This is a genomic window from Streptomyces sp. NBC_01571 (assembly GCF_026339875.1).
GTDB lineage: Bacteria > Actinomycetota > Actinomycetes > Streptomycetales > Streptomycetaceae > Streptomyces.
The window spans coordinates 6565676-6793108 of the sequence record NZ_JAPEPZ010000001.1; the positions used below are offsets into that span (position 1 = coordinate 6565676).

Consider the following 227433-nt stretch of genomic DNA (forward strand, 5'->3'; position numbering starts at 1 on the left):
ACATGCTGCTGTGGCCCGCCGGCGCCCTCGCGATCACCGTGCTCGCGTTCATCATGCTCGGCGACGCGGTGCGCGACGCCCTCGACCCGAAGCTGAGGTGACCGCCGTGCTGCTCGAAGTGCGCGACCTGCACGTGGAGTTCAGAACCAGGGACGGGGTCGCCAAGGCCGTCAACGGAGTCACCTACGGCGTGGACGAGGGCGAGACGCTCGCCGTGCTCGGCGAGTCCGGCTCGGGCAAGTCCGTGACCGCGCAGGCCGTGATGGGCATCCTCGACATGCCGCCCGGCAGGATCACCGGCGGCGAGATCCTCTTCCAGGGCAAGGACCTGCTGAAGTTCAAGGAGGACGAGCGGCGCAAGGTGCGCGGCGCCGAGATGGCGATGATCTTCCAGGACGCGCTGTCCTCCCTGAACCCGGTGCTCAGCGTCGGCGACCAGCTCGGCGAGATGTTCACCGTGCACCGCGGGATGTCCCGCAAGGACGCCCGGGCCAAGGCGGTCGAGCTGATGGACCGGGTACGGATCCCGGCCGCCGCCCAGCGGGTGCGCGACTATCCGCACCAGTTCTCCGGAGGCATGCGCCAGCGCATCATGATCGCCATGGCGCTGGCCCTCGAACCCGCGCTGATCATCGCCGACGAACCCACCACCGCCCTCGACGTCACGGTTCAGGCCCAGGTCATGGACCTCCTCGCCGAGCTGCAGCGCGAGCTCAACATGGGGCTCATCCTCATCACCCACGACCTCGGCGTGGTCGCCGACGTCGCGGACCGGATCGCCGTGATGTACGCGGGCCGGATCGTCGAGTCGGCGCCGGTCCACGACATCTACAAGGCCCCGGCCCACCCCTATACGAAGGGCCTGCTGGAGTCGATCCCCCGGCTCGACCAGAAGGGCCACGAGCTCTACGCCATCAAGGGCCTGCCGCCGAACCTGATGCACATCCCGCCCGGCTGCGCCTTCAACCCCCGCTGCCCGATGGCCCAGGACATCTGCCGGACCGAGGTGCCGCCGCTCGCCGAGGTGGACGAGGGGGGCGGCGAGCGCACCAGCGCCTGCTTCTTCTGGCGGGAGACGCTCGACGCCGGGACCACCGGGGGAGGCCCCCGTGCCTGAGGCACTGCTGGAGGTCAGCGGACTGGTCAAGCACTACCCGCTCACGCGGGGAATCCTCTTCAAGAAGCAGATCGGCGCGGTCAGGGCCGTCGACGGGGTCGACTTCCACCTCGGCCGTGGCGAGACCCTCGGCATCGTCGGGGAGTCCGGCTGCGGCAAGTCCACGGTCGCGAAGATGCTGGTCAACCTGGAGCGGCCGACCGCCGGGGTGATCAAGTACAAGGGCGAGGACATCACCCGGCTGTCCGGCCGCGCCCTCAAGGCCGTCCGCCGCAACATCCAGATGGTCTTCCAGGACCCGTACACCTCGCTCAACCCCCGGATGACCGTCGGCGACATCATCGGGGAGCCGTACGAGATCCACCCCGAGGTCGCGCCGAAGGGCGACCGCCGGAAGCGTGTCCAGGACCTGCTGGACGTGGTCGGGCTCAACCCCGAGTACATCAACCGCTATCCGCACCAGTTCTCCGGCGGCCAGCGCCAGCGCATCGGCATCGCGCGGGGGCTGGCGCTGCGCCCGGAGATCATCGTCGCGGACGAGCCGGTCTCCGCGCTCGACGTCTCCGTGCAGGCTCAGGTGATCAACCTGATGGCGAGGCTCCAGGACGAGTTCGACCTCAGCTACGTGTTCATCGCGCACGACCTCTCCATCGTGCGGCACATCTCCGACCGGGTCGGCGTCATGTACCTCGGGCGGATCGTGGAGACGGGCAGGGACGCCGAGATCTACGACCATCCGACGCATCCCTACACCCAGGCCCTGCTCTCCGCCGTGCCCGTGCCCGACCCCGAGGCCCGCGAGCACCGTGAGCGGATCATCCTCAGCGGAGATGTGCCCTCCCCGGCGAACATCCCGTCCGGCTGCCGCTTCCGCACCCGCTGCTGGAAGGCGCAGGAGCGGTGCGCGCTGGAGGTGCCGCTGCTCGCCGTGCCCGCGGAGTTCCGCCACACCGAGGGGCCGGCCGCGCACGCCTCGGCCTGCCATTTCGCCGAGGAGAAGCAGGTCGTACCGCCCGAGGGAGCACTGGACGACACACCGCCCAGGGCGCCGGACGGCCCGTCGGACGAGCGTACATAGGCCGAAAAATGCGCATCAATTTCGTTAACACGCAGGCAACTTGGCTGTCGCGACACCGATATACGGACGCGTCAGTCTGAGCAGCGTACGGCCGTGCGGGTGCCGTAGACCGGCCGGAGCGCGCCATGTCGCTCCGGCCGGTCGCACGAACGGACCCGGCCGCCGGTCCTCAGCGCATCCCGAGCGAGCGCTTCAGGAAGTCCACCTGGAGCAGCAGCAGGTTCTCCGCGACCTGCTCCTGCGGGGTCATGTGCGTCACGCCCGAGAGCGGCAGGACTTCGTGCGGGCGGCCCGCGGCCAGCAGTGCCGAGGACAGCCGCAGCGCGTGGGCCACCACCACGTTGTCGTCGGCCAGTCCGTGCACGATCATCAGCGGTCGGTGGGGCTCGGCGGGCTCGGACAGCCCTCCTTCGGTGATCAGCGAGCTCTTCGCGTACGCCCGTGCCGCCGTCGCCGGGTCGCCGAGGTACCGCTCCGTGTAGTGGGTGTCGTACAGCCGCCAGTCCGTGACCGGGGCGCCCGCGATGCCCGCGTGGAAGACGTCCGGGCGGCGCAGTACGGCGAGCCCCGCGAGCCAGCCGCCGAACGACCAGCCGCGGATCGCCACCCGGGACAGGTCCAGCGGATACCTCTCGGCCAGTCCGTGCAGCGCGTCGATCTGGTCCTCGAGCGTGAGGGTGAAGTCGTCCCGGACCGCCTTCTCCCAGGCCGGGGAGCGGCCGGGGGTGCCGCGGCCGTCCGCGACGACCACCGCGAAGCCCTGGTCCGCGAACCACTGCGAGGTGAGGTGCGCGTTGTGCGCGGCCAGGACGCGGGAACCGTGCGGACCGCCGTAGGGATCCATCAGAACGGGCAGGGGGCTCTCGCCGTCGTAGTCCGTAGGCATAAGCAGGGCGCATGGGATTTTGCGTGCGCCCCCCTCGGTGAGCGTCACGCGCGGGGACAGACCGGGGTGTTCGGCGTACGAGGTGACGATCGCCGCCCGCTTGCCCTCCCGGAGCACCTGCACCTGGGTCCCCGGTTCGCCCGGCACCGCGGAGACGAGCACGGTCACCCGCCCGGAACGCACCGCCGAGTGCACCCCGGGCTCCTGGGAGAGGCGCTCGACCCCCAGCTCGTTGACCCGGTAGACGTGCACCTCCCCGGTCTCCGGGGAGGTCGCGGCCTCTCCCGCCGACGCCGCGACCAGCACATCGTCGTCCGAGACGTCGAGCACCGCCCGCACGTGCAACTGCGGTCCGGTCAGGAGGCGTTCGCCGAACGCGAGGACCCGCGCGCCGCCCTCGTCGGCGATCCGCACGAGCTGTCCGCCGGGGCTCCAGCAGGGCACTCCATGGAAAAGATCGAGCCATTGTCGATCTTCATCCGCGTGCACCATCCGCGTCCTCCCGGAGTCCGGGTCGACGGCCAGGAACAGTTGGCTGCGCTGGTCCCGGGCCTGCACCAGGATCAGCGGCGCACCCGCCGCTGACCAGTGGACATGCGCCAAGTACGGGTACTGCGCCCGGTTCCAGGCGACCTCCGTGCGCGTCCCGTCGAGGGCGATCACGAAGAGCCGTACGTCGGCGTTGTCCGTACCCGCCGACGGGTAGGCGACCTGCTGCGGAGCGTGTTCCGGCTGGGTTGGGTCGGAGATCCACCAGCGGCGTACGGGCGCGTCGTCGACGCGTGCGACGAGCAGCCGGTCCGACTCCGGCGACCACCAGAAGCCGCGGGAACGGTTCATCTCCTCCGCGGCGATGAACTCGGCCAATCCGTACGTCACCGACGCCGGGTCCGTCCCGGGGTCCCGCTGCGCGAGCGCCCGGTCGTCCTCGCCCTCCGCGCCGACGACCCGCAGCGCGCCCTTGGAGACATACGCGACGAGCCGTCCGTCGGGCGAGGGGCGTGGGTCGATCACCGGTCCGGGGACGCGGAGTTCACGTGCCGTACCGGCCCGCAGCTCCGCCGTGAAAAGCCGCCCTGACAAGGCGAAAGAGGCCAACTCCACGGCGTTGTCGGTGGCATAGCCGACCACTCCGGCGCCGCCCTCACGGCTGCGTTCGCGGCGCGCCCGCTCCGCGGCGGAGAGGCGCTCGCCGGCGCCTCCGAGCAGGGCTCCGGGATCGGCCGCGACGCGTTCCTGACCGCCCGCGACATCGAGGACCCACAGCTGGTTCGCCCGGTCCGTACCGGACGGGGACCTCAGGAACACGACCCGGGAACCGTCCGGGGAGACGGTGAACGCGCGGGGCGCGCCCAGGGTGAACCGCTGCGTCCGGGCGTACCGGCGGGGGAAGGAAAGAGGCTCGGTCGTCATGCCCCGACCATATTGGCCATGCGCCCCCTTGTGCGGCCGTGCGCCGATCAATGCGCGCGTACGGATAGTTATGATCACTAGCGGTGCGTGGGTAAGAACCTGCTGCCCGCTGTACGGAACGACCGACCCCCATGACCAACCCCCCATGTCCCTGGGATCTTTGGAGGTGATCCGCCGTGGCACTCTCGATTTCGGCGGTGGTGCTGCTGGCGATCATCGTCTTCATCCTGGTGAAGAAGTCGGGACTGAAGGCCGGGCACGCGGTCGTGTGCGTCCTGTTCGGCTTCTATCTCGCTTCCTCGACGGTCGCTCCCACCATCAGCGACCTCACGACGAACGTCGCGGACATGATCGGCAGCTTCAAGTTCTGACCCGCGGGGGAACGGGGGCTCCGTGGGACGAGCGACCGGAGCCCGTTCCGCCGCGCCGGTCAGCCCTCGGACGCGTACGTCACGAAGCCGGCCCACGCCTCCGGCGCCAGCGCGAGGCGGGGGCCGTCCACGTGCTTGGAGTCGCGGACGTGGACGGTGCCGGGGGTGGTGGCGATCTCGACGCAGGACTCGCCATCGGTGCCACCGCTGTAGCTGCTCTTGAACCACGCCGGTTCGGCGGCCTCGCGGATCATTTGTCTCCCAGCAGTTGCTCGATGAGGACCAGCGACTCCCGTGGTGGGAGAGCCTGCGCCCGGATGGTGCCATATCGCAGCTCAAGGATGCGCAGCTGTTTCGGGTCGGTGATCGGCCGCCCGTTGAAGGCACCGTCGGAACGTCCTGTCGCCGTCCCGTCCGGGAACTTCAGCAACTCGATCCTGCCGTCCAGGCCCGGATGGGGGTCGGTGTTCGTCGGCATGACCTGAAGTGTGACGCTGTTCAATCGCCCCAGTTCAAGCAGACGTTCGAGCTGCTGTCGCCAGACCATTGTGCCCCCAACCTGACGGTGCAGTGGAGCCTCTTCCAGCACGAAGTGGATCGGCGGGGACGGGTCTCGTTCGAAGACCGACCGCCGGGCCAGGCGAGCGGCGACCATGCGGTCCACGTTGTCCGGCGAGTACGGCGGCTGGGCTGCCTCGATCAAGGCGCGTGCATGCTCCGGAGTTTGCAACAACCCAGGGACGATGTTGCATTCGTACACCCCGATCTCGACCGCCTGCCCTTCCATCTTCGCCAGATCCCGCACCTTCTTCGGGTACCGGACCTTCGCCACGTCCTCCTTCATCGCCGAGAGCAGCCCACCCGCCGCCAGTACCTCGTCCGCCCTGTCCAGGAACTCGGGCTGGGGGATCCGCTTGCCGCCCTCGATCTTGTAGACCATGTCCTCGCCGTAGCCGACCGCCCTGCCGAACTCGGCCGCGCGCATCCCCACCGCCTCCCGCCGAAGCTTCAGCTGCCGCCCCACGGTCGCGACGACGGCCACCCCCCAGTCGTCGTCCGGGTCCACCTCCCAGCCCGGCTCGTCCGCCTCGCTCCTGAGCCGCCCCACGTCACCGTCCACACGCATCGCACACCCCTCCGCCGTACCGCCGAGCCTCAACGCCCCTACCCGTGAGCCCCGCCCGGACCGGCCGGACACGACCGGACAACGTCCGGACAGTCACCGTACGCACTGGTGCTGTCACTGTTCACGGTACGTGTGGGCGGCCACGCTGAGTCACGTGAACCAAGAAACCGCCGGCCCCGCCCAATCCACCACCCCCGTACGCAGTTTCAGCGTGCTCCTGTCGCCCACACCGCGCGGCGCCCGACTCGCGCGGCTGCTGGCCGTCGAGCAACTCCGGTCCTGGACACTCCCCTTGGACCCGGCGGCGCACATCGTCGCCGAACTGGCGGCCAACGCGGTGACGCACGGACGAGTTCCGGGACGGGACTTCCGGCTCACGCTCCACGTCGTCGGCGAGACCCTCCGCATCGAGGTCAGCGACACGCGCGGTGACCGTCTCCCGCGGGTGGGGCGCGCGGACCCGGACCCGGACGCGGTGTCGGGGCGGGGTCTCGTCCTCGTCGACGCCCTCGCCGACCGCTGGGGTACCGCACCGGGGCCGCCGCCGCGCAAGACGGTGTGGGCGGAGGTCGGCCTCCCACCGGAACCCGTCCGCCCGGGCTCCGGTGCCGGGAGCGGTCTTCCCCAAGGAACACGAGGGTGAAAGAACCCGACCGAGCCCCACCCCTCCCGCCCGCCGGGCGCTCTCACCCGCGAGGGTGAACATCACCGACTCGGCTGGATTCGGGGCCCGTTGCCTGCCCTACGCTCAGCGCGACACAACCGCAAACATGCGACGGCCCCCGCCGGGACGGCAATCCCAGTGCGAGGGCCTGACCACCCAGGAAGATAAGAGCTTCCCGATGGATACGCAGAACCCTAGCGTGCGCCCGCACGCCCAGCCCGGGCTTGCCGGTAACACGCACCCGAACCGGCGCCCCGCGCACTCCGGTGGTCTCACGCACGACAACACCCGCCACACCACCCGCTTCACGGTGATCGGCAACCACCTCGCCCAGCACCCCGAGCTCTCGCTGCTCGCGATCGGGCTGGCCGTGCACCTCCAGTCGCTGCCGAAGGGGGCCCGGGTCGACATCAAGACCCTCACCGCGCGCTTCCCCGAGGGCGCGACCCGTATCGCCGCCGCCCTGCGCGAGCTGGAGGCCCACCGTTATCTGCGGCGCGTTCGCGAACGCGTCCCCGGCGGCCGCATCGTCACCCGCACGGTCTCCTGCAACCAGCCCGGACGCGGCCGGGAGGAGGAGCCCGTGCGGTCCGCCCCGGCTCGCCCGGCGGTGGCCCGCAAGCGCGAGGAGCGCGCACCCCGCAAGCCGCTCCCCGCCGTACCACGTCCCGTCTGCCCGGCGCCCGCCCTCCTGCGGACGGCCACCGACCTTCTCGCGGACCTCCGCCGCCACGATCCCCGCCTGCTGCTCTCCGCCTGCGACACGGCTCACCTCGCCCCCGGTGTCGCCGCCTGGCTGGAGCGCGACGTCAGCCCCGGCGCCGTACGCCATGCGCTGACCAGTGATCTGCCACCCGAAGGGCTCCGACGCCCGGCTGCCCTGCTCGCGCACCGGCTCGCCGCCCAGCTGCCGCCTCCGCCGCCGTTCCGCGCCCCCACGCGGCCGCCGGGCGTCCGGCACCCGCTCCAGACCTGCGACGGCTGCGAACGGGCCTTCCGGGCGCCCGACCCCGGCCGCTGCCGCGACTGCCGGTCCGCCCTCCGGGCGGCCGTCTGATGCGAAGCCGCCGCCTCCGTGTCCGCTTTTGAGCGTCCCGCCCCACTTGCTCGCCGACCGCGCGAGAAGTCCGGTCACCGGCCGGCGCTCGTGTGCTCGGCGTCTTCGACCGACCCGGAGTGACCAGAGGCCGGGCAGCGCCCGGGGGGACGGGCGCCTCGTAGGGTGGGTGCCATGACGGAACTGCCCGACCGGCGTCTGCTCCTGGTGCACGCGCACCCGGACGACGAGTCGATCAACAACGGCGCGACCATGGCCAGGTACACGGCCGAGGGCGCCCTCGTGACGCTGGTGACCTGCACCCTCGGCGAGGAGGGCGAGGTCATTCCGCCCGGACTCGCGCACCTCGCACCCGACCGGGAGGGCGGGCTCGGCCCGCACCGCGTCGGTGAGCTGGCCGCCGCCATGAAGGAGCTCGGGGTCACCGACCACCGCTTCCTCGGGGGCCCCGGCCGCTTCCGCGACTCCGGGATGATGGGCGTCGAGCAGAACCACCGCGCGGGCGCCTTCTGGTCCGCCGACGTGGACGAGGCCGCCACCCACCTCGTCGAGGTGATCCGTGAGGTGCGCCCCCACGTGCTCGTCACCTATGACCCCGACGGAGGCTACGGGCACCCCGACCACATCCAGGCGCACCGCGTCGCCCTGCGCGCCACCGAACTGGCCGCGGACCCCGCCGTCCGCCCCGACCTCGGCGCACCCTGGGAGATCGCCAAGGTCTACTGGAACCGTGTACCCCGCTCGGTCGCCGAGGACGGCTTCGCGCGGCTGCGTGAGGCCCTCCCGGGGCTGCCCTTCGACGCGTCCGCCGCCCTGGACGACGTACCGGGTGTCGTCGACGACGCGGTGATCACCACCGAGATCGACGGGACCGCGTACGCCGCCGCGAAGGCCGCCGCCCTGCGGGCGCACGCCACCCAGATCGAGGTCGCCGAGCCCTGGTTCGCGCTCTCGAACGCGCTTGCCCAGCCACTTTTCACCACCGAGTACTACCAGTTGGTGCGCGGGGAGCGCGCCGGAGCGGACCGGGAGACCGATCTGTTCGCCGGCACCGGTGACCGGACGGAGACGGAGACACGATGAGTACGAGCGGACAGCGTGGGAGCGCGCTCGCCCAGCCACTGCGGACCCCCTCGCCCGGGCGGGCGGCCGCCTACACGGGGCTGTTCGTGCTCGGCGCCGTGGTCGGGACGGCCGGAACACTGGTCCAGTCCGGCTGGTTCCCGGGCGGCCTGCTGCTCGCCCTGGTGGGCGCGGCCGGGCTCTTCCTGGGCGGCTCGAGGGCCACCGGCTCCCGGGCCGGCGCCGTCGCGCCCGCCGCGGGCTGGATGGTCGCGGTCGTGCTGCTCACCGCCACCCGTCCGGAAGGGGACTTCCTCTTCGGCGCGGGCCTCGGCTCGTACCTCTTCCTGCTCGGCGGGATGGCTGTCGCTGTGATCTGCGCCACCCTCGGGCTGGGGCGGCAACCGGACCGCTCCGGCGTCCGACTTGGGAAGTGACGTACCACTTCGCCGTATCGGACCGGTGCGGGTCCTGTGGCAGTTTCCTTCGCGGGCGAGGTTTGCGGGCCGGAGACGGCCAGTATGGTGGTGCGCGCCGCCGAGCTGCCCGAGATGAGGTCGAGTAAACGGGCGGCGGAGCCAACCGGGAGAACCTGCCTTGAGTCGTGAAACTGACAGTTCGTCCTCCGGGCCCAACGGGCGCGGTGGAGCCGCGTACCCGTCGGGGACGCCCCCGTACGGGACCCCCATGGCTTCCGAGATCGGTGCCGACGCGGGCCGTTCGGCCGGCGGCACCCCGCCGGAGGAGCGCAAGACCGAGACCACACTGACGACACGGATCCGGATCAACATCCCCGGATCGCGGCCCATCCCGCCGGTCGTCGTCCGCACACCGGTCGGGGACGCCGACGCGCCCGCCGAGCCCGCGGCCCCCACGGGACCGCCCGCGGAGACGCAGCGCGCCATAAGTCCGCCGGCGGCCGCGGCCCCCGCGACCGACGGTGCGGCCGAGGCCGGGGAGAAGTCCAGCGACTGGTTCGCACCGCGCAAGTCCGGTGCGCCCAAGGGCGGCCCGGGCGGCGGGTCCACCAACGGCGCCGGCCTGCCCGGCGGTTCGGGTCCTGCCGCCCCCGCGGCGCCACAGGGCGCGGGTGCGCCGGGCGGCCCGGGAGCCGGCGGCGCACGTCCGGGTGCTCCGGGCGGCAACGGCACTCCGGGTGCTCCCGGTGGCGCGAACGGTGCCGGTCCGCTGGGCATCACCGGCGGGGTCCGTCCCGGCGGGGCGAACATTCCCCGTCCCGGCGGGGGCGGCGCCACCGGCGCCGGACCGGTGGCCCCCGGTCACGGCGGCGGTACCGGTTCCTTCGACGTCTCCGCGGCGCTGGGCAACACGGCGTCCTTCCCGGCCATCGGCAGCGACGGGCCGGGTGGTCCGGGCGGCAACGGCGGTCCGGCCGGCAACGGCGGTCCGGCCGGCAACGGCGGCGTGGGCGGCTCCGGCGGTCCGGGCGGCGAACCGCGCCGCGACGACCTCCCGTACTTCGCGGAGAACTTCTCCGACAACGGCATGGGCGGCCCGGCGAGTCCGACCGGCGGTCCGGTCACCGGAGACGGCCCGAGGGTGCCCCCGGCCGGCCCGGGCGTGGCTCCGGGCAGCCTGGCGGCGGGTGGACCGGGTGGACCGGGTGGACCGGGTGGACCGGGTGGACCGGGTGGACCGGGCGGTGCGCGTGGTCACGGCGGACCGGGTGGAGCCGGCGGGCCCGGTGGCTTCGGTGGTCCGAGCACGGGAACCGGCTACTCCGGGGGCGGTCTCAGCGACGACACCGCGATCCTCACCCCGCAGAAGCCCGCGCCCGACCCGGGCGGCCACGGCTACGGCGGCCCCGGGAACAACGTCTCCGGTCACACCCTGACGAGCGGCATCCCCGTCGTACCGCCCGCCCCGAACTCCCCGTTCGGACCGGGCACGCACACCGACGGCCCGCTGCCGCACACCCCGCCGAAGGCGCCCGAGCCGGCCCCGAAGCCGGCCGCGTCGTCCAAGCCGGCCAAGAAGAAGGGCCGCAACAAGCCGGCCCTGCTGGGCGTCCTCGTGGTGGTCCTCGCCGGTGGCGCCTACGGCGCCGGGCTCCTGATGAACCACTCGGACGTGCCCAAGGGCACCACCGTGCTCGGCGTCGACATCGGCGGCGGCACCCGGGACGAGGCGGTCAAGAAGCTCGACGACGCCTTCGGAGCCAATACGAACAAGCCGCTCAAACTGGCGGTGAACGGCACCACGGTCACACTCAAGCCGGACCAGGCAGGGCTCCAGCTGGACAGCCAGGCCACCGTCCGCGCCGCCGCGGGCAGCGACTACAACCCCGTCTCCGTGATCGGCTCGCTGTTCGGCCAGAAGCGCGTCGTCGAGCCGAGCATGCCCGTCGACAAGGAGAAGCTGCAGGCCGCCCTGGAGCACGTCGGGGGCGGCGCCGGCTCGGCGAACGACGGCACGATCAGGTTCGAGTCCGGCAAGGCCGTCGCCGTCTACGGCAAGACGGGCAAGGGCGTCGACGTGGCGGCCTCCGCCCAGGCCGTCGAGGACGCGTACCGCACGCAGGTCGAGACCGGCGCGGCCACCCCGGTGAAGGTCGCCACCACGACCCGTCAGCCGACCGTCTCGGACGCCGAGGTCGACCGGATGATGGCGAAGTTCGCCCAGCCCGCGATGTCGGCTCCCGTGACCGTGCGGACGGACGTGGCGCACTCGATCCCGCTGAGCCCGCAGAAGTCGCTGTGGAAGTTCCTCCGGGTGACGGCCACCGACGGCAAGCTCGTCGACAAGCCCGACCTGAACGCCCTGAAGGCGCTCTACGGCCAGACGTTCGACGGTGTGCTCATCACCCGGGGCAACGGCGAGAAGACGCCCGTCACGCCCGAGGACGTCTACGGCGCCCTGCGCCAGGCGCTGATGAGCAAGACCGACCGGGTCGCGGTCATCGCCACGAACCCGAGCTAGGCCCGTTCTCACCGTACGAGGGGGGCGTCCACCGGGCGCCCCCCTCGCCGTGTCCGCCACTGTGTCCGCCGCCGCGTCCGTCACCCGCTCCGTATGACATCTGTCATCCGGCACTCGGGACCGCCGACACTGCCCGGCGCCCGGCCCCCGCGGCCACCATGGGTGCCATGACAACGACAGCGGCACCGCCGACCACCCCGGTGGTCGGATTCGACCAGGTGACCAAGACGTACGGCAGCGTGCGTGCCGTGGACGGGCTCACGCTCGACCTGCACCCGGGCGAGACCGTCGCCCTGCTGGGGCCGAACGGAGCGGGCAAGTCGACCACCCTGGACCTGCTCCTCGGCCTCAAGCACGCCGACAGCGGCGCCGTCCGGGTGTTCGGCACCAGCCCCCGTGAGGCCATCGTCGGCGGCCGGGTGGGCGCCATGCTGCAGAGCGGCGGCCTGATGGACGAGGTGACGGTCGTCGAACTGGTCAAGCTCGCCTGCCAGTTGCACCCGAAGCCGTACAGGGTCACCGAGGTGCTGGCCCGCGCGGGCATCTCGCAGATCGCCGACCGCAAGGTCAACAAGCTCTCCGGCGGCCAGGAACAGCGCGTCCGCTTCGCGCTCGCGACCGCCGGGGCCAACGATCTGATCGTGCTCGACGAACCCACCACGGGCATGGACGTCTCCGCCCGCCAGGCATTCTGGGCCACCATGCGCGAACAGGCCGAACAGGGCCGGACCGTGCTGTTCGCCACGCACTACCTGGAAGAGGCCGACGCCATCGCCGACCGGGTGCTCGTGCTCCACCGGGGCCGGCTGCTGGCCGACGGCACCGCCGCCGAGATCAAGGCGAAGGCCGGCGCCCGTCGGATCGCCTTCGACCTGGAAGACCCCATCGACGAGACCTCGCTGCGGGCACTGCCCTTCCTGACGACGATCGACGTGTCCGGGCACACCGTCCGCATCCAGTCCTCCGACGCCGACGCGACCGTGCACGCGCTGTACGGGCTCGGCCTCTACCCCCGCAATCTCGAAGTCGCCGGGCTCGGCCTGGAGCAGGCCTTCGTCGCCATCACCGCCGCCGAGGAGGCGAAGTCGCAGTGAGCAGCCTCATCCGCCTCGAAATCACCCGGGCCCTGCGCAACAAGAAGTTCCTGTTCTTCTCGGTGGTCTACCCCTCGGCCCTGTTCCTGCTGATCGCGGGCAGCGCCGACGACACCACCAAGGTCGACGGCACCGGGCTCACCCTGCCGACCTTCTTCATGGTCTCCATGGCCTCCTTCGGCGCGCTGACGGCCGTCCTGATGGGCAACAGCGAGCGGATCGCCAAGGAGCGCGAGAGCGGCTGGGTACGGCAGCTCAGGCTGACCACGCTGCCCGGCCGCGGCTACGTCCTGGCGAAGACCGCCAGCGCCGCCGTCATCAGCCTGCCGTCGATCGTGGTCGTCTTCGTGGTCGCCGCCGCCGTGAAGCACGTACGGCTGGACTCCTGGCAGTGGCTCGCCCTCACCGGCGCGATCTGGGCCGGCAGCCTCGTCTTCGCCGCGCTCGGCGTGGCCGTCGGCTATCTGGCGAGCGGTGACGCGGTCCGCCCGATCACGATGATCCTGTACTTCGGACTGTCGGTGCTCGGCGGTCTGTGGATGCCCTCGACCACGTTCCCCGACTGGCTGCAGAAGATCGCGTCCTGGCTGCCGACCCACGCGTACGCTGCCCTCGGGCGGTCGATCGAGCTGGGCGACGCCCCGCACGCGAAGGACCTCGCCATCCTCGCCGTGTCCTTCCTCCTCTTCGCGGGCGGCGCGGCCTGGCTGTACCGGAAGGACACGCTGAAAGCGTGAGCAGCGTCGGCATCGGGCAACCCCCGCAGAACCACAGACAGCGGTTGGTCAAGGCCGTCTGGACGGGCATCTGGCTCGTCTATCTGAGCGCGCCCGTCAGCGACCTGGTGCACGGCGGCCACAGCACCGGTGTCGTCGTGCTCGGCTGGATCGGCCTGGTGGTCTTCGTCGCCTGGTACGCGATGCTGGTCTTCCGTACCGGCCGCGGCGAGGCCACCCCCCTGGTGCTGGGCTCGCTGGCGGTACTGGCGGCCCAGTCCGGCCTCCTCGCCCTCAGCCTGGGGCGGGAGTGGCTCGTCCTGTTCGTGTACGTCTCGATCGCGTCCGGCGCCGTGCTCCCGCTGCGGATGTCCCGATGGGCCATCCCGGCCGTGTCCGCCCTGCTGACGGCGATCGCGCTGGCGGTCCCGGACGGCAAGGCGTATCTGGCGGGACTGCTCATCCCGGCCTTCCTCGGCGGGTTCGCGATGACCGGCGTACGCGAACTGGTCCGCACGACGATCGCGTTGCGCGAGGCCCGTGCGACGGTCGCCCAACTGGCCGCGAACGAGGAGCGCCTGAGGCTGGCCAGGGACCTGCACGACCTGCTCGGCCACTCGCTGTCGCTCATCACGCTCAAGAGCGAGCTGGCCGGACGGATGCTCCCCGGCCAGCCCGAGAAGGCGGCCCAGCAGGTCGCCGACATCGAACAGGTCAGCCGGCAGGCCCTGGTCGACGTGCGCGAAGCGGTCACCGGCTACCGCAGGCCCCGGCTGTCCGGCGAACTCGCCGGTGCCCAGGTCGCGTTGACCGCGGCCGGCGTCACCGCGGACCTGCCGACCGAACCGGACCGCGCCGACCTCGCCGGCATCGCCGAGGAGAGCGAGTCCGCGCTGGCCTGGGCGCTGCGCGAGGCGATCACCAACGTCGTACGGCACAGCGGGGCCCGGCGCTGCGCGGTGGAGCTCGTCCGCCGTCAGACGCTGGACGGGCCGGTGCTCGAACTGGTCGTGGAGGACGACGGCTCGGGCGGTTCCGGCGACGGCCCCGGAAACGGGCTCACGGGCCTGTCCGAGCGCCTGGAGAAGGCCGGCGGGACGCTGGAGGCGGGCCGGGTGCGCCGGGGCTTCCGGCTGGTCGCCAGGGTGCCGGCCGAGGCCCCTGCCGACGCCGGGGGGCACCCCGTAGGATCCGGTGCATGAGCCGCACGATCAAGGTCCTGCTCGCCGAGGACCAGTCGATGGTCCGCGAGGCGCTGGCGGCCCTGTTGGGTCTCGAACCGGACATCGAGGTGGTCGCCCAGGTGGCGCGCGGCGACGAGGTGCTGGCCGCGGCACGCGCGTACGACGTCGACGTGGCGCTCCTCGACATCGAGATGCCGGGAAAGACGGGCATCGAGGCCGCGGCCGAGGTCCACAGGGAACTCCCCGGCATCAAGCTGCTCATCCTCACCACCTTCGGACGCCCCGGCTATCTCCGCAGCGCCATGGAGTCCGGCGCCGACGCCTTCCTGGTCAAGGACGCCCCGGCGGCCCAACTCGCCGCCGCGGTACGCAAGGTGCTCGCCGGGGAGCGCGTCATCGACCCCAGCCTGGCGGCCGCGGCCCTCGCCGAGGGCGCCAACCCGCTGACCGACCGCGAGCGCGAGGTGCTGCGCGCGGCGGCCGACGGTTCCACGAACGCGGAGCTGGCCAAGGCACTTCACCTCTCCCAGGGCACGGTCCGCAACTACCTCTCCACGGCGATCCAGAAACTCGCCGTCCGCAACCGCGCGGAGGCGGTGCGGATCGCCCGGGAGAAGGGCTGGCTGTAGGCCGTGTCCGCCTCTCCCACCGGGGTCGGCGGGCGGCGCACGCCGATCCGACGCGAAGGGCCGGGGCACCGCCCGGCGCCCCGGCGTCCTCAGTTCAGCATCGCCCGCGCCGCCCGGGCCTGTCCGCGCACCCGGTCCGCGGTCGGCGGATCCACCGAGGTCACGACGTCCGCGTACGCGTCCAGTTCCGCCGCGCCCGCGAGGAAGTCACCGCGCTGCACCAGGAGTTGGGCTCGCTCGTAGCGCAGCCGGGCGGGATGGGAAGGCATCAGCAGACACAACTCGACGGCCCACAGGGCCACGTCCGACCGCTCCGGCCGCACCGCCGCCCACGCCCGGACGTTGTTCAGGACCCGCACGACCACGTCGAGCGGGTCGGCGGGACCCAGCATCGACGGCCGCAGGGGCGCACCGGTGGCCCCCTGCACGAGCAGCTCGGCGTCCGGGCCGCTCAGCACCCGGCCGCCGTCGAAGGGATCGGCGAGCACCTGCTGCTCGGGCGGTCCGAAGCCCACCACGAAGTGCCCGGGCAGGGCGACCCCGTACACCGGTGCCCCGGCCCTCCTGGCCACTTCCACCCACACCACGGACAGCAGGATGGGCAGGCCCCGGCGCCGCCGCAGCACCTGGTGCAGCAGTGACGACTCGAGCCGCTGGTAGTCGCCGGGCGAGCCCCGGAACCCGCAGCGCTCACCGAGCAGTTCGGCCAGCGCCGTCGCCCAGGACCGTGGTTCGCCGGGCCGGAACGGCACCTGTCCGGCCAACTCGTCCAGCTCGATCTGCGCCGCGTCGATCCCCGCCTCGTCCAGCTCCCCGTCCGCGGCGGCCCCCACCAGCAGACACAGCAGCGCCAGGTCGGGCCGCTCCGACCGCGCCTCCTCGGCGAACAGCCGCCGCACCTCGGCGGCACGCTCCGGCTCCGGCGGACGAGGGGAACCCATGGCGGCCTCGCCCCCCGTCACGCCGACGCGGAGCGGTCGCCGCCGGCCACGGGCGGGGCGCCACGCGAAGGGTCGCCGACGGTCACGGAGGGTGCGTTGTGCGAGGGGTCGCCGACGGTCACGGAGGGTGCGTTGTGCGAGGGGTTGCCGACGGTCACGGGGGATGCGTTGGACGAGGGGGCGGCCTCGGGATGCCGCGGGGCGCTGTACGAGTCGGCGCCGCCGGAGCCCTGTGCGGTGGTGTGCGCGGCGTCGTTTCCGGGCCGGGGTGGGGTGGCGGGTGTGCTGTCGGGTCCGGCACCCCGTGTGGTGTTGTGCGCGTCGGCGGAGCCCCCTGCGGCGGTGTGCGTGTCGGCGGTGCCGGGCGTGGGTGGGATGGCGGGCGCGTGGCGGCCGCCGGAGCCCTGTGCGGTGGTGTGCGCGGCGTCGGCTGCGGCCCCGGTGGGCCGGCCGGGCTCGTCCGGCGTCCGTGGTGCGCGGTAGTGGTGGTACGCGTGATGCGGGGCGAAGCCCAGACCGGCGTACATCGCCCGCGCCCCCGTGTTGTCCGACTCCACCTGGAGCCAGGCCGCCGAGGCGCCCTCGTCCAGGGCCCGGCCGGCCAGCGCGGCTACGACGGCGGTGGCCAGGCCCCGCCGACGCTGCGCCGGATCGACCTCGACGGCCGCGAAACCGGCCCACCGCCCGTCCACGACGCACCGCCCGATCGCGGCCGGCGCCTCACCGGTCGCGCCCGGAACCGTCGCGAACCACACCGAGGGGCCGCCGCCCAGCACCTTCAGGGCGACGTCGCTCAGCCCCTTGCGCTGATAGCGGCCCAGCCACGCGGCGTCCGCGGTGCGGGACAGGACGACGTCGGCAGCCGCACGGTCGGCGAGAGGGGCCAGCGGGCCGATCCACAGCTCGGCCGTCACCTCACGCGTCCAGCCGCGCGCCTCCAGCTCCGCGCACAGCACCTCCTGCGTGCCCTCCGCGCCGGTGGCGGTCTGCACATAGGCGGGCAGCCCACGGGCCGCGTACCAGCCGCGTACGCGGGTCAGCGCCTCGTCCAGCGGGACGCCTGGCTCGTCGAGCGGCAGCACGGAGTTGGCGCGCCGGGTGAAGCCGGAGGCCGCCCGCAGCTCCCAGCCGCCGAGCCGTTCGCTCTCCACCGGCCGCCAGGCGCGCGCGGCGACCCGCGCGAGCTCCTCGTACGAGGCCGCCGGCCCGCGCCGACGCGCCGGGGCGGCCGGTACGACCTTGCCCGCCACCAGCGCGGACTCCGGAATCCGCACGCTTTCCCCGCCGCGTCGTGTGATCAGCAGCACGCCGCCGTCCCATGATGTGAGAACGCCTACCGTGTCGGTGAACTTCTCACCCGCACCACCATCTTCGATCAACTGCCGAACAGAGACGCGTTTGCCCACGTCAGCAGCGGTGATATGGACCTTGAGCCGTCCGGCCGCAGAGATTTCCACAGGTCAGTTCACCCCTCCTGTTCGGATCATGCCCCGGAACGGAGATACTAGGTGCGGGCATCGACGACGCCGCGCTCCCGCGCGCCAGGCGGCGGAGCCTACGGAGGCCCGCCAGCGCCCTATCGAGGAGGAACGACAGCGTGACCTACGTCATCGCGCAGCCTTGTGTCGACGTCAAGGACAAGGCGTGCATCGAGGAGTGCCCGGTCGACTGCATCTACGAGGGCTCCCGGTCCTTGTACATCCACCCGGACGAATGCGTCGACTGCGGAGCCTGTGAGCCGGTGTGCCCGGTCGAGGCGATCTTCTACGAAGACGACACTCCGGAAGAGTGGAAGGACTACTACAAGGCGAACGTCGAGTTCTTCGACGAGCTCGGCTCGCCCGGCGGCGCCAGCAAGCTCGGTCTGATCGAGCGCGACCACCCCTTCATCGCAGCGCTGCCGCCGCAGAACCAGTAAGCGGCCCGCACACGCGCCGCCTCGGTCCCGTACGGCCTCACCGCCGTACGGGACCGAGGCGTTTGCCGTGGCAGTCCGTGACCGTCACACGTACGGGTGGTCGTCCGTACGAGAAAGTGAGCCCGATCCCGTGTCCGCAGTCTCCGACCGGCTTCCCACCTTTCCCTGGGACAAGCTGGAGCCCTACAAGGCGACCGCCGCAGCTCACCCGGGCGGCATCGTCGACCTCTCCGTCGGCACCCCGGTCGACCCGGTGCCCGAGCTGATCCAGAAAGCTCTGGTCGCGGCCGCGGACTCGCCGGGCTATCCCACGGTGTGGGGCACCCCCGAACTGCGGGACGCGCTCACGGGCTGGGTGGAGCGACGGCTCGGGGCCCGCGGGGTCACCCACCACCACGTGCTGCCGATCGTCGGTTCCAAGGAACTGGTCGCCTGGCTCCCGACCCAGCTGGGCCTCGGCCCCGGCGACAAGGTGGCGTACCCGCGCCTGGCGTACCCGACGTACGAGGTCGGCGCGCGCCTGGCCCGCGCGGACCACGTCGTCTACGAGGACCCCACCGAGCTGGACCCCACGGACCTCAAGCTCCTGTGGCTGAACTCGCCGTCGAACCCGACCGGCAGGGTGCTCTCCGCGGCGGAACTCACCCGGATCGTCGCCTGGGCCCGCGAGCACGGCGTCCTCGTCTTCTCCGACGAGTGCTACCTCGAACTGGGCTGGGAGGCCGACCCGGTCTCGGTCCTGCACCCGGACGTGTGCGGCGGCTCGTACGAGGGGATCGTCGCGGTCCACTCACTCTCGAAGCGCTCGAACCTGGCCGGCTACCGCGCCGCGTTCCTCGCCGGTGACCCCGCCGTCCTCGGTGAGCTCCTGGAGATCCGCAAGCACGGCGGCATGATGACGTCGGCGCCGACCCAGGCCGCCGTGGTCGCCGCCCTGTCGGACGACACCCATGTGCGCGAACAGCGTGAGCGTTACGCCGCCCGCCGCGTGGCCCTGCGCGAGGCCCTGGTGCGCCACGGCTTCCGCATCGAGCACAGCGAGGCGAGCCTGTACCTGTGGGCGACCCGTGACGAGTCCTGCTGGGACACCGTGGCCCATCTGGCGCGGCTCGGCATCCTCGTCGCCCCGGGCGACTTCTACGGCCCGGCGGGCGACAGGTTCGTCCGCGTGGCGCTGACGGCGACGGACGAGCGGGTCGCCGCGGCGGTGGACCGCCTCTAGGGCGTGCCGGGCGTCGCGAGGCAGGCGGGACTTTCGCAACACGCTTCAGCGCGTGCCGGGCGTCGCCGGGCGGGCGTGACCTTGCGGACATGCCGTAGTGCCGCGGCAGGCGCGCCGGGCGCGGACACGGATACGGCGGAGGGACCCGGGAAACCTCCCGGGTCCCTCCGCCGTACCGCGGCCGTACGGACCGTGGCGTCAGCCGAGCGGCAGGCCCTTCAGGGGCAGCTGTCCCGTCGGCAGGCCGCCCTTGGTCACGGCGCCGGTCGGCAGGCCGCCGCCCGTCGCCGTCTTCGTGGTGTCACCGAGCAGACTCCCGGCCTGCCCGGCCGTGTCCCCGGCCACCTTCTGCGCGGCCGGCGTGGCCGTCCTGGCGACCTTGCCGCCGGTCCTGCCCGCGGACGGCACGGCCTTCTTGACCGCGTTGCCACCGGCCGTGCCCGCCAGCCCGGTGACGCTCTGCGTCGCACCGTCGACCGTGTTGCCGACGTGCGCCCCGTCCAGGGCGGTGAGCCCGCCGAGGTCGGGAGTGGCCGGCAGTGCGGTCGCCGCGCCGGCGGAGCCGGCCGCACCGACCACGGGCGCCGCTCCCGCCGCGATGAGCAGCGCGGCACGGGCGATCCGACGGGTCAGGGGGAGGGACATGATGCTCCTTAGACGGGAGAGAACGGTGAAGTGCCCGATCGCGCCCGGGAGTTGAAGGACGGTCTCCGACCGGCCGGCTGCCGGTCGAGCCGTGATCGTTCCGGGCTCGGACGCAGTGACTACCGCTCGAAACCCGCGAAGGTTGCGGTGGCCCGACGTAAAGAATTGGCAATGCGTCGCATAATCGGCTGTGGATAAAAGCGGGCAAAAGGCAACCGGACGGATAGTCTGCTGAATCCTTACGGCCCTTTGTCCGCAAGGGATCCGACGGATTCGGGCATGCTCACGCGAAAACCGCTCATCCCGGTGCCTGGCGCTGCCGCGCGTCCCTCCGAGGAGTGAGGCCCCGTACTACTGAGCGGTGACGATACGGACCTCGGTGGCGGCTTCCTTCGCCGCCGGGGCGCCCTGGGCGCCGGACCTGAGCCACTCGCCCTCCCTGCGCCCGGCCGTCCACTCCCGTCCCGCGTAGGACACCCGCTCGATGTGCAGCGCAGAGGAGTTGGCCACGGCCCAGTGCGCCAGCTCCCAGCCGCGCACACCGGCCCCCGCGGCGGCGTCCTTGCGCACGGGCACGGTGACGGTCCGCGCGGACACGGTCGAAGAAGGGGAACCCGATGCCGGTGCCGACGCCGATCCGGACCCCGCCGAGGGTGATGACGACGACGCGTCGTCCGGCGCGGAGGAGGCGTCCTGGCCGGAGACGTCGGCACCCGCCTCCTGGAGCACCTCGTGCCCGAAGTCGCGTACGAGAGCGGCACGCACCGAGTCCGGGCCGCCGGCCGGCGTCGTCCCGGGACGCCCCTCGCAGGTCAGGGTGGCCGCCGCACGCCCGGTCAGGGCCGCGGCCAGCAGTGTGGCGTCCGGCTCGTGCTTCGCGTACGCCTGCGGATAGCCGCTGCGCTGCACCCGCTGCGCGGCGACGGTGAGCGGCAGCCGTGTGTAGCCTGGCACCTTGGCCAGGTGCTCGTAGAACACGCCGGCCGCGTACGCCGGGTCCATGATCTGCTTCGTCGTGCCCCAGCCCTGCGAGGGCCGTTGCTGGAACAGGCCGAGCGAGTCCCGGTCGCCGTGCTGGATGTTGCGCAGATTTGATTCCTGGAGCGCGGTCGCCAGGGCGATGGCCACCGCGCGCTCGGGCAGGCGGCGGGAGGTGCCGACCGCCGAGATCGTCGCCGCGTTCACCGCCTGCTCGGGTGTGAACTCGTACGACGCGTCGTCGTCCTTGCCCGAGACGACCCGGCAGCGCGGCGCACCGGCCCCTCCCGTGAGGTACTGCACGGCGAGATAGCCCGCGAGCGCGAACAGGACCGCGACGGCCGCTCCGAAACGAAGGAGGCGGCCGCGCCGGGCGGGAGTGGGGGACGGCTCTGACACGACGTACAAGGTACTGGAGGACTCTGTTGACGGCGTGTGAGGTTGTGGACAACCGTGGTGCGAACCGCGACGCCCGGTGCCGACGGGACGGGGCGCTAGGGTCGGGGACATGGCCGACACCCCACTTGACCTCACGCTGGACGCCGCCGAGCTCACCGCCCGGCTCGTCGACTTCCCCTCCGAGAGCGGCAGCGAGAAGCCCCTCGCGGACGCCATCGAGGACGCCCTGCGCGCCCTGCCGCAGCTCACGGTCGACCGGTACGGCAACAACGTCGTGGCGCGGACGAACCTGGGGCGGTCCGAGCGTGTGATCCTCGCCGGTCACATCGACACCGTGCCCATCGCGGGCAACGTGCCCTCCCGGCTCGACGAGGACGGCGTCCTGTGGGGCTGCGGCACCTGCGACATGAAGTCGGGTGTGGCGGTGCAGCTGAGGATCGCGGCCACGGTCCCCGCCCCCAACCGCGACCTCACCTTCGTCTTCTACGACAACGAAGAGGTCGCCGCCCACCTGAACGGCCTGAAGCATGTGGCGGAGGCCCACCCCGACTGGCTGGAGGGCGACTTCGCGATCCTCTTGGAGCCGACGGACGGGGAGGTCGAGGGCGGCTGCCAGGGCACGCTCAGGATGTTCCTGAAGACCACGGGGGAGCGGGCGCACTCCGCGCGTGCCTGGATGGGTTCCAACGCGATCCACGCGGCGGCCCCGATCCTGGCGAAGCTCGCCGCGTACGAGCCGCGCACGCCGGTCGTGGACGGCCTCCGCTTCCACGAGGGCCTCAACGCCGTCCGTATCGAGGGCGGCGTGGCCACCAACGTCATCCCCGACGCCTGCACCGTCGTCGTCAACTTCCGCTACGCGCCGGACCGCACGGAGGCGGAGGCGGAGGCCTTCGTCCGCGACTACTTCGCGGACTGCGGCGTCGACGAGTTCGTCGTCGACGACCACACCGGCGGGGCCCGCCCCGGCCTGACCCACCCCGCGGCCGCGGCCTTCATGGCGGCCGTCGGCGGCGAGGCCCGCCCCAAGTTCGGCTGGACGGACGTCGCCCGCTTCAGCGCGCTCGGGGTGCCCGCGGTGAACTACGGACCCGGGGCCCCGCTGCTCGCGCACAAGGAGGACGAGCGGGTACGGGCCTCGGCCGTCCCGGAGGCCGAGGAGCGGCTGCGCGCCTGGCTGGCCTCCTGACGGGCGGGCGCACCGCCGCGGTGCGCGGCGGACATGCGCATGTCCCCCCTCCGTAACCCCCTGAGATCTACGCTGGGGCTGAACAATTGCAAGCGGAGGGAGCGCACATGGCTACTGGCAACCCCGAGGGCAAGAAGCGGCCACCGGAGGAGCAGCGGCTGGGTCCGGTGCTGCGCAGGCGGGGCCAGGTCCAGTCGAGCACCACGGACCAGCGACTGCTGGACGCCGGCGGGCCCTCGGACTGGGTGCACACCGACCCCTGGCGGGTCCTGCGCATCCAGTCGGAATTCATCGAAGGCTTCGGCACGCTCGCCGAACTCCCCGCCGCGATCAGTGTGTTCGGCTCCGCCCGGACGGCGGTGGACTCTCCCGAGTACGAGGCGGGCGTCGCGCTCGGGCGGGGGCTGGTCGAAGCCGGGTTCGCCGTCATCACGGGGGGCGGGCCCGGGGCGATGGAGGCCGCCAACAAGGGCGCGTGCGAGGCCAAGGGCATCTCCGTCGGCCTCGGCATCGAACTTCCCTTCGAGCAGGGATTGAACCAGTATGTCGATATCGGGCTGAACTTCCGATATTTCTTCGTCCGAAAAATGATGTTTGTTAAATATGCCCAGGGGTTCGTGGTGCTGCCCGGCGGGCTCGGCACCCTCGACGAACTCTTCGAGGCGCTCACCCTCGTCCAGACCCAGAAAGTGACCCGCTTCCCGATCGTCCTCTTCGGGACGGCGTACTGGGGCGGTCTCGTCGACTGGCTGAAGAACACCCTCATCGCGCAGGGCAAGGCCTCCGAGAAGGATCTCCTGCTGTTCCACCTCACGGACGAGGTGGAGGAGGCGGTGGCCCTGGTGTCGAAGGAGGCGGGCCGCTGACCCCGGGGTTCTCCGCCCCGGCCGCCCCTACCCGTCCTCGGGGGGGCTGCCGCCCCCGGACCCCGTTTCGGCCTGAGCGGGGTCCGGGGCGGAGCCACGGGCAGGGCGGCTAGGCCAGGCCGCGGCGGGCGACCGCCGGCGGCCGGTGGCCCGCGATCGACGCCACCATGTCGAGCACCTGCCGTGTCTCCGCGACCTCGTGCACGCGATACACCTGCGCCCCCAGCCACGCCGAGACGGCGGTCGTCGCCAGCGTCCCCACCACCCGCTCCTTGACCGGCCTGTCGAGCGTCTCGCCGACGAAGTCCTTGTTGGAGAGCGAGACGAGCACCGGCCAGCCCGTCCCGACCATCTCGCCCAGCCTCCGCGTCGCCTCCAGACTGTGCCGCGTGTTCTTCCCGAAGTCGTGCCCCGGATCGATCAGCACGGACTCCCGCGCGACCCCCAGCGACACGGCCCGCTCGGCCAGCCCGACGGTCACCGCCAGAATGTCGGCCATGACGTCGTCGTACGCGATCCGATGCGGACGCGTCCGCGGCTCCGCACCCCCGGCGTGCGTGCACACCAGCCCCACCCCGTACCGCGCCGCGACCTCCGCGAGCCGCGGATCCACCCCGCCCCACGCGTCGTTGAGCAGATCCGCCCCCGCCTCGCAGACCGCCTCCCCGACCTCGTGCCGCCAGGTGTCGACGCTGATGATCACGTCGGGGAAGCGGCGTCGGACCTCGGCGACGAAGCCGACCGTACGACGGGCCTCCTCCTCGGCGCTGACCTCCTCGCCGGGACCGGCCTTGACCCCGCCGATGTCGATGATCGCGGCCCCCTCGGCGATCGCCTGTTCCACCCGGGCGAGCGCCGGCTGGTCGCGGAAGGTGGCTCCCTGGTCGTAGAAGGAGTCCGGGGTCCGGTTCACGATGGCCATGATCACCGGCTCGTGCGGGTCGAATTCGTGCTTCCCCAGCCTGAGCATCCCCTGTGACCTCTCCCTGTGAATCCCGCTGCTTAGCCGCCTGCGACCTTAACTGTCAGACTCGCATGGCACGATCGGAGTCCGACGGTTCCGCCGTCAGTAAGCTTCAGTACTTTCGCGCCGACGCGACCGCGTCGGCACCAGAGCGTGGGGACCTCAGCGATGTTCATGTTCTTGTTCCTGGTCGTCGCGCTCGCCGTCGTGGTCGCCGCGGTGACACTGGCCGTGGTGGGCGGCGGCGAGAGCGCGCCCCTGCCCGAGGCGGTGCCCGACCGGCTGGACGACCCGCTGCCGTCCGCCCGGCCGGTGAACCGCGCGGACGTGGAGTCCCTGCGGTTCCCGCTCGCCGCCCGCGGCTACCGCATGGCGGACGTGGACGACGCCCTCGGCCGCCTCGGCGCCGAGCTCGCGGAGCGCGACGCCCGGATCGCCGACCTCGAGTCCGCGCTCGCCGGAGCCCGCGCGGACACCGCCCGGCCCACCTCCCTGCACAAGCACGTCGAGGGCGAGGAGCGTTGAGCGACGCCGTCGCCGGTCCCGACGGCGCCCTGCGCTGCCCCTGGGCGCTGTCCACCGAGGACTACGTGTGGTACCACGACGAGGAGTGGGGCCGCCCGGTCCACGGCGACGACGCGCTGTACGAGCGGCTCTGCCTGGAGGCCTTCCAGTCGGGCCTGTCCTGGATCACCATCCTGCGCCGCAGGCCGGGCTTCCGGGCCGCCTTCGCGGGCTTCGAGATCGCCTCGGTGGCCGCCTTCACGGAGGCCGACAAGGAGCGTCTCCTCGGCGACACCGGGATCATCCGCAACCGCGCGAAGATCGAGGCGACCGTCGCCAACGCGCGCGTGCTGAGCGACTGGGCGCCCGGCGAGCTCGACGAGCTGATCTGGTCCTTCGCGCCCGACCCGGACACCCGCCCGGCCCCGGAGAAGCTGTCCGACGTCCAGGCCGTCACCGCCGAGTCGACCGCCCTCTCCAAGACCCTCAAGAAGCGCGGCATCCGTTTCGTGGGCCCGACGACGGCGCACGCCCTGATGCAGGCGTGCGGCCTGGTCAACGACCACCTGGTGGACTGCGTCGCACGCAAGGACACCCACTGAGGGCTTCGAGGCACACCCGCTGAGGGCTCCGGGGGAGCGGCGCGGCCGGCCCGCCGCCGCCCCCACGGCCCGTCACCGCCCCAAGTACTTGGCCTTCTCCTTGTTGACGAACGCCTGCACCGCGATCAGATGGTCCTCGGACGACCCCGCTCGCGCCTGCAGCTCGTCCTCCTTCTCCAGCGTCTCGTCCAGAGAGTGGGTCAGGCCGTACGCCACGGCCTCCTTCAGCGCGGCGTACGCGACCGTCGGCCCCGCGGCCAGCGCCCGCGCCACCTTCTCCGCCTCCGCGCGCAGTTCGGCGGCGGGCACCAGCCGGTTCGCGATACCCAGCTCGTACGCCTCCTGCGCGGTGATGCTGCGCGGGAAGAGCAGCAGGTCGGCGGCGCGGCCCGAGCCCACGACCCGCGGCAGCGTCCAGGAGATCCCGGAGTCGGCGGTCAGCGCGACCCCGGCGAACGACGTGTTGAAGGCGGCCGTGTCGGCGACGATCCGGTAGTCCGCGGCGAGCGCGAAACCGAGACCCGCCCCGGCCGCGACACCGTTGACCGCGGCCACCACGGGTTTCGCGGCGCCGGTCAGGGCGCGCACGATCGGGTTGTAGTGCTCGCGCACGGTGCTCATCGTGTGCCTGGACCCCGACTCCTTGTCGGCGGCCAGCAGCCCGATGTGCTCCTTGAGGTCCTGCCCGACACAGAACGCCCGGTCGCCGGCCGCGGTGAGCAGGATCGCCCGCACCTCCGGGTCCGCCGCGGCCCGCTGCGCCGCGTCCCGCAGGGCGACCTTCGTACCGGTGTCCATCGCGTTCATCGCCCCGGGGCGGTTCAGCGTGATCGTCGCGAGTCCGTCGCTCACCTCGTAGAGCACGGTGTCGGCCATGATGGGTCCCCTCGGTGTCGCGGCTCCGTCGTACCCGTCGGTACGCCCTGCGTCCGAGGACAGCATGCAGGACGACGAAGCGGAGATCACGGTCCGAGGAGCGGACGGGACATGTGACCTGCGTCAAAGAATTCCGAGCCCTGAAAGTCCATGCGGCGGCGCAGTATCGCAGCCACATCGCCGAATTGAGTGGTTTTGCTCAAGCGCGTTGCGCAAGCGATGCCGACTGATGTTGGTCATCGGGTCCTGAGATGCGGGATAATGGCCTGGAAGCAATGTGTTCGATGCCGGTGACGTGTGTCCTATGAGAGGACGTGCGTGCCCTCCAAGGGGCCGTCGGCGACGATGAGCTGGTTTCAGGAAGGGGAACGAGCATGGCGGCCATGAAGCCGCGGACGGGCGATGGCCCGCTCGAGGTGACAAAGGAGGGGCGGGGCATCGTCATGCGCGTTCCGCTCGAAGGCGGCGGTCGGCTCGTCGTCGAGCTGACCCCTGACGAGGCCGACGCGCTCGGCGACGCCCTCAAGAAGGTCGTCGGCTGACGCGGAAGCGACCATACCTTTTCACCTGCCCCGGCATCGTAAACGGTGCCGGGGCAGTGGTGTGTCAAGGCACCCCGACGACACGCCTATTTGGCATCAGTGCAGGTCAGGGTGGGTCCGGGGAGAGGTGGGGCGGGAGGGGCGGGGGGCCCGGTGGTCGGGATCAGCGCTTGACGGCGCACAGCAGGCCGTCGCCCACCGGGAGCAGTGAGGGCACCAGGTCCTGGCTCTCGCGCACCGCGCGCAGCAGTTCGCGCAGCCGGCCGACCTCCGCCGGCTGCGGGCCCGAGTCCATGGTGCGGCCGTCCGCGAACACGCCCTCGAAGGCGACGAGCCCGCCCGGCCGCAACAGGCGCAACGATTCAGCGAGGTAGTCCAGGCACTCCAGGCGGTCGCCGTCGCAGAAGACGAGGTCGTAGCCGGCGTCCGCGAGCCGGGGGAGCACGTCCAGCGCGCGGCCGGGGATGAAGCGCGCGCGGTTGCTCGCGAAGCCCGCCGCACGGAAGGCCTGGCGGGCGAACTGCTGGCGGTCCGGCTCCGGGTCCACCGTGGTCAGTACCCCGTCCGGCCGCATGCCGTGCAGCAGATGAATTCCGGAGACGCCGGTCCCGGTCCCGATCTCCGCCACCGCTTTCGCGTCCACCGTGGCGGCGAGCAGGCGCAGCGCGGCGCCCGTGCCGGGCGACACCGAGCGCAGGCCTGCCTCGCGGGCCCGGTCGCGGGCCCAGCGCAGCGCCTCGTCCTCGGCGACAAAGGCGTCGGCGAACGCCCAGCTCGTCTGCCGGTTGCCGGTAATGACCCTCTCCTGTCCCCGTGGTTGCCTGGGCGTGACTGTATCCGTTGGTGCCGGGAACCTGCTGATGGGACCGGGCGTTTAGAGGGATGGGGAAACGGAGCGGGGGGAAGCGCATGGATCAGGTCACGGAGCGGGAGGCGGAGCGAGGTGCCGAGCACGTGCTGACACAGCCATATGGGCGCGTATCAATTTCGCGTAAAACCGCTTATCCGGAGCTAACGGGCGAGGTGGCTATGGTAGGGGCTCCACTGGACACCACCAGAGCCGACAGGGGAGGTGCGGCTGCGCCTGTGGATCGGGGACGGGTGCTGCGGCGCCTGCTGCGATCAGCGGGTGAGCCGAAATCCGTGACCGACATCGCTGACACGTTCCATCCTGCTGCCCCCGCGCAGACCGCGACGTTCACCACCGACGCGGAGTCGCAGGCGTGGACTCCGCCCACCTGGGAGGAGATCGTCAGCACGCACAGCGGCCGGGTCTACCGGCTCGCCTACCGCCTGACGGGAAACCAGCACGACGCCGAGGACCTCACCCAGGAGGTCTTCGTCCGTGTCTTCCGCTCGCTGTCGACCTATACGCCCGGCACCTTCGAGGGCTGGCTGCACCGCATCACCACCAATCTCTTCCTGGACATGGTCCGGCGCAAGCAGCGCATCCGCTTCGACGCCCTCGGCGACGACGCGGCCGAGCGTCTGCCCAGCCGTGAGCCCTCCCCGCAGCAGGTCTTCAACGACGCGCACTTCGACGCGGACGTCCAGCAGGCGCTGGACACCCTCGCGCCCGAGTTCCGCGCCGCCGTCGTCCTCTGCGACATCGAGGGACTGTCGTACGAGGAGATCGCCGCGACCCTGGGCGTCAAGCTCGGTACGGTCCGCAGCCGGATCCACCGTGGCCGCTCGCAGCTGCGCAAGGCCCTCTCGCACCGGTCTCCCGAGGCCCGTGCCGAGCGCCGCGGCTTCGCGATCACGGGAGTTCCCGCGCTGGGAGGAGGGGGCGCGACCGCGTGAGTGGATCACGACCTGACTCTGCGGAGCGGCTTGTTGCCGACCAGCATCTTGGGGACCGACTGTCCGCCCTCGTGGACGGAGAGCTCGGTCATGAGTCGCGCGAGCGTGTCCTGGCCCACCTCGCCACCTGTGCGAAGTGCAAGGCCGAGGCGGACGCCCAGCGCCGGCTGAAGAACGTCTTCGCGGAAGTCGCCCCTCCGCCCCCCTCCGAGAGCTTCCTGGCCCGTCTCCAGGGACTGCCTGGGGGAGGTGACTTCGACGGCGGTGATGGCTCACCGCTCGGCGGGGGAGCATTCGGCGGAAGAATCCCCTCCGGGTCCGGGGTGACCGGAGTCTTCGGCGTGCGCGGCGAGCCCTTCGGCTACGTGCCCGCCGGGCCGCACGCCGACGTGCTGCCCCCCTCCGCCGGACGTGGCTTCCGTATCCATGACGTCAGTCGGCACGAGGCCGAGAGATCCTCCTCGCGCGGTCTGCGCTTCGCCTTCGCGGCGGCCGGAGCGGTGTCGCTGGCCGCGGTCGCGCTCGGCGGGGTGTCGACCGGGGTGCCCAGTGACACCGCGGACGCGCGCGGCGGCTCCGGCGGAAGCAACGTGACACCGATGCGCACGCCGGGCGCGGGGGCCGCGACGGCTCCCGAGACACAGCGCCGCCGCTCCACAGGACCGCTGCTCGCCCAGGGCCAGCGCGGGTTCGGTGGCGCCCCGGTGCAGCCCACCGAGGTGTCCGCGCCGCTGCTGCCCGGAGTGCCCGCTCCGGCGCCCCAGGGCCAGGACATGATGCACACGCTGACGACCCCCGTGGTGGCCGGCGCCGCCGCGATGTCCCCGCTGATACGTCCGCTCACCGAGGTGCAGCCGGCGGTGTCGGCCTCCTGGTCGATGGCGCCCGACGCCGCGACTCCGGGTCTGCTCGCCGCCCCCCTTCCGGCATCGTCCCCCTCTCCCTCCCCGTTCCTCTCCTCCCGTACCGCCCGCTGACCCACTCTCTGCGCCGCGGCCCCGGAACCTGGTTGAATCCGGGGTGGGGCGCGTCCGCCGGAGGGATTCCCGGACGTGGATGTCGGCAATCTGCGGTGACCGTCGGCGAGCTGTGCCGCGGGCCGGGTGTGGGGAGAACATGAACGAGGGGAAGCCCCCGAAGGCGAAGTGGTGGAGCCGGCCCAGGCCGGTACCTCCGGTGGTCGGCGAGGTGGGCTCCGCGGGCGCCCGCCTGCCCGTCAGCGACGCCGACCCTGACGGCGACTTCGAGCGCGACGGCGACTTCGGGCCTGACGGCGACTACGAGCTGGAACCTCCCGCCTCCGTGCCCGCGCCCACGGCCGACGCACCGGATGCCGGGACGTTCGCCGGAGTGTCCGCCAGCGCACCCGCGGCCCCGGATCCCACGGACCGGCCCAGGCCCCTGCACGACCCCGACCCCTACAGCACCCCGCCGTACGGCGAGCCCGGCCCCTGGGCACCCGCCCCGCCGGTCCAGCGCCCGGCGATCACATCGGCACACGGCACTCCGGCCCCGGCGTCCGCGCCGGCGCACGGACCGGCGGCTCCCACGGGCGCATCCGCGCAGGGAACGCCCGCCTCCGCGACCACGCCCGCGCACGCCACGCCCACGCCCGGCGTACCCGCGCGGCCGGTCACCCCCGCGCAGGGAACCCCCGCTCCCCCGTACGGCACACCCACCCCCGAGTACGAGACGCCGGCCGCCGGGGCCGGTTCCGCGTACGAGATACCGGCCCCGGCGGACGGCACCGCATACGAAACGTCGCACCCCGCATCCGGGATACCGGCCCCGGCGGACGGCACCGCATACGAAACGTCGCACCCCGCGTATGAGGCGCTGACCCCGGCGGGCCGTTCCGCGTACGGCACCCCCGATCTCCTGGGCGGCGGCTCGCGTGACGCGTCCGCCCCGGTGGCCGTCTCCGGGGACGGGACGGGTGTCCCGGCGGGAACCCCGGTCCCGGGGGCCTCCCTGCCCCCAGGGGCGCCTCCAGCCCCGTACACGAGTGATTCCCGTCCCGCTCCGAGCCCCTGGCGGAACTACGACCCCTGGGCCGCTCCCGGACCCCTCCAGCAGAACGGCGCGGCGGTCGGGACCGGAAGGCGGCCGCGCGGACGGGCCAGGAGGGCGCTGGCCCTCGGGGCCGTGCTGATCGCCGTCGTCTCCGGGGGCGTCGGCGGTGCCGTGGGCGCCTATCTGGAGCACAACGGCGGGACGGGGGACATCGAGCTGCCCCAGGCCGCGAAGGAGGCCCCGGGAAGGCCCGCGGACAGCGTCGCGGGGATAGCCGCCCGCGCCCTGCCCGGCGTCGTCACGCTGCATGTGCGCGGCACCGGCCAGGAGGGCACCGGCACCGGCTTCGTACTCGACACCCGGGGCCACATCCTCACCAACAACCACGTGGTCCAGCCGGCCGGCACACGTGGCGAGATCACCGTGACGTTCAGCGGCGGCGAGAGCGCCAAGGCCACCGTCGTCGGGCACGACAGCGGATACGACCTCGCCGTGGTCGAGGTGTCCGGGGTCGGCGGACTGCGGCCCCTGTCGCTGGGCAACTCCGACAGCGTCCAGGTGGGCGACCCCGTCGTCGCCATCGGCGCACCCTTCGACCTCGCCAACACCGTCACCTCCGGGATCATCAGCGCCAAGGAGCGGCCCATCACGGCGGGCGGCGAGAAGGGCGACGGGAGCGACGTCTCGTACGTGGACGCCCTGCAGACGGACGCGCCCATCAACCCCGGCAATTCCGGCGGACCCCTGCTCGACTCCCGGGCGCGTGTCATCGGCATCACCAGCGCCATCCGCTCCGCCGACAGCGCCACCGACCCGGAGGCCGGCCAGGCCGGTTCCATCGGGCTCGGTTTCGCCATCCCCGTCAACCAGGCCAGACGCGTCGCCGAGGAGCTGATCAACACGGGTCGGGCGACCCACCCCGTGATCGGCGTGACGCTCGACATGGACTACACCGGCGACGGCGCCCGGGTCGGGACGAAGACGAGCGGCGGCTCACCGGTCACCCCGGGCGGCCCCGGCGCCCGGGCGGGGATCAGGGCGGGCGACGTCATCACCGAGGTCGACGGGCTGCCCGTGCACTCGGGGGAGGAGCTGATCGTGCGGACCCGCGCCCACCGCCCCGGCGACCGGCTGCTGCTGACCTTGCGGCGGGACGGCGCCCGCGAGCGGATCACCCTGGTCCTCGGCTCGGCCGACGGCGACTGACCGCCGCCCACCTGGACGGGCGGTGAGGGACGGCGCCCGGCATGTTCGCCGGGGAGGGGCGCGCACCCCGGCCGTGCGGCAAACATCCGGGAAAACTCGACGTGTACACGGACCCGGACGCCACGGCACAGTTCCGGACGGACGGGATCGCCGGGTACCGTGGACCCGGCCCGGACCACGGAAGAACCGCCGGGGGCCGAGGACCGAAGGACATCGCAAGGAGCTTCAGGTGTTCAATGACATAGGACCGCTCGAGCTGGTGGCGCTCGTTGTCCTCGCCGTGCTCGTCTTCGGTCCGGACAAGCTCCCGAAGATGATCCAGGACGTCACGCGCACCATCCGCAAGATCCGTGAGTTCTCGGAGACCGCCAAGGCGGACATCCGTGAGGAACTCGGCCCGGAGTTCAAGGACTTCGAGTTCGAGGACCTCAACCCCAAGACGTTCCTGCGCAAGCAGCTGGACAACGACGAGCTGGGGCTCAAGGAGATCCGCAACGGCTTCGACCTGAAGAAGGAGATGGCCGAGGTCACGGACGCGGTGCACAACCGCGAATCCGAGTCGGCGAGCTCCGGATCGGGGTCCGGCTCGGCCGGGTCGACCGTGGACATGACCAAGAAGCCCGAGAAGTCCGGCGCGGACGAGCGTCCGCCCTTCGACGCCGACGCCACCTGAGCCGTACCCCGAGCGGGGCGGGTCAGGGGCGCGGGGCCGTGTGACACGGCCGGAAATCGACGGCGGGCGCGACCCACGCGACGGGTGCTTTCCCTGCTGCTCGGAGCGGTGTGGCTATGCTGCCCAGTTGTTGTGCGGACTGCTGAGGACGCCCGAGGGGGGCGGGCCGCCTGGTCCGACGAGAGCAAGGAGGCGTCCGGGCAGATGGAGACGACAAGTCGGGTAGGCGCGCAGGCACCGGCCACGGAGGGCGGACAACAGGCCCCCTTCGCCCGGCGCACGGTCGACGGCTACCTGCTGGCGCCCTTCCCGTGGTACGGCCTCGACGAGGCCTTCACGGGACCGCGCTGGCTGATGCAGGTGGGGATGTCGGCGGACGGCGCCGTCGAGCACGGTTCGATCGGGCACGGTGAGGAGCCCTCGGTGCGCAGCGAGTCGACCGAGGACAAGGAGCGCTTCGCGGTCGTGGTGACCGTCGCGGCGAGCCCCTCGCGCCGCAGCGCGGACGGTACGGGGCTGTTGGAGGCCACCTCGGTGTCCTCGGCGGCCTGGCTGGCAGGTGTGGGCCTGCTGTCCTTCACCTGGCCCGGCCAGATGGACCACACCCTGCGGGACGACTGGCTGGACCAGCAGACCGAGACGGCGTGGGTCCTCGCGGACGATCTCGACGGGGCGGACTGGTCCTCGCTGTCCCTCCCCGTGGACGGCGTGCCCACGCCGTTCCACTACCGGGAGTCCGAGTTCGGCTGGGTGCTCGCGGGGTCGACCCAGGAGGGCGTGCACGTGGGTGCGTACGGGCGGGGCATGAGCGCGTACGGGCTGGGCTTCGCCGTGATCAAGGACATCTCGGCCTACGCGTGAGTGCTCCGCGGGGTGACCGGTCGGGGGGCTGCGGGACGGTTCTTCGGCCGGGGGTCCGTCGTGGCCGGTCGCGCGGTTCCCCGCGCCCCTGAGGGGCGGGGACTCCGCGCAGACGCTCCGCGCTGAGGGGGCGCAGAGCCTCCGCGCCCATCACGGCGCGCAGATCCCTCGCGCTCCTGACGGCGCGCAGGTCTCCGCGTTCCTGAGGGTGCGCTGTTTCTCGCGCGGGCGTCGTGGCTGCTCGCGCGGTTCCCCGCGCCCCTGAGGGGCGGGGGTTCTCGCGTTTCTGGAGGCTGACAGTTCTCCGTGCTCCTGGCGGGGCGCGCAAATCCGTCGCGCTCCTGACGGCGCGCAGGTCTCCGCGTTCCTGAGGGTGCGCTGTTTCCCGCGCGGGCGTCGTGGCCGGTCGCGCGGGAAACAGCGCCCCTGAGGGGCGGGGGTTCTCGCGTTTCTGGAGGCTGACAGTCTCCACGCCCCTGACGGCGCGCGTCAGCGTCCGGTGGTCTAGAACTTGTTCCTCGGGGTGATGCCGAGGGACATGCCCGACAGGCCGCGCTGTCGGCCGCCCAGCTTGCCGGCGATGCCGCGCAGGGCCGAGCCGGCCGGGGACGAGGGATCCGTCAGGACGACCGGCCTGCCGTCGTCGCCGCCCTCGCGCAGGCGGACGTCGATGGGGATGGAGCCGAGCACCGGGACGCTCGCGCCGGTGGTGCGGGTCAGGCCGTCCGCGACCGTCTGGCCGCCGCCGGTGCCGAAGACGTCGACCATCTCGCCGCAGTGCGGGCACGGCAGGCCCGACATGTTCTCGACGACGCCCACGATCTTCTGGTGGGTCTGGACGGCGATGGAGCCCGCGCGCTCGGCGACCTCGGCCGCCGCCTGCTGCGGGGTGGTGACGACGAGGATCTCGGCGTTCGGCACCAGCTGGGCGACGGAGATCGCGATGTCGCCGGTGCCCGGCGGGAGGTCGAGGAGGAGGACGTCCAGGTCGCCCCAGTACACGTCGGCCAGGAACTGCTGGAGGGCGCGGTGGAGCATCGGGCCGCGCCACACGACCGGGGCGTTGCCCGGGGTGAACATGCCGATGGAGATGACCTTCACGCCGTGCGCCGACGGCGGCATGATCATGTTTTCGACCTGGGTCGGACGGCCGTCGACGCCGAGCATGCGGGGCACGGAGTGGCCGTAGATGTCCGCGTCGACCACGCCGACCTTGAGACCGTCGGCCGCCATCGCCGCCGCCAGGTTCACCGTCACCGAGGACTTGCCGACGCCGCCCTTGCCGGAGGCGACCGCGTACACGCGGGTGAGTGAGCCCGGCTTGGCGAAGGGGACCTCGCGCTCGGCCTGGCCGCCGCGCAGCGCGCCCGCCAGCTCGCGGCGCTGCTCGTCGCTCATGACGTCCAGGGTCACGTCGACGCGGGTGACGCCCTCGACCGCCGAGACCGCCTTTGTCACGTTCTCGGTGATGGTCTCGCGCATCGGGCAGCCGGAGACGGTCAGATACACGGTGACCGCGACCGCGCCATCCGCACCGATGTCCACCGATTTGACCATCCCCAGTTCGGTGATGGGTCGCTGGATCTCGGGGTCGTTCACCGTCGCCAGTGCTTCGCGCACCGCGTCTTCCGTAGCCATAGGGACGATGGTACGGCGCCCGGGCCGGGGCCCGGGCGTCCCGTCAGCGGTCGCCTGTGTCACGTCCGGGCGACCGTTCCGCCGGGAATACGACGTGGCTGTCGGAATGGTCCTCCTCCAGCGCCCTGACCAGGTCCTCGAGTTCGGAGCGGATCCAGTCGCGGGTGGCCACCTCGCCGAGGCCGATGCGCAGGGCGGCGATCTCGCGCGTGAGGTATTCGGTGTCCGCGATCGACCGCTCGTTCTGCTTGCGGTCCTGTTCGAGGTTGACCCGGTCGCGGTCGTCCTGTCGGTTCTGCGCGAGCAGGATCAGGGGGGCGGCGTACGACGCCTGCAGCGACAGCATCAGGGTCAGGAAGATGAACGGGTAGTTGTCGAACCGCAGGTCACGGGGCGCGCTGACGTTCCACACCACCCACAGGATGATGACGACCGTCATCCAGACGATGAAGCGCCCGGTGCCGAGGAAGCGGGCGATCCGCTCCGACAGCCGTCCGAAGGCCTCCGGGTCCCACTCGGGCAGCAGTCTGCGGCGTGGCGGCATCGGCTGGTCGAGACGGCTGCGCGGCCGGGTGGTCGCGGTGGCGCCCGTGACGGCCCGTTCACGGGTCTCGCGGTCAGGCGTCATGGCTCCCCCCTGCGGTCTCGTCCTCGTGCAGGTGGAACTCCGTCTCGCGCCAGTCCTCGGGCAGCAGGTGGTCCAGTACGTCGTCCACGGTCACCGCGCCGAGCAGTGAACCGCTCTCGTCGACCACCGGCGCGGCGACCATGTCGTAGGTGGCGAAGAAGCCCGCGACGACCGGCAGCGCCGCGTCCGGCGCCAAGGGCTGCAGATCGTCGTCGAGGAGCGAGCTGACCAGCGTGTACGGCGGGTCGCGCAGCAGCCGCTGGAAGTGCGCGGTGCCCAGGTACTTGCCGGTCGGCGTCTCGTCCGGGGGACGGCACACGTACACCTGGGCGGCGAGCGCGGGGGACAGGTCGGAGTTGCGGACCCGGGCGAGCGCCTCGGCGACCGTGGAGTCGGGCCGCAGCACGATGGGCTCGGTCGTCATCAGACCGCCCGCGGTGCGCTCCTCGTACGCCATCAGCCGCCTTACGTCGGCCGCGTCGTCGGGCCGCATCAGCGTCAGCAGCCGTTCCACGTCCTCCTCCGGCAGTTCGGCGAGCAGGTCGGCCGCGTCGTCGGGGTCCATCGCCTCCAGGACGTCCGCCGCGCGCTCCTCCTTGAGCTTGCCGAGGATCTCGATCTGGTCGTCCTCGGGGAGTTCCTCCAGGACGTCGGCGAGACGGTCGTCGTCGAGTGCGGCGGCCACCTCGCCGCGCCGCTTCGGGGAGAGGTGGTGCAGCACGTTGGCGAGGTCGGCGGCGCGCAACTGCTCGAAGGTGGCGAGCAGGCTCTCGGCGCCCTGTCCGTGTTCCTCCAGCGAGAACCCGGTGACCGCGGACCAGTCGACGGTCAGGGTCTCTCCCCGGGTGCGCCGGAAGGTCCCGCTGCGGGCCCGGCGCACGAAGACCCGGCCGATCTCCCACTCCCGCCGGGCCGGCAACTGCTGGATCGACACGTCCAGGACGGTCACCTCCTCGTCCGTGTCGACGAGCCGGACCCGCCGGTCGAGCAGTTCGCCGAACACGAGCCGCTCGGTGGGCCGCTGTTCGAAGCGCCGCACGTTCACGACGCCGGTGGTGATGACCTGGCCGGACTCGATGCCGATCACGCGGGTCATGGGCAGGAAGATGCGCCGCCGGGTGGACAGCTCGACGACCAGCCCCAGCAGCCGGGGCGGGCGCCGCCCCACGCGCAGCATGGCGACCAGGTCCCGCACCCGTCCGACCTGGTCGCCGTTCGGGTCGAAGACGGCGACACCGGCGAGGTGCGAGACGAAGATCCGGGGGGCGCCTGCGGCCATGCCCGCGCCTCCTTCTTTCCGTGCTGTCCCGGTAGGTGTTTCCCGTGCTGTCCCGGTACGTGCGCCGGGTGGTGTCGCCGTACGCGTGCTTGGTCCCGCTCTGTCCGCTCGGGTGGGCTTCAGGCTAGCCCGTCCCGGTCGGATACGCCCTGGTGAGCGGTCCGGACGGTCTGGCTCCGCCGGGCCGGGGCGGCACCGGTACGCTGCCGTACGCCGTGGTGGGCACCCCGTGTGGAACCCCCGCAGGGCGCCCCGGCACGGACACCCGCATGGACCCCCGTACGAAAGGCAGCCCACCTGTGACTGCGATTCTCCAGGGCCGTACCCGCAGGGCCGCACTGGTGGGCGCGATGTGTGCCCTGGTCGTGACGGGGACGGGACTGACGGGGTGCGGTAGCGAGGATCCGGACGCGGGTACGAACGGGGTGGGCAAGCTGCCCGCCGCCACGATCCAGTCGAAGTCCCGCACCGCGGCCACGTCCGCGGAGGCGGTCAGGCTCGCCGGAACCGTGGTGTCGAACGGACGCACGTACAAGCTCGACATGCGTCTGAAGGCGGACGGCGGCACCGGGTCGGTCACCTCGCAGGGCGCGAGCTTCGGGCTGCTGCGGGTGGGCGAACGCCTCTTCCTCAAGGCCGGCGCGGAGTTCTGGAGCCATCAGGGCGACAAGAGCGGCGCCAGCTCGGCGGACACGGCCGCCGCCGACAAGCTCGGCGGCAAGTACGTGAAGGTGCCGACCGGTGACCCGGCTTACAAGCGTTTCATCAGCTTCACGGACAAGGACGTCCTCCTGGAGGGCCTGCTGACCCTGCACGGCAAGCTCGCGACGGACGGCCACCACGAGCAGTCCGGCCTGCGCACCATCCGCATCACCGGTGACAAGGGAGCGGGCGGCACTCTCGACGTCTCACTGAAGGGGACTCCCTACCCCGTTCTCCTGGTCCGCGCGGGCGGCGCCGGCACCCTCCGCCTCACCGACTGGGGCAAGGGGTTCGCCCTCGCCGAACCGGCCAAGGACGAGACCGTCGACTACGGCAGGCAGCTGCCGACCTCGTGACGCGGCGCCGTGACCCGTCGGCCACCCGCGCCTCCGGGAGCCGCCGTGCCCCCATGGGCCACCTCGCGCCCCGCGAAGCGGCCGGGACCTACGACCGCTTGCGCTTCTTGAAGAGGAGACGGGGGACGGCCGCCGGGACGGGCTGCCGGGTCGTCGCCGGGGTCGGCAGGGGCGCGGCGGCCAGCGAGCCGTCCGGCAGCGGGAGCGTGCCGGCCAGGGGCTCCAGACGCAGCACCCGGCACTCGCGCGCCCAGCGGGCCGGCATCTCCTCACCGTCGGGCGCGTTCAGACGCTTGCCCTTGAGCTCCGCGACCGTCTCCCGCCACGCGTCGGACCCGGACGCGAGCTCGACCACCCTCGCCGTCCAGGCCACCACGCGCCCGCCCTTGTCCTTGCTGCGTACGGTGACCACCGCCGTGCCCCCGTCGGACAGCCCCGGCAACGGCTGCTCGCCGGGACCGTCGCCGACCACACAGACCGCGCCGTCGTGCCACACGTGCCACAGGGCCTGGGCGGGCTCCTCGGGGCCCGGAGCGGCGGTTGACGGCGTGCCGTCGCCACGCACCCAGACCAGCCCGGACTTCTTGGTGGCCTCCTCGATGAGGGCCTGATCGAGCAGCTGTTCCGTCATGGACTCACCCTAGCCAGCGGGAGGCGCCGGTGTCAGAGCCATCCGTTGCGCTTCAGGATCCGGTGGATGGAGAGGCAGATGCCGACGGTGACGCCGAGCGTCAGCGGATAGCCGAACTTCCAGCGCAGCTCCGGCATGTAGTCGAAGTTCATGCCGTACACGCCGCACACCATCGTCGGTACGGCGATGATCGCGGCCCATGAGGTGATCTTGCGCATGTCCTCGTTCTGCGTGACGGACGCCTGCGCGAGGTTGGCCTGGAGGATCGAGTTGAGCAGCTCGTCGAAGCCGAGGACCTGCTCCTGCACCCGGGCGAGATGGTCGGCGACGTCGCGGAAGTACTTCTGGATGTCCGGGTCGACCAGCCGCATCGGCCGCTCGCTCAGCAGCTGCATCGGACGCAGCAGCGGCGAGACCGCCCGCTTGAACTCCAGTACCTCACGCTTGAGTTGGTAGATGCGGCCGGCGTCCGTGCCCCGCGGAGTGCCTTTCCGCCCGAGCGAGAACACCTCGGTCTCGACCTCGTCGATGTCGTCCTGCACGGCGTCCGCGACCGCGATGTACCCGTCGACGACGTGGTCGGCGATCGCGTGCAGCACGGCCGAGGGGCCCTTGGCGAGCAGGTCCGGCTCGTCCTGCAGCCGGTGCCGCAGCGCCCGCAGCGAGCCCTGCCCGCCGTGCCGGACGGTGATGAAGAAGTCCCGGCCGGTGAAGCACATGACCTCGCCGGTCTCCACGACCTCGCTGGTGGCGGTGAGTTCGTCGTGCTCGACGTAGTGGATCGTCTTGAAGACCGTGAACAGGGAGTCGTCGTAGCGCTCCAGCTTGGGCCGCTGGTGTGCCTGGACGGCGTCCTCCACGGCCAGCGGGTGCAGCCCGAACTCGCTCGCGATGCCCGAGAACTCGGCCTCGGTGGGCTCGTGCAGGCCGATCCACACGAAGCCGCCGTCGCGGTGCACCAGGCGCATCGCCTCGTGCGGGGTGAGGGGCTCGCGGGTCTGGACGCGGGCGCCGTCGCGGTAGACCGCGCAGTCGACCACGGCGGAGTTGGTGCCGGGGGCGCGGGTGGTGTCGTACGAGCCGCCGTCCTTGCGCAGGGAGGGGCGGGGGCGGACCGCGGCGCGGAGGTCACGGATCATCGACATGGCAGGCTCCTTCACAACTGGAGGCCGCCGGCGACGGTTGGAACTGCCCGGAATGGGGACGTCCTGACTGCGGATGTTTGGCACGTCCACAAAGCGGGGAGCACCGCACCGTCGCGGTGGCAGCTTCGCTACTGATTCAGATCAGACAGATCAGGCGGGAACGAAGCGCTCTTCCGTGGTGCAACGGACAACGCTGACACGTATGCACACGTTTGCAGGAGGCGGCAGCCGGCGAGGTAAGGAAACCAGCTACAAAATTCAGCGACCGGAAGAGCGGGTGGTACTGCACGGTCGACTTCGGTCCATTGCAGCCCCACCTCCTCCGGCCGGTCCCCCGTGAGGGACGATCCATCCCCCGCGGGGGAGCTGTCTCCCCGTGGGGGAGATCAGTCAGTCTCAGTGCGTCGGAGCTCGAGAGCGACGCTTCTGCGTGCTGCCCCGACCAGCGGCCAAGACTATCAGCGCACCGAAGCGTCAAGCCGCCGCTTTGCCCGTTGCTGACGAGTTCTATGCTCGGTTCATGGCTGATGTTCTTCCTCTGGTCGAGGCTCGGCTGCGTTCCGCGCTGGGCGAACCCGACGCGCGGGCCGCGGTCACCTTCCTCGGTACCGACCGCATCGAAGTGCTGCGCTTCACGGAGGGCGACGTCGTCCGCTACGTGACGCTCGGCATGTCGGCCCAGCCGATGGCGGACCCCACGGTGGTGCTCGCCGATCCGGTGAAGGGTCCGCGCGCCGAGCTGATCCTCTCGGTGCGCGCGGGTGGCGCCGAGACCGACAAGGTGCTGCGCGCGCTCGCCGTGCTCGGCGCGTCCCCGCAGGTCGAGGGGCTGGTGGTGACTCCCGGTGCCTCGCTCGACGTGGGCGGACCGCTCTGGCCCGGCGCGCCCTTCACCTCCGTGCTGGTCGCGGAGTCCGGTGGCCTCGTCGAGGACCTGGAGCTGGACGCGCCCGCCGATCCCGTACGGTTCCTGCCGCTGCTCCCGATGACGCCGAACGAGGCCGCGTGGAAGCGGGTGCACGGCGCCGGAGCCCTCCAGGAGCGCTGGCTGAACGGCGGAACGGACCTGCGCGATCCGCTGCGCCGGTCCGTTCCGCTGGACTGAGACCAGGTCAGTTCCCGGCCGGAAAAAGTCAGTTGGCAAAAACCGTGACGGCGTCCTCGGAGGCGTGCCGCGGCTGAAGTTCGGCCGCCTCGTGCGTGAGCGCGTTCCGCCGTACGTAGACCACCGCGGCGCCGATCAGCGCCGTGACCGCCGCGACCAGGAACGGGACGCGGACGGAGCTCCACTCCTCGATCTTCGGCGCGAAGTACGGCGCCGCGGCCGCCGCGAACCAGCGCACGAAGTTGTAACCGGCGCTCGCCACCGGGCGCGGCGCGTCCGACACGCCCAGCGCCAGTTCGGTGTACACCGTGTTGTTCACCCCGATGAAGGCGCCCGAGAGGATCGTGCAGACGACAGCGGTGGTGTGGTCGCCGTAGCCCAGCACGAGCACGTCGGCGGCGAGCAGCGCCAGGGAACCGCCGAGCACCTTCAGCGATCCGAACCGTGCCTGCATGCGCGGCGCCACGACGACGGAGAACGCCGCGAGCAGGACGCCCCAGCAGAAGAAGACCGCCCCGGACTTGTAGGGAGTCATGTTCAGGACGAACGGCGTGAAGGCCAGCACGGTGAAGAACGTGTAGTTGTAGAAGAACGCGGAGACGGCCGCCGAGGCGAGACCGCCGTGGCCGAGCGCCTTGAGCGGGTCGAGCAGAGCGGTCCTGCGGGCCGGCTTCGGCTGCTCCTTCAGGAAGGCCGTGACGCACAGGAAGCCGACCGCCATCAGGAACGCGGTGCCGAAGAACGGGTAACGCCAGCTGGCGTTGCCGAGCAGGGCGCCGAGCAGCGGTCCGCAGGCCATGCCGAGGCCGAGCGTGGACTCGTACAGCAGGATCGCCGCGGCACTGCCGCCCGCCGCCGCGCCGACGATGACGGCGAGGGCGGTCGAGACGAACAGGGCGTTGCCCAGCCCCCAGCCGGCCCGGAACCCGACGAGTTCGCCGACCGACCCGGAGGTGCCCGCGAGCCCGGCGAAGACCACCACGAGCGCGAGGCCGAGCAGCAGGGTCTTCTTGCCGCCGATGCGGCTGGAGACGAAGCCGGTCAGCAGCATCGCGACGGCGGTGATCAGGAAGTACGAGGTGAAGAGCAGCGAGACCTGGCTCGGGGTGGCGTCCAGGCCCTTGGCGATGGACGGCAGGATCGGGTCGACGAGCCCGATGCCCATGAAGGCGACGACGGAGGCCCCGGCGGTCGCCCAGACGGCCTTCGGCTGACGCAGGAGGCTGCCCGCACCCGCGTCGAACGTGTTCCCTTCGGCGGGGCCTCCCGTGCTGCTGCTCATGTCCGCTCCTCTGACTGCCCTGGTGAGGTCGTTGCCGTATGCACATAATAAGTTAGGTGAGCTAATTAGTGCAAGTTACATCTAGTTTCGCGCGGTGACGGCGCGCTCCGGACGGGTGATCGTCCTTGACGCGGCGAAAGACGGGGAGGACCGTGGGGCTCTATGAGGGGCGAACCCAGTTGCCCGAAGTGTGGTGGCCGGGTCAGGGCTCCCGGCCTTTTTGCCGACTCCTGGCAGTGCGATGCGCACGGGACCGTGCATCCACTGCAGCCCGTGATCCCGCCCAGCGTCGAGGCCCTCGGTGTCGTGGTGCACCGTGCCCGGGTACCGGTGTGGATGCCGTGGCCGCTGCCGGTCGGATGGCTCTTCACCGGCGCCGGTTTCGCGGGCGACGACCGCAGCGGCGGGCGCGCGACCATGGTGGCCTGCTCGGGGCCTGGGCCGCTCGGCGGCATCGGGGAGCTGATCCTGGTCGCCGAGGAGCTCGGCGTCGGCCTCGGCGCACGCTACGCCGGCATCGACGCCCCCGACCCCGGGCCCTACATGACCGTCGAGAAACCGCCGCAGGCCAAGGTCCTCGCGGCCGGCCGGCCCACCCCGCTGTGGCATGTGGCCGGTGCCCCCGACGACCGCGCCGTCTTCGCGGGCGAGGCGCTCGGGCTGTGGCTGTGGGCGGTCGTGTGGCCCGAGCAGTCGGGCCTGCTGATGTACGACGAGCTGGTGCTGACCGACCTGCGCGACGCGGGGGCGGAAGTGGACCTGCTGCCCTGCGGGGCGCTGTCGCCGCGCATCCTGGAGCCGTAGCGCTCCGCCGGTTCGGAAGGCGGGGGCCGCGCCCGGTCGCGGGTGGACGAGGGCACGGGGGCCCCGAGCTGCCGCGGGTCCGCTCGTGGAGATGCTTCGTAGGGGGTGCTCCACGGTTGCGGGTGTGACAGGGGTGCCCGGGAATCCCGTTATCCTTGGGTGTCCCCTTCCGTGCCGTCACCGCCTGGAGTCGCGTAGTGCGCATCGACCTGCACGCCCACTCCACCGCTTCCGACGGCACGGACACCCCGGCCGAACTGGTCCGCAACGCGGCCGCCGCCGGTCTGGACGTCGTCGCGCTGACCGACCACGACACCACCCGCGGACACGCGGCGGCCGTCGCGGCCCTCCCCGAGGGACTCACCCTCGTCGCCGGTGCCGAACTCTCCTGCCGTCTCGACGGCATCAGCATGCACCTGCTCGCCTACCTCTTCGACCCCGCGGAGCCCGAACTGCTCGCCGAGCGCGAGCTGATCCGGGACGACCGGGTGCCGCGGGCCCGGAGCATGGTCGCCAAGCTTCAGGACCTGGGCGTGCCGGTCACCTGGGAACAGGTCGCGCGCATCGCGGGCGACGGCTCCGTGGGCCGGCCGCACATCGCCTCCGCCCTGGTCGAGCTGGGGGTCGTGGACAGCGTCTCCGACGCCTTCGGCGGCGACTGGCTCGCCGACGGCGGCCGGGTCTACGTACCCCGCCACGAGACGGACCCCTTCGACGCGATCCGGCTGGTCAAGGCCGCGGGCGGCGTGACCGTCTTCGCGCACCCGGCCGCCGCCAAGCGGGGCCGCACCGTGCCGGAGGCGGCGATCGCGGAGCTGGCCACCGCGGGACTCGACGGCATCGAGGTGGACCACATGGACCACGAGCCGGCGACCAGGGCGCGGCTGCGGGGTCTCGCGGCCGAGCTGGGGCTGCTCGTCACGGGGTCCAGCGACTACCACGGCAGCCGCAAGACCTGCGTCCTCGGGGAGTACACGACCGACCCCGAGGTGTACGGGGAGATCACCCGGCGGGCCACCGGGGCGTTCCCGGTGCCCGGAACCGGCGGAGCCTGATCGCCCGCCCCTCGGATCCGGGTCCCCTTCGCACGCACCCGGCGCTGTCCGCCGTGTGCCCCGTTCCGCCCGGCGGAACTCCCTTCCCCAGCGGTGACTGCTGAACTCGCCGTGCCGCTTTCCCCACCTTCGCAAGGCCTCACTGAACCATGTTCGACGTCGCCGTCTTCGGCTCCCTCTTCCTCACCCTCTTCGTGATCATGGATCCCCCCGGGATCACCCCGATCTTCCTCGCGCTCACCGCGGGACGCCCCGCCAAGGTGCAGAAGCGCATGGCGTTCCAGGCCGTCTGCGTGGCGGGCGGGGTGATCGCGGTCTTCGGCCTGCTCGGTCACCAGATCCTGAACTACCTGCACGTCTCCGTGCCCGCGCTGATGATCGCGGGCGGACTGCTGCTCCTGCTGATCGCCCTCGACCTGCTGACCGGCAAGACCGACGAGCCGAAGCAGACCAAGGACGTCAACGTCGCCCTCGTACCGCTCGGCATGCCGCTGCTCGCGGGCCCCGGCGCGATCGTGTCGGTGATCCTGGCCGTGCAGAAGGCCGACAGCGTCGCCACGCAGGTGTCCGTGTGGACGGCGATCCTCGCCATCCACGTCGTGCTGTGGGTGGTCATGCGCTACTCGCTGCTGATCATCCGCGTGATCAAGGACGGGGGCGTGGTGCTGGTGACCCGGCTCGCGGGCATGATGCTCTCGGCGATCGCCGTCCAGCAGATCATCAACGGCGTCACCCAGGTCGTCCGGGGCGGCTGAGCGCCCTCCGGGGCGGACCGGCGGCCTCGGGCACGGTCGGGCGGCCGCCTCCGCCGCCGCGACGGTCCTCTCGTATACGCAAAGCCCCGTACGGCGTCGACGCCGTACGGGGCTTTGAAGTCTGAGACGTCCGGGACGTCCGAGAGTGTCCGCGGGTTATGAAGCGGACGAGTCGGCCGGGCGGATCCACAGTCGCTGCCCTATGGCGGCGGCCTGCTGAACGATCCGGTTGACGGAGGCGGCGTCAACGACGGTGCTGTCCACGGGCGTGCCGTTGACATCGTCGAGTCGCATGATTTCGAAGCGCATGGGCTTCTCCCTTCGTCTGGTCATCCTCCTGAGGAGAACTACTTGGTGTGTGGCGCGCGAGCTGAGACAGTCCCCCGCTTCCGTTCGTATTCAACGGTGTGCGTGTTACAAACATTCCCTACGCTAAGGAAATTTTTCGAGAACCTAATTACCAACCGGTAAGAAGTGTGAAGGAGACTGAACGGGACCAGTTGTGTTCGAAGCGTGACCGCCGGAAGAATGGGGGGTGATGAACGACGACCTCGCGGCGCTCGGCGCCCGCATCGACCGCACGAACGAGCTGCTTCAGCGCATGCTCGCCGAGGTGGCGAAGACGCCCTCGACCCACGCGATCTTCGTCGACGCCGGATACCTGTACGCCGCCGGGGGGCGACTCGTCGCAGGGACCGAGGACCGCCGCTCCTTCGACCTCGACGCCGAGGGCCTGATCGAGGCGCTCATCGACAAGGCCCGCACCATCTTCGCGGACAGCAGGCTGCTGCGGGTGTACTGGTACGACGGCGCGCGCCGCCGCATCCACACCGCCGAACAGCAGTCGATCGCCGAACTCCCGGACGTCAAGGTGCGGTTGGGCAACCTGAACGCCAACAACCAGCAGAAGGGCGTCGACTCCCTGATCCGGTCCGACCTGGAGTCCCTGGCCCGGCACCGCGCCATCAGCGATGCCGCCCTGCTCGGGGGCGACGAGGACCTGGTGTCGGCGGTCGAGGCCGCGCAGGGGTACGGGGCGCGGGTCCACCTCTGGGGCATCGAGGCGCCCGAGGGCCGCAACCAGGCCGAGCCGCTGCTCTGGGAGGTCGACAGCCAGCGCACCTTCGACCTCGACTTCTTCAAGCCCTATGTGTCCCGACGGACCGCCACCACGTACGACGCGAGCGCGGCGAGCAGGCCCACGCGTGAGGACGTGCGGTTCGTGGGCGCCCAGATCGCCGCGAAATGGCTGGCCGCGCGGGGGCGCGAGGCGCTGGTGGACCTGCTGCCGGGCCATCCGTATCTGCCCGGTTCGGTCGACCAGGACCTGCTGGTCGAGGCGGAGGGGCTTCTCCAGTACTCCCTGCGGGGCCAGGCGGACCTGCGCCGGGCGCTCCGGGACGGGTTCTGGGAGCATCTGCAGGCGCAGTACTGACCGGTCCCCGGTCTCCGGTGCCCGGCGGTCCGCCACGGGCCACGGGTTACGCGGTGGCGGCGGTGTGGTCCCAGAAGTCGGCGAGGGCGCGGGCGGTCGGCAGGGGCTGGTCCGTGTTGGGGGAGTGCTCGGCGCCCCGTACGACCGTGCGCCGGGCGTCGAGACGTACGGCCATGTCGTCCAGCAGCTCCACCGGCCAGGTGTCGTCGCGCGACCCGGACAGGACGTGCTTCGGCAGCCGCACGGCGGCCAGCTCGGCGACGCGGTCGGGCTCGGTGCAGAGCTGACGGCCCGTCACGATCAGCTGGGCGGGGCTGGTGGCCAGCCAGCGCCGCCGCAGGTCGTCGCGGTCGTCCAGACCCGCGTCGAGCTCTCCGGTCTCGGTCTCCTCCGGCGGCTCCATCGCCTGGATCGCGTCCCACACCTGGCCCATGTCCATCACGGCGAGCGCGTCCCGGAGCAGCTTGACGCGCTGCTGCTGGGAGACGGAGATCTGGGCGGGGCCCGAGGACATCAGGGTGAGAGAGGCGAAGGGCGCCGGGTCGAGCAGGACGGCGGCCCGGGAGACCTGTCCGCCGAGGGAGTGCCCGACGAGGTGCACGGGCGTCGCGAGGGCCGCTGCCTGTGCGAGTACGTCACGCGCCAACTCGTCCTGCGCGTACGCCGTTTCGTCGTGCTCGGGCCCGTCGCTCTCGAACTGTCCACGCCCGTCGACGGCCACGGTCCGGTACCCGCGCGCGGCCAACGGTTCGTGCAGCGCGATGAAGTCCTCCTTGCTCCCGGTGAAGCCCGGCAGGAGCAAGGCGGTTCCCCGTACGGCGGTACCGGCCTCGATCACGGCGAACTCGCCGCGCGCGGTGCCCAGCCGGTACGCGCGCGCTCCGGCCGGCGGGATGAAGGAGGGGGGACGACTCATGGCTCCGAGGCTATCGGGCGGGGCCTCGCGCTCCACGGTCCGGGGCGTCTGTCCGGGTCGTCGGTTCGGGTCGCTTATCCGTTTCGTCCGTCCGGGGCGTCGGCCACTGTCGGCCGGATGGGGCGTCGGGGTGCGTACGGTGCCGGCGGGTGATGGGCCGGAACGCCGATGGCCCGGCCCCCCGAAAGTGGGGGACCGGGCCATCGGGCTGTCGATCAGCTCTCCGCGGTCTCCGCGACAGCGGCGGCCTTACGGGTGCGGCGGCGCGGCTTGGCCTCGTCCGTCTCCGGGGTCACCACGGCCTCCGCCGACTTGCGGGTGCGGCGGCGCGGCTTGGCCTCCGGCTCCTCGACGGCGGCCGTCTGGGCGGGGATGGTCGCCTCGACGGTCTCCGCGGCGGCCTTGCGGGTCCGGCGGCGGGGCGTCACGGGCGCCTCTGCGGTGTCCGCGGTCGCCTCGGTGGCCACCTCGGGCGTGGCCTTGGTGGTCGCCTTGGCGCGCGTACGGCGCGGCTTCGGCTCCGTGGCCTCGACGGCCTCGGCGACCTGGGCGGCTGCCTCGGTCGTGGCCACCGCGGCCTTGCGGGTGCGGCGCGGCTTGGCGGCCGGTGCCTCGGCGACGCCCTCCGCCGTGTCGACCGCGGTCTCGGCGGCCTTGCGGGTCCGGCGGCGCGGCTGGGCCTCCGGCTCCTCGACGGCGGCCGTCAGGGGCGCGCTGTCCGCCTCGACGGTCTCCGCGGCGGCCTTGCGGGTGCGGCGTCGGGGCTTGGCCTCCGCCGCCTCCGCGGTGTCAACGGCGCTGTCCGCGGCGGGAGTTGTCGCGGTCGTGGCCTTGGCGCGGGTGCGGCGCGGCTTGGTCTCGGTGACCTCCGGCGTGCCCTCGACCGTGTCGAGGACGGCTTCCGCGGTCTCGGCGGCCTTGCGGGTGCGGCGGCGCGACTTGCCGGCCGGAGCCTCCGCGACGGCCTCGGCGGGCGCCGTGGCGACGGTCTCGGCGACCGCGACGGGCTCGGCGACGACCGTGACGGTCTCGGCCGGGGCCTGTGCCGTCCTGCGGGTGCGGCGGCGCGGCTTGGCGGCCGCGGCGTCCGCGCCCTCGGCCGTCGCGACCGCGGTCTCCGCGGCCTCGGGTACGGCCGACGGTTCGACCGCCTCGGTGGCCGTGGCGACCGCCACCGGCTCCGACGACGCACCGGCGCGGGTACGGCGACGGCGGCGCGGCGTACGGGGCTCGTTGGCCTCCGGAGCGGCGGGCTCGGCCGGAGCGTGCGGCGACGTCGTCGACGTGGCGGGCGTCGCGGAGGTCTCGTCCAGCGATGTGCCGTTGCGCGTACGACGGCGACGGCGCGGGGTGCGGTCCGGACGCTCCCGCTCCCGCTCGCGCTCGACGGCAGGCGCCGAGGAGCGGCCACCACGGCCGCGCGGGCCGCGGCCACCGGTCTCGCCGAGGTCCTCGACGGCCTCGGCCGAGAGCCCGGCGCGGGTGCGCTCGGAACGGGGCAGGACACCCTTGGTGCCGGCCGGGATGCTGAGTTCCTCGAAGAGGTGCGGGGACGTGGAGTACGTCTCCGGCGGGTTGTTGAAGCCGAGGTCCAGCGCCTTGTTGATGAGCTGCCAGCGCGGGATGTCGTCCCAGTCGACGAGGGTGATCGCGATGCCCTTGGCACCCGCGCGGCCGGTCCGGCCGATGCGGTGCAGGTACGTCTTCTCGTCCTCGGGGGACTGGTAGTTGATGACGTGGGTGACACCTTCGACGTCGATGCCGCGGGCGGCGACGTCGGTGCAGACGAGGACGTCGACCTTGCCGTTGCGGAACGCGCGCAGCGCCTGCTCGCGGGCGCCCTGGCCGAGGTCGCCGTGGACCGCGCCGGAGGCGAAGCCGCGCTGCTGGAGCTGGTCGGCGAGGTCGGCCGCCGTCCGCTTGGTGCGGCAGAAGACCATCGCGAGTCCGCGGCCGTCGGCCTGCAGTATGCGCGCGACCAGTTCGGGCTTGTCCATGTTGTGCGCGCGGTAGATGAACTGCGCGGTGTTCGCGACGGTCGCGCCCGCGTCGTCCGGCGCGGTGGCGCGGATGTGGGTGGGCTGCGACATGTAGCGGCGCGCGAGGCCGATGACCGCACCCGGCATGGTCGCCGAGAACAGCATGGTCTGGCGGCGGGCCGGCAGCATGTTCATGATCTTCTCGACGTCGGGCAGGAAGCCCAGGTCGAGCATCTCGTCGGCCTCGTCGAGGACGAGAGCCCTGATGTGCTTGAGGTTGAGCTTCTTCTGGCCGGCGAGGTCCAGCAGACGGCCCGGGGTGCCGACGATGACGTCGACGCCCTTCTTGAGGGCCTCCACCTGGGGCTCGTACGCCCGGCCGCCGTAGATGGCGAGCACGCGGACGTTGCGGACCTTGCCCGCGGTCAGCAGGTCGTTCGTCACCTGGGTGCACAGCTCGCGCGTCGGGACGACGACGAGGGCCTGCGGCGCGTCGGTCAGCTGCTCGGGCTTGGCGCGGCCCGCCTCGACGTCGGCGGGAACGGTGACGCGCTCCAGGAGGGGGAGGCCGAAGCCCAGCGTCTTGCCGGTGCCGGTCTTGGCCTGGCCGATGACGTCGCTGCCCGAGAGGGCGACGGGGAGTGTCATCTCCTGGATGGGGAAGGGGTTCATGATGCCGACGGCCTCAAGGGCTTCGGCCGTCTCGGGAAGGATTCCGAGCTCTCGGAAAGTCGTAGTCAGGGTGCTGCCTCTTCTGTGTACGCGGTGCGAGGCGAGCGCGGGGGTCGTGACGGGGACCGTGCCGGGGGCGTCGGCCGCTTGTCGGGCGGGCCGAGTGGCATGGGACCACTGCCGACGCTCGAGCGCTCGTACCGCTGAGGGTCCCTCCGGATGTCGTACGCATCGTGCCGTACGGACGAGAGGGCTGTCGGGTCGGAGCCGATCGGGCCACCGACCGGGCATCCTCATTCGTGCGGCCCGTCGAATACTCGCCGGGCGCATTACCACCATACCCCGGAATCGCGCATATGCGATGGCCGATTTGGTCACGTAGTCGTCGTCACACTGGATGAGCAGGGACTTCCCTGTCGCGGTGGGCGGGCTATTGTGCGCTTCATGACGACGCCTGACAACGCCGCTGACACGTCCGCCGAGGCACCCGGCGACACCACCCCCGCGGCCACCCGGGCCGCCGCGCGGAACTGGGACACGGCCTCCGCCGACCCCCAGTACCGCGCCGCGGTCGTGGACCTGCTCGGAGCGCTCGCGTACGGCGAGCTGGCGGCGTTCGAGCGGCTCGCCGAGGACGCCAAGCTGGCGCCGACGCTGAGCGACAAGGCGGAGCTGGCCAAGATGGCGTCGGCCGAGTTCCACCACTTCGAGCGGCTGCGGGACCGGCTCTCCGGGATCGGGGAGGAGCCGACCGGCGCGATGGAGCCGTTCGTCGCCGCGTACGACGGCTTCCACAAGCAGACCGCGCCCTCGGACTGGCTGGAGGGGCTCGTCAAGGCCTATGTCGGCGACTCGATCGCCAGTGACTTCTACCGGGAGGTCGCCGCGCGGCTGGACGAGGACACGCGCGGTCTCGTCCTCGGCGTCCTGGACGACACCGGGCACGCGAGTTTCGCCGTGGAGAAGGTCCGCGGCGCGATCGACGCGGACCCTAGGGTGGGCGGCCGGCTCGCGCTGTGGGCGCGGCGGCTGATGGGCGAGGCGCTGTCCCAGTCGCAGCGGGTCGTCGCGGACCGCGACGCGCTGTCGACGATGCTCGTGGGCGGCGTGGCGGACGGCTTCGACCTCGCTGAGGTCGGCCGGATGTTCTCGCGGATCACCGAGGCCCACACGAAGCGGATGGCGGCGCTGGGCCTGGCGGCCTAGTTCTTGTCCGGCCCGGTCCGAACCCCGTCCTTACGGGATCCGCCGTCGCCCGGTGCGGTCATGCCGTCGCCGAGCGGCGGCGAAATCTTTCCGCCGGGCGCAGCAGCAGCGAGAGCAGCGCGGCGGAGACGATCGCGGCGCCGAAGAGGATCACCGGGTAGTACCCGGAGCCCAGCGCCGTGTGGGTGAGGAAGGCTCCGAACAGTCCTCCCGCGACGCCGGTCGACAGGACCAGGCTGCGGGCGGGCAGGCGGTGCGGCAAGCGGCGCGAGGCGGCCCATGCCAGGGCCAGACCGAGCGCCGCGGCGCCGAGCGCTTCCAAGAACATGGTGGGGGTCCCTCCCGCACGGCCCGTGCAAATCGGTCGTAGCCGGTGTACCCGTGACGTGCGGAACGCAATCCTCCCCTGGGGCGGAACTGTGCTCCGTCTGTGGTGCGGGGACGAAGCCGCTCGGGGTGCGGGGACGGATTCCGGTTGTCGCGCCGGTACGGGTTCCGGGCAGGTGCGCGGAGGGGCCCGGTGACACCGTCACCGGGCCCCTCCGCGTGGCTGACTACAGCGCGCTGAATCCCACCTTGCGCTGCGTGGGCTCGCCGAGCTCCACGTAGGCGAGGCGGTCGGCCGGAACCAGGACCTTGCGCCCGTGGTCGTCCACGAGGCTCAGCAGCTGCGACTTGCCGGCCAGCGCCTCGGACACCGCGCGCTCGACCTCTTCCGGGGTCTGACCGCTCTCCAGAACGATCTCGCGGGGCGCGTGCTGCACGCCGATCTTGACCTCCACGGCTTTGTCCCTCCGACGGTCAGTCATGTGCGCGTTCATCCGCGCCGTACGCAGCACACATTAGCCCGGTGAGGGGACGTACACGCTCCGCCCGAGAACGCCAGGAGCGAACAGCGGGTGGGAACAAAGTGGCGGTCAGTGGTGGTCGGTGGTGTGCAGCGGGAAGCCCGCGATGCCCCGCCACGCCAGCGAGGTCAGCAGCTGGACCGCCTGGTCGCGCGGCACGCTGCGGTCGCTGTGCAGCCAGGAGCGGGCCACCACCTGGGCCAGACCGCCCAGACCGGAGGCGAGGAGCATCGATTCGGCGCGCGAGAGACCGGTGTCCTCCGCGATGACGTCGCAGATGGCCTCGGCGCACTCGTGAGTGACCTTGTCCACGCGCTCGCGGACCGCCGGCTCGTTCGTCAGGTCGGACTCGAACACCAGTCGGAATGCGCCGCCGTCGTCCTCGACGTACGCGAAGTACGCGTCCATGGTGGCGCGGACGCGCAGCGAGTTGTCCGTGGTGGACGCCAGCGCGGCCCTCACCGCCTGCAGCAGGGACTCGCAATGCTGGTCAAGCAGGGCGAGATACAGGTCCAGCTTGCCCGGGAAGTGCTGGTAGAGAACCGGCTTGCTGACGCCCGCGCGCTCGGCGATGTCGTCCATGGCGGCCGAGTGGTATCCCTGAGCAACGAACACTTCCTGGGCGGCGCCGAGGAGCTGGTTGCGTCGGGCACGGCGCGGCAGGCGAGTGCCCCGCGGGCGCGCCGCCTCTGTCTGCTCGATGGCTGTCACGCCGCCTCCCAAAATTGTCCACTTGCGGTGTGCGCCGCGCCGCCATCGTACTTTTCGGTAACCCCGGTGTGCGCGGTGCGAGCGCAGAATTTCACGGACCGGACGCCGGCGATAGCGGCACAGAGGCCGTCCAACGGGGGCAGGGCGGGCGCCGTGACACCCGGATCACCCCCGGTCACCCGCCGGTGCGTGCGGCCTAGCGGTAGTCGTCCTCGTTGAGCTCGACGACTCTGGCCTGTTCGGCGAGGTCCGCCTCGTCGGCGTTGAGGGGGTCGCCCACGGTCTGGCCGCCGTCGTCCTGCGGTGTCAGTTCCGCGTGCTGTTCGGCGGCGTCGGCCTCGGGGGCCTCCGGGTCGAGCTCCGGGCTCTCGTCAACTACTGCGGTGAAGGTCTCGGGGTCCGTGGGGTCGACTGTCATGGTTCCTCTTCCCGAGCGGTGCGAGTGCGCTCCTGTGCGTCTGCGAGTGCCCTCGTCTGAAGCCTAGGAGACACCCGATCCAGACGCTATGCGATTCGCCCACCATCTGTGACGGCGAACACATGAACCACTGCGTGATCGTCTCGTAACATTGCCGCATGTCTTCGACCGAGCTGCCCTCCGTGCTGGCCGCCACCGTCACGCCGAGGGTCGGGACCGTCCGCGTCGCGGAGGGGGAGCGGCTGAGATCGGTCGGTCTGCCCGGGATCACGCTGACCGTGCGTTCCCGGCCACCCGCACGCGAGGGGCTGCCGCCCGCGCTGTACGTGCACGGACTGGGCGGTTCCTCGCAGAACTGGTCGGCCCTGATGCTGCAGCTCGACGGGCTCGTCGACGGCGAGGCCCTCGATCTGCCGGGCTTCGGCGACTCGCCGCCACCGGACGACGGGGACTACAGCGTCACCGGGCACGCGCGCGCCGTCATCCGCTACCTGGACGCCGCGCGCGGCCCCGTGCACCTGTTCGGCAACTCACTGGGCGGCGCCGTCGCCACCCGGGTCGCGGCCGTGCGGCCCGACCTCGTCCGCACGCTCACGCTCGTCTCGCCCGCGCTCCCGGAGATCCGCGTGCAGCGCACCGCGTGGCCGACCGCGCTGCTCGCGGTGCCCGGGGTGGCGGGACTGTTCACCCGGCTCACCAAGGACTGGAACGCCGAACAGCGCGTCCGTGGGGTCACGGCGCTCTGCTACGGGGATCCCGGCAGGGTGACGCCCGACGGGTTCCGCGAGGCGGTCGAGGAGATGGAGCGGCGGCTCGCGCTGCCCTATTTCTGGGACGCCATGACGCGCTCGGCGCGCGGCATCGTGAACGCGTACACGCTGGGCGGCCAGCACGGACTGTGGCGGCAGGCCGAGCGGGTGCTCGCGCCGACGCTGCTCGTCTACGGCGGCCGTGACCAGCTCGTCGGCTACCGTATGGCGCGACGCGCCGCGCGTGCGTTCCGTGACGGCCGGCTGCTGTCCCTGCCGGAGGCGGGTCATGTCGCGATGATGGAGTACCCGGAGACGGTGGCCATGGCCTTCCGTGAACTCCTCGCGGAATCCACCGAGTCGACCTCGTCGGCCGTCACCGGTGCGGGGAGCTGAGGCAGGGCGTGGGACGACACAGTCGCCGGGGGCGGCCGGAGAAGAGCGACACGGGGGGCAAGCCGGGGGCATCGGCACCCGGTGCGGCGCCGGGTACGGCCCAGAGGCCGGGAGGCGCGCCGCAGGAGGCCCCGCGCGGCGCACTGGGCCCCCGGCCGCCCCGCCCTCAGACGGGCGGGACGCCTCCCGCGGGAGCGCCCCGCGGGACGGACGGGACCCCGGCGCACGGAGTGCCGCGCTTCCAGGACCGCTTCCAGGACGGGACCCCGGCCCACGGCATACCCCGGCAGTCCGACGGGACGCCGGCCCACGGGGTGCCGCGGGTCGCCGACGGGACTCCGGCCCGTGGTGTGCCGCGTTTTCCTGATGGGACTCCGGCACACGGGGTGCCGCGTTTTCCCGACGGGACGCCCGCGCACGGCATCCCGCGGACGGCCGACGGAACACCCGCGCGCGGTGTGCCCCGGATGGCCGAGGGCGCTCCGGCCCGAGGGTCGGCCCAGACGCGTGGCGGGCACCCCGAGCAGCGTGAGACCGGCGGTGGCTGGGGCGATTTCGGGGGCGGTCCGCCGAGCGGAGTCGTGTACGGCGGCCCCCGGGCGACACCCCAGGCCGCGCCCGGCGGCCACTCAGGCCCCGCGGCGCCGGGCGGGCCCCGCGTCCCCGGCCAACGCCAGGAGGCCGGAACAGGGCAGGGAACCGGTTCCGGTTCCGGTTTCGGGTCCGGGTCCGGGCGTGGACCCCGGCAGGCCTACGTCGACGCCTTCGACGAGGACGGCACCGGAGACGTCGACCTCTTCGAACCCCGCCGTACCACCGCACTCCGCAGCGCTCCCCATGGCCCCGTCACCGACTGGGATCCGCAGATCGTCGAGGAGGCGCCGCCGCAGCCCGACGAGGAGGGCAGGTCCAGGGGCGGCAAGGGCCGGACGTTCACCGGCATCGCCGCGGCCGCCGTCACCACCGTGCTCGCCGTCGTGGTGGCCGGACAGGTGGCCACCGGGCGCGACGGCGGCGGCGCGCACACGCAGTCCGCCGCCGGTGCGGGCCGGGGCGCCCTCGGCCCCGCCTCACGCGGCGACGGCCGGGCCACCGCGTCCGGCACACCGGGCGTGCAGCCCGTGAAGACGCTGACGTACGACGAGAAGATGGGCGAGAAGTACCCGCTCGGTCCCAAGCTCAAGGCGTCGGGCAGGTTCGACGCCGTCACCGGGTTCGACAAGGCGCCCGGCAAGGGCCGGAAGTACACCTATCGAGTGGATGTGGAACAGGGCCTCGGACTTGACGGCGCGCTCTTCGCGCAGGCCGTGCAGAAAACCCTGAACGACCGGAGGAGCTGGGCCCACAAGGGCGCCCGCACCTTCGAGCGGATCTCCTCCGGCAGGCCCGACTTCGTGATCACGCTGGCCAGCCCGGGCACCACCGCCGAGTGGTGCGCCAAGTCCGGCCTGGACACGACCGAGGACAACGTGTCCTGCGACTCGGCCTCCACCGAACGCGTCATGATCAACGCGTACCGCTGGGCCCAGGGCTCCACGACGTACGGCGACGCGATCCACCCCTACCGGCAGATGCTCATCAACCACGAGGTCGGCCACCGGCTCGGATACGGCCATGTCAGCTGCGAGAAGGACGGCGCGCTCGCGCCGGTGATGCAGCAGCAGACCAAGTTCCTCGACCATGACGGGATTCACTGCCTGCCCAATCCCTGGCCGTATCCTGGCAGTTGACCCTGAGTCGACAGGAGTCACGTCCGTCACGGGCCGGACCACGTTGACATGCTCCGAAAGTTCGTTCATATTTCTGCGCATGTGGTCCAGTCCTGCCGTCCGTCGCGCCGCCATCGAGCTGGCGCTGATCGGCGTGACCGCGCTCTGCGTGGCCGACATCCACTGTCGCTGACGTCCGCCCCCGGCGTGCTCGTCGCGATTCCGTTTCCTCCGTGACCGCAATGGTCCGTGACCTTTCGGCGACCTGACGCCGGGGCAGACGTCTGTTCACTTTCGTCTCACTCCTCGTCAATCTGTCTCATCATCCGAGAGGTCGTCTTCCGATGCGTCAACCGTCCGTGAACAGAGCCCGTGTGGCCACCGTTTCGCTTGCCCTGGTCGTGGCAGCGGGCGCCGCCGCCTGCGGGCCCGAGGACAACGATGCCAAGGGCGCCGGGGGCGACTCCGAGCTGCGGAAGGGGGGCACGCTCACCGTCCTCAACGCCAACCCGCAGGAGGACTTCGACCCAGCGCGCCTGTACACCTCCGGCGGCGGCAACGTCCCCTCCCTCGTCTTCCGTACGCTCACCACCCGCAACCGCGAGAACGGGGCCGACGGTGCCAAGGTCGTCCCCGACCTCGCCACCGACACCGGCCGTCCGAACAAGGACGCGACCGTGTGGACGTACACCCTGAAGAAGGGCCTCACGTACGAGGACGGCACGCCGATCACCTCCGCCGACATCAAGTACGGCATCGAGCGTTCCTTCGCGGCCGAACTCTCCGGCGGCGCGCCCTACCTGAGGGACTGGCTGATCGGCGGCGCCGACTACCAGGGCCCCTACAAGGACAAGAAGGGCCTCGACTCGATCGAGACCCCGGACGACCTCACCATCGTCTTCCACCTCGACAAGCCCGAGGGCGAGTTCCCCTACCTCGCCACCCAGACGCAGTTCACGCCCGTCCCGAAGGCCAAGGACAACGGCACCAAGTACGAGGAGCACCCGATCTCCTCGGGTCCGTACAAGGTCGTCAAGAACGAGAACGACGGCGAGCGGCTGATCCTGGAACGCAACACGCACTGGTCCGCGTCGACCGACGCCGAGCGCAAGGCCTACCCCGACAAGATCGACGTACGGTCCGGTCTGGACTCGTCCGTGATCAACCAGCGGCTGTCCTCCTCCCAGGGCGCGGACGCCGCCGCCGTCACCACCGACACCAACCTCGGCCCGGCCGAGCTCGCCAAGGTCACCGGTGACAAGGAACTCGCCTCGCGCGTCGGCACCGGGCACTTCGGCTACACCAACTACATCGCCTTCAACCCGAAGGTGAAGCCGTTCGACGACCCGAAGGTGCGGCAGGCGATCTCGTACGCCATCGACCGCACATCGGTGATCAACGCGGCCGGCGGCTCCTCCCTCGCCGAGGCGGCGACCACCTACCTGCCGAACCAGAAGTCCTTCGGCTACACGCCCTACGACCACTTCCCGGCGGGCGCGTCCGGCAACCCGGCCAAGGCCAAGGAACTCCTGAAGGAGGCAGGCCACCAGAACGGCCTCACCGTCACCCTCACGCACTCCAACGACAAGGACTTCGAGACCAGCCCGGAGATCGCCACCGCCATCCAGGACGCCCTGAAGAAGGCCGGAATCACCGTCAAACTCCAGGGCCTGGAGTCCAACGACTACAAGGACAAGATCCACGGCGCCAAGACCGAGCCCGGCTTCTTCCTCGCCCACTGGGGTGCCGACTGGCCCTCCGGCGGTCCCTTCCTCGCCCCGATCTTCGACGGCCGCCAGATCGTCAAGGACGGCGCCAACTTCAACACCGGCTTCCTCGACGACAAGGCCGTCAACGCCGAGATCGACGCCATCAACAAGCTGACCGACCTCGACCAGGCCGCACAGCGCTGGGGCGCACTCGACAAGAAGATCGGCGAGCAGGCCCTGACCGTGCCGCTGTTCCACCCGGTGTACAAGCGCCTCTACGGCAAGGACGTCAAGAACATCGTGATCAGCGACTGGACCGGCGTGCTGGACATCTCCCAGGTCGCGGTGAAGTAGCGCCGTGAGCGAGGCAATCGTCGCCTCCCAGGCCCCCGGGACGGACATGTCCGTCCCGGGGGCCTCCGGGGCCCGTCAGTTCTGGCGGCGGCTGCGCACGCAGCGCGCCGCCCTCGTCGCGGCGGCCGTCGTCGCGCTGCTCGTCCTGGTCGCACTCGCCGCACCGCTGCTCACCGCGGTCGAGGGCCAGGACCCGACCACCTACCACCCCTCGCTCGTCGACTCCGCGCGCGGCGGCGTACCCCTCGGGTCGCTCGGCGGTGTCAGCGGCGACCACTGGCTCGGCGTCGAACCGCAGACGGGCCGCGATCTCTTCGCCCGCCTCGTCTACGGCGCCCGGGTCTCCCTCGGTGTCGCGTTCGCGGCCACCCTCGTGCAGGTCCTCATCGGCGTCGTCGTCGGTGTCGCGGCCGGCCTCGGCAACCGATGGGTCGACCAACTGCTGAGCCGCGTCACCGACATCATCATCGCGATGCCCCTCATGATCATGTCCCTCGCACTGCTCGCGATCGTGCCCAGCAGCTTCCCGCGCCCCGTCCTGGTCGCCCTCATCATCGGCCTGGTGGCCTGGGGGTCGACCGCGAAGATCGTGCGCGCCCACACGCTGACCCTCAAGGAGCTCGACCACGTGGCGGCGGCCCGGCTCAGCGGCTGGGGCCCCTGGCGCGTCGCCCGCCGCGAACTCCTGCCCGCGCTGGCCGCGCCCGTCATCACGTACGCCGCCCTCCTAGTCCCCCTGAACATCACCGTCGAGGCGGCGCTCAGCTTCCTCGGCGTCGGCGTGAAGCCGCCGACCCCCTCGTGGGGCCAGATGCTGACCGCGGCCGACGTCTGGTACCAGGCGGCACCGCAGTACCTGCTGTTCCCGGCGGGCTCGCTGTTCCTCACCGTGCTCTCGCTGACCGTCCTCGGCGACGGGGTGCGCACGGCCCTCGACCCGCGCGCGGCCTCGCGGCTGCGCATCGGCACGGGACGCAAGCGGGAGGCCAGGGCATGAGCGGCCTGCCCGGGGCCGGCGGATTCACCGGATTCGCCGTACGGCGTCTGGTCGGCGCCGTCGTCACCCTGCTCGCGATCTCCGTGATCATCTACCTCGTCTTCTACGTCGCACCCGGCGACGTCGCCCAGATCACCTGCGGCCCGCGCTGCTCGCCCGCCCAGGTGCACCAGGTCTCCGAGCAGTTGAAGCTCGGCGATCCCCTGTACCTGCGCTACTGGCACTTCCTGCAGGGCATCGTCGTCGGACACGACTACTCGACGGGCACCTCCGTACAGCACTGCGGCGCGCCCTGCCTCGGCCTCTCGTACCAGAGCGACCAGCAGGTCACCCACCTGATCTGGACGAAGCTGCCCGTCACCCTCTCGCTCGTGCTCGGTGCGATGGTGCTGTGGCTGGTCCTCGGCGTCGGCACCGGCGTGCTCTCCGCGTGGCGGCGCGGCCGGATCACCGAGCGCGTGCTGACCGGCATCACGCTCGCCGGCACCGCCACACCCGTCTTCGTCATCGGCCTGGTGCTGATGATCGTCGTCTGCGGACAACTGCAGTGGCTGCCCTTCCCGCAGTACGTGCCCTTCACCGAGGACCCCGAGCAGTGGGCGTGGAACCTGCTGCTCCCCTGGCTGGCGTTCGCGCTGATCGAGGCCGCCAAGTACGCCCGGCTGACCCGGGCCTCGATGCTGGAGACCCTCGCCGAGGACCATGTCCGCACCTTCCGCGCCTACGGCGTGGGGGAGCGCTCGATCATCGGCAGGCACGCCCTGCGCGGTGCGATCGCGCCGGTCATCGCGCTGAATGCCAATGACGTCGGCTCGGCGATCGGCGGCGCCGTGCTCACCGAGACGATGTTCGGACTGCCCGGCCTCGGACGTGAACTCGTGCACGCGGTGCAGGTCGTCGACCTGCCGGTGGTCGTCGGGATGGTCCTGGTCACCGGCTTCTTCGTGGTCTTGGCCAACGCCGTCGCGGACGTCCTGTACGCGGTGGCCGACCGACGGGTGGTGCTGTCGTGAGTCTCGTGAGAACAGACGAATCCTTGGCCGGCGGCCCTGAAGACACCGACGGCACTCTCGTGGACGTCCGCGACCTCGTCGTCGGGTTCGGGTACCTGCGTGCCGTCGACGGGCTCTCCTTCACCCTCAGGAAGGGCGCCGCGCTCGGACTGGTCGGCGAGTCCGGCTCCGGGAAGTCCACCGTGGCCTCCGCGCTGCTGGCGCTGCACCGGGGCACCGGCGCGCGCGTCGGCGGCGCGGTGCGGGTGGCGGGAGTCGACGTACAGGCCGCCTCCGACGACGAACTGCGGCGGCTGCGGGGCGGGAAGGCCGCGATGGTCTTCCAGGATCCGCTGTCGTCACTCGACCCGTACTACGCGGTCGGCGACCAGATCGCCGAGGTGTACCGGGTCCATGTGAAGGCGTCCCGGCGCGCCGCACGCGCGCGTGCCGTCGAGGTGCTCGACCGCGTCGGCATCGCGGACGCCGCCCGCCGCGCCCGCTCGCGCCCGCACGAGTTCAGCGGCGGCATGCGGCAGCGCGCGCTGATCGCGATGGCGCTGGCCTGCGCGCCCGACCTGCTGATCGCCGACGAGCCGACCACGGCCCTCGACGTGACCGTCCAGGCCCAGATCCTCGACCTGCTGCACACCCTGCGGGAGGAGACCGGGATGGGGCTGCTGCTGGTCACGCACGATGTGGGCGTGGCCGCCGAGAGTGTCGACGACGTGCTGGTCATGCGGCACGGGAAGGCGGTCGAACACGGGCCGGTCGCGGCGGTCCTCGGGGCGCCGCGGGAGGCGTACACACGCGAACTGCTGGGCGCGGTCCCACGCGTGGACGCGCCACGGGTCCGGCCCGGGACCGGGTCGGCTCCTGCCGGGGCGGGCGGGGGCGGCGGGGCGGATGGGCGCGAGGCGTCGGTCGGTGTCGGGTCGGACGCTGGTGTGTCGGACGGTGGCGTGTCGGTCGGCGGCGCGTCGGACGGCGGTGTGTTGTTCGGCGGCGCGTCGGACGGCGGTGTGTTGTTCGGCGGCGCGTCGGACGACGGTGTGTTGGACGGCGGTGTGTCGGACGGTGTCGTGTCGGTCGGCGTTGCGTCGGACGACGGCGTGTCGGTCGGCGATCCGTCCGGTGGTGCGTCCGGTGACGGGGCGGTCGGTGAGATCGTTCTCGAAGCGGTCGGTCTGCGGCGCGAATTCGGACGCGGCAAGCGCCGGTTCACCGCGGTGGACGGCGTGTCGCTCGCGGTCCGGCGCGGGGAGACGCTCGGCGTCGTCGGCGAGAGCGGCAGCGGCAAGACCACGCTGGGGCGGATGCTGGTCGGGCTGCTGGAGCCGACCGCCGGGTCGGTCCGGTACGAGGGCCGGGCACAGTCCGGCGTCCGTCCCACCGTCCAGATGGTCTTCCAGGACCCCGTCTCCTCCCTCAACCCCCGGCGCAGTGTGGGCGAGTCGATCGCAGACCCGCTCCGGGCCCGCGGCGAACGGGACGAGACCCGCATCAAGGGGCGCGTACGGGAGCTGCTGGAGCGCGTAGGGCTCGAAGCGGCGCACTACGACCGCTACCCGCACGAGTTCAGCGGCGGACAGCGCCAGCGCGTCGGCATCGCGCGGGCGCTCGCCGCCGACCCGCACGTCATCGTCTGTGACGAACCGGTCTCCGCGCTCGACGTCACGACACAGGCCCAGGTGGTCGCCCTGCTCGCCGAACTGCAGCGCGAACTCGGTCTCGCGCTCGTCTTCGTGGCGCACGACCTGGCGGTCGTGCGCCAGGTCAGCGACCGGGTCGCGGTGATGCGGCACGGCCGGATCGTCGAACACGGCCCCGCCGACGAGGTGTACGAATCCCCGCAGGACCCGTACACGAAGCAGCTGCTGGCCGCCGTACCCGCACTCGATCCGGAGGTCGCGGCCGAGCGGCGCAGGGCCCGCGGACGGCTGGCCACAGTGTGACGAGGCGTCACCGCGTGATGCCCTAGCGCGACAGAACGCGACCTGCGCGGGAAAGTTACGCCCGTTCACCCCTTTTGGTGGCGCGATGGACAACCGTCCGTCGCGCCACCGCCATGTCCGCATACGTTCTTCCCGCTGCGAGCCGCCGGGTCAACGGCGGCTCCCCATATGGGAGATCGGGGGTGCACTCGTGCGCATCGGACTGCTTACGGAGGGTGGCTATCCGTATGTGAGCGGTGACGCCAAGCTCTGGTGCGACCGGCTCGTGCGCGGGCTCGGGCAGCACGAGTTCGACATCTACGCGCTCAGTCGCAGCCGACGGCAGGAGGACGAGGGCTGGGTCCAACTGCCGCCGCAGGTCGGCCGCGTACGAACGGCTCCGCTGTGGACGGCCGAGGACGACGGGGCGGTGCACGGGCGCAGAGTCCACGGACGCCGGGCGCGACGGCGGTACGCCGAGTGCTTCGGGGAGCTGGCGGCGGCCGTGTGCGCGGGCCCGGGAAGCCTGGACAGCCCCGAGAATTCCGGCGCTTCCGGTGGAGCGGGGGTGGCCGGTGGCGCGGGGGAGGCCGGTGGCCCCGGTGCCTCGGGAGGACCGGGCGTCACGGGTGGACCGGGCTTCGTGGGCGCTCCGGGGGTTCTCGCCGGCTCGGGGGATTCCTTCGGCCTTGAGGCGGACCGTTTCGCCACTGCGCTGTACGGCCTCGCGGAACTCGCTCGGGACGAGGGTGGCCTGGCCGGAGCGCTGCGCTCCGAGGGCGCCGTGCGCGCATGGGAACGCGCCTGCCGCGCGCCGGGCGCACTGCGCGCCGCGCGCACCGCTCGCGTGCCCGACCTGCTCTCCGTCGCCGCCCACGTCGAGCGGTCGCTGCGCCCCCTCTCACTGGACTGGTACACGGACGACGGGCTCGGCGCGGTCGACCTCTGCCACGCGGCCGCCGGGGGCTCGGCGGCCCTGCCCGGCCTGCTCGCCCGGCACTTCGCCTCGGTCCCGCTGCTCGTCACGGAGTACGGGGTGCCGTTGCGCGCGCACTATCTGGCCTCCGCCGCCACCGAGGAGGCGCCCGCCGTACGGGCGTTGCTCGCCTCCTTCCACGGCAGGCTGGCCACCGAGGTCTACCGCCGGGCCGCGCTCATCACGCCCGGCAACACCCACGCCCGCCGCTGGCAGGAGCGCTGTGGCGCCGACCGCGCCAAACTGCGCACCGTCTACCCCGGCATGGAGGCGTCCCGTTTCGCGGAGGTGGGGGAGAACGCCGAGGGCGCCGGCTGCGCGGACCCGGACACGCTGGTCTGGGTCGGCCGCGTCGAACCGTCGAAGGACCTGGTGTCCCTGCTGCACTCCTTCGCCGAGATCCGCAAGGAGGAACCGAAGACCCGGCTGCGGATCTTCGGGGCGCCCGCCGACGGGCCGGACGGCGCGCTCTACCTCGCTCACTGCAAGGCGCTGGCCGCCCACCTCTTCCCCGACGAGGCCGAGGGCGCGCACGCGGTCGGCGACAACCCGGTGTCCTTCGAGGAGATCGGCGGTCCGGAAGCCCCGGGGCTCGCGGAGGCGTACGCGTCCGGTGCCCTGGTCGTCCTGTCCAGCGTCGTCGAGGGCTTCCCGATCAGCCTCGTCGAGGCCATGTTCTGCGGCCGCGCCACGGTGTCCACCGACGTCGGCGCCGTCGTCGAGGTCATCGGCGGTACGGGACTGGTGGTGCCGCCACGCAATCCGCGGGCGCTCGCCGAGGCGTGCGTGGCGCTGCTGCGCGACCCCGAGCGGCGCGCCCGCCTCGGCGCCGCGGCACGCGCGCGTGCCCTCGAACTGTTCACCATCGAGCAGAACGTCGAGGCATTTCACGGCATTTACCTGGAGATCGTCTCGCACTCCCCGATCCGGCGGGTCGTCGTGGACGCCACGGGCGAACCACTGCCCTTCGGCGTACCCGCCGAGGCCCACGTTCCCGGCCGCTGGACCGAGGCCCGCGTCGTCGCCGCAGGACGGCCGCGCTGGGCGGCGGGGGCCCCGGTACGCGCGACGGTTCCGCTGACCGCCGGGGAGGGCGCGTGATGAGCGATCCGGGCCGCACCGAAGGACTACTCGGCGAACTGGACCGGCCCCCGACACCGGAGAGTTCCGGGGCCTGGGACAAGCAGTCGGTGGAGTGGCTCGTGGAGGGCGAGGAGTCCGTGGGGGACGAGGAGCCCGTGGCGGACGAGGAGGTGGACTCGCGGCCGTGGAAGGCCGTTCCGAACGGCGGGAGTCCGACGGGGACCCCAGCCGCGACCGCACCCGGGGATGTGCCGTTGCGCGCATCCGTACCGGCAGCTGGACCGGCATCCGTACCGGTAGCCGAATCGGTGGCCGTACCGGCAGTCCCACCGGCACCCGCGGACGGCTCCGCGCTCACAGCCGCGCTCTCACCCGTGCCCACATCCGCGCTTACATCCGTACCCACAGCCGGTCGCGCATGCGGTCCCGCATCGGGTCCTGTGGCTCGCGACACCGGGGTCGGGGCTGAGGCAGGGGCAGTGGCGGGGGCTCGGGGCGTGCGCACGAGCGCGGTGCCCGACGCCTCGAACGACGCGGGCGGGCTCCCCGGACAGTCCCGCAGACCCCTCGGCCGCCGGAACGCCGTGGACCCGGTGAAGGCCCTGATGCACCGGCACCGCGAGCTCTGCGAACGAGCCGTCGACCCGCTGGAGATCGCGGCGGGCCTGGAGGCACACGGACTGACCGACCGGACGGCCACCCGCTTCCGCCACCGTGACGTGTTCTCCCTCGCCGAGGAGATGTACGCACGCCGGGCGCGCGACGTGGAACCGGCCCCGCAACCCGCCCCCGCGGAACGCTCCCGCGCACGCGCCGGCTGGGCCGTGCTCGCCGTACTGCCCGGCGTCCTCTGCACGGCGACCCTGACCGGACTGCGGTTCACCGAAGGACGGGCCCATCTCGCCGTCGCCGCGGCCGGCATCCTCGCCGTGGCCCTCGGCCTGCGCGCCGCCCTGCGCCACGGCCCCCTCAGCACCGCCCACCGCTCGACGAACGGGACCCGGGCGTGGACCTGTTGGCTGATCGCGTACGCCCTGTTCGGCGACGGACTGCTGAGCGGCGCCCTCTCCGGCGGACCCGACGACCCCTGGCCGGCCGCCACGGCGCCCGTACTCGCCCTCACACTGTCCTGCGCCCCCGCGGCCTGGTGCGCCCACCTCTTCATGGCGCGCGCCCGCCGCGGACTGGCCGCCAGCCGGGGCCTGGAGGAGTTCGCGGTCTCGGTGAGACCCGTGCTCCTTAGTGTGTTCGCCCTGTTCCTGGGCGCCCTCGGTGCTCTGCTCGCGCTGTGCGGGGCGGCCCTGGACGAGCCCCCCGCCTACGCCGGAGCGATCGCCCTCGGCGCGCTGCTGCTCCTCGCACGCCTGCTCGCGACGCGCGGCTTCACCCACGCCCCCGCCGTCGTGCTCGGCGCCGCCGGCGCGGCCGAGGCGACCGCGACGGCCACGGTCTTCGCCGGCCGCCTGCCCGGCTGTTCGTTCCTGGGCACGCCCGCCGAGACCGTCGCCTACGCCTGGGGACCCGGCGCCGTCCCGGCCCTGGTGTGCGGCGCGGGCGCACTCGTCCTCCTGATCCACGCGACCCGCACCCTGACCCGGGCCTCGGCCCACGCCGCACCCGACGAGACGCCATGAGCAGCGCCCCCGCCCCCGACCCGGGCCGCGCCCACGGCGGCGCACAGCACGCCGCGCCGCCCGCCCCGCGTCACGAACCGCGCACCGCGACCCGGCCCGCGGTCCCCGCCACCCTCGTGAGCCGCCGCAAGCGACGCCCGAGGGTCCAGCCCCTCTGCAGGGCCCACCTCTCCCGCGGGGCCGACACCGCGGGCCTCCCTTCCGACCCACGGCACCACCCTGAAGGAGAACGCCAGATGATCACCTCCCGAACCGGAGAATCCGCCCCGGGAGCCGCCCGATGAGGGTCCTGCTGATCGGAGCCAACGGATACCTCGGCCGTTTCGTCGCCGACAGACTGCTCGCCGACCCGGCCGTGCAACTCACCGCGCTCGGCCGGGGCGACGACGCCGACGTACGGTTCGACCTCGCCTCGGGCAGCCCCGGCGCCCTCACCCGTTTTCTGGACGCGGTGCACCCCGGGGTCGTCATCAACTGCGCCGGTGCCACCCGTGGCGGCGCCCGCGAACTGACCCGGCACAACACCGTCGCCGTCGCCACCGTCTGCGAGGCCCTGCGGCGCAGCGGGTGCGGGGCGCGGCTCGTGCAGATCGGCTGCGGCGCCGAGTACGGGCCCAGCCAGCCCGGCTCGTCCACCGCCGAGGACGCCGTTCCGCGCCCCGGCGGCCCGTACGGCGTCAGCAAGCTCGCGGCCACCGAACTGGTCCTCGGCTCCGGACTCGACGCCGTCGTCCTGCGCGTCTTCTCGCCCGCCGGGCCCGGTACGCCCGCCGGGTCCCCGCTCGGCCGCCTCGCGGAGGCCATGCGGCGCGCCATGCAGTCCGGCGACGGCGAACTCAAACTCGGCGGACTCGGCGTCCAGCGCGACTTCATCGACGTCCGCGACGTCGCCCGTGCCGTCCACGCCGCCTCCCTCTCCGCCGCACAGGGCGTCATCAACATCGGCTCGGGCCGCGCCGTCCGCCTGCGCGACGCCGCCGCCGTCCTCGCCCGCGTGGCCGGCTACGGCGGCACGCTGCACGAACTCGACGGCCCGCCCGGACCCATGAGGGCACCCATCGGGCACCCGCGCCCCGAACCGGACCACGGGGGCCCGGTCGCCTACCCCTACCCGGACGGCTGCGGCAGCTGGCAGCAGGCCGATGTGCGCACCGCGCGCGACCGCCTCGGCTGGCGGCCCCGGATCAACCTCGAGGAGTCCCTCGCCGACATCTGGATGGAGGCGGCATGCCGCATCTGACCAGCGCCACGCCGGGCACCGCGAGCACCGACCTGAGGACCGGCTTCGGCATCCCCGGCTATGCGCACCCCCTCGTCGCACCGGCGGAATGGGGCTCACTCACCCGCCCCGGCACCCCCCTGCACTGGGTCGTCCTGAACGTGGCCGAAGGCCCGGGCGTCCGCCCCGACCCGCACTGCCTGGAGGCCGTCGGCCGACTCCGCCACGCCGGTGTGCGCGTGCTCGGACGCCTGGACGTCACGTACGGCGCACGAGCCGTCGGTGAGGTGATCTCCGAGGCGCACCGGTATCTCGACTGGTACCGGGTCGGCGGGTTCCTCCTGCACCGCTGCCCCACCGAGCGCGCCGCGCTTCCCGAGGTCCGCCGGACGGTCAGCGCACTCCGTGCGCTTCTCGACGACCCCCACATCGTGCTCGGTCACGGCACCCACCCCTACCCCGGCTATGCCGAGAACGCCGACCAACTGGTGACGTTCTCCGGCCCCTGGAGCGACTACCGCTGGTCGCAGGTCGCCGAGTGGACCGCCGACTACGCGCCCGAACGCTTCTGCCACTTCGTGCACGGTGTGCCGCGCGGTCATCTGGACGAGGCGCTGCGTATCGCCCGCTGGCAGGGCGCCTCGACCATCTACCTCACCGACCGCACGGAACGGGGCGGTCGCGCCGACCCCTGGGAGACGATGCCCGGCTACTGGGACGAGATCGTCTCGCGGATCGGAACGGGTGTCTCGGAATGAAGAAGGGCGTGGCAGTGTTACGGGGAGAACAACTGTAGTGATTGACCGACCAACGGAGTCCCCGTGTCGCTGCCACCCCTGGTCGAGCCGGCTGCCGAGCTCACCGTAGACGAGGTCCGCAGGTACTCCCGCCACCTGATCATCCCCGACGTGGGCATGGACGGGCAGAAGCGGCTGAAGAACGCCAAGGTGCTGTGTGTGGGCGCCGGCGGCCTCGGGTCCCCGGCGCTGATGTACCTGGCCGCGGCGGGCGTGGGCACGCTCGGCATCGTGGAGTTCGACGAGGTCGACGAGTCGAACCTGCAGCGCCAGATCATCCACAGCCAGGCGGACATCGGCCGATCCAAGGCCGAGTCGGCGCGCGACTCCGTGCTGGGCATCAACCCGTACGTGAAGGTAGTCCTCCACGAAGAGCGGCTCGAGGCCGAGAACGTGATGGACATCTTCAGCCAGTACGACCTGATCGTCGACGGCACGGACAACTTCGCGACCCGCTACCTGGTCAACGACGCGTGCGTGCTCCTCAACAAGCCGTACGTGTGGGGCTCGATCTACCGCTTCGACGGCCAGGCGTCCGTCTTCTGGTCCGAGCACGGTCCCTGCTACCGCTGCCTCTACCCGGAGCCCCCGCCCCCCGGCATGGTTCCCTCCTGCGCCGAGGGCGGTGTCCTGGGCGTGCTGTGCGCGTCCATCGGCTCCATCCAGGTCAACGAGGCGATCAAGCTGCTCGCGGGCATCGGGGAGCCCCTGGTCGGCCGCCTGATGATCTACGACGCCCTGGAGATGCAGTACCGCCAGGTCAAGGTCCGCAAGGACCCGAACTGCGCGGTCTGCGGTGAGAACCCCACCGTCACCGAACTCATCGACTACGAGGCCTTCTGCGGCGTCGTGTCCGAGGAGGCCCAGGAGGCCGCGGCCGGCTCCACGATCACTCCCAAGCAGCTCAAGGAGTGGATCGACGACGGCGAGAACATCGAGATCATCGACGTCCGCGAGATCAACGAGTACGAGATCGTCTCGATCCCCGGCGCCAAGCTGATCCCGAAGAACGAGTTCCTCATGGGCACCGCCCTGGAGACCCTTCCGCAGGACAAGAAGATCGTCCTGCACTGCAAGACGGGTGTCCGCAGCGCGGAGGTCCTCGCCGTCCTGAAGTCCGCGGGCTTCTCGGACGCGGTGCACGTCGGCGGCGGCGTGATCGGCTGGGTCAACCAGATCGAACCGGACAAGCCGGTCTACTGAAACACCCCCTTGGCGGGCTGCGGAGTTGCTCCGTGGCCCGCCTTTTGCTGTGTTTCAGCGGTCGTTGCCGGTCGTCGTTTGTCGTCGTTGGCCACCCTCGGACGGCCCACAGACGGCCCGGCATCGGGACGCCGAATTGCCTCTAGCGCCAGCGGCCGGAACCGCTGGCGAACCGTAGTCGTGCGTCTTCCAATCGCTCTCTGAAGCAACCAAGTTGCAATCACAGAGAGTGCCTGTCAGTGACTCAACGGAGGTATATCGTCGTTCATATGAGTGAGACTGACGCGCAGGCAGCCGCACAGTGGATGCTGGCGCAGATCACGGATAGCCGTAGTCACGAGCTGTTCCAGATGGACGCAGCGGATCACGTAGCGAAGCACTTTGACCCGGGCCTTACATACGTGAACGACAACGGAAACCTAGCGATCAGCAAGGAAGTCCTGTCAGCTTTCCGCAAGATGAGTGAGGGGACGGTCATCTGGGAGCGGGGGGCAAGGTACTGGCGCCTGCGCAACGACCGCGACCCGGAAGGTAAGCGACAGGCTGATTGAAGCGCCGGGCGGACATGAGAGTCCGGTGAGTGCCCGAGCGCGCTTGTCGCTTGTCTTGTCGCTTGTCTTGTCGCTTGTCGGCTCGCAGGTCAGAGCATGGTTCGTGGTCTTCCGGGCTCCGTCCGCGCCCTGTCGCGACAAGCGACAAGACAAGTGACAAGGAGCGGGGGCGACGCAACGCTCGCGTGTGATGGAGGGCAAGAAGGGGCGGCCTACGGCCGCGGGCCTCTTGGCAGCTCGCTGCGCTCGCGCGGCCACCACCATCGCGACCGAGGCCGTAGGCGCCCCCAGGGGCCCCGATCCCCCCGTGCGGGGGCTTCGCCTCACCCAAGGCTCGAACGGCTGCCCACGACCCCACACAGGCGCGGCAAGGCGCCAGCTTCCAGACGCCTCCACGCGCGCGTGCGCGTAGGGCCCCCTACCCGGAAACCGTGGAAACCAGGAAACCCGCAGGCCAGGGGCGGTTGCGCGGGGTCAACTGACTCTGCCGACTCAACCGGCAGCATCAACCACCACGAATCGGGCAGCGTCCAACCCTGCACTGGGCTGGCGGGGACATAAGCAAGAGGAGCACGTCCCGGCGCAGGGTGCTCCTCTTGGAATGCCTCCCAGGGGCCTTCCAAGGGGCAGACGGCAGCCAAGGGCGAGTGTCGATTGCTCTGCCGCCCGCGTGGCTAACCGAGGCTCTTCAGAGGGAGAGCCACGTCGGCCACCGCCCCCCTCCTGAAGAGCCGCCCCTCTCTTACTAGAGAGTTGAGGGGAGATAGCGTCCGCAGCGTCCGCCGGGCACATCTCACCCCCTCTGACCTGCGCGGTTCCTGCGGACGCTAAACAAAATGTCTAGCGTCCGCCAGCGTCCGCAGCGTCCGGACACGCTCCGCTACTAAAAGCCTCTTTCCGCTGGTCAAGGCGGCTCTTCAAGGTTGGCGGATTGCGGACGCTGACCCGAGCGGGGAGAGCCGAAGACACCACCCGGGGCGGGCGAGGTGGCGTCTTCAACACCTACCTACGGCAGAGGGCGCAACGGCGCCTGCCGTCGCACGGCGGCCGTCGCGCGCGAGCGCAGCGAGCTGCCAAGAGTCGCGCGGCCATATGCCGCTCCGCTCTTCGCCTTGAGGACTCTTGAAGGTGTCCCCCGCGGGGGAAGACCTCAACTGACTACGCTGGTGTGCACCAGCCAACGAATGGGGAGCGTGCTGCGGGGATGGCAGAAACCAAGACGGCTCGGGTAGAGCGCACGATCCGTGAGTGGGTCGGAGGGGGGAAGCTCTCGCCAGGCGACAAGATGCCGTCCGAGCGCACACTGACGGAGGAACTCGACATCGGCCGCACCGCCCTGCGGCAGGTGCTCGCGCGGCTCGTAGCGGAAGGCGTGCTGGAGGTGCACGGCCGGAGTTCGTACCGAGTGCCGGCGCCCTCCCCCACTCAGCGACGCGTGGGCGTCACCTCGGGAGAGCTAAAGCCGTGGCAGATCTACGGCGAGCGGCCTCTGTATGACAACCGCTGGGTCCGCCTCGCCCTGGTCGACGTCGAGCCGCCGGGCGTGAAGCGCTTTGAGCACCACGTGGTGCGGCTACAGCACGTCGCAGTCACGGCCGTGCTGGACGACCAAGACCGCGTGCTCATGCTGTGGCGATACCGATTTGTGCCGGATCAATGGGGCTGGGAGCTCCCCGGCGGCATCGTGGACGCGGGCGAGGACGCCCGTACATGCGCCGCGCGGGAAGTCGAGGAAGAGACGGGCTGGCGCCCTGCCAACCTTGACCACGTCGTCACATATCAACCCATGGTCGGCATGGTGGACTCGCCGCACGAGATCTTCGTAGCGCACGGTGCAGAGCATGTAGGCGAGCCAACGGATGCGGAGGAAGCGGGCCGCGTGGAGTGGGTACCGCTCACCGACATCCCCGACCTGATGGAGCGTGGTCAGCTCATGGGGTCCGGCACTCTCATTGCCCTGCTGCATGTGCTCGCGAACAGGAAGAACGCGTCTACAACCTCTGCGTGAGCTGATCGATCCTGCGGCGATGCCGCGCCGATCCGGTGCGGCTCGCCAACAGGCGCGCGGTCCGCAGGTGCTCTTGCGCCTGGTCGTACTCACCACGCGCGAGGTGAGCCTGAGCAAGGTCACAGCGGAGTCCGGATTCTGCACGGACGAACGTGGAATCGAGCGAGTCAAGCGCCTGGTAGAGGCTGCCCACCGCGTCGCCATCCCCGAGCATCGCAAGGGCGTTGCCGCGCCAGCGGGCCAAGTGTGAGCCATTCAGGAAGATGCTCAACATGTCCGGATCTCTGGCTTCGTCGCCGGGCGGCAGCACCGACGCGGCCATGTCCAGCGCCCTGCGGCAGTCGTCGGCCAGTTCGGGTCCAGCCTTGGCGCACAGCTCGGCTTCGGCTGCGTATAGCCACGCCTGAAGACGCGGAGACATGTGGCCGTCTGCCACCCTACGAGCGTCTCGTACGAGCGCCACGGCCAGTTCCGACCGTCCCGCCTCGCTGAGCACATACGCCTGTTCAGCCATGGCGTGCGCGAGGTACATGGGCTCTCCGGCTTCCTGCGCTGCACGCTTGCCCAACTCATAATTTCGCCAGGCGCGTTCGACAGCTCCCGCATCCAAGGCCTGCCAGGCCGCGAGCGTCGCGGCGGCAGCCAGCGCCTGAGCAACCGGCCGGCGGGTGTCAGGGAGGACCGCAAACGTGAGCGCATCTTCGAGGCGGGCCAGATGGCCCGTCATCTGGTCGACGAGAGCGGCGGCCCCCATCTGCCTGTCCATCGTGCGGAACAGCTCGGTCTGATCAGTGAAGGTCTTCACCATGCTCAGGCCAACGCTCCGAGCCGAATCGATTCGGCTGATCAGTTCGTCGTAGCCACCCGCCAGCGGCGGCCCGGCCACCTGCGCCTCCCCAAGCAACTCCCCATCGGTCAGGCCGAGGAGAGGCCGGAGGATCGCGGCAAACCTCGCTGAGATCTTGCGCCTGCCGTTCTCCCATTCGGAGACGTAGACGCGGAGGCTGGCGGTCGTCGGGACGTCAAGCGCGTGCTGACGGGCGTATCGCTCGATCTCCCGCACGAGACGTTCCTGAGACCAGCCGCGAGCATTTCGAGCGCCCCTCAGCCGTTCACTCACGCATATCACCCCTAGTCGCAAAGCTGTTCGGGCCTCACAACAGGATGCACTAAATCCCGCAGGTCGGAAGGGGTTAACAACACTCTTAACACCCCAGCCATTAGGGCCTGTTGGCTACCGGCACCCCCCTTCACGGGCGTTCCCTCGGAGCATGCAGCAACCGCGAACCCAACGGAATCTGCGCGCACCCTCTTGCATCTGGTGCGCACCAGATGGAAACTACTGGTGCGCACCAGATTGGAACGCAAAAGCGGGCCATGACGCACATACGTCGCCATGGCCCGACACAGCAAGGAGCGGCCACCTACCGCCAAGCAGTCAGCCGCTCCCTGACCCTCGAAGGGGCATATCCATCATGCCTGGAACCAAGACGGAAAGTGCAGTTGGCCAGTCGACGTCTCGGGGCAACGGTCCCGGCGGGCGGAAGCTGGCGCCGGGCGAGATCATCGCTCTCACGCCGAAGCAGTCGGAGCGGTTGGCTGAGCTGTACGCCGAGTGGGGCGGGAGCCGTCTGGACCGGTACGCGGCCCGCAAGCTCATGAACCACGGCATGAGCCGCGCTCAAGCCTGGGAACTGGCCGAGGACATCACGCAGAACGTGTGGGTGGGCATCGCCAGGGAGACCACCAAGCCGCTCATGGCGGCCGACGAACTGAGCGAGGACGAACGCCGGATCTTCCTGTTCGGCAGGGTCAAGACCGAGGTTCACCAGTACTTCCGCCTCGGGTCGACATCGGAGTACCCCGTCGACTTCACGGACCCGGTGACCTGCAACCTCGTGTGCCCGGTGCTGCCCGGTGGCTGCGCGCGCACGGCGTTGCCCGCCTATCTGGATGCCATGGTGTCCAAGCTGCCGGAGCGTGAGCGCGAAGCCCTGTTGCTGCGCTTGGAGGGCATGCCCATGCGGCGGCTGGCCGAACGCGTCGGTGTCAGCTACCCGACCGCCAATCGGCTCGTGGAAACGGCCCTGCTGCTGATCCAGATCGACAACCCCGAGTTGTCGGCGGCCCCCGTGTCGCTGGAGTCGCTCCCCCAGTGGGAGCGCGAGGAACTGGCGCACATGAGCACGGCGCAGCGTGCCGCCCTGCTGCGGATGGATGAGAGCTCCCGCCGGGCCCTGCTGCTGCACGTGGGCCAGGGACTCAATATCACCGAGGTGGCGCGGCGGTTGAACGTGCCGCGCTATCAGGTGCTTCCGGTGCTGGGAGCCTGCGCGACCGCACTGCGCTCGCTGACCGCCGACGACATGGAGCAGGCGGCATGAGCGACGACGTCAACTTCGACGACCGGATGTTCATGGAGAGCCAGGCCGTCTACCAGCGAATCCTGGACGGCCAGGTCACCGACGTCGTGGCCGAACTGATGGACGCTCAGCTCCGGGCCTCGGAGGAATCGGAATGAGCCGCGTCCACCCCATCAACTCCGCCAAACGACGCGTGCGGAAGGAACAGCTTGCACGCCGCCACGGGCAGCGCTGCGCCTACTGCCGCCGCCCGTTCGCCGACCTGAGCGAAGCCACCCTCGACCACATCGCACCTCAGTCGCTGTGGCGGTCATGGTCGGTCACCTCGCTCATGTTGGCCTGCATCGACTGCAACCAGGCCAAGGCCGACCGGCTCCCGTTCTCGATCGCCCTGCTCTTGCTGGCGTGGGCCGACCCGACCGCGCCGATCGCCGCACCGGTCGACTGGCCCGTGCTGGCCCGACTCGCACACGCCAACCAGTCGGCCTTCGCGGCGGTGTGGTCGCCCGACCCGATCGCCCTACGGTCTACGGCTGACCTGCGTGACGAGCCGCGTCACACCCGACGTCACGGCACCCCGCAGGGAGCCCGGTCGGTCTGTCGTGAGGGCTTCCGTCGACCCTCGATCCGACCCGACTACCTCCGCGCGCCCCGACCGGTTCGGACGTGCGCGGGCCCGACTGGAGAGGCGGTGTTCGCGTGACGTCCGTGAACGGTGCGCTGAACGGATCGACCCGGCCCGTGAACAGCGGGAACGGCGCCGTGAACGCTGAATCGACCCGGGCCGTGAACGCGCCGAACGGTTCCGTGAACGGCGCGGCCCGTCGCGTGAACACCCGTGAACACCTGCCGTCCGGCCCGATCGGATCGACCGGCCACCGTACCGAGCGCGGCGACGAGGGAGGAAAGAAGCCGCCCGCCGCCGCCCGGATCGTGGCTATGGCGCGCGAGCAGTACCGGTTCGTCACCTCCCCGGACGGCCGCCCCTACGCGGTCGCCATCGACGGCCCCAACACCGCGCTGCCGCTGCGGAACAAGGGTGGACTGCGTCAGCGCCTGGCCAAGCAGTTCGCCTACGACTACCCCGGCGAGGTGGCCTCACAGTCCGCGCTCGCGGACGCCATGACGGTGCTGGAAGGCATCGCGGAAGACACCGACCCCGTTCCGGTGCACCTGCGGGTGGGACGCGACCCGGCCGGCGGAATCGTCGTCGACCTCGGCAGCACCGACGGCCGCGCGGTCGTCGTCACCGCAACCGGCTGGAACATCGTCGACCGGGCCCCGGTGCTCTTCCGGCGCTCCGGAGCCATGGCCCCGATGCCCCCGCCCGTGCTGGACGGCGACGGCCTGGCCAAGCTGCACGCCCTGCTGAACATGGATCAGCCCACCTTTCACCAGCTTGTCGCGTGGCTGGTCGCGGCCTGGATTCCCGACATCCCGCACCCGGCGCTGGTGTGCAAGGGCGAGCAGGGCACGGGCAAGTCCAAGGCCGCGCAGATGTTCATCAACCTCGTCGACCCCTCACCTGCCTCCAAGCGCAGCCAGCCACGCGATGAGAAGGCGTGGTCGCGGCAGGCGTTCGCCTCATGGGCTCTGTGCCTGGACAACGTCAGCACGATCCCGCCGTGGCTCTCGGACACCCTGTGCAAAGCCGTGACGGGTGACGGGGTCGTCGACCGGGCTTTGTACACCGATGACGACGTGGTGGTGCTCACCTTCAAGCGGGTGCTCGCGCTGACCACGATCGACGCGGGAGCTCTCGCGGGCGACCTCGCCGAACGCGTCCTGTTGCTGGACTTGCAGCTCATCGACTCCGGTCGGCGCCGCTCTGAAGAGGAGTTGGACGCCACCTTCGCGGCCGTACGGCCTGCCGTGCTCGGGGCCCTGTTCGATGTGCTGGCCTGCGTCCTCGCGGTCCTGCCGTCGGTGCGGCTGGAGACCATGCCGCGCATGGCGGACTTCGCTCGTGTCCTCGCCGCGGTCGACGAGACCCAGGGCTGGAACACCCTTGGCGACTACCTTGCGACCTCGGAGAACGTCGCCACGGACGCGTTGGAGGGTGACCCGTTCGCCATGGCCATCGCTCGGCTGGTCGACCAGGCCGGTAGCTGGCAGGGCACTGCCGGACAGCTCTTGGAGGCACTGCCCGCGCCGTTGGTCCGGCCGCCGAACTGGCCCAAGGACCCCACCCGCGCGAGCGGACGCGTCAAGCGCCTCGCCCCGCTGCTCCGCTCGATCGGGATCACCGTTGATGATACGCAGCGTAGTCGGGACCGGACCCGGCACAAGCTCCTGACGCTCGCACGCGCGGCCCCCGAGGACGAGACAGCGTCCGCACCCGAACAGGGCCCTCTGTGGCCGGAGGTGGCCCCGCCGGGGCGCCTTGAACCTCCATCTGACCAGTACTGACGTAGCCGGAATGCCAGCCGGGCCGGGCCGCACACCAGCGGCCCGGACACGTCGAAGCTGCGGACGCTACAGCCGTCCAGTCCCCGCAGCGTCCGCACTAGCGTCCGCACTTCTCACCCGCTCTGGCCTGCACAGATTCGACCGTGCGGACGCTAAGGAGCTGCGGACGCTGCGATACACCAACTCTCTAGGACCGCGACCGGCATCACTCCCACGCACCGCACGACGGACACGAGGAGTCACCACAGCCATGGCCACCACCGAAGAGCCGACCGACCCGCGCGCCCTCCTGCGCGGCGGCCTGCCGGACCGCTACCTCACCCCCGAAGACCTGGTCACGATGTTCAGCCTCCCGAGCGTCGAAACCGTCTACCAGTGGCGCCGCAAGCGCATCGGCCCCACCGGGTTCCGCGTCGGCCGCTACCTCCGCTTCAACCCCGCCGCCGTACGGGCCTGGGAAGCGGAACTGACCGCCCTCGACGACGCGGCCTGACCGGTCCGGCCCGGCGGGGAGCCACCACCCGCCGGGCCGGGGAGGCGGGGAGAACTCCCCAACCACCTCCCCGGCCCGCATCCCCCGCACTGATCAGCGCAGACACCGCTTCGGGGAGGCGGGGAGGCGTCACCTCAACCCCTCGAACGGCACCCCTGGAAGGCGTCCGCACTCCCTGTCTCTACCTCCCCGCCCGGCCCCGACAGACACCGCGAACGACAGGGAGGCACGGCCCGCCGGCTGAGGGAGGCAGGGAGAACTCCCTCACCGCCTCCCTGACCCTCCTCCCTCCATCTGATCAGCGCAGATGACCTCTCAGGGAGGCAGGGAGGCACACCCCCAGCACCCCCGAGAACCCCCTCCGGAAGCCATCCGACAGCCCCCGTCCCAGCCTCCCTGAGAGCCCGCGCACAGGTGCTACCGGTAGCAACCCCACCCGCTACCGGTAGCAACCCCGCTAGCACCCCAAACCCCCGATGATCAGGCCCGTAGCGAGTAGCGGGCCCGGCCCAGCACACCCCAAAACCGGGCCGACGGCGCCCTTAGGGCCCCGCCCGGCCTGCTACCGAGAAGGGATCAGCCCCTATGGCTGGCCACATCCAAGACCGCTGGTACAAGACCGAAACCAACGCTGACGGCAGGACCGCCCGCGTCAAGAGTGACCGCCACGGCACCGGCATGCGGTACCGCGCCCGGTACGTCGGCCCCGACGGCTCGGAGAAGTCCAAGAGCTTCCCCGACGGACAGAAGCGCGTTGCTGAGAAGTGGCTGTCTGCGATCGAGGCCGACATGACGCGCGGCCAGTACATCGACCCCGCCGCCGGACGCCTCACCGTCCGCCAGCACGCCGACCGCTGGCTCAACTCCCTGACCGGGGACCCTGGCACATTCGTTGGGACTGAGCGCCGGATTCGCTTGCACGTCCTGCCGTACCTGGGTAGCCGCCCGTTGGGATCGCTCCGGCCAGTCCACATTCGCGAGTGGCTGCGGGAGTTGGAGGACGGCGGGGTAGCACCCGCCTACCAGCGGGTCATTTTCGCGAACTTGAGCACCATGCTCACGGCCGCTGTCGATGACCTGGTGATCCCGAGTAACCCGTGCCGCTCGAACTCAGTGAAGATCCCCAAGTTGGACCCCCGACGGGTCGTCCCGTGGGAGCGGGAGCGGGTGTTCGCCGTTCGGGCCGCTCTCGTCGAGGAGTATCGCGCCACGGTGGATCTAGCGAGCGGCTGCGGGATGCGGCAGGGCGAAGTACTGGGACTGGCCGTCGAGGACATCGACTTCACAGAAGACGTGGTGCACGTCATCCGGCAGGTGAAGCTGATCCGGAACCGGCCGGTCTTTGCTGTCCCCAAGAACGGCAAGCCCCGCGCCGTTCCGCTCCCGGCGTCTGTCGCTCGCCGCCTGAGGGAGCACCTCGCACAGCACCCGCCGGCGAGCGTGACGCTGCCATGGCGCGCGGTTGACGGCAGGCCCGTCACGGCGACGCTGCTCTTCCACCGGCGCGAGGTCGAACCGGTGAACCGCAACGACTTCAACCGGTGGGCGTGGCGCCCGGCCCTAGCGTCCGCAGGCGTGCCCTACGGACGCGAGAACGGGATGCACGCGCTGAGGCACTTCTACGCTTCCGTGCTGTTGGATGCAGGCGAGAGCATTAAGGCGCTGTCGGAGTACTTGGGGCACCACGACCCCGGATTCACGCTCCGCACGTACACCCACCTCATGCCGAGCAGTAGGGCCCGGACGCGGTCGGCGGTTGACCGGGTGTTCGATGACTCACCGGAGGGCGATGACGGCCCCACGACGGCCCAAGTGGCCTGACAGGGCGGTAAAGCGGCAGGTCATAGCGCATGTGTCCTGACTTGCCGGTCTACTGAGCAACGGGCGAGCCGGTCCGCCGAGCACCGGCTCGTCCCGTACTTCCGACGGCGGGGGTCTCGCACACGACAGGTGTGGGGGACCCCCGCCGTCGTCATGAACAGACCTTGCCGTCCTTCGGTACCGTCCCGTTCAGCAGATAGCCGTTCACCGTGGAGTCGACACACTCGCTGCCACTCCCGTACGCGCCATGGCCCTCGCCCTTCCAGGTGAGCTCCACCCCGACGCCCTTGCCCAGTTCGTCGGCCATCCTGCGGGCGCCCTCGTACGGCGTCGCCGGGTCCCCGGTGTTGCCCACGACCAGGACGGGCGCGGCTCCCGGGGCGCTGACCTCCGGGGTGTCGTACTGACCGGCGACCGGCCAGTCGTGACACCAGCCCGCCGTGTCCCAGCCCATGAAATCGCCGAAGACGGGCGAGATCTTCTCGAACTCGGGCAGCAGCTTCCTCGTCTCCTCGGGAGTCGGCCGCTGCTTGTCGTCCAAGCACGATATGACCCGTTGTGAATGGGTCGTCGTGCCGTAGTGCCCTGCGGAGTCGCGGTCGTTGTACCCGTCGGCGAGCTCCAGCAGTTCCGTCCCGTCGCCGTCCTCGGCCGCCTCGAGCGCCCTGGTCAGGCGCGGCCAGCCCGCCTTGCTGTACAGCGGCAGCACGATGCCGGTGAGGGCCAGGGTCTGGGTGAGCTCGCGCCCGCCGGTGGTCCGCAGCGGCTTCGCGTCGATCCGGTCCAGAAGGTCCACGATCTTCCGGGAGCCCTGCGCGGGGTCCTGGCCGGTGGACTTGAGGTAGTCGTCCAGGGCGCGCTGGAACCCCAGGGTCTGGTTCTTGGCGTGGCCCACCGTGTCGGCGCTCGGGTCGACGACGGCGTCCAGCACCAGCCGTCCCACGTTCTCGGGGAACAAGTGGGCGTACACACCACCGAGTTCCGTGCCGTAGGAGATGCCGAAGTAGTGCATGCGGCTGTCGCCGAGGACCTGGCGCATCAGGTCCATGTCGCGGGCGGTGTCGGTCGTCGAGACGTGCGACATCAGCTTTCCGGCGGCCTTCTCGCAGCCCCTGCCGAAGTCCGTGGCGTCCTTGAAGTAGGCGCTCTCCTCCGCGGCGTCGTCCGGAGTCGCGTCCACCGACTCGGCGGCCTGGATCGCCTTGTCACCGCGGCAGCGCACACCCTCGCTCGCGGCGACACCGCGCGGGTCCCAGCTCACCAGGTCGTAGCGCTCGTGGAGCGGGCCGACGAGGCTCTCGTAGCCGGGCATCGTGGAGACGCCCGAACCGCCGGGGCCGCCGAAGTTGAACAGGAGCGAGCCGAGGCGCTTGCCCTGGCCACCGGTCGCCTTCGAACGGATCAGCGCGAGGCCGATCGTCTCGCCGCCCGGCTTCGCGTAGTCGAGCGGCACCTTGAGTGTCGCGCACTGCCATCCGCCGCGCTGGGCGGCGGAGCCCGAAGTGCCCTTGCAGCGGCCCCAGTCGGGCTTCTGCGCGGTGAGCGAGGCCGGCAGGGCCGAAGCGCCGCCGGACGAAGGCGTGGTGGCCGACGGAGGGTCGCTGTTCTTCCCCTCGTCCTTGCCGTTCCCGGACGAGCCGCCGCAGCCGGCCACCAGCAGAGCGGCCGCCACCACGGCAGTCCACCGCGCGAAACGCGTCATGAGTCTCCCCCCTCACCCGTGGTCCGCCGGATGCCGCGGATCACCTGCACGCCATATTAGGCCTCGGCGGCGAGCAGCCCCGTGCCCCTGTGGATAACCGTTTGACCTGGGCTTTCTAGGTGCAGACGGTTCCGGCAGGGGGTACGGCTCCGTCCAGCAGATAGCCGTCCACCGCGTTGTGCACGCACTTGTTCCCGCTGTCGTACGCGCCGTGTCCCTGGCCCTTGTAGGTCAGCTCGACGCCGACGCCCTTGCCCAGCGCCTCCGCCATCTTCTTCGCGCCCTCGTACGGTGTGGCCGGGTCACCGGTGTTGCCGACCACGAGGATCGGCGCCGCGCCGGCGGCGCCGACGTCCGGGTGGTCGGCGGCCCCCGGGACGGCCCAGTCGGTGCAACTGAGCATGCCCCAGGCCAGATAGGCGCCGAACAGGGGCGACGCGGCCCGGAACTCCGGAAGTTTCGCCTCGACGTCGGCGGCGGTGTAACGCGGCTTCTCGTCCGCGCAGTTGATGGACACGTTCGCCGCGGTGAGATTGCTGTACTGGCCGTCCTCGCTGCGCCCGTTCATCGAGTCCGACAGCACCATCAGCTCCTTGCCGTCACCGTTGTACGCCTGGTCCAGTCCCTCCGTCAGGTACTCCCAGAAGTCCTTGGAGTACAGGGCCTGAGCGATGCCGTTGGTCGCTGCGGTCTGGGTCAGCTCACGCGGGAAGATGCCGGGGATCGGCTTGCTCTCCAGGTCGGTGAGGAGCTTGGCGATGCGGTCCTTGACGTCGTGCGGGGTGTCGCCGATCGGGCAGGGATCCGCCTTCGAGGTGCAGTCCTCGGCGAAGTTGTCGAGCGCGAGCTGGAAGCCCCTGGCCTGTCCGAGCGCGCTCTGTTCCGGGTCCTGCGTCGGGTCGACCACCCCGTCGAACACGGCGCGGCCCACCTTCTTGGGGAACAAGTGGGCGTACACACCGCCGAGTTCGGTGCCGTAGGAGATGCCGAAGTAGTGCAGCTTGTCGTCCCCGAGGACCTGCCGCATGAGGTCCATGTCGCGGGCCGCGTCGGTGGTGCGCACGTGCGGGATGGTCCGGCCCGAGTTCTTCTCGCAGGCCGCGTTGAACGCCTTGGTGTTGTCCAGGAGCGCCTTCCGCTGGGTGTCGTCGTCGGGGATGGCGTCCTGCTGGAAGTACGAGTCGAGCTGGCTGTCGTCCTCGCACTCCACCCCGTCGCTGCGGCCGACCCCGCGCGGATCGAAGCTCACCAGGTCGTAGCGGGTGCGCAGCTTCGCGTAGTCCCCGCCGAAGGCGGGCAGCGTGGTGACGCCCGAGCCGCCGGGGCCGCCGAAGTTGAAGACGAGGGAGCCGATGCGTTTGTCCGGGTCGCCGCTCGCCCGCGCCCGGATCAGCGCGATGCCGATCGTGTCGCCCTTGGGGGCGGACCAGTCGAGGGGAGCCTTCATGGTGGCGCACTGCCACTGCGCACCGCCCGGCAGAGGAGAGGGGGCGTCGCCGCCGCCCTCGGACTCGGAAGGGGCCGGGCAGTCCTGCCAGTTCAGCTGCTGGGCCGTCAGATCCCCGTCCTTGGGTCCTTCGCTGCAGCCCGTCAGCACACAGGACAGCAGGACGGCGGTCACGGTGAGGGCAGCGGCGCGCGACTGGGACGGGTTCGGCATGTCTCCCATCCTGCGGTCGCGCCGGGCGGTGCGCTCGGGACGCGGGCCGTGCGGGTGAGGGCACGGCGGCCCGTGCCCGCCGATGCGGGTCGGGGCGGGCCGTGCCCGTGCGGCCGGTGGGCGCCGTGCCCATGCTCCCCGGGGTGCGGTGTGCCGTGCCGGCTCCCTACAGGGTGCCCTTGCGCGTGAGGTGGTTGAAGAACAGCCACCCGGGCAGCACCGGCAGCCACAGCGTCAGCAGCCGGTACAGCAGCACCGCGGGTGCGGCGACCTCCTTGGGGAGGCCGACGGCGATCAGACCGACCGTGAGCGTCGCCTCGACCGCGCCGACACCGCCGGGGGTCGGCGCCGCGGAGCCGAGTGCGTTGCCGGCGAGGAAGACGACGGCCACGCTGGCGAGGCTGAGGGTGGTGGTCTCCTCATGACCGAAGGCACGGATCGACGCGTCCAGGCACATCACGAAGCAGGCGGTCAGCAGCAGCATGCCGCCGATGCCGGTGATCAGCTTCTGCGGACGCTGCAGCACGTCCAGCATCCGCGGTACGACCCCGGCGAACAGCGACCTGACGCGGGTGACGATGAACTTCCGCAGGAACGGCACCGACGTCACGACAAGGACCAGCACCGCGACCGTCAGCAGCCCGGCGATGACCGTGCGCGAGGGTGACAGGGACGGCGTCTTCTCCGTGCCGGTCAGATAGCCGAAGGACAGCAGCATCAGGATGTGACAGCCGAGCCCGAACAGCTGCGAAGCGCCGACGCTCGCCACCGCGAGCCCCGGCCGCACCCCGGCACGCTGCAGGAAGCGCGTGTTGAGCGCCACACCGCCGACCGCCGCGGGCGCCACGATCTTCACGAACGAGCCGGCGACCTGCGCGGCCACGGTCCGCAGGAACCCCACCCGTTCGGGCACGAAGCCGAGCAGGCTCATCGCCGCCGCGAAGTAGCTCAGCGCCGAGAACAGCACGGCGGCCGCGACCCAGCCCCACTCGGCGCTCTCGAAGAGGGTCGCGAACTCGATGTGGGTGAGCTGTGTCAGAAGGAAGTAGCCGCCGATGGCACCGGCGATGAAACTGATCAGCGTGCGCGGCTTGATCCGCTCCAGGCGGGCCGGCTCGACCGGTGCCTGCGGTCTGATCCGCAGCACCTGGTGGCGGATCTGGGTGAGCAGGTCCTCCTCGCGCGCCTCGTCCAGCGCTTCGTCCAGCGCCCGCTTCTCGGCCCGCTGCTCCGCCCGTACGGCCTTCTTGCCGGGCTTCTCCGCCACGGTCTCGGCGTGCTGGGCCTGCTCCGCGCGCGCGAGCTTGCCCTGCCGTGAGGCCTCCAGGACCGCCTCGCGCTCGCGCTGGGCACGCTCCCGGGCCAGTTTGCGCAGCGTCGCGCGCGTGGAGCGGGACAGCGCGATGGGCTGCAGCAGTGGCAGACAGTCGGCGACGGCGTCCGGACCCAGCACACCGACCGCGGACGCCACCGTGCGCTCGGCGCCGACACGCAGCCCCAGGGTGGTCAGCAGCTGTGCGATGTCCATGCGCAGCAGCAGATCACCGGCAGCGATCTCACCGCCGCGCAGATCGGTGAGGATCACCGTGCCGGAACGATCCACCAGAATCGCGTCACCCGCGAGCCTGCGGTGTGCGATGCGCCGTGACTGCAGCGCCTGCACCTGATGCCAGGTGTCGCGCAGCAGGCCGTCGGTGATGAGCTCCCCGGGCAGCGAGTCCAGGGTGCGTCCGCCGGTGTGCTCGTAGACGAGCATCACGGCGTCCGGCCCGAGCTCCGAGGTCGCGATCAGCTTCGGCGCGTTGGCGCCGGCCGCGATGGCCGCGTACGCGAGGAGCGCCTCCTGCTCCAGGGCCTGCCGCAGCGACTGGAGGCTGCGCCGGGTGGCGAGCCCGCGCAGGGTCAGGTTGCGCCAGACCCGGTAGAAGAAGCCCTGCGCCTGCTGCTCCCGGTCGACCACCGTGACGTCCAGCGGCGGTCCGTCCTCCAGGGTGACGAAGTAACGCCGGCCGCGGTCGCCGTTGTCGGACGTGTCCGGGGTCTCCTCGCGGGCCGCGCTGACGGGGTGGAAACCGACGTGCCGGAGCCCCGCCATCAGCGTCCGCCCGGTCGGCCGGACGTTCGGCGACCCGACCGCGTACAGCGTCCCGTAGGCGATGGTCCAGCCGATCAGCACCGTCAGGATGATCGAGAACGGTGTCGTGTAGCCGGTGACCAGCATGGAGAAGGCGTCCAGGAGCAGCACCACCCACAGCACCGCGCGCCACCGGGGTCTGCGGGACATGCCGACGGCCGTCATGTACGCGATGACCGGCGCCAGGTAGCCGTGCACCGGGTCGGTGAGGGCGTGGATGTCACCCGGCGAGGGCTGGGTGAGGGCCTCCTGGATGGAGCCCGGCGCTGCCTTCGCGACCCACAGGTCGGTGGCGAGGGTCACTCCGTGTGCGAGGACCGCGGCGAGCACGCCGTCCGCGATGCGCAGCCCGTCCCGCTTGATCAGGCGCTCGATCGCGAAGGCGACCGGCACCAGCAGGATCGCGATGCTCGACGCGAGCCCCGCGATCTTGATCAGCAGATCGGGCGCCTGGCCGGTGCCCTTGTTGATGTCCTGCTCGAGCCCGGACGTCGTCCCGTGCGCGAACGCCGCGATGGCGAGCAGCACGACGATCGCGAGGAAGCCGACCAGCAGCCGCATCAGGTCCGACGGACGGTGCACGCGCGCGGGCAGCAGCGGTTCGTCGCCCTCGACCTCGTCGTTGTGGGCCTCGTCACCGCAGTCTTCGTCGCCCGTCGCCCGGCGATTCCGCGCGCCGCGCGCCTCATGGGAGGGCTTTTCGTCCGCCTTCGAGGGGGAATCGGTCTTCGGGTCGGGCTCGCCGGCCGTCTTGCCGGAGCTCTCGGCGGTGGCTCCGGAGGCCTCCGGGCGCGACGAAGCGGCGGAGGTGCTCTCCGCGCCCTCGGGGTGCACGCCCTGCTGCCTCATGGTCTCTTCTTGATCTCGTATCACCAGTCACCGCCCGCACGATGGTGGCATGCCCCACCGACACACGGGGGCATCAGGGTGCAAATGCGGGGGCGCACAGTCTGCCCGAAGCGCGCCGTCGGGGCGAGGGATACCCACAGTCGCCGTCCCGTCACACTGTCGGTGGGGTGGGGCAGGATGGGGCGGATGAGCGAGGAGAGTCTTCCGGCGGACGAGCTGCCGGAGTACGCGGAGCGGGTCCTCGAGGTCGCCGACCTCATTCCCCCCGGGCGCGTCATGACGTACGGGGATGTCGCCGAGTGGCTGGAGGAGGGCGGCCCGCGCCAGGTCGGACGCGTGATGGCCCTCTACGGAGGAGCGGTCCCGTGGTGGCGGGTCGTCCGCGCGGACGGAGTCCTTCTGCCGGGCCACGAACTCGAGGCACTGGACCGCTACCGCGCGGAGGGCACGCCGCTGAAGGAGGCGAGCAGGGCTTCCGAAGGGCATCTGCCGCGCGTCGACATGAGACGAGCACGATGGGACGGCGACGAACGCGCGCAGGATCACACCTGACAGCTTCCGGCATCGGACGGGCGGGCGGGGCGTCTGTGGCCCGTACGGGGGAAACGAGGCACGTCCGTGACATGCCGTACGTTCGACGAGCGGGGAACGCACCGGGTGTGAGGGAAGAACGGGAAGCCGTCCTTCCGTGATGTCCACCGGCGTACCGTCGACGGCGCGCGTCCCCCTCACCCCGCGGCCACCACCCTCGGCCCGCGGCGCTCCGCCCACCAGCACAACCTCCAGGACCGGCGAACCACGTGAGCTCCTCTTCCTCCACCAGGCGCCTGCCGCACCCCCAGGTGCGGCAGGGGACCCGCGGCGCGTACCGACTGGTGCGCACCGCGCCGGTCCGGGTGGGCCCCCCTCGTCTGGACGCAGGACAGCGCACAGTGGTTGACCACGGATCGGGCCCGCTCCTCGTGCTGGCAGGCCCCGGCACCGGCAAGACGACCACCCTCGTCGAGTCCGTGGCGGCCCGGATCGCACACGGCGGCGACCCGGAACGGATCCTGGTCCTCACGTTCAGCCGCAAGGCTGCCGTGGAACTGCGCGACCGCATGGCGCTGCGCATCGGGGCCGCCCGCGCCCCCCGGGCCACCACCTTCCACTCGTTCTGCTACGCCCTGGTCCGCGCCCACCAGGACAGCGACCTGTTCGTGGAACCGCTGCGGCTGCTGTCCGGACCCGAACAGGACGTCGCGGTGCGCGAGCTGCTCGCGGGCCAGCCCGACCTGGAGCGGCTCGGCCTCGCCCACGTGCGCTGGCCCGACGAACTGCGCGCCTGCCTGACCACACGCGGCTTCGCCGACGAGGTCCGAGCCGTCCTGGCGCGCAGCCGCGAACTGGGGCTCGGCCCCGACGCCCTGACCGCCTTCGCCCGCCGGATCGGCCGCCCCGACTGGGGCGCCGCCGCGGCCTTCCTCGCCGAGTACCTCGACGTTCTCGACCTGCAAGGAGTGCTCGACTACGCGGAACTCGTCCACCGCGCGGTACTGCTCACGGGGCGCCCGGGCGTCGCCGGACGTCTCGCCGCGCAGTACGACGCCGTCTACGTGGACGAGTACCAGGACACCGATCCCGCCCAGGTGCGGCTCCTGCGCGCCCTGGCCGGCGGCGGCCGCACCCTGGTCGCCTTCGGCGACCCCGACCAGTCGATCTACGCCTTCAGGGGCGCCGACGTGAACGGCATCCTGGACTTTCCCGACGCCTTCCCGCGCGCGGACGGCCACCCCGCGCCGGTCGAGGTGCTGCGCACCTCCCGCCGCTCCGGCGCCACCCTGCTCGACGCCACCCGCCTGCTCACCCAGCGCATGCCGCTGACCCGGCTGCCCGCGCCGAAGGTACGCGCCCACCGCGAACTGACGCCGGTACGGGACGGCGGCACGGTCGAGGTCTACACGTACCCGACGGCGGGCACGGAACTGGACAACATCGCCGACATCCTGCGCCGCGCCCACCTGGAGGACGGCGTCCCCTGGGGCGAGATGGCCGTCCTGGTGCGCGCCGGCTCCCGCACGATCCCGGTGATCCGCCGCTCGCTCACCGCGGCCGGCGTACCGCTCGACATCGACGGCGACGACCTGCCCCTGCGGCACGAACCCGCGGTGACGCCGTTGCTGACGGCCCTGCGGGCGGTCGCCCGCGCCGAGTCCGGGACAGGGACGGGGACGGGCGCGGCACCCACGCCAGGTGCCGACAGCGACGCTTCCGCCAACGCCCCTGACGACGCCTCTGACGCCGCACCTGGAGCCGCTCCCGAAAACGATCCCGGAGCTGCCCTTGAAGCTGTTCCGGCAGCCGTGTCTGAAGCCGTTCCGGCAGCCGTGCCTGCTGCCCCGGACGCACAGCCCGAGGACGCCGGCCTCCAGGAGACGGTGTCCTGGCTCGACACCGAGACCGCCCTCACCCTGCTCGCCTCCCCCCTCGCCGGCATGGACGCCGCCGACCTGCGGCGCCTGGGCCGCGCGCTGCGCGAGGAGGAGCGCACCGCCGGCAACCACGTACCACCGCCCTCCGACGAGTTGCTCGCCCTCGCGCTGGCCGAACCGGAGCGGCTCGTCGCCCACGACCCGGCCTACGCCCGCGGAGCCCAGCGCCTCGGTGCCCTGCTGCGCAAGGCACGGGAGCGCCTGGCGGGCGGCGGGACGGCCGAGGAGGCGCTGTGGGACCTCTGGGAAGGCACACCCTGGCCGCAGCGCCTGGAGCGCGCCGCCCGGCGCGGCGGCGCGGCCGGACGCAACGCCGACCGCGACCTCGACGCCGTGTGCGCGCTGTTCGCGACCGCCGCCCGCGCCGAGGAACGCACCGGCGGACGCGGCGCCCTCAACTTCCTGGAGGAGATCGACGCCCAGGACATCGCCGCCGACACCCTCACCCGCCGGGCCGTACGCCCCGACGCCGTGCGCCTGATGACCGCGCACCGCTCCAAAGGCCTGGAATGGCGCCTCGTCGTCGTGGCGGGCGTCCAGGAGGGTCTGTGGCCCGACCTGCGCCGCCGCGGCTCCCTGCTGGAGGCGGACCGTATCGGTCGCGACGGCCTCGCCGAACCCCTCACCCCCGGAGCACTCCTCTCCGAAGAACGCCGCCTGTTCTACGTGGCCGCCACCCGCGCGCGCGAACGCCTCGTCGTCACCGCGGTGAAGGCACCCGCCGACGACGGGGACCAGCCCTCCCGCTTCCTCACCGAACTCGGCGTCGAACCGAAGGACGTCACCGGCCGGCCCCGCCGCCCGCTGTCCGTCGCCGCCCTCGTCGCCGAACTGCGCGCCACCACCGTCGACCCCCGCGTCTCGGAACCCCTCCGGCAGGCCGCGGCCCACCGCCTGGCCAGACTCGCCGCCCTCGCCGACGACGACGGCCGCCCCTTGGTGCCCTCCGCCCACCCCTACCGCTGGTGGGGCATGTACGACCCCACCGAGAGCAAGGTCCCGCTGCGCGACCGCGACCAGCCCGTCGTGCTCTCCGGGAGCGCCCTCGACCAGCTCGCCAACACCTGCGCCCTCCAATGGTTCCTGGGACGAGAAGTGAAGGCCGACGCGCCCGCGACCGCGGCCCAGGGCTTCGGCAACGTGGTGCACGTCCTCGCCGACGAAGTCGCCTCCGGACGCACCCCCGCCGACCTCGACGTCCTCATGGAACGCCTGGACTCCGTGTGGAACGCGCTCGCCTTCGACGCGCCCTGGAAGTCGACGCAGGAGAAGGAGCACGCGCGCGTGGCGCTCGAACGCTTCCTGAAGTGGCACGTCGACACCAACCAGGTCCGCCCCGGCCGGACGCCCGTGGCCAGCGAGCACGACTTCGACGTGACCCTCGAAGCGGGCTCCTACGAAGTACGCATCCGCGGCTCCATGGACCGCGTCGAGACGGACACCGAGGGCCGCGCCTACGTGGTCGACTTCAAGACCGGCAAACACGCGCCCACCGCCGCCGAAGTGGCCCACCACCCACAGCTCGCCGTCTACCAGCTCGCCGTCCGCGAGGGCGCCGTCGACGACGCCTTCGACGGCGTACGCCCCGAGCCGGGCGGCGCCGAACTCGTCCAGCTCCGCCAGGGCGCCGCCCAGAAGAACGGCGGCGAGACCCTCCCCAAGGTGCAGGCCCAGGAACCACTCACGGGGGAGTGGGTCGGCGACCTGCTGGCCACCGCCGCGGGCAAGGTCCTCGACGAACGGTTCTCACCGACCACCGGCCAGCACTGCACGCACTGCGCGTTCCGCACATCGTGCAGCGCCCGCGCGGAGGGACGTCACGTCGTCGAGTGACCGGCCGGTGGCCGACCGGCGGCACGCGCACCGTCGAGGGCCGGTTGCTCCCGGCGCGCGCGGTGTCATCGGACGCGACCCGAGTGACGTACGACACCACACGTGCTGACCAGCGGTTCCCACGCCCCGACAGCCGATGTGGCCGCCCGCTGTCAGTGGGCGCGGCTAGCCTCTCTGACGTGCCAGCCCGTATCACCGATCCCGAGCAGCTCAAGGAGCTCCTCGGCATCCCCTTCACCCCGGAGCAGACGGCCTGCATCACCGCACCGCCCGCCCCGCAGGTGATCGTGGCCGGAGCCGGCTCCGGGAAGACCACGGTGATGGCCGCACGCGTGGTCTGGCTGGTCGGCACCGGACAGGTCGCCCCCGAACAGGTCCTCGGTCTGACGTTCACCAACAAGGCCGCGGGCGAACTCGCCGAACGCGTCCGCAAGGCCCTGATCAAGGCCGGGGTCACCGACCCGGACGTGATCGACCCCGACAACCCGCCCGGCGAACCGGTCATCTCCACCTACCACGCCTTCGCGGGCCGCCTGCTGACCGACCACGGACTGCGCATCGGCCTCGAACCGACGTCCCGCCTGCTCGCCGACGCCACCCGCTACCAGCTCGCCGCCCGCGTCCTGCGCGAGTCACCCGGACCGTACCCGGCGCTCACCCGCTCCTTCCCCGACCTCGTCGGCGACCTCCTCACCCTCGACTCCGAACTCGCCGAACACCTCGTACGCCCCGAGGACCTGCGCGCCCACGACGCCGGACTGCTGCACACCCTGGAGAGCGCCAGACTCACCAACGCCGACCTCCGCAAGGTCCCCGAGGCAGCCGCGGCCCGCCGCGAACTCGCCGAACTGGTCGTCCGCTACCGAGCGGCCAAACGCGAACGCGACCTCCTCGACTTCGGCGACCAGATCGCCCTCTCGGCCACCCTGGCCCGCACCCGCCCCGAGGTCGGTGACATCCTCCGCGACGAGTTCCGCGTGGTCCTGCTGGACGAGTACCAGGACACCTCGGTGGCGCAGCGCGTGCTGCTCGCCGGACTGTTCGGCGGCGGCACGGGGCACCCCGTGACCGCCGTCGGCGACCCGTGCCAGGCCATCTACGGCTGGCGCGGCGCCTCCGTCGCCAACCTCGACGACTTCCCCGAACACTTCGCGCACGCCGACGGCCGCCCCGCCGCCCGCCAGTCACTCAGCGAGAACCGCCGCAGCGGCGGCCGCCTCCTCGACCTCGCCAACGGCCTCGCCGAACCCCTGCGCGCGATGCACGCGGGCGTGGAGGCCCTCCGGCCCGCCCCCGGAGCCGAGCACGACGGCGTCGTCCACTGCGCGCTGCTGCCCACCCACGCCGAGGAGATCGACTGGCTCGCCGACTCCCTCGCCCACCTCGTACGCACCGGAAAGGCCCCCGGCGAGATCGCCGTGCTGTGCCGCACGGCGAGCGACTTCGCCGAGATCCAGGGCGCGCTCGTCGCCCGCGACATCCCCGTCGAGGTTGTCGGCCTCTCCGGGCTGCTGCACCTCCCCGAGGTCGCCGACCTGGTCGCCGTCTGCGAGGTCCTCCAGGACCCCGGCGCCAACGCCTCCCTGGTGCGCCTGCTCACCGGACCGCGCTGGCGGATCGGCCCGCGCGACCTGGCCCTCCTGGGACGGCGCGCCCGCCTTCTCGTGTCCCACGCGCGCGTGGGCGCCGACGACGACGCCGACCGCCGGCTCGCCGCGGCCGTCGAAGGGGTCGACCCGGCCGAGGTGATATCGCTCGCCGACGCCCTGGACACGTTCCTGGAGATGCCCATCGAGGCCGAGAGGGACGACGACGGACTGCCCTTCTCACCCGACGCCCGGGTGCGCTTCGCACGGCTCGCCGCCGAACTGCGCGACCTGCGCCGCTCGCTCGCCGACCCCCTGATGGACGTCCTGCACCGGGTGCTCGCCGTCACCGGACTGGAGGTCGAGCTCTCCGCGTCCCCGCACGCCCTCGCCGCCCGCCGCCGCGAGACCCTCTCGAACTTCCTCGACGTCGCCGCGTCCTTCGCCGCGGGCGACGGCGAGGCGACCCTGCTCGCGTTCCTCGGCTTCCTGCGCACCGCCGCGCAGTACGAGAAGGGCCTCGACAACGCGCTGCCCGGCGGTGAGAACACCGTCAAGGTGCTCACCGCCCACAAGTCCAAGGGCCTGGAGTGGGACGTCGTCGCCGTCCCGGGCCTCGTCACCGGAACCTTCCCCAGTACCCAGGGACGCGAGAAATGGACGGCCCAGGGCAAGGTCCTGCCGCACGAACTGCGCGGAGACGCCGACACCCTGCCCGACGTCGAGACCTGGGACACCAAGGGCATCAAGGCCTTCCACGAGGCCATGAAGTGCCACCAGCGCACCGAGGAGCTCCGCCTCGGCTACGTGACCTTCACCCGCCCCCGCTCGCTCCTGCTCGGCTCCGGCCACTGGTGGGGCCCGTCCCAGAAGCGCCCGCGCGGCCCCTCCGACTTCCTGCACGCCCTGTACGACCACTGCGCCGCCGGACACGGGGAGATCGAGGCCTGGGCCGACGAACCGGCGGAGGACGAGGAGAACCCGGCCCTGCACGAGGCGGCGGCGGACCACGCGTGGCCGCTCCCGCTCGACGACACGGCACTCGCCCGCCGCCGCGCGGCCGCCGAGACCGTACTCGCCCACCTGGAGCGGGTGGCGTCCCACGAGGAGCCCCACCCCGCCGTCCACGGCCCGTCCTCCCACGACGACCCGGAGTGGCCGCCCCCGCCCGACGACGAGACGTCCTACGGGGACGAGCCGCACCCCGGAGGAGACGACGACCTCCCTGAAGACGACGACCTCTCCGAAGGCGACGACGCCCTCCTCGTGGGCGACGACTCGGACTGGGACTCCTGGACCACCCACCGCCCGACGCTCCCGCACCAGGCGCCCGCCCCCGAGGACCGACCCGTCCCCGATGCCCGCCCGGCCCCGGTGCCGGCGCCCCCGCGGGGCCAGGACGCCCGCCCCCACCCGGAGGACGACCCCGTACGCCTCACACCCGAGGAACTCCGCACCCTCGACTCCTGGGACCGCGACCTCGACGCGCTCACCGGAGAACTCCTGCGCGCCCGCGCGAGCGTCACCGACGTCCCCCTGCCCGCCTCGCTCACGGCCTCACAGGTACTGCACCTGGCCGCCGACCCCGACGGCTTCGCACAGGAACTCGCGCGCCCCATGCCGCGCCCCCCACGCCCCGCGGCCCGCCGAGGCACCCGCTTCCACGCCTGGGTGGAGTCCCGCTTCGAAGAACTGCGGCTGCCCATGCTCGAACCGGAGGACCTGCCCGGCAGTGACGCCGAGATCGCCGACGAACGCGACCTGGAGGACCTCAAGGACGCCTTCGAACGCACTCCCTACGCACACCGCACGCCCCACCGCGTCGAGACCCCCTTCCAGCTCGCCATCGCCGGACGCGTCGTCCGGGGCCGCATCGACGCCGTCTACAAGGAGGACGACGGCGACGGCACGACGTACGAGATCGTCGACTGGAAGACCAGCCGCACCCGCACCGCCGACCCCCTCCAGCTCGCCGTCTACCGCCTCGCCTGGGCCGAGCAGCAGGGCGTGCCCCCGGAGTCCGTCAAGGCCACGTTCGTTTACGTTCGCAGCGGCGAGATCGTCCGCCCCCGCGACCTCCCCGACCGCGCCGCCCTGGAACGGCTCCTCACGCAGGACACCCGGGACCCGCGGCAAGAAGCGGCCGGAGAACCACCGGACGAACACGCCCCCACGGGCGGCTAGGCTCGTGAGCATGAGCAAGCCCGTTGACAACGCCGTCAGCACCGTCCGCGCGTACATCCAGAACCACCGCACGGCCTTCCTCGACGACCTCGCCGAATGGCTGCGCATCCCCTCCGTGTCGGCCCAGCCCGACCACGCGGCGGACGTGAGGCGCAGCGCCGACTGGCTCGCCGCCAAACTCCAGGAGACCGGCTTCCCCACCACGGAGGTCTGGACGACCGAGGGCGCCCCCGCCGTCTTCGCCGAATGGCCGTCCGAAGACCCCCAGGCCCCCACGGTCCTCGTCTACGGGCACCACGACGTACAGCCCGCCGCCCGCGAGGACGGCTGGGACACCGACCCCTTCGAACCGGTGATCCGCGGAAACCGCCTCCACGCGCGCGGAGCCGCCGACGACAAGGGCCAAGTGTTCTTCCACACACTCGGCGTCCGCGCCCACCTCGCCGCCACCGGACGCACCGCCCCCGCCGTCCACCTCAAACTCCTCATCGAGGGCGAGGAGGAATCCGGCTCCCCGCACTTCCGTGACCTCGTGGAAACCCACGCCGACCGGCTGGCCGCCGACGCGGTGATCGTCTCCGACACCGGCATGTGGTCCGAGGACACCCCCACCGTGTGCACCGGCATGCGCGGGCTCGCCGAATGCGAGATCGAGCTGCACGGGCCCGCTCAGGACATCCACTCCGGCTCCTTCGGCGGCGCCGTGCCCAACCCCGCCACCGCAGCCGCCCGCCTCGTCGCCGCCCTCCACGACGACCACGCGCGCGTGGCCGTCCCGGGCTTCTACGAAGGCATCACCGAACTCACCGACCGCGAGCGCGAACTCTTCGCCGAACTGCCCTTCGACGAAGCACGCTGGCTGAGCACCGCCAAGTCGACGGCCACCCACGGAGAGGCCGGCCACACCACCCTGGAACGCATCTGGGCCCGCCCCACCGCCGAGGTCAACGGCATCGGCGGCGGCTACCAGGGCCCCGGCAGCAAGACGATCATCCCGTCCTCCGCCACGGTGAAACTCTCCTTCCGGCTGGTCGCGGGCCAGGACCCCGACCACATCGAGAAGGCCGTACGCACCTGGGCCGCCGAACAGCTCCCCGAAGGCATCCGGCACGAGATCACCTTCGGCGCCGCCACCCGCCCCTGCCTCACCCCGCTGGACCACCCCGCCCTGCAGTCCGTCGTACGGGCCATGGGCCGCGCCTTCGAGCAGCCCATCCGCTTCACCCGCGAAGGCGGCTCGGGGCCCGCGGCCGACCTCCAGGAAGTCCTCGACGCCCCCGTGCTCTTCCTGGGCATCTCCGTCCCCTCCGACGGCTGGCACGCACCCAACGAGAAGGTCGAACTCGACCTCCTCATGAAGGGCGTCGAAACCAGCGCCCACCTGTGGGACGACCTGGCCGAGAACTGGCGCGAGGCACACTGAAGAAGCCCTTTCACATCCGGAAGAAGCCCCATTCACACCCAGAAGAGCGCCCCGCACACCCGTCCCGCCGTACGTCCTGCTGAACCGCCCGCCGAAATAACCGTTCCACCGGGGGAGTTGGAAGCACCCGTGACCACCTGGACCGACCGCACCGCCGACCGTCCCATCTCGCTCACCGCCCCGAGCGGCATCGACCGGGCCGCCCACCACCGGCTCGACGAGGCCTGGCTCGCGGCGGCCTGGAGCCACCCCACGACCCGCGCCTTCGTGGTCTCCGGCGGGCAGGTCCTCATCGACGAAACCGCGGACGGCACCACCGAACTCGTCATGACCCCCTCCTTCGAGGCCCCGCTCACCGAAGCGCACCGCTACTTCCTCGGCACGGACGACGACGGTGTGAGCTACTTCGCACTGCAGAAGGACGCGCTGCCCGGCCGCATCGACCAGTCCGCACGCCCCGCGGGCCTGCGCGAGGCGGGACTCCTGCTCTCCCCCCGCGACGCCGGCCTCATGGTGCACGCCGTCGCCCTGGAGAACTGGCAGCGACTGCACCGCTTCTGCTCACGCTGCGGCGAACGCACCGTGATCGCGGCAGCCGGCCACATCCGCCGCTGCCCCGCCTGCGGCGCCGAGCACTACCCGCGCACCGACCCCGCCGTGATCATGGCGGTCACCGACGACGAGGACCGCATCCTGCTCGGCCGCCAGGTGCACTGGCCCGAAGGCCGCTTCTCGACACTCGCCGGCTTCGTCGAACCCGGCGAATCCATCGAGCAGTCCGTGCGCCGCGAGGTCTTCGAAGAGGCGGGCATCACCGTCGGCGAGGTCGAGTACGTCGCCAGCCAGCCCTGGCCGTTCCCCTCCAGCCTCATGCTCGGCTTCATGGCCCACGCCACCTCCCGCGAGATCAACGTCGACGGCGAGGAGATCCACGAAGCCCGCTGGTTCTCCCGCGAGGACCTGCGCACCGCCTTCGAGTCCGGCGAGGTGATGCCCCCCTACGGCATCTCCATCGCGGCCCGCCTGATCGAACTCTGGTACGGAAAGCCCCTGCCCCGCAGAGAGGTGTAGCCACCCACCACTCCCACGGGAGAGGCCAGGCGGACCACCCGGCAGCCACCGGAGCCGGTGTGGCGCAAAACACACAAGAGGGGCGGTTCTCGAGCTACTTCAAGAACCGCCCCGCCGCGATGCCCGGAGCGACCGACCGGGGCACGCGGTGTCCTGACCATGAGGCTCTCGGCGGCCGGGAGCCACAGAGCGGAGGCAGTGGCGTGCAGGTGTACATCAGCGCGGACATGGAGGGCGTCACCGGACTGGTCGGTGCCCAGGACGTGCAGGCCGGCGGCCAGGACTACCAGCACGGCCGGGCCATGATGACCGAGGACGTGAACGCGGCCGTGCGCGGAGCACTCACGGCCGGCGCCACCCGGATTCTGGTGAACGACGCACACAGCTCCATGCGGAACCTGCTCGCGGACCAGATACACCCCGAGGCGGAGTTGGTCAGAGGCAAACCCAAACGGATGGGGATGCTCGAAGGCCTGGACAGTGACTTCGCCGCGGTGCTGTGCGTCGGCTACCACTCACGCGCCGGTGCCCTGGGCGTGCTCAGCCACAGCTACATGGGCCACGAGATCGAGGACATGTGGCTGGACGACCAGCCCATGGGAGAGATCGGATTCGCGCACGCCACAGCCGCCGCACTGGGCGTACCCGTGGTGATGCTCTCCGGCGACGACGCCGCCTGCGACGAGATGACAGCCTGGGACACCCAGGTCGTCACGGCTCCGGTCAAATACGCCAGGGACCGCTTCAGCGCCAGGCTGAGGCCCGCGACCGAGGCGCGCAAGGCGATCGAGGAAGCCGCCGCCGAGGGAGTGCGTCGTGCCGACCCCCGCCCACGGCCGGCCCGCACGGAAGCCGCGGCCACCCTGGCGGTGCGGTGGCAGTCGGCCACCGTCGCCGGCCAGCTCGAAGGGATCCCCGGAGTCGGCCTGCGAGACTCCCGCACCGTCGAGGTGGCCGGGCCGGTTCCCCAGCTCTACCGTCTCTTCGGAGTCTTCATGCGCGTCGCGTCGGCACTCACCGACCAGCAGCCGTACTGCTGAACGGCAGAACGCCGACCCGTACTGCTGAACAGGGCGGAAGAACGCCGACCCGTACTGCTGAACAGCAGAACGCCGACGAGACCCGCGCCCGTGATCACCCGGGTCGGGTCTCGTAGCCTGCTCCCGGGTCAGACGCCGAGCGCGCGCTTCACCTGGGCGAGGCTCGGGTTGGTCATCACGACCTCGACCCCACCGTTGGAGGGAACCACCTGAACCGTCGGAACGGTCTGGTTCCCGCCGTTCGCCTTCTCCACGAACGCCGCGGACGCCGGGTCGTGCTCGATGTTGATCTCCTTGTACGTGATGCCCTCGCGGTCCAGCTGGCCCTTCAGCCGCGTGCAGTATCCGCACCACGTGGTGCTGTACATCGTCACAGTGCCCGGCATGTCTCTCGCGCTCCTTTACTGCTGGGGGTGCGTCATCGCAGAAGGGGAACGTACGCCGGACACGTACCATTCCCGCACCCGGGTACCCCCGCCCCGTACACCGGCACCCCCCGACGCCTGCCGCATTAGTACGACCACAAGACCCTCCCTGTGGACAACCGACTCACCCGCCCCCGGCGACCTGGCAGCATGGCGGGGTGACAGCAGCAACGCACTCCACCCTCTTCCCGCAGGTTCCGGACACGGCCGACGCGGTGCTCGACGGGCTCGACCCCGAGCAGCGCGCAGTCGCCACCGCCCTGCACGGTCCGGTGTGCGTGCTGGCAGGCGCCGGCACAGGCAAGACACGAGCGATCACCCACCGCATCGCCTACGGAGTACGCGCCGGAATCCTCCAGCCCTCCAGCGTCCTCGCCGTCACCTTCACCAACCGCGCCGCGGGAGAGATGCGCGGCCGCCTCCGCCAGCTCGGCGCCGGCGGCGTCCAGGCCCGCACCTTCCACTCCGCGGCCCTGCGCCAACTCCAGTACTTCTGGCCGAAAGCGGTCGGCGGCAGCCTCCCCCGACTCATCGACCGCAAGATCCAGCTCGTCGCCGACGCCGCCGCCGCCTGCCGCATCCGCCTCGACCGCGGCGAGCTCCGCGACGTCACCGCCGAGATCGAATGGTCCAAGGTCACCCAGACCGTCCCCTCCGACTACGCGGCCGCCGCCGCCAAGACCGGCCGCGAATCCCCCCGCGACCCCGCAGAGATCGCCCAGCTGTACGCCACCTACGAAGACGTCAAACGCGACCGATCACTCATCGACTTCGAGGACGTCCTGCTGCTCACCGTCGGCATCCTCCAGGACCGCCAAGACATCGCCGACCAGGTCCGCTCCCAGTACCAGCACTTCGTCGTCGACGAGTACCAGGACGTCAGCCCCCTCCAGCAACGCCTCCTCGAACTGTGGCTCGGCGAACGCGACAGCCTCTGCGTCGTCGGCGACGCCAGCCAGACGATCTATTCGTTCACCGGTGCAACTCCCGACCATCTTCTCGACTTCCGCACCCGCCACCCCGCGGCCACCGTCGTCAAGCTCGTCCGCGACTACCGCTCGTCACCGCAGGTCGTCCACCTCGCCAACGGCCTGCTCTCACAGGCCCGCGGCCGCGCCGCCGACCACCGCCTGGAACTGATCTCCCAGCGCGCCCCCGGCCCCGAGCCCGTCTACGCCGAATACACCGACGAACCCGCCGAGGCGGAAGGCGCCGCCCGCCGCATCCGCGACCTCATCGCCTCCGGCATCCCCGCAGGCGAGATCGCCGTCCTCTTCCGTACGAACTCCCAGTCCGAGATCCACGAGCAGGCACTCGCCGACGCCGGAGTGCCCTACCAGCTGCGCGGCGCCGAGCGGTTCTTCGACCGCCCCGAAGTGCGCAAAGCCGGAGCGGCCCTCCGCGCGGCCGCCCGGTTCGGAGCCAACGACTCCCTTCTCGACGACGTCGTCGACCTGCCCTCCCAGGTCCGCGCCGTACTGTCCGGCGAAGGCTGGACCAGCCAACCCCCCGCCGGCTCCGGCGCGGTCCGAGAGCGCTGGGAATCACTGGCCGCACTCGTCCACCTCGCCCAGGACTTCGCCGCCGCCAAGCAGGACGCCACCCTCGGCGACCTGGTCGCCGAACTCGACGAGCGCGCCGGCGCACAGCACGCCCCGACCGTCCAGGGCGTCACCCTCGCCTCCCTGCACTCCGCCAAAGGACTGGAGTGGGATGTCGTCTTCCTCGTCGGCGTCGCCGAGGGCATGATGCCGATCACCTACGCAAAGACCGACGAGCAGATCGAAGAGGAACGCCGCCTCCTCTACGTCGGCGTCACCCGCGCCAGAGAACACCTCTTCGTCTCCTGGGCCCTGTCCCGCTCACCCGGCGGCAGAGCCAACCGCAGGCCCAGCCGCTTCCTCGACGGACTGCGCCCCGGCTCCGTCACCACCGCGGGCCGCACAAACGGAGGCGGTCCGGGAGGCGTCGAGCGAGGCATCGGAAGCAGCGGAGGCACCGTCGTACGACGGACGAGCCGAACTCCGGCCCGCTGCCGCGTCTGCGGCCGCACGCTGACCGACGCAGGCGAGATGAAACTGATGCGCTGCGAGGACTGCCCCTCAGACATGGACGAGGGCCTCTACGAACGGCTGCGCGAGTGGCGGGCGGTACAGGCGCAGCGCAGCGGGCAGCCCGCGTTCTGCGTCTTCACCGACAAGACACTCATGGCCATCGCCGAGACCGTTCCCGACGACGACGGAGAGCTCGCACGGATCCCCGGAGTCGGAGTACGCAAGCTCAACCGCTTCGGAGCCGACGTCCTGGCCATCTGCGCAGGCCAAGAGGCTGGCGAGGACAGGCGCGACGACTGATTCAAACTCGTCGAGAAAATAGTTTGCGCATGCCCCGGCAATCCCCATAGGTTCTTAGCACGGAAGCGGCGGGCTTCTCCGAAGCCCTGGTTCCGTGCTGTACTTAATAGCCGTCGGACTGGCTCACCCCCAGTCCCCCCAAGACGCCGAGAGGAGGCGATTCCAGTGATCAGCATCAACGCCAGCTCCAACACCACCGCCAAAATGACCGATCCCTCGGTCGTCTCCACGTGCCTGCTCGGCGTCTCGAACCTGGGCACCGGTCTGTCCGGCATCTCCGCCGTCCGGCCGGCGTCCTCCCTGTCCCTCGCGGGTCTTCCCATCCGTGAGCGCAATGAGCGACCGATCCAGGCACTGGAAGCGGCAGTAGTGGCAGAGGCGCGTGCCTATGCCTTTGCGGCAACCGGTGCCGGATCCCTGAAGCAGACGAAGCAGCACCACACGATGTGGGCCTTCCGTGGGCCTGAACCCTGGAGTGATCCAGCCTGATCCTCGATCAGGCCGGTGCCTTCAGGGCCGCGGAACCCCACCCGGGATCCGCGGCCCTTCTGTTTGTCCCCGACCGGGGACGGCGGAGCGAAGGGGCCTCGGGACAAGAAAAGAACCCGGTACCAGCCGCCAACCGGCCAACCGGCCGGCACGACCAGACGAGGAAGACCAACCGTGCAACTCGAAGCGCACGCCCCGTCCGTACCGCCTTCCGAAACGATCCCCCCGCCCGGCCTCACGGAGGACTCCACCTTGATCCCGCTCACTGCGCTCACCGCGCTCGACGACGCCATCGAGAACCTCGGCGTACCCGTCCCCTGCCGTTCCTACGACCCGGAGGTCTTCTTCGCCGAGTCGCCGGCCGACGTCGAGTACGCCAAGTCCCTCTGCCGCACCTGCCCGCTGATCGAGGCCTGCCTCGCCGGCGCCAAGGAGCGGCGTGAGCCCTGGGGTGTCTGGGGCGGCGAGCTGTTCGTCCAGGGTGTTGTCGTGGCCCGCAAGCGGCCCCGTGGCCGTCCGCGCAAGAACCCGGTCACGGCATGAACACCGCAGGAACGATCGATCGCCCCCAGACGCACGACCCCAAGAAACAGGCCCCGATGAAGCCGTCCGCGAGTGAGCCCACCGGCTCCGTCATTCCAGAATTCACCACCACCGACGCGAACGACTCGCGTGAGAACAGGACCCGAGAGATGCAACTCATTCCAGAAGCCCTGGCTCGTGCGCATATGCACGAGCGACTGCGAGAGGCTGAGCGGGAGCGCCAGGCCGTGCGCCTGGCCACTGCCCGCCGGATGCAGCGCCGGGCCGAGCGCGCGTCCATGCGTGCGCGGCGTGCGCTGGCCATGGCGGTCATGCAGTAAGCAGCCGAACGCAGTCGCAGACATCCACAGACACACCGCGGGGGCCGGTCCGGACGGACCGGCCCCCGCGGTGCGTTGTGCCGCGCGAACGCCCGCCCACGGCGCTATCGTCGGCGGGTGACGAGTCTTCCCGGGGACAGTGACAGCAGCGACAACACCGAGCGGCCCGACACGGCCCAGGCCCAGCGCATCGCGTGCGCCCGCTGCGGCACCCCGGCGGAGGGCCCCCAGCCGACCTGGACCTGCTCCATGGAGAACGGCAGCCGCCACTACCTCTGCGACAACTGCGCCCGGACACATCTGCGGGCGATCGAGGGACGGCTGGATTCGGCTTGGTGGTAGAGCGGGGCTTGCACCGGGTCTTCTTCTGGGGGGGCTCCCCTCCCCCCCGGCCCCCTCCCCCCACCCCCGCCCCAGCCGCCCGAAGGCAGCCCGAACTCACGCCCCAGCCGCTGAGTCCTCCTCGTCCGGCAGCTCTTCGGTCGGGACGAACCCCGGCAGCCACTCCTCCAGTTCGTCGCGGAGCCGGACCGTCGCGCCCAGCTGGCACAGGACGCCGATGGTGCTCAACGTCACACGGTGGATCAACAGATACGACGGTGGCAGGTTGAGGAGCCTGCCCAACTGGTGGGCGGGGGAGCGGGGATCGGCCACCCGGGCGGCCTGGCTGCGCATCCAGCCGCGGGTGAAGGTGAACTCGTCCACCTGGGCCGGTTCGATGATCGGCAGCAGGTAGTCGAGGACGGCGTCGGGTTCGAGCTCTATCGACTCCTTGACGAAGCCCTCCTCGCGCAGCAGGTCGTAGACGGCTTCCGCGTCGCCGTCGAGGGTCATGCGGAGGGAGTCGCCGATCGGTGAGGGCAGACCGCCGGGGAGACGGTCGACCGTGCCGAAGTCCAGGACGCCGAGGCGCCAGCCGCTCTTCTCGTCCGGCAGGAGCCGGAAGTTGCCCGGGTGGGGGTCGGCGTGCAGCAGTCCGGTGCGCGCGGGGCCGGAGAAGAGGAAGCGGGCCAGCAGTTGCCCCGCGCGGTCCCGCTGCTCCTGCGTACCGTCGGAGATCACCTCTGACAGCGGTGTTCCGTCGATCCATTCGGTGACCAGGACCTGGTCGCACTGGTGGACCACCGCCGGTACCAGGACGTCGGGGTCGCCCGAGAACTCCGCGGCGTGGACTTCCTGGGCTTGTGCCTCCAGCGCGTAGTCGAGCTCCTCGGAGACCCGGTCGCGGAGTTCCGTGATGAGGGGCTTGATGTCCATGCCGGGGATGAGCGGGCCCAGCAGCCGGGCGAATCGGCTGAGCTGGGTGAGATCGGAGAGCAGGGCCTCGCCCGCTCCCGGGTACTGCACCTTGACGGCGACCTCGCGGCCGTCGTGCCACACCGCCCGGTGCACCTGGCCGATCGAGGCGGCCGCGGACGGCTTGTCCTCGAATTCGAGGAACAACTCGGACCAGTCCTCGCCGAGTCGCTCCCGGAGGACGGAGTGCACCGTGCGGGTCGGCATCGGCGGTGCCGCTTCCTGGAGCTTGGTGAGTGCCGCGCGGTACGGGCCCGCGACCTCCTCGGGCAGCGCCGATTCGAAGACGGACAGTGCCTGTCCGAACTTCATCGCGCCGCCTTTCAGCTCACCGAGCACCTTGAAGAGCTGCTCGGCCGTGCGCTGCTGAAGCTCGCGGCCCACGATCTCCGCCGACTTCCCGCCTATCCGCTTGCCCAGGCCCCAGGTCGCTCGCCCGGCGTAGCCGAGCGGTAGCGCGGCGAGTTTGGCGGTTCGGGTGACCGCCTTCCGGGGAAGATCAGACATGCGCCCTCCAAGTCCCAGACAGCCGTGCCGCATGCGGCTGTAGCCCCGCCATTGTCTCGTGCGGCTTCTCGGCTTCGGCGGCGCGTTCCCCCTTCTTACTTTTCTCCGCGGCGCCGCACGGGCAATCGGGGTGGGGCCACACCGGTTTCGCGTGCCAGTGGAACCCCGGAGCGGAAGTCTCCCAGCGGGCTCCGGCGCTGGAGGGCGGCCGGCCGTCGAGAAAGGCGAGCGCGTGCGCGGCGGCGAGGCCGGCGACGCCGGTCGCCACGGTGAGGTCGCACGCCGGTACGTGACGTGAGGAACCGGAGCGCCACTGGGCGATCAGGCGTGGCCAGGTCGGATCCCGGTCGGCGCGGCTCCGGTCCAGGCAGCCCGCGCAGCCGGTGTCGCCGGGCAGGACCAGCGGGCCGACGACTCCTGTTCCTTCCACGACTCCCGCGTAGAGATGGGGTGTGCCGGAGGTGATCAGGGGTTGGGCGGCCGTGGGATCGGGGGCGTGGACGGACAGGCCGTCCCGGGGCGTGATGATCACCAGGGAGAGTCCGAGCTCCTCGCCCTCGGTGGCGGGCCGGGGCGGGCGGTCCGGCGCGGCCCGGCGCACCGCTCGTCGGGCGGCTTCCTCGCGGCGCTCGCCGACGGACTCCGCCGTCAGTCCGCCGGGTGCCACGTCCCACGGTTCCACCCGGCCCACGTCGCGGACCTCGATCCGGCCCACGCCCGCGCCGGCCAGGAGGACCGCGAGGGTGACCCCGACCCGGCCCGCGCCGTGCACCCGTACCCGCAGGGAGCGGCGGGCGGCCAGGTGTCCGAGGGCGTCGCCCGGTGCGGGGGTGACGAGGGAGAGGGCCGCGAGGTCGGGGCGCAGCCGGTCGAGGACCGCCTTCTTCGCGCGGAGGGTGTCCGCGGCCGGGCCGCCGCCCGTCGCGTCGTCGAGCAGTCCGGAGTCGGCCAGCCGTTCCACGAGTGCGTCGACGTGGCCGTCGGGCAGGCCCATGCCGCGTCCTTCCTCGCGCAGGAGGGGGAGTCCGCGGGTTCCGTCGAGCAGGTCGAGGAAGCTGCCGGTCGCCGTGTCCACCGGGCCCAGCACCATCGCGTGCGCGGGTGCCATGCCGAACTGCACGGTGTTGAGGTCCCGCCAGCCGCGCCGCAGCGCGGGTTTCACCATCGGATGCATGACCGACCCCCGTATTCATGGAGCATCCCCGTGTGCCGGCGGGGCCGTGCCGGGTCCGCCGTTCGGATGCCAGGATGCCCGGGGGTGGGTGGAGCGTGCGGAAAGTTGTCCACAGGCTGTGGTGTTCGTCGGATAAATCGAGCGCGCAGGTGCGGATCGACACCGAACCGTCCTGGGGACGGGACTTCTCCCGCGTGCAGCGGGTAACGTCGGGGCGTGCCCGCCGACCCACTGCACCGCGCCGGAAAACCACAGCGCAGCACGACGAGCCTGCCGCCAGGCGGCTCGGGGGCGAGCGCGATCGAGGTTCGCAGGAGTGCGCGACGGCGCAGGACGGTCTCCGCGTACCGCGAGGGCGATCGCACTGTCGTGCTCATCCCCGCTCGGATGTCCGAGGCGGAGGAACAGCGCTGGGTGACCGTCATGCTCGACAAACTGGCCGCCCAGGAGAGCAAACGGGTGCTCGGTGACGCCGAGCTGACCGAGCGTGCCGCGCGTCTGTCGGACCAGTACTTCGACGGGCGGGCCCGGCCCACCTCGGTCCGCTGGGTGACCAATCAGAACACGCGGTGGGGTTCCTGCACCCCGGCGGAGGGCAGTATCCGTCTTTCGCACCGGTTGCAGGGCATGCCCGAGTACGTCGTCGACTACGTCCTCGTCCACGAACTCGCGCACCTTCTGGTGCCGGGGCACGGTCCGCGCTTCTGGCGGCTGCTGGAGGCGTATCCGCGGACGGAGCGGGCGCGCGGCTACCTCGAGGGGGTGGTCGCGGCCGCCCGGCTGCCCCATCCGCCCGTCGGCCGCGAGGAATAGCGGGCGGGCGGCCGCGGTCCGTCCCGGGCGGGGGGTGATTGTGTACCGGGTCTGTACCGGCTGCGTTCACTTCCGGGGTTTCCCGTTAGCCTGACGCGACGCAATCGCATTCGGGATGGGGGACGGTCGTTACGCATGGCCAGGGAATTCCAACGCGGCCACAAGGCCAGAATCAGTGACCTCACCGCGGGCACCGATCTGTACGTGGGTGTGCAGATCACCGGCCCCGGACTGACCTTCGACATCAGTTGCTTCGGTCTGGACGCCGACGAACGGCTGTCGGACGACCGGTACTTCGTCTTCTTCAACCAGCCGAAGACCCCCGAGGAATCCGTCCAGCTCCTGGGCGCCCAGTCGGGTGACACGGAGTCCTTCCGCGTCACCCTCGACCGGATCCCGGCGCAGATCCAGAAGCTGTCGTTCACTGCGACGATCGACGGCGCCGGACAGATGTCCCAGATCGCACCGGGGTACCTCCGTGTCGTCGCGGGTGGCGAGGAGGTGGCCCGGTACTCGTTCAGCGGAGCGGAGTTCTCCACCGAGCGTGCGGTGATGCTGGGCGACTTCTACCTGAAGGACGTCTGGCGGTTCGCTGCCGTGGGACAGGGTTTCGACGGCGGCCTCGATGCGCTGCTGGAGAACTTCGGCGGTGAGGTCGCCGACGAGGAGCCCGCCGCGCAGCAGCCGCAGGGCGGTGCCGCGCCCTCGTTCTCGCCTCCCACCCAGGTGAACGCGGCGCCCGCGTTCGGAGCGCCGGCCGCTCCGGCTCCGGCCCCCGCGGCGCAGCCCGCTCCGCAGGGGTTCACGCCGCCGCCCGCCCCGTCCGCGCCCTCGGTGCACGCCGCGCCGACCATCGTCGCGCCGTTGCACAGCCCGCCGGGCGGCACCGTGCCGCCGCCGGGGCCCGCCCCGTACGCGCAGCCGCCGGGCCCGCCCGGGCCGCCCGGTCCGCCGCCGGGCTACGGTCAGCAGCCTCCCGGGCAGAGCGCCCCCATGCCGCCCGGCTACGGCCAGCAGGCCCCGTCCGCGCCTCCCGGTTACGGCCAGCAGGCCCCGCCGGCACCTCCCGGTTACGGGCAGCAGCCGTCGTACGGCCAGGTACCGGGGCAGTACCCCGGACAGCCCGGCGCGCCCTCCCCGTACGGTGTTCCCCAAGGCGCTCCGCAGGGCGGGGCCGGTGTGCTCGCCGCGCTGGGGGCGTTCAAGGAGACGCCCACCGGGCAGCGGTGGACGCAGCAGAACAAGAAGCTCATCCGGGTCGACCTCGGTATCGGGGACCAGCCCGTGCTGGCCCGCCAGGGCAGCATGGTGCTCTACCAGGGCAAGGTCGACTTCAGTTACAAGGGCGCCGGCTTCGCCGGACGGATCGTGGGCAACGCGACCGGGCAGGAGATGCAGCTGATGCGCTGCTCGGGCCGCGGTCAGGTGTTCCTCGCCGAGAACGCCACCCATGTGCACCCCATCGAACTCCAGGGCGACGCGATCTGCGTGTCCGCCGAGAACGTCCTCGCCTTCGACGAGACGCTCCAGTACGAGGTGCGCAGGATCGAGGGCCACGGCATCCCCGGGGGCGCGCTGTTCACCATGCAGTTCCAGGGGACCGGCACGGTCGTGGTGAAGACGCACGGCGCGCCCGTCGTGCTGCCCGTGACACCGACGACGTTCGCCGACTGCAACGCCGTCGTGGCGTGGTCGGCGGCCTCCCAGGTGATCGTCTCCAGCCAGGTGCGGATGCGGCGCAACGCCTACCCGGGCGACACCGGAGAGAGCGTGAACCTCCAGTTCCGCGGCGCGCCAGGCAATTTCATCGTCGTCCAGCCGTACGAGGTCTGAGGGAGCCCGTCATGAACCAGCCACTCACGGGCTACGCCCCGGCACCCGTCACCGCCCGCATGGAGAACCACGGCAATCACATGCTGAAGGTCGCCATGCAGACCGGAAGCGACCTCTTCGCGCGCGTGGGCTCGATGGTCGCCTACGAGGGCTTCGTCCAGTACGAGCCGAACCCGCCCGCGGTACGGCAGATCGCGCGGGACTGGATGACCGGTGAGGGAGCACCCCTCATGAGGTGCCACGGTGACGGTCTGCTCTACCTCGCGGACTACGGGGCGAACGTCGTCGTCATCAACCTCAACGGGGACGCGATCTCCGTGAACGCCACCAACCTGCTCGCCTTCGACGCGCACCTCACCTGGGGCGTCGAGCGCGTCAAGGGGCTCGCCAAGTTCGCCGGACAGGGCCTGTGGAACACCAAGATCTCCGGCCAGGGCTGGGTCGCGCTGACCTCCCGGGGCAAGCCGATCGTGGTCGACTGCGGTGGCGGCGAGGACGAGACGTACGTCGATCCGGACGCGCTGGTCGCCTGGTCCCCGAACCTCAAAGTGAAGGGCAAGCGCAGCTTCAAGGCACAGTCGCTGATCGGCCGCGGCAGCGGCGAGGCGTACCAGATGGCGTTCTCCGGGCAGGGCATCGTCGTCGTCCAGCCCAGCGAGGACAGCACCGACCGCCTCCGGATCCGGGGCTGAGGGGGAGCAGGACATCATGCAGAGCCCGCTTTTCGGCTACAACGAGCAGCAGACCCAGGAGCGCTACAGCCTGCAGAACTCGCAGATGCTGCGGGTCGTCATGGAGGGCCACGACGACGTCCTGGCCCGCAAGGGCACGATGGTCGCCTACCAAGGGCTCGTCGAGTTCGACGCCGAGTACCAGAACAACAGCCAGCACCGCGCGCGTGCGTACACCGGTGAGGGCCTGGACCTTATGCGCTGCCACGGGCAGGGGACGGTCTACCTCGCGAACCTCGCCCAGCACGTGCACGTGGTCGACGTGGACCAGGACGGTCTCACCGTCGACAGCAGCTATGTGCTGGCCATGGACTCATCGCTGCACCACGAGGTCATCGCCGTGGACAGCCAGTACGGCATCTCGGGATCCGGCAAGTACCAGCTCAACATCACCGGACGCGGCAAGGTCGCCCTGATGACCTCGGGCGCGCCGCTGATGATGCAGGTCACGCCCGACAAGTACGTCAACTGCGACGCCGACGCGATCGTCGCGTGGTCGACCGGCCTGCGGGTGCAGATGCAGGCGCAGACGCACTCCTCCGGGGTGTGGCGGCGGCGCGGCAACACCGGTGAGGGCTGGGAGCTCAGCTTCATGGGCCAGGGGTACGCGCTCGTCCAGCCCAGCGAGATGCTGCCGCCGCAGAACGCGGTGATCGGCCAGGGACTGCGCGCCCAGTACGGCATGGGACAGCAGGGTGTCCGGGCGCAGAACCAGGGCAACGTCTGGAGCTGAGCGACGGGCAGGGCCACGCGCGACGGTAAGGGGCGACCGCCAATGGCGGTCGCCCCTTACGCGCGTGTCGGGCGGAGGGCCCCGGTCTCAGGCGGAGAGCCTCGCGCGGGTCGCCTCCAGCAGGCGTACGACCGACGCGTCCGCCACCTCCGCGACCTCGTCGTAGCGGAACCAGCGCAGGTCGAGGGACTCGTCGCTGATCGCCGCCACGGATCCGGCCGGGGCGAGCGCCGCGTACTGGACGTCCAGGTGCCAGTTGCACGGCGCCGGGATGGGGTGCCGGTCCAGGGTCACGGGGCCGCCCGGCAGCAGCGTCAGGCCCTCGATGCCCGATTCCTCGGCCGCCTCGCGCCGCGCGGCCGACGCCAGCGTCGGGTCACCCGGCTCGCAGTGACCGCCCATCTGCAGCCACATCCGCAGCTTGCGGTGCAGCGTCAGCAGCACACGGCCGCCCTCGGGGTCCACGACCAGCGCACTCGCCGTGACATGGCCCGCCGAGCACGACTTCCACATGCCGTCGGGGTGCGCGGACAGGTGGTCCAGATAGCCCTGCCGCAGCTCTTCCTGGCCCTCGTACCCCTTCAGTACGAGGACCGCGTCGTCGTGGAGGGTCACTCGGCGCCGTCGCCCTTGCCGTCGCCCTGGTCGCCGTCCGGGTCGCCCCTGTCGGTCTTGCTGTCGTCCTTTTCGGGGTCCTTCGTCAGGTTCGGCCGATCGGTGGAACCGCTCGCCGCCTCGCCGAGCATCTTGTCGAGCTCGGAGAAGTCCAGCTGCTCGCGGTGCACGAAGCCGTCCGGGTCGTCCAGGTCGGACGCGGTCGGCAGCATGTCCGGGTGGGCCCACAGACCGTCGCGGCCGTCGACTCCGCGCGCGTCGGTGAGCGAGGCCCACAGGCGCGACGCGTCCCGCAGCCGGCGCGGGCGCAGCTCCAGGCCGATGAGCGTGGCGAAGGTCTGCTCCGCGGGTCCGCCCGTAGCCCGGCGGCGGCGCAGCGTCTCGCGCAGCGCGTCCGCAGACGTCAGGCGCGGCTTCGCGGCCGCGTGCACGACCGCGTCCACCCAGCCCTCGACGAGTGCGAGCGCCGTCTCCAGACGGGCCAGCGCGGCTTTCTGCTCGGGCGTGTCCTCCGGCTGGAACATGCCCTGCTGGAGCGCGTCCTGCAGCTGCTCCGGGTTCTGCGGGTCGAGCTGGCCGACCACGTCCTCCAGCTTGGCCGTGTCGACCTTGATCCCGCGCGCGTAGCCCTCGACGGCGCCGAAGAGATGCGAGCGCAGCCACGGCACGTGCGCGAAGAGCCGCTGGTGGGCGGCCTCCCGCAGAGCGAGGTAGAGCCGCACCTCGTCCTGGGGGATGCCGAGGTCCTTGCCGAACGACGCGATGTTCAGCGGCAGCAGCGCGGCCTTGCCGGCCGGGCCGAGCGGCAGGCCGATGTCGGTGGAACCGACGACCTCGCCCGCGAGCACGCCGACGGCCTGCCCGATCTGCGTGCCGAACATGGCGCCGCCCATGGAGCGCATCATGCCGATGAGCGGGCCCGCCATGGCCTGCATCTCCTCCGGCAGGACGTCCCCCATGGCCGCGCCGACCCGCTCGGCGACCGGGTCCACGAGCTCCTTCCACACCGGCAGGGTCGCCTCGACCCACTCCGCGCGGCTCCAGGCCACGGCGGAGCCGGCGCCGGACGGCAGGGAGGTCGCGTCGTCCAGCCACAGATCGGCCAGACGGACGGCCTCCTGGACCGCGGTGCGCTCGGAGGGGCCGACGCTCGCGTCCTTGGTGCCGTCGGAGGTGCCCTGGGAGACCGTCTGGCGGGCGATCTGCTTGGCCATGTCCCAGTTCACCGGGCCGCCCTCGTACGAGAGCATCTGGCCCAGCTGCTGGAACGCGGCCCCCAGGTCGTTGGGGTTCATGGAGCCGAACATCGCTGCGAGCGGATTGTCGGCGCCGAGACCGCCGGCTCCGGGCAGCCCGAAACCGAACGGTCCCTGACCACCACCGCTCTCCTGGTCCTTCTTCTTGCCCTCGTCGCCGTTCTCCGGCTCCTCCGGCGGAAGGCCGAATCCGAATGGGGTGTCACTCACGGGGTTCCTCGGCTGGTTAGGGCCGCCGGTTCGTTCCGACGGCGGCTGCCCGACAACACCACCCAGCGTAGACACCACAACCCGATCGGGCCTCGGTGCTTCGCCGACTCTTGGCCTGCGGCAGGATGGATGCCACCTGGTACGGACGCGTCACGCGCGCCCGTTACTGAAGACAACCGCTGGAGACGCCCGGTGAGTTCCCCAGATCCACAGGTTCGCGCAGCGCGAAACCACTCAACCAGCCCGCTCCCGCGCGGGCCCGTCGTCGCGGTCACCGGAGCCGCGTCCGGCGTGGGCGCGATGCTCACCGAGCGGCTCGCCGCCAGTGAGGAGATCAAGCAGGTCATCGCCATAGACGAGCGCCGTGGCGAGTGCGCGGGCGCCCAGTGGTACATCCTCGACGTGCGGGACCCGGCGATCGCGGAGAAGCTGCGCGGCGCGGACGTCGTGGTGCATCTCGCACTCGACCTCGACCTGGAGACGGACGCGGCCGCCCGTACGGCCTACAACGTCCGGGGGACGCAGACCGTGCTCACGGCCGCCGCCGCGGCCGGCGTGCACCGGGTCGTGCTGTGCACCTCCGCGATGGTCTACGGGGCGCTGCCGGACAACGAGCTGCCGCTCTCCGAGGACGCCGAGCTGCGGGCGACCGCCGAGGCCACCGGGGTCGGCGACCTTCTGGAGATCGAGCGGCTGGCGCGGCGGGCGCCCCGCGCGCACCCCGGGCTCAATGTCACCGTCGTGCGCCCCGCGGTGCTCGTCGGTGGTGGCACCGACACCGCGCTGACCAGGTATTTCGAGTCGCCTCGGCTCCTGGTGGTGGCCGGCTCCCGGCCCGCCTGGCAGTTCTGCCACGTCGAGGACCTCTGCAGTGCCCTGGAGCACGCCGTGCTGGAGAAGGTCGACGGGGAGCTGGCCGTCGGGTGCGACGGGTGGCTGGAGCAGGAAGAGGTCGAGGAACTGAGCGGGATCCGGCGGATGGAGCTGCCGTCCGCCGTCGCCCTGGGGGCGGCGGCGCGGCTCCACCGGATCGGGCTCACCCCGTCACCGGCCGGGGACCTGGCCTACACGATGTACCCCTGGGTGGTGAGCGGGAGCCGGCTGCACGACGCCGGGTGGCGGCCGCGGTGGACCAACGAGGAGGTTCTCGCGGAGCTGCTGGAGGAGGTCGCCGGACGGCACACGGTGGCCGGGCGGCGGCTGGGCCGCAAGGACGCGACGGCCGCGGGAGCCGCGGGAGCGACGGTGGCGCTGCTCGGTACGGCGGCCATCGTGCGCCGCGCGCGGAAGGCCCGGCGCAGGATCTGAACCCTGGGGAAGGCCCCACCCTGTAGGACGCTCCAAAGGGCCCCGCGCCGGAGCCGGGGGAAACGCGTATTCCTCGGCGTCCTGGGGGTGCGGCACGATGGGGACATGGCACCTTCCTTTGAACACCCCGGAGAGCGGGCCGCGCAGGATCCCATTCGGCTGGTGGCGGTCCGGGACGAACCGCTGTCCCTGGACGAGGTCTTCCGGGCCGTCGGTGACGACGCCGCCGGAGGGACCGCGCTGTTCGTGGGGACCGTGCGCGACCACGACGGCGGTGCCGACGTCGACGGACTGGGCTATTCGAGCCACCCCGGTGCCGAGGCGGAGATCCGCAGGATCGCCGAGAAGGTGGTCGCCGAGTACCCGGTACGGGCGCTGGCCGCCGTGCACCGCGTCGGAGACCTGACCGTCGGGGATCTCGCGGTCGTCGTCGCCGTGTCGTGCCCGCACCGCGGCGAGGCCTTCGAGGCCTGCCGCAGACTGATCGACGACCTCAAGCACGAGGTGCCCATCTGGAAGCACCAGAAGTTCTCCGACGGCACGGAGGAGTGGGTCGGCGCCTGCTGAGGAACACGACCCGGAGCAGGGACGAAGCCCCGGCGGAGCCGCGACGCGCCCACGAAGGGAGCACACCGGTCCTCCGACGGTGCTCGGGTTGCGTAACCGACCCCCTGGCGTGAGCGTTAACACTGCGAATGGTTAATCTGCTGATCAGTCAGTTGCGGTCGCTCATTGGGGTTGGGAGGTCGGCATGGCGTCGCTCGCCTGGTTGCTGATTCCGCTTTTGGCCGCGATCGGTGCCGGACTGTGGGGAAGTTGGGCCAGCCGGAATCGCAAGACGGCCGGAGACGGCGTCGAGCTCGAGGGCTACGCCCGCTTCCGTGCGGCCATGGAGCGGTCCGACGCCGTCACGGCACGGTCCGACACCCTGGAGAAGTCCCCCTCCGACGCGGTCTGAGGGCACGGCGCCCCGTACGCGGCCCAGCGCCCCGTACGGGCGGCCCCGACGGTGCACTGACAGCACCGTCCCGTACTGTCGACACATGCCACGCCGCACCGCGACGATGCTCGCCTCCACGCTGATCCTGATCGCGCTCCTGTGCGCGGGAGTGTTCATCACCGTGCCGTACTCGGAGATGTCACCGGGACCGACGGTGAACACGCTGGGTGATCACGACGGCGAGCCGGTGCTGCAGATCTCCGGGCGCAAGACGTACGCGACCACCGGGCACCTGAACATGACCACCGTCCGGGTGACCAGCGCCGATTACCGGATGAACCTCGTAGAGGCCGTCTACGGCTGGCTGGCGCACGACAACAAGGTCGTCCCGCACGACACGCTCTACCCCGACGGCAAGACCGAGCAGCAGTCGACCCAGGAGAACGCCGAGGAGTTCAGCCAGTCCCAGGAGAGCGCCAAGGTCGCTGCCCTGAAGGAGCTGAACATCCCGGTGAAGTCCTGGGTGATCGTCTCCACGGTCGTCAAGGGCTCGCCGGCCGAGGGACGCCTGCACGCCGGGGACGTGATCAAGAAGGTCGACGGCACGGCGGTCAAGGCGCCCGACGACGTCGCGAAGCTGGTCACCCGCCACAAACCCGGCGAGAAGGTCGTCTTCACGGTCGTGCCCTTCAAGGAGCAGGCCGCCGCGGAGAAGGCGGACAGGACGGCGACCGAGACCCAGGACGTCACGATCACCACGGCGAAGTCCGCCGACAAGGGTGCCTCCCGCGCCATCGTCGGCATCTCGGCCGGAACGGACCACACCTTCCCGTTCGACATCGGCATCAAGCTCGCCGACGTCGGCGGACCGAGCGCCGGCCTGATGTTCGCGCTCGGCATCGTGGACAAGCTGACCCCGGACAACCTCACCGGCGGCAAGTTCGTGGCCGGCACCGGCACCATCGACGACGGCGGCAACGTCGGCCCGATCGGCGGCATCGAGATGAAGACGGTCGGCGCGCGCGAGAAGGGCGCCCAGTACTTCCTGACGCCCAAGGACAACTGTGCGGCCGCCGCCAAGGACACCCCCGAGGGGCTCACGCTCGTCAAGGTCAACACCATCGACGACGCGATGAGCGCCCTCAAGGACATCAGGTCCGGCAAGACGGCCGACCTGCCGAAGTGCACGGCCAAGTAGTCCGGGCCGGCCGCACCGTCAGGTAGCGCCGGGGCTACTCCGCGAACGTCGCCGACAGCGCCTCCGCGAGCCCCGGCACCAGGCCCGCCCCCGTCAGCACCTCCGTCGGCGCGTCCTTCTCGCGCAGCCGCAGCGCCGAGTCGCGCGACCCGTCGCGCAGGACGCCGACCGTCATGCGCACCTCCTGACGGTCCGGGTGCTCGGCGACCCACTTCGCGAGCTTCTTCTCGCTCAGCCCCTCCGGAACGGAGGCCTCCGCGGACGGCGGCAGCATCAGCCGCTCCACGGTCAGCGCGCAGCCGACCACGGCGTCGGGCCAGGCGATGGTGCCGAGGAACTCGTCCAGCGGCTTGCCGGCAGGGATCTCGTCCTGCTCGACGGGGGTGAGAGCGGTGCTCTCGGGCTCGTCCTGCAGACCGAGCTGGGCCGCGAGGCCGGGTTCCTGGGTGCGCAGTCGTGCGGTGTCTACGAGGGCGAAGAGGCGAGCGGGCTGGTCCCAGCCGAGGCCGGAGGCGTACTCGTCGATCTCGAGTACGGCCCGGGTGAGCGGGCTCGCTGCCATGGGAGTGTTGGACATGGTCACAATCCTGCCTCGTTAGTACCCGGAAGCGGGAACCGAGTAAAGCGTGAGTAAGTTGCATAGGTGAGGCTCCACGATCACGGAGCCTGATGGATGGTCCGCGTTCACGGGGGCCTGACGGATCAACAGCGACTTCGAGGTGCGCACCTTGGCTTTCCAGATGCCGGACCGCGGCGGAGGCCCGACGGGGCCACGGATGAGAGTGGGCCGCCCCTCCCGGCGTGTCCGGACCCTGCTCATGACACTGGGCGTGCTGGTCGTCCTGGCCATGGCCTTCGTCATGTTCGCGGGGTTCTGGACGGACTGGCTCTGGTACCGGTCGGTCCACTACTCGTCCGTCTTCACGACGACCCTGTGGACCAAGATCGGACTCTTCTTCGTCTTCGGCCTGCTCATGGCGGCCGCGGTGGGGGTGAACATCTGGCTGGCGCACCGGCTGCGGCCACCACTGAGCGCCATGTCGATGGAGCAGCAGAGCCTCGACCGCTACCGGATGGGCATCGCGCCGTACAAGCGGTGGCTGCTGTTCGGCATCACCGCCCTGGTGGGGCTGATCGCAGGCGCGTCCGCGTCCGGCCAGTGGCGCACCTGGCTGATGTGGGTGAACGGAGTCCCCTTCGACCAGAAGGACCCCCAGTTCCACCTCGACGTCTCCTTCTACGCATTCGACCTGCCCTGGTACCGGTTCCTCCTCGGCTTCGGCTTCGCCGCCGCCGTGCTGTCGCTGATCGCCGCCGCGCTCACGCACTACCTCTACGGAGGGCTGCGGATCACCAGCCCGGGAGCGCGCGCCACGGCGGCGGCCACCGGCCACCTCTCGGTGCTCCTCGGTGTCTTCGTCGCGCTGAAGGCGGTCGCCTACTGGCTCGACCGGTACGGACTCGCCGTGAAGTCCAGCGACTTCAAGGCGACCGGCAACTGGACCGGCCTCAGGTACGTCGACGCCCACGCGTACCTGCCCGCCAAGACGATCCTCTTCTGCATCGCCGTCATCTGCGCACTGCTGTTCTTCGCCACCCTGTGGCGGCGCACCTGGCAGCTGCCCGTGATCGGCTTCGGCCTGATGGTGCTCTCCGCGATCCTCATCGGCGGCCTGTACCCGGCGATCGTCCAGAAGTTCCAGGTCCAGCCGAACGAGCAGGCCAAGGAAGCGCCGTACGTCGAGAAGAACCTGAAGGCGACGCGCGAGGCCTACGGCATCGACGGCACCAAGGTCTCGGAGTACGCGGGGACGAGCGACACCAAGGACAAGGCCAAGCTGCGCGATGACGCCGACACCACGGCGAGCATCCGGATCATGGACCCGAACATCGTCTCCCCGACGTTCCAGCAGTTGCAGCAGATGAGGAACTACTACGCGTTCCCGACCAACCTGGACGTCGACCGCTACACCAAGGACGGCAAGGACCAGGACACGGTCATCGGCCTGCGTGAGCTGAACCTCAACGGCATCCCGAAGAACAACTGGATCAACGACCACTTCCGCTACACGCACGGCTACGGCGTGGTCGCCGCCAAGGGCACCACGGCGACCGCCGGCGGAAGGCCGGTCTTCACCGAGTCCGACCTGCCGTCCAAGGGCGACCTCGGAACGTACGAGCAGCGCGTCTACTACGGCGAGAAGACCTCCCAGTACTCCATCGTCGGCGGTCCCCAGAAGGAGATCGACTACTCCGACGACAGCGGGGAGAAGACGACCAGCTACAAGGGCGGCAGCGGCGTCAGCCTCTCCAGCCCGGTCAACCGGGCCGCGTACGCGGTGGCGTTCGGTGAGCCGCAGATCCTCTACTCGGGGGCGATCGGCGAGGGTTCCCGGATCCTCTACAACCGCACCCCCAAGGACCGTGTCGAGGCGGTGGCGCCCTGGCTGACCATCGACGGCGACGCCTACCCGGCCGTGGTCGACGGCAGGATCCAGTGGATCGTCGACGCGTACACCACGACCAACGGCTATCCGTACGCCTCCCGCACCACGCTCGGTGACACGACGGCCGACTCGCTCACGGCGACCAACAACCAGCGCGCGGTGGTGGCCCAGCAGAACCAGGTCAACTACATCCGCAACTCGGTGAAGGCGACCGTCGACGCGTACACCGGTGACGTCAAGCTCTACCAGTGGGACACCAAGGACCCGGTCCTCAAGACCTGGATGAAGGCGTTCCCGCACACGGTGATGTCGAAGAAGGACATCTCGCCGTCGCTGATGGACCATCTCCGGTACCCGCAGGACCTGTTCAAGGTCCAGCGCGAACTGCTCACCCGCTACCACGTGAAGGACGCACAGACGTTCCTCAGCGGCAGCGAGGTGTGGCAGGTCCCCGACGACCCGAGCAACAAGTCGGGCAACGCGGTGCCGCCGTACTACCTGAGCATGAAGATGCCCGACCAGCAGGCGCAGACGTTCTCGCTGACGACCACGTTCACGCCGAACGGCCGGGACAACCTGAGCGCCTTCATGTCGGTCAACGCCGAAGCGGGCACCAGCGACTACGGCAAGATCAGAATCCTGAAACTGCCGACGAGCGAACCCGTCGACGGACCCAAACAGGTCCAGAGCCAGTTCAACTCCGAACAGACCATCGCCGAGTCCATCAGACTCCTCAGCGGCGGCGCCTCGGAGGTCGAGTACGGCAACCTGCTGACGATCCCGCTCGACGGAGGACTGCTCTACGTGGAGCCGGTCTACGTACGGGGCGGTGGACTCAAGTACCCGCTGCTGCGCAAGGTGCTGGTGACCTACGGAGGCAACACCGCCTTCGAGGACACGCTCGACCAGGCCCTCAACAAGGTGTTCGGGACGGATGTCACGACCACCCCACCGGACGACACGGGCACCACGAAGCCACCGACATCGAACAACCCCACGGTCCAGCAGGCGCTCGACGACGCCCAGAAGGCCTTCGCCCAGGGCCAGGAAGCCCTCAAGAAGGGGGACTGGACGGCGTACGGCCAGGCGCAGAAGGACCTTCAGGACGCTCTGAAGCGGGCTGAGGACGCCCAGGCCGCGGCTGGCAAGCCCGGTGGCACAGGCGGCAGCAAGAGCGGCGACAAGGGCAGCGACAAGAACGGCGGCCCGAGCGGCAGCCCGAGCGGTGCTCCCAGCAGCGACGGGAGCTCCGGGAGCAGCTGAACGGAGTCCCCTCCGCGCCGTGGTACGGTTGCAACACAACGGCGCGGGGTGGAGCAGCTCGGTAGCTCGCTGGGCTCATAACCCAGAGGTCGCAGGTTCAAATCCTGTCCCCGCTACTGAAAGGCGAAGGCCCGGATCCTCAAGGATCCGGGCCTTCGTCATGTGCGGTTCCACGCGCCGCCCCCATGGGAGTCGCCGCGCCCGCACGGGGTGCGCGGGCGGGACGTGTACCGCCGGTACGCGGGGTGCGCACCGGCGTCGGTCGGCGACACGCGCGAAGGCTGCGCCATCCGTGGGGAGTTGGGGATTTTGTGTTTCACTTGTCTCTCTGTGGGCATGTCGACAAAACGCTGAAGTGACCTCACTGACTGCGGTATACCGGGTGTGGCCAGGTTGCAGGTGGTGCGACGATGGACGTTATGGGGGACAAGGCAACTCTGTTGGAGACAGGGCGTTTTGTGCAGCCTTCGGACCGGGACGAAACGGGTGAGGCCGCCGAGGAGGCACGTCAGCGGCTCGCCGCCGAATCCGGCGACGTCGAGGCGATGAGCGTCCTCGGAGCGATGCTGCTGCGCCGCGGCGATCTCGACGCGGCCGAGCCCCAGCTGCGTGCCGCCACCGCCGCGGGTGACCGCGCCGCCGCCAACAACCTGGGTGTCCTCCTGCACCAGCGCGGATACACCGACGATGCCGCGGGATGGTGGCGGATCGCCGCCGTCGCCGGTTCCGCCGCCGCCGCGCACGCCCTCGGCCGCTACCACCGCGAGCGGGGCGACGAACCCGCCGCCGAGTACTGGCTGCGCCAGTCCGCCGAGCAGGGCCACGCCCTCGGGGCGTACGCGCTCGCCGACCTGCTGGAGCACCGCGGCGACGTCGGCGCCGAGCAGTGGATGCGGGCGGCCGCCGAGCGCGGGCACCGCGAGGCCGCGTACCGGCTGGCGCGCACGCTCGACCGGAAGGCCGTGGACGCGGGCGAAAGGGGCTCCGACAACGGTGTCAGCGGCGTGCTGGGCGTCATCGGGGCCGCGGGCGAGGAGGCCGAGCAGTGGTACCGGCAGGCCGCCGCGCGGGGGCACCGGCGGGCCGCGCTGCACCTCGGGGCCATCCTGGAGAAGCGCGGCGAGCTCAAGGAGGCCGGACGCTGGTACCTGACGTCCGCCAAGGACGGCGAGGCGCGGGCCGCCTGTGCGCTCGGATTCCTGCTGCGGGACGCCGGTGACACCGACAGCGCCGCCGTGTGGTGGCTGCGGGCCGCACAGGAGGGCGACGGCAACGCCGCGAACGCGCTCGGCGCGCTGCACGCCGAGCGGGGCGAGACCCAGACCGCCGAGCGGTGGTACCGGGCCGCGATGGACGCGGGCGACACCAACGGCGCCTACAACCTCGCGCTGCTCTGCGCCGAGCAAGGACGGACCGCGCAGGCCGAGCAGTGGTACCGGCAGGCCGCGTACGCCGGGCACCGGGAGGCGGCGAACGCCCTGGCCGTCCTGCTGCTCCAGGTCGGCGACGCGGCCGGCGCCGAACCGTGGTTCTCCAAGGCGGCGGAGGCGGGGAGCGTCGACGCCGCGTTCAATCTCGGGATCCTGCACGCCGGGCGGGGCACCGCAGCCGACGACGCCGCGGCGCTGCGGTGGTACGAGCGTGCCGCCGCCGACGGGCACACGGAGGCGGCGCTCCAGGTCGGCATCGCACGGCTGCGGGACGGGGACGAGGGTGCCGCGGAGCGGCATCTGCGCCGCGCGGCCGGGGGTGGCAGCGCGGAGGCCGCGTACCGGCTGGCCTCGGTGCTCGACGCGCGGCGGCCACCCGCGCCGGCGCACGAGCTGGGGGAGCCCGCGCACGAGAAGAGCGAATGCGAGGAGTGGTACGAGCGGGCGGCGTCCCAGGGGCACCGGCGGGCGCAGGTGCGGGTGGGGATGCTCGCGGCGGCGCGGGGGGACGTGGTCGACGCGGCGCGGTGGTACCGCGAGGCCGCGGAGGCCGGGTCGCGGAACGGGGCGTTCAATCTCGGGCTGCTGCTCGCCCGGGAGGGGAGTGAGCCGGAGGCCGCGCTGTGGTGGGCCCGGGCGGCGGACGCGGGGCACGGGCGGGCGGCGTTGCGCCTCGCCCTCGTGTGCGCGCGGCGGGGGGAGCTGGCCGAGGGGCAGCGGTGGGCGGATCGGGCGGTTTCACTGGGGCCGGCGGAGGTGTCCGAGCGGGCGGCCCGGTTGCGGGACGCGTTGCGGGAGGAGTTGTCGGCGTAAACCGGCGGCTCCGCCGGTCGGCTCCGCCGGTATACCCGGCCGTGTTCTGGGGATTCGTGGGTAAGTCCCGCCTGTGCCGGCGGCTCCGCCCGTAGAGCCGCCCGTGCCTGGGGGCTCCGCCCGTAGAGCCGCCCGTGCCTGGGGGCTCCGCCCCCAGACCCCCGATCGGCCTGGACGGCCTCGTCCTCAAGCGCCGGACGGGCTGGAGATGCGGGCCCGTGCTGGAGATGCCGACCGGCGCTGGAGATGCGGGCCCGTGCTGGAGATGCCGACCGGCGCTGGAGATGCCGGCCCGTGCTGGAGATGCCGACCGGCGCTGGAGATGCCGGCCCGCGCTGGAGATGCCGACCAGCGCTGGAAGTGTCGGGCTCCGCTGGGGCTGGAAGGTGCCAGGTTCCGCTGGAGATGCCTGCCGGTGCTGGAAGGTGTCAGGCTCCGGTGGAGAGGCCCAGCCCGTGCTGGTAGGCGTCAGGCTCCGCCGGAGATTTCCGGCCCGCGCTGGAAGGTGCTGCCAGGTTCCGCCGGCTGCCGGTGGAGAGGCGCCTGCCGGTGCTGGAGGTGCGGCTTCGATGGAGAGTCGGCCCGTGCCGGAAGACGTCAGGCTCCGCCGGAGAGGCGGCCCGCGCTCGAAGATGTCGGCCGGGCCTTCGCTCGAAGGTGCCGGTTCGTGCTGGTGGTACCGGTTCCGGGGCCGGTGGAAAAGCGATTTGCGCTGGTCCACCCAGGTGACGTAACGTTCAGTTCAACGACGCGGGGTGGAGCAGCTCGGTAGCTCGCTGGGCTCATAACCCAGAGGTCGCAGGTTCAAATCCTGTCCCCGCTACTCAAGACTCAGGGCCCGGATCTTCTGATCCGGGCCCTGAGTGTTTTCCGGGGGACGCGCGGCAGTGAAAGAGCCCCGGCCGCCCTCTCGGGGGCCGGGGCTGCGGTGCGTGCGGTGCGGAGGTCAGTCCGCCGTCGAGCAGTCCGGGCACACACCGCGGTACGTCACCTCGACGTCCGAGACCGCGAAGCCGAAGCGCTCGGAGTCCGGGAGGTCCGCCAGCGGATTGCCGCCCGGGTGGACGTCGCGGATCGCACCGCACCGGGCACAGACCAGGTGGTGATGCGGACGGTGCGCGTTCGGGTCATAGCGCTTCGCGCGCTTGTCCGTGGCGACTTCCAGCACCTCGCCGAGCGAGACCAGCTCACCCAGCGTGTTGTAGACGGTCGCCCGGGAGATCTCCGGCAGCTTGGCGACGGCCCGCGCGTGCACCTCGTCGGCCGTCAGGTGGACGTGATCACCCTCGAGCACCTCGGCCACGACACGTCGCTGTGCGGTCATGCGCCAGCCGCGTCCGCGCAGTCGTTCCAACAGGTCACTCATGCCGACCAGCCTAACAGCAGGGGGACCAGATCCCGATCGAGTGTGACTTTGGAAGCCTATTTGACTTAGACATTGTCCATTGTAGGATCGGCCCGATAGTGGCCGGGGAACAGGTCCGGGCAGGAATGACGCAGGAGGCGCACGTGACGCAGGGACCGCTTACGACGGAGGCCGGTGCGCCGGTGGCCGACAACCAGAACAGCGAGACCGCGGGCGTGGGCGGCCCCGTGCTCGTCCAGGACCAGCTGCTGCTGGAGAAGCTCGCCCACTTCAACCGTGAGCGCATCCCGGAGCGCGTCGTGCACGCCCGGGGCGCCGCCGCGTACGGCACCTTCACGCTCACCCGCGACGTGTCGCGGTGGACGCGCGCGAAGTTCCTCTCCGAGGTCGGCAAGCCAACCGAGACGTTTCTGCGGTTCTCGACGGTGGCCGGGAACCTCGGCTCCGCGGACGCGGTCCGTGACCCCCGCGGGTTCGCGCTGAAGTTCTACACCGAAGAGGGCAACTACGACCTCGTCGGCAACAACACCCCGGTGTTCTTCATCAAGGACGCCATCAAGTTCCCCGACTTCATCCACACGCAGAAGCGCGACCCGTACAGCGGTTCGCAGGAGGCCGACAACGTGTGGGACTTCTGGGGGCTGTCCCCCGAGTCCACCCACCAGGTGACCTGGCTCTTCGGCGACCGCGGCATCCCCGCCTCCTACCGTCATCTCAACGGGTACGGCTCGCACACGTACCAGTGGAACAACGCGGCCGGCGAGGTCTTCTGGGTCAAGTACCACTTCAAGACCGACCAGGGCATCAAGAACCTGACCACCGAGGAGGCCGTCCGTCTCTCCGGCGTCGACCCCGACTCCCACCAGCGCGACCTGCGCGAGGCCATCGAACGCGGCGACTTCCCGTCCTGGACCGTACAGATCCAGGTCATGCCGGCGGACGAGGCGGCGCACTACCGCTTCAACCCGTTCGACCTCACCAAGGTGTGGCCGCACGAGGACTACCCGCCGATCGAGATCGGCAGGCTGGAGCTCAACCGCAACCCGGAGAACGTCTTCGCCGAGGTGGAGCAGTCGATCTTCTCGCCCGCGCACTTCGTACCGGGCATCGGCCCCTCGCCCGACAAGATGCTCCAGGGACGCCTGTTCGCCTACGGCGACGCGCACCGTTACCGCGTCGGCGTCAACGCCGACCACCTGCCGGTGAACCGCCCGCGCGCCACCGAGGCGCGTACCAACTCCCGTGACGGCTCCCTGTACGACGGCCGGCACGGGCGCGCCAGGAACTACGAGCCGAACAGCTTCGGCGGCCCGTTCCAGACGGACCGCCCGCTGTGGCAGCCGACCGCGGACTTCACCGCGGGCACCGGCAACCACGAGGCCCCGGTCCACTCCGGGGACACCGACTTCGTACAGGCAGGTGACCTCTACCGGCTGATGTCCGAGGACGAGCGGGGGCGTCTGATCGAGAACCTGGCGGGCTTCATCGCCAAGGTCTCCCGTGACGAGATCGCCGAGCGCGCGATCGCCAACTTCCGTCAGGCGGACGGTGACTTCGGCAAGCGGCTGGAGGCCGCCGTCCAGGCCCTGCGCGGCTGATCACCAGCACTGGATCGCTTGTCGTCGACGGCGGGCCGGAACTCCTCGGACGACGAGGGGGTCCGGCCCGCCGGTATGGGCGCGGGACCCGCTCAGGCCGGTACGCGCTGCCGGGCCGGTGCCCAGCAGCGGATGATGTCGCGCACCGAGACGATGCCGACGGGGCCGCTGCCGTCGAGCACGATCAGATGGCGGAAGCCGCCGTGCGACATCGCCGCCGCGGCCTCCTCCAGGGTCCAGACCGGGGCGGCGAAGACGACCTCGGTGGTGGTGTGGGTGTCGGCGGTCTCGGCGTCGGGGTCCTGACCGAGGGCGAGCGAGTTGAGGATGTCACGCTCGGTGAGGATGCCGACGCCGCCGGCGTCCTCGTCGAGGACGACGGCGGCGCCGACGCGGCGCGCGGACATCAGACGGGCCGCCTGGCGGAGGGTGTGTGCCGGGCCGATGGTGAGGACCACCGTGCTCATGGCGTCGCGGACGAGCATGGAAGGAGCCACCTCCTACGAATCCGTCGAGCTTGCGAGCGGATTCACAAGTTCACAAGTGGGGGGACTCTCAGAGTCGCAGTTAAAGGGACGGTCAACAAGGGGGCGCGTGCCGTGAGATCGGGGGCGCCCGGGGGTTACTCAGAAACCCCAGGTCGCCCCGGGGTGCCCAGGAATCCCCTTCAGTAGCGCTGGTTCAGGTATCCGAGCATCTCGTCGTGGAGGATGCCGTTCGAGGCGGCCGCGTTGCCGCTGTGCGGGCCCGGGCGGCCGTCGAGGCCGGTGAAGGAGCCGCCCGCCTCGGTCACCACGATCGCGTTCGCCGCCATGTCCCAGAGGGAAAGCTCCGGCTCGGCGCAGATGTCCACCGACCCCTCCGCGACCATCATGTACGGCCAGAAGTCGCCGTATCCGCGGGTGCGCCAGACGGCCTTCGTCAGGTCCAGGAAGCCGTCCAGACGGCCCTGGTCCTCCCAGCCGGACAGCGAGGAGTAGGCGAAGGAGGCGTCGGCCATCCGGGAGACCTGGGAGACGCGCAGTCGCGAGGCCGAGGAGAGGCTGCGGCCGGTGAACGCGCCGTGGCCCTTCGCCGCCCACCAGCGGCGGGCGAGCGCGGGCGCGGAGACGACGCCGACGACCGGCTGGTAGCCGCCCTCGACGGCTTCCATCAGGGAGATCAGCGTGGCCCAGACGGGGACGCCCCGGACGTAGTTCTTGGTGCCGTCGATCGGGTCGATCACCCAGCGGCGCGGGCCCGTGCCCTCGATGCCGTATTCCTCGCCGAGGACCGCGTCGCGCGGCCGTGCCCGCTGGAGATGACCGCGGATGAGCTCCTCGGCGGCCTTGTCCGCCTCGCTCACCGGCGTCATGTCCGGCTTGGTCTCGACCTTCAGGTCGAGCGCCTTGAACCGGTCCATCGTCGCGGCGTCGGCGGCGTCCGCCAGGACATGGGCCAGGCGCAGGTCATCGCGGTAGTCGGGCATGACTGCACCGTATATGGGTCCCTCGGGCCACAGCCAGACGGCCCGGGGAACAAGCGGGGTCGGACGGGGCGCGCCACGGGGAAGCCGGTGCGGCACGCGTTCTCCGTGTCGCGCCACGGGTGATCGCGGGCGCGCGGTCGTGCGGGGAGCCGTGACGGACGCCGCCGTACGGCCGGGTGATCGTCGCGGCGCGCGACGCCTCGCGTACGCCCCTCGGCGCCGCCGCGAACCCTTGACAGTGCCCGTGCACGCGTCAAATCTGAGCTGCAGTGCCGCCCGCTCGCCCCAGGGAGGCGAATGATGCCTGCAGCGCGGGAATCGCTTCTGGACGCCGCTCACACGGCGCTCGCCCGTCGGCCGTGGTCCACGGTGCGGATGGTCGACGTCGCGGCCGTGGCCGGAGTGTCCCGGCAGACGCTCTACAACGAGTTCGGCAGCAAGGAAGGCCTCGCACGGGCGCTCGTGCGGCGGGAGGCCGACGGTTATCTCGCCGGCGTCGAACGCGCGCTGGCCGCGCACGCGGACGCGCGCGAGCGGCTGGTAGCGACCGCCGAGTGGACCATGTCGGCGGCACGCGGCAACGCGCTGGTACGGGCCATGCTCACCGGCTGCTGGAGCGAACGGCTGCCCTCGCCGACGCTCTCGGCGGTGCCGTCCTCGTCCGCGGTGCCCGCGCAACGGCGGGCGGACGGGCCCCTTCCGTCGCCGGCCGACTTCGTCGCCCTCGTGAGAGACCGGGCCGTCGCGGCGCTCGCCGGTCCCGGCGCGACCCGGGCCGACGCCCTCGAACTGGCCGGATCCTGCGAGCTGGTGACGCGGTTGGCGCTGTCGTGCGTGGCGGCTCCGCCGGGGGAGGGCGGGGTGACGGACCTGGTGCGGGGCGCGTTGCCCCGGCAGTGGCGGTGAAGGTCGCGCCGTACGGTTCGGCGTCGCCCTTCATGATCGGGCCACCGCGCGGTAGGGCGTCGCCCTTCACGGTCGGGCCCTGCCCCGGTGCCGGTGGGCGGGCGGCTCAGTGGGCCGACCCCGAGAGCTGGAGGCCGACGACGCCGATGATGACGAAGCTGATCGAGACGATCTTCAGGGTCGACACCAGGTCGCCGAGGAAGATCATTCCGTAGATCGCCGTGCCCGCCGCGCCGATGCCCGTCCACACCGCGTACGCCGGGCCGACGTCGAGTTTCTTGAGGGAGAGGGTCAGCAGGCCGAAGCTGCCCAGTGCGAAGACGCAGAAGGCGACTGTCGGCCAGAGTCTGGTGAAGCCGTGCGAGAGCTTCAGACAGACGGCGAAACCGGTTTCGAGCACTCCTGCCACAACGACCAGCAGCCACGCCATGTCTTGTCCTTCCGCGTCCGCACGTCGACTGCTCCGTCTGGCTCGGATCAGGCCAGCGGTCCCCGAGGGCGCTGGGTGCGATTATGCATTTACCGGGCTGCCGCGGACGCAAACAACGCGGAGGTCACGAAGGGAACCTCGATCGTCCCGTGCGGGGGGACACGCGTGGGCGTACCGGGATCAGTCGCCCTCCGTGCGTTCGCGCGTCGCCAGCAGCCGGCGCAGCGAGTAGAGCCGGGCCGGGTCCGCGTGACCGTCGGCCACCCACTGGTCCAGGGCGCAGTCCGGTTCGTCGTGGCTGCACGCGCGCGGACAGCCCTCGGTGCCGGGTTCGAGGTCGGGGAAGGCGTGGATGACCCGGGACGGGTCCACGTGGTGCAGGCCGAAGGAGCGGACACCGGGGGTGTCGATGACCCAGCCCTCGCTGCCCGGCAGCGGAATCGCGCGCGCCGAGGTCGTGGTGTGCCGGCCGCGCCCCGTCACCGCGTTGACATGGCCGGTGCTGCGCCGCCGCTCCAGCGAGACCAGCGCGTTGACGAGGGTCGTCTTGCCGACGCCGGAGTGCCCGACGAACGCCGTGATCTTGCCGTCGAGTTGCTTGCGCACCCGCTCCACCGCCGTGCCGCTCTCCAGCTCCTCGCGGCTGGTCACCACGTAGGGCACGCCCAACGCCCCGTACATCTCGAGGAGTTCGTCGGGCGGAGCGAGGTCGGACTTGGTCAGCACCAGCAGCGGCTCCAGGCCGCCGTCGTACGCCGCGACCAGACAGCGGTCGATCAGCCGCGGGCGCGGCTCGGGGTCGGCGAGGGCCGTGACGATGGCGAGCTGGTCGGCGTTGGCGACCACCACGCGCTCGTACGGATCGTCGTCGTCGGCCGTGCGGCGCAGTACCGAGGTCCGCGGCTCGATCCGGACGATGCGGGCGAGGGTGTCCTTCGCGCCGGTCAGGTCGCCGACGAGGGCGACGCGGTCGCCGACGATCGCTGCCTTGCGGCCCAGTTCGCGGGCCTTCATCGCCATGACCGTACGGTCCTCGACGAGGCAGGTCAGGCGCCCCCGGTCGACGGTGAGGACCATGCCCTCCGCGGCGTCCTCGTGCTTGGGGCGGATGTTCGTACGCGGCCGGTTGCCCTTGCGGTTCGGCCGCTGGCGGATGTCGTCCTCGTCGGTGTTCTTGCCGTAACGGCGCATGATCCAGGTCCGCCCGTCAGTTCCCGAGCGTTCCGGGGGTCCCGAGCATTCCGGTCCACAGGTCGGGGAAGTCCGGCAGCGTCTTCGCCGTGGTCGCCACGTTCTCGATCTGCACGCCCTCCACGGCCAGCCCGATGATCGCGCCGGCGGTGGCCATGCGGTGGTCGTCGTACGTGTGGAAGACGCCGCCGTGCAGCCTGCGCGGGCGGATGTGCAGCCCGTCGGCGGTCTCGGTGACGTCACCGCCGAGTTCGTTGATCTCCTTGGTGAGCGCGGCCAGCCGGTCCGTCTCGTGCAGCCGCAGGTGGGACACCCCGCGCAGGGTGGAGGGGGAGTCCGCGAGCGCGGCGACGGCCGCGATGCCCGGGGTCAGCTCGCCGACCTCGCCGAGGTCCACATCGATACCGTGGATCGCACCCGAACCGGTGAACTCCAGTCCCCTGTCGGTCAGTTCGCAGGATCCACCCATTTCGGTGAAGATCTCCCGCAGTCGGTCACCGGGCTGGGTGGTGCGAGCAGGCCAGTCGGGTACGACGACCGTGCCGCCCGTCACCAGGGCCGCCGCGAGGAACGGCTGCGCGTTCGACAGATCCGGCTCGATGATCAGGTCCCGGCCGAGCAGCGCGCCCGGGGTGACCCGCCAGACGTTGGGCTCGCCGCCGGACTCCGGGGTGTCCACCTGGGCGCCGACCGCGCGCAGCATGTCGACCGTCATCCGGATGTGCGGCATGGAGGGGAGCGTCGAGCCGATGTGACGGACTTCGACACCCTGGTTGAAACGGGGGCCGGAGAGCAGCAGGGCCGAGACGAACTGCGACGAGGAGGACGCGTCGATCTCCACCGGGCCGCCGTCCAGGGCGCCCCCGCCGTGCACCGTCAGCGGCAGCGCGCCGCGGCCCTCGTCGTCGATGCGGGCGCCGAGCAGGCGCAGCGCGTCGATCACTCCGTTCAGCGGGCGCTCGTAGGACCGCGGGTCGCCGTCGAAACGGATGGGGCCGTCGGCGAGCGCGGCCACCGGGGGCAGGAAGCGCATCACGGTGCCGGCGTTGCCGACGTCCACCGTGGCCGGGCCCCGCAGGCCCGAGGGGATGACCCGCCAGGCCTCGCCGGAGGCGTCCGGGCCGGCCGCGACCGTGGAACTGGACGCCACCGTCTCCTCGACACCGACCCCCATCGCGCGCAGCGCGCCCGCCATCAGCAGTGTGTCGCGGGAGCGCAGCGGGCGGCGCAGCCAGCCCGGCTCGGAGGCGAGTGCGGCGAGGACGAGAGCGCGGTTGGTGACCGACTTCGACCCGGGCACGTGGACCGTCGCGTCGACGGCTCCGCTCGCGTGCGGGGCGGGCCAGAGGGCGGTGTGGGCGGGGTTCGCGGTCATGGGCCCCACTTTAGTGGCTGGGGATGGGCGGAGATCTTGATCAAAAGTGGCGGAACCTGAACGAAAACGCTCCGCTGGGTGGGGGGAGGGGAGGGGGAGCGTCGGGTGCGGGTGGGTGGGGGCTGGGCGCGCAGTTCCCCGCGCCCCTTTCGGGGCGTGGGTGCCTGGGTCGGCTGCGTGCTTCCCGTGTTGCCTTCGGGGCGTGGGTGGGCGCGGGGGGACCGGCGGGCGCCCCCCCGCGTTCCCTTCGGGGCCGGGGTCAGAGTGGGAGGAGCCAGTGGGCGCCGCCGAGGAGGGAGCACAGGGACACCGCGTGGAAGAGGAAGAGCCATACGCCGGCCGGTACGTGGGTGAGGCGGGAGAGCTGGTCGGCGTCCGAGTCGCGGGCGCCGCCGCGGCGGCGCTTGGCCTGGAGCTCGAAAGCCGGCCGGACACCGCCGAGCAGCAGGAACCACACCACGGCGTACGCGAACGCCGCCTGCACCTGGGGCCCGGCGAGCCAGGACACCATCACGAACAGACCGCCGGTGAGGACCACGGTGAGCATGCCGTACGCGTTGCGGATCATCACCAGCATGGCCACCAGCAGAGCCGTGGCCAGCCACAGCAGCAGCGTGATGCGGCCCGCGCCGAGCAGCGCGGCGCCGCCGAGACCGAGCAGCGGAGGGGCGGTGTAGCCCGCGGCGGCGGTGAGGATCATGCCGAGGCCGGTGGGCTTGCCGCGGCTGACGGTGAGGCCGCTGGTGTCGGAGTGCAGCCTGATCCCGCTGAGGCTCCGCCCGGTGAGCAGGGCGACCAGCCCGTGGCCGCCCTCGTGCGCGATGGTGATGGTGTTGCGGGAGACGCGCCAGACGCCGGGCGGGACGATCACGGCGAGGGCCGCCACCAGGGTGGCTATCACCACCCACAGGTCGGGGTCCGGCTGGGTGCCGGAGACCTGGTCCCAGAGCGAGGCCAGCGAGGTGGATGCGGTGCTGTCCATTGTCTGCGGTGGCTCCCTCAGGTGTCGCGGAATCTGGCAGTGTGGCACGTATGTGCGGACGGTATGCAGCGAGTCGTGGGCCCGAGGATCTCGCAGGAGTCTTCGAGGTCGAGAAGTGGGAGCCGGAGGAGGCCCTGGCTCCCGACTACAACGTGGCCCCGACGAAGGAGGTCTACGCCGTCCTGGACCGCCCTCTGAAGGACGCCGCCAGCCCGAGGCCGGTTCGCCAGCTGCGCAGACTCAAGTGGGGACTCGTCCCGTCCTGGGCCAAGACACCCGAGGGCGGCGCCCGGATGATCAACGCGCGGGCGGAGACCGTGCACGAGAAGCCCTCGTACCGCCGTGCCTTCGCGACCCGGCGCTGCATCGTGCCCGCCGACGGCTACTACGAGTGGGTCACCGGGGCCGCCGAACGCGGCCTGGAGGTCGAGGGCAGGAAGAAGCGGCCGCGCAAACAGCCGTACTTCGTGCTCCCCGCCGACGGCTCGGTCTTCGCGATGGCCGGGCTGTACGAGTTCTGGCGGGACCGGACGCTCCCCGATGAGCACCCGTTGGCCTGGTGGGCGACCTGCTCCGTCATCACCACCGAGGCCGAGACGGACCCGCTCGCGGAAGGCCCGGCCGAGGGCCCGCGGACCCTGGCCGACATCCACCCCCGGATGCCCCTGATGCTCACCCAGGACCGCTGGGACGCCTGGCTCGACCCGGCCCGTACCGACGTCGACGAACTGCGCGCGCGCTCGCCCCGCCGCCCACGGGGCTGATGCGCGCCTACCCCGTCTCCACCGCGGTCAGCAGCGTCCGCAACAACGGCCCGGAGCTGCTGAAGGAGCTGGAGGGGCCCGAAGAGGGCACACTGTTCTGACGTGACGGACTCTGACGTGACGGGCTCTGACATGACGGACGATGTGACACAGGTCGTCGAGACGGATGCCGGAACCGCCCGCCTCACCTGGCATCGCGCGCAGCGGGCACGGCTCGTGCTCGCCGTGAGCCACGGAGCGGGCGGCGGCACCGAGGCCCGGGACCTGCGGGCGCTGGCGCGGGTGCTGCCCGCCCACGGGGTGAGCGTCGCGCTCGTCGAGCAGCCCTGGCGGGTGGCCGGGAAGAAACTGGCGCCCGCGCCGAAGACGCTGGACGCGGGATGGCGGGGCCTGTGGCCCGCGGTCGCGAAGTCCGGGCTCCCCGTGATCGCGGGCGGGCGCAGCGCCGGAGCCCGCGTCGCCTGCCGCACGGCGACGGAACTCGGCGCCGCCGCCGTCCTCGCGCTCAGCTTCCCGCTGCATCCGCCGGGCCGGCCCGAGAAGTCCCGCGCCGGGGAACTCCTCGGCTCCGGGGTGCCCACCCTCGTCGTCCAGGGCGGCAATGACCCCTTCGGGAAGCCGGAGGAGTTCCCGGAGGGCTCGTACGAACTGGTCGAGGTGCCGTACGGCGATCATGGCTTCGCGGTACCCCGACGGGCGCCGCTCGACCAGGATGAGGCCGTGAGGATAGTCACCGACGGCGTCGTGCGATGGAGCGCGGCACTGCCGTAGGCGGGCCGTCACCGGCGTGGGGGTGGAGCGCGTCACTCACGAGAACACTGGGAATGTCGCGCGGCGGTCGGCTGTTGTGCCGAGCAGGAAGCACGGACCGTGCTGAACCGTTCGAACGAGAGGAAGTCCGCCGCATGGGTTCGACCATCTGCCCGAGCCGCAGCAGCGCTGAGCTGGACTGGACGGTGCTGCACGCGTCGAAGGCCGCCCCCGTTCGGGCGGCGGCGGGTGTGGATGTTCGTCTATCCTCCGATTCGAGTGGGACCGGTTTCGGTTCCACCACATCGCTGGAGGAGGTGGGTCCGGTCACTGGGACCGACGCAGGGACCGAACACGGCCAGGCGGAGCAGCCCGAGGGCCAGGGCACGGGTGCGGAATCGACCGCCGAGCGCACCGCGCGCTTCGAGCGGGACGCGCTCGAATTCCTCGACCAGATGTACTCGGCCGCCCTGCGCATGACGCGGAACCCGGCCGACGCCGAGGACCTGGTGCAGGAGACGTACGCGAAGGCGTACGCGTCCTTCCACCAGTTCCGTGAAGGCACCAACCTGAAGGCTTGGCTCTACCGCATCCTCACCAACACCTTCATCAACTCGTACCGCAAGAAGCAGCGTGAACCCCAGCGCAGCGCGGCCGAGGAGATCGAGGACTGGCAGCTCGCGCGTGCCGAGTCGCACATGTCGACCGGTCTGCGGTCGGCCGAGTCGCAGGCGCTCGACCACCTGCCCGACTCGGACGTCAAGGAAGCGCTGCAGGCGATTCCCGAGGAATTCCGCATCGCCGTCTATCTCGCGGACGTCGAGGGCTTTGCGTACAAGGAGATCGCGGACATCATGGGGACACCCATCGGCACGGTGATGTCCCGGCTGCACCGGGGCCGTCGTCAACTGCGCGGCATGCTCGAGGACTACGCCCGTGACCGTGGCCTGGTCCCGGCCGGCGCCGGAGAGTCGAACGAAGCGAAAGGCTCGGGCTCATGAGCTGCGGAGAGCCGCACGAGACGGATTGCAGTGAGGTACTCGATCATCTTTACGAGTTCCTCGACCATGAGATGCCGGACGCGGACTGCACCAAGTTCGAGGTGCACTTCGAGGAGTGCTCTCCGTGTCTCGAGAAGTACGGCCTGGAGCAGGCCGTGAAGAAGCTGGTCAAGCGGTGCTGCGGGCAGGACGACGTGCCGACCGACCTGCGGGCGAAGGTGATGGGCCGGATCGACCTGATCCGCTCCGGACAGACGGTGCCGGAGCACGACGTCAGCGCGACACCGCAGGAATCCTGAACCTCCGGGATCCTGAACCTCGGGGATCCTGAACCTCCAGCGGCGGTGCCCCTGGGTGTCCAGACCCCGGGTGTCCGACCCGGGGAAATCGTCCGGTTATCACCCGAACGTGCGAATCCGCGGGCTTCGAGCCCGCGGATTCGGCCGTTGCCGCCCCCGCCCCCACGCCGCGCCCCTAGGCTCCGGAACCTGAGCGGGGGAGGGGACGCGGAGATGGGGACGATTCCGGCAGGGGCCCGGGTGTACGTGGCCTGTGTCGTCCTCGCCGCCCTCGCCTGCCTCGCCCCCCTTCCCGCCGTTCCCACCTCCTGGTGGATCGTCGCCCTGCTCGCCGCGCTGTACGCGGGATGCGAGCGGATCACCCTGCCGCACGGCCCCAGAGGACCCGCCGCCCGTGCCGCCGAGCGACGCGCGCCGCAGGGCCTGGGCGCCTTCCTCCCCGTGCTGCTCGCCGGCGCCTTTCTGCTGCCGCCGGCCGCCGCCGCGCTCGTCGCGCTGCCGGGCGCGCTGCTCGCCCGGGTGGAGCAGCGCCCGCGCGGACTCCGCCGGACCTGGCGCGCGGCCCAGCTCGCCGTCGCCGTCTGGGCGGCCTCCCGGGTGCACTGGGCGCTGGACGGCGGGGACGCGGTCGTCGCACCCCGCTTCCCGTACACGCTCGTCCCCGCCGGGGCCGCGGTGCTCACTTTCTGTCTGGTGCTGACCGTCCTCGACGGCGGGATCCTGGCCCTGGCCGAACGGGTTCCGGTGCGCGGCGCCTGGCGCGGTCTCTTCTCCCGCTCCCTCGCCTCCGTCGCCGTGCACGGACTCGCCGGACTGATGATGGCGGTCCTGTGGCGCAGCCCGTACGGGCCGGTCGCCGCGCTGCTCGTGCTGCTGCCGATGTACGTCTCGTGCTGGGTGTTCGCCCAGTACCACCGGGAGCGGGCCGCCCACCAGGCCACCATCCGGGCTCTGGTGCAGGCCGTCGACATCAAGGACGAGTACACCCGCGGACACAGCGAGCGGGTCGGACAGGCCTCCATGATGATCGCGCGCGAACTCGGCATGGACGACGAGCGGGTCGAGGGGCTGCGGTTCGCCGGGATCCTGCACGACGTGGGCAAACTCGGGGTGCCCACCCGGCTGTTGCGCAAGGACGGCCCGCTCACGCCGGACGAACGGCGGATCATCGAACTGCATCCCGAGTACGGCCACGAGATGGTGCGCGGGATCGGCTTCCTCGGGGAGGCCCGCTCGGCGATCCTGCACCACCACGAGCGGCTCGACGGGAGCGGGTACCCGTACGGACTGGTCGGAGGGCAGATCCCGGAGTTCGCCCGGGTGGTGGCCGTGGCCGACGCCTTCGACGCGATGACGTCGACCCGGTCCTACCGCAGGGCCCGGCCGGTGCCCGCGGCGCTGGCGGAGCTGGAGCGCTGCGCCGGGGTCCAGTTCGACCCCGGGATGGTGCGCGCCCTGGTACGGGCCCTGGACCGGCACGGCTGGCACCCCGCGGTGACCGCGGGCGACGACCGGACGACGTCCCCCGTCCCCCGTCCGACGGACAGCCGTCCCGCCGACAGCGCGGGCCGGAGGGGCCCATGAACCCGGCGGAGGGGAGCGCCGCCGCCCCGCGCCGGCGCCAGGAGCGCCAGGGATACGCGGAGCGCGAGGGATACGCGGGGTACCGCGAGGGGTACGCGGGTTCCGAGGAGTACGCGGGGTACGAGGAGTACGCCGGGTCCGCCCGGTCCCAGGCCGACGCGGATCACCCCCTCACCGGCCCGCACCACGACATCTTCGGCACACTCGCGCGTACCGGTGCCGCCCTGCTCGGCGTCGTCGCCCTGGCCGTCACCCTCTGGAGCGGTATCGACGAACGCGGGACGGCCCTCGCCTTCGGCGTTCTCGTCGCCGTGGGGGAACTCACCCGCTGGAGGGGCACCGGGGACCGGGAGTCCGCTCCTCTCGGGGCCGCGGGCGCGCTGTCCTACGCGCTGCTGGGCGAGCAGGCGGGGCACCCCAGTCAGCACGGCGCGCTCCAGGTCGTGGCCGTCGTGAGCGCCGCCGCGCTGCTGGGCTGCGTCCCGCACGTCGCCCGCGGCGGCGGGCCGACGCTCGACCACCTCACCCGGCGCGTCCTGACCGTCGCCTTCGCCGCCGTCTGTTTCCAACCTCTGTACAACCGGGGGAGGTTGATGGGATGGGCCGGCCCCTCGTACGCCCTGCTGCTGGTCGCGCTGCTGGTGCTGACCGCGCTGTGCGACGCGGTGCTCACGGCCGCGGTGGCGCACGCCCGGACCCGCTGGCCCTTCGGACCGCTGCTGCGGGACGAGCTGCGGGCCACCCTCGGCATCGGGTCCGCGGTCTGCGCGACCGGGGCCGTGATGTCGCTCGCCGTGGCGGTCGTGGGGCTGTGGGCACTGCCCGTGTTCTCGCTGCCGCTGCTCCTGACACAGCTGTCCTTCCGGCGGTACGCCGCCGTGCGGGTCACCTACCGGCAGACCATCGCCTCCCTCGCGCGGGCGACCGAGATCGCCGGCTACACCCCCGCGGGGCACGCCCGCAGAGTCGCGGCGCTCAGCCGCGCCGTCGGGCGTGAGCTGGGACTCTCCGAGCCCGACCTGACCGTTCTGGAGTACGCGGCCCTGATGCACGACATCGGACAGCTCAGCCTCGTCGATCCGGTCCCGGCCGGCGCCACCTCCGCGCTCTCCGCCGAGGAGCAGCGCCGCATCGCCCTCCTCGGCGGCGCGGTCGTACGGCAGACCGGGGTGGACGCCGAGGTCGCGGTGGTGGTGGAGCGGCAGGCCGATCCCTACCGGGAGCAGCCGGTCAGCGCGCGGATCGTACGGACGGTGAACGCTTACGAGGAGCTGGCCAGGGAAGCAGGGCCGGGAGGGCCCCTGACCGCCCTGGAGAAGCTGCGGCTGGCCACGGCCCACGACCATCAGCCCGAAGTCGTGGAGTCGCTGGCCAGGGTCCTGTTGCGGGGCAGCCTTACCCTGCGCCAGGCTGGGTAACCCATGGGTAATGAGCGCCCGTCCGACGGTACGTGGTTGGATGCGAGGAAGAGGGTGTTCGGGGGCACGGGCCAGCCCGTGGCCGCACTGTCTTCAAGGGACTCTTCGAGCGACCGGCAGGCGGGAATCGCAAGGAACTGGCAGGCGGGAATCGTGAGGATCTTCGGCAAGGGACGACACCGGCCCTCCGCCTCATGGCGGCAGGCCACCGACCGTGCGTTCACGCTGATCGGTGACGGCCGGTACGAGGACGCGGGCGCGCTGCTGACACGCGCCGCGGACCTGGAGCCGTGGCTGTCCGAGTCCTGGTTCAACCTGGCCCTGCTGCACAAGTTCCGGCACGACTGGGAACAGGCCAGGGCGGCCGGTCTGCGGGCCGTCGCGCTCCTGGACCGGGAGGCGGGCGCCCCCGACTGGTGGAACGTCGGCATCGCCGCCACCGCCCTGCAGGACTGGCCGCTGGCCCGCCGTGCCTGGCAGGCGTACGGGCTGCGGGTGCCCGGCGGAGCCGCCGTCTCCGGCGAGCCCGCGGGCATGGACCTGGGCAGCGCGGCCGTACGGCTGTCACCCGAGGGCGAGGCCGAGGTCGTGTGGGGCCGCAGGCTCGATCCGGCCCGGATCGAGGTGCTGTCCATTCCGCTTCCGTCCTCCGGGCGGCGCTGGGGCGAGGTCGTCCTGCACGACGGGGTACCGCACGGCGAGCGGACCACCGCCGCCGGGCACGCCTACCCCGTCTTCGACGAGATCGAGTTGTGGGCCCCGTCCCCGGTGCCCACCTGGGTCGTACTGCTGGAGGCGGCCACCGAGGAGGACCGGGACGCCCTGGAGCAGCTCGCGGCCGACGCCGGCTTCGCCGCCGAGGACTGGTCGTCCTCCGTACGGCTGCTGTGCCGGATGTGCTCCGAGTCCCGGATGCCGTCCGACGAGGGCGACGGCGAGCACCTCGACCCGCACGACCACAGCGAGCCGGGTCACCCGGGTCCCCTCGGCCACCGCACCGACGGGCAGCTGTGGGTGCCCGAGCGGGAGTGCGGGCTCGCGGCACCGGCCTCGCTGGTGCGCGGACTGCTGGACGGCTGGGTCGCCGACAGCCCCGACTCCCGGGACTGGCGGGACCTCGAAGAGGTCTGTTAACCGGGTGCCGCCGGGCGCGGACGCCTGCCGAGGGGCGCGCGCGGCCCCGTAGGCTGTATGCCGCAGAACTCTCATGGATTCCAGGAAGGCGTACGTCGGTCATGGCGCAGCAGGACACCGAACAGCAGCACGCGGGCGTGCTCCCCGTGGACGACGAGGGCTTCGTCATCGACACCGAGGACTGCGAGGAGCGTGAGGCCGCCTACCGCGAGCCCGGCACCTCGCGGCCGATCACGGTCGTCGGCAACCCGGTGCTCCACAAGGAGTGCCAGGACGTCACGGAGTTCGACGACGAGCTCGGCCGCCTGATCGCCGACATGTTCGCCAGCCAGCGCACCGCCGAGGGCGTGGGCCTGGCCGCCAACCAGATCGGCGTCGACCTGAAGGTCTTCGTGTACGACTGCCAGGACGACGAGGGCACGCGGCACGTCGGTGTCGTCTGCAACCCCGTCCTCGTCGACCTGCCCGCCGACCGGCGCCAGTTGGACGAGAGCAACGAGGGCTGCCTCTCCGTGCCGACCGCCTACGCGCCGCTGGCCCGCCCGGACTACGCCGAGGTCACCGGGCAGGACGAGAAGGGCAATCCGGTCAGGGTGCGGGGCACGGGCTACTTCGCCCGCTGCCTCCAGCACGAGACCGACCACCTGTACGGCTACCTCTACATCGACCGGCTCTCCAAGCGTGAACGCAAGGACGCGCTGCGGCAGATGTCCGAGAACGAGCCCCGCTACCCGATCGTCGCGAACGACTGAGCTGCGGCCGTGAACGGCTGAGACAGAAAACGACAGACGGGGCCCGCGATCTTCCGTGGGTTCCGTGCGAACGGCGCCTGGTCAGAGACTTCCCTGACCAGGCGCCGTTCGTATGTGCGTCGCACGTTCGATCGCCTACGTCCGCTAATGATCCATATTCAGTCATGCAAGGGGGTGTTCTCGGCACTCTCAGGTAGTGAGTGGAGCAAATCCATTCCCAGGACAGTCGGTTGTGGTGCTGAATGGGAAGTGCGGGGATACGCAACGGCGCACGCCCGGCACGACGAGAGGGGCGTAGCGCCAACTGGCGGCTGAGAGGGGTTTGTTCGTGCATGCTTTCTCACACGGCACTTCATCGACACCGACCGTGGTCGCGGTTCCACCGGCGCTCTCACTCCCGGTGATCGAGGCCGAGTTTCCCCGTCAACTGCATCCGTATTGGCCCAGGCTCCAGGAGAACACACGTTCGTGGCTCCGGGAAAAACGGCTCATGCCTGCCGACAAGGTCCAGGAATATGCCGACGGCCTTTGCTATACGGACTTGATGGCGGGCTACTACATTGGCGCGGCCGACGAGGTCATGCAGGCGATAGCGGACTACAGTGCGTGGTTCTTCGTCTGGGACGACCGGCACGACCGGGACGTCGTCCACGGGAGGCCGGCGGCCTGGCGGAGGCTCAGGTTCCAGCTCCATGAGGCGCTCGACTCCCCCCAGGACCACCTGCATCACCCGGATCCCCTGGTCGCGGGGTTCGCGGACAGCGTGGTGCGGCTGTACTCGTTTCTGGGCGACAAGTGGAACGCGCGCTTCGCGCGGCACTTCCACGCGGTGATCGAGGCATACGACCGGGAATTCCGGAACCGTACCTCCGGAACCATTCCCACCGTCGAGGAATATCTCGAACTCCGGCGGCTCACCTTCGCCCACTGGATCTGGACCGATCTCTTGGAGGCGAGCGCGGGTTGTGAACTACCCGCCGTTGTGCGGAACAGTTCTGTATATCGGCGGCCGGCCCTGCTGAGTCAGGAATTCGCCGCCTGGTACAACGATCTCTGTTCGCTCCCCAAGGAAATAGCGGGCGACGAGGTGCATAATCTCGGAATCAGTCTCATTCATCACGAGGGGCTGACTCTCGAGAGTGCCGTCAAGGACATGCGGCAGCGAGTCGAGGAATGCGTCACCGAATTCCTCGAAGCGGAGGAGGAGCTCGACGAGTTCGCCGACACGCTCGCGGACGGCTCCGTGCGAGGAAAGGAACTGAGCGGCGCCGTGAAGTCCTGCCTCGGCAATATGCGGAACTGGTTCAGCTCCGTGTACTGGTTCCACCACGAGTCGGGCCGGTACACCGTCGACAGCTGGGACGACCGATCCACACCCCCGTACGTCAACAACGAAGCGGCAGGTGAGTCATGACCGTCGAGTCCGTAAGGCCCGCGCACCCCGAGGCGCCGGAGCTGCCCGCCCCGCCCCTCGCCGGAGGCGGTGTCCCCGTCCTCGGCCACGGCTGGCAGCTGGTCCGCGACCCGCTGGGCCTCTTCGCCCGGCTCCGGGAGCACGGCGAGGTCGTCCGGCTCAGGCTGGGCCCCAAGACGGTGTACGCGCTCACGTCGCCGGCCCTCACCGGGGCGATGGCGCTGAGCCCCGACTTCAAGATCGACGGACCGCTCTGGGAGTCGCTGGAAGGGCTGCTCGGCAAGGAGGGCGTCGCCACCGCCAACGGCCCCCGGCACCGCCGTCAGCGGCGGACCATACAGCCCGCGTTCCGGCTCGACATCATCCCCGAGTACGGGCCGGTCATGGAGGAGGAGGCACGGGCCCTCGCGGAGCGCATGGGGTCGGGGCAGGTCGTCGACTGCACCTCCGAGTCGTTCCGGGTGGCCGTGCGTATCGCGGCGCGCTGCCTGCTGCGCGGGGAGTACATGGACGAGCGCGCCGAGCGCCTCAGCGTCGCGCTCGCCACCGTCTTCCGCGGCATGTACCGGCGCATGGTCATCCCGGCGGGCCCGCTCTATAGGCTGCCGCTTCCGGCCAACCGCAAATTCGACCGCGCATTGGCCGATCTGCATGTCCTGGTCGACGAGATCGTCGCCGAACGCCGCGCATCTGGTCAAAAGCCGGACGATTTGCTGACGGCCTTGCTGGAAGCGAAGAACGAGGACGGTGAGCCGATAGGGGAACAGGAGATCCACGACCAGGTCGTAGCGATACTCACCCCCGGCAGCGAAACCGTCGCATCCACGATCATGTGGCTGCTGCAAGTCCTCGTGGAACACCCGGAACACGCCGACCGGGTCGCCGAGGAGGTCAAATCCGTCGCCGGGGACCGGCCCGTCGCATTCGACGACGTCCGGAAGCTGTCGCACACGAACAATGTCGTCGTCGAAGCGATGCGGCTGCGCCCCGCGGTATGGATTCTGACGCGGCGTGCGGTGACCGAAACGGAGCTCGGCGGCTATCGGATTCCGGCCGGTGCCGACATCGTCTACAGCCCGTACGCGATCCAGCGTGATCCGCGGTCGTACGACGGTCATCTGGATTTCGACCCCGACCGCTGGCTTCCGGAACGCGCCAAGGACGTGCCGAAGTACGCCATGAGCCCCTTCAGTGTGGGCAACCGGAAGTGCCCGAGTGACCACTTCTCGATGGCGCAGCTCAGCCTGATCACGGCGACGGTGGCGTCCCGTTGGCGCCTGGAGAGGGTGTCGGAGTCGAACGACACGACGCGCGTCGGCATCACGCTGCGGCCGCACCGGCTGCTGCTGCGGACCGTGCCGCGCTGACCGTGCGTGACGGCCCGCGTCCGTACCGGTGCACGGTCAGGCGGCCCCCGGGACCCTGAACGTGCGCCGGTACGCATGCGGGGTCGTCCCCAGACTCCGGACGAACTGGTGGCGCAGCGCGGCCGCGGTGCCGAACCCGGTGCGGCCCGCGATCGAGTCCATCGTCTCGTCCGTCGCCTCCAGCAACTCCTGCGCCAGCAGCACCCGCTGGCGCAGGATCCAGCGGTAGGGCGTGGTGCCGGTCTCCTGCTGGAAGCGGCGCGCGAAGGTGCGCGGGGACATGTGGGCGCGGGCCGCGAGCTGTTCGACGGTCACCTCCTCGTCGAGGTGGCGCTCCATCCACACCAGCACCTCGCCGACCGTGTCGCAGGTGGAGCGGGGCAGCGGGCGTTCGATGTACTGGGCCTGGCCGCCGTCCCGGTGCGGGGGCACCACCATGCGCCGGGCGATGGCGTTGGCGACCTCCGGGCCCTGCTCCTTGCGGACGATGTGGAGGCAGGCGTCGATGCCCGCGGCGGTGCCGGCCGAGGTGATCACCGGGTCAGCGTCCACGTACAGCACGTCCGGCTCGACGGTCGTGCGCGGGTACTGCCGGGCGAGCTCGTCCGCGTGGTGCCAGTGCACGGCGCAGCGCCGCCCGTCCAGCAGCCCGGCCGCGCCGAGCACGAAGACGCCGGAGCAGACGCTGAGCACCCGGGCGCCGCGGTCGACCGCGCGGCGCAGCGCGGCGAGCAGTTCGGGCGGGTAGGAGCGGGATGCGTAGGCGTTCCCGGCCGGCAGGGCGATCAGGTCGGCCGTCTCCAGCCGCTCGAGACCGTGCTCCGTGTGGAGCGAGAACCCCGCGTGCGTGCTCAATGTCGGGCCCTCGGCGGAGGCGACCGCGAAGTCGTACACGGGCAGCCCGTCGTCGCTGCGGTCGATGCCGAACACCTCGCAGACCACGCCGAGTTCGAAGGGATGCACTCCGTCGAGCAGCACGGCGGCCACGTTCCTCAGCATGCCGTCCAGTGTGCCTCAGGGTTGGCAGGAATTCGAGGGTGCACGGCAGTGCTGCCACTGACGGTAAGGAGCGATCGGCGCGACAGTACTGTTCATGAACTCATTCATGGACAACCTCGTCGGAATGCTCCCCGTCCTCGCCGTCCTCGCGGCCCTCGCCGTGGTGGCGCTGCCGTCGCTGATCGGGCTCGCGCACGAGCGGCGCGTGGACCGTCAGATCAGGGCTTCGTCACTCGCACGGTGACCGTCCACTCCTGGAGGCCCTTGCACGACATCCGGTGCGGCTCGGTGGCGCACAGCGGGCGGGACGAGGTGAGGCGTACGGTCCCCGCCGAGACCGCCCGGAAGGCGGCGGAGGCGTCGCCCGGCTGGAGGACGATCCCGCTGTTGGTGGCCTCCAGACCGTTGCCGTCGGCCTTGACGGGCGTCCAGGGCCGGGCGGCGGTGCCGTCCAGGGAGAGGCGGAGCTCCCCGCCCGTCGCGAGGCAGTACGTGCGGCCGGCGTCGGCGGTGCCGAGCTCCGCGGGCGCCGTGCCACAGCCCTGGGAGTGCTTCGTGGGGGACGGCGACACGGTGCCGCTGCCTCCCGCGTCGCCTCCGCCCTGTGTGCCGCAGCCCGCGAGCAGCAGCGTCAGGGCGGCGAGGGCGAGGACCGGGTGAGTGTGCGTAGGGCGCATGGGGGTGACCTCCTTGTCGCTTGGACGTGTCACCCGCGTATCAGGATCCCCACCGGAGGGGCGGGACCCCGGCCGCGACTACGGCCCGGGTCCCGCGGTGCTCAGCTGGTCGTGACGGCGGTGTCGTCGAGGACAAAGCTGGTCTGGAGCGAGGAGTCCTCCGCACCGCTGAACTTCAGGGTGACGGTGGAGCCGGCGAACGAGGACAGGTCGAAGGTCTTCTGGGCGTACCCGGTGGCCTTGTCGAGGTTGGAGTACGTGGCCAGGGTGGTCGATCCGGCGGTGACCGTCAGCTTGTCGTAGGCGCTGCTGGTGGTGGTCTCCGCGGTGTCGATGTGCAGGTAGAAGGTGAGGCCGGCCTTGCAGCCGGCGGGGATCGTCACCGACTGGGAGAGCGTGTCGGTGTGGGTGGAGCCGTAGCCGTCGAGCCAGGCCTTGTACGAGCCGGCGTGCGCCGCCTCGCCGGTGTCGTTCGTGATGACGCCGCTCGACGCGGTCCACGAGGCGCTGCCCGACTCGAAGCCCGGGTTGCCGAGCAACTGCGCCGAGGTGCAGCCGCCGCCGGAGGTGCTCACGGTCCAGGTGAACGAGGCCGAGCCGGAGGCGCCCGTGCTGTCCTTCGCCGTGACGGTGACCGCGTAGGTGCCCGCGGTGCTCGCCGTGCCGGAGATCAGTCCGGTCGAGGCGTTGATGGACAGCCCCGTCGGCAGCCCGGTCGCGCTGTACGTGAGGGCCGCGCCCGCGCTGTCACTGGCCGCGATCTGCAGGCTCACCGAACTGCCCGTCGCGGTGGACCGGTTGCCCGGGTTGGTGACGGTCACCGTGTTGCCCGTGCCGGTGCCCGAGGTGAAGGCGGCCGTGCCGTTGGGGGTGCCCCAGCCGGTCGGTCCGTCGTAGCCGGCGGTCGCGGTGCAGAAGTACGACGGCGAGCAGGAGCCGTTGTTGCCGCTGGTCACGTCGTAGAGGCTCGACGTGTGGGAGTAGGGGTACTTCGCCGGGTAGTCGGCGGAGCCGGGGGTGCCGGCCAGTGCGTAGACACCGGCGATGATCGGCGCCGAGGCGCTGGTGCCGCCGTAGACCGCCCAGCCGGAGCCGCCGTAGGTGTCGTACACGGCCACGCCGGTGGCGGGGTCGGCGACCGCGGAGACGTCGGACTCCATGCGTCGCGAGCAGCCGGTGTCGGTCTGCCAGCTCGGCTTGGCGTCGTACGCGGAGCAGCCGGAGCCGGTGCCCTCGGTGCTGCTGGTCTTCCACACGGACTCGGTCCAGCCGCGGGAGCCGGAGGACGTGGACAGCGCGGTGCCGCCGACGGCGGTCACGTACTGGGACGTGGCCGGGTACTCGGCGCCGTAGGCCTCGTCACCGGAGGAGACGGTGATGGCGACGCCCGGGTGCTTGAAGTACGAGGTGTCCTCGCTGGTCTGGGAGGACGACTCGCCGCCGCCCCAGCTGTTGGACACGAACTTCGCGCCCAGCGCGACGGCCTCGTTCTCGGCGGTGCCGAGGTTGGCGTCGGTGGGCGAAGTGGCCTCCACGAGGATGATGTTGCAGTTCGGGCAGACGGCGCTGACCATGTCGATGTCGAGCGCTTCCTCGCCCGCCCAGCCGCTGTCGTTCGTCGGCAGCGAGGTGGTCGAGCCGGTCTGGCTGACCTGCTTGAAGCAGCCGTTGGCCTTGGTGCAGGCCGACAGGCCGAACTGCGAGCGGTAGGTGGCGAGGTCCGATTCGGCGTTGGGGTCGTTGTAGGCGTCGACCACGGCGACCGTCAGGCCCGAACCGCCGGTCGAGGGCAGGTTGTAGGCGCTGTGCAGGTTGGCCGGGCTGAGGCCGGACACCGCGGCGGCGGCGTCGGGGGAGACCGCGGCGGCCAGCCTCTGCTTGATGTCGGTGCGGCGCTGGGCGAAGCAGGCCGCGTGACCGGGCGTCGGAGCGCCGCACAGATGGGTGGTCGGCACCTTCTGGCCCGCCCTGCCCGTCGCGTGGACGGCCTGGGCGGCCGGAGCGGTCAGGGCCTTCGCGTTCTGGGTCACGCGAGAGGTGTGTCCGGTGGCCGGCGCGGTCTGGGCGCCGGCGGCCGGGGCCGCCATGAGACCGGCGACGGTGAGGGCGAGTGCGGGGGCGGCGGCGGTCAGGAGTCTTCGCAACCGCCGGGCGGGCCTGCTGGAGCGTGTCTCACTCATGGGAGTGCTGCCTCCATCGGTTTGAGGCCGGTGCCGCGCGGGCCCGGGTGGGGCCGTTACGCGGTTCCACAGCCGGGAGTGGGGTTCTCGGCGCTGAGCTCAGGTGGGGACCCGTGACGCGCGTAGCGCGGTGAACGCAGAGCTTTGTCATGGGCATGACACATTGATCGTCCAGGGATGCCACGGGGCGTGGCACGGCGGGACGGCCAGAACGTAACCGGCACGGACGGCAATCGAACAGTCACGCCCGAAGAACTTTGCCGCTCCATAGGCGGGGATTGGCACGGGGATTGGCGTGGCTGGGGGCGGACGTGACGAAGCCGGGCCGCGCACGCGGCCCGGCCTCGTCACCCGAAGACCCGTTCGGGAGCGGTCAGAACTCCTCGTCGAAGCCGACCGAGCCCTCCACGGCGACCTGGTACGCCGAAGGACGGCGCTCGAAGAAGTTGGTCAGTTCCTGGACGCCCTGGAGCTCCATGAAGGAGAAGGGGTTCTCGGAGCCGTAGACCGGGGCGAAGCCGAGACGCTGGAGGCGCTGGTCGGCGACGCACTCCAGATACTGGCGCATCGACTCGGTGTTCATGCCCGGCAGCCCCTCACCGCACAGGTCGCGCCCGAACTGCAGCTCGGCCTCCACGGCTTCCCGCAGCATGTCGGTGACCTGCTGCTGGAGCTGGTCGTCGAAGAGCTCGGGCTCCTCCTTGCGGACGGTGTCGACCACCTCGAAGGCGAAGGACATGTGCATCGTCTCGTCGCGGAACACCCAGTTGGTGCCCGTCGCCAGACCGTGCAGCAGACCCCGGCTGCGGAACCAGTAGACGTACGCGAAGGCTCCGTAGAAGAAGAGGCCCTCGATGCACGCGGCGAAGCAGATGAGGTTCAGCAGGAAGCGGCGCCGGTCGGCCTTGGTCTCCAGGCGGTCCAGCTTCTCCACCGAGTCCATCCACTTGAAGCAGAACTCGGCCTTCTCCCGGATGGAGGGGATGTTCTCGACGGCCGCGAAGGCCGCCGTCCTGTCCTCCGGGTCGGGCAGATAGGTGTCCAGCAGGGTCAGATAGAACTGGACGTGCACGGCCTCCTCGAACAGCTGGCGCGAGAGGTACAGGCGCGCCTCGGGGGAGTTGATGTGCTTGTACAGCGTCAGGACGAGGTTGTTCGCCACGATCGAGTCGCCGGTCGCGAAGAACGCGACCAGCCGGCCGATCATGTGCTGCTCGCCCTGCGAGAGCTTCGCGAGGTCGGCGACGTCCGAGTGGAGGTCGACCTCCTCGACGGTCCAGGTGTTCTTGATGGCGTCCCGGTAGCGCTCGTAGAAGTCCGGGTAGCGCATGGGACGCAGGGTGAGTTCGAAGCCCGGGTCGAGCAGGTTCTTCTCGGTGGAGCTCATTACTGACAGGCCTCGCAGGACTCGGGGTTCTCCAGGGAGCAGGCGACGGCGTCGGGGTCGGCGACCTGCTGGAGGGGGATGGTCTTCTCGGGCTGGGCCTGCGCCTGGGCGGCACGGGCGATGCGGGTCGCCGGACGCGAGCGCAGGTAGTACGTCGTCTTCAGGCCCGACTTCCACGCGTACGCGTACATCGAGGAGAGCTTGCCGATGGTCGGCGTCTCCAGGAAGAGGTTCAGCGACTGGGCCTGGTCCAGGAACGGGGTGCGGGCCGCGGCCATGTCGATGAGGCCGCGCTGCGGGATCTCCCACGCCGTGCGGTACAGGTCGCGGACGTCCTGCGGCACCCAGGTGAAGCCCTGCACCGAGCCGTTCGACTCGCGCAGCGCCTCCCGGGTCTGCGCGTCCCACACACCGAGCTTCTTCAGCTCGGCCACCAGGTAGGAGTTGACCTGGAGGAACTCACCGGACAGCGTCTCGCGCTTGAAGAGGTTCGAGACCTGGGGCTCGATGCACTCGTACACGCCCGCGATGGACGCGATCGTCGCGGTGGGCGCGATGGCGAGCAGGAGCGAGTTGCGCATGCCGACGGCGGCGATGCGCTCCCGCAGCGCCGCCCAGCGCTCCGGCCAGTTCAGCTCGACGGCGAAGTGGTCGGGGTGCAGCACACCGCGGGCGGTACGGGTCTTCTCCCAGGCCGGCAGCGGGCCGTTGCGCTCGGCGAGGTCGGCGGAGGCCTCGTAGGCGGCGAGCATGATGCGCTCGGCGATGCGGGTGGAGAGCGCGCGGGCGGCGGGCGAGTCGAAGGGCAGACGCAGCTTGAAGAAGACGTCCTGGAGGCCCATCGCGCCGAGGCCGACGGGGCGCCACTTGGCGTTCGAGCGGCCCGCCTGCTCGGTCGGGTAGAAGTTGATGTCGACGACGCGGTCGAGGAAGGTGACGGCGGTACGGACCGTCTCGTCCAGCCGCTCCCAGTCGAGGTCACCGGTCGCCGTGTCGACGAACGCGCCGAGGTTGACCGAGCCGAGGTTGCAGACGGCCGTCTCCCCGTCGTCCGTTACCTCCAGGATCTCGGTGCACAGGTTCGAGGAGTGCACGGTGTGGCCCGGCTCCGCCGTCTGGTTGGCCGTGCGGTTGGCTGCGTCCTTGAAGGTCATCCAGCCGTTGCCGGTCTGCGCCAGGGTGCGCATCATGCGGCCGTAGAGGTCACGGGCCGGGATGGTCTTCTTCGCCAGGCCCTCCGCCTCCGCCGCGCGGTACGCCGCGTCGAACTCGGCGCCCCACAGGTCGACCAGGCCGGGCACGTCGGAGGGGGAGAAGAGGGACCACTGCGCGTCGGCGTCGACCCGGCGCATGAACTCGTCCGGGATCCAGTGCGCGAGGTTCAGGTTGTGTGTACGCCGGGCGTCCTCACCGGTGTTGTCCCGCAGTTCCAGGAACTCCTCGATGTCGGAGTGCCAGGTCTCCAGGTACACCGCGGCGGCGCCCTTGCGCCGGCCGCCCTGGTTCACCGCGGCGACCGAGGCGTCGAGGGTCTTCAGGAACGGGACGATGCCGTTGGAGTGCCCGTTCGTGCCGCGGATCAGTGAACCGCGGGAGCGGATGCGGGAGTAGGACAGCCCGATGCCGCCCGCGTGCTTCGACAGGCGCGCGACCTGGTGGTAGCGGTCGTAGATGGAGTCGAGCTCGTCCAGCGGGGAGTCGAGGAGGTAGCAGGACGACATCTGCGGGTGTCGCGTACCGGAGTTGAAGAGCGTGGGGGAGGAGGGGAGGTAGTCCAGGCGGCTCATCAGGCCGTAGAGCGCGGCCACTTCGTCGACGGACCGGGCCGTGTCGTCCTCCGCGAGGCCGGACGCCACCCGCAGCATGAAGTGCTGGGGGGTCTCGATGACCTTGCGGGTGATCGGGTGCCGGAGCAGGTACCGGCTGTGCAGGGTGCGCAGACCGAAGTAGCCGAAGCGGTCGTCGCCCGCGGTGTCGATCAGCGCGTCCAGCCGGGCCGCGTGCAGGTCGACGAAGTCGGCCGTGCGGTCGGCGATCAGACCCTCGCGCCGGCCCGTGGTGATGGACTCGGAGAACGTCGTGACGCCCTGCGAGGCGGCCTCCTCCGCGATGCCGACCGTCAGCAGCCTGGCGGCCAGCCGCGAGTAGACGGGGTCCTCGGAGATGAGGCCCGCGGCCGCCTCGGTGGCCAGCTCGCGCAGCTCCGCGTCGTCCGCGTGCGTGGACCGGCCGCGCAGGGCGGCGGCGGCGACCCGGCCGGGGTCGGCGCCGGGGAGGTCGGCGGTGAAGTCGGTCAGGGTACGCAGCAGCGTGGTACCGGGACCGTCCGTCTCCACCGGGGCCCGCTGCGCGGACTCCGCTTCCACCGGGGCCCGCTGGGCGGAAACTGAAACCGGGTCGGCTGGCGCGATGGTCACTTGGGGCTCTCCCTCGCTCGGCACGGGGCCTGGCGGAGGGCAGCGGGACACGCGACTCCGTTACGGGTACGCGTGCGTCCACCGGCCCATTCCACGAGGCCCGGACGTCGTCGTCGCCCGGCCGGCTGGCCGGGGCACGCTGTCGGCAGGTCCTCGGACTGAAGCCCGTGCGCGAATGCGCACAAGTACACCGTTGCGGGACAGTTCCGGATTCGCACCGGATTCCCCTGCGGCGACAGCGAGCATGAGCATACATCTAGTGCCGGGCTGAGGAAGCACCCCCACATGTTGTGCCGTGTCGGCTTCGAGGGGGGCGCTACGGAGTGTGCCTGAGGGTCAACTCGTAGGTGAGGAGGAAGATGTCGTCGAGGTGCGGAACCGGGTTCCAGTCGCGCTCCGGGGTGCGGGTGAAGCCGAGGCGTTCGTAGAGACGGTGGGCCGCGCGCATGGTGCGCTGGGTGGACAGCACCACGCGTCCGCAGCCCCCGGTGGCCCGTGCGCGGTCGACGCAGGCGCCCACGAGGGCCGTTCCCGCACCCCGGCCGCGGGCCTCGCGGGCGACGGCGAGCATCCGGATCTCGGCCTCGCCGGGCCGCGCGATGTCGGCCATGGGTCCGCCCCGGGGGACGAAGGTCACGCCGCCGAGGACCCGTTCCCCCTCGACCGCGACGAGGACCTCGGCCGCGGCGGCCCGCTTCGCGACGTCCCGCAGCTCTCCGAGATACGGGTCGCTCTCCCCGTAGTCGAGCAGCCCGTCCCCGAGATAGGTCCGCACGGTGATCTCACCGACGCCGGGGTACTCCTCCGGCCGCGCCGGCCTGATGACGATGTCCATGCCGGGAGTGTGCATCAGACGTACGGCGACGGGCCGCCGGATTTTCCTCCGACGGCCCGCTCGCCGCTACCGCTGTCCCGGGCCGCGCCCGGCCGTTCCCGCCCGACGGGAACCGCCGGACGCGGTCCAGGACGTGTCGCGAAAGTCCCGCCTGCCTCGCGACGCCTGGCACGTCCTAGTGGCCCGCCTCCGCGGTGGCGGGGGGCAGTTCGACCTGGACTCCCGGGTCGCCGGCGTCCGCCGTGTAGTCCGCGGGTGACGTCTCGTCCACGCCGTCGGGCGCCTTGAAGGCCCGCAGGGCGAAGGTGAGGACGACGGAGACCACCACGTTCATGACGAACGCCGTCAGGCCGATGTATCCGATCTCCCCGATCCCGGGGATCTCCTTCGAGCTGCCGCCGAAGTGCTTCTGCGTCGGTGAGGCGACCCCGTAGGCGGCGAGCGTGCCGTAGAGCATGCCGACCGCCCAGCCGCCGAGCAGCGCCCAGCGGTGGAACCAGCGCGTGAACAGACCGCCGACCAGGGCCGGGAAGGTCTGAAGGATCCAGATGCCGCCCAGGAGCTGGAAGTTGATGGCGACCGTCTTGTCCATCGTCAGGACGAAGACCAGCGCGCCGACCTTCACCAGGAGCGAGACCAGCTTGGAGACCTTCGTCTCCTGCTGCGGGGTGGCGTCCGGCTTGATGAAGTCCTTGTAGATGTTGCGGGTGAAGAGGTTCGCGGCCGCGATGGACATGATGGCCGCGGGGACGAGGGCTCCGATGCCGATCGCGGCGAAGGCCACCCCGGCGAACCAGTCCGGGAACATGTCCTCGAAGAGCTGAGGGATGGCGAGCTGGCCGTTGGTGACCTTCACCCCGGCCGCGATCGCCATGAAGCCGAGCAGGGCGAGCAGGCCCAGCATCAGGGAGTAGAGCGGCAGGATCGTGGTGTTGCGCCGGATCACCTCACGGCTGCGGCTGGACAGCGTCGCGGTGATCGAGTGCGGGTACATGAACAGGGCGAGCGCGGAGCCGAGCGCCAGGGTGGCGTAGGTCCACTGCCCGGCCTGGGCCGGTACGATCCCGCCCGCGCCGGCCGCGGCGTACTTCTCGCTCGCCGAGTGGAAGATCTCGTCGAACCCGCCCAGCTTGATCGGGATGTAGATGATGGCCACCGCGATCACGATGTAGATCAGGGTGTCCTTCACGAACGCGATCAAGGCGGGGGCGCGCAGGCCCGACGAGTAGGTGTACGCGGCCAGTACGCCGAAGGCGATGAGGAGCGGGAGGTCCTTGACGAACCAGTTCGTGTTCTCGCCGCCGCCGACGCCCATCACGTCCAGCACGGCCTGGATGCCGACCAGTTGGAGCGCGATGTACGGCATGGTCGCGAGGATGCCGGTGACGGCCACCGCGAGGGACAGACCCTTGGAGCCGAAGCGCCCGCGCACGAAGTCCGACGTCGTCACATAGCCGTGCTTGTGCGAGACGGACCACAGGCGGGGCAGGAACGTGAAGACCAGGGGGTAGACGAGGATCGTGTACGGCACGGCGAAGAAGCCGGCCGCGCCCGCCGCGTAGATCGCGGCCGGTACGGCGACGAAGGTGTACGCCGTGTAGAGGTCGCCGCCGAGCAGGAACCAGGTGACCCAGGTGCCGAACGACCGTCCGCCCAGGCCCCATTCGTCGAGGCTGTGCTCGTTGTCGGCCTTGCGCCAGCGCGCGGCCAGGAATCCCATGACCGTGACGGCCACGAAGAAGATGATGAAGACGGCGAGTGCCACGCCGTTCACGCCGTCGTTCATGCGTCGGCACCGCCCTTCGTGGTGGCGCGGGCGTGCTGGTCACGCTGCCACAGCTGGTACGCGGTCACGGTGAGCGCGGTCGAGAGGAGCACCCACAGCATCTGGTACCAGTAGAAGAAGGGGATGCCGATGAAGGTGGGGTCGACCTTCGCGTACGAACCGACCCACAACATGGCCACGAACGGGGCGATCAGGCAGAGGGCGATCACCACGCGGACCGGTGTCACCACCCGGACCGGTCTCACCACCGGTGGTTTCGCTTCCGGCACGTCTGACATGAACGGCTCCGTCCCCTCGCTGGTCACCTGTGCAATGCGCAGGAAATCTAGGCGACGGTTCCGCTTTATGGAACCCCATCCCGGGCGGTGGATGTGGAGGGTTGGTGTGCGGGAGCGCGAGCGGACCGGCTGGTGAACTCCCGTACGGAGCCGGGCATCGCCCCGACGGCCCGGAGCGGTGCCGGCCGCGTCGCGAACCGCTTCCGCCGCGCCCCGGCCGGGACCGTGGCTCGAACGTGAACGCGAAGTGGTACCGCGGGGTACCGCCGGTCCCCCGGACCTCGGGGACCGGCGTTTCAGTCCTGCGGGCGCTTGAGCCTGGCCACGAACTTGTAGCGGTCGCCCCGGTACACCGAGCGCACCCACTCCACCGGTTCGCCCTGCCGGTCGATCGAGTGCCGGGACAGCATCAGCATGGGCAGACCGACGTCGGTGCCGAGCAGTCCGGCCTCGCGCGGGGTGGCCAGCGAGGTCTCGATGGTCTCCTCGGCCTCCGCGAGGTGGACGTCGTACACCTCGGCGAGCGCGGTGTAGAGAGAGGTGTACTTGACGAGCGACCGGCGCAGGGCGGGGAAGCGCTTCGCGGACAGGTGGGTCGTCTCGATGGCCATCGGCTCGCCGCTGGCCAGGCGCAGCCGCTCGATGCGCAGCACCCGGCCGCCGGCCGAGATGTCGAGCAGTTCCGCGAGGGTCTCGTCGGCGGTGATGTAGCCGATGTCCAGGAGCTGCGAGGTGGGTTCCAGGCCCTGGGCACGCATGTCCTCGGTGTACGAGGTGAGCTGGAGCGCCTGGGACACCTTCGGCTTGGCGACGAAGGTGCCCTTGCCCTGGATGCGTTCGAGACGGCCCTCGACGACGAGTTCCTGGAGCGCCTGGCGCACGGTCGTGCGGGAGGTGTCGAACTCGGCGGCGAGGGTGCGTTCGGGTGGCACGGGTGTGCCGGGCGGCAGGGTGTCCGTCATGTCGAGCAGGTGCTTCTTCAGGCGGTAGTACTTGGGCACGCGCGCGGTACGGATGGGGGCCCCACCCTCGTTCTCCGCACTGCTGACGTCGGTGCTCATGCTCTGCCTTCCCGGCTCCGGGTGCCGAAGCGACCGGCATCCCGCCGGTCACGGGTCACATCGTGGCACGGCTTCGTGTGCGAGTGTCTCCCGCACGCTCCGTGATCCCCTCTATATACCGTCGGTGTACCTGTTGGTCTAGTCCATCGCGCGCACGGGGTTCGTGAACAGCCCTGCCGTTTATGTCACTTACCTACTTAAAGGTCCTTGCATATGTAGGTCCCATAACGGACGGTCGGCCTGGCTTACACACCCTTGACACCCCTCTAGGTCTAGGCCAAGCTCCCCGTACTGGTCTACACCATTGGTCCAGGTCCCAGCCCCACGGGCAGTAATCGGCAGCGATTCGGCGTGTGTCACCGCGGTGGGCAGGGGGGTTTGTGGCATCCCTGAGGAGGGTGGCGTGAAGCGGAAGCTGGCAGCTGCGATCGGTATCGCGGGCATGATGGTCTCCATCGCGGCGTGCGGGGGCAGTGACGACAAGTCCGGGGGGTCGGACAAGGGCGCGGACGCCAAGGAGCTGACCGTCTGGCTCACGGTGGACGCGCAGAACAACTGGCCCGAACTGGTCAAGGCCGCGGACGCGGCGGTGACCGCGAAGCACCCGGGCGTCAAGATCAACCACGAGTACTACGGCTGGCCGGACAAGAACACCAAGCTCGACGCCGTCCTCGCCACGGACAAGGCCCCCGACGTGGTCGAGATGGGCAACTCCGAGATGCTCGGCTACATGGTCAAGGGAGCCTTCGCCCCCGTCGACCCCACGAAGTTCGACAACTCGGCCGGGTGGCTGGACGGCCTCAAGACGTCGGTCACCTACGAGGACAAGACCTACGGCGTGCCGTACTACGCCGGTGGCCGCGTCGGCAACTGGCGCAAGGACGTGGCGGCTTCGGCCGGCATCAAGGCGACCCCGAAGACGTACCAGGAGCTCACCTCCGACCTGGACAAGATCCAGAAGAAGGAGGGGAACAAGTTCAACGCCTGGTACCAGCCCACCCGCGACTGGTACGCCGCGATGTCCTTCGTCTACGACGCCGGCGGCTCCATCGCCACGGACGAGGGCGGCCAGTGGAAGGCCAACCTCTCCTCGCCCGAGTCGCTCAAGGGCCTCACCGAGTTCAAGAACGTCGTCGACAAGTACATGCACGGCGACAAGACCAAGGACGAGTCCGACCGTTACATCGTCTACGGCCAGGGCAAGTCCGCCATGATCTTCGGTGCCGCCTGGGAGGGCGCGACCGCCGAGGACCCGAAGAGCGACAAGACCGGCAAGCTCAAGGGCAACCTCGAGAACTTCGTGATGCCCGGCCCGTCCGGCAAGAACCTGCCCGTCTTCCTCGGCGGCTCCGACCTCGCCATCCCGGTGAAGTCCAAGGCGCAGGCCCTCGCCGGTGAGTGGATCAACGCCTTCACGGGCTCCAAGGGCCAGAAGGGCCTGATGGCCAAGGGCAATCTGCCCAACAACAAGACCGACCTCGCGACCCTCAAGAACGACCCGGCGACGGTGGTCCCGGCCACCGCGGCCGAGAGCAGCTGGTTCGTGCCGATGGCACCGGGCTGGGGCCAGGTCGAGAAGGCCCAGGTCCTGCAGACGATGCTGCAGAGCATCGGCACCGGCAAGAAGTCGGTGGAGGCGGCCGCGAAGGAAGCGGACGCCGCGATCGACAAGGTCATCAACACCAAGTGACCTGAGCGCAGGGCCCCGTCGGACCCCGGGGAGTTCCGGGGACGGGGCCCTGCTTCTCGTACGATCTGAAGGACCGCTGAGGAGCGCGCGATGAGTGCCGCAGAGACGACCACCCCGACCAAGGCGCCACCGGCGCGGCAGGCATCGCCACCGGCGGCCCCCAGGGCGCCGCGCAGAAGGCGGGCTCCCGGCGGAACCGCCACCCCCTGGGCCCTGCTCGCCCCCTGCCTGCTGATCCTCGCGCTGGTCATGGGCTACCCCCTGGTCCGGCTCGTCACCCTGTCCTTCCAGAAGTTCGGCCAGTCCCAGCTCTGGGGCTTCCAGCCGGCCGAGTCGGTCGGCTTCGACAACTTCACCAAGGTGCTCGGCGACGGCGAGTTCTGGGCCGTCGTCCTGCGCACGATCGTCTTCGCCGCCGGGTCCGTCGTCTTCACGATGGTCGCCGGCATGCTGATCGCGCTGCTCCTCCAGCGCGTCTCCGGCTGGGTCAAGACGCTCGTCAACATCGTGCTGGTGGCCAGCTGGGGCATGCCGATCATCGTGGCGACCACCGTCTTCAAGTGGCTCTTCGACTCGGACTACGGTGTCTTCAACGCGCTGCTGAGCAAGCTGCCGGGCGTCGACATGGTCGGCCACAACTGGTTCGCCAGCGGACCGCAGGGCCTGGCCGTGATCATGCTGCTGGTGGTGTGGGGCGCGGTGCCCTTCGTCGTCATCACGCTCGGCGCGGGACTGACCCAGGTACCCCAGGAACTGGAGGAGGCGGCCCGCCTGGACGGCGCCGGCGCCTGGGGAGTCTTCCGCTACGTCACGCTCCCCATCCTCAAGCCGATCGTCGTGATGCTGACGACGCTCTCCGTCATCTGGGACATGGGAGTCTTCCCGCAGGTCTTCGTGATGCGCGGCGGCCACCCCGAGGCCGAGTTCCAGCTGCTCACCACCTACTCCTACGACCGCGCGTTCGTGGTCAACGACTATGCCCAGGGATCGGCGATCGCCCTGCTGACCGTGCTGCTCCTGCTCGGCGTGGTCGCCGTCTACATGCGCCAGATGCTCAAGATCGGAGAGGTCGAATGAGCGCCGTCGCCACACCGAGGCGTACGCCCTCCGGACCCCGCAGGTCCAAGCTCGGCTGGAACGTCCTCGGCCTGCTCGTCTTCGTCATCGCGGGCTTCCCGGTCTACTGGATGCTGAACACGGCGTTCAAGCCCGCGAAGGACGCCATCGACCCGGATCCGAGCCTGTTCCCCACCGGGGTGACGCTCGACAACTTCCGCCGCGCGCTGGACATCGCGGACTTCTGGGGCCCGGTCGGCCGCAGCCTGATCGTGTCCCTGTCGGTCGTCCTGATCGGTGTCGTGGTGGGCATGCTCGCGGCGCTCGCCATCTCCCGCTTCGCCTTCCGCGGCCGCAAGATCGTGATCGTCGGCATCCTGGCGGTCCAGATGATCCCGTTGGTCGCCATGATCATCCCGGTCTTCCTGCTCCTCAACGACCTCGATCAGTACGACAAGCTCTCCGGCCTGATCGTCACCTACCTGACCTTCATCCTGCCCTTCACGGTGTGGACGCTGCGCGGCTTCATCGTCAACATCCCGAAGGAGCTGGAGGAGGCGGCCATGGTCGACGGCTGCTCCCGCACGGGCGCCTTCGTACGGGTGGTCTTCCCGCTCCTCGCCCCCGGCATGGTGGCCACCTCGGTGTACGCCTTCATCCAGGCGTGGAACGAGTACCTGTACGCCCTGATGCTGATGAGCCAGAAGAACCAGACCGCCACCGTCTGGCTCGGCAACTTCACCACCAAGCACGGCACCGAGTACGCCCCGATGATGGCCGGCGCCACCATGATGGCCGTGCCGATCGTCGTCCTCTTCCTCATCGTCCAGCGCAAGATGGCCGCGGGGCTGACCGCGGGCGCCGTGAAGGGATAACGCCCCCGATGACGACACTCGCCAGCGGAGCAGCCGCGTCCAACGCGGACAAGGATGACCTGACACGCGACGCGCTGACCGTCCTGCAGCCCGGCTTCACGGGGACCACGGCCCCCGACTGGCTGCTGCGCCGGCTCGGTGAAGGCCTGGCCTCGGTCGGCCTCTTCGGCCGGAACATCGCATCGCCCGAACAGCTTTCCGCCCTGACGGCCCAGTTGCGCGCCGAGCGCGACGACGTCCTGGTGGCCATCGACGAGGAGGGCGGCGACGTCACCCGTCTGGAGGTCCGGTCCGGCTCCTCCTACCCCGGCAATCACGCGCTGGGCGCGGTGGACGACGTGGAGCTGACCAGGGAGGTGGCCTCGGCACTCGGCCGGCGCCTGGCGGCCTGCGGGGTGAACCTCAACTGGGCCCCGTCCGCGGACGTGAACTCCAACCCCGGCAACCCGGTCATCGGCGTACGGTCCTTCGGCGCCGACACCGGTCTCGTGGCCCGGCACACCGCCGCCTACGTCACCGGCCTGCAGTCCGCCGGCGTCGCGGCCTGCACCAAGCACTTCCCCGGGCACGGCGACACGGCGGTGGACTCGCACCACGCCCTGCCGCGCATCGACGCCGGTCTGCCGGTCCTCCAGGCGCGCGAACTCGCCCCGTTCCGGGCCGCGATCGCCGCGGGCACCCGTGCGGTGATGAGCGCGCACATCCTGGTCCCGGCCCTGGACCCGGACCGCCCGGCCACGCTCTCCCGCCGCATCCTGACCGGACTGCTCCGCGAGGAACTCGGCTACGAGGGACTCATCGTCACCGACGGCATGGAGATGCAGGCCATCGCCGCCACGTACGGCATCGAGCGGGGCAGCGTCCTCGCCATCGGAGCCGGCGCGGACGCGATCTGCGTGGGCGGCGGCCTCGCGGACGACGAGACGGTACGACGGCTGCGCGACGCCCTCGTCTCGGCGGTCCGCACCGGCGAACTGGCCGAGGAGCGGCTCGCGGACGCGGCGGCACGGGTCCGGGCGCTCGCCCGGTGGACGACGGCCGCCTCGGCGCGGGGTGCGGAGGGTGCGGGTTCCGCGAGCGGTACGGACGGTGCGGGTTCCGGGGGCGTCACGGGCGGCGCGGGTGCGGGGAGCGGTGCGAACGGCAGCGGCCCGGGGGGCGGCGGTGCCGAGATCGGGCTGATCGCCGCCCGTCGCGCGCTGCGGGTCACCTCTTCCGCGCCGTACACCCCGCTCACCGGCGCTCCCTACGTGGCCGCGCTCACGCCGGTCGCGAACATCGCCGTCGGTGACGAGACACCCTGGGGTGTCGCCGCCGAACTGGCCAGGCTGGTCCCCGGCACGGAGACCGGCGGCTTCGCGGGCGACGACGCGGGCGCCGAGGTGCTGGCCGCCGCGGGCTCCCGGCGGATCGTCGCCGTCGTCCGCGACGAACACCGGCACGCCTGGATGGCGACGGCCCTCGACGTCCTGCTGGCCGCCCGCCCCGACACGATCGTCGTGGAGATGGGCGTCCCGCAGGCGCCGCCCCGGGGCGCCCCGCACATCGCGACCCACGGCGCGGCCCGGGTCTGCGGCCGGGCGGCGGCGGAGGTCATCGCGGGGGAGTAGCGGACCCCCGACCCGCGCACACGAAGGCGCCGGGCACCCTGTCGAACAGGGGCCCGGCGCCTTCGTCCGCCACGGGCCGGTGCCGCACCCGTCACGGGACGGCCCTCAGATCCCCTGCCAGTCCGGCTTGTTCGCGAAGGTGTGCCGGAAGTAGTCCGCGAGCTTCAGCTTGGACGCCGCCGCCTCGTCCACGACGACCGTGGCGTGCGGGTGGAGCTGGAGTGCCGAGGCCGGGCACACCGCGGCGACCGGACCCTCCACGGTCGCGGCGACCGCGTCGGCCTTGCCCTCACCGGTGGCGAGCAGCACCAGGTGCCGGGCCTCCAGGATCGTGCCGATGCCCTGCGTGATGACGTGGTGCGGCACCTGCTCGATGTCGCCCCCGAAGAACCGCGCGTTGTCGACCCGGGTCTGTTCGGTCAGCGTCTTGATCCGGGTCCGCGAGGCGAGCGAGGAGCACGGTTCGTTGAAACCGATGTGCCCGTCCGTCCCGATGCCGAGGATCTGCAGGTCGACCCCGCCGGCCGAGGCCAGCGCCCTGTCGTACGCCACACAGGCGGCCTGGACGTCCCGCGCCGCGCCGTCCGGTCCCATGAACGCGGCCATGTCCAGCCCGAGCGGTTCGAGCACCTCGCGCCGCAGCACCGACCGATAGGACTCGGGGTGCTCGGCGGGGAGCCCCACGTACTCGTCGAGCTGGGCGATCCGCGCCCGGGAGGCGTCCACGGCGCCGGAGCCGACCCGCGCCGCCAGTGCCTCGTAGATGGGCAGCGGGGTCGAGCCGGTGGCCACGCCGAGCAGGGCGTCGGGCTTGCGCCGCAGCAGTTGCGCCATGGCCTCGGCGATCAGCTCGCCGCCCGCCTTGGCGTCCGGAACGATGACAACTTCCACGCTGGGCCTGCCGATCTGGGGAGGGGCTCGCCGGGAACCGAAGGGAACACGTGTGGTGTAGACCAATCTAGCAAAGATGGTCCGCCCGTGGTCGTGGGACGACCCGGACGACATCAGGGTGGCAAGGGTGGCGAGACGCCGTGACCCGCGCTCGAACGGCTGCGCGGACGCGGCACCGACTCCGCCCCTCGGACCACCGTCCTTCCCGCCCTTCGCGGCGGGTGACGCGTATGACCCCCGTTCGGCCCCGCACATGACCAGAACCGGCCCCCGCCGGGGGTCGAAGCGGGCTAGTCTGCATGGTGGATGTCGTGGGAAGTTCGATGAAGTGACAACAACAAACATCCGTCGGCTCATGGACGCGAGAACGTGGTCTAGTCCACAATGTTCGGGTGGGGCGTCCGCGGCCCACAGTGTCACCGCATCAACTGAACAAGCCTCCGTCTTCCCCGCACAGGAAGACGGACCGAGGAACCGGCGCTCTCTGCCCTGACTGCTCCGGCTCCTCTCCATCGGCCGACCGGGACCGCACACCCCACGGCCGTTGCTGCTCCGGGCTGCGGTGCCGAGAGGGTTGAGGGTCCCTCCCAGGCGCCGCGGCCCGCGGGTGTCTTCGGACCGGGGTCGAACCCCCGGGTACGCTCGCACATGTGCCCTCCATGAACGACCTCGTACGCCAGCACACCGCTCTCGGTGCCTCCGATCTCGAGTGGCTGCATCTGCTGGTCTCGGAGTGGCAGTTGCTCTCCGACCTCTCCTTCGCCGACCTCGTCCTGTGGGTCCCCACCCGGGACGGCACCCGCTATGTCTCGGTGGCGCAGATGCGTCCCAACACCGGTCCGACCTCGTACCAGGACGACATGGTGGGCCATCTGGTCCCACGGGGCCGCCGCCCGCTGCTGGACGCCGCGCTCGACGAGGGCCGCATCGTGCGCGAGGGCGACCCCGAATGGCGGGAGGAGGTGCCGGTGCGGGTCGAGTCCATTCCGGTACGGCGGGAGGGGCGCGTCCTCGGTGTCATCGCGCGCAACACCAATCTCCTCACCGTGCGCACCCCGAGCCGGCTGGAGCTGACGTACCTCCAGAGCGCCTCCGACCTCGCCCAGATGATCGCGGCCGGCTCCTTCCCGTTCCCCGACCAGCAGGTCGACATGGACGCCTCACCGCGCGTGGGCGACGGGCTGATCCGTCTGGACGCGGAAGGCATCGTGCAGTACGCGTCTCCGAACGCACTGTCCGCCTACCACCGGCTGGGCCTCGCCTCCGACCTGGTGGGCCACAATCTGGGCGTGACCACCTCCGAACTCGCCCCGTCCCGCGGGCCGGTGGACGAGGCGCTGGCCAAGGTCGCGAGCGGTTGGGCGCCCCGCGAGTTCGAGATCGAGAGCGCCGAAGGGGTGATCCAGCTGCGGGCGATCCCGCTGAAGCCCAAGGGCACCCGGGTCGGTTCCCTGGTCCTGCTGCGCGACGTCACCGAACTGCGCCGCCGCGAGCGGGAGTTGATCACCAAGGATGCGACCATCCGGGAGATCCACCACCGCGTCAAGAACAACCTCCAGACGGTGGCGGCACTGCTGCGCCTGCAGGCCCGGCGCATCGAGTCGGAGCGCGGCCGGGAGGCCCTGGAGGAAGCCGTTCGGCGGGTCGGATCGATCGCGATCGTGCATGAGACGCTGTCTCAGAACCTGGACGAACGGGTGGAGTTCGACGAGATCGCCGACCGGGTGCTCGCGATGGTCGCGGAGATCTCGCCCGGCAAGGTCACCGGCCGTCGCACCGGCCGCTTCGGGGTGCTGGACGCGGAGGTCGCGACACCGCTCTCCATGGTCCTCACCGAGATTCTGCAGAACGCGCTGGAGCACGGCTTCCGTGAGGGCGACCGGGGCACGGTCGAGGTCTCGGCGGTCCGGGGCGGCACCACCAAGGAGACCCGTCTGCTGGTCACCGTCCAGGACGACGGTGTCGGTCTGCCGGAGGGCTTCGACCCGCACCGCTCGGGCAACCTCGGCCTCCAGATCGTACGGACCCTGGTGGAAGGCGAGTTGGGCGGCACGTTCGACATGGTGGCGGCCCCGGAGCGCGGCACGCAGGTCATCCTGGACATTCCGGTGCGGGCGAACAAGTAGGACGCGCCCTGTGTCCCGACGGCACAGGGCGCACGGCCGTGGCGCATGACAGAGGCCCCGGACCATGCGGTCCGGGGCCTCTGCTTACGTTGCGATGGGGGTACCCCCTGCTCGAGCGTGTGTCGAGAATTCGGGGGGAGCATCGGGGGTACTGCGCGCTGCGGCTCGGGGGCGGGAGATGCGTACGCGCTGTACGCGCCGCCAAGCTCAGGCTCGTTGCGGGGTGGGGTGTCAGGCGGTGGCCTGACGGGCCCGGTTGCGGGCGGCGCGGCGCTTCATCGCACGACGCTCGTCCTCGCTGAGGCCACCCCAGACGCCGGAGTCCTGGCCGGACTCGAGCGCCCACTGCAGGCACTGCTCCATGACGGGGCAGCGGCGGCAGACGGCCTTGGCTTCCTCGATCTGCAGCAGCGCAGGACCGGTGTTGCCGATGGGGAAGAAGAGCTCGGGGTCTTCCTCGCGGCAAACGGCGTTGTGACGCCAGTCCATGGCTGCTACCTCTCCTTGGTATTACATGCACGTTGCTTGTGAATGTGAACGCTTTCACGAATCCCTCAACAAGTGAAGGGCCGACTACCAGACGGACTGGTGTGGTCCTGTGATTTGAGGAGGGGTTCTGGCGCTCTGTGGGGCCGATGTTGCGGGCCGTCCCGAGCGCCACGTAGAGACTCGCAAACCTCAGCGGCGGATACAACCCCTTCTGGAAAGTTTTTTTTGATTCCTCGGTGTCGACTAGGTCACAGCCGTACTTCCATGGGGTGGACCCTGGTCTAAACGTTCGAGTGAAAGGACTTTGAGGCCTTCCACTCACACAATCACACGCAGTGCACGGCGTACGCCTGTGAACGTCACGCTCGTGCGCAGTCCCAGGTGGTCGCCGTCCATCTGGAGGGGCAGCGGCACCTTCGAATGCAAGGTGAAGTCGGTCAGGTCGTGCAGGGACAGGGCGTGCTTTCCGTGCGGACCGCGCTCGGGGGACGAAGTGAGCAACTGGGTGGCATACCGGGCCACCGCGGTCGTCGACATGCGGCTGAGGCCGAGTACGTCGAGCCCGGTATCGAACGAAGCCTTAGGCGACGCGTACACCGGACGATTGCCGAGAAACGTCCAGGGCGAGGTGTTGCAGATTATGGACAGGACGAGATCGGTGACCGGGTCCTCGCCGGGGCGGTCGAGGGTGATCGTTCCGTGCCTGCGGTGAGGTTCGTCCAGAAACTGACGTACCACTTGGCGCAAATACAGGGCGTGAGTGGAGCGCTTGCCGCGCTCCCGCTGCTGCTCGACCCGGCCGATCACCCCGGCGTCGAAGCCGAGCCCCGCGCAGAACGTGAACCAGCGGGAGGGGACGGACTCGTCCTCGGTGCCGGGGGTGCCGGCGGCGAGACCGAGGCCGACCGTGCGCTCGCGGTTCTCCCTCAGAGCGTCCAGCAGGGCGCCCGTGGCCTCCACCGCGTCGTTGGGCAGGCCGAGGGCGCGGGCGAAGACATTGGTGGAGCCGCCGGGGACCACGGCGAGGCGGGGGAGGCGGTCCGGTCCGGGGCCGTTGTGCAGCAGGCCGTTCACGACCTCGTTGACGGTGCCGTCGCCACCGAGTGCGACGACCAGTTCTATGTCCTCGCCCTCCGCGGCCTGCCGGCCCAGGTCCCGGGCGTGCCCGCGGTACTCGGTGGTGACCACCTCGAGCTTCATCTCGCTCGCCAACGCGTGGATCAGGACGTCGCGCGTGCGCGCACTTGTGGTGGTTGCTGCCGGATTGACCACGAGAAGTGCACGCATGCGAAGCAGCGTACCTACCGTGCGGTACTCGTCCCAGACCGAGGTAGGGATCGGGTAAGAGATGAGGGCGTGAGTCTCGACACGGGGAGAGAGGGCGGGAACGGGGTACGGCGCCGGCCGGGAGGCGCGGCACGGGCCGGCCGCGCACGTCGGCCAGGTGCGCCGGCCCATGGCACGTCAGGGCTGCTGGGATTCCTCCGCCCCGCCGGGACCGCGGATGCCCAGCGCCGCCGTTGTCGCCGGGCTCACGAGCAGAACCAGTGCCGCGACCGCGACGACGGCGAGGACGATGCCCGCCGGGATGGCGACGCTGTCGGCCTGGAGCAGGTTGTAGGCGACGGGCAGGGCCAGGATCTGGGTGATGACCGCGGGGCCCCGGCTCCATCTGCGGCGCAGCAGCAGCCCGCGCGCGGCCAGCAGGGGCAGCAGCGCGAGCACGATCAGTGTCACGCCCCCGGTGACGGCCTGCCGGCGGTCGTCCGGAGATCCGGTGAGACCCTGCACGAACAGGTAGACGCCCCCCGCGGCCAGGGCGAGCCCCTCGAGCGCGGCCAGCGCCGCCGCGGCGGTCAGCCGTCCGGGACGGGGCCGCGCGGTCGACGCGTCGGGGGCGGGGGTCTGCTCAGCGCTCACCCCTGAAGGGTAGCCGCCGGGCCCCGGCGCACGACCGGCCCCTGGACCGCGCCCCGCTTCGGCCACCCCGCCGTACGGGGTGGGCTACTCCTCCACCAGCAGCTTTTCGCGGAGCTGGGCGAGGGTGCGGGCCAGGAGGCGGGAGACGTGCATCTGGGAGATGCCGACCTCCTGGGCGATCTGCGACTGCGTCATGTTGCCGAAGAAGCGAAGGAGAAGGATCCGCTTCTCTCGCGGCGGAAGGTCCTCCAGCAGCGGCTTCAGCGACTCCCGGTACTCGACGCCCTCCAGGGCCTCGTCCTCGGCGCCGAGTGTGTCGGCGACGGCCGGGGACTCGTCGTCCGTGTCGGGAACGTCCAGGGACAGCGTGGAGTACGCGTTCGCGGACTCCAGACCCTCCAGGACCTCTTCCTCGGAGATGGCCAGCTTCTCGGCGAGCTCGTGGACCGTGGGCGAACGGCCGTGCTGCTGCGAGAGTTCCGCGGTCGCCGTGGTGAGCGCGAGGCGCAGCTCCTGAAGGCGGCGCGGCACGCGGACCGCCCAGCCCTTGTCGCGGAAGTGCCGCTTGATCTCGCCGACGACCGTCGGAGTCGCGTACGTCGAGAACTCGACGCCGCGCTCCGGGTCGAACCGGTCGACCGACTTGATCAGGCCGATGGTGGCGACCTGGGTCAGGTCGTCCAGCGGCTCCCCGCGGTTGCGGAAGCGGCGTGCGAGGTGCTCGACGAGCGGGAGGTGCATGCGGACCAGCTGGTTGCGCAGCTCCGCGTACTCGGCGCTGCCGTCCGGCAGTTTGCGCAGCTCGATGAACATCGCCCGTGCTCCGCTGCGGTCCTGCGGGTCCTTCGGGTCGTGCTGGATGTGCTGGATGCTCGGCCCGTGCTGCGTGGCCTGCACGCTCTGCACGTTCTGCGCAGCCGTCTTGTCGTGTTGTTCTTGCTCGCTCATAGTCCCGCCCGTCACCAGCCGCCGCCCTTCCGAGGACGTGCTCCGCGCGGCACCCTCCGGATCCCGTTGCCCGTCGTCCCGGCCGGGGAGCTTCTCCTGTCCGTCCTCGTCTACCGGCGCGTCCCCCGCGTTCTCGGCTTCGTTCGGGCTGGGGGGATCCCCGGCCCGGGAGGCTGTGCCGTCGTCCGGGTGCGGCCGGGCCTGCTCGGGGATGCCGTCGACGCCCTCCGCCACGCGCCTCGGCGCGTCGAGGCCGTCGACGCGCCCGGCGGGAAGCCCCCGTGTGCCGCGCTCTTCGTCCCGCACCGGCCCGTCCCCGTCCCTCACGCCGGCCCGGGTCCCGCGCCGCGCTGTTTGTAGAGGCTGATCGAAACGGTCTTGTCCTCGGCGACGGTGGAGTCGACCTTGCCCGCCAGCGCCGAGAGCACGGTCCACGCGAACGTGTCCCGTGACGGAGCGTGACCGTCCGTGGTCGGAGCGGAGACCGTCACCTCGAGCGAGTCGTCGATGAGCCGGAAGACACAACTGAGCACCGAACCGGGGACGGCCTGCTGCAGCAGGATCGCGCAGGCCTCGTCCACCGCGATGCGCAGGTCCTCGATCTCGTCGAGGGTGAAGTCCAAACGGGCCGCGAGGCCGGCCGTGGCCGTACGCAGCACCGACAGGTAGGCACCCGCGGCCGGCAGCCGGACTTCCACGAAGTCCTTCGTCGCGGGCTCGCCTGCGATCTGGGACACCCTCACCTCCAAGGTGGTACAAGCTCATTCGAGCTCTTTCGGGGCCGAGGGTCGCCCCCCGGGGTAACGCGCCAGGTGTTCAGCGGTGACGCTATCGCGCTCCCGACTTTCCTGTCCTGGGGACCCCACTCCCCTGCTGTCACTCATAGTAAGCCCATGAGTACGGACAGTGGCTAGGGGTCTGCGGGCCCAAATAGGAAGAGCGCGCGCCGGGTTGACGTACCCAGGCGTCAGACGGTCGAACCGTCCGGACGGCGGGTCACGCCAGTACGTGGTCGACGAAGCACCAGCGCCAGCTCTCACCGGGCTCGAAGGTTCGCATCACGGGGTGTCCCGTCTCCTTGAAATGCTCTGTCGCGTGCCGCAGCGGCGAGGAGTCGCAGCAACTGAGGTGCCCGCATTCCAGGCACAGTCGCAGCTGCACCGGATGTGTGCCCGCGGCGACACACTCCAGGCACGTGTCGCTCGTGGGCTCTGGTTCGGGGTGCGGCAGCGCGTCGGCATGCGTGCACTGTTTCATGATTGCCAGGTTACGTCGGGCGTGCGGGATGCCGCGCGAAAACGAGGGCGGGCGGACGAGGATGCACGTATTGCCACTGCTGTTGCTGGTCGCGGGAAGCGCCGCGGTCGCCGGAGCGGCCCGCCGCACTCCGGTCCCGGCGCCGCTGCTGCTCGTCGCCGCGGGCCTGGTGGTCGCGTACGTCCCCGGGGTGCCCGGGTACGAACTCGACCCCGAGGTCGTCCTCCCGCTGCTGCTGCCCCCGCTGCTGTACACGGCCGCCACCGACAGTTCGTACCTCGATCTGCGGGCGCATCTGCGGCCCATCGCGCTGTTGTCGGTCGGGTACGTGCTCTTCGCGACGCTGGCCGTCGGCTGGGTCACCTATCTGATCGTGCCGGGTCTGCCGCTGCCCGCGGCGCTGGTGTTCGGGGCGGTGGTGGCGCCGCCGGACGCGGTCGCGGCCACCGCGGTGGCGCGCCGGGTGGGGCTGCCGTCACAGATCACCACGATCCTGCAGGGCGAGTCCCTGGTGAACGACGCGACCGCGATCACCGCCTACAAGGTGGCTCTCGCCGCCGCGGTCGGCGAGGGCGCGACCTGGTCGGACGGCATCCGTGAGTTCCTGCTCGCGGCGGTCGGCGGCGTGGTCGTCGGCCTCGTCCTGATGGTGCCGATCCACTGGCTGCGCACCCACCTGAACGAGGCGCTCCTGCAGAACACCCTCTCCCTGCTGATCCCCTTCGTGGCGTACGGGATCGCCGAGCAGGTGCACGCCTCCGGGGTGCTCGCGGTGGTCGTCGTCGCGCTCTACCTCGGACACCGCGCCTGGGAGGTGGACTTCGCGACACGACTCCAGGAGGAGGCCGTCTGGAAGATGGTCGCGTTCGTCCTGGAGTCGGCCGTGTTCGCGCTGATCGGCCTGCAACTGCCGGTCGTCCTCAAGGGTCTCGGCCCGTACGAGGGCGCCAGCGCCGCCTGGTACGCGGTGGTCGTCTTCCTGGTGGTGGTCGCCGCCCGGTTCGTGTGGGTGTATCCCGCCACCTTCCTGCCGCGGATCCTGTCCTCGCGCATCCGGGGGCGCGAGGAGAACCCCACCTGGAAGGCTCCGTTCGTCATCGGCTGGGCCGGGATGCGGGGCGTGGTGTCGCTCGCCATCGCCTTCTCGATCCCGCTCTCGGTGGACGGCGGTAAAAGCTTCCCCGAACGCAACCTCCTGCTCTTCCTCACCTTCACCACCGTCATCGCCACCCTGGTCGTACAGGGGCTGACTCTGCCTCCGCTGATCCGCCTCCTGAAGCTGCCCGGCCGCGACCCCCAGGCCGAGACGCTCGCCGAGGCCAACGCCCAGGCGCAGGCGTCCCGGGCCGCCGAACAGCGCCTCGACGAACTGCTGGCCGACGAGCGCAACGCCCTGCCCCCGCCGCTCGCCGACCGGCTGCGCTCGGTCCTGGAGCGCCGCCGCAACGCGGTCTGGGAGCGGCTCGGCGCCGTCAACCCGGTGACCGGGGAGACCGCCGACGACACCTACCGCAGGCTGGCCCGCACGATGATCAGCGCCGAGCGGGAGGTCTTCGTGCGGCTCCGCGACCACCGCTACATCGACGACGAGATGCTGCGCACCCTGTTGAGGCGGCTGGACCTGGAGGAGGCGGCGGCCTACCGGGAGGCGGCGTGAGGGTCCCGCCGGGCCGGCGCCCGGTTCAGACGAGCGGCGCTCCGGTGACGACCGCCGCCACCGTCGTCCCCGGTGCGAACGCCCCCTCCTCGGCCAGGGCGACAAGTCCGTACAGCATCTTGGCGACATAGAGACGTTCGACGGGCAGGCCGTGGCGCTGCTCGAAGTCCTCGGCGAAGAAGTCGAGTTCGGGTGTGGTGCGTGCGTAGCCGCCGAAGTGGAAGCGGTCGTCGAGGGTCCAGGTGCCGCGGCGGCCGCCGAAGGCGGAGTCCTGGAGGGCCCGTACGTCGGCGTCCAGGAAGCCGCCCTTGAGGACGGGGACGCCCAGCGCCCGCTGGCCGCCGGCGAGGCCGGCGGCCAGGCCCGCGAGGGTGCCGCCGGTCCCGCAGGCGACGGCGACGACGTCGGCGTGACCGCGCAGCTCCGCGCCGAGTTCCCGGCAGCCGTGTACGGCGAGGGCGTTGCTGCCGCCCTCGGGGACGACGTACGCGTCCCGGGCGTCCGCCGCGCACAGGATCGCGGCCAGCGTCCGCGGATCCGTCTTGCGGCGATACGTCGACCTGTCGACGAAGTGCAGTCGCATGCCGTCGGCCGCGCACCGCGTCAGGGAGGGGTTGAGGGGGCGGTGGGCCAGCTCGTCGCCCCGGACCACGCCGACGGTCGGCAGCCCGAGGAGACGGCCCGCGGCGGCGGTGGCGCGCAGATGGTTCGAGTACGCGCCGCCGAAGGTGAGGAGCGTGCGGCCGGCCGCGGCGCGCAGGTTCGGGGCCAGCTTGCGCCACTTGTTGCCGATCAGCTCCGGGTGGATCAGATCGTCCCTCTTGAGCAGCAGCCGGACGCCGTGGCGCGCGAAGCGCCCGTCCGCGACGGGGCACAGCGGCGAGGGCACCCGGGGCCGCAGACCGGACGGGTCGAGCGCTTCGGGTCCGTCCGGGGCGTCGGGCACGGCGGGAGTGCCCGGGATGCCGGGGTCGTCGGGGCTGGTCACCCCACCATTGTCGGACAGCCGTGCGGGAATCCCGGCGACCGGTGAACGCCTGTGCGTCACTTGAGGCGGTCGCGGACACGCCCTCTCATCGAGGCCATCGTGAAGCCGCGGGGGTCGACCTTGCCGGGCTGCCACTCCAGGTGGCCGATGACCGAGCGCTCCGTCCAGCCGTGATGGCGGCAGATCGCGGCCGCGACCTTCTCGATCGCCTCCAGCTGGACCTCGGGCCAGGGGTCCCTGCCGTTGCCGAGGTTCTCGCACTCGAAGCCGTAGAAGTGGCGGTTGCCGTCGGTGTTCGCCTCGTTGTCCGCGGGGAGCGCCTTCTCCGCGATCACGGCACGCAGCACGTCGTCGTCGCCCAGGCCCGCGTGGTTGACCCGGCCGTAGCCCACGAGGTGCACGACGCCGTCCTTGGTGATGACACCGTGGCACAGGGGTCCCGGCAGGTCGGCGCGGCCCGTGCGGCAGAGGCCGATGGTGTGCTCGTCGCCCGAGGAGGCCGTGTGGTGGATCATCACCCCGTACACCGGGCCCCACGGCCCCTTGTGATTGCGGTTGTGATGCTCCCACTCGCCGACCTCGACGACGGTGGCGCCTTCCCTCCTGAGCCGGTCCACGAAACCGGCCGCGGACATGGGTGAAGCCATGACCGCCTCCTTCGCGCTGCACGCCGGCCACCGGGCGCGGCCGTCTCGTACCGCCGCTTCTACCCGGAACCGGACGCTCCGGGTTGCCCGTTCGTACAGCGTGCGAGCCGATCCGGTCAGGGCCGGGCGCGCGTCGGGGCGGCGCCGCTCAGGAGCGCAGGAACGCGTCCCCGTTCGCCGCGATGTGGCTCTCCAGGGCCTGGAGAGCCTGCTGGGTCGCCTCGGGGGACCCGCTGCCGCGCCGCTCCGCGTAGTACGCCGCGCCGAGTCTCTTGAGGAGGTCGGCACCCGCCCGCTGGGCCTGCACCTCGTCCAGCTTCTGCTTGCCCTGCGTGAGCCCTCGCTGCGCCTGTTCCTTGGCGCGGTCCAGGAAGCCTGCCATCGCCGTCTCCCGTCGTCGTCCGTCGAAGTGTCAAACGGTTGGCCGGATCTTGGAGTTCCCGAGCGCGACGACATCAGGCTGTTCGACGGTGCGGGCCCCGAACGTTCGATAGCGCGGCGTGACGATTCCGGACGTCAGGGTTCCGCACGATTCGCCCACTCGACAAAGTGCGCGTCTCTGCCCAATCCGACGTGATCCATTCCCCCTCATTCGTGTAATAGCACCGGCACGCTCCGTGATGGAAGGCTGGGCGACGCAGATCAGTGCATGACCGGGAGGGCAATTTTCATGTCGGTAGGCGAAGAGGTCCGTTCGGGTCAGGGCAGGCCGCAGCAGAGTCTCGGCACATCGGCCGCGCGGAACCTGGCCACCACCACCAAGTCCGCACCCCAGATGCAGGAGATCAGTTCACGGTGGCTGCTGCGCATGCTCCCGTGGGTGAACGTGCAGGGTGGCACGTACCGCGTGAACCGGCGGCTCAGCTACTCCGTGGGCGACGGCAGGGTGACGTTCGTGAAGACCGGTGACCGCGTCCAGGTCATCCCCGCCGAGCTCGGCGAGCTGACCGTCCTGCGGTCCTACGAGGATCAGGAGGTGCTCGGCGAGCTCGCCCAGCGCTGCCAGCAGCGGGAGTTCGCGCCGGGCGAAGTGCTCGCCTCGTTCGGCAGTCCGTCCGACGAGGTGTTCCTGCTCGCCCACGGCAAGGTCGAGAAGATCGGCACGGGTCCCTACGGCGACGACGCGGTCCTCGGCGTCCTCGCCGACGGCGCGTACTTCGGCGAGCAGGCGCTCATCGACCCGGACGCCATCTGGGAGTACACGGCCCGCGCCGTCACCGCGGTCACCGTGCTCACACTGCCCCGCCAGGACCTGGAACAGGTCGCGGAGCGCGCCGAGTCCCTGCGCACCCACCTCCAGCAGCTGCGGGCGATCCCTGAGCAGCGCACCAACAAGTACGGCGAGAAGGAGATCGACCTCGCGGCCGGCCACACCGGAGAGGAGGACATCCCCGGCACCTTCGTGGACTACGAGGCCGCGCCGCGCGAGTACGAACTGAGCATCGCCCAGACGGTACTGCGCCTGCACACACGCGTGGCCGATCTCTACAACCAGCCGATGAACCAGACCGAGCAGCAGCTCCGCCTCACCGTCGAGGCACTGAAGGAGCGCCAGGAGCACGAGCTCATCAACAACCGGGAGTTCGGACTGCTCAACAACTGCGAGTACGACCAGCGGCTGCAACCGCACGACGGCGTTCCGAGCCCCGACGACCTCGACGAACTGCTCAGTCGCAGGCGCGGGACCAAGCTGCTGCTCGCCCACCCGCGCGCGATCTCCGCGATCGGCCGCGAGTGCAACAAGCGGGGGCTGGTCCCGGAGAGCGTCGAGATCGCGGGCAACCGCATCCCGACCTGGCGCGGTGTCCCGATCTTCCCGTGCAACAAGATCCCGGTCAGTGACGCCCGTACGACGTCGATCATCGCCCTGCGTACCGGCGAGGCCGAGCAGGGTGTCATCGGGCTCCAGCAGGCGGGCATCCCGGACGAGATCGAGCCGAGCACGTCGGTGCGCTTCATGGGCATCAACGAACAGGCGATCATCTCCTACCTGGTGACGGCGTACTACTCGGCCGCGGTCCTCGTCCCGGACGCCCTCGGCATCCTGGAGAACGTCGAGATCGGCCGCTGGCGGTGACCTTCCCGACACCGGCCACCGTTTTCCCGCCGGACCGGACGGGCAGACCGGGCAGAGCGAAGCCCCAGCAGAGCGCGGCCGAGGCCCTCGACGGACGGAGTCCTCTCGGCGGGCTCATGGACGGGAGGCCCATGCCACAACAGGTTCCGCCCGTCACGCCCGACGGGCAGGAAGCGGCCGGCATCCTGGAGCGCGCGCGGGCGTCCGTCGACCCCGAGCTGCGCAGAGCCGTCGACTCGCTGCCGGGTTCGATGCGCCGGATCGCGCTCTACCACTTCGGCTGGGAGCACGCGGACGGCGCCCCGGCGGCGGGCAACGCGGGCAAGGCGATCCGGCCCGCCCTCGTGCTCACCGCCGCGGGAGCGCTCGGCGGGCAGCAGGCGTCGGCCGTACGGGCGGCCGCCGCGGTGGAGCTGATCCACAACTTCACCCTGCTGCACGACGACGTCATGGACCGGGACACCACCCGCAGACACCGGCCCACCGCGTGGACCGTGTTCGGCGACGCCGCCGCGATCCTCGCGGGGGACGCCCTGCAGGCGCTCGCCCAGCGGATGATGGCCGAGGACCCGCATCCGGCGTCCTCGGCCGCCGCCGCCCGGCTCGCGTCCTGCGTCGTCGAGCTGTGCGAGGGGCAGCACACCGACACGGCCATGGAGAAACGCAGCCCCGGCGAGGTCACCCTCGACGAGTGCCTCGCCATGGCCGAGGCGAAGACGGGCGCGTTGATCGGCTGTGCCTGCGCGATCGGCGGGCTCTACGCGGGAGCGGACGACGAGGACGTCGAGGCACTGGACGCGTTCGGCCGGGAGGCCGGGCTCGCCTTCCAGCTGATCGACGACGTGATCGGGATCTGGGGGGACCCGAGCCGTACCGGCAAGCCGGCCGGGGCGGACCTCATCGCCCGCAAGAAGTCCCTGCCCGTGGTGGCCGCGCTCGCCTCCGGCACCCCGGCGGCGACGGAACTCGCCGAACTGTACGGAGTTCCCTACGAGAAAGGTGAGTTGGACCGCACGGTGCTGGCCGTGGAGCGGGCGGGGGGCCGCGACTGGGCGCAGCTCCAGGCGGCCGACCGGATGTCCCGGGCGATGCACGAACTGTCCCGGGCGATCCCGGACCCGGAGGCCGCGGGCGGTCTCCTGGCACTCGCGGAGTTTGTCACGCGACGCAGTAACTGAAGCCGCCGAACGGCGGTTGAAGACCCCGGAGCCACCGGGACCGTACGGCACCTGACCTCCGTACGGTCCCGGGCTCCGGCCGGGGCGGATCCCGCGCATCCCCACGGTGCGCGGGGCCCGCCCCTCTGCCGCGCGTGATCCCCGCTAGGCTTCGACGGCCGTACGGCCAGGGGCGGTTGAGGGGAAGGGGCGGGACATGGGCGTGGCGATACGGGTGGCGGCCGAGGACGATCGCGAACGGGTCGTCCAGTTGCTCGACGACGCGTTCCGGGACGACCCGGTGAGCGGCTGGGTCTTCCCGGACGCGGCACACCGCCGTGACCGGCATCCCCGGCTGATGGCGGTGTTCGCCGACATCGTGTTCGCCGAGGGCCGTGTCGACATCACGGAGGACGGCGCGGCGTGCGCGCTGTGGCTGTCGGTGTCCGCCGACGCGGACGGGGACCACGCCGACCACGCGGACGAGGACGGTCCGGTCCAGCTGCGCGAGGCGGTGGACCCGGACAACGTACGGGTCGAACTGGTGGGCCGGCTCACCGCCGAGATCCACCCCTCCGGCCGCGCCCACGAGTATCTGTGGATGATCGCCGTGGCGCCGGAGCGCCAGGGCGAGGGTCTCGGCAGCGCGCTCGTCCGGTCGGTTCTCGACCGCTGCGACCAGGAGGGTGTCCCCGCCTATCTGGAGGCCAGCAACGAGCGCAGCCGCGCACTCTACGAGCGGCTCGGGTTCGGTCACACCGGCCGGCCCCTCGACCTGCCGGACGGCCCGCGCATGTGGCCGATGTGGCGCGAACCGCGGGCGGGGTCGGCCTCTGGGGCGTAGCCGGCGCGGGGGCCCCGGCCCGGGCCGCCCGCGCGCCCGGCCGTGCGGGAGGTGCGGGCTCGCGGGCCCCTCGGTGGGGGTCCCGGGTGCGGTGGGGGCCATGGAAGGCCGCGCGGGCGCGCACGGGCGCCGAAGCGGGTCCCGCCCTACCCTGGAGGCATGGGCACCGATGAGTATGTCTGCCCCGCCTGTGAGCAGCCGGTCGCCACGGTCGTACGGCGCCGCAAGACGCTGGGCGCGTTCGTCCCCGTCTGGGGTCCCGGTCCCTGCCACAACCCGCGGTGCGAGGCGTGCGTGGAGTCCGCGTCCTCCGCGGATACGCGTGATCCGGGAGAGGCCGGCGCGTCCCGGTGGCCCCGTGATCCCGGGCGGACGGCCGAACGGCGGCAGACGGCGGCGGAACAGGCCACGGAGAATTCCTGATCCGTGCGCCCCTGCTCGCCGGGTTCTCCGGCCGGGGCTCGCGGGGGTGCCGAGTCTGTCAGGCCGGGGGAGGCCGATGGTGGGGCAGGTCGGCGTGGACCCCCGACAACGCCAGCGCCATGACGGCCGTCGCGACGACGAGGAGCGCGCGGCCCGTCCCCCACGGCGCCATGAGCGTGCCCAGGGTCCCGCCCACGAACATGCCGCAGACGGTCGCGGTGAGACGGGTGCGCGCGAGTCGTCGCAGCTCCCCCTGCTCGCCGGCCGGGACCCGTGGCGCGGTGGCGACGTCCGCCACCAGCTGGACCAGGGACATCTGGAGGAGGAGCGTCGGCATGCCCGGCACCGCCACGCGCAGGACGACGGCGGACCTCACTCCCATGGCGAGGGCCACGACCGCGAGGGGGACCAGATCGGGATCATGAGCGAGCGAACCCGTCCCGCCGCGCAGCAGGGCCAGTGTCCCCGCGACCGCGAGAAGCACCCCCTCGGTGCCCAGCGCCGCCGGGAACCAGCGGTGTCCCCGCGCGGTGAGCGCGCGGATCGCGAAGGAGGCCGTGGCCACCCCGGCGGCGAACGTCACGAGCGCGACGGCGGGCCGGATCACGGAGACCGGGCCCGATCCGGCCCACGCGAAGGTCAGGAACAGCACATTGCCCGTCTCGAGCGCGGCGAACACCTGACCCATGGTCAGGAAGGTGATCGCGTCGACCGCCCCCGCCACCACGGTGAGCACCGTCATGATCGCGGTCCTGCGGTGCTCGGCATGGCCGAGGAAAGCGGGTACGGAGGCGGCTGAGCTTTCGGGCATGGGCAAGTCTCAGCAGATCGCGGGCCGGAGGGGTCGACCCCTGGGCGACACGCAGGGGGAGTACCGCCGTCTGCCGCAGCCGTCGCCGGCCGCGGCGGACGGGCGCGACATCGTCGCGACCCGCTCCCGAGAGCACTGACCGCCCGCCGCCACGGCATCCGCCCCGGAGACCGACCGAGGGGGCCTACCGGCCCGCGGTCACGGCCTTGAGTTCGGCCAGTGATTCCCGCACCAGCCGTGCCATCTCGCGTTCCTCGGTCGCCAAGATCCAGCGCTCGAAGCCGACCTTGAAGACGGCGACCCCGGCCTCCGCGGTCAGGCTCGCGGCCGGCTCCGTGACGCCGCGCCCGCGCAGGGCGCCGGCGAGCGCGGCCGCCATCGAGGCGAGCTTGATCAGCTCGCGCTCCTGGAGTTCCGTGTTCGCCATGATCACAGCCTGCCGTGCGCGCGCGAAGTCGCGGCGGTCGGCGAACACCTCGGAGACCGCGTCGAGCCCCACCGCCATCGCGTCGATCGGCGCGGCGGACTCCGGAGCGTCGGCGACCGCCCGTACGAAGAGCTCCTGCAACTGGCCGGAGCCGGCGAACAGCACCTCGCGCTTGTCGGCGTAGTGCCGGAAGAAGGTGCGCTCCGTGAGTCCGGCCCGTCTGGCGATCTCCGCCACCGTGGTCTGTTCGAAGCCGCGCTCGCTGTAGAGCTCCAACGCCGCCTTCGCCAGGCGCCCGCGCGCGTTCGGCTCCCATCTACCCATGCGCAGATCCTACGTGATGACAGCAACTGACATCAGGTGCTAGCGTCGATGACAGTAACTGACATCAATGGGTTTGGGGTTTCTCCATGCGCATCTTCGTGACCGGCGCGTCCGGGTGGATCGGTTCCGCCGTCGTTCCCGAGCTGACCGAGGCGGGGCACCGGGTCGTCGGACTCGCCCGCTCCGAGGCCTCCGCCGACGCGCTCACCGCGGCCGGGGTGGAGGTGGTCCGCGGCACCATCGACGATCTCGACGTGCTCCGGGACACGGCCGCGGCGTCGGACGGGGTGATCCACCTGGCCTTCAAGCACGACATCGCCTTCGCCGGCGGTTTCCAGGGCGCCGCCGAGGCCGATCGGCGCGCCGTCGACATCCTCGGTGACGCGCTCGCGGGCACCGACCGCCCCTTCGTCCTCGCCTCCGGCGTGCTGGGCCTCGCCCCCGGCCGGCCGGCCACCGAGCGGGACATGCCCGCCCTCGACGGCTCGCCGATCTCGATCCGGATGGCCACCGCCCAGGCGGTGCTCGCACTTGCCTCGCGCGGGGTGCGCTCGTCCGTGGTGCGGCTCTCTCCGACCTGCCACGGCGACGGGGACAACGGTTTCATGGCGGCCCTGGTCGCCATCGCCCGCGCCAAGGGCGTCTCCGGCTACCTCGGCGACGGTGCCAACCGCTGGCCGGCCGTCCACCGTCTGGACGCGGCACGGCTGTTCCGGCTCGCACTCGAGAAGGCGCCCGCCGGGGCGGTGCTGCACGGTGTCGCGGAGGAGGGCGTCGAGCTCCGTGACGTCGCCGGCGTGATCGGCCGTCACCTCGACGTGCCGGTGACCGCCGTGGCGCCCGAGGAGGCGACCGGGCACTTCGCCTGGCTGGGAGCCTTCCTCGGCCTCGACTCCCCGGCGTCGAACACCCTCACCCGCGAGCTGGTGGGCTGGGAGCCGGCTCACCCCGGTCTCCTGGAAGACCTCGACAAGGGCCACTACTTCACCGACACGACCGACACCCACGCCTGACCGTCGTGGAGGCGCCCCGCGCGGTACGTGTCGAGTGCCGTGCGGGGAGCGCGTCCGCGGGGCCGGTCCCCCCGGCGAGGAACGGAAGGGAAGGGAGGGGAGGGAGGGGAGGGAGGGGAGCTGGGAGGGGAAGCCGAGGCCGTACACCCGACGCCGTAGCGTTGGGGCATGTCCGAACCCCTGTTGCACATCACCGAGCGCTCGCTGTGGGACGCGGCCCGCGCGTCCGGCGCGTACGAGATGTCCACCCGTGGCCGCACCCTCGGGGAGGAGGGCTTCATCCACTGCTCGACGCGGGCCCAGCTCCCGCGGATCGCATCCTTCCTGTACGGGGCCTACGAGGGTCCCGACGACCTGGTGGTCCTGGTCGTCGACGCCGAACGGCTGGAGGTGCCCGTGCGGTACGAGGCCGTGAAGCCCGGCGGCGAGGAGTTCCCGCACGTCTACGGGCCGATCCCGGTCTCGGCGGTGGTGGACGTGGAGGTGTGGGAGCCGGCCTAGGTGTATCGCCGGCGGTCGGGCGTCCGCGGACGCCGGGGGACCGCCTGGGCCGGGGGACCGCCTGGACCGGGAGGCCGCCTAGACCGGGAGGCCGCCGGTGCCCGGGTCGCGGCCCGTCAGGCAGTACGTGCCGCCGGCCGGGTCCCGCATCACGGCCCAGTGCGTGCCGCGGCCGACGAGGGTGGCGCCCAGGCCCTCGTGGTGGGCGCGGACGGCCTCGATGTCCGAGCAGGCGAGGTCGAGGTGGGCCGAGGCGGGGCGATCGGTGCCGAGGCGTTGCAGGAGGATGCGGACGGGCAGGGCGGCGGGCGGCCTGATCACATGGAACTCCGGGAGCGAGCCGGGGTGGGACTCCCATCCGGTCAGGCCGCTCCAGAAGGCGATCTCCGCCTCGTACCGGGAGGGGGCCATGTCGACGCACACCTGGTCGAGGCGGCTGATGACGCGGGCGGGTCCCTCGGCCGCCGGCGGCCGTACCGACTCCCCCTGCCACGGGACCGCGCAGAACAGCAGGCCGCCCGGGGAGCGCAGCACGGCCCAGCCCCCCTTGTCGGCGATCCCGTTGTCGGACACGGTCTCGGCTCCGAGCCGCAGGGCCGACTCCACCAGCGCCGCCACGTCCTCGACGGCGAGGTCGAGGTGCGCGCCGCCCTCGCCCTCCTCGACGCCCTGCGCCTTCAGGCAGGCGTCCGCCCCGTCGGGCAGCAGGGTCACGAACCCGTCCTGTCCGCCGCGCGGTGCGGACGGGGCGGTCCCGGTGACGGAGGTCCAGAAGGCGCGGGCCGGCCCGAAGTCCTTCCTCGGCCGGTCGATGAAGGCGTACGTCCACCGGATGGGTTCGGTCCCGCGGATCGGTTCGGGCATGGTGCGGCTCCCCCGGTCGGACGTGTCGGACGGCTCGGACGGGTCGGAACTGTTCGGACGGGTCGGACCGTTCAGGCGGGTCGGACGGTTCAGGCCGTTCCCGCGGCGTCCCGTACCGTCTCCTGCCCGATCAGACCGCGCAACGACGTTTTCATCCGTGCGACAAAGGCGTCCCGCGCGGCGGGGGAGAGGACGTCCAGCGACAGATACGGGTTGAGGTCCTCCAGTTCGACGAGGAGCAGCCCACCGTCCGGGGCCCGGCAGGCGTCGACGCGCTGGATGCCGTACGCGATGTCGTTCCAGTCGACGAACCGCTGCGCGAACTCCCGGTCCCGCTCGGTCGCTTCGTAGGGCTCCAGCTCCCACCGCCGGTCCGGGCGGGGTGCGTACAGGGCGTACTGGAAGGTGCGGTCGACGAAGTAGAAGGACACCTCGTAGCGGAAGTCGATACGCGGCTGGACGAGACGGTCGTCGTACGACAGTTCGGCGAGCCGGCCGCGCGACACGAACTCCAGGCCTATCGAGTCCGCCCCCAGCTTCGGCTTCACCACGTACGTGTCGACGTCCGGCAGCCGGTGCAGGTCCCGTGCGCGGTCGACGGTGGGGATGACCGGGAACCCGGCCGCCGTGAGGTCGAGCAGGTACTGCTTGCCGGCCATGTCCCCCTTGCCGGAGAGCTGGTTGTACAGGCGGACGCCGTCCGCGAGCGCCCGCTGCCGGAAGGCGTCGTACTCCGCTCGGTAGCGCAGCACCGGCCCGCTGTTGCGGACGACCACGGCGTCGAAGCCGGTCATCAGCGCGGCCGCGTCCAGTGGATGGCACACGGCCACGTCGAAGTCCTCGCGCAGCCGGGAGGTGAGGAACACGTCCTCGTCGCCGTACCGCCGTCCCTTGGCCGGATAGGCCAGGTCGCTGACGTAGAGGACGCGGGAGCGCGCGGACGGCATGGGTGTCTCCGGTGGTGAGCGGTGCGGCGGGGCCGACGCAACGGTAACCGCAGCCGGATCCCGGGAGACGGGCACCGGAGGGACGAGCACCCGGGCCCGTCTCCCGGGGAACGGGCGCCGTGGTCAGGCCGCCGGGCGCTCCTTGAAGCGGAGGAGGTTGCCCGCCGGGTCACGGAACGCGCAGTCGCGGGCGCCCCACGGCTGGTCCGTCGGCTCCTGGAGGACTTCGGCGCCGGACATGCGGACCCGTTCGTAGAGGGCGTCGCAGTCGGTCGTGGAGAAGATGACCCCGCGCAGGATGCCCTTGGCGAGCAGTTCGACCATGGCCTGCTTGTCGGCGGGGGAGGCGTCCGGGCTCGCGTCCGGGGGCTCCAGGACGATCTCCACGTCCGGCTGGAGCGGCGGGCTGAGGGTCACCCAGCGCATCCCCTCGAACCCGACGTCGTTGCGTACTTCCAGGCCCAGGACGTCTCGGTAGAAGGCGAGCGCCTTGTCGTGGTCGTCCACGGCGATGAAGCACTGGGAAAGTTTCAGGTCCATGGCCCCAAGGCTAGGCCGAGGCGGGGCCGTTCCGTCGGGCGGACGGGGCCTACAGGCGCGTCCCCGGTTCCCCTGCTTCGGGTCTACGGTGGCGGGAGGGGCGGGTCAGGCGGCGGGTCACGCAGGGCGGGATGGGGGCGCCGTGGTCGTGCGGGCGGGCGCGGTAGGCGCTGGGGGTCTCACCGACCAGCTCCGTGAAGCGGGAGCTGAAGGAGCCGAGCGAGGTGCAGCCCACGGCGAGGCAGACCTCCGTGACCGTCAGGTCGCCGCGCCGCAGCAGGGCCTTGGCCCGCTCGATCCGGCGGGTCATCAGATAGCCGTACGGCGTCTCCCCGTACGCCGCGCGGAAGCTGCGCTGGAAGTGGCCGGGCGACATCAGCGCCGTACGGGCGAGCGCGGCGATGTCCAGCGGCTCCGCGTACTCACGGTCCATCCGGTCGCGTGTCCGGCGCAGCCGGACCAGGTCCTCCACAGTCACCCCTCCAGGATGGCACGGGCCACCGACAGCGGGGAGGGGCGTCACCCCCGCGGGTGCCCCCGGTGGCGTGCGGGCACGCGTGCCCGCTTGCTTGGACCGAGAGGGAACCGGGAAGGAGGGCGGGCGACGATGGAGCCGAACGACGAGCGGCTGCGGACACCGCGCGCCGCCGGCGTGGCCGGGGCGGTGTTCGCGGTGCTGCTGGCGGTGGCGATCGTCCTGGTGCGGATCTCCGTGCCCGCCGGGAACCCGCCCGGCGCGAAGATCGATCCGGACAAGCGGTGGGCGGTGCAGACGGCGCTGGAGATCCTTCCTTTCGCGGGCATCTTCTTCCTGTGGTTCATGGGTGCCGTGCGCGCACAGGTCGGCGACGCCGAGGACAGGTTCATCGCCACCGTCTTCCTGGGCAGTGGTCTGGTGTTCGTCGCCACGATGTTCGGGGCCGGTGCCGCGGCGGGCACCGTCCTGGACGAGGTCCGGTCCTCCGACTTCGGACGCTACTTCGCCTACACGATGATGACGACGTACGCGCTCCGGATGGCGGCCGTGTTCGTCTTCACGACCTCGACCATCGGACACCGCCTAGGTGTCCTGCCACGGCCCCTCGCCCTCTTCGGATACGTCGTGGGCCTGGTGCTGCTCGCCGCGGGGTCCTCCCTGCCCTGGTCCGAACTGGTCTTCCCGGCCTGGGCGCTGATCGTCAGCCTCCACATCCTCCGCGTCGGCCTGCGCGAACCGCGCCGGTCCCGGAGCCCGCGCTGACCCCTCAGTCCCGTCGGATGTCCCGGCGAGCGGGTCCGCGTCCTCTCCCGCATGCTGAAGGGCGAGGGGGCGGGACGGGGCCACGGAAAGGCTGTTCCTCGGTGAGACTTGTCGTCGATCTCAACCGCTGCCAGGGGTACGCGCAGTGCGCGTTCCTCGCTCCCGACGTGTTCGCCATGCACGGCGACGAAGCCCTGCTCTACAACCCGCAGGCCGACGAGAATCAGCGCGACGACGTGGCGCGAGCCGTCGCGGCCTGCCCCGTCCAGGCCATTCTCGTGGACGCCGACGACCGGGACGAGAACCCCGGAACCGCCCGGGAGGTCACCGGTGAGCAGTGACGGATCCCTCGACCGGCTCAAGCGCGAAGGACGTGTGGTCGTCGTGGGCGCCTCGCTCGCGGGGCTCCGGGCCGCGGAGACCCTGCGCGAAAAGGGGTTCGCAGGCTCCCTGACGATGGTCGGCGACGAGCCGTACGAGCCCTACGACCGGCCCCCGCTGTCCAAGCAGGTCCTGCTGGGCCGGGCGACGCCGGACCACACCTCCCTGCCCCGGCGCCGCGCGATCGACGCGCAGTGGCGGCTCGGGGTCCCGGCCACCGGTCTCGACATGGCGGCCCGGCGGGTACGGCTGGCCGACGGCGACGAGGTGGGGTACGACCGGCTGCTGATCGCCACCGGCGTCCGGGCCAGGCCCTGGCCGAGGGAGAGCGAGGCGGAGCTCGACGGTGTCTTCGTCCTGCGCACCCGCGACGACGCGAGGGGGCTGGAGCGCGCGCTCGCGCAGAATCCCCGCCGTGTGCTCGTCATCGGCGCCGGGTTCACCGGCTCGGAGATCGCCTCCGCCTGCCGGGAACGCGGGATCGCGGTCACCGTGGCCGAACGGGCCGCGGCACCCCTGGTCGGCGCGCTCGGCGGGGTCGTCGGTCAGGTCGCGGCCGAACTGCAGCGTGAGCACGGAGTCGACCTGCGCTGCGGCATCATGGTGACCGGCCTGGAGGGCGACGCCGCGAACCGGGTCCGCGCCGCCCATCTCTCCGACGGGAACACCGTCGAGGCCGATGTCGTGGTCGTGTGCCTCGGCGCCATGCGCAACACCGAATGGCTCGCGGGGTCCGGACTGGGCGCGGGCCCCCGGGGCATCGCCTGTGACGCCGGCTGCCGGGCCTTCGACATCCGCGGCATCGTCACCGACGACGTCTACGTGGCCGGCGACGTGGCGCGTTCCCCGCATCCGCTGTTCGGCTACCAGTTCCTGTCCCTCGAGCACTGGGGCAACGCCGTCGCGCAGGCCGAGACCGCGGCGCACAACATGATGAGCGACAGCGTGGACCGCCGCCCCCACATCTGGGTGCCGGCCTTCTGGTCCTCGCAGTTCGGAGTGAACATCAAGTCCGTGGGGGTGCCGTCGATGGGGACGGAGATCCTCATCGCGCAGGGCGCCCTCCACGAGCGCAGATTCACCGGCGTGTACGGGTACCAGGGGCGCGTCATCGGCGCCGTCACCTTCGACCAGACGAAGTGGCTGCAGTTCTACCAGCAGCTGATCGAGACCACGGCGCCCTTCCCGCCGTCCTTCCCGACCGTGGACCGCCGCCCCGAGGGACAGCGCCCGGTGGACGCGGACTTCCCCGACCCGTCAGTGCCCACGAGCGGCCCGACCGTCACCCTCACCGGATATTCGCCGGCCGACCGGCGGATGACGTTCACCCCCGCCGGGCACTGATCCGACGCTCACGAGGACGCACCATGACGCAAGCCATCCTGCGGCAGATCATCGACTACTCGCACCGCGCGAACCCGTATCCGCTCTACGAGGAACTCCGCGAGACCCCGGTGTACCACGACACGGACGGGCCGTACGTCGTCAGCAAGTACTACGACATCCAGAGCCTGCTGCACGACCCGCGGATCAGCTCCGACGCGCGCAACCTGAAGGCGGCGGCGGGCGATCCGCTGGGCGACACGGAGGAGGAGTCGGCGCTGCCGCCGGCGTTCCTGCGGCTCGACCCTCCGGAGCACGACCGGCTGCGGCGCATGACGAACCGTCCCTTCGGACCCCCGCACTCCCCGCGGCGCGTCCACGAGATGCACGGCGAGCTGGAGGACATCGTCTCCGGGCTCATCGACGGCATCGGCGACCCGGAGCGGATCGACCTGGTCGACCAGTTCTCGTACCCCTTCCCGGTGACCGTGATCTGCCGGCTCCTCGGCGTGCCGCGCGAGGACGAACCCCGCTTCCACACCTGGGCGGACATCCTCGCCGCCAGCCTGGACCCCGTCCCGGGCGCCGACGCCGGCGAGCGCGCCAAGGTCGCGAACAACGCCCGCACCGAGCTGGGCATGTATCTGGCCGGGCTGATCGAGGAACGCCGCAAGAAGCCGGGCGAGGACATGCTGTCGCAACTCGCCACCGCGCACGGGCCGGACGGCGCCATGACGACGATGGAGGTCATGAGCACCGCGGCGCTGCTGCTGATCGCCGGCCACGAGACCACGGTCAACCTCATCACCAACGGCATGCTGACCCTGCTGCGCAACCCCGGCATCCTGCAACGGCTGCGTGCGGACCCGAAGCTGGCCGTCCCCGTCGTCGAGGAGCTGCTCCGTTTCGAGCCGCCGGTGCAGCTGTTGCCGCAGCGCAGCACCCTCGCCGACATCGAGGTGCGCGGCGTGACCATCCCCAAGGGCTCGTCACTGTGGCTGGTGCTGGCGGCGGGCAACCGTGACCCCGACCGCTTCGAGAACCCGGACCGCTTCGACCCGGACCGCGGGGACATCCAGCACCTGGGCTTCGGCAGCGGCATCCACAGCTGCTTCGGCGCTCCGCTGGCCCGGCTGGAGGCGCAGCTCGCGCTCGGCGAACTGGCCCGCAGGCTGGAGAACCCCCGTCTCGTGGAGGACCCGCCCCCCTACCGGCAGAACGCGGTCCTGCGCGGCCCCCGGCACCTGTCGATCGCCTGCGACGGCATCCGCCCGTAGGGCGACGTCGCCGGCCCGCCCGGGCCGTGTCCGACGATTCCCGTCGGGCGGCACCCGCGGTCCGGACAGGACCTCACACGCACGCCCGAAGGGGCCCGGCCGGAACTCCGGCCGGGCCCCTTCGGAACGCCCGTCGACCTGCGAGGGTGCACCGCTCGCCGGTCATGGCGAACGTGGCCCGGATCAGGCCTTCTTGGTCTCCCAGAAGATCTTGTCGATCTGGGCGATGTAGTCCAGCGCCTTCTGGCCCGTGGCCGGGTCGGTGGACGCCTTGGCGGCCGAGAGGGCCTTCAGGGCGTCGTTGACCAGCTGGTGCAGCTCGGGGTACTTCTCGAAGTGCGGGGGCTTGAAGTAGTCGCTCCAGAGCACCGAGACGTGGTGCTTGGCGAGTTCGGCGCGCTGCTCCTTGATGACGGTGGCGCGAGCCTGGAAGTGCGGGTCGTCGTTGCCGGCCATCTTTTCCTGGACGGCCTTCACCGACTCCGCCTCGATGCGGGCCTGGGCAGGGTCGTACACGCCGCAGGGCAGGTCACAGTGCGCGCTGACCTTCACCTTGGGGGCAAACAGGCGGGAGAGCATGGAACTGTCCTTCCTCGTGATCGTCTTCTCAGGTGGGACATTACTCCGTGGGAGACGTCTTTTCGCGAGTGCCCCCGAGGGCTTAGGACAAAAGTCCGGGGCGAGACTGGGACTGGTGGAGGATGGACCGGGGAGGTGCCGGTGATGCCGGAGCTGTCGCAGGAGAGCGAACGTGGAAGGGCCGTGCTGCCGTTCGGGGCGGCCGAGGTGCGGGGACCCTCGATGGTTCCCACGCTCCAGCACGGGGATCGGCTCGTCGTGCAGTACGGGGCCCGGGTCAGGCCCGGTGACGTGGTCGTCCTGCGTCATCCGTTCCAGCAGGACCTGCTCGTGGTGAAGCGGGTGGCCCAGCGGCGGGAGGCCGGCTGGTGGGTGCTGGGTGACAACGCCTTCGCCGGCGGGGACAGTACCGACTACGGCGCCGTGCCCGAGGAACTCGTCCTCGGGAAGGTGCGGTTCCGGTACCGGCCCCTCAAGGACGGTCAGCGTTCGCCGTTCGCGCTGGTCCGCTGGGCGCTGTCGGCCGCCAGGCCCGTGCTCTCCGACCGGTCGGCCTCCAGGCGCTTGCGGGCCCGGTAGGCGGCCACGTTGGCGCGGGTCGCGCAGCGGTCCGAGCAGTAGCGCCGGGAGCGGTTCGTCGACGTGTCCAGGTAGGCGTTGCGGCACGGCGAGGCCTCGCACAGGCCGAGCCGGTCCACGCCGTACGAGGTGAGGTGGAAGGCGAGCCCCATGGCGGCGATCGCCGCGTAGCCCGCCGTCACGTTCGACGGGTGGTCCGCGAGGTGCATGTGCCACAGCGGGCGTCCGTCGTCGTCCCGGAAGTCGTGCCCGGAGATCTGCGGGCTGACGGGGAATTCCAGGAGCAGCGAGTTCAGGAGGTCGACCGCGAGGGTCTCGTCGCCGCCGTCCGCCGCCTCGAAGACGGCGCGCAGTCGCGCGCGGACCGAGCGGAAGCGTGTCACGTCGGCGTCCGTGGCGCGGCGCGCCGCCGAGGCGTTGCCCGCGAAGAGGTCGCGGACGGCCTCGACCGAGGTGAGCGCGTCCTTGCCCCGGGTCGGCTCCTCGCTGTTGACGAGACGAACCGCATAGTCCGAGTAATAGGCCAGTTCCACTTGTAGTCCTTACGGAGGCGCTCTATCGTCATGCGTGCGGTCAGGTAACGGCTGATTGCGCTTCCAGGGTATTACGCGGGTGAGTGAAGACGAGTGAAGAAGGGGCTTCCATGACCGTCAGCACCGGAACCGACCACACCGTGACGCACGGCACCGGAACCGACTGGCAGGCCTGGCAGGAGAGCTGGGACCGGCAGCAGGAGTGGTACATGCCGGACCGCGAGGAGCGCTTCCGGGTGATGCTCGACATGGTCGAGGCCCTGGTCGGCCCCGCGCCGCGCGTCCTCGACCTCGCCTGCGGCACCGGCACCATCACCGCCCGGCTCCTCGCCCGGCTCCCGCGGGCCACCAGCACCGGCGTCGACCTCGACCCCGCGCTGCTCACCATCGCCGAGGGCACCTTCGCGGGCGACGACCGGGTCTCCTTCGTCACGGCCGACCTCAAGGACCCGCACTGGACGACCCGGCTGCCGTACGAGTCCTACGACGCCGTGCTGACGGCCACGGCCCTGCACTGGCTGCACAGCGACCCCCTCGCGGCCCTCTACGGCCGGATCGCGGGGATCGTCCGCGCCGGCGGGGTCTTCATGAACGCCGACCACATGATCGACGAGTCCACGCCCCTGATCAACGCGGCCGAGCGCGCGCAGCGGCACGCCCGGATGGACCGGGCCAAGGAGGGCGGTGTGCTCGACTGGGCCGCGTGGTGGGAACTGGCCGCCCAGGACCCGGTCCTCGCCGCCCCGACCGCCCGCCGCTTCGAGATCTACGGCGAGCACGCCGACGGCGACACCCCGTCCGCCGACTGGCACGCGCGCGTGCTGCGCGAGAAGGGCTTCGCGGAGGCACGGACGGTGTGGCGCTCGCCTTCGGACGCGCTGGTGCTGGCGGTCAAGTAGGGCACTCGAAGGCGGGGGCGATCGTGCCTGCCGCCACCAAAGCACGCGATTTCGGCAGGTCCGAGGCGTGGCCCGCGGTCTGATGCTCCGGATATCGTTTCGAGCGATCGATTCGAACATCTGTCCACTGCTCGTCGTGTGCTCGAAGGCCTGGATTCGACCACCCGGGCGGGCGCGCGACGGATGAAGGGGGAAATCAGTGCGCAGCAAGGTATTCGCCGCCGTGGTGCCTGCTCTTTTCGCGGCCGCGGCGATCGTTCCGTTGACGGCGGCTCCGGCTTCGGCCGATCCGGCCTGCGCGGAAGACGTGTACGGCAACGTCGTCCATTCCGGGAGCCAGGACGCCTACAAGATCGACGTCACGCTCAACCGCTGTGCCCGTCCGACCCGGGCGATGGCGAAGTGCGCGGCTCTCGGCGGATCGGGCATCAACTACGGCCCTTCCGTCACGCGGGGAACCAGCCGGACCGATTTCTGCGCCCGGGGATCGGAGATGGTGAAGTCGGGGTGGCAGGTGTACTACAACGGCAGGTGGAACAACCGCTGGGTGGACTGACGCCCTTCACGGCATCGTGAAGTCTCACGAGGTGTGAAGACGTAGGACCAAGGGGCCTGTCATGTCGAGCGACATGACAGGCCCCTGTGTTTCACCCATTGCCCTGCGGCGCGCTACAGCACCTTCGACAGGAACGACTTGGTGCGGTCGTGCTGAGGGTTCGTCAGCACCTCCCGCGGGTGGCCGGACTCGACCACCACACCGTCGTCCATGAAGACCAGCGAGTCGCCGACCTCGCGGGCGAAACCCATCTCGTGGGTGACGACGATCATCGTCATGCCGTCCTCCGCGAGGTCCCGCATGACGTCGAGGACCTCGCCGACGAGTTCCGGGTCGAGCGCGGACGTCGGCTCGTCGAAGAGCATCAGCTTGGGCTCCATCGCCAGCGCACGGGCGATGGCGACGCGCTGCTGCTGACCGCCGGAGAGCTGTGCGGGGTAGTGGCCGGTCCGGTCACCCAGACCGACCCGGTCCAGCAGCCGCTGTGCGCGCTCCCGGGCAACGGCCTTGCTCTCGCCCTTGACCTGAAGGGGCGCCTCCATGACGTTCTCCAGCGCCGTCATGTGCGGGAAGAGGTTGAAGCGCTGGAACACCATGCCGATGTCCCGCCGCTGGGCCGCCACCTCACGCTCTTTCAGCTCGTAGAGCTTGTCGCCCTTCTGGCGGTAGCCGACGAGCTGGCCATCGACCGACAGCCGGCCGGCGCTGATCTTCTCCAGGTGGTTGATGCACCGCAGGAAGGTCGACTTGCCGGAGCCGGACGGGCCGATCAGACAGAACACCTCACGCGGATTCACCTCCAGGTCGATGCCCTTGAGGATGTGCGCGAGCCCGAAGGACTTGTGCACGCCCTCGGCCTTGACCATCGGCCGACCGCTTGTGCTCTTGCTGAGGTCACTCATCGGGCCACCTCCGGGCGGCGGAACGAACCGAACTGACGGAGGTTCTTCCTGAGGCGCTGCAGCGGTGTCGGCGGCAGGTTGCGCGACGAACCGCGGGCGTAACGGCGCTCCAGGTAGTACTGGAAGACACTGAAGACGCTGGTCAGGATCAAGTACCAAATGGATGCCACAAGGAACATCTCGACGACCGCCAGTGAGGTGCTGGAGATGTCCTGGGCCCGTTTGATGAGTTCGTTGAACTGCACGGCGTAGGCGAGCGACGACGTCTTCAGCATGTTGATGAACTCGTTGCCGGTGGGCGGGACGATCACCCGCATCGCCTGCGGGAGGACGATCCGCCGCAGTGTCTTGCCCTGGGTCATGCCCAGGGCGTGCGACGCCTCCGTCTGACCCTCGTCCACGGACTGGATGCCGGCCCGGACGATCTCCGACATGTACGCGGCCTCGTTGAGGCCGAGACCGAGCAGGGCGGCCAGGAACGGGGTCATCACCTGGTTCATCTCGTCCTTGTAGAACCCCAGGTTGAGGATGGGGAACACCAGCGAGATGTTGTACCAGAGGAGCAGTTGCACCAGCACCGGGGTGCCGCGGAAGAACCAGACGTAGAACCAGCCCACGGTGCTGGTGACCGGGTTCGACGACATCCGCATCACGGCGAGGATCACGCCGAGGACGAGTCCGACCACCATGGCGAGCACGGAGATGTACAGCGTGTGCCAGACGCCGGACAGGATGGTCCCGTCCGTCAGGTAGTCCGGGATGATGCCGTAGTTGATGTTCGCGTTGGAGAACGCGATCCCGATCAGCACCAGCACGGCGATGACCGCCGCGCCGGCCACCCAGCGGCCGTAGTGGCGCACCGGGATGGCCTTGATCTGCTCCGGCGGCAGTGAGGACGCCGGAGTCTTGTCGACAGTGTCAGTCACAGTGACTGCCCTTCAGTGTTGCGCCGGGCCGTCAGGAGCCGCCGTTGATCTTCGACGAGGTCACGGCGCCGTCCGTGACGTTCCACTTCTCCATGATCTTCGTGTATTCGCCGTTCTTGATGATCGCGTCCAGGGCGGCCTGGAGGGCGTCGCGGAGCTGGGTGCTCTCCTTGCTGATGCCGATGCCGTACGGGCCGGCCTCGATCTGGTCGCCGACGACCTCGAAGTCCTTGCCGCCACCGGAGGTCTTCGCGTTGTAGGCCGCGACCGGGAAGTCGTTCAGGTCGGCGACGGACGCGCCCTGCTTGAGACGGAGCAGAGCCTCGGGGTCGGTGTCGAAGGTCTGCAGCGTGATGGCCTTCTTGCCGTCCTTCTTGCACTTCGTGCTCTGCGCCTTGGCGATGCCCTCGGACGTGGTGCCCTGCTGCAGGGCCACGACCTTGCCGCACAGGTCGTCCAGGGACTTGATGCCCTTGGGGTTGCCCTTCTGGACGAGGATCGATGTGCCGGCGGTGAAGTAGTCGACGAAGTCGATGCCGTTGCCGACCTTCTTACCGGTGTCCGAGTCGATGCCGTTCTGCCGGTCCTTCGTGTCATTCATCGCGGACATGATCACGTTGAACCGCTTGGCCTGCAGACCGACGATGAGCTGCGCGAACTTGCCGTTCTGGAAGTCGACCTTGACGCCCAGCTGCTTGCCCAGGGCGTCCGCGATGTCGGGGTCGATGCCGACGGCCTTGCCGCCCTGCATGTACTCGACCGGCGGATAGGCGATGTCGGAGCCGACCTTGATGACGCCCGCGTCCCGGATGTCCTTGGGGAGCTTGCCGGCGAGCGGCGCCGAGGACGACGACGTGTCCGAGCTGCTGCTGTCGCTGCTCTTGTCCGTCTGGTCACCGCAGCCGGTGAGAACCAGGGCCCCGGCGACCGCGATCGCACCGACCGCTGCTATCCGGGACTGCGCGGCCGTCGTACGACGGGTGGTGCTTGCGGTCATGGTGGGTGCCTCCGGCGGATGAGGGAGTTGCCGATGGGTCGACGAGAACACACACCTTTGGGTGTCGCGACCTCGTGTGATGACGGCATCTTGCCATTCGGATTGCGCCCTTCAGAGGACTCGCTATGTCAAAATCGGATAACGGGTGACCCCCGGACCAACACTGGGTGCCCGGGTCGGGCCGGATCCTGTGCGGGAATCCTCCCTTTCGGCCGGAAGATCTTCGGTGCACCTCCGGATGCGGACCGCCACGACTCCGCGCTTGCGACGACATGACGTCAAATCCTGGACTTGTCCACATATTCGGGTATGAGTCATGTCACCGGCGTGTGAGCTTCGCGTTATGGGCTCGTCCTCGGCACAGTCCGTCCGGTAAGAAGGTTCTTTACACCCCTCATCCGGGGCTCAGGGCGCGTGTGCGGCGCGCCCGTCGCGTATCCGCCCGTACGCAACCACGGCGGCAGGGCATACGCGGTGCCCGCCCACCCCTCAACCAGGAGTGGTCACCCTCAATCAATGAAGACTTAAGGGGTAAAACAAAGTGGCAGCGGAGATCGTCAATCCTCGCAGCGACAGCAGTACGGGTCCCGAAGGCGACGTGGAGCCGGTGAATTCCGACGGCTCCGTGGACTCGCTGGCCTTCGACCCGGCGTTCGCGCTGCACCGTGGCGGAAAGATGGCCGTGCAGGCCACCGTGCCCGTGCGGAACAAGGACGACCTGTCCCTGGCGTACACACCCGGCGTCGCGAAGGTGTGCAGCGCCATCGCCGAGCAGCCCGAACTGGTCCACGACTACACGTGGAAGTCGTCCGTGGTCGCGGTGGTGACGGACGGCACGGCCGTGCTCGGCCTCGGCGACATCGGCCCGGAGGCCTCGCTCCCCGTGATGGAGGGCAAGGCGATCCTGTTCAAGCAGTTCGGCGGGGTGGACGCCGTGCCGATCGCGCTGGACTGCACGGGCGTCGACGAGATCGTCGAGACCGTGGCCCGTCTCGCGCCGTCCTTCGGCGGAGTCAACCTGGAGGACATCTCGGCGCCGCGGTGCTTCGAGATCGAGCGGAAGCTCCAGGAGCGGCTGGACATTCCCGTCTTCCACGACGACCAGCACGGGACGGCCGTGGTGACGCTGGCGGCCCTGCGGAACGCCGCGAAGCTGACCGGGCGCTCGCTCGGCGAGCTGCGTGCGGTGATCTCCGGCGCCGGTGCGGCCGGGATCGCCATCGCCAAGTTCCTGCTGGAGGCCGGCATCGGCGACGTGGCCGTCGCGGACCGCAAGGGCGTCGTGTCGTCCGACCGGGACGACCTCACGGACGTCAAGCGGGAGCTCGCCGCGATCAGCAACAAGGCGGGGCTCTCCGGCTCGCTGGAAGCGGCGCTCGCGGGTGCGGACGTCTTCATCGGTGTCTCCGGCGGCACGGTTCCGGAGCCGGCGGTGGCTTCCATGGCCGAGGGCTCGTTCGTGTTCGCCATGGCCAACCCGAACCCGGAGGTGCATCCGGAGATCGCCCACAAGTACGCGGCGGTGGTCGCCACCGGGCGGTCCGACTTCCCGAACCAGATCAACAACGTGCTGGCGTTCCCCGGCATCTTCGCCGGGGCGCTGCAGGTGCGGGCGTCCCGGATCACGGAGGGAATGAAGATCGCGGCGGCCGACGCGCTGGCCGCGGTCGTCGGGGACGACCTCGCCGCCGACTACGTCATCCCCTCGCCGTTCGACGAGCGGGTGGCGCCCGCGGTGACCGCGGCGGTGGCCGCGGCCGCCCGGGCCGAAGGGGTCGCGCGCCGGTGAGGTGAGCGGTTCGGCACCGTTTCGCTCGTGAGCGGTTCGCGAGCCGCGTGAGCGTGGTTCGAGGGCGGCTTCACGCGTTTCGGTGCCGTTCGAGAGCGGATTCTGTGGCCTCGCCGGGTTGTGCCCCCGGCGGGGCCTCTTCCTTTGCCCGGGCACTGGGCCGTACGGATGGTTCTCGGGGCGATCCGGTACGGGTGTGAGGTGGGCCGCGGGACGGGCGGGACGCGTGTCACAGCGGGACGTGGTTCCGCGGCGCGGGGGCGGAGCCTATCGTCAAGGTCATGTTCGCTGCCTACGCCGCTCGCATTGACCGTGACCAGCCGCTCAACGGCCTGGAGTTGGGGGAGCGCCCGGCCCCCGAGCAGAGGCCCGGCTGGACGACCGTGAACGTCAGGGCCGCGTCCCTGAACCACCACGACCTCTGGTCCCTCCGGGGAGTGGGCCTCGCCGAGGACAAGCTGCCGATGATCCTCGGTTGCGACGCGGCCGGCGTCGACGAGGACGGCAACGAGGTCGTCCTTCACTCCGTCATCGGGCAGACGGGGCACGGGGTCGGCCCCGAGGAGCCCCGGTCGATCCTCACCGAGCGCTACCAGGGAACCTTCGCCGAGCAGGTCGCGGTTCCGGCGTGGAACGTCCTCCCGAAGCCCAAGGAGCTCTCGTTCGAGGAGGCCGCCTGCCTGCCGACGGCGTGGCTGACGGCGTACCGCATGCTCTTCACCAACGCCGGGGTGCGGCCGGGCGACTCGGTCCTCGTGCAGGGGGCCGGCGGGGGTGTCGCGACCGCCGCGATCGTGCTCGGTAAGGCCGCCGGGCTGAGGGTCTTCGCGACGAGCCGTGACGAGGCCAGGCGCAAGCGGGCCGTCGAACTCGGGGCCGTGGAGGCGCTGGAGTCCGGCGCGCGGCTGCCGCAGCGGGTGGACGCCGTCATCGAGACGGTGGGCGCGGCCACGTGGTCGCACAGCATCAAGTCGCTGCGGCCCGGCGGCACGCTGGTGATCTCGGGCGCGACGAGCGGGGACCGTCCCGCGCACGCCGAGCTGACCCGGATCTTCTTCCTGGAGCTCAAGGTCGTCGGCTCCACGATGGGCACCAGGGACGAGCTGGAGGATCTGCTGTCCTTCTGTGCCGCCACCGGGGTGCGGCCCGTCATCGACGAGGTGCTGCCGCTCGATCGGGCCCGGGAGGGGTTCGAGCGGATCGCGGCGGGTGATCAGTTCGGGAAGATCGTTCTCACGGTGGGCTGAGGTCCACCCGGCCGGGTGGACCGGGTGCAGGAACGTGGTGGCCGCGGCGGGCCCGGGAGTCTCCGGGTCCGCCGTTCCGCATACGGGTGTCAACTTTGATTGACGGAAGGCGTCTGTCAATGTAGGTTGACGTCATGACCGAAGCAACGGATCTCGCCGAGCGTGCGGGTGACCGCGATCCGCGGATCGGGCTGCGGGCGGTCTCCGCGCTGCGGAGGCTGCTGGAGCAGCTGGAGGCGGTACAGGTGCGCAGCGCGCGCCATCAGGGCTGGTCGTGGCAGGAGATCGCCGCGGAACTCGGAGTGAGCAGGCAGGCCGTGCACAAGAAGTACGGGAGGCAGTGATGTTCGAGCGTTTCACGAAGGATGCCCGGGCCGTGGTCGAGGGCGCGGTGGGGTACTCCGAGCGGGCGGGAGCCGAGGCGGTGGACGAGGAGCACATGCTCCTCGCCCTGCTGGACCGGGAGGGCAGCCGCGGCTCGTTCGCGCTCGCTTCGCTCGGCGCGGCCGAACGCCGCGGCTCGGTGGAACGGGCGCTTGCCGAGACGCGTCGACGGGGTGGGCTCTCCCGCGCCGAGACGGAGGCGCTGTCCGGGCTCGGCATCGACGTCTCGGAGATCGTCTCCCGGGTGGAAGAGGCCCATGGGGTCGGGGCGTTGGAGACGGGGAAGCGGGGCGGAGCCGGCCGGCGGTCCGGACGCCGGCCGTTCACCCACGGGGCCAAGGAGACGCTGACGCAGTCGCTTCGCCTGGCGCTCGCCCGCCAGGACCGGCACATCGGTGACGAGCATCTGCTGATGGCCCTGACCGTCCGGCCCGGTGTGCTCGCGGAGGTGCTCGCCGATCACGGGGTCACGTACGAGACGGTGACCCGTGTGCTCTACGGCGGCGGGGAGGCCAAGGCGGGCTGAGGCGGCTGCGGGGGACCTCCGTGGTCCCCCGGCCGGAACTCGGGCATCCCGGACTGTCCGGGAGATCCCCGGGCGCCACCGCCGGTCAGCTCTTCGGTGTCCGCAACGCGGCCGCGATGTGTGCCGCCGCCGCCGACAGGTGACGGCGGGTCGCGAGGAGCTGGTCCTCCGTCACCCCGTGGTCCCGGGCCGCGTCGCGGATGTCGTCGCGGAACCGGTCGAGGAGGCGGTCGAGGTCGCGGGCGGGGTCGCCGGTGGAGCTCTCGTGGGCCCAGGAGGGTTCGTAGCCGGCCGGGAAGTCGTCCGGGGTGGCCGAGTAGTCGGGTTCCGGAGCGCGCGCCGAGCCGGATTCCGCCGTGCTCGGGCGGCCGGTGTCCTTTCCGAAGGACTTGCCGAACTCACCCCCGAAGGTCTTGCCGAAGTCACCGAACTCCTTGGCGAGTTCGGTGAGGCCCTCGCGGACCCCCGTCGGCCAGTCCCCACGCGCGAAGTGGTCCTGGACCTGGTCCTGGACCCGCTTGGCCATGCGCTGCATCTCTTCCTGGGCCTGCGCGCGGACCCTCTCCTGTGCCTCCTTGGCCTGGCGGCGGGCCCGCTGGGCCTCGTCGCGGGCCCGCCGGCTCTCGTCCTTCGCGCGCCGGGCCTGCTCCTTCCACTCCTGCTTGACGCGCCGCATCTCCTCCTTCGCGACCCGCCACGACTCCTTGTCGCGGTGGTCCCCGAAGTCCCCGAAGCCGCCCGCGGGGCCTTCATGCTCCGTGGCGTCGCCGGCGTGGCCGTTGCCGCGCCGGGCTTCCGTGGCCGCCGCCCGCATCTCGCGGCGCAGATCGCCCGCGGCGCCCCGCACGTCGGCGCGGATCTCCGCGGCGAGCTCCGCGACCGACTCGCGGATCTCCAGCTCCAGATCGGCCAGTTCGCCGCTGCGGTCGGCCAGTTCGGCGCGGCCCGCGTCGGTGATCGCGTACACCTTGCGGCCGCCCTCGGTGGTGTGGGTGACCAGTCCCTCGGCCTCCAGCTTGGAGAGCCGCGGATAGACGGTGCCCGCCGAGGGCGCGTACAGCCCCTGGAAGCGCTCCTCCAGGAGGCGGATCACCTCGTATCCGTGTCGCGGGGCCTCGTCCAGCAGCTTCAGCAGGTAGAGGCGCAGACGGCCGTGGGCGAAGACGGGAGGCATCTCAGAGCACCTTCTTGTCGGTCGGGCCGTCCGTGGAGTCGTCGGGCGAGCTGTCCTTCGCGTGCGCGGACGGTGACAGGTCCGGCTCGCGCGGCTCGTCCTCCGCCGGTGGCCTGCGGAGCAGGGCGATGGAGCCGGAGGCGGTCACCGCCCTCAGCTTGCCGTTGCCCGCGCCCAGCCGGCCGGTGATCTTCTTGGCGCCCCACTGGCCGGTCACCCGGAGGTCCTCGAAGGCGCTGGAGACGGTGCCGCTCGCGGTGTTTGCCTCCACGTCGGCGTCCGCCGGGTGCGGGAGACGGATGGCGATCTCGCCCGAGACGTTCGTCAGGCGCACGTCGGTGGGGGTGCCCGTGGGGTCGAGGTCGACGATCATCGAACCGCTCACCGAGTCGGCACGCACGGAGGAGCCCGAGGCCTCGACCACGGTCAGGTCGCCGGAGACGGAGTTGAAGCGGAGGTCGCCCGTGACGGCCTGGGCCTCCAGGCTGCCGGAGACGGTGTCCACCCGGACGGGGCCGGAGAGGCGTACGAGTGTCGTGTCGCCGGTGACGCCCTTGACCTCCACCCGGCCCTCCACGCCGGAGACCACGGCGGCGGCGCCGACCACGCCCACCTCGACATGCGTGCCCGCCGGGACGGCGAGCGAGACCACCGCGCTGCGGCGCCAGCCCTTGCTGTCGAGCCACTTGAGGAAGCCCTTCCAGGGCAGGTCCTCGTACGCCACGGTGAGCGTGCCGTCCCGCTGGGTCACCTGAAGCGGGGGCCCCTCCAGCTGGGAGACCTGGAGCCTCGCGGAACCCTCGTCGGTGCCCACGACGTTCACTGTTCCGTTGACGACGCGCACGTGCAGCGCCGTCACGGGGTCGTCGAAGGTGAGCTTCCCCGGCTCTGCGACGGACCACTCGGACATGGTGCAGACCTCCAGACGACCGGTCCCGGACGGGCTCGGACACGGAATCGACGCGCCATATCGCGTCTTCCGTCATTCACGATATATCGCGGATACGGAAAGTCAAGACACCTGTTTCGGTGAGATGCGGGATGCGGGGGACGCGGGATGCGGGGAGACGCGGAGACACGGTGGGACAGGGGGAGTGGCGAGGGGAGCGCGGGGCATGGTGAAGCGCCGCGGGGCGCGACCGCGGGAATGCGACAGCGGGTATGCGGGCGCGGAGGTGCGGGGACGCGGAGATGCGGGGTCACCCGGTGGACGCCGAGCGGAGCGGCAGGTCCCGAGGGCGGGCCCTGGCCGTACGCCGCCGAATCCGTCACAGGGTGTCGGCCGGATGGGCCACGGCCGGATGGGCCACGGCCGGGTGGGCATCGGCCGGGTGGGCCTCGGCCGGATGCCCCACGGTCCTCGCCGTGGGCTTCGCCTACTGAGGGCTGGGGGCACGCGCCGCCGCGGGACCGCGGCCGGACTCTCGTGACGGGGTCGCCGACGACGCGCTCGGGATCACGTACGACCCGCGGCGCGCCCTCGACCGAAGGGCGGGAAGGAGGCCGTCACGCACGGCCGGACGCGACGGGATCTACTCGTCGTCCTCGTCCTCGTCGTCCAGCCGTGCCAGCCACGTCGCCAGCCGCTCCACCGGTACCTCGAAGTCCGGGTTGAGGTCGACGAACGTGCGCAGCTGCTCGGCGAGCCACTCGAAGGTGACCTCCTCCTCGCCGCGCCGCTTCTCCAGCTCCTCGATGCCACGGTCGGTGAAGTACATGGGCGGTGCTCCGGTCGGTGAAAGGGAAAGGGAAGGGAGATGCCGCGGGCCCGGCCCCCGAGAGGGAGCCGGGCCCGCGACGACGTACGGGACGCCGGGTCCGAGACCTAGGCCTCGAACACCTCACGCACCAGCTGCTCCTGCTCGGCCTGGTGCCGCTTCGCCGAGCCCACGGCCGGGGAAGACCCGGCCGGGCGGGAGATGCGGCGCAGCCGCTCGGCGCCCGGGATGTCGGCGCCGACGGCCAGGTCGAGGTGGTCGATCAGGTTGAGGGCGATGAAGGGCCACGCGCCCTGGTTCGCCGGCTCCTCCTGGGCCCACAGGTACTTCTCGGCGTTCGGGTACTTGGCGATCTCCGCCTGGAGCTCCGCACCCGCGAGGGGGTACAGGCGCTCGATGCGGATGATCGCCGTGTCCGTGACGCCGCGCTTCTGCCGCTCGGCCTCGAGGTCGTAGTACAGCTTGCCGGCGCAGAACACGACCCTGCGGACCGCCGCGGCCTCGACCGAGTCGTCGCCGATGACCGGACGGAAGGCGCCCGTGGTGAACTCCTCCGCCTTCGAGGCGGCGGCCTTGAGGCGCAGCATCGACTTCGGGGTGAAGACCACCAGCGGCTTGTGGTGCGGGTTGTGCACCTGCCACCGCAGGAGGTGGAAGTAGTTCGACGGGAGCGTCGGCTGGGCGACCGTCATGTTGTTCTGGGCACACAGCTGGAGGAAGCGCTCGATGCGGGCCGAGGAGTGGTCCGGGCCCTGGCCCTCGTAGCCGTGCGGCAGGAGCAGGGTGACGCCGGACGTCTGGCCCCACTTCTGCTCGGCGGCCGAGATGTACTCGTCCACGACCGTCTGCGCGCCGTTGACGAAGTCGCCGAACTGCGCCTCCCACATCACGAGGGCGTCCGGGCGGGCCAGCGAGTAGCCGTACTCGAAGCCCATGACCGCGTACTCGGAGAGCAGCGAGTCGTAGACGTTGTAGCGGGCCTGGTCGTCGGAGAGGTACTGGAGCGGGGTGAAGTCCTCGCCCGTGACCCGGTCGATCAGGACCGCGTGGCGCTGGCCGAAGGTGCCGCGGCGGGAGTCCTGGCCCGACAGCCGGACCGGGGTGCCCTCCAGGAGGAGGGAGCCGATGGCGAGGGTCTCGCCCATGCCCCAGTCGATCGTGCCGTCCTCGATCATCGCCGCCCGGCGCTGCAGCTGCGGCAGCAGACGCGGGTGGACGGTGACGTTGTCGGGGATGTTGACCTGGGACTCGGCGATCCGCTTGACGACCTCCTGGGAGACCGCGGTCTGCACGGCGACCGGGAACTGCGCCTGCGGGTCCGAGATCTGCACCTCCGCTCCCTGCGAGACGGCCTCGCGGACCTCGGTGAAGACCTTCTCCAGCTGGCCCTGGAAGTCCTGCAGCGCCTGCTCGGCCTCTTCGAGGGTGATGTCGCCGCGGCCGATCAGGGACTCGGTGTAGAGCTTGCGCACCGAGCGCTTCTTGTCGATCAGGTCGTACATCAGCGGCTGCGTGAACGCCGGGTTGTCGGACTCGTTGTGCCCGCGGCGGCGGTAGCAGATGAGGTCGATGACGACGTCCTTGTTGAACGCCTGGCGGAACTCGAAGGCCAGGCGAGCGACGCGGACGACGGCCTCGGGGTCGTCGCCGTTCACGTGGAAGATCGGCGCCTCGATCATGCGGGCCACGTCGGTGGCGTACATGGAGGAGCGCGACGACTCCGGGGCGGCCGTGAAGCCGACCTGGTTGTTGATGACGATGTGCACCGTGCCGCCGGTGCGGTAGCCGCGCAGCTGCGACATGTTGAGCGTCTCGGCGACGACACCCTGGCCCGCGAAGGCCGCGTCACCGTGCAGGGCGACCGGCAGGACCGTGAAGTCCGTGCCGCCCTTGTTGATGATGTCCTGCTTGGCGCGGGCGATGCCCTCGATGACCGGGTCGACCGTCTCCAGGTGGGAGGGGTTCGCGGCCAGCGAGACCTTGATCTGCTCGCCGTCCAGGCCGGTGAAGGTGCCCTGGGCGCCCAGGTGGTACTTCACGTCGCCGGAGCCGTGCATCGACTTCGGGTCGAGGTTGCCCTCGAACTCGCGGAAGATCTGCGCGTACGACTTGCCGACGATGTTGGCGAGGACGTTCAGCCGGCCGCGGTGGGCCATGCCGATGACGACCTCGTCCAGGCGGGACTCCGCGGCGCTGTCGATGACGGCGTCGAGGAGCGGGATGACGGACTCGCCGCCCTCCAGGGAGAAGCGCTTCTGGCCGACGTACTTCGTCTGCAGGAAGGTCTCGAAGGCCTCGGCCGCGTTCAGCCGGCGCAGGATGCGCAGCTGCTCCTCGCGCTCCGGCTTGGAGTGCGGGCGCTCGACACGGTCCTGGATCCACTTGCGCTGCTTCGGGTCCTGGATGTGCATGAACTCGATGCCGGTGGTGCGGCAGTACGAGTCGCGCAGCACGCCGAGGATGTCGCGCAGCTTCATCATCGACTTGCCGGAGAAGCCGCCGACCGCGAACTCGCGCTCCAGGTCCCACAGGGTGAGGCCGTGCTCGGTGATGTCGAGGTCGGGGTGCTTGCGCTGGCGGTACTCCAGCGGGTCGGTGTCGGCCATGACGTGGCCGCGGACCCGGTAGGAGTGGATCAGCTCGAAGACGCGGGCGGCCTTGGTGACGTCGTCGTCGTGGCTGGCGTCGATGTCCTTGAGCCAGCGGACCGGCTCGTAGGGGATGCGCAGCGCCTCGAAGATCTCGTCGAAGAAGCCGTTCTCGCCGAGGAGGAGGTTGGCGACGATGCGGAGGAACTCGCCGGAGGCGGCGCCCTGGATCACCCGGTGGTCGTAGGTCGACGTGAGCGTCATGACCTTCGAGATGCCGAGCTTGTTCAGGGTGTCCTGGGAGGTGCCCTGGAACTCCGCCGGGTAGTCCATGGAGCCGACGCCCATGATGACCGACTGGCCGGGCATCAGGCGGGGGACCGAGTGGACGGTGCCGAGGCCGCCGGGGTTGGTCAGGGAGACCGTGACGCCGGTGAAGTCGTCCATCGTCAGCTTGCCGTCGCGGGCGCGGCGGACGATGTCCTCGTAGGCCTGCCAGAACTCGAAGAAGTTCAGCGTCTCGGCCTTCTTGATGCCGGCGACGACGAGCTGGCGGTCACCGTTCGGCTTCACCAGGTCGATGGCGAGACCGAAGTTGACGTGCTCCGGCTTGACCAGGGTCGGCTTGCCGTCCTTCTCCGCGAAGGAGTGGTTCATGGACGGCATGGCCTTGATGGCCTGCACCATCGCGTAGCCGATGAGGTGGGTGAAGGAGATCTTCCCGCCCCGGGCGCGCTTCAGGTGGTTGTTGATGACGATGCGGTTGTCGAAGAGCAGCTTCACCGGGACCGCGCGCACGGACGTGGCCGTGGGCACCTCGATCGAGGCGTTCATGTTCTTCGCGACCGCGGCGGCGGGGCCGCGCAGCGTCACGAACTCGGGACCGGCAGGGGCCTCGGTCGCGGGCGCGGCCGGCGGCTTCGCGGCGGCCGGAGCGGCCTTCGCGGGAGCCGGGGCCGCGGCGGCGGGCTTCGGCGCGGCGGCCGGAGCGGGCGCCGGGGCCGCAGGAGCCGCCGGAGCGGCCTGGGCCGGTGCCTGGGGCGCCGCAGGGGCTGCCGGCGCGGCAGGCGCGGACACAGCCGTCGTGGTGGTCCCTGCGGCCCCCGCGGCCGCAGTACCCGCCGGAGCCGAGGCGGCCGGAGCCCCTGGCTTGTAGTCGGCGAAGAAGTCCCACCAGGCTCGGTCTACAGAATTCGGGTCCTGGAGGTACTGCTGATAGATCTCGTCGACGAGCCACTCATTGGGACCGAACGCAGCCGCGGGGTTCTTCCCGGCTTGGTCTTCGGTCGAGATGCTCGAGTTACTGGGGGACTGTGGCGACACGGCGGCAACCGCCCTCTTCCGCTTCACAAGGTGATGGACAGCGGAAATAAAGGCTACGCCTCCCTGGACGGGAAGGTCAGGCCGGGCCCGTCCAACGTCGCGCAAGTCACATCGGAAAGCGTGTTTCGGTGAGGGAAATGGCGGGAAACAAGCGAGGTTCCGGACCGGAATGGGTACGTCGATCCGGGGTCGCGGCACGACTCACGCAGCCCTCTGCCTGATCACACGTGTCCACGAGCGCCGGACACGGATGGATCTTGTGGCTCCGGTTCGAACTTTACGTCAACTTGGCAGAGAGGGGAGGCCCGGAAGGGTGACCTGGATCCGGCAGCCCCGCTGGGATTCGGCCACGCCGATCCGGCCGCCGTGCAGATCGACCGCCCAGCGGGCGATGGCGAGCCCCAGGCCCGTACCGCCGTCGCTGCCGGGCCCGTGCGGCGACGGCACCCCGCCGCGGTTGAACCGCTCGAAGACGCGGTGCCACTCCGACTGCGGAATACCGGGGCCCTCGTCCAGGACCTCCAGGGCCAGCGACTCGGGGAGGTCGCCCCGGCGGGCCTTGACGGTGACCCGGCCGTGCGGCGGGCTGTGCTTGACCGCGTTGTCGATGAGATTGGCGACGACCTGGTGGATCCGCTCCGGGTCGGCGTGCGCGGTCAGTTCCGGCGGGGAGACGTCGAGGTGCAGGTGGACGTCGGTACGGGTGTGGCTGCCGGAGCCCGAGGCGAGTCCCCCGCGCGCGGAGGCGACCATGTTGGCCTCCTTCAGTACGCCCGACAGGTACGGCCACACCTCGAAACGCCGCTTCCGCAGCGGTACGACGCCGTTGTCCAGCCGGGAGAGGTCCAGCAGCGTCTCGACCAGCCGGCCCAGCCGCTCCGTCTGCTTCAGGGCCGTACGCATCGTCTCGGGGTCGGCGGCGGAGACGCCGTCCACGACGTTCTCCAGGACCGCGCGCAGGGCCGCGATGGGGGTGCGCAGCTCGTGCGAGACATTCGCCACGAGTTCCTTGCGCTGGCGGTCCTGGGCCTCCAGCTCGTCGGCCATGAGGTTGATCGTCTGGGCCAGGTCGCCCAGCTCGTCGCGGCGGCTGTCGCTGACCCGGCGCGTGTAGTCGCCGTGCGAGATGGACCGGGCGACCGTGTTCATCTCGTCCAGCGGCGCGGTGAGCGAATGCGCCACGAACTGCGTTATCAGGAGGGTGGCGATCATCGAGAAGACCGTGATGAAGCGCAGTTCCGTCTCGGTGCGCACCGCGATCATCAGCAGACCGGTGGTGATGAAGACCGAGACCACGACCAGCGTGCCCAGCTTCGTCTTGATCGAGAAGGGGCGCACGGAGCCCCAGGGCCCGGCGTTCCCGCGCTCTCCCGGTCCGCTCATGAGATCAGCCCCCTCAGACAGGTCCTCGCGCGGGCCCCGCTCAGGGAGTCGGGGTCTCCAGCGCATAGCCCACACCGTGCACGGTGCGGATCCGCTCGGCGCCGATCTTCCGGCGCAGCGCCTTGATGTGGCTGTCCACGGTCCGGGTTCCCGAGGCGTCCGCCCAGTCCCAGACCTCGGCCAGCAACTGCTCGCGGGAGAGTACCGCGCGCGGCGTGTTGGCGAGGCAGACCAGCAGGTCGAACTCGGTGGGGGTGAGGTGCACGTCCTCCGAACGCACCCGCACCCGGCGCTGAGCGTGGTCGATCTCCAGCTCGCCGAGGCGCAGGATGCCGCTGCGCGGCGTCGAGGCCGCCACCACGGCCCGCTCGACCCGGCGCAGCAGGACGTGCACGCGCGCGGCCAGCTCCCGCATCGAGAACGGCTTCGTCATGTAGTCGTCGGCGCCCACGCCGAGACCGACCAGCATGTCGGTCTCGTCGTCGCGCGCGGTGAGCATCAGCACCGGTACCGGACGCTGGGCCTGGACCCGTCGGCACACCTCCAGGCCGTCGAAGCCGGGCAGCATGATGTCGAGGATCAGCAGGTCCGGCTGCCAGGCCTCCGCGGTGTCGACGGCGGCCGGTCCGTCGCCCGCGGTTTGCACGAGGAACCCTTCGGCTCGCAGACGGGCCGCGATGGCGTCGACGATCGTCGGGTCGTCCTCGACCACCAGCACCCGGCGCTGAGCGCCCGGCGTCGCCGCCGTGCCGTTGTGGGATGTGTGGGTCTGCTCCATCGCCCGCCCCTGATGTGTGCTTTCCGGAATCCGTGGGGTGATCCCATGACTGCGCTTGACGCTTGAATGATCCGCGCCAGGGGAGCAGCGTAAGGGCAGTCGGCTGCGCTCGGCTATCCAGGCCCTGTCGCGAGGTGGACGACGTCCGGAACGCCCCGGGCAACCGGGATCTCTTCGGTACGCACCCGTCGGAATCCGGCATTCCGCAAGCTTCCTTCAAATTTGGGAGAGGGCTGGGCCGACCACACGGCGAGCACCCCGCCGGGTCTCAACACCCGCGCGCAGTCCGCGAGTCCGGACGGTCCGTACAGGCTGTGGTTGTCCTCCGTGACGGTCCAGTCGGGGCCGTTGTCGATGTCCAGGCAGAGCGCGTCGTACGTGGCGGATGTCTCACGGAGGTGAGCGGACAGATCGGCCTGCACGATCTCGGTGCGCGGGTCGGCCAACGCCCGCGCGGAGAGCCGGGCCAGCGGACCGTCACGGTGCCAGTCGACGATGGCCCGCTCGCGCTCGACGACGGTGATGCGCCCCCAGCGCCGGTCCGCCGCCGCGTGGGCGAGCGAGAACCCGACGCCGAGCCCGCCGATCAGCACGTCCGGCTCCGGGCGCCCGTCGAGGGCGTCGTACGCGGCGTCGACGAGGAGCCGCTCCGAGCGGCCGTCCGAGGTGTCCATCAGGAAGCACCCGTTGGCGATGATCTGCAGCAGTGCGCCGTGGCGCCGCAACACGACCTCGCCGTACGGGCCTTCCCTGCGGTCGATGACTACGGGGGTGTCGTACGGAGCCGTCATGGCTCCCATCCTGGCAGTGCCCGCGGACGTGCGGAGGGGGAGATCCTCGGCCGCGCGGCGTGATCGATCCTCGGGTGCGCCGCCCACGCTGACGCCCCGGGTGCCCGGGTGCCTGGCTGTCCGGGCGCACGCCACGCGGGGTCCGCCCGGCGACAGCCGGTGCCGCCCGGCTGTCCTTCATACATACGGCCATGCATACGGCCATACATGCGGCCCTGCGTATGGCGACGGCCTCGGCCGCTCGTGCGGTCGCCGTTCCCGGCTGTGGGGTTGCTGTGAATCGCCCCGCGGGTGGCGTCGGTCATAGACAGTGACGCGCGGGACACCCAAGGCTGGGTGGCGACGGAAGGAGCCCTCCACCTTGGACCGGAGCACGACCGCGGCGGCCACGGCCTCCCCGTCCGACGTCACGCCCGAGAACCCGGAAGCGGGCACGTCCGTGCTGGACGGCATGCCGCGACAGCGCGGCGACGCGGTCACGGACCCATCCGCGCCCCGCCCGTCCGCCTCCCGCACCCACCCCCGTGCCCATGCCCTAGCCCGGACGCGCGCGCTACGGCCCTGGCGACTGCTCCCCACCCCCACCGGCACGCCCTTCACCTTCGGATACGCGGCCGTCCTCGCCGTCGTCTCGGTGACCGCCGACCACGCCGCACCCTCTCTCGTCCACGCGCTGCAGCAGGGTTCCAGTACGGACGTGGCGCATCTCGTGCGCCATCCGGTGCTCGTGCTGCTGGCCAGCGCGCTGTGGATCGCGGGCGGCATCGCGTCGATGTACGCGGCCGGGTTCGTGCTCGTACTGACCGCGCTGGAACGGCGCATAGGGGGGCTGCGGGCGGCGGGTGTCTTCCTGCTCGGTCACGTCGTGGCCACGCTGGCCACCGAGGTGCCCGTCGGTCTCTCGGTACTGGCGGGACACCTTCCCGGCAGTTCCCTGCACCGTCTCGACTACGGCATCAGCTTCGGTGTCGCCGCGAGCGTCGGTGCCCTCGCCGGGCTGCTGACGCCATGGCTGCGCTGGCCGGTGCTGATCGGCTTCGCGGGGGTGCTGATCGGCGACCTGATCGCGTTCAGGGACCCGATGACCGACTGGGGACACCTGCTGTCGCTGGCGGTCGGGGTCTCGACCTGGCCGCTGGTACGGCGCAGGCACCGGGCCGGCGCCGGCGGGGGCGGAGGCCGAGGCGCGGGCGACCCCGCCGTCCGGCCGGTCCAGACCTCCGGCACTGTCGCCGCCTAGGGTCGCCGTCCCCCCAGGGGGATGCCCCGCGCGGGAACAGGGCGCCTCATGAGGTGGTTCTTGCGGTAGACCCCGGCCGGGTGCAGTCCCGGCGGACCCGTCGACACCTCGAAGACGACGCTGACCTGCGCGGATGCCCGTCGTCCCGAGGGGTGGCCGAGTGATCGCTCAGAGCGAACAAGCCCCGGGGAACAATCGGGGACTCACATGCATTGAGTCGGTGTAGCTCAACTTGACTGCCGAAGGGAAGATCATGGCTTCGACGTCCACATCGCTCACCCTGCCCGTGCTGCCGCTCGACGACGAGGTCGTGCTGCCCGGGATGGTGGTTCCGCTGGACCTGAACGACGCCGATGTGCGCGCCGCGGTGGAGGCGGCCCAGGCCGCCGCGCGGTCGGAGCCCGGCAAGCCGCGGGTCCTGCTGGTGCCACGCATCGACGGGGCGTACCCGAGCACCGGTGTGCTCGGCACCGTCGAGCAGGTCGGCCGACTGGCCGACGGCGACCCGGGCGCGCTGATCCGCGGCCGTGGACGCGTGAAGATCGGTGCCGGCACGACCGGTCCCGGTGCCGCCCTGTGGGTCGAGGGCACCCAGGTCGACGAGACCGTGCCCGACCCGCTGCCCGGCCACGTCACCGAACTGGTCAAGGAGTACAAGGCCCTCGCCACCAGCTGGCTGCGCAAGCGCGCCGCCTGGCAGGTCGTGGACCGCGTACAGGCCATCGACGACGTGTCCGCGCTCGCCGACAACTCCGGTTACTCCCCGTTCCTGAGCACCGAGCAGAAGGTCACGCTGCTGGAGACCGCCGACCCGGTGGCCCGGCTGAAGCTCGCCACCGAGCAGCTGCGCGAGCACCTCGCCGAGCAGGACGTGGCCGAGTCCATCGCCAAGGACGTCCAGGAGGGCGTCGACAAGCAGCAGCGCGAGTTCCTGCTGCGGCGCCAGCTGGAGGCCGTCCGCAAGGAGCTGCGCGAGCTGAACGGCGACGCCAAGGAGGGCGAGGAGTCCGACGACTACCGGACCCGCGTCGAGGCCGCCGACCTCCCCGAGAAGGTCCGCGAGGCCGCGCTCAAGGAGGTCGACAAGCTGGAGCGGTCCAGTGACCAGTCGCCCGAGGGCTCCTGGATCCGGACCTGGCTCGACACGGTGCTGGAGCTGCCGTGGAACGAGCGGACCGACGACAGCGGTGCGTACGACATCCAGGGCGCCAAGGCCGTTCTGGACGCCGAGCACGCCGGACTCGACGACGTGAAGGAACGCATCACCGAGTACCTCGCCGTGCGCAAGCGGCGTTCCGAGCGCGGGCTCGGTGTGGTCGGCGGGCGGCGCGGCGGTGCCGTGCTCGCGCTGGTCGGACCGCCCGGCGTCGGCAAGACCTCGCTCGGCGAGTCCGTCGCGCACGCCATGGGCCGGAAGTTCGTCCGGGTCGCCCTGGGCGGCGTCCGGGACGAGGCCGAGATCCGCGGCCACCGTCGTACGTACGTCGGCGCCCTGCCCGGCCGCATCGTCCGCGCCATCAAGGAGGCCGGGTCCATGAACCCGGTGGTCCTGCTGGACGAGATCGACAAGGTGGGTTCCGACTTCCGGGGCGACCCGGCCGCGGCCCTGCTGGAGGTCCTCGACCCCGCGCAGAACCACACCTTCCGGGACCACTACCTGGAGGTCGAGCTCGACCTCAGCGACGTGGTGTTCCTGGCGACGGCCAACGTGCTCGAAGCCATCCCGGAGGCCCTGCTCGACCGTATGGAGCTGGTCAGGCTCGACGGGTACACCGAGGACGAGAAGGTGGTCATCGCCCGTGACCACCTGCTGCAGCGGCAGCTGGAGCGGGCGGGTCTGGCGAAGGACGAGGTCACGCTCGACGAGAGCGCGCTGCGCAAGCTCGCCGGGGAGTACACCCGGGAAGCGGGCGTCCGCAACCTGGAGCGGGCCGTCGCCCGGCTGCTCCGCAAGATCGCGGCACAGCACGAACTCGGCGAGCGGGAACTGCCGTTCACGGTGACCGACGCCGACCTGCGCGGGCTCCTCGGACGGCCGCACCACGTGCCCGAGTCGGCCCAGGACCCGGCCGAGCGCCGTACCGCGGTGCCCGGTGTCGCCACCGGTCTGGCGGTCACGGGCGCGGGCGGTGACGTCCTCTACGTGGAGGCGTCGCTCGCCGACCCGGAGACGGGCGCGGCGGGTCTGACCCTGACCGGTCAGCTGGGTGACGTGATGAAGGAGTCGGCGCAGATCGCGCTGAGCTTCCTGCGGTCGCACGGAGCCGAGCTGGAACTGCCGGTCGGCGACCTGAAGGACCGGGGCGTGCACATCCACTTCCCGGCGGGCGCCGTTCCCAAGGACGGTCCGAGCGCGGGCGTCACCATGACGACCGCCCTCGCCTCGCTGCTCAGCGGACGGCCGGTCCGTACGGACGTGGCGATGACCGGCGAGGTCTCGCTGACCGGCCGGGTGCTGCCGATCGGCGGCGTCAAGCAGAAGCTGCTGGCCGCCCACCGGGCCGGGGTGACGACGGTCGTGATCCCGAAGCGCAACGAGCCCGACCTGGACGACGTCCCCGCCGAGGTCCTGGAGAAGCTCGACGTCCACGCCGTCACGGACGTCCGGCAGGTGCTGGAGCTGGCGCTGACCCCGGCGACCAGCGGTGCGACCCCGGAGGTGTCGGTGGCGGCGTGACGGACGCCGCCGGTACGTCCGGACGGGTAAGGCCCGGGCCCGTGAGGGAGCCCGGGCCTTCCCCTGTCCCGGCGGTCACCCGTTGGCGAGCGCCTGCACCCGGTCGAGCGCGCCGTTGAACCTGTCGTGGTCACCGACCGTCGGTCCCGACGACGTGTACTGCCACATCGTGTAGAGGGACCAGCCGGCCGGAAGCGTGCCGGGGTCGGAGGCGTAGCGGGCGATCCACAGCGGGTCGGCGGCGGCGAATCCGCCGTAGTTCCCGGTGCAGTCGCTCCACCAGCTGGTGGCCGTGTAGATCACGGCGTCCCGCCCCGTGCGCGCCCTGTACTGGGCGAGGAAGGAGCTGATCCAGCTGACCATCGCGCTCTGCGTCTTGCCGTAGCAGGCGGCGCCGTACGGGTTCCACTCGATGTCGAGCACGCCCGGCAGCGTCCTGCCGTCACGGGACCAGCCGCCGCCGTGGTCCACGAAGTAGTTGGCCTGGGTGGCGCCGGTCGTCGTGTCCGGGGTCGCGAAGTGATAGGCGCCCCGGATCATGCCGACGTCGTACGAGCCGTTGTACTGCTGGGCGAAGTAGGGGTTGGTGTAGTACGTCCCCTCGGTCGCCTTGGTGTAGGCCCACCTGACCCCGCTGCTCCACAGGGTCGACCAGGCGACGTTTCCCTGATGGCCACTGACGTCCACGCCCTCCGTCTGGGTGGCGTCACCCGTGCTCGGCGTGCCGCTCCGGCCGTCGTGCGCGAGGACGCCCATGCCCAGATGGGCGGAACCGCGGGCCGGGGCGGGGTCGGAGGCGGTGGGGGAGGAGGGGGTGACGCCCCGTACGGGCGCGGCCGGGAGTGCGGGCGACGCCTGGGCCGGAGGAGCGAGGAGGAGGGGGAGGAAGAGCGCGGAGAGGGCTGCGAGCAGCGTCCAGGCCCTGGACAGGCGCCCCGGTGGGGGCGTGGTGCGGCTTCCGGATCCGTGCGCGGGCATGTCGTGCCTCCGAGGGGATCGGTGGTGCACGGTGGGGGGAACACTGGCGGACCGACGGCATCGCCCCCGACGCCCGTGGGGGCCAAGTCCTCGTCGACTTGTTGATGGCGTGCGCATGCCAGTATTTGTCTGTCAGAGAAGCTAGGCACGGGGAAGGCCGCGGGGAAGAGGGCCCGGAGGCTGCCGTTGGTCTATGCCTGCGAAATACTGGCGGAGCTGCGGCAACGGCGACTTTTGGCAGAAACTTTCAGGATCGGGAAACCGGGTCAGGGGTGCTGACGTGCACGAGGGCGCAAACGGCGACGGGCGTCGTGTCGAATCCGAGGCGTCGGAAAATGGTGTGGACCAGGAATTCCCGGCGCTGGAGCGGGAGTTGACCGTGTTCCTGCGACGCGCCCGGGCCAATTCCGGTGAGATGGCCCGCGAGGTGCACCCGGATCTGGAGTCCTCGGCGTACGGACTCCTCTTCCGTCTGGAGGAGTGCGGCCGCCAGCGCGCCACGGAACTGGCCGCCTACATCGGGGTCGGCAAGGCCACGATGTCCCGCCAGCTCCGCGCCCTGGAGGAGCTCGGCCTCGTCGCCCGCGAGCCCGACCCGGCCGACGGCCGCGCCTGGCTCGTCCACCTCACCGAGGGGGGCCGGGACCGCTTCCGCCGGGTCCGGGAAGCGAGACGGGCACGGTACGTCCGCGAGCTGGCCGGCTGGGACCCGCACGAGGTCGCCGAACTCGCCCGGCTGCTGCACCAGCTGAACCAGGGCATGGAGAAGTAACGGTCGCTCCGCGGGTGGACCAGGGCCCGCAGGTGCCGCGTTGCTCCGCGGGTGGTCGTCCGTCCCGTGGGTGCCGTCCTGTTCCGTGGGTGCCGCTCTGTTCCGTGGGTGGTCCGCCTCCGGGTGGGTGGCGTGTTGTCTCCCGGGCGCCCCGCCACGTGGGCACGTCCGCCATCTGTGGGCTGCAGGGCGTCCCGTGGGTACCGCGCTGCTCCATGGGCTCCCTGCCCGGATCGGCGGACGGTCCGCCGTCTCGTGGGGGTCCGCCGTCCAGCGGCCGGTCCGCGGCCGGTCCGCGACGCCGCGCACGTGAGGAACCCGGCGGGCGCCCCCGGCGGGCCCCCGCGACGGTTCGCCGACCCCGAAGCTCGGGCGCGCCGTCCGTCGCGTCGCGCGGCGGGCCGTCCCGCGCGCGGCGCCCCCGTTCAGTACTCCACGAACACCACCGTCGCGTCGTCGTGCGTCTTGCTCCGGCGCAGACGCACCCGGTTCTCCGCGTCGTCGCGCTCCAGCGTCCGTACGCGGTCGACGAGAGCCTGCCCGCCCTCCTTGCGGAGGAGGGTGAACAGCTCGCGCCAGTCGCCCTCCTCGAACTTCTCGACCCAGCGGGTCGCGCCGTCCGTGAGGGCGGCCAGCGCGCGCACCTCCGCACGCGGCAGCACGCCCGTCACGGCCCGCGCCGCCACCGACGGATCCGCCGCCGCCGTGAAGAAGCCCCCCTCCCTGTTGCGGACCGTCGCGTCGGCGATCGCGTCCGTGGCGAGCCAGGCGCGCGGGACCAGGTCGAGGCGGCCGTCCAGGACCGGTGTCACCTCCCCGGCGGGGGACTCCAGCAGCAGGGCCGAGTCCGACAGGACCAGGTACTCGACCAGTTCGGCGGACCACCGTGCGACCACCACGGTTGCCTGCGGCGTACGCGGGTGAGAAAGGTCACAGGAGCCGGCGTGGGCCTCGGCGGTGCGCCGGATAGCCCGGGAAAGGATCTCCGACAGGGGTAGATCCCGGCGGAAAACGGACAGTTCGGTCAGGGATCCGCCGAGCCGCGCCGAGAACCAGGCGACGGAATGAAGACATCCGTCGTCGCCGGGCGGGGGCGTCACGCCGTCGAGGAGGACCAGTGAACCCCCCTGTCCCGAGGCCGGAAGCCCGACCGCTGCGAAGTCCTCATTGGGGCGGCCCGGGTCGCCCGGTTCGGAAACGAGTTCGGTGCGCATCCAGCCAGTCTGCACGAGCTCTTCACAAGGTCCACGAAAGGCTGGCAACGGGCGCCGAACGGGTACGGACCCGCAGCTCAGCCGCCTGGTTTGGCATGGAATGATCGACTCCGGGAACGCGTGGCGGCGAATACTGCCAAAGCCCGCCGCCGACGTCCAACCGGCCCGCCGCGCAAGGGGGGCGCACGCGCCAGAGGAACTTGCCCGCCAACTCCCGTCCGGGGTTCACTCCTTCGGGTGGCGGGTCAGATGATGCGGGACCACTGCCCACCGGCACTGGGAGGGTCGGGAGCCGATGGGGGGTACCCCCTGCACACGCCGAGTCGAAGGCGTGCGGAGGGCGGACACCTTCATTGACGGAGCGTCACCCGGGCCCTTGGGTACACGAGTCAGGAATGCGAGCACCGGTGCAGAAGATGCGGTCTCGGCGCACAGGCAGGCAGTCGGCCCCCGAGGGGGGCGCGGAACGCACGCCGGGGGCCGCGGGGGACACCTCCGCGGGCAAGGGCCGCGCCGCTCACGTGCGCAATCGGCTGATCGTCGCCGTGGCGGTCGTCGCGGCCGCCATCGCCGGCGCCGGCGCCCCCACGGTCATGGCGGCCTCCGAGCAACTCAACGACTCCCAGAACCTGGTGACGCTCGCGCAGCGGACCCAGGAGGCGCTGACGCTCGCCCACGCGCTGGCTGACGAGCGCGACGACGTCACCACGTACATCGCCGCGGGCCGCCCCAAGTCCAAGGCCCCCTCCGAGCAGCGCAGCGCCCGGGTCGACCGGCAGGTCACGGAGCTGCGGGCGGACGAGGACGCGCCCGCCGTGCTGCTGAACGACCTGGACGGCATCGGCACGGTCCGCAGAGCGGCGCTCACCGGCAAGAGCGGCGCTCTCGAGACCCACGACGCCTACTCGGCCGTCATCACCGAACTGCACGGCCTCGCCGAGGACCTGGCCGAGCGGCTCCCGCCCCGGGCGGGCTCCGACGCGCACTCCCTCGCCGAGCTCGACTCCGCCGTCCAGCAGTCCGCCGCCGCCCGCGGACTGCTCCTCGCCGCCCTCAGCATCCCGCGCACGACACGGACGGTCATCGACCCGCTGACCGGCCTGCCGACCACCACGAACAGCTCGTCGGACGCCGGCACCAAGCAGCGCGACGCGCTCAGCGCCGCCGCCCAGCAGGCCGGGCTGCGCTCGGAGGCGGCCCTCGCCGACTTCCGCGAGACCGCGCCCAAGGCCGCCAGGGACTCCTACGACTCGACGGTCACCGGTCCGGACGTCACCGCCGCCGACAAGTACCTCGCCGGTCTCACCGACCAGCCCACGTTCTCCGACGACGAGCTCGACACCAGCACGAAGAAGGCGGACGCCGCGCTCTCCGCCCGGGTCGAGCTGATGCGCGGCGCGGAGGCCTCCCTCTACGACCACCGCACCAAGGACCTCGAACTGCTGCGGGACGACGACGTCACCGCGCTGGAGGTCCGGATCGCCGTGATCGGCGCCCTGCTGCTGGTCGCGGTCGGCGTCTCGATGGCGATGGCCCGCACGCTCACCCGGCCGCTGGCCGTGCTGCGGATCGGGTCGGCCCGCCTCGCCGCCGACCCGGGAGCCGGGGAACCGGTCAGGTTCACCGGCCGCGACGACGAGTTCGCCCAGGTCGTCCGTTCCGTCAACGCGCTGCACGCGCACGCCGCCGGGCTGCACGAGCGGCTCACCACGCTCGAGGCGGACCGCAAGCACCTCGTGGGACAGCGCCGGCTGATGGCCGACGAACGCGACCGGCTGCGGGCCGAACTCGCACAGGCCGCCTCCCACTTGGAGCAGGTGCGCGGCACCATCCACGGGACCTTCGTCAACCTCGCGCTGCGCACCCTCGGCCTGGTCGAGCGGCAACTCGGTGTCATCGAGGGGCTGGAGGAGCGCGAGCAGGACCCGGAGCGTCTCGGCACGCTCTTCAAGCTGGACCACTTCGCCACCGTCATGCGGCGCCACAGCGAGAACCTCCTGGTCCTCGCCGGGCACGAGCACGTCCAGCACCACGCGGGCCCGGTCCCGCTGGTCGACGTCGTGCGCGCCGCGGTCAGCGAGATCGAGCGGTACGAGCGGGTCCGTATCGCCGCCCTGCCGCCGCACGCCCACCTCGCCGGCTACGCCGCGGACGACCTCTCGCACCTGCTGGCCGAACTCATGGAGAACGCCTCGTCGTTCTCGCCGCCCGACCTCCCCGTCGAGGTCTCCGGCTGGCTCCTGGAGAACGGCGAGGTGATGCTCTCCGTGCAGGACGAGGGCATCGGGATGGCCGCCGAGCGGATGACCCAGCTCAACACCCGCCTCTCCGCATTCGACCCGGACGACGCGTACGACCAGGAGAGCGGGGACGGACTCGGGCTCGGCCTGTACGTGGTGGCGCGGCTCGCCCACCGGCACGGCGTACGCGTACAGCTGCGCGAGCAGAAGCAGGGCGGGACCGCCGCGGTGGTCGTCCTCCCGAAGGCGCTGCTGTCCGCGTCCCCCGCCGGCACGGTGCCCTCGACCACCCCGGTCCCCGGCGCCGCCCCCACGGTGACCCTCCCGGGGGCCGCCGCCGAGGTCAACTCCAACGTCCTGCGCGGACGTTCGGCCCTCAAGGCGGCCGTCCCCGCCGCTCCGGCCGGGGACGAGGACCCCTTGATAGCCGCGGCGGAAGAGGCCGTACGCGACGCCGGGGCGCAGGATTCGCCCGTACCCGGTCAGACGGCCTCCGAGACCACGATGGTCCTGGCGCCGGTGCCGCCGGCCGACGCGCCGGTACCGCCGCCGCGCGGCCCGGTCACGCGGACGGACGGACCGACGGTGCCCACGGACGGTCGCGCGACGACTCCGGCGGACGGTCCCGCGGCGGCGGCGGACGGACCCGGCGCGGCCACGGCGGCTCCCGCCCCGCACACCGTGCCCTCCGCCCGGACCGCCGGCGACCCCTACGCCATCGGACCCGACGTCCACGACCGCGCACCGGACGACGAGCCGGAGCGGGTCACCGACAAGGGCCTGCCCAAGCGCACACCGAAGATCTCCGCGCCCGCGCCTGCCCCCCGGGCGCGTGCCGGCGGGGTGGACGCCGAGGCGCTGCGGCGCAGGCTCGGCGGCTTCCACCGGGGTGCGACGGAGGGCCGCCGCGACGTCGAGGCGGAGATCGCCGAACAGACGGCACAGACACGCACCCCCGGCGCGCCGGACGGCCCGGCCACCGCACCGCACTTGGCACCGGACGCAGTAGACGCATCGGGGGGCACAGTCGAGGAGGCAAGCAGTTGACCGCGCCCAGTACCTTCGGTCTGAGCAGTGAAGCCCGCAATCTGCACTGGCTGCTGACCAACCTCGTCGAGGAGGTGCCGGGACTGCTGTCGGTCGCGGTCGTCTCCTCCGACGGCCTGCTGCTGCTCTCCTCCGACCCCGGCAGGAACGCGGAGGCCCGCACCGGGACGGAGCAGCGCCCCACCGGCCCCAAGGGGTCCGCCGCCGACCTCGCCACCATCGTCTCCGGCATCGGCAGTCTGACCATCGGCGCCGCGAAGCTGATGGAGGCGGGCGGCGTCAAACAGACCATGGTCGCGATGGACGACGGCAGTCTTTTCGTGATGTCGATCAGCGACGGCTCGCTGCTCGGTGTGCACGGCGCCCCGGACTGCGACATGAGCGTGGTGGCGTACCACATGGCGCTCTTCGTCGGCCGCGCCGGCCATGTGCTGACCCCCGAACTCCGCAGCGAACTGCGCCAGTCACTAGAAGCCAAGCCGACGGGGAGTGCCCAGTGAGTTCTTCCTCCGCGCCCAAGCTCCCCGTACGCGGCGGCGACCGCAAACCCGCCCGGGTCCGCCCATACTCGCTCACCGGTGGCCGTACCCGCTTCGGGCACGTGCTGCTCGTCGAGACCTTCGTGGCGGCGCTCGACGCCCCCGAGGAGCGCAGGGAACTGACGAACGGGTCGCTCGAGACCCGGGTGATGCCCGAGATGCGGGCCATCGTCGAACTCTGCCGCCGGATGCGTACGGTGGCCGAGATCGCCGCCCTCCTCAGGATGCCGCTGGGCGTGGTCCGCGTGCTCCTGAGTGACCTGGCGGACCAGGGAAAGATCCGCGTGTACGGAACAGGTCACGGCCCGGGACAGCCGGACCGCGCTCTGCTGGAAAGGGTGCTGAATGGACTCCGTCGTCTCTGAGGGCGCGCCGCGAACCGCCTTCCCCGCCACGGCTCCGATGCCACTGGCCCCGGTGCCGCTGTCCGGGGCGGAGTCCGACGAGAACCTCCAGGCCTGGCAGACGGACCGCAGCCGCGCTCCGATCGCCACCAAGATCGTGGTCGCGGGCGGTTTCGGCGTGGGCAAGACCACGCTGGTCACGGCGGTCTCCGAGATCACGCCCCTCCAGACGGAGGCGCTGATGACCCAGGCCAGCGAGGACACCGACGACCTCAGCGCGACACCGGAGAAACTGACCACCACCGTGGCCATGGACTTCGGCCGCATCACGCTCGACGACGACCTGGTGCTCTACCTCTTCGGCACGCCGGGGCAGCAGCGCTTCTGGTTCATGTGGGACGACCTGGTGCGCGGCGCGATCGGCGCGGTGGTCCTCGCCGACACCCGCCGCCTCAAGGACTGCTTCCCGGCGCTCGACTACTTCGAGAGCTGCGGACTTCCGTACGTCGTCGCGGTGAACCACTTCGACGGCAGCGAGCCGTTCGACGCCGCCGACGTGCGCGAGGCCCTCACGGTGCCTCCGCACATACCTGTCATGATCATGGATGCCAGGCGTCGGATCTCGGTCGTCGAGACGCTCCTCGCGCTGGTGGGGCACGCGCTCGACGTGAGCCCCGAATAAGACGTACGCAGAGTAAGGACGCCCATGCGGAAGATACTCGTCGTCGGAGCCGGTCAGTCCGGACTCCAGCTCGCCCTCGGCCTCCAGTCGAACGGGTACGAGGTCACCCTGATGTCGAACCGGACGGCGGACGAGATCCGCACGGGCCGGGTCATGTCGACGCAGTGCATGTTCCACACGGCACTCGAGCACGAGCGCGATCTCCAGCTGAACTTCTGGGAGTCCCAGGCCCCGAGGATCGAGGGGCTCGGCGTCTCGGTCGCCGCCCCCGGCTCCTTCGACCCGGGCCCCTCGCAGCGCGCGATCGACTGGGTCGGCAGGCTCGACGGTTACGCCCAGTCGGTCGACCAGCGCGTGAAGATGGCCGGCTGGATGGAGACGTTCGCCCAGCGCGGCGGCCAGCTGGTGATACACGGCGCCGCGGTCTCCGACCTGGACTACTTCTCCCGTACGTACGACCTCGTGCTGGTCTCCGCGGGCAAGGGCGAACTGGTGTCCATGTTCGGCCGGGACGCCTCCCGTTCCCCGTACGCGCAGCCGCAGCGGGCACTGGCCGTCGCCTATGTGCACGGTCTCGGTCCGCGCCCGGAGCACCCGGACTACGACGCGGTCCGCTGCAACCTGGTCCCCGGCGTGGGCGAGCTCTTCGTCATGCCGACGCTCACCACCTCCGGCCGCGCGGACATCCTCTTCTGGGAGGGTGTGCCCGGCGGTCCGGCCGACGTCTTCAACGGCGTCAAGGACCCGGCGGAGCACCTCTCCCTGACGCTGGAGCTGATGGAGCGGTTCGTGCCGTGGGAGTACGCGCGCGCCACCAAGGTCGAACTGACCGACGCCAACGCGACGCTGTCCGGCCGTTACGCGCCCACCGTCCGCAACCCCGTCGGCCGTCTCCCCGGCGGCGGCCTGGTCCTGGGCGTCGCCGACGTGGTCGTGGCGAACGACCCGATCACCGGCCAGGGCTCCAACTCCGCCTCGAAGTGCGCGGCGGCGTACCTCGGCTCGATCCTGGAGCACGGCGAGAAGGAGTTCGACGAGGCCTGGATGCGCGCCACCTTCGACCGCTACTGGGACACCGCCCAGCACGTGACGAAGTGGACGAACGCCATGCTGGGGGTCCCGCCGGAGCACGTCCTCAAGCTGATCGGCGCCGGCACCCAACTCGAGCCGGTGGCTCACCGCTTCGCCAACGGGTTCGACAACCCTGCGGACTTCGAGAACTTCTTCTATGAGCCGGAGAAGACGGAGGCGTATCTGGCCTCGGTCGCAGGGGCCTGAGTCCCCGTCCCGGTATGGGCCGAGCGTGCCAGGCCGCGCGGTTCCCGGCGCTCCTCCGAGGAGCGCCGGCGCCCGCGCGGGCCCGGGAAGTAACGATTCTTCACCACCCTGGTGCCAGGACACGCCGCTCCAGTTCTCGCACACATGCGGACAAGACGTGTGTTATTCATCCATGCACACATATAAGCGGCGCACCGTGCTGGGTGCCTCGATCGTGGCCGTCGGCTCCGCAGCCCTGGCAGGCTGCTCCGGCTCCGACTCGGGGTCCGGCCCGCAGTCGGGGCCCGGAGCCGCCGGCAACGCGGGCGACGGCGGCGGCTTCGTACCCAGGGGACCCGGCGGCTATGTGAACCCCTCCGATCCCGAGGTCCTCGCCGCCGAGCGCAGACGCGGCACCGGACCCGTCCGGGAGTTCCGGCTCACCGCCGCCGAGACCTCCCTCGACCTGGGCGGACGAACCGTCAGGTCATGGGCGTACGGCGACGCGCTGCCCGGCAAGGAGGTCCGGGTCACCAAGGGCGACATCCTCGCCCTCACGATCGCCAACCACCTGCCGACGGAGACGACGCTGCACTCGCACGGGGTCCGGATGCGCTGCGACATGGACGGCGTGCCGGGACTGACCCAGAACTCCATCAAGCCCGGCGCGGACTTCACCTACCGCTTCGCCATGGCGCACGCGGGTACCTACTGGCTGCACTCGCACTCCGGCATGCAGCTCGACCGCGGCCTGTACGCGCCCCTGATCGTCGAGGACCCCAGGGAGCCCCTGTCCTACGACAAGGAGTGGGTCGTCGTCCTCGACGACTGGGTGGACGGCGTGGGCGGCTCCACCCCGGAGGGAGTGCTCTCCCAGCTGCGCGGTGGCAGGGGCGCGCCGATGGACATGGGAGAGGGCGGCGCGCACAGCGGATCCGGCCACGACGCGGCGGCCGGCGCGCCGTCGTCGGGCCACGGCCGCTCCACCGGTCCCTCGCGCATCCTGCACGGCTCGCGCAGCCGCATCCTGCGCAGCGAGGGCGGCAACGTCGACTATCCGTACTACCTGGTCAACGGCCGTATCCCGCAGGCCCCCGCGGTCTTCCGGGCCCGCCCCGGGGACCGCATCCGGCTGCGGATCATCAACGCCGGGGGCGACACGGCCTTCCGGGTGGCGCTGGGCGGGCACCAGATGACGGTGACCCACACGGACGGCTACCCGGTCGAGCCCAAGACGACGGACGCGCTGCTGATCGGCATGGCCGAACGCTACGACGTGCTGATCACCGCCAAGGACGGCATGTTCCCGCTGGTCGCGCTGGCCGAGGGCAAGAACGCCCGGGCCCTGGCCGTCCTGCGCACCTCCAGCGGGGCCCTGCCCCAGCCCTCCGTGCATCCGCGCGAGCTCGACGGCAAGGTGGTACCGGCCCGACGGATGCGGCCGCACGAGTCGGTGGCGCTCAACGACTCCGGTCCGGACCGCCAGCTGCGCGTCAAGCTGACCGGCAGCATGAGGAGGTTCGACTGGGCCTTCGACCACGAGCCCTACTCCCTCGAACGCCGCCATCCGATCCGCGAGGGCGAACGGGTCCGCCTGACCCTCATCAACGCCACCAACATGTGGCACCCCCTGCACCTGCACGGCCACACGTTCGCGCTCATGGGCCTCGGCGCGGTCGGCGCACGCAAGGACACCGCCGTGGTGCTGCCGCACCGCAAGATCGTCGTCGACTTCTACGCCGACAACCCGGGACTGTGGATGCTCCACTGCCACAACCAGTACCACTCCGAGTCCGGCATGATGACCCTCCTCGGCTATCGCAGGTGAGAGCCGGATGTCGCGCCCTGCCGGGCGGACGCCGCGCCCCTGTCGGACGGGATGCGGCGCCCCCGACGGGCGGGACGACGGCCCCTACCGGGCGCTCCCGTCCGGCCCGTCGGCCGCCTCCGCGGGCAGCGCCGGCGGTGTGTACTGCCGGACGGGCTTCCCGGCGGGGTCGGGCCGTACGGCGCCGAGGACCGGGTTGGCGGCGATCGGTGAGATCTTGATCCTCGCCCCGGGCCGTGGCGCCTGCACCACCATGCCGTCTCCCATGTACATGGCGACGTGCGTGGCCTCGGGGAAGTAGACGACCAGGTCGCCGGGGCGCAGCTCGGTCAGCGGGATCCGGGGCAGCCGCGCCCACTGTTCCTGGCTGGTGCGCGGAATGGGCTGCCCGGCGTGGCCCCAGGCCTGCGAGGTGAGACCCGAGCAGTCGTACGCCCCGGGTCCCTCGGCACCCCATTGGTACGGCTTCCCGAGCTGCTGCACGGCGTACTCCACCGCCTCCAGGCCCTCCGACGAGGGGGTCCGTACGCTGCTCAGCGCCCCGGACGTCAACAGTTTCCGCTGGGCGGCCTCCGTCCCCTGCTTCTCCAGCGCGTCGAGTTCGGCGAGCTGCCGCGCGGTGAGCGAGGCGAGCAGCTTCTCGACCTCCTTCAGCCGGCCGCGGACCTCGTCGCGCGCCTTCTTCTGCCGTGCGGCGAGGGTGAGCTGACCGTCCAGGGCCTTGCGTGCCCGCCGTGCCAGCCCGTCGGCGTGCCGCTCGCTCCCGGCCAGCCGGTCCACGGCCTTGACCCGCTCCCGGGACAGCTGCCTGATCACCTGTCCCTCGTCCAGCGCGCGCTGCGGATCACGGGTGAGCAGCAGCCGTACGTACGAGGAGACCCCGCTGCTGCTCTGGTACTGCTGCCGGGCCAGCCGGCCCGCCGCGCCGCGGCTGTCGTGCAGGGAGAGGCGGGCCCTGGCGAGTCTCCCGTCGAGCCTGGCGACCTCGGCCCGCTGCCTTTTGAGCTTCTCCACGGTCGCGTTGTACGCCTCGGTGGCACGCTCGGCCTCCCGGTAGCGCTGCTGGAGGTTCGTCAGCATCCGGGCCGTGGAACGCACTTCGGGACCGCCCGCGCCGGTCCCCGCGCCCGTACCGGCCCGCGCGGACGCCGAGGGTCCGGGATCGGGGGCGGCCACGGCGGGTACGGGCGCGAGCAGCGCCCCGGTCGCCACCGCGACCGTACAGACCAGGCGCAGAATGCGTCCTGACACTTCATCACCTCCGGTGCGGCGGTGGTAGGTCCACCTCGCACCGGCAGGATGGGGCGTGCGCGCCCCGCGTGCGCGCCCGGTGACCGGTTCGGCCCAAGAACGTCACTCGTCGGCGTGGGACTCCGGCGTGGCGCCGCCGCCCCTGGTGCCCGGCCCGGACCAGGGCCACTTCGGTCCGCCGCGCGCGGCGCCCTCGGGGTCGAACGCGTACTTCCATCCCTGGTGCAGTCCCAGGCGCCTGCTCCGGCCCGCCTGGACGCGGCGGTAGACGAGGACGGTCGGCGGGCCGCCGGCCGCGTCCGGTACCGGTACGCGGTACACCTTCGGCGGGTGTCCGGTCAGACCGAGCAGGACGGGCAGCACACGCCCGTCCAGCGGGCCTCCCTCGAAGGGGGTGTCTTGGCTCTTCACCGCACCAGTGTCACAAACGCGCCGCTCAAAGGAGTCGCGCGGCGTCACCGAGCAGCGGGACGACCCGCCGGGCCAGTTCCCCCACCGCGCCCTCCGGCGCCTCCAGGGCGAGCGCCGCGCGCACGACGCCGGCGGTCTGCGGATCGCGCCCCGCGCTCGCCACCAGCATCGCCACGAACTGCTCCACCAGCCAGTCCCGCAGCTCGTCCAGCGGCGGTTCCTTGCCCCCGTCGAGCCAGCTGAGCGACGCGCCCTCGACGGCGGTGATCCACATCCGTACGGTCATCCGCAACCGCGGCCCCGGATCCCGCACGGCGAGATGGTCGACGATGTGCTCGGCGGCGGCCCGCCGCACCGCGTCCACTATGGCGGTCGTCCTGGACGTCTCGACGACACTGCCGCCCTGCAGCAGCGCGCTGAAGCCCGCGTCGTGCTGGTCGACGAAGGCGAGATAGCGGTCCAGGGCCCGCGACAGCCGTTCGCTCAGTGATCCCCGCGGCGGCTCCGCGAAGCAGTGCTCGAGCTCCTCCGCCGCGGAGCGCAGCGCGGCCTCGTACAGCTGCTGCTTGCCGCCCGGGAAGTACCGGTACACGAGGGGCCGCGACACCCCCGCGGCCTCCGCCACGTCGTCCAGCGAGACCTCCTCGGGAGCCCGGTGCGCGAAGAGGGACAGCGCCGCCTCGAGGAGCTGCGAACGCCGCTCCTCGACGCTCAGCCGGCGGTATGCGGGGGTGGGGGCCGCGGAGGTCATGTCGGCAGCGTAACCCGTGGGTTCGCCCCCGCCGCCCCTGCTCGCACCCGTCCCTCGGGGCTCCGTCCCGTGACCTCGTGCCGGGCCCCCGCGAGGGGAACCGGCGCCGTGCCCTCTCAGGCCAGCAGTCCCGACGCCTTCCACAGCCGCCGCCCGACCCCCCGCAGCACGCCGATGTCGTCCAGGAAGTCGGTCAGGCGTTTCGCCCCGGTCTGCATCACCTCGCGCCGGTGTCCGCTGGCCTGCACCTGCGCCACGGCCTCGCGCCGGTCCAGGCCGACGTTCGTGTAGACCTCGGGATTGACGAAGGCGACGGAGAAGACGCGGGCGAACTCGCCGGAGGTGACGCGGGTGAACTCCTGGGACCAGCGTGGCGCGGTCACCATCTGGCGCCGCAGCTCCTCCCGCGCGTACCGCACGTGCCGGGCCTCCTCGACCACATGGATGCGGGTGACGCCGCGCACCAGGGTCTGCACCCGCTCGTCGGGGAAGGTCAGCCGCTGCATCCAGTCCAGGATCTCCTCGCCGAGCAGTGTGGCGGTGAAGGAGCCGGGGGTGGTCGAGATGGTCTTGAAGAGCCGCCCGAGATTCAGATGGGCGCGGCTGACGGGGTAGTGCGGTGTGCCGCCGCGCGAGATCAGCCGGGCGAACATCTTCGAGTGCCGGCACTCGTCCTCGATCTCGGTGAGCGCGTACCGCACGTGCGCGCTCGTGGCCGCCTTGTCGTAGATGTGACGCACCAGCAGCTGCATCAGGATGATCTCGAACCAGATCCCGAGGGAGGCGAGCGCCGCCGCCTCGTGCTGCGAGAGCAGGATCCGCTGCTCCTCGCCCATCCGCTTCCACAGCGGGGTGTCGTAGAGCGACACCAGCTCGGGCGGCCAGAACCACTTGCCCTCCTCGAAGGGCGCGTCCCAGTCCAGTTCCTTGTCCGGGTCGAAGGAGTGCTTGGCGGAAGAGTCGAGCAGCCGTTCGGCCACCTGCTCCCGGTCCTTGAGCAGGCCGAGCGCGTCGCGGAGCCCGTCGAGCCCGTCAAGTCCGTCTTCCGTCACCGTCGTCATGACTGTTCCCACCTCGTCGTACGGGATCTTCAGGGGTTACCGGCGGTCACTACTTATGAGACTGCCTGTCAGCAAGCTCGTCAATCCCCTGTGCGCGACTTGTTGACGACGCGTCTACTCCGTGTGAGCCTGCCGAGTATGCCGACGCACGAGCTGTACGCCAAGGACCCGGGAGATCCCCTCTGGCAGATACCGGCCTCGGGGGCAGCACGTTTCAGCTGGGAGTACGACGACGGTCGCGACCGGCTCCTCGCCCTGTACCAGAAGGGCAAGGACAAACAGTGGGACGGACAGCGGCGCATCGAGTGGGACATCGAGGTCGATCCGTACGATCCGCTCGGCACCCCCGACGAGGCGATGACCCTGTACGGGACACCGCACTGGGCGAAGATGACCGAACGGGACAGGGGTGAACTCCGGCGGCACTACACCGCCTGGCAGTTCAGCCAGTTCCTGCACGGCGAGCAGGGCGCGATGGTCTGCGCGGCGCGCATCGTGGAGTCCGTTCCCGACCTCGACGCGAAGCTCTACTCGGCCACCCAGACCATGGACGAGGCCCGGCACGCGGAGATCTACGGCCGCTTCCTGCACGAGAAGATCGGCATGCTCTACCCGGTCAACGACCACCTGCGGTCCCTGCTCGACGACACCCTCCGCGACTCCCGCTGGGACATGCCCTACCTCGGGATGCAGGTCCTGATCGAGGGCCTGGCGCTGGCGGCCTTCGGCATGATCCGCGACACCACGGACAAGCCCCTCCCCAAACAGATCCTCGCGTACGTGATGCAGGACGAGGCCCGCCATGTCGCCTTCGGCCGCATGGCGCTGCGCGACTACTACCGGCAGCTCACCGACCCCGAACGGCGCGAACGCGAGGAGTTCGTCATCGAGGGCTGCCACCTGATGCGGGACCGGCTGCGCGGCGTCGAGGTGCTGGAGAACTTCGGCGTCCCCAGGGCCGAGGCCGAACGGTACAGCGAGCAGTCCGAGTTCCTGCACCTCTTCCGCCGGCTGCTCTTCAGCCGCATCGTCCCCTGCGTCAAGGACATCGGCCTGTGGGGCGAACGCCTCCAGCAGGCGTACGTCGACATGGGCGTCTTCGAGATGGGCGACTCCAACCTCGATCTGCTGATGACCCAGGACGAGGAGATCGCGGAGCGGCTGGACGCGCAACGGTTCGCGGCGGAGGAGCGGGCCCGCGTGGCCGAGGTCGAGGAGATGATCGAGTCGGGCGCGGACTCCTCCTCCTGAGGACGGTGTGCTCGAATCCCGGTGCAGCGAACCGTCCCGACCGCCATGGTCCTCCGCATGACGCCCGAGCCCGACTCCGTCCCTGCCGACCGTCCTGGTCTCCGCCCTGTGGACCACGGCCGAGGGCTTCGGTGACGTCGACACGACCTGCGCCATCGCGGGCGGCACCGTCGCGGCCCGTACCGGCGTCGACGGCGTACCGCAGGAGTGGCTGCGGCGCCGGGAGGCACTGCCCGGCGCCGCCTGAGCGGTCGGACGACCCTTCGCGCGACACGAACGGGCCGCCCGGGACCCCCGTCTCAGTTGTTCCAGCTCTCGTCGTACGGATCGTGCGGGGTCGGGACCGGCTCGGCCTCGGTGACGTCGAGGAACGGGATGACACCGTCGTTGACCGGGTCCTTGGCCCGCTTGCCGGTGTAGGTGCCGGTGACCCGCAGCCAGGCGTCGGGCTGCAGGACGGGGGGGATGTGCCCGGTCAGACCGATCTTGACCGGCTGGGCATCGGCGGCACAGCAGTTGAGGGCCATCCGGACCAGGTACGGGGTGCCGTCGTGGCCGAGGGCGACGAAGCCGGTGACCTCGATCCGCCGGTGCCCCAGGGTGCTGCCGTGACCGTACGCGGCGCGCCCCGCGTAGTCGACGACGCTGAGCGGGAGCGGGTCGGTGGCGGGCAGGCGCGGGTAGGCGAGAGGTGCCTGCAGGGCCGTACCGGTGTGCAGGGCGCTGTAGGAGCCGAGCGCGGGCGGGGCGACCAGGATGAGGGCGAACAGGGGCAGGACGAGGAGCCAGGAGACACGGGGTTCCCGGTGAGCGTGCCCGTGTCCGTCCCCGCCGTCGGTCCCCTGCCCCTCGCCTTCCTTCGCGCCCTGCGCGTGCCGGTCCCCGCCCTTCGACGCGCGCCGGTCGTACCAGACCGTCGCCAGCGCGGCGAGGATCAGGACGACACCGGCCGCGAGGAGCAGGGGGCGCAACCCGGCCTTGACGTAGCGCAGATAGAGGTCGGTGAAGCCGGCGTGCAGCACCGCCGCGCCGACCAGGAACATGATCGCCGCCTGGGCCTGCCGGTTCACAGGAGCACCGTCCCGACGAGCACCGAGCCGAGGACGGCCAGCGCGAAGGTGGCGGGCGCGAACCGCAGGGCGAACCCGCGGCCGAACGTGCCGGCCTGCATGGCGAAGAGCTTCAGGTCGATCATCGGTCCCACCACGAGGAAGGCCAGCCGTGCGGTCAGCGAGAACTGGGTCAGGGACGAGACGACGAACGCGTCGGCCTCGGAGCAGATGGACAACAGCACCGCCAGGACGGCCAGGGCGAGGATCGCCACCACCGGGTTGTCGGCCGCGGCGTGCAGCCAGCTCGCCGGTACGACGGCCTTGAGCGTGGCCGCCGCCATGGCCCCGATGACGAGGAAGCCGCCGGCGTGCATCACGTCGTGCCGTACGGACCCCCAGAACGCGGCCCCCTTGCCGAGGCCCTCGTGCGAGGGGCGGGCCGGTGGCCGCAGCCAGTCGGCACGGCCCAGCCGCTGCCACAGCCACCCCATCGAGCACGCCACGAGCAGACTCGCCACGAAGCGGGCCACGACCATCTCGGGGTTGCGCGGGAACGCGACGGCGGTGGCGGTCAGCACGATCGGGTTGATCGCCGGAGCCGACAGCAGGAACGCCAGCGCCGCCGCCGGTGTCACCCCCCGGCGCACCAGCGCCCCGGCCACCGGCACCGACGCGCACTCGCAGCCCGGCAGCACCGCCCCGGCCATCCCGGCCACCGGTACGGCCAACGCGGGCCGCTTCGGCAGGGCGCGGGCGAAGAACGCGGGCGGGACGAACACCGCGATGGCCGCCGACAGCAGCACGCCGAGGACGAGGAAGGGCAGCGCCTGGAGGACCACCGCGACGAACACGGTCATCCAGCTCTGCATCACGGGCGCGGACAGGGCGCCGCGGACCGGGCCCTGCGCCAGCACCAGGACGACCAGCAGCATGACCAGCACGAGCGGCGAGTTGAACTGCCAGCCCTGCGGATCGCCGGCCCGCGGTTCCTTCACCCCGGCCGGCGGTCCGCCCGCTTCCTCGGCCGGCGGTCCATCGGCGTCCTTGACCGGCGGTCCGCCCGCGCTCCTGACCGGCGGTCCGTCCGCGTCCTCGGCCGGCGGTTCGTCCGGGTCGCGGTGGCCGGGCCCCGGCGGGGCCGCTCTGGTGATGCTCACGGGCGAGGTACCTCCGGCATGACAGGACAGGGGCCGTGTGGTGGGGAGCCCCCCATCAGTACGCCGATTCCGGCCGGATATCTCATTCCGGCCGCAACCGACCTCCGGGACGCCCCTTCGGGCCTCCTTCCCCGTGCGCGTCCCGGGACCCGAGCACCGCCTCCATCACCGCCTTCGCGATCGGCGCCGCGTCCCCGCCCCCGCTGATGTCGTCGCGGTCCGCCTCCGCGTCCTCGACGACGACCGCGACCGCCACCGCGGGCTCCAGGGAGTCGTCCGCCTGGGCCCAGGAGATGAACCAGGCGTACGGCAGCCCGAGGTTGTCGATGCCGTGCTGGGCGGTCCCGGTCTTGCCGCCGACGGTCGCCCCCGGAATCGCGGCGTTCGCGCCCGTGCCGTCCGTCACCACGTCCGTCATCAGCCGGCGCATCCGCGCGGCCGTCGCCGGGCTCATCGCCTGGCGGAGCGTGCGCTGTCCGGTCGTCGAGACGATGGTGCCGTCCAGCCCTTTCCTCCGTTCCACCAGGTAGGGCGACTTGACGACCCCGCCGTCCGCCACGGCCGCCGAGATCATCGCCATCTGCAGGGGCGTGGCGCGGGTGTTGAACTGGCCGATGGAGGAGAGCGCCAGCTGCGCCCTGTCGAGGACGGTGTCGAAATTGCTGGGCGCCGCCAGGAACGGGATCCGCAGCTTCCTGTCGTTGAAGCCGAAGTCCGCCGCCGTGCGGGTCATCGCCCGCAGTCCCACGTCCACACCGAGCTTGGCGAAGACCGTGTTGCACGACCACTCGAAGGCGTACCGCAGCGACGCGTCCTCGCAGCCCTCGGTCTCGTTCGTCAGCCAGGTCGTGCTGCCGGGCAGCGTGTACGGGTCGGGGGAGTCGGTCGAGTCGTCGACGTCCGACACCACTCCGGACTCCAGCGCCGCCGCGGCCGTCACCACCTTGAACGTCGAACCCGGCGGATAGGTCTGCCGGATCGCCCGGTTGAGCATCGGCTTGTCAGCCGCCTCGTTCAGCCGCCGCCACGCGTCCGTCACCGACGTGCCCGTCCCCGACAGCTGCCCGGGATCGTAGGAGGGCGTCGAGACCAGCGCCAGGATCCTCCCCGTGGACGGCTGGATGGCGGCGACGGCGCCCCGGCGCCGGCCGAGCCCCTCGTAGGCCGCCCGCTGCGCGGCCGGATCGAGGGTGGTGACGACCTGGCCGCCGGGGTTGCGTGCGCGTGTGACGTCGTTCCACAGCGGGAGCGGGGAGAGCATCGGATCGGTGCCGGAGAGGATGCCGTCCTCCGTGCTCTCCAGCGACGTCCTGCCGTACACCTGCGAGGCGAAGCCGGTCACGGGCGCGTACAGCGGGCCGTCCGTGTACGTCCGCTCGTAGCGCAGCTGCTCCCCGGTGTCCCTGGAGCCGGTGACCGGCCGGCCGCCGACCAGGATGTCGCCGCGCGGCTGCCCGTAACGGGCGATCGACTGGCGGCGGTTGGCCGGGTTGTCGTCGTACGTCCCGCCCCGGACGACCTGGACGCGGGCGGCGTTCACGAGGAGGGCGACGAACAGCACGGCGCACAGGGCGGCGGCCCTGCGGATGTACTTGGTCATGGTGAGTCCTTCCGGCGGCTCACGGCGCCGCCGTCCCGTCGTACTGGCTGCGGGCCGAATCGCTGATCCGGATCAGCAGCGCGACGATGATCCAGTTGGTGACGACCGAGGAGCCGCCCTGGGCGAGGAACGGCATCGCCATGCCGGTCAGCGGGATCAGACCGGTCACCCCGCCGGCGATCACGAAGACCTGGAGCGCCACGATCGAGGCGAGGCCGATCGCGAGGAGCCGTCCGAAGGGGTCGCGCAGGGCGAGGCCGGCCCGGTAGCCGCGCTCCACGAGGAGCGCGTAGAGGAGGAAGATCGCCGATAGCCCGGACAGGCCCAGCTCCTCGCCGGCCGTCGCGAGGATGAAGTCCGACTTGGCGGCGAAGCCGATCAGGATGGAGTGACCGAGCCCGAGACCGGTGCCGAGCACGCCGCCGGCGGCGAACGCGAAGAGGGACTGGGCGAGTTGGTTGGGCCCGAGGCCCGCGTCGATCGAGGCGAAGGGGTGCAGCCAGTCCTGCACCCGCCCGTGGACGTGCGGTTCCAGCCGGCCCACGGCCATCGCCCCCGCACAGGCGAGCAGGAGGCCGACCGCGATCCAGCCGGTGCGGCCGGTCGCGATGTACAGCAGGATCACGAACAGGCCGAAGAACAGCAGCGATGTACCCAGATCCCGTTCCAGGACGAGCACCAGCACGCTCAGCAGCCAGACCGTGACGATCGGCCCGAGGACGCGGCCGGTGGGCAACTGCAGCCGGATGAAGCCCAGGAGGGGACGGCCCGCGTGGGTGAGCGCGTTGCGGTTGGCCGCGAGGTAGCCGGCGAAGAAGACCGCGAGGAGCACCTTCGCGAACTCGCCCGGCTGGATGGAGAATCCGGCGATCCGGATCCAGATCCGGGCGCCGTTCACGGCGGGGAAGAGGATCGGCAGGAGCAGCAGCACGAGCGCGGTGACGACGGAGACGTAGGTGTAGCGCTGCAGAACGCGGTGGTCGCGCAGGAAGAACACGACCACGATGAAGAGCGCGACACCGAGGGTCGACCAGATGAGCTGGATGGGGGCGGCCGGGTCGCCGGGGGTCTCCAGGTCGAGACGGTAGATCAGCACCAGGCCCAGCCCGTTGAGGAGGACGGCGATCGGCAGGAGCAGCGGATCGGCGTACGGCGCCCGCAGCCGCACCGCGACGTGCGCGAGGAGCGCCAGCACACCGAGCCCCGCGCCGTAACCGGCGGCGCCGGGCGGGACGGTGCCGTGCCGGGCGAGTCCGACGGCGCAGTACCCGTACACGGAGAGCAGCACGGCGACGACGATCAGCGTGAACTCGACGCCGCGGCGCCTGGCGAGGCGTGCGGAGGGGAGGGGCGGGGGCGGGTCCGCCACCACGGTCGTTCCGGTCGTTCCGGCTGTTCCGGTCGGGTCGGCCGTTCCGTCCGAACCGGGCATTCCGGGCTGAATCATGTCCGGAACGTAGCAAGTGGTGGAGCTGATGTCCCGTCATGTAGTGATTAACGGTCCGTTTCGGTGTACCTCGCGCGGGTTCACCGCGTTCGGTGGCGGAGGACTCAGGGGCCGTTCCCGCGGTCCCGGTCGTTCTCGTCGCCCCCGCCGTTCTGCGCGCTCCGCTCGTCGTGCTCGTCCTGCTCGTCGTGCTGGTCCTGCTCGTCCTGCTCGTCGTGCTCGTCCGGCCCCTCCCGGTCGTCCCGTTCGTCCCGAGGGAGCGTCAAGGTCGCCAGCGCGCCGCCGTCGGGAGCGTTGGTGAACATCAGCCGTGCGCCCAGCACCTCCGCCTGGCCGAGCGCGATCGTCAGGCCGAGGCCGTGGCCCTTGGAGCCGCCCTCGGTACGGAACCGCTGCGGCCCGTGCTCCAGCAGGTAGTCCGGATAGCCGTCACCGTGGTCCCGTACGGTCACCACCGGGCCGTCGACGGTCAGCGCCACCGGCGCCCTGCCGTGCTTGTGCGCGTTGGCCACCAGATTCCCGAGCACCCGCTCCAGCCGGCGCCGGTCGGTCTCCACCCGGGTGTCGCGCACGACACGGACCTCGGTCTCGGTGCCCGACGCCCGCACCACCCGGCCGGCGAGCGGGGCCAGCGGTTCCGAGTCCAGTTCCAGCCGCTCCCGTCCGGCGTCCAGGCGGGAGATCTCCAGCAGATCCTCGGTGAGCGTGCGCAGCGTGGCGACCCGGTCCCGCACCAGTTCGGTCGGGCGGCCCGGCGGCAGCAGCTCGGCCGCCGCGTGCAGCCCGGTCAGCGGGGTGCGCAACTCGTGTGCGACGTCCGCGGTGAAGCGCTGCTCGCTCAGCAGCTTGCTCTGCAGCGAGGCCGCCATCGTGTCGAGCGCACCGGCGACCGCGGCCACCTCGTCCTGGGGACGCGCCGGCCGCTGCCTACGCGGGTCGGCGACGGCACGGGGGTCGGCGACGCCACGGGAGTCGTAGGCGGTACGGGAGTCATGGACGGTACGGGGGTCGTTGACGCGCGCGTCCAGGTCGCCGGCGCTGATCCGCCGGGCCACCCGCGCCGTCGCGTGCAGTCGCCGGGTCACCCGGGTCACCGCGAACGCCCCCACCAACAGCGTCGCGCCGATCGCCAGTGCCGAGGACCACACGATCGCCCGGTCCAGGGCGTCGATGGCGTGGGCACCCTGCGCGTAGTCGAACTGCACGGCGAGCGCCCGCCCGCGGTCGGCGGGTCCGGCCGCCCACATGGTGGGATGCGTGTCCTGGTCGCCGACCATCGTGCCGCGCCGGCCGTCGGTGGCCAGTTCGCGCAGCGGGGCCGGCAGTCCCGGCAGGTCGACGCCCGCGCCCGGCGGCAGCCGGTCGCCCTCCTCGTACGCCGCCGTCGCCTCGGTCAGCCGGTCGAGCGCGCGGCCGCGGGCCTCACCGACGGTCTGGTTGGTCACCGACACGTGCACGAGGACGCCGAGGAGGGCGGCGAGGCCGCAGCACATCACCGCGAGGAAGGCGGTCGCCTTCCAGGTGAGGGTGGCGGTCCAGTGGGGGACGCGGCAGAGGGCCCGCAGGGTGCGCATGGCACGGAGGCGCCGGGCGGGGCGGAGGTGTCCGGCGGGGCGGAGGTGCCGACGGGCGCGCGTCATGTGCCGCTCGCCGACGGGGACGGGGACGGGCCGGAGGTCGTGAACGGGGGCGCGGACGCGGACGGCGGCGGGAGCGGCGCGGGGGTGGTGGTCCGGGTGGGGGAGGGGGTGCCCACCCGGAGGATCTCGTCGCGGGTCGCCAGCATCGCGTTCTGGTGCGCGTCCCAGGTCCACACCGTACGGAACTCGTAGCCCGGCAGGGTCGAGGGCGAACGGATGATCACCTGGCGGCCCGCCAGCTCGACGCTGACCACGCTGTCCGAGGTGCCCATGACCTGCACCAGCCTGTGGTCCAGGAAGGCGTACACGCGCACGGCCAGCTGGTTGCGGGGGAAGCGGATGCCGAGCACCATGTCGTCCTTCCCGTCGCCGGTGAGATCGCGGTAGTACGCCTTCAGGACCGGGCACTCCTTGCCGAGCGCGCCCTTCTTGCCGCAGTCCTCCAGCT

General features: G+C 71.2%; 206 protein-coding genes, 2 tRNA genes, 3 pseudogenes and 1 riboswitch (2 of these 212 only partly in view). Of the genes and pseudogenes, 122 read left to right on the top strand and 89 right to left on the bottom strand.

The window, feature by feature from the left end; genetic code table 11:
* The 3 genes in view from OHB41_RS29705 to OHB41_RS29715 are tightly spaced (at most 5 nt apart) and all read left to right on the top strand, a layout consistent with a single transcriptional unit that may run on beyond the window.
* Positions 1–101, top strand: the 3' portion of a protein-coding gene (locus tag OHB41_RS29705; RefSeq protein WP_266701174.1) for an ABC transporter permease. The gene continues 883 nt to the left of window position 1, outside the view; the window shows 101 of its 984 coding nt (coding positions 884–984); its start codon lies beyond the left edge, outside the window; the stop codon is at positions 99–101.
* Between the two features lie 5 nt (positions 102–106).
* Positions 107–1117: an ABC transporter ATP-binding protein gene (locus OHB41_RS29710; RefSeq protein ID WP_266701175.1), complete on the top strand. Its 1011-nt coding sequence runs from the start codon at positions 107–109 to the stop codon at positions 1115–1117.
* On the top strand, positions 1110–2195 hold the full coding sequence (locus tag OHB41_RS29715) for an ABC transporter ATP-binding protein (RefSeq protein WP_266701176.1): 1086 nt from the start codon (positions 1110–1112) through the stop codon (positions 2193–2195). The genes OHB41_RS29710 and OHB41_RS29715 overlap by 8 nt, the downstream gene beginning before the upstream one ends.
* Before the next feature lie 169 nt (positions 2196–2364).
* On the opposite strand, the gene OHB41_RS29720 is transcribed toward OHB41_RS29715, so the two are convergent.
* A complete protein-coding gene (locus tag OHB41_RS29720; protein WP_266701177.1) occupies positions 2365–4494 on the bottom strand; it encodes a prolyl oligopeptidase family serine peptidase in 2130 nt (709 codons plus the stop codon).
* 176 nt (positions 4495–4670) lie between these two features.
* Between OHB41_RS29720 and OHB41_RS29725 the strand changes: the two genes are divergently transcribed.
* A complete protein-coding gene (locus OHB41_RS29725) occupies positions 4671–4865 on the top strand; it encodes a hypothetical protein (protein ID WP_148010299.1) in 195 nt (64 codons plus the stop codon).
* A gap of 59 nt (positions 4866–4924) precedes the next feature.
* Here the strand turns inward: OHB41_RS29725 and OHB41_RS29730 are convergent, their stop codons facing one another.
* Together OHB41_RS29730 and OHB41_RS29735 are read right to left on the bottom strand one after the other, a co-directional pair.
* Positions 4925–5119, bottom strand: coding sequence for a DUF397 domain-containing protein (locus OHB41_RS29730; RefSeq protein ID WP_266701178.1), 195 nt, complete (start codon positions 5117–5119; stop codon positions 4925–4927).
* Positions 5116–5991 (bottom strand): helix-turn-helix domain-containing protein, encoded by an 876-nt coding sequence (locus OHB41_RS29735; protein ID WP_266701179.1) that lies wholly within the window; start codon positions 5989–5991, stop codon positions 5116–5118. Before OHB41_RS29735 ends, OHB41_RS29730 begins: the two co-directional genes overlap by 4 nt.
* A gap of 154 nt (positions 5992–6145) precedes the next feature.
* On the opposite strand from OHB41_RS29735, the gene OHB41_RS29740 reads away from it, so the two are divergent.
* The 9 genes from OHB41_RS29740 to OHB41_RS29780 all read left to right on the top strand — a co-directional run bounded on the left by OHB41_RS29740 (position 6146) and on the right by OHB41_RS29780 (position 15337).
* Complete coding sequence (locus OHB41_RS29740) at positions 6146–6634, top strand: ATP-binding protein (RefSeq protein ID WP_266701180.1); 489 nt, start codon at positions 6146–6148, stop codon at positions 6632–6634.
* Positions 6635–6833: 199 nt separating this feature from the next.
* Positions 6834–7712 carry a helix-turn-helix domain-containing protein gene (locus tag OHB41_RS29745; protein WP_266701181.1) on the top strand — a complete coding sequence of 293 codons (879 nt, stop codon included), beginning with the start codon at positions 6834–6836 and terminating at the stop codon, positions 7710–7712.
* Between the two features lie 174 nt (positions 7713–7886).
* A complete protein-coding gene (mshB, locus tag OHB41_RS29750) occupies positions 7887–8795 on the top strand; it encodes an N-acetyl-1-D-myo-inositol-2-amino-2-deoxy-alpha-D-glucopyranoside deacetylase (RefSeq protein WP_266701182.1) in 909 nt (302 codons plus the stop codon).
* Entirely contained in the window at positions 8792–9211 is a 420-nt protein-coding gene (locus OHB41_RS29755; RefSeq protein ID WP_266701183.1) for a DUF6113 family protein, read from the top strand. Before mshB ends, OHB41_RS29755 begins: the two co-directional genes overlap by 4 nt.
* 160 nt (positions 9212–9371) lie before the next feature.
* Positions 9372–11714 carry a peptidoglycan binding domain-containing protein gene (locus tag OHB41_RS29760; RefSeq protein ID WP_266701184.1) on the top strand — a complete coding sequence of 781 codons (2343 nt, stop codon included), beginning with the start codon at positions 9372–9374 and terminating at the stop codon, positions 11712–11714.
* Between the two features lie 167 nt (positions 11715–11881).
* Positions 11882–12808: an ABC transporter ATP-binding protein gene (locus OHB41_RS29765; protein ID WP_266701185.1), complete on the top strand. Its 927-nt coding sequence runs from the start codon at positions 11882–11884 to the stop codon at positions 12806–12808.
* A complete protein-coding gene (locus OHB41_RS29770) occupies positions 12805–13545 on the top strand; it encodes an ABC transporter permease (RefSeq protein ID WP_266701186.1) in 741 nt (246 codons plus the stop codon). The genes OHB41_RS29765 and OHB41_RS29770 overlap by 4 nt, the downstream gene beginning before the upstream one ends.
* Entirely contained in the window at positions 13542–14726 is a 1185-nt protein-coding gene (locus OHB41_RS29775; protein ID WP_266701187.1) for a sensor histidine kinase, read from the top strand. The genes OHB41_RS29770 and OHB41_RS29775 overlap by 4 nt, the downstream gene beginning before the upstream one ends.
* Positions 14723–15337 (top strand): response regulator transcription factor, encoded by a 615-nt coding sequence (locus OHB41_RS29780; protein ID WP_266701188.1) that lies wholly within the window; start codon positions 14723–14725, stop codon positions 15335–15337. Before OHB41_RS29775 ends, OHB41_RS29780 begins: the two co-directional genes overlap by 4 nt.
* A gap of 89 nt (positions 15338–15426) precedes the next feature.
* Here OHB41_RS29780 and OHB41_RS29785 read toward each other — a convergent pair whose 3' ends face one another.
* Together OHB41_RS29785 and OHB41_RS29790 are read right to left on the bottom strand one after the other, a co-directional pair.
* A complete protein-coding gene (locus OHB41_RS29785) occupies positions 15427–16278 on the bottom strand; it encodes a transglutaminase-like and tetratricopeptide repeat-containing protein (protein WP_266701189.1) in 852 nt (283 codons plus the stop codon).
* A gap of 470 nt (positions 16279–16748) precedes the next feature.
* Positions 16749–17735 (bottom strand): annotated as a pseudogene (locus tag OHB41_RS29790) (GNAT family N-acetyltransferase); the annotation flags it as partial.
* A 140-nt stretch (positions 17736–17875) separates the two neighbouring features.
* On the opposite strand from OHB41_RS29790, the gene fdxA reads away from it, so the two are divergent.
* Together fdxA and OHB41_RS29800 are read left to right on the top strand one after the other, a co-directional pair.
* On the top strand, positions 17876–18196 hold the full coding sequence (fdxA, locus tag OHB41_RS29795; protein ID WP_018089397.1) for a ferredoxin: 321 nt from the start codon (positions 17876–17878) through the stop codon (positions 18194–18196).
* A gap of 130 nt (positions 18197–18326) precedes the next feature.
* Complete coding sequence (locus tag OHB41_RS29800) at positions 18327–19418, top strand: bifunctional succinyldiaminopimelate transaminase/glutamate-prephenate aminotransferase (protein WP_266701190.1); 1092 nt, start codon at positions 18327–18329, stop codon at positions 19416–19418.
* Between the two features lie 198 nt (positions 19419–19616).
* Here OHB41_RS29800 and OHB41_RS29805 read toward each other — a convergent pair whose 3' ends face one another.
* Complete coding sequence (locus OHB41_RS29805; protein WP_266701191.1) at positions 19617–20063, bottom strand: ATP-binding protein; 447 nt, start codon at positions 20061–20063, stop codon at positions 19617–19619.
* A gap of 351 nt (positions 20064–20414) precedes the next feature.
* On the bottom strand, positions 20415–21440 hold the full coding sequence (locus tag OHB41_RS29810; RefSeq protein WP_266701192.1) for a heavy metal transporter: 1026 nt from the start codon (positions 21438–21440) through the stop codon (positions 20415–20417).
* A 109-nt stretch (positions 21441–21549) separates the two neighbouring features.
* Between OHB41_RS29810 and dapE the strand changes: the two genes are divergently transcribed.
* Both dapE and OHB41_RS29820 read left to right on the top strand, forming a co-directional pair.
* Positions 21550–22629, top strand: coding sequence for a succinyl-diaminopimelate desuccinylase (gene dapE / locus OHB41_RS29815; RefSeq protein ID WP_266701193.1), 1080 nt, complete (start codon positions 21550–21552; stop codon positions 22627–22629).
* Positions 22630–22736: 107 nt separating this feature from the next.
* Entirely contained in the window at positions 22737–23495 is a 759-nt protein-coding gene (locus tag OHB41_RS29820) for an LOG family protein (protein ID WP_266701194.1), read from the top strand.
* A gap of 109 nt (positions 23496–23604) precedes the next feature.
* Here the strand turns inward: OHB41_RS29820 and folP are convergent, their stop codons facing one another.
* Positions 23605–24465, bottom strand: a complete 861-nt coding sequence (folP, locus tag OHB41_RS29825; protein WP_266701195.1) for a dihydropteroate synthase — start codon at positions 24463–24465, stop codon at positions 23605–23607.
* Positions 24466–24627: 162 nt separating this feature from the next.
* Between folP and OHB41_RS29830 the strand changes: the two genes are divergently transcribed.
* Together OHB41_RS29830 and OHB41_RS29835 are read left to right on the top strand one after the other, a co-directional pair.
* Positions 24628–24984, top strand: a complete 357-nt coding sequence (locus OHB41_RS29830) for a DivIVA domain-containing protein (RefSeq protein WP_266701196.1) — start codon at positions 24628–24630, stop codon at positions 24982–24984.
* Entirely contained in the window at positions 24981–25565 is a 585-nt protein-coding gene (locus OHB41_RS29835) for a DNA-3-methyladenine glycosylase I (protein WP_323138409.1), read from the top strand. Before OHB41_RS29830 ends, OHB41_RS29835 begins: the two co-directional genes overlap by 4 nt.
* A gap of 72 nt (positions 25566–25637) precedes the next feature.
* Here OHB41_RS29835 and chcB read toward each other — a convergent pair whose 3' ends face one another.
* Positions 25638–26441: a 2-cyclohexenylcarbonyl CoA isomerase gene (chcB, locus tag OHB41_RS29840; protein ID WP_266701197.1), complete on the bottom strand. Its 804-nt coding sequence runs from the start codon at positions 26439–26441 to the stop codon at positions 25638–25640.
* Between the two features lie 374 nt (positions 26442–26815).
* On the opposite strand from chcB, the gene OHB41_RS29845 reads away from it, so the two are divergent.
* Positions 26816–26983, top strand: coding sequence for a DUF3117 domain-containing protein (locus OHB41_RS29845; RefSeq protein WP_003966491.1), 168 nt, complete (start codon positions 26816–26818; stop codon positions 26981–26983).
* Positions 26984–27146: 163 nt separating this feature from the next.
* Here OHB41_RS29845 and OHB41_RS29850 read toward each other — a convergent pair whose 3' ends face one another.
* Positions 27147–27845, bottom strand: coding sequence for an O-methyltransferase (locus OHB41_RS29850; protein ID WP_148010317.1), 699 nt, complete (start codon positions 27843–27845; stop codon positions 27147–27149).
* Between the two features lie 239 nt (positions 27846–28084).
* Here OHB41_RS29850 and sigE point away from each other — a divergent pair, with 239 nt between their 5' ends.
* The 5 genes from sigE to OHB41_RS29875 all read left to right on the top strand — a co-directional run bounded on the left by sigE (position 28085) and on the right by OHB41_RS29875 (position 33539).
* Complete coding sequence (sigE, locus tag OHB41_RS29855; RefSeq protein WP_266706226.1) at positions 28085–28786, top strand: RNA polymerase sigma factor SigE; 702 nt, start codon at positions 28085–28087, stop codon at positions 28784–28786.
* On the top strand, positions 28783–29763 hold the full coding sequence (locus OHB41_RS29860) for an anti-sigma factor family protein (RefSeq protein ID WP_266701198.1): 981 nt from the start codon (positions 28783–28785) through the stop codon (positions 29761–29763). The genes sigE and OHB41_RS29860 overlap by 4 nt, the downstream gene beginning before the upstream one ends.
* 139 nt (positions 29764–29902) lie before the next feature.
* On the top strand, positions 29903–32005 hold the full coding sequence (locus tag OHB41_RS29865; protein WP_266701199.1) for a trypsin-like peptidase domain-containing protein: 2103 nt from the start codon (positions 29903–29905) through the stop codon (positions 32003–32005).
* Positions 32006–32234: 229 nt separating this feature from the next.
* Positions 32235–32678, top strand: coding sequence for a sec-independent translocase (locus OHB41_RS29870; RefSeq protein ID WP_266701200.1), 444 nt, complete (start codon positions 32235–32237; stop codon positions 32676–32678).
* Between the two features lie 204 nt (positions 32679–32882).
* Positions 32883–33539 carry a hypothetical protein gene (locus tag OHB41_RS29875; protein ID WP_266701201.1) on the top strand — a complete coding sequence of 219 codons (657 nt, stop codon included), beginning with the start codon at positions 32883–32885 and terminating at the stop codon, positions 33537–33539.
* Positions 33540–34043: 504 nt separating this feature from the next.
* Here the strand turns inward: OHB41_RS29875 and OHB41_RS29880 are convergent.
* The 3 genes from OHB41_RS29880 to OHB41_RS29890 are packed head-to-tail and all read right to left on the bottom strand — an operon-like array spanning position 34044 to position 37084.
* Positions 34044–35177: an Mrp/NBP35 family ATP-binding protein gene (locus tag OHB41_RS29880; RefSeq protein WP_266701202.1), complete on the bottom strand. Its 1134-nt coding sequence runs from the start codon at positions 35175–35177 to the stop codon at positions 34044–34046.
* 43 nt (positions 35178–35220) lie between these two features.
* The gene (locus tag OHB41_RS29885; RefSeq protein ID WP_266701203.1) at positions 35221–35805 is read right to left on the bottom strand and encodes a DUF1003 domain-containing protein; all 585 of its coding nucleotides are present in this window, start codon (positions 35803–35805) and stop codon (positions 35221–35223) included.
* Positions 35795–37084 (bottom strand): magnesium transporter MgtE N-terminal domain-containing protein, encoded by a 1290-nt coding sequence (locus OHB41_RS29890; protein WP_266701204.1) that lies wholly within the window; start codon positions 37082–37084, stop codon positions 35795–35797. The genes OHB41_RS29885 and OHB41_RS29890 overlap by 11 nt, the downstream gene beginning before the upstream one ends.
* Positions 37085–37383: 299 nt before the next feature.
* On the opposite strand from OHB41_RS29890, the gene OHB41_RS29895 reads away from it, so the two are divergent.
* The gene (locus OHB41_RS29895) at positions 37384–38142 is read left to right on the top strand and encodes a hypothetical protein (RefSeq protein WP_526024977.1); all 759 of its coding nucleotides are present in this window, start codon (positions 37384–37386) and stop codon (positions 38140–38142) included.
* Between the two features lie 88 nt (positions 38143–38230).
* Here the strand turns inward: OHB41_RS29895 and OHB41_RS29900 are convergent, their stop codons facing one another.
* On the bottom strand, positions 38231–38773 hold the full coding sequence (locus OHB41_RS29900) for a hypothetical protein (protein ID WP_266701205.1): 543 nt from the start codon (positions 38771–38773) through the stop codon (positions 38231–38233).
* 32 nt (positions 38774–38805) lie between these two features.
* Complete coding sequence (locus tag OHB41_RS29905; RefSeq protein WP_266701206.1) at positions 38806–39918, bottom strand: magnesium and cobalt transport protein CorA; 1113 nt, start codon at positions 39916–39918, stop codon at positions 38806–38808.
* A gap of 520 nt (positions 39919–40438) precedes the next feature.
* Between OHB41_RS29905 and OHB41_RS29910 the strand changes: the two genes are divergently transcribed.
* A complete protein-coding gene (locus tag OHB41_RS29910; protein WP_266701207.1) occupies positions 40439–41023 on the top strand; it encodes a suppressor of fused domain protein in 585 nt (194 codons plus the stop codon).
* 28 nt (positions 41024–41051) lie between these two features.
* On the opposite strand, the gene OHB41_RS29915 is transcribed toward OHB41_RS29910, so the two are convergent.
* Positions 41052–42305, bottom strand: a complete 1254-nt coding sequence (locus tag OHB41_RS29915) for an MFS transporter (RefSeq protein ID WP_266701208.1) — start codon at positions 42303–42305, stop codon at positions 41052–41054.
* A 162-nt stretch (positions 42306–42467) separates the two neighbouring features.
* Between OHB41_RS29915 and OHB41_RS29920 the strand changes: the two genes are divergently transcribed.
* From OHB41_RS29920 to OHB41_RS29930, 3 genes are all read left to right on the top strand, one after another.
* On the top strand, positions 42468–43109 hold the full coding sequence (locus OHB41_RS29920) for a DUF6758 family protein (RefSeq protein ID WP_266701209.1): 642 nt from the start codon (positions 42468–42470) through the stop codon (positions 43107–43109).
* Between the two features lie 197 nt (positions 43110–43306).
* On the top strand, positions 43307–44164 hold the full coding sequence (locus OHB41_RS29925; RefSeq protein WP_266701210.1) for a PHP domain-containing protein: 858 nt from the start codon (positions 43307–43309) through the stop codon (positions 44162–44164).
* Between the two features lie 149 nt (positions 44165–44313).
* On the top strand, positions 44314–44919 hold the full coding sequence (locus OHB41_RS29930; protein WP_266701211.1) for a MarC family protein: 606 nt from the start codon (positions 44314–44316) through the stop codon (positions 44917–44919).
* A 156-nt stretch (positions 44920–45075) separates the two neighbouring features.
* On the opposite strand, the gene OHB41_RS29935 is transcribed toward OHB41_RS29930, so the two are convergent.
* Positions 45076–45228 carry a DUF8834 family protein gene (locus OHB41_RS29935; RefSeq protein ID WP_168530098.1) on the bottom strand — a complete coding sequence of 51 codons (153 nt, stop codon included), beginning with the start codon at positions 45226–45228 and terminating at the stop codon, positions 45076–45078.
* Positions 45229–45457: 229 nt separating this feature from the next.
* On the opposite strand from OHB41_RS29935, the gene OHB41_RS29940 reads away from it, so the two are divergent.
* Positions 45458–46354 carry an NYN domain-containing protein gene (locus tag OHB41_RS29940; RefSeq protein ID WP_266701212.1) on the top strand — a complete coding sequence of 299 codons (897 nt, stop codon included), beginning with the start codon at positions 45458–45460 and terminating at the stop codon, positions 46352–46354.
* A gap of 46 nt (positions 46355–46400) precedes the next feature.
* On the opposite strand, the gene OHB41_RS29945 is transcribed toward OHB41_RS29940, so the two are convergent.
* The gene (locus tag OHB41_RS29945) at positions 46401–47270 is read right to left on the bottom strand and encodes an alpha/beta fold hydrolase (RefSeq protein WP_266701213.1); all 870 of its coding nucleotides are present in this window, start codon (positions 47268–47270) and stop codon (positions 46401–46403) included.
* 215 nt (positions 47271–47485) lie between these two features.
* On the bottom strand, positions 47486–49921 hold the full coding sequence (locus OHB41_RS29950) for a DEAD/DEAH box helicase (protein WP_526024978.1): 2436 nt from the start codon (positions 49919–49921) through the stop codon (positions 47486–47488).
* A 435-nt stretch (positions 49922–50356) separates the two neighbouring features.
* On the opposite strand from OHB41_RS29950, the gene OHB41_RS29955 reads away from it, so the two are divergent.
* On the top strand, positions 50357–51127 hold the full coding sequence (locus OHB41_RS29955; RefSeq protein ID WP_451288956.1) for a ferritin-like domain-containing protein: 771 nt from the start codon (positions 50357–50359) through the stop codon (positions 51125–51127).
* 58 nt (positions 51128–51185) lie between these two features.
* Here OHB41_RS29955 and OHB41_RS29960 read toward each other — a convergent pair whose 3' ends face one another.
* The 4 genes from OHB41_RS29960 to OHB41_RS29975 form a co-directional block, all read right to left on the bottom strand.
* On the bottom strand, positions 51186–51455 hold the full coding sequence (locus OHB41_RS29960; RefSeq protein ID WP_266701215.1) for a hypothetical protein: 270 nt from the start codon (positions 51453–51455) through the stop codon (positions 51186–51188).
* A gap of 226 nt (positions 51456–51681) precedes the next feature.
* Entirely contained in the window at positions 51682–51909 is a 228-nt protein-coding gene (locus tag OHB41_RS29965) for a DUF3107 domain-containing protein (protein ID WP_028801993.1), read from the bottom strand.
* A gap of 135 nt (positions 51910–52044) precedes the next feature.
* Positions 52045–52686 carry a TetR/AcrR family transcriptional regulator gene (locus OHB41_RS29970; protein ID WP_266701216.1) on the bottom strand — a complete coding sequence of 214 codons (642 nt, stop codon included), beginning with the start codon at positions 52684–52686 and terminating at the stop codon, positions 52045–52047.
* Between the two features lie 196 nt (positions 52687–52882).
* Positions 52883–53104, bottom strand: coding sequence for an Rv3202a family protein (locus tag OHB41_RS29975; RefSeq protein ID WP_266701217.1), 222 nt, complete (start codon positions 53102–53104; stop codon positions 52883–52885).
* Between the two features lie 158 nt (positions 53105–53262).
* Between OHB41_RS29975 and OHB41_RS29980 the strand changes: the two genes are divergently transcribed.
* The 14 genes from OHB41_RS29980 (at position 53263) to OHB41_RS30040 (ending at position 71415) form a co-directional block, all read left to right on the top strand.
* The gene (locus OHB41_RS29980) at positions 53263–54249 is read left to right on the top strand and encodes an alpha/beta fold hydrolase (RefSeq protein WP_266701218.1); all 987 of its coding nucleotides are present in this window, start codon (positions 53263–53265) and stop codon (positions 54247–54249) included.
* A 467-nt stretch (positions 54250–54716) separates the two neighbouring features.
* Positions 54717–55979 carry a DUF3152 domain-containing protein gene (locus OHB41_RS29985; RefSeq protein WP_526025067.1) on the top strand — a complete coding sequence of 421 codons (1263 nt, stop codon included), beginning with the start codon at positions 54717–54719 and terminating at the stop codon, positions 55977–55979.
* Between the two features lie 79 nt (positions 55980–56058).
* A complete protein-coding gene (locus OHB41_RS52060) occupies positions 56059–56151 on the top strand; it encodes an Ms4533A family Cys-rich leader peptide (RefSeq protein ID WP_315986905.1) in 93 nt (30 codons plus the stop codon).
* A gap of 151 nt (positions 56152–56302) precedes the next feature.
* Complete coding sequence (locus OHB41_RS29990) at positions 56303–58021, top strand: ABC transporter substrate-binding protein (protein WP_266701219.1); 1719 nt, start codon at positions 56303–56305, stop codon at positions 58019–58021.
* Positions 58022–58025: 4 nt separating this feature from the next.
* Entirely contained in the window at positions 58026–59018 is a 993-nt protein-coding gene (locus OHB41_RS29995) for an ABC transporter permease (protein ID WP_266701220.1), read from the top strand.
* The gene (locus OHB41_RS30000) at positions 59015–60031 is read left to right on the top strand and encodes an ABC transporter permease (protein ID WP_266701221.1); all 1017 of its coding nucleotides are present in this window, start codon (positions 59015–59017) and stop codon (positions 60029–60031) included. Before OHB41_RS29995 ends, OHB41_RS30000 begins: the two co-directional genes overlap by 4 nt.
* A gap of 5 nt (positions 60032–60036) precedes the next feature.
* Complete coding sequence (locus OHB41_RS30005) at positions 60037–61965, top strand: dipeptide ABC transporter ATP-binding protein (protein WP_526024979.1); 1929 nt, start codon at positions 60037–60039, stop codon at positions 61963–61965.
* Between the two features lie 190 nt (positions 61966–62155).
* Complete coding sequence (locus tag OHB41_RS30010) at positions 62156–64021, top strand: DUF3492 domain-containing protein (RefSeq protein ID WP_266701222.1); 1866 nt, start codon at positions 62156–62158, stop codon at positions 64019–64021.
* A 356-nt stretch (positions 64022–64377) separates the two neighbouring features.
* Positions 64378–65637, top strand: coding sequence for a hypothetical protein (locus OHB41_RS30015; protein WP_526025068.1), 1260 nt, complete (start codon positions 64378–64380; stop codon positions 65635–65637).
* Positions 65638–65917: 280 nt separating this feature from the next.
* Positions 65918–66877: an NAD-dependent epimerase/dehydratase family protein gene (locus OHB41_RS30020; RefSeq protein ID WP_266701223.1), complete on the top strand. Its 960-nt coding sequence runs from the start codon at positions 65918–65920 to the stop codon at positions 66875–66877.
* Complete coding sequence (locus tag OHB41_RS30025; RefSeq protein WP_266701224.1) at positions 66865–67614, top strand: spherulation-specific family 4 protein; 750 nt, start codon at positions 66865–66867, stop codon at positions 67612–67614. The genes OHB41_RS30020 and OHB41_RS30025 overlap by 13 nt, the downstream gene beginning before the upstream one ends.
* A gap of 63 nt (positions 67615–67677) precedes the next feature.
* Entirely contained in the window at positions 67678–68856 is a 1179-nt protein-coding gene (gene moeZ, locus OHB41_RS30030) for an adenylyltransferase/sulfurtransferase MoeZ (RefSeq protein ID WP_266701225.1), read from the top strand.
* Between the two features lie 269 nt (positions 68857–69125).
* The gene (locus OHB41_RS30035) at positions 69126–69407 is read left to right on the top strand and encodes a DUF6953 family protein (RefSeq protein ID WP_266701226.1); all 282 of its coding nucleotides are present in this window, start codon (positions 69126–69128) and stop codon (positions 69405–69407) included.
* A 1204-nt stretch (positions 69408–70611) separates the two neighbouring features.
* Positions 70612–71415 carry an NUDIX domain-containing protein gene (locus OHB41_RS30040; RefSeq protein WP_266701227.1) on the top strand — a complete coding sequence of 268 codons (804 nt, stop codon included), beginning with the start codon at positions 70612–70614 and terminating at the stop codon, positions 71413–71415.
* Here the strand turns inward: OHB41_RS30040 and OHB41_RS30045 are convergent.
* On the bottom strand, positions 71399–72478 hold the full coding sequence (locus tag OHB41_RS30045; protein WP_266701228.1) for an NsdA family TPR-like regulatory protein: 1080 nt from the start codon (positions 72476–72478) through the stop codon (positions 71399–71401). The two genes, OHB41_RS30040 and OHB41_RS30045, sit on opposite strands and share 17 nt — an antisense overlap.
* A gap of 412 nt (positions 72479–72890) precedes the next feature.
* On the opposite strand from OHB41_RS30045, the gene OHB41_RS30050 reads away from it, so the two are divergent.
* The 6 genes from OHB41_RS30050 to OHB41_RS30075 all read left to right on the top strand — a co-directional run bounded on the left by OHB41_RS30050 (position 72891) and on the right by OHB41_RS30075 (position 78501).
* Entirely contained in the window at positions 72891–73799 is a 909-nt protein-coding gene (locus tag OHB41_RS30050) for a sigma factor-like helix-turn-helix DNA-binding protein (RefSeq protein ID WP_266701229.1), read from the top strand.
* Positions 73796–73936 carry a hypothetical protein gene (locus tag OHB41_RS30055; protein ID WP_266701230.1) on the top strand — a complete coding sequence of 47 codons (141 nt, stop codon included), beginning with the start codon at positions 73796–73798 and terminating at the stop codon, positions 73934–73936. The genes OHB41_RS30050 and OHB41_RS30055 overlap by 4 nt, the downstream gene beginning before the upstream one ends.
* A complete protein-coding gene (locus OHB41_RS30060) occupies positions 73933–74481 on the top strand; it encodes an HNH endonuclease (RefSeq protein ID WP_266701231.1) in 549 nt (182 codons plus the stop codon). Before OHB41_RS30055 ends, OHB41_RS30060 begins: the two co-directional genes overlap by 4 nt.
* 59 nt (positions 74482–74540) lie before the next feature.
* Positions 74541–76187, top strand: coding sequence for an AICE element replication initiation protein (locus OHB41_RS30065; protein WP_266701232.1), 1647 nt, complete (start codon positions 74541–74543; stop codon positions 76185–76187).
* Between the two features lie 250 nt (positions 76188–76437).
* Positions 76438–76680 (top strand): helix-turn-helix transcriptional regulator, encoded by a 243-nt coding sequence (locus OHB41_RS30070; protein ID WP_266701233.1) that lies wholly within the window; start codon positions 76438–76440, stop codon positions 76678–76680.
* A gap of 585 nt (positions 76681–77265) precedes the next feature.
* The gene (locus tag OHB41_RS30075) at positions 77266–78501 is read left to right on the top strand and encodes a tyrosine-type recombinase/integrase (protein WP_266701234.1); all 1236 of its coding nucleotides are present in this window, start codon (positions 77266–77268) and stop codon (positions 78499–78501) included.
* Positions 78502–78652: 151 nt separating this feature from the next.
* Here the strand turns inward: OHB41_RS30075 and OHB41_RS30080 are convergent, their stop codons facing one another.
* The 3 genes from OHB41_RS30080 to OHB41_RS30090 all read right to left on the bottom strand — a co-directional run bounded on the left by OHB41_RS30080 (position 78653) and on the right by OHB41_RS30090 (position 84846).
* On the bottom strand, positions 78653–80203 hold the full coding sequence (locus OHB41_RS30080; protein WP_266701235.1) for an alpha/beta hydrolase: 1551 nt from the start codon (positions 80201–80203) through the stop codon (positions 78653–78655).
* Between the two features lie 115 nt (positions 80204–80318).
* Positions 80319–81863 carry an alpha/beta hydrolase gene (locus OHB41_RS30085; RefSeq protein ID WP_266701236.1) on the bottom strand — a complete coding sequence of 515 codons (1545 nt, stop codon included), beginning with the start codon at positions 81861–81863 and terminating at the stop codon, positions 80319–80321.
* Positions 81864–82029: 166 nt separating this feature from the next.
* On the bottom strand, positions 82030–84846 hold the full coding sequence (locus OHB41_RS30090; RefSeq protein WP_266701237.1) for a lysylphosphatidylglycerol synthase domain-containing protein: 2817 nt from the start codon (positions 84844–84846) through the stop codon (positions 82030–82032).
* A 186-nt stretch (positions 84847–85032) separates the two neighbouring features.
* Here OHB41_RS30090 and OHB41_RS30095 point away from each other — a divergent pair, with 186 nt between their 5' ends.
* The 6 genes from OHB41_RS30095 to OHB41_RS30120 all read left to right on the top strand — a co-directional run bounded on the left by OHB41_RS30095 (position 85033) and on the right by OHB41_RS30120 (position 96454).
* The gene (locus OHB41_RS30095) at positions 85033–85398 is read left to right on the top strand and encodes an MGMT family protein (protein ID WP_266701238.1); all 366 of its coding nucleotides are present in this window, start codon (positions 85033–85035) and stop codon (positions 85396–85398) included.
* Between the two features lie 248 nt (positions 85399–85646).
* The gene (locus OHB41_RS30100) at positions 85647–89150 is read left to right on the top strand and encodes an ATP-dependent helicase (protein WP_266701239.1); all 3504 of its coding nucleotides are present in this window, start codon (positions 85647–85649) and stop codon (positions 89148–89150) included.
* 179 nt (positions 89151–89329) lie between these two features.
* Positions 89330–92920 (top strand): ATP-dependent DNA helicase, encoded by a 3591-nt coding sequence (locus tag OHB41_RS30105; protein ID WP_266701240.1) that lies wholly within the window; start codon positions 89330–89332, stop codon positions 92918–92920.
* 10 nt (positions 92921–92930) lie between these two features.
* Positions 92931–94343 (top strand): dipeptidase, encoded by a 1413-nt coding sequence (locus OHB41_RS30110; protein WP_266701241.1) that lies wholly within the window; start codon positions 92931–92933, stop codon positions 94341–94343.
* A gap of 129 nt (positions 94344–94472) precedes the next feature.
* Positions 94473–95414: an NAD(+) diphosphatase gene (nudC, locus tag OHB41_RS30115; RefSeq protein WP_266701242.1), complete on the top strand. Its 942-nt coding sequence runs from the start codon at positions 94473–94475 to the stop codon at positions 95412–95414.
* Positions 95415–95617: 203 nt separating this feature from the next.
* Positions 95618–96454: a M55 family metallopeptidase gene (locus OHB41_RS30120; RefSeq protein WP_266701243.1), complete on the top strand. Its 837-nt coding sequence runs from the start codon at positions 95618–95620 to the stop codon at positions 96452–96454.
* A gap of 128 nt (positions 96455–96582) precedes the next feature.
* Here the strand turns inward: OHB41_RS30120 and OHB41_RS30125 are convergent, their stop codons facing one another.
* Positions 96583–96840, bottom strand: coding sequence for a glutaredoxin domain-containing protein (locus tag OHB41_RS30125; protein ID WP_148010353.1), 258 nt, complete (start codon positions 96838–96840; stop codon positions 96583–96585).
* 197 nt (positions 96841–97037) lie between these two features.
* Between OHB41_RS30125 and OHB41_RS30130 the strand changes: the two genes are divergently transcribed.
* The 5 genes from OHB41_RS30130 to OHB41_RS30150 all read left to right on the top strand — a co-directional run bounded on the left by OHB41_RS30130 (position 97038) and on the right by OHB41_RS30150 (position 100927).
* Positions 97038–99233 carry an ATP-dependent DNA helicase UvrD2 gene (locus OHB41_RS30130; RefSeq protein WP_266701244.1) on the top strand — a complete coding sequence of 732 codons (2196 nt, stop codon included), beginning with the start codon at positions 97038–97040 and terminating at the stop codon, positions 99231–99233.
* Between the two features lie 165 nt (positions 99234–99398).
* A complete protein-coding gene (locus OHB41_RS30135; RefSeq protein ID WP_266701245.1) occupies positions 99399–99722 on the top strand; it encodes a hypothetical protein in 324 nt (107 codons plus the stop codon).
* 174 nt (positions 99723–99896) lie between these two features.
* The gene (locus OHB41_RS30140; protein ID WP_010984500.1) at positions 99897–100265 is read left to right on the top strand and encodes a WhiB family transcriptional regulator; all 369 of its coding nucleotides are present in this window, start codon (positions 99897–99899) and stop codon (positions 100263–100265) included.
* Positions 100262–100585, top strand: a complete 324-nt coding sequence (locus OHB41_RS30145; RefSeq protein WP_266701246.1) for a putative WhiB-interacting protein — start codon at positions 100262–100264, stop codon at positions 100583–100585. Before OHB41_RS30140 ends, OHB41_RS30145 begins: the two co-directional genes overlap by 4 nt.
* Positions 100586–100702: 117 nt before the next feature.
* Positions 100703–100927 carry a hypothetical protein gene (locus OHB41_RS30150; RefSeq protein WP_266701247.1) on the top strand — a complete coding sequence of 75 codons (225 nt, stop codon included), beginning with the start codon at positions 100703–100705 and terminating at the stop codon, positions 100925–100927.
* A 96-nt stretch (positions 100928–101023) separates the two neighbouring features.
* On the opposite strand, the gene OHB41_RS30155 is transcribed toward OHB41_RS30150, so the two are convergent.
* Together OHB41_RS30155 and OHB41_RS30160 are read right to left on the bottom strand one after the other, a co-directional pair.
* On the bottom strand, positions 101024–102388 hold the full coding sequence (locus OHB41_RS30155) for an ABC1 kinase family protein (protein ID WP_266701248.1): 1365 nt from the start codon (positions 102386–102388) through the stop codon (positions 101024–101026).
* Entirely contained in the window at positions 102381–103562 is a 1182-nt protein-coding gene (locus OHB41_RS30160) for a TOMM precursor leader peptide-binding protein (protein ID WP_266701249.1), read from the bottom strand. The genes OHB41_RS30155 and OHB41_RS30160 overlap by 8 nt, the downstream gene beginning before the upstream one ends.
* 216 nt (positions 103563–103778) lie before the next feature.
* On the opposite strand from OHB41_RS30160, the gene OHB41_RS30165 reads away from it, so the two are divergent.
* From OHB41_RS30165 to OHB41_RS30180, 4 genes are all read left to right on the top strand, one after another.
* Positions 103779–104375: a M48 metallopeptidase family protein gene (locus OHB41_RS30165; RefSeq protein ID WP_266701250.1), complete on the top strand. Its 597-nt coding sequence runs from the start codon at positions 103779–103781 to the stop codon at positions 104373–104375.
* Positions 104376–104510: 135 nt separating this feature from the next.
* A complete protein-coding gene (locus OHB41_RS30170) occupies positions 104511–106208 on the top strand; it encodes a TerD family protein (protein ID WP_266701251.1) in 1698 nt (565 codons plus the stop codon).
* Positions 106209–106219: 11 nt separating this feature from the next.
* Complete coding sequence (locus tag OHB41_RS30175) at positions 106220–106900, top strand: AIM24 family protein (RefSeq protein ID WP_266701252.1); 681 nt, start codon at positions 106220–106222, stop codon at positions 106898–106900.
* A 16-nt stretch (positions 106901–106916) separates the two neighbouring features.
* Positions 106917–107672, top strand: coding sequence for an AIM24 family protein (locus OHB41_RS30180; RefSeq protein WP_266701253.1), 756 nt, complete (start codon positions 106917–106919; stop codon positions 107670–107672).
* Positions 107673–107759: 87 nt separating this feature from the next.
* Here the strand turns inward: OHB41_RS30180 and OHB41_RS30185 are convergent, their stop codons facing one another.
* Positions 107760–108287: an NUDIX hydrolase gene (locus tag OHB41_RS30185; RefSeq protein ID WP_266701254.1), complete on the bottom strand. Its 528-nt coding sequence runs from the start codon at positions 108285–108287 to the stop codon at positions 107760–107762.
* Positions 108284–109753 (bottom strand): zinc-dependent metalloprotease, encoded by a 1470-nt coding sequence (locus OHB41_RS30190; protein ID WP_266701255.1) that lies wholly within the window; start codon positions 109751–109753, stop codon positions 108284–108286. Before OHB41_RS30190 ends, OHB41_RS30185 begins: the two co-directional genes overlap by 4 nt.
* Before the next feature lie 192 nt (positions 109754–109945).
* On the opposite strand from OHB41_RS30190, the gene OHB41_RS30195 reads away from it, so the two are divergent.
* The 4 genes from OHB41_RS30195 (at position 109946) to OHB41_RS30210 (ending at position 113199) form a co-directional block, all read left to right on the top strand.
* Positions 109946–111061: an SDR family oxidoreductase gene (locus OHB41_RS30195; protein ID WP_266701256.1), complete on the top strand. Its 1116-nt coding sequence runs from the start codon at positions 109946–109948 to the stop codon at positions 111059–111061.
* Positions 111062–111166: 105 nt separating this feature from the next.
* A complete protein-coding gene (locus tag OHB41_RS30200; protein ID WP_266701257.1) occupies positions 111167–111628 on the top strand; it encodes a molybdenum cofactor biosynthesis protein MoaE in 462 nt (153 codons plus the stop codon).
* Positions 111629–111812: 184 nt separating this feature from the next.
* The gene (locus tag OHB41_RS30205; protein ID WP_266706580.1) at positions 111813–112019 is read left to right on the top strand and encodes a hypothetical protein; all 207 of its coding nucleotides are present in this window, start codon (positions 111813–111815) and stop codon (positions 112017–112019) included.
* 85 nt (positions 112020–112104) lie between these two features.
* The gene (locus OHB41_RS30210) at positions 112105–113199 is read left to right on the top strand and encodes a YlbL family protein (protein ID WP_266701258.1); all 1095 of its coding nucleotides are present in this window, start codon (positions 112105–112107) and stop codon (positions 113197–113199) included.
* Between the two features lie 34 nt (positions 113200–113233).
* On the opposite strand, the gene OHB41_RS30215 is transcribed toward OHB41_RS30210, so the two are convergent.
* Positions 113234–113776, bottom strand: coding sequence for a PPA1309 family protein (locus OHB41_RS30215; RefSeq protein ID WP_266701259.1), 543 nt, complete (start codon positions 113774–113776; stop codon positions 113234–113236).
* 163 nt (positions 113777–113939) lie between these two features.
* Here OHB41_RS30215 and OHB41_RS30220 point away from each other — a divergent pair, with 163 nt between their 5' ends.
* From OHB41_RS30220 to OHB41_RS30235, 4 genes are all read left to right on the top strand, one after another.
* Positions 113940–116909 carry a UPF0182 family membrane protein gene (locus OHB41_RS30220; RefSeq protein WP_266706238.1) on the top strand — a complete coding sequence of 990 codons (2970 nt, stop codon included), beginning with the start codon at positions 113940–113942 and terminating at the stop codon, positions 116907–116909.
* A gap of 42 nt (positions 116910–116951) precedes the next feature.
* A tRNA-Met gene (locus OHB41_RS30225) sits at positions 116952–117025 on the top strand.
* Positions 117026–117319: 294 nt separating this feature from the next.
* Positions 117320–119152 carry a tetratricopeptide repeat protein gene (locus OHB41_RS30230; protein WP_266701260.1) on the top strand — a complete coding sequence of 611 codons (1833 nt, stop codon included), beginning with the start codon at positions 117320–117322 and terminating at the stop codon, positions 119150–119152.
* 749 nt (positions 119153–119901) lie between these two features.
* Positions 119902–119975: transfer RNA gene (locus OHB41_RS30235), tRNA-Met, on the top strand.
* A 123-nt stretch (positions 119976–120098) separates the two neighbouring features.
* On the opposite strand, the gene OHB41_RS30240 is transcribed toward OHB41_RS30235, so the two are convergent.
* Positions 120099–120518, bottom strand: a complete 420-nt coding sequence (locus tag OHB41_RS30240) for a Fur family transcriptional regulator (protein WP_266701261.1) — start codon at positions 120516–120518, stop codon at positions 120099–120101.
* Positions 120519–120643: 125 nt separating this feature from the next.
* On the opposite strand from OHB41_RS30240, the gene OHB41_RS30245 reads away from it, so the two are divergent.
* Positions 120644–122116, top strand: a complete 1473-nt coding sequence (locus OHB41_RS30245) for a catalase (RefSeq protein ID WP_266701262.1) — start codon at positions 120644–120646, stop codon at positions 122114–122116.
* 92 nt (positions 122117–122208) lie between these two features.
* Here the strand turns inward: OHB41_RS30245 and OHB41_RS30250 are convergent, their stop codons facing one another.
* Together OHB41_RS30250 and hisN are read right to left on the bottom strand one after the other, a co-directional pair.
* Positions 122209–122601, bottom strand: coding sequence for a CBS domain-containing protein (locus OHB41_RS30250; protein ID WP_266701263.1), 393 nt, complete (start codon positions 122599–122601; stop codon positions 122209–122211).
* A gap of 182 nt (positions 122602–122783) precedes the next feature.
* On the bottom strand, positions 122784–123584 hold the full coding sequence (gene hisN, locus OHB41_RS30255) for a histidinol-phosphatase (protein WP_266701264.1): 801 nt from the start codon (positions 123582–123584) through the stop codon (positions 122784–122786).
* Positions 123585–123881: 297 nt separating this feature from the next.
* Here hisN and OHB41_RS30260 point away from each other — a divergent pair, with 297 nt between their 5' ends.
* Positions 123882–124490, top strand: a complete 609-nt coding sequence (locus OHB41_RS30260; RefSeq protein ID WP_266701265.1) for a TetR/AcrR family transcriptional regulator — start codon at positions 123882–123884, stop codon at positions 124488–124490.
* Between the two features lie 106 nt (positions 124491–124596).
* Here the strand turns inward: OHB41_RS30260 and OHB41_RS30265 are convergent, their stop codons facing one another.
* The 4 genes from OHB41_RS30265 to OHB41_RS30280 all read right to left on the bottom strand — a co-directional run bounded on the left by OHB41_RS30265 (position 124597) and on the right by OHB41_RS30280 (position 128468).
* A complete protein-coding gene (locus tag OHB41_RS30265) occupies positions 124597–124920 on the bottom strand; it encodes a DMT family transporter (RefSeq protein ID WP_266701266.1) in 324 nt (107 codons plus the stop codon).
* Positions 124921–125100: 180 nt separating this feature from the next.
* Positions 125101–126111, bottom strand: a complete 1011-nt coding sequence (gene rsgA / locus OHB41_RS30270; protein ID WP_266701267.1) for a ribosome small subunit-dependent GTPase A — start codon at positions 126109–126111, stop codon at positions 125101–125103.
* A gap of 16 nt (positions 126112–126127) precedes the next feature.
* Complete coding sequence (gene aroA / locus OHB41_RS30275) at positions 126128–127486, bottom strand: 3-phosphoshikimate 1-carboxyvinyltransferase (RefSeq protein ID WP_266701268.1); 1359 nt, start codon at positions 127484–127486, stop codon at positions 126128–126130.
* Between the two features lie 259 nt (positions 127487–127745).
* Positions 127746–128468, bottom strand: coding sequence for a M50 family metallopeptidase (locus tag OHB41_RS30280; protein WP_266701269.1), 723 nt, complete (start codon positions 128466–128468; stop codon positions 127746–127748).
* 50 nt (positions 128469–128518) lie between these two features.
* Here OHB41_RS30280 and OHB41_RS30285 point away from each other — a divergent pair.
* The 10 genes and pseudogenes from OHB41_RS30285 (at position 128519) to OHB41_RS30330 (ending at position 138951) form a co-directional block, all read left to right on the top strand.
* Positions 128519–129333, top strand: a pseudogene (locus tag OHB41_RS30285) (SOS response-associated peptidase).
* Positions 129334–129364: 31 nt separating this feature from the next.
* Positions 129365–130003 (top strand): alpha/beta hydrolase family protein, encoded by a 639-nt coding sequence (locus OHB41_RS30290; RefSeq protein WP_266701270.1) that lies wholly within the window; start codon positions 129365–129367, stop codon positions 130001–130003.
* 296 nt (positions 130004–130299) lie between these two features.
* Entirely contained in the window at positions 130300–130983 is a 684-nt protein-coding gene (gene sigR / locus OHB41_RS30295; protein ID WP_153288710.1) for an RNA polymerase sigma factor SigR, read from the top strand.
* Positions 130980–131282 (top strand): mycothiol system anti-sigma-R factor, encoded by a 303-nt coding sequence (gene rsrA, locus OHB41_RS30300; protein WP_148010381.1) that lies wholly within the window; start codon positions 130980–130982, stop codon positions 131280–131282. Before sigR ends, rsrA begins: the two co-directional genes overlap by 4 nt.
* A 213-nt stretch (positions 131283–131495) precedes the next feature.
* Positions 131496–132866 carry an HD-GYP domain-containing protein gene (locus OHB41_RS30305; RefSeq protein ID WP_266701271.1) on the top strand — a complete coding sequence of 457 codons (1371 nt, stop codon included), beginning with the start codon at positions 131496–131498 and terminating at the stop codon, positions 132864–132866.
* Complete coding sequence (locus OHB41_RS30310; protein WP_266701272.1) at positions 132863–134284, top strand: HD domain-containing protein; 1422 nt, start codon at positions 132863–132865, stop codon at positions 134282–134284. The genes OHB41_RS30305 and OHB41_RS30310 overlap by 4 nt, the downstream gene beginning before the upstream one ends.
* 153 nt (positions 134285–134437) lie before the next feature.
* A complete protein-coding gene (locus OHB41_RS30315; protein WP_148010382.1) occupies positions 134438–135418 on the top strand; it encodes a tetratricopeptide repeat protein in 981 nt (326 codons plus the stop codon).
* Positions 135419–135519: 101 nt separating this feature from the next.
* Positions 135520–136170, top strand: coding sequence for a peptide deformylase (gene def / locus OHB41_RS30320; RefSeq protein ID WP_266701273.1), 651 nt, complete (start codon positions 135520–135522; stop codon positions 136168–136170).
* Positions 136171–136498: 328 nt separating this feature from the next.
* Positions 136499–137584, top strand: coding sequence for an epi-isozizaene synthase (gene cyc1, locus OHB41_RS30325; RefSeq protein ID WP_266701274.1), 1086 nt, complete (start codon positions 136499–136501; stop codon positions 137582–137584).
* The gene (locus tag OHB41_RS30330; protein ID WP_266701275.1) at positions 137581–138951 is read left to right on the top strand and encodes a bifunctional albaflavenone monooxygenase/terpene synthase; all 1371 of its coding nucleotides are present in this window, start codon (positions 137581–137583) and stop codon (positions 138949–138951) included. Before cyc1 ends, OHB41_RS30330 begins: the two co-directional genes overlap by 4 nt.
* 36 nt (positions 138952–138987) lie before the next feature.
* Here the strand turns inward: OHB41_RS30330 and OHB41_RS30335 are convergent, their stop codons facing one another.
* Positions 138988–139950 (bottom strand): GlxA family transcriptional regulator, encoded by a 963-nt coding sequence (locus OHB41_RS30335; protein ID WP_266701276.1) that lies wholly within the window; start codon positions 139948–139950, stop codon positions 138988–138990.
* 94 nt (positions 139951–140044) lie between these two features.
* Here OHB41_RS30335 and OHB41_RS30340 point away from each other — a divergent pair, with 94 nt between their 5' ends.
* Positions 140045–140194 carry a hypothetical protein gene (locus OHB41_RS30340; protein WP_266701277.1) on the top strand — a complete coding sequence of 50 codons (150 nt, stop codon included), beginning with the start codon at positions 140045–140047 and terminating at the stop codon, positions 140192–140194.
* Here OHB41_RS30340 and OHB41_RS30345 read toward each other — a convergent pair.
* The 8 genes from OHB41_RS30345 to OHB41_RS30380 all read right to left on the bottom strand — a co-directional run bounded on the left by OHB41_RS30345 (position 140169) and on the right by OHB41_RS30380 (position 150571).
* Entirely contained in the window at positions 140169–140627 is a 459-nt protein-coding gene (locus OHB41_RS30345; RefSeq protein ID WP_266701278.1) for a hypothetical protein, read from the bottom strand. The genes OHB41_RS30340 and OHB41_RS30345 overlap by 26 nt on opposite strands.
* Before the next feature lie 101 nt (positions 140628–140728).
* Complete coding sequence (locus OHB41_RS30350; RefSeq protein WP_266701279.1) at positions 140729–142807, bottom strand: putative Ig domain-containing protein; 2079 nt, start codon at positions 142805–142807, stop codon at positions 140729–140731.
* 373 nt (positions 142808–143180) lie between these two features.
* Positions 143181–144194 (bottom strand): ribonucleotide-diphosphate reductase subunit beta, encoded by a 1014-nt coding sequence (locus OHB41_RS30355; RefSeq protein ID WP_266701280.1) that lies wholly within the window; start codon positions 144192–144194, stop codon positions 143181–143183.
* The gene (locus OHB41_RS30360) at positions 144194–146611 is read right to left on the bottom strand and encodes a ribonucleoside-diphosphate reductase subunit alpha (RefSeq protein ID WP_526024980.1); all 2418 of its coding nucleotides are present in this window, start codon (positions 146609–146611) and stop codon (positions 144194–144196) included. The genes OHB41_RS30355 and OHB41_RS30360 overlap by 1 nt, the downstream gene beginning before the upstream one ends.
* Positions 146612–146738: 127 nt before the next feature.
* Positions 146739–146863: riboswitch (cobalamin riboswitch) on the bottom strand.
* Between the two features lie 64 nt (positions 146864–146927).
* The gene (locus tag OHB41_RS30365) at positions 146928–147446 is read right to left on the bottom strand and encodes a GNAT family N-acetyltransferase (protein WP_266701281.1); all 519 of its coding nucleotides are present in this window, start codon (positions 147444–147446) and stop codon (positions 146928–146930) included.
* A 175-nt stretch (positions 147447–147621) separates the two neighbouring features.
* Positions 147622–149232: a monocarboxylate uptake permease MctP gene (mctP, locus tag OHB41_RS30370; RefSeq protein WP_266701282.1), complete on the bottom strand. Its 1611-nt coding sequence runs from the start codon at positions 149230–149232 to the stop codon at positions 147622–147624.
* Entirely contained in the window at positions 149229–149510 is a 282-nt protein-coding gene (locus tag OHB41_RS30375; RefSeq protein ID WP_266701283.1) for a DUF3311 domain-containing protein, read from the bottom strand. Before OHB41_RS30375 ends, mctP begins: the two co-directional genes overlap by 4 nt.
* Positions 149511–149806: 296 nt before the next feature.
* On the bottom strand, positions 149807–150571 hold the full coding sequence (locus OHB41_RS30380) for a GntR family transcriptional regulator (RefSeq protein WP_148010391.1): 765 nt from the start codon (positions 150569–150571) through the stop codon (positions 149807–149809).
* A gap of 403 nt (positions 150572–150974) precedes the next feature.
* On the opposite strand from OHB41_RS30380, the gene OHB41_RS30385 reads away from it, so the two are divergent.
* The 4 genes from OHB41_RS30385 to OHB41_RS30400 all read left to right on the top strand — a co-directional run bounded on the left by OHB41_RS30385 (position 150975) and on the right by OHB41_RS30400 (position 155802).
* A complete protein-coding gene (locus OHB41_RS30385) occupies positions 150975–152261 on the top strand; it encodes an extracellular solute-binding protein (RefSeq protein WP_266701284.1) in 1287 nt (428 codons plus the stop codon).
* Positions 152262–152351: 90 nt separating this feature from the next.
* On the top strand, positions 152352–153338 hold the full coding sequence (locus tag OHB41_RS30390; RefSeq protein ID WP_266701285.1) for a carbohydrate ABC transporter permease: 987 nt from the start codon (positions 152352–152354) through the stop codon (positions 153336–153338).
* A complete protein-coding gene (locus OHB41_RS30395; RefSeq protein WP_266701286.1) occupies positions 153335–154192 on the top strand; it encodes a carbohydrate ABC transporter permease in 858 nt (285 codons plus the stop codon). The genes OHB41_RS30390 and OHB41_RS30395 overlap by 4 nt, the downstream gene beginning before the upstream one ends.
* An 8-nt stretch (positions 154193–154200) precedes the next feature.
* The gene (locus OHB41_RS30400; protein ID WP_266701287.1) at positions 154201–155802 is read left to right on the top strand and encodes a glycoside hydrolase family 3 protein; all 1602 of its coding nucleotides are present in this window, start codon (positions 154201–154203) and stop codon (positions 155800–155802) included.
* Between the two features lie 105 nt (positions 155803–155907).
* Here the strand turns inward: OHB41_RS30400 and nagB are convergent, their stop codons facing one another.
* Positions 155908–156693, bottom strand: a complete 786-nt coding sequence (gene nagB, locus OHB41_RS30405) for a glucosamine-6-phosphate deaminase (protein ID WP_266701288.1) — start codon at positions 156691–156693, stop codon at positions 155908–155910.
* 659 nt (positions 156694–157352) lie between these two features.
* On the opposite strand from nagB, the gene OHB41_RS30410 reads away from it, so the two are divergent.
* Positions 157353–158819, top strand: coding sequence for a sensor histidine kinase (locus OHB41_RS30410; RefSeq protein ID WP_266706242.1), 1467 nt, complete (start codon positions 157353–157355; stop codon positions 158817–158819).
* 231 nt (positions 158820–159050) lie between these two features.
* Here the strand turns inward: OHB41_RS30410 and OHB41_RS30415 are convergent, their stop codons facing one another.
* The 6 genes from OHB41_RS30415 to OHB41_RS30440 form a co-directional block, all read right to left on the bottom strand.
* The gene (locus tag OHB41_RS30415; protein WP_006380970.1) at positions 159051–159308 is read right to left on the bottom strand and encodes a WhiB family transcriptional regulator; all 258 of its coding nucleotides are present in this window, start codon (positions 159306–159308) and stop codon (positions 159051–159053) included.
* Between the two features lie 318 nt (positions 159309–159626).
* Positions 159627–160595 carry a diacylglycerol/lipid kinase family protein gene (locus OHB41_RS30420; RefSeq protein ID WP_266701289.1) on the bottom strand — a complete coding sequence of 323 codons (969 nt, stop codon included), beginning with the start codon at positions 160593–160595 and terminating at the stop codon, positions 159627–159629.
* A gap of 177 nt (positions 160596–160772) precedes the next feature.
* Positions 160773–161228, bottom strand: a complete 456-nt coding sequence (locus OHB41_RS30425; protein ID WP_266701290.1) for a hypothetical protein — start codon at positions 161226–161228, stop codon at positions 160773–160775.
* Between the two features lie 84 nt (positions 161229–161312).
* Positions 161313–162503: an RNA polymerase sigma factor SigF gene (locus OHB41_RS30430; protein ID WP_266701291.1), complete on the bottom strand. Its 1191-nt coding sequence runs from the start codon at positions 162501–162503 to the stop codon at positions 161313–161315.
* Positions 162500–162913 carry an ATP-binding protein gene (locus OHB41_RS30435; protein WP_054228129.1) on the bottom strand — a complete coding sequence of 138 codons (414 nt, stop codon included), beginning with the start codon at positions 162911–162913 and terminating at the stop codon, positions 162500–162502. The genes OHB41_RS30430 and OHB41_RS30435 overlap by 4 nt, the downstream gene beginning before the upstream one ends.
* Positions 162914–163172: 259 nt before the next feature.
* A complete protein-coding gene (locus tag OHB41_RS30440) occupies positions 163173–163433 on the bottom strand; it encodes a UBP-type zinc finger domain-containing protein (RefSeq protein ID WP_266701292.1) in 261 nt (86 codons plus the stop codon).
* Between the two features lie 61 nt (positions 163434–163494).
* Here OHB41_RS30440 and OHB41_RS30445 point away from each other — a divergent pair, with 61 nt between their 5' ends.
* Positions 163495–165090: a Na+/H+ antiporter gene (locus OHB41_RS30445; RefSeq protein ID WP_266701293.1), complete on the top strand. Its 1596-nt coding sequence runs from the start codon at positions 163495–163497 to the stop codon at positions 165088–165090.
* Positions 165091–165115: 25 nt separating this feature from the next.
* Here the strand turns inward: OHB41_RS30445 and OHB41_RS30450 are convergent, their stop codons facing one another.
* The 3 genes from OHB41_RS30450 to OHB41_RS30460 all read right to left on the bottom strand — a co-directional run bounded on the left by OHB41_RS30450 (position 165116) and on the right by OHB41_RS30460 (position 167107).
* Entirely contained in the window at positions 165116–166036 is a 921-nt protein-coding gene (locus OHB41_RS30450) for a 1-aminocyclopropane-1-carboxylate deaminase/D-cysteine desulfhydrase (RefSeq protein ID WP_266706244.1), read from the bottom strand.
* Positions 166037–166134: 98 nt separating this feature from the next.
* The gene (locus OHB41_RS30455) at positions 166135–166725 is read right to left on the bottom strand and encodes an N-acetylmuramoyl-L-alanine amidase (RefSeq protein ID WP_266701294.1); all 591 of its coding nucleotides are present in this window, start codon (positions 166723–166725) and stop codon (positions 166135–166137) included.
* Between the two features lie 148 nt (positions 166726–166873).
* Positions 166874–167107, bottom strand: coding sequence for a hypothetical protein (locus tag OHB41_RS30460; RefSeq protein WP_148010405.1), 234 nt, complete (start codon positions 167105–167107; stop codon positions 166874–166876).
* A 288-nt stretch (positions 167108–167395) separates the two neighbouring features.
* Between OHB41_RS30460 and OHB41_RS30465 the strand changes: the two genes are divergently transcribed.
* The 4 genes from OHB41_RS30465 (at position 167396) to OHB41_RS30480 (ending at position 171226) form a co-directional block, all read left to right on the top strand.
* On the top strand, positions 167396–168802 hold the full coding sequence (locus tag OHB41_RS30465; protein ID WP_168530167.1) for a family 2B encapsulin nanocompartment shell protein: 1407 nt from the start codon (positions 167396–167398) through the stop codon (positions 168800–168802).
* 116 nt (positions 168803–168918) lie between these two features.
* Positions 168919–169980, top strand: coding sequence for a family 2 encapsulin nanocompartment cargo protein polyprenyl transferase (locus OHB41_RS30470; protein ID WP_526024981.1), 1062 nt, complete (start codon positions 168919–168921; stop codon positions 169978–169980).
* Between the two features lie 196 nt (positions 169981–170176).
* Positions 170177–170803, top strand: coding sequence for a GNAT family N-acetyltransferase (locus tag OHB41_RS30475; RefSeq protein WP_266701296.1), 627 nt, complete (start codon positions 170177–170179; stop codon positions 170801–170803).
* A gap of 159 nt (positions 170804–170962) precedes the next feature.
* On the top strand, positions 170963–171226 hold the full coding sequence (locus tag OHB41_RS30480; protein ID WP_266701297.1) for a hypothetical protein: 264 nt from the start codon (positions 170963–170965) through the stop codon (positions 171224–171226).
* Positions 171227–171284: 58 nt separating this feature from the next.
* On the opposite strand, the gene OHB41_RS30485 is transcribed toward OHB41_RS30480, so the two are convergent.
* Positions 171285–172037 carry a YoaK family protein gene (locus OHB41_RS30485; protein ID WP_266701298.1) on the bottom strand — a complete coding sequence of 251 codons (753 nt, stop codon included), beginning with the start codon at positions 172035–172037 and terminating at the stop codon, positions 171285–171287.
* Positions 172038–172221: 184 nt separating this feature from the next.
* The gene (locus OHB41_RS30490) at positions 172222–172788 is read right to left on the bottom strand and encodes a TetR family transcriptional regulator (protein ID WP_266701299.1); all 567 of its coding nucleotides are present in this window, start codon (positions 172786–172788) and stop codon (positions 172222–172224) included.
* Positions 172789–172874: 86 nt separating this feature from the next.
* Here OHB41_RS30490 and OHB41_RS30495 point away from each other — a divergent pair, with 86 nt between their 5' ends.
* Both OHB41_RS30495 and OHB41_RS30500 read left to right on the top strand, forming a co-directional pair.
* The gene (locus tag OHB41_RS30495) at positions 172875–173801 is read left to right on the top strand and encodes an SDR family oxidoreductase (protein ID WP_266701300.1); all 927 of its coding nucleotides are present in this window, start codon (positions 172875–172877) and stop codon (positions 173799–173801) included.
* 168 nt (positions 173802–173969) lie between these two features.
* Positions 173970–174302, top strand: a complete 333-nt coding sequence (locus OHB41_RS30500; RefSeq protein ID WP_266701301.1) for a DUF952 domain-containing protein — start codon at positions 173970–173972, stop codon at positions 174300–174302.
* Positions 174303–174380: 78 nt separating this feature from the next.
* Here the strand turns inward: OHB41_RS30500 and OHB41_RS30505 are convergent, their stop codons facing one another.
* The 4 genes from OHB41_RS30505 to OHB41_RS30520 form a co-directional block, all read right to left on the bottom strand.
* Entirely contained in the window at positions 174381–175166 is a 786-nt protein-coding gene (locus OHB41_RS30505) for a VOC family protein (RefSeq protein ID WP_266701302.1), read from the bottom strand.
* 89 nt (positions 175167–175255) lie between these two features.
* Positions 175256–176113: an ATP-grasp domain-containing protein gene (locus OHB41_RS30510; protein ID WP_266701303.1), complete on the bottom strand. Its 858-nt coding sequence runs from the start codon at positions 176111–176113 to the stop codon at positions 175256–175258.
* Positions 176114–176236: 123 nt separating this feature from the next.
* Positions 176237–176653, bottom strand: coding sequence for a VOC family protein (locus tag OHB41_RS30515; RefSeq protein ID WP_266701304.1), 417 nt, complete (start codon positions 176651–176653; stop codon positions 176237–176239).
* A gap of 49 nt (positions 176654–176702) precedes the next feature.
* On the bottom strand, positions 176703–177131 hold the full coding sequence (locus OHB41_RS30520) for a helix-turn-helix transcriptional regulator (protein WP_266701305.1): 429 nt from the start codon (positions 177129–177131) through the stop codon (positions 176703–176705).
* 129 nt (positions 177132–177260) lie between these two features.
* Here OHB41_RS30520 and OHB41_RS30525 point away from each other — a divergent pair, with 129 nt between their 5' ends.
* From OHB41_RS30525 to OHB41_RS30540, 4 genes are all read left to right on the top strand, one after another.
* Positions 177261–177893, top strand: coding sequence for a hypothetical protein (locus OHB41_RS30525; RefSeq protein WP_266701306.1), 633 nt, complete (start codon positions 177261–177263; stop codon positions 177891–177893).
* Between the two features lie 101 nt (positions 177894–177994).
* The gene (locus OHB41_RS30530) at positions 177995–178234 is read left to right on the top strand and encodes a ferredoxin (RefSeq protein WP_266701307.1); all 240 of its coding nucleotides are present in this window, start codon (positions 177995–177997) and stop codon (positions 178232–178234) included.
* Positions 178224–179618: an NAD(P)/FAD-dependent oxidoreductase gene (locus OHB41_RS30535; RefSeq protein ID WP_266701308.1), complete on the top strand. Its 1395-nt coding sequence runs from the start codon at positions 178224–178226 to the stop codon at positions 179616–179618. Before OHB41_RS30530 ends, OHB41_RS30535 begins: the two co-directional genes overlap by 11 nt.
* Before the next feature lie 23 nt (positions 179619–179641).
* Complete coding sequence (locus OHB41_RS30540; protein ID WP_266701309.1) at positions 179642–180874, top strand: cytochrome P450; 1233 nt, start codon at positions 179642–179644, stop codon at positions 180872–180874.
* 183 nt (positions 180875–181057) lie between these two features.
* On the opposite strand, the gene sodN is transcribed toward OHB41_RS30540, so the two are convergent.
* Positions 181058–181453 carry a superoxide dismutase, Ni gene (gene sodN, locus OHB41_RS30545; protein ID WP_023546844.1) on the bottom strand — a complete coding sequence of 132 codons (396 nt, stop codon included), beginning with the start codon at positions 181451–181453 and terminating at the stop codon, positions 181058–181060.
* A 144-nt stretch (positions 181454–181597) separates the two neighbouring features.
* Between sodN and sodX the strand changes: the two genes are divergently transcribed.
* Positions 181598–182032, top strand: a complete 435-nt coding sequence (gene sodX, locus OHB41_RS30550; RefSeq protein ID WP_266701310.1) for a nickel-type superoxide dismutase maturation protease — start codon at positions 181598–181600, stop codon at positions 182030–182032.
* Here sodX and OHB41_RS30555 read toward each other — a convergent pair.
* Positions 181936–182565, bottom strand: coding sequence for a CGNR zinc finger domain-containing protein (locus OHB41_RS30555; RefSeq protein ID WP_266701311.1), 630 nt, complete (start codon positions 182563–182565; stop codon positions 181936–181938). The genes sodX and OHB41_RS30555 overlap by 97 nt on opposite strands.
* 110 nt (positions 182566–182675) lie before the next feature.
* Here OHB41_RS30555 and OHB41_RS30560 point away from each other — a divergent pair, with 110 nt between their 5' ends.
* Positions 182676–183464, top strand: a complete 789-nt coding sequence (locus tag OHB41_RS30560; RefSeq protein ID WP_266701312.1) for a class I SAM-dependent methyltransferase — start codon at positions 182676–182678, stop codon at positions 183462–183464.
* A gap of 199 nt (positions 183465–183663) precedes the next feature.
* Positions 183664–184020: a hypothetical protein gene (locus tag OHB41_RS30565; RefSeq protein ID WP_266701313.1), complete on the top strand. Its 357-nt coding sequence runs from the start codon at positions 183664–183666 to the stop codon at positions 184018–184020.
* Positions 184021–184133: 113 nt separating this feature from the next.
* On the opposite strand, the gene OHB41_RS30570 is transcribed toward OHB41_RS30565, so the two are convergent.
* The 3 genes from OHB41_RS30570 to OHB41_RS30580 are packed head-to-tail and all read right to left on the bottom strand — an operon-like array spanning position 184134 to position 186845.
* Complete coding sequence (locus OHB41_RS30570; RefSeq protein WP_323138412.1) at positions 184134–184922, bottom strand: amino acid ABC transporter ATP-binding protein; 789 nt, start codon at positions 184920–184922, stop codon at positions 184134–184136.
* Positions 184919–185848: an amino acid ABC transporter permease gene (locus OHB41_RS30575; protein WP_266701314.1), complete on the bottom strand. Its 930-nt coding sequence runs from the start codon at positions 185846–185848 to the stop codon at positions 184919–184921. Before OHB41_RS30575 ends, OHB41_RS30570 begins: the two co-directional genes overlap by 4 nt.
* Before the next feature lie 31 nt (positions 185849–185879).
* Positions 185880–186845: an ABC transporter substrate-binding protein gene (locus OHB41_RS30580; protein ID WP_266701315.1), complete on the bottom strand. Its 966-nt coding sequence runs from the start codon at positions 186843–186845 to the stop codon at positions 185880–185882.
* A gap of 541 nt (positions 186846–187386) precedes the next feature.
* Between OHB41_RS30580 and OHB41_RS30585 the strand changes: the two genes are divergently transcribed.
* From OHB41_RS30585 to OHB41_RS30600, 4 genes are all read left to right on the top strand, one after another.
* On the top strand, positions 187387–188634 hold the full coding sequence (locus OHB41_RS30585) for an NAD(P)-dependent malic enzyme (RefSeq protein WP_266701316.1): 1248 nt from the start codon (positions 187387–187389) through the stop codon (positions 188632–188634).
* Between the two features lie 281 nt (positions 188635–188915).
* The gene (locus tag OHB41_RS30590; RefSeq protein WP_266701317.1) at positions 188916–189881 is read left to right on the top strand and encodes a zinc-binding dehydrogenase; all 966 of its coding nucleotides are present in this window, start codon (positions 188916–188918) and stop codon (positions 189879–189881) included.
* 134 nt (positions 189882–190015) lie between these two features.
* The gene (locus OHB41_RS30595) at positions 190016–190225 is read left to right on the top strand and encodes a helix-turn-helix domain-containing protein (RefSeq protein ID WP_148010429.1); all 210 of its coding nucleotides are present in this window, start codon (positions 190016–190018) and stop codon (positions 190223–190225) included.
* Positions 190225–190791, top strand: coding sequence for a Clp protease N-terminal domain-containing protein (locus OHB41_RS30600; RefSeq protein ID WP_266701318.1), 567 nt, complete (start codon positions 190225–190227; stop codon positions 190789–190791). Before OHB41_RS30595 ends, OHB41_RS30600 begins: the two co-directional genes overlap by 1 nt.
* A gap of 85 nt (positions 190792–190876) precedes the next feature.
* On the opposite strand, the gene OHB41_RS30605 is transcribed toward OHB41_RS30600, so the two are convergent.
* The 7 genes from OHB41_RS30605 to OHB41_RS30635 all read right to left on the bottom strand — a co-directional run bounded on the left by OHB41_RS30605 (position 190877) and on the right by OHB41_RS30635 (position 200546).
* Positions 190877–191965 (bottom strand): PadR family transcriptional regulator, encoded by a 1089-nt coding sequence (locus OHB41_RS30605; RefSeq protein WP_266701319.1) that lies wholly within the window; start codon positions 191963–191965, stop codon positions 190877–190879.
* 1 nt (position 191966) lies between these two features.
* Positions 191967–192875, bottom strand: a complete 909-nt coding sequence (locus OHB41_RS30610; RefSeq protein WP_266701320.1) for a DUF4097 family beta strand repeat-containing protein — start codon at positions 192873–192875, stop codon at positions 191967–191969.
* 622 nt (positions 192876–193497) lie between these two features.
* Positions 193498–193683: a DUF6104 family protein gene (locus OHB41_RS30615; protein WP_007266501.1), complete on the bottom strand. Its 186-nt coding sequence runs from the start codon at positions 193681–193683 to the stop codon at positions 193498–193500.
* Between the two features lie 107 nt (positions 193684–193790).
* Positions 193791–197594 (bottom strand): multifunctional oxoglutarate decarboxylase/oxoglutarate dehydrogenase thiamine pyrophosphate-binding subunit/dihydrolipoyllysine-residue succinyltransferase subunit, encoded by a 3804-nt coding sequence (locus OHB41_RS30620; RefSeq protein WP_266701321.1) that lies wholly within the window; start codon positions 197592–197594, stop codon positions 193791–193793.
* A gap of 282 nt (positions 197595–197876) precedes the next feature.
* Positions 197877–198977 carry a HAMP domain-containing sensor histidine kinase gene (locus tag OHB41_RS30625; RefSeq protein ID WP_266701322.1) on the bottom strand — a complete coding sequence of 367 codons (1101 nt, stop codon included), beginning with the start codon at positions 198975–198977 and terminating at the stop codon, positions 197877–197879.
* Between the two features lie 40 nt (positions 198978–199017).
* On the bottom strand, positions 199018–199755 hold the full coding sequence (locus tag OHB41_RS30630; protein ID WP_054236710.1) for a response regulator transcription factor: 738 nt from the start codon (positions 199753–199755) through the stop codon (positions 199018–199020).
* A 113-nt stretch (positions 199756–199868) separates the two neighbouring features.
* The gene (locus tag OHB41_RS30635; protein WP_266701323.1) at positions 199869–200546 is read right to left on the bottom strand and encodes a spermidine synthase family protein; all 678 of its coding nucleotides are present in this window, start codon (positions 200544–200546) and stop codon (positions 199869–199871) included.
* Positions 200547–200907: 361 nt separating this feature from the next.
* Here OHB41_RS30635 and OHB41_RS30640 point away from each other — a divergent pair, with 361 nt between their 5' ends.
* Together OHB41_RS30640 and lon are read left to right on the top strand one after the other, a co-directional pair.
* The gene (locus OHB41_RS30640; RefSeq protein WP_266701324.1) at positions 200908–201786 is read left to right on the top strand and encodes a rhomboid-like protein; all 879 of its coding nucleotides are present in this window, start codon (positions 200908–200910) and stop codon (positions 201784–201786) included.
* A 253-nt stretch (positions 201787–202039) separates the two neighbouring features.
* Positions 202040–204463: an endopeptidase La gene (gene lon / locus OHB41_RS30645; RefSeq protein WP_266701325.1), complete on the top strand. Its 2424-nt coding sequence runs from the start codon at positions 202040–202042 to the stop codon at positions 204461–204463.
* Positions 204464–204538: 75 nt separating this feature from the next.
* On the opposite strand, the gene OHB41_RS30650 is transcribed toward lon, so the two are convergent.
* Positions 204539–205441, bottom strand: a complete 903-nt coding sequence (locus OHB41_RS30650) for a lysozyme (RefSeq protein WP_266701326.1) — start codon at positions 205439–205441, stop codon at positions 204539–204541.
* Positions 205442–205721: 280 nt separating this feature from the next.
* Between OHB41_RS30650 and OHB41_RS30655 the strand changes: the two genes are divergently transcribed.
* Positions 205722–206213, top strand: a complete 492-nt coding sequence (locus tag OHB41_RS30655; RefSeq protein ID WP_266701327.1) for a MarR family winged helix-turn-helix transcriptional regulator — start codon at positions 205722–205724, stop codon at positions 206211–206213.
* A 425-nt stretch (positions 206214–206638) separates the two neighbouring features.
* Here OHB41_RS30655 and OHB41_RS30660 read toward each other — a convergent pair whose 3' ends face one another.
* The gene (locus OHB41_RS30660) at positions 206639–207427 is read right to left on the bottom strand and encodes a protein phosphatase 2C domain-containing protein (protein WP_266701328.1); all 789 of its coding nucleotides are present in this window, start codon (positions 207425–207427) and stop codon (positions 206639–206641) included.
* 395 nt (positions 207428–207822) lie between these two features.
* On the opposite strand from OHB41_RS30660, the gene OHB41_RS30665 reads away from it, so the two are divergent.
* The 6 genes from OHB41_RS30665 (at position 207823) to OHB41_RS30690 (ending at position 215364) form a co-directional block, all read left to right on the top strand.
* Positions 207823–210714: a sensor histidine kinase gene (locus OHB41_RS30665; RefSeq protein WP_266701329.1), complete on the top strand. Its 2892-nt coding sequence runs from the start codon at positions 207823–207825 to the stop codon at positions 210712–210714.
* A complete protein-coding gene (locus OHB41_RS30670) occupies positions 210711–211214 on the top strand; it encodes a roadblock/LC7 domain-containing protein (RefSeq protein WP_168530199.1) in 504 nt (167 codons plus the stop codon). Before OHB41_RS30665 ends, OHB41_RS30670 begins: the two co-directional genes overlap by 4 nt.
* The gene (locus OHB41_RS30675; protein WP_266701330.1) at positions 211211–211618 is read left to right on the top strand and encodes a DUF742 domain-containing protein; all 408 of its coding nucleotides are present in this window, start codon (positions 211211–211213) and stop codon (positions 211616–211618) included. Before OHB41_RS30670 ends, OHB41_RS30675 begins: the two co-directional genes overlap by 4 nt.
* Complete coding sequence (locus OHB41_RS30680) at positions 211599–212279, top strand: GTP-binding protein (protein WP_401799630.1); 681 nt, start codon at positions 211599–211601, stop codon at positions 212277–212279. Before OHB41_RS30675 ends, OHB41_RS30680 begins: the two co-directional genes overlap by 20 nt.
* 24 nt (positions 212280–212303) lie before the next feature.
* Positions 212304–213557, top strand: coding sequence for a styrene monooxygenase/indole monooxygenase family protein (locus OHB41_RS30685; RefSeq protein WP_266701331.1), 1254 nt, complete (start codon positions 212304–212306; stop codon positions 213555–213557).
* A gap of 172 nt (positions 213558–213729) precedes the next feature.
* On the top strand, positions 213730–215364 hold the full coding sequence (locus tag OHB41_RS30690) for a multicopper oxidase family protein (RefSeq protein ID WP_266701332.1): 1635 nt from the start codon (positions 213730–213732) through the stop codon (positions 215362–215364).
* 84 nt (positions 215365–215448) lie between these two features.
* Here the strand turns inward: OHB41_RS30690 and OHB41_RS30695 are convergent, their stop codons facing one another.
* From OHB41_RS30695 to OHB41_RS30710, 4 genes are all read right to left on the bottom strand, one after another.
* Positions 215449–216615 carry a C40 family peptidase gene (locus OHB41_RS30695; protein ID WP_266701333.1) on the bottom strand — a complete coding sequence of 389 codons (1167 nt, stop codon included), beginning with the start codon at positions 216613–216615 and terminating at the stop codon, positions 215449–215451.
* 102 nt (positions 216616–216717) lie between these two features.
* Complete coding sequence (locus OHB41_RS30700) at positions 216718–217026, bottom strand: DUF8847 domain-containing protein (protein ID WP_266701334.1); 309 nt, start codon at positions 217024–217026, stop codon at positions 216718–216720.
* A 25-nt stretch (positions 217027–217051) separates the two neighbouring features.
* Positions 217052–217777 carry a TetR/AcrR family transcriptional regulator gene (locus OHB41_RS30705; RefSeq protein WP_266701335.1) on the bottom strand — a complete coding sequence of 242 codons (726 nt, stop codon included), beginning with the start codon at positions 217775–217777 and terminating at the stop codon, positions 217052–217054.
* 116 nt (positions 217778–217893) lie between these two features.
* Positions 217894–218838, bottom strand: a complete 945-nt coding sequence (locus OHB41_RS30710; protein WP_266701336.1) for an AurF N-oxygenase family protein — start codon at positions 218836–218838, stop codon at positions 217894–217896.
* A 138-nt stretch (positions 218839–218976) separates the two neighbouring features.
* On the opposite strand from OHB41_RS30710, the gene OHB41_RS30715 reads away from it, so the two are divergent.
* Positions 218977–220089 (top strand): ferritin-like domain-containing protein, encoded by a 1113-nt coding sequence (locus OHB41_RS30715; protein ID WP_266701337.1) that lies wholly within the window; start codon positions 218977–218979, stop codon positions 220087–220089.
* A gap of 94 nt (positions 220090–220183) precedes the next feature.
* Positions 220184–220336 (top strand): annotated as a pseudogene (locus tag OHB41_RS30720) (ADP-ribosylglycohydrolase family protein); the annotation flags it as partial.
* A gap of 52 nt (positions 220337–220388) precedes the next feature.
* Here the strand turns inward: OHB41_RS30720 and OHB41_RS30725 are convergent.
* The 6 genes from OHB41_RS30725 to OHB41_RS30750 form a co-directional block, all read right to left on the bottom strand.
* Entirely contained in the window at positions 220389–221159 is a 771-nt protein-coding gene (locus tag OHB41_RS30725) for a TIGR03943 family putative permease subunit (protein ID WP_266701338.1), read from the bottom strand.
* Positions 221156–222136 (bottom strand): permease, encoded by a 981-nt coding sequence (locus tag OHB41_RS30730; protein ID WP_266706250.1) that lies wholly within the window; start codon positions 222134–222136, stop codon positions 221156–221158. Before OHB41_RS30730 ends, OHB41_RS30725 begins: the two co-directional genes overlap by 4 nt.
* Positions 222137–222380: 244 nt before the next feature.
* Positions 222381–223898, bottom strand: a complete 1518-nt coding sequence (locus tag OHB41_RS30735) for a penicillin-binding transpeptidase domain-containing protein (protein WP_266701339.1) — start codon at positions 223896–223898, stop codon at positions 222381–222383.
* A gap of 19 nt (positions 223899–223917) precedes the next feature.
* Positions 223918–225330, bottom strand: a complete 1413-nt coding sequence (locus OHB41_RS30740) for an FtsW/RodA/SpoVE family cell cycle protein (protein ID WP_266706252.1) — start codon at positions 225328–225330, stop codon at positions 223918–223920.
* A gap of 119 nt (positions 225331–225449) precedes the next feature.
* Positions 225450–226919 (bottom strand): ATP-binding protein, encoded by a 1470-nt coding sequence (locus OHB41_RS30745; protein ID WP_266701340.1) that lies wholly within the window; start codon positions 226917–226919, stop codon positions 225450–225452.
* 62 nt (positions 226920–226981) lie between these two features.
* Positions 226982–227433, bottom strand: partial view of a hypothetical protein gene (locus tag OHB41_RS30750; RefSeq protein ID WP_266701341.1) — the 3' portion only. 331 nt of this gene lie beyond the right edge of the window; 452 of the gene's 783 nt are visible here — the last part of the coding sequence; its start codon lies off the right edge, out of view; its stop codon occupies positions 226982–226984.

What these genes read in the sequence shown, in the direction of transcription:
- OHB41_RS29720 (WP_266701177.1), bottom strand. Translation starts at nt 4,494, where the DNA reads ATGACGACCGAGCCTCTTTCCTTCCCCCGCCGGTACGCCCGGACGCAG.
- OHB41_RS29730 (WP_266701178.1), bottom strand. Translation starts at nt 5,119, where the DNA reads ATGATCCGCGAGGCCGCCGAACCGGCGTGGTTCAAGAGCAGCTACAGC.
- OHB41_RS29735 (WP_266701179.1), bottom strand. Translation starts at nt 5,991, where the DNA reads ATGCGTGTGGACGGTGACGTGGGGCGGCTCAGGAGCGAGGCGGACGAG.
- OHB41_RS29745 (WP_266701181.1), top strand. Translation starts at nt 6,834, where the DNA reads ATGGATACGCAGAACCCTAGCGTGCGCCCGCACGCCCAGCCCGGGCTT.
- mshB (WP_266701182.1), top strand. Translation starts at nt 7,887, where the DNA reads ATGACGGAACTGCCCGACCGGCGTCTGCTCCTGGTGCACGCGCACCCG.
- OHB41_RS29755 (WP_266701183.1), top strand. Translation starts at nt 8,792, where the DNA reads ATGAGTACGAGCGGACAGCGTGGGAGCGCGCTCGCCCAGCCACTGCGG.
- OHB41_RS29765 (WP_266701185.1), top strand. Translation starts at nt 11,882, where the DNA reads ATGACAACGACAGCGGCACCGCCGACCACCCCGGTGGTCGGATTCGAC.
- OHB41_RS29780 (WP_266701188.1), top strand. Translation starts at nt 14,723, where the DNA reads ATGAGCCGCACGATCAAGGTCCTGCTCGCCGAGGACCAGTCGATGGTC.
- OHB41_RS29785 (WP_266701189.1), bottom strand. Translation starts at nt 16,278, where the DNA reads ATGGGTTCCCCTCGTCCGCCGGAGCCGGAGCGTGCCGCCGAGGTGCGG.
- OHB41_RS29805 (WP_266701191.1), bottom strand. Translation starts at nt 20,063, where the DNA reads ATGTCCCTCCCCCTGACCCGTCGGATCGCCCGTGCCGCGCTGCTCATC.
- dapE (WP_266701193.1), top strand. Translation starts at nt 21,550, where the DNA reads ATGGCCGACACCCCACTTGACCTCACGCTGGACGCCGCCGAGCTCACC.
- OHB41_RS29820 (WP_266701194.1), top strand. Translation starts at nt 22,737, where the DNA reads ATGGCTACTGGCAACCCCGAGGGCAAGAAGCGGCCACCGGAGGAGCAG.
- folP (WP_266701195.1), bottom strand. Translation starts at nt 24,465, where the DNA reads ATGCTCAGGCTGGGGAAGCACGAATTCGACCCGCACGAGCCGGTGATC.
- OHB41_RS29830 (WP_266701196.1), top strand. Translation starts at nt 24,628, where the DNA reads ATGTTCATGTTCTTGTTCCTGGTCGTCGCGCTCGCCGTCGTGGTCGCC.
- chcB (WP_266701197.1), bottom strand. Translation starts at nt 26,441, where the DNA reads ATGGCCGACACCGTGCTCTACGAGGTGAGCGACGGACTCGCGACGATC.
- OHB41_RS29845 (WP_003966491.1), top strand. Translation starts at nt 26,816, where the DNA reads ATGGCGGCCATGAAGCCGCGGACGGGCGATGGCCCGCTCGAGGTGACA.
- OHB41_RS29865 (WP_266701199.1), top strand. Translation starts at nt 29,903, where the DNA reads ATGAACGAGGGGAAGCCCCCGAAGGCGAAGTGGTGGAGCCGGCCCAGG.
- OHB41_RS29875 (WP_266701201.1), top strand. Translation starts at nt 32,883, where the DNA reads ATGGAGACGACAAGTCGGGTAGGCGCGCAGGCACCGGCCACGGAGGGC.
- OHB41_RS29880 (WP_266701202.1), bottom strand. Translation starts at nt 35,177, where the DNA reads ATGGCTACGGAAGACGCGGTGCGCGAAGCACTGGCGACGGTGAACGAC.
- OHB41_RS29885 (WP_266701203.1), bottom strand. Translation starts at nt 35,805, where the DNA reads ATGACGCCTGACCGCGAGACCCGTGAACGGGCCGTCACGGGCGCCACC.
- OHB41_RS29890 (WP_266701204.1), bottom strand. Translation starts at nt 37,084, where the DNA reads ATGGCCGCAGGCGCCCCCCGGATCTTCGTCTCGCACCTCGCCGGTGTC.
- OHB41_RS29900 (WP_266701205.1), bottom strand. Translation starts at nt 38,773, where the DNA reads ATGACGGAACAGCTGCTCGATCAGGCCCTCATCGAGGAGGCCACCAAG.
- OHB41_RS29905 (WP_266701206.1), bottom strand. Translation starts at nt 39,918, where the DNA reads ATGTCGATGATCCGTGACCTCCGCGCCGCGGTCCGCCCCCGCCCCTCC.
- OHB41_RS29910 (WP_266701207.1), top strand. Translation starts at nt 40,439, where the DNA reads ATGGCTGATGTTCTTCCTCTGGTCGAGGCTCGGCTGCGTTCCGCGCTG.
- OHB41_RS29915 (WP_266701208.1), bottom strand. Translation starts at nt 42,305, where the DNA reads ATGAGCAGCAGCACGGGAGGCCCCGCCGAAGGGAACACGTTCGACGCG.
- OHB41_RS29920 (WP_266701209.1), top strand. Translation starts at nt 42,468, where the DNA reads ATGAGGGGCGAACCCAGTTGCCCGAAGTGTGGTGGCCGGGTCAGGGCT.
- OHB41_RS29930 (WP_266701211.1), top strand. Translation starts at nt 44,314, where the DNA reads ATGTTCGACGTCGCCGTCTTCGGCTCCCTCTTCCTCACCCTCTTCGTG.
- OHB41_RS29935 (WP_168530098.1), bottom strand. Translation starts at nt 45,228, where the DNA reads ATGCGCTTCGAAATCATGCGACTCGACGATGTCAACGGCACGCCCGTG.
- OHB41_RS29940 (WP_266701212.1), top strand. Translation starts at nt 45,458, where the DNA reads ATGAACGACGACCTCGCGGCGCTCGGCGCCCGCATCGACCGCACGAAC.
- OHB41_RS29945 (WP_266701213.1), bottom strand. Translation starts at nt 47,270, where the DNA reads ATGAGTCGTCCCCCCTCCTTCATCCCGCCGGCCGGAGCGCGCGCGTAC.
- OHB41_RS29950 (WP_526024978.1), bottom strand. Translation starts at nt 49,921, where the DNA reads ATGAACCCCTTCCCCATCCAGGAGATGACACTCCCCGTCGCCCTCTCG.
- OHB41_RS29960 (WP_266701215.1), bottom strand. Translation starts at nt 51,455, where the DNA reads ATGTTCTTGGAAGCGCTCGGCGCCGCGGCGCTCGGTCTGGCCCTGGCA.
- OHB41_RS29975 (WP_266701217.1), bottom strand. Translation starts at nt 53,104, where the DNA reads ATGACAGTCGACCCCACGGACCCCGAGACCTTCACCGCAGTAGTTGAC.
- OHB41_RS29980 (WP_266701218.1), top strand. Translation starts at nt 53,263, where the DNA reads ATGTCTTCGACCGAGCTGCCCTCCGTGCTGGCCGCCACCGTCACGCCG.
- OHB41_RS29985 (WP_526025067.1), top strand. Translation starts at nt 54,717, where the DNA reads ATGGCCGAGGGCGCTCCGGCCCGAGGGTCGGCCCAGACGCGTGGCGGG.
- OHB41_RS52060 (WP_315986905.1), top strand. Translation starts at nt 56,059, where the DNA reads ATGTGGTCCAGTCCTGCCGTCCGTCGCGCCGCCATCGAGCTGGCGCTG.
- OHB41_RS29990 (WP_266701219.1), top strand. Translation starts at nt 56,303, where the DNA reads ATGCGTCAACCGTCCGTGAACAGAGCCCGTGTGGCCACCGTTTCGCTT.
- OHB41_RS30000 (WP_266701221.1), top strand. Translation starts at nt 59,015, where the DNA reads ATGAGCGGCCTGCCCGGGGCCGGCGGATTCACCGGATTCGCCGTACGG.
- OHB41_RS30020 (WP_266701223.1), top strand. Translation starts at nt 65,918, where the DNA reads ATGAGGGTCCTGCTGATCGGAGCCAACGGATACCTCGGCCGTTTCGTC.
- OHB41_RS30025 (WP_266701224.1), top strand. Translation starts at nt 66,865, where the DNA reads ATGCCGCATCTGACCAGCGCCACGCCGGGCACCGCGAGCACCGACCTG.
- OHB41_RS30035 (WP_266701226.1), top strand. Translation starts at nt 69,126, where the DNA reads ATGAGTGAGACTGACGCGCAGGCAGCCGCACAGTGGATGCTGGCGCAG.
- OHB41_RS30040 (WP_266701227.1), top strand. Translation starts at nt 70,612, where the DNA reads ATGGCAGAAACCAAGACGGCTCGGGTAGAGCGCACGATCCGTGAGTGG.
- OHB41_RS30050 (WP_266701229.1), top strand. Translation starts at nt 72,891, where the DNA reads ATGCCTGGAACCAAGACGGAAAGTGCAGTTGGCCAGTCGACGTCTCGG.
- OHB41_RS30055 (WP_266701230.1), top strand. Translation starts at nt 73,796, where the DNA reads ATGAGCGACGACGTCAACTTCGACGACCGGATGTTCATGGAGAGCCAG.
- OHB41_RS30060 (WP_266701231.1), top strand. Translation starts at nt 73,933, where the DNA reads ATGAGCCGCGTCCACCCCATCAACTCCGCCAAACGACGCGTGCGGAAG.
- OHB41_RS30070 (WP_266701233.1), top strand. Translation starts at nt 76,438, where the DNA reads ATGGCCACCACCGAAGAGCCGACCGACCCGCGCGCCCTCCTGCGCGGC.
- OHB41_RS30075 (WP_266701234.1), top strand. Translation starts at nt 77,266, where the DNA reads ATGGCTGGCCACATCCAAGACCGCTGGTACAAGACCGAAACCAACGCT.
- OHB41_RS30080 (WP_266701235.1), bottom strand. Translation starts at nt 80,203, where the DNA reads ATGACGCGTTTCGCGCGGTGGACTGCCGTGGTGGCGGCCGCTCTGCTG.
- OHB41_RS30085 (WP_266701236.1), bottom strand. Translation starts at nt 81,863, where the DNA reads ATGCCGAACCCGTCCCAGTCGCGCGCCGCTGCCCTCACCGTGACCGCC.
- OHB41_RS30090 (WP_266701237.1), bottom strand. Translation starts at nt 84,846, where the DNA reads ATGAGGCAGCAGGGCGTGCACCCCGAGGGCGCGGAGAGCACCTCCGCC.
- OHB41_RS30095 (WP_266701238.1), top strand. Translation starts at nt 85,033, where the DNA reads ATGAGCGAGGAGAGTCTTCCGGCGGACGAGCTGCCGGAGTACGCGGAG.
- OHB41_RS30110 (WP_266701241.1), top strand. Translation starts at nt 92,931, where the DNA reads ATGAGCAAGCCCGTTGACAACGCCGTCAGCACCGTCCGCGCGTACATC.
- OHB41_RS30125 (WP_148010353.1), bottom strand. Translation starts at nt 96,840, where the DNA reads ATGCCGGGCACTGTGACGATGTACAGCACCACGTGGTGCGGATACTGC.
- OHB41_RS30145 (WP_266701246.1), top strand. Translation starts at nt 100,262, where the DNA reads ATGAACACCGCAGGAACGATCGATCGCCCCCAGACGCACGACCCCAAG.
- OHB41_RS30155 (WP_266701248.1), bottom strand. Translation starts at nt 102,388, where the DNA reads ATGTCTGATCTTCCCCGGAAGGCGGTCACCCGAACCGCCAAACTCGCC.
- OHB41_RS30160 (WP_266701249.1), bottom strand. Translation starts at nt 103,562, where the DNA reads ATGCATCCGATGGTGAAACCCGCGCTGCGGCGCGGCTGGCGGGACCTC.
- OHB41_RS30170 (WP_266701251.1), top strand. Translation starts at nt 104,511, where the DNA reads ATGGCCAGGGAATTCCAACGCGGCCACAAGGCCAGAATCAGTGACCTC.
- OHB41_RS30175 (WP_266701252.1), top strand. Translation starts at nt 106,220, where the DNA reads ATGAACCAGCCACTCACGGGCTACGCCCCGGCACCCGTCACCGCCCGC.
- OHB41_RS30180 (WP_266701253.1), top strand. Translation starts at nt 106,917, where the DNA reads ATGCAGAGCCCGCTTTTCGGCTACAACGAGCAGCAGACCCAGGAGCGC.
- OHB41_RS30200 (WP_266701257.1), top strand. Translation starts at nt 111,167, where the DNA reads ATGGCACCTTCCTTTGAACACCCCGGAGAGCGGGCCGCGCAGGATCCC.
- OHB41_RS30205 (WP_266706580.1), top strand. Translation starts at nt 111,813, where the DNA reads ATGGCGTCGCTCGCCTGGTTGCTGATTCCGCTTTTGGCCGCGATCGGT.
- OHB41_RS30210 (WP_266701258.1), top strand. Translation starts at nt 112,105, where the DNA reads ATGCCACGCCGCACCGCGACGATGCTCGCCTCCACGCTGATCCTGATC.
- OHB41_RS30215 (WP_266701259.1), bottom strand. Translation starts at nt 113,776, where the DNA reads ATGTCCAACACTCCCATGGCAGCGAGCCCGCTCACCCGGGCCGTACTC.
- OHB41_RS30220 (WP_266706238.1), top strand. Translation starts at nt 113,940, where the DNA reads ATGCCGGACCGCGGCGGAGGCCCGACGGGGCCACGGATGAGAGTGGGC.
- OHB41_RS30230 (WP_266701260.1), top strand. Translation starts at nt 117,320, where the DNA reads ATGGACGTTATGGGGGACAAGGCAACTCTGTTGGAGACAGGGCGTTTT.
- OHB41_RS30240 (WP_266701261.1), bottom strand. Translation starts at nt 120,518, where the DNA reads ATGAGTGACCTGTTGGAACGACTGCGCGGACGCGGCTGGCGCATGACC.
- OHB41_RS30245 (WP_266701262.1), top strand. Translation starts at nt 120,644, where the DNA reads ATGACGCAGGAGGCGCACGTGACGCAGGGACCGCTTACGACGGAGGCC.
- OHB41_RS30250 (WP_266701263.1), bottom strand. Translation starts at nt 122,601, where the DNA reads ATGCTCGTCCGCGACGCCATGAGCACGGTGGTCCTCACCATCGGCCCG.
- hisN (WP_266701264.1), bottom strand. Translation starts at nt 123,584, where the DNA reads ATGCCCGACTACCGCGATGACCTGCGCCTGGCCCATGTCCTGGCGGAC.
- OHB41_RS30260 (WP_266701265.1), top strand. Translation starts at nt 123,882, where the DNA reads ATGATGCCTGCAGCGCGGGAATCGCTTCTGGACGCCGCTCACACGGCG.
- OHB41_RS30265 (WP_266701266.1), bottom strand. Translation starts at nt 124,920, where the DNA reads ATGGCGTGGCTGCTGGTCGTTGTGGCAGGAGTGCTCGAAACCGGTTTC.
- rsgA (WP_266701267.1), bottom strand. Translation starts at nt 126,111, where the DNA reads ATGCGCCGTTACGGCAAGAACACCGACGAGGACGACATCCGCCAGCGG.
- aroA (WP_266701268.1), bottom strand. Translation starts at nt 127,486, where the DNA reads ATGACCGCGAACCCCGCCCACACCGCCCTCTGGCCCGCCCCGCACGCG.
- OHB41_RS30280 (WP_266701269.1), bottom strand. Translation starts at nt 128,468, where the DNA reads ATGGACAGCACCGCATCCACCTCGCTGGCCTCGCTCTGGGACCAGGTC.
- OHB41_RS30290 (WP_266701270.1), top strand. Translation starts at nt 129,365, where the DNA reads ATGACGGACGATGTGACACAGGTCGTCGAGACGGATGCCGGAACCGCC.
- rsrA (WP_148010381.1), top strand. Translation starts at nt 130,980, where the DNA reads ATGAGCTGCGGAGAGCCGCACGAGACGGATTGCAGTGAGGTACTCGAT.
- OHB41_RS30305 (WP_266701271.1), top strand. Translation starts at nt 131,496, where the DNA reads ATGGGGACGATTCCGGCAGGGGCCCGGGTGTACGTGGCCTGTGTCGTC.
- OHB41_RS30310 (WP_266701272.1), top strand. Translation starts at nt 132,863, where the DNA reads ATGAACCCGGCGGAGGGGAGCGCCGCCGCCCCGCGCCGGCGCCAGGAG.
- def (WP_266701273.1), top strand. Translation starts at nt 135,520, where the DNA reads ATGGCGCAGCAGGACACCGAACAGCAGCACGCGGGCGTGCTCCCCGTG.
- OHB41_RS30330 (WP_266701275.1), top strand. Translation starts at nt 137,581, where the DNA reads ATGACCGTCGAGTCCGTAAGGCCCGCGCACCCCGAGGCGCCGGAGCTG.
- OHB41_RS30335 (WP_266701276.1), bottom strand. Translation starts at nt 139,950, where the DNA reads ATGCTGAGGAACGTGGCCGCCGTGCTGCTCGACGGAGTGCATCCCTTC.
- OHB41_RS30340 (WP_266701277.1), top strand. Translation starts at nt 140,045, where the DNA reads ATGAACTCATTCATGGACAACCTCGTCGGAATGCTCCCCGTCCTCGCC.
- OHB41_RS30345 (WP_266701278.1), bottom strand. Translation starts at nt 140,627, where the DNA reads ATGCGCCCTACGCACACTCACCCGGTCCTCGCCCTCGCCGCCCTGACG.
- OHB41_RS30350 (WP_266701279.1), bottom strand. Translation starts at nt 142,807, where the DNA reads ATGAGTGAGACACGCTCCAGCAGGCCCGCCCGGCGGTTGCGAAGACTC.
- OHB41_RS30355 (WP_266701280.1), bottom strand. Translation starts at nt 144,194, where the DNA reads ATGAGCTCCACCGAGAAGAACCTGCTCGACCCGGGCTTCGAACTCACC.
- OHB41_RS30365 (WP_266701281.1), bottom strand. Translation starts at nt 147,446, where the DNA reads ATGGACATCGTCATCAGGCCGGCGCGGCCGGAGGAGTACCCCGGCGTC.
- mctP (WP_266701282.1), bottom strand. Translation starts at nt 149,232, where the DNA reads ATGAACGACGGCGTGAACGGCGTGGCACTCGCCGTCTTCATCATCTTC.
- OHB41_RS30375 (WP_266701283.1), bottom strand. Translation starts at nt 149,510, where the DNA reads ATGTCAGACGTGCCGGAAGCGAAACCACCGGTGGTGAGACCGGTCCGG.
- OHB41_RS30380 (WP_148010391.1), bottom strand. Translation starts at nt 150,571, where the DNA reads ATGAGCACCGACGTCAGCAGTGCGGAGAACGAGGGTGGGGCCCCCATC.
- OHB41_RS30390 (WP_266701285.1), top strand. Translation starts at nt 152,352, where the DNA reads ATGAGTGCCGCAGAGACGACCACCCCGACCAAGGCGCCACCGGCGCGG.
- OHB41_RS30395 (WP_266701286.1), top strand. Translation starts at nt 153,335, where the DNA reads ATGAGCGCCGTCGCCACACCGAGGCGTACGCCCTCCGGACCCCGCAGG.
- OHB41_RS30400 (WP_266701287.1), top strand. Translation starts at nt 154,201, where the DNA reads ATGACGACACTCGCCAGCGGAGCAGCCGCGTCCAACGCGGACAAGGAT.
- OHB41_RS30410 (WP_266706242.1), top strand. Translation starts at nt 157,353, where the DNA reads ATGAACGACCTCGTACGCCAGCACACCGCTCTCGGTGCCTCCGATCTC.
- OHB41_RS30415 (WP_006380970.1), bottom strand. Translation starts at nt 159,308, where the DNA reads ATGGACTGGCGTCACAACGCCGTTTGCCGCGAGGAAGACCCCGAGCTC.
- OHB41_RS30420 (WP_266701289.1), bottom strand. Translation starts at nt 160,595, where the DNA reads ATGCGTGCACTTCTCGTGGTCAATCCGGCAGCAACCACCACAAGTGCG.
- OHB41_RS30440 (WP_266701292.1), bottom strand. Translation starts at nt 163,433, where the DNA reads ATGAAACAGTGCACGCATGCCGACGCGCTGCCGCACCCCGAACCAGAG.
- OHB41_RS30445 (WP_266701293.1), top strand. Translation starts at nt 163,495, where the DNA reads ATGCACGTATTGCCACTGCTGTTGCTGGTCGCGGGAAGCGCCGCGGTC.
- OHB41_RS30455 (WP_266701294.1), bottom strand. Translation starts at nt 166,725, where the DNA reads ATGGCTTCACCCATGTCCGCGGCCGGTTTCGTGGACCGGCTCAGGAGG.
- OHB41_RS30460 (WP_148010405.1), bottom strand. Translation starts at nt 167,107, where the DNA reads ATGGCAGGCTTCCTGGACCGCGCCAAGGAACAGGCGCAGCGAGGGCTC.
- OHB41_RS30465 (WP_168530167.1), top strand. Translation starts at nt 167,396, where the DNA reads ATGTCGGTAGGCGAAGAGGTCCGTTCGGGTCAGGGCAGGCCGCAGCAG.
- OHB41_RS30470 (WP_526024981.1), top strand. Translation starts at nt 168,919, where the DNA reads ATGGACGGGAGGCCCATGCCACAACAGGTTCCGCCCGTCACGCCCGAC.
- OHB41_RS30475 (WP_266701296.1), top strand. Translation starts at nt 170,177, where the DNA reads ATGGGCGTGGCGATACGGGTGGCGGCCGAGGACGATCGCGAACGGGTC.
- OHB41_RS30480 (WP_266701297.1), top strand. Translation starts at nt 170,963, where the DNA reads ATGGGCACCGATGAGTATGTCTGCCCCGCCTGTGAGCAGCCGGTCGCC.
- OHB41_RS30485 (WP_266701298.1), bottom strand. Translation starts at nt 172,037, where the DNA reads ATGCCCGAAAGCTCAGCCGCCTCCGTACCCGCTTTCCTCGGCCATGCC.
- OHB41_RS30490 (WP_266701299.1), bottom strand. Translation starts at nt 172,788, where the DNA reads ATGGGTAGATGGGAGCCGAACGCGCGCGGGCGCCTGGCGAAGGCGGCG.
- OHB41_RS30495 (WP_266701300.1), top strand. Translation starts at nt 172,875, where the DNA reads ATGCGCATCTTCGTGACCGGCGCGTCCGGGTGGATCGGTTCCGCCGTC.
- OHB41_RS30500 (WP_266701301.1), top strand. Translation starts at nt 173,970, where the DNA reads ATGTCCGAACCCCTGTTGCACATCACCGAGCGCTCGCTGTGGGACGCG.
- OHB41_RS30505 (WP_266701302.1), bottom strand. Translation starts at nt 175,166, where the DNA reads ATGCCCGAACCGATCCGCGGGACCGAACCCATCCGGTGGACGTACGCC.
- OHB41_RS30510 (WP_266701303.1), bottom strand. Translation starts at nt 176,113, where the DNA reads ATGCCGTCCGCGCGCTCCCGCGTCCTCTACGTCAGCGACCTGGCCTAT.
- OHB41_RS30515 (WP_266701304.1), bottom strand. Translation starts at nt 176,653, where the DNA reads ATGGACCTGAAACTTTCCCAGTGCTTCATCGCCGTGGACGACCACGAC.
- OHB41_RS30525 (WP_266701306.1), top strand. Translation starts at nt 177,261, where the DNA reads ATGGAGCCGAACGACGAGCGGCTGCGGACACCGCGCGCCGCCGGCGTG.
- OHB41_RS30540 (WP_266701309.1), top strand. Translation starts at nt 179,642, where the DNA reads ATGACGCAAGCCATCCTGCGGCAGATCATCGACTACTCGCACCGCGCG.
- sodN (WP_023546844.1), bottom strand. Translation starts at nt 181,453, where the DNA reads ATGCTCTCCCGCCTGTTTGCCCCCAAGGTGAAGGTCAGCGCGCACTGT.
- sodX (WP_266701310.1), top strand. Translation starts at nt 181,598, where the DNA reads ATGCCGGAGCTGTCGCAGGAGAGCGAACGTGGAAGGGCCGTGCTGCCG.
- OHB41_RS30560 (WP_266701312.1), top strand. Translation starts at nt 182,676, where the DNA reads ATGACCGTCAGCACCGGAACCGACCACACCGTGACGCACGGCACCGGA.
- OHB41_RS30570 (WP_323138412.1), bottom strand. Translation starts at nt 184,922, where the DNA reads ATGAGTGACCTCAGCAAGAGCACAAGCGGTCGGCCGATGGTCAAGGCC.
- OHB41_RS30580 (WP_266701315.1), bottom strand. Translation starts at nt 186,845, where the DNA reads ATGACCGCAAGCACCACCCGTCGTACGACGGCCGCGCAGTCCCGGATA.
- OHB41_RS30590 (WP_266701317.1), top strand. Translation starts at nt 188,916, where the DNA reads ATGTTCGCTGCCTACGCCGCTCGCATTGACCGTGACCAGCCGCTCAAC.
- OHB41_RS30595 (WP_148010429.1), top strand. Translation starts at nt 190,016, where the DNA reads ATGACCGAAGCAACGGATCTCGCCGAGCGTGCGGGTGACCGCGATCCG.
- OHB41_RS30600 (WP_266701318.1), top strand. Translation starts at nt 190,225, where the DNA reads ATGTTCGAGCGTTTCACGAAGGATGCCCGGGCCGTGGTCGAGGGCGCG.
- OHB41_RS30605 (WP_266701319.1), bottom strand. Translation starts at nt 191,965, where the DNA reads ATGCCTCCCGTCTTCGCCCACGGCCGTCTGCGCCTCTACCTGCTGAAG.
- OHB41_RS30610 (WP_266701320.1), bottom strand. Translation starts at nt 192,875, where the DNA reads ATGTCCGAGTGGTCCGTCGCAGAGCCGGGGAAGCTCACCTTCGACGAC.
- OHB41_RS30615 (WP_007266501.1), bottom strand. Translation starts at nt 193,683, where the DNA reads ATGTACTTCACCGACCGTGGCATCGAGGAGCTGGAGAAGCGGCGCGGC.
- OHB41_RS30625 (WP_266701322.1), bottom strand. Translation starts at nt 198,977, where the DNA reads ATGAGCGGACCGGGAGAGCGCGGGAACGCCGGGCCCTGGGGCTCCGTG.
- OHB41_RS30630 (WP_054236710.1), bottom strand. Translation starts at nt 199,755, where the DNA reads ATGGAGCAGACCCACACATCCCACAACGGCACGGCGGCGACGCCGGGC.
- OHB41_RS30635 (WP_266701323.1), bottom strand. Translation starts at nt 200,546, where the DNA reads ATGACGGCTCCGTACGACACCCCCGTAGTCATCGACCGCAGGGAAGGC.
- lon (WP_266701325.1), top strand. Translation starts at nt 202,040, where the DNA reads ATGGCTTCGACGTCCACATCGCTCACCCTGCCCGTGCTGCCGCTCGAC.
- OHB41_RS30650 (WP_266701326.1), bottom strand. Translation starts at nt 205,441, where the DNA reads ATGCCCGCGCACGGATCCGGAAGCCGCACCACGCCCCCACCGGGGCGC.
- OHB41_RS30660 (WP_266701328.1), bottom strand. Translation starts at nt 207,427, where the DNA reads ATGCGCACCGAACTCGTTTCCGAACCGGGCGACCCGGGCCGCCCCAAT.
- OHB41_RS30665 (WP_266701329.1), top strand. Translation starts at nt 207,823, where the DNA reads ATGCGAGCACCGGTGCAGAAGATGCGGTCTCGGCGCACAGGCAGGCAG.
- OHB41_RS30680 (WP_401799630.1), top strand. Translation starts at nt 211,599, where the DNA reads ATGGACTCCGTCGTCTCTGAGGGCGCGCCGCGAACCGCCTTCCCCGCC.
- OHB41_RS30685 (WP_266701331.1), top strand. Translation starts at nt 212,304, where the DNA reads ATGCGGAAGATACTCGTCGTCGGAGCCGGTCAGTCCGGACTCCAGCTC.
- OHB41_RS30690 (WP_266701332.1), top strand. Translation starts at nt 213,730, where the DNA reads ATGCACACATATAAGCGGCGCACCGTGCTGGGTGCCTCGATCGTGGCC.
- OHB41_RS30705 (WP_266701335.1), bottom strand. Translation starts at nt 217,777, where the DNA reads ATGACCTCCGCGGCCCCCACCCCCGCATACCGCCGGCTGAGCGTCGAG.
- OHB41_RS30710 (WP_266701336.1), bottom strand. Translation starts at nt 218,838, where the DNA reads ATGACGACGGTGACGGAAGACGGACTTGACGGGCTCGACGGGCTCCGC.
- OHB41_RS30715 (WP_266701337.1), top strand. Translation starts at nt 218,977, where the DNA reads ATGCCGACGCACGAGCTGTACGCCAAGGACCCGGGAGATCCCCTCTGG.
- OHB41_RS30735 (WP_266701339.1), bottom strand. Translation starts at nt 223,898, where the DNA reads ATGACCAAGTACATCCGCAGGGCCGCCGCCCTGTGCGCCGTGCTGTTC.
- OHB41_RS30740 (WP_266706252.1), bottom strand. Translation starts at nt 225,330, where the DNA reads ATGCCCGGTTCGGACGGAACGGCCGACCCGACCGGAACAGCCGGAACG.
- OHB41_RS30745 (WP_266701340.1), bottom strand. Translation starts at nt 226,919, where the DNA reads ATGCGCACCCTGCGGGCCCTCTGCCGCGTCCCCCACTGGACCGCCACC.